Source organism: Acidicapsa dinghuensis, from assembly GCF_025685685.1.
In the GTDB taxonomy this organism is placed as follows: domain Bacteria; phylum Acidobacteriota; class Terriglobia; order Terriglobales; family Acidobacteriaceae; genus Acidicapsa; species Acidicapsa dinghuensis.
In genome coordinates, this window is the sequence record NZ_JAGSYH010000002.1 from 172,187 (window position 1) to 402,872 (window position 230,686).

At 55.8% G+C, this 230,686-nt stretch carries 175 protein-coding genes, 6 tRNA genes and 1 pseudogene (1 of these 182 only partly in view); 99 read left to right on the forward strand and 83 right to left on the reverse strand.

The annotated features are described in order from the left end of the window. A protein-coding gene (locus tag OHL22_RS04295; protein WP_263333612.1) for an AMP-binding protein crosses the window boundary here: on the forward strand, nt 1-2,359 show its 3' portion. Its footprint begins 404 nt before the window's first position; only the last 2,359 of its 2,763 coding nucleotides appear in the window; the start codon falls outside the window, past its left edge; the stop codon is at nt 2,357-2,359. A 114-nt stretch (nt 2,360-2,473) separates the two neighbouring features. Continuing rightward, nucleotides 2,474-3,523: a carboxypeptidase-like regulatory domain-containing protein gene (locus OHL22_RS04300; RefSeq protein ID WP_263333615.1), complete on the forward strand. Its 1,050-nt coding sequence runs from the start codon at nt 2,474-2,476 to the stop codon at nt 3,521-3,523. Between the two features lie 23 nt (nt 3,524-3,546). On the opposite strand, the gene OHL22_RS04305 is transcribed toward OHL22_RS04300, so the two are convergent. Further along, nucleotides 3,547-5,184 carry a DHA2 family efflux MFS transporter permease subunit gene (locus OHL22_RS04305; RefSeq protein ID WP_263333617.1) on the reverse strand — a complete coding sequence of 546 codons (1,638 nt, stop codon included), beginning with the start codon at nt 5,182-5,184 and terminating at the stop codon, nt 3,547-3,549. A gap of 98 nt (nt 5,185-5,282) precedes the next feature. On the opposite strand from OHL22_RS04305, the gene OHL22_RS04310 reads away from it, so the two are divergent. Continuing rightward, the gene (locus tag OHL22_RS04310; RefSeq protein WP_263333619.1) at nt 5,283-5,909 is read left to right on the forward strand and encodes a TetR/AcrR family transcriptional regulator; all 627 of its coding nucleotides are present in this window, start codon (nt 5,283-5,285) and stop codon (nt 5,907-5,909) included. Between the two features lie 15 nt (nt 5,910-5,924). Here OHL22_RS04310 and tsaD read toward each other — a convergent pair whose 3' ends face one another. Then, on the reverse strand, nt 5,925-7,145 hold the full coding sequence (gene tsaD / locus OHL22_RS04315) for a tRNA (adenosine(37)-N6)-threonylcarbamoyltransferase complex transferase subunit TsaD (protein ID WP_263333621.1): 1,221 nt from the start codon (nt 7,143-7,145) through the stop codon (nt 5,925-5,927). 292 nt (nt 7,146-7,437) lie between these two features. Here tsaD and OHL22_RS04320 point away from each other — a divergent pair, with 292 nt between their 5' ends. The 3 genes from OHL22_RS04320 (at nt 7,438) to OHL22_RS04330 (ending at nt 10,651) form a co-directional block, all read left to right on the forward strand. Then, nucleotides 7,438-9,075 (forward strand): outer membrane protein assembly factor BamB family protein, encoded by a 1,638-nt coding sequence (locus OHL22_RS04320; RefSeq protein WP_263333623.1) that lies wholly within the window; start codon nt 7,438-7,440, stop codon nt 9,073-9,075. Between the two features lie 199 nt (nt 9,076-9,274). Next, nucleotides 9,275-10,057 (forward strand): MBL fold metallo-hydrolase, encoded by a 783-nt coding sequence (locus tag OHL22_RS04325; RefSeq protein ID WP_263333625.1) that lies wholly within the window; start codon nt 9,275-9,277, stop codon nt 10,055-10,057. A 150-nt stretch (nt 10,058-10,207) separates the two neighbouring features. Beyond that, a complete protein-coding gene (locus OHL22_RS04330) occupies nt 10,208-10,651 on the forward strand; it encodes a hypothetical protein (RefSeq protein ID WP_263333627.1) in 444 nt (147 codons plus the stop codon). Between the two features lie 299 nt (nt 10,652-10,950). Here the strand turns inward: OHL22_RS04330 and OHL22_RS04335 are convergent, their stop codons facing one another. Beyond that, a complete protein-coding gene (locus OHL22_RS04335; RefSeq protein ID WP_263333629.1) occupies nt 10,951-11,106 on the reverse strand; it encodes a DUF3309 family protein in 156 nt (51 codons plus the stop codon). Between the two features lie 257 nt (nt 11,107-11,363). On the opposite strand from OHL22_RS04335, the gene OHL22_RS04340 reads away from it, so the two are divergent. Together OHL22_RS04340 and OHL22_RS04345 are read left to right on the forward strand one after the other, a co-directional pair. Then, nucleotides 11,364-12,833 (forward strand): CCA tRNA nucleotidyltransferase, encoded by a 1,470-nt coding sequence (locus OHL22_RS04340; protein WP_263335413.1) that lies wholly within the window; start codon nt 11,364-11,366, stop codon nt 12,831-12,833. Between the two features lie 33 nt (nt 12,834-12,866). Further along, on the forward strand, nt 12,867-14,069 hold the full coding sequence (locus OHL22_RS04345) for a BaiN/RdsA family NAD(P)/FAD-dependent oxidoreductase (RefSeq protein WP_263333631.1): 1,203 nt from the start codon (nt 12,867-12,869) through the stop codon (nt 14,067-14,069). Between the two features lie 44 nt (nt 14,070-14,113). Here the strand turns inward: OHL22_RS04345 and OHL22_RS04350 are convergent, their stop codons facing one another. From OHL22_RS04350 to OHL22_RS04360, 3 genes are all read right to left on the reverse strand, one after another. Continuing rightward, nucleotides 14,114-14,902 carry a hypothetical protein gene (locus OHL22_RS04350; RefSeq protein WP_263333633.1) on the reverse strand — a complete coding sequence of 263 codons (789 nt, stop codon included), beginning with the start codon at nt 14,900-14,902 and terminating at the stop codon, nt 14,114-14,116. 73 nt (nt 14,903-14,975) lie between these two features. Beyond that, nucleotides 14,976-15,530, reverse strand: a complete 555-nt coding sequence (locus OHL22_RS04355) for a GNAT family N-acetyltransferase (protein WP_263333635.1) — start codon at nt 15,528-15,530, stop codon at nt 14,976-14,978. A 93-nt stretch (nt 15,531-15,623) separates the two neighbouring features. Further along, complete coding sequence (locus OHL22_RS04360; RefSeq protein WP_263333637.1) at nt 15,624-16,247, reverse strand: superoxide dismutase; 624 nt, start codon at nt 16,245-16,247, stop codon at nt 15,624-15,626. A 387-nt stretch (nt 16,248-16,634) separates the two neighbouring features. Between OHL22_RS04360 and OHL22_RS04365 the strand changes: the two genes are divergently transcribed. The 8 genes from OHL22_RS04365 (at nt 16,635) to OHL22_RS25190 (ending at nt 27,497) form a co-directional block, all read left to right on the forward strand. Beyond that, the gene (locus OHL22_RS04365) at nt 16,635-19,133 is read left to right on the forward strand and encodes a glycoside hydrolase family 15 protein (RefSeq protein WP_263333639.1); all 2,499 of its coding nucleotides are present in this window, start codon (nt 16,635-16,637) and stop codon (nt 19,131-19,133) included. Between the two features lie 154 nt (nt 19,134-19,287). Then, nucleotides 19,288-21,321, forward strand: coding sequence for a transketolase (gene tkt / locus OHL22_RS04370; protein WP_263333642.1), 2,034 nt, complete (start codon nt 19,288-19,290; stop codon nt 21,319-21,321). 121 nt (nt 21,322-21,442) lie between these two features. Then, nucleotides 21,443-22,078: an HAD-IA family hydrolase gene (locus OHL22_RS04375; protein WP_263333643.1), complete on the forward strand. Its 636-nt coding sequence runs from the start codon at nt 21,443-21,445 to the stop codon at nt 22,076-22,078. Between the two features lie 65 nt (nt 22,079-22,143). After that, a complete protein-coding gene (gnd, locus tag OHL22_RS04380) occupies nt 22,144-23,049 on the forward strand; it encodes a phosphogluconate dehydrogenase (NAD(+)-dependent, decarboxylating) (protein WP_263333644.1) in 906 nt (301 codons plus the stop codon). A gap of 362 nt (nt 23,050-23,411) precedes the next feature. After that, complete coding sequence (gene zwf, locus OHL22_RS04385) at nt 23,412-24,956, forward strand: glucose-6-phosphate dehydrogenase (protein ID WP_263333647.1); 1,545 nt, start codon at nt 23,412-23,414, stop codon at nt 24,954-24,956. 164 nt (nt 24,957-25,120) lie between these two features. Then, on the forward strand, nt 25,121-25,918 hold the full coding sequence (gene pgl, locus OHL22_RS04390; protein ID WP_263333649.1) for a 6-phosphogluconolactonase: 798 nt from the start codon (nt 25,121-25,123) through the stop codon (nt 25,916-25,918). Beyond that, a complete protein-coding gene (glk, locus tag OHL22_RS04395) occupies nt 25,915-26,934 on the forward strand; it encodes a glucokinase (protein WP_263333651.1) in 1,020 nt (339 codons plus the stop codon). Before pgl ends, glk begins: the two co-directional genes overlap by 4 nt. 152 nt (nt 26,935-27,086) lie before the next feature. Beyond that, nucleotides 27,087-27,497, forward strand: coding sequence for a hypothetical protein (locus OHL22_RS25190; RefSeq protein WP_449489623.1), 411 nt, complete (start codon nt 27,087-27,089; stop codon nt 27,495-27,497). A 247-nt stretch (nt 27,498-27,744) separates the two neighbouring features. Here the strand turns inward: OHL22_RS25190 and OHL22_RS04405 are convergent, their stop codons facing one another. Then, entirely contained in the window at nt 27,745-28,329 is a 585-nt protein-coding gene (locus tag OHL22_RS04405; RefSeq protein ID WP_263333654.1) for a hypothetical protein, read from the reverse strand. 467 nt (nt 28,330-28,796) lie between these two features. On the opposite strand from OHL22_RS04405, the gene OHL22_RS04410 reads away from it, so the two are divergent. Continuing rightward, nucleotides 28,797-34,457, forward strand: coding sequence for a DUF7948 domain-containing protein (locus tag OHL22_RS04410; RefSeq protein ID WP_263333656.1), 5,661 nt, complete (start codon nt 28,797-28,799; stop codon nt 34,455-34,457). Between the two features lie 210 nt (nt 34,458-34,667). Here OHL22_RS04410 and OHL22_RS04415 read toward each other — a convergent pair whose 3' ends face one another. Continuing rightward, nucleotides 34,668-36,032: a class I SAM-dependent rRNA methyltransferase gene (locus tag OHL22_RS04415; RefSeq protein WP_263333658.1), complete on the reverse strand. Its 1,365-nt coding sequence runs from the start codon at nt 36,030-36,032 to the stop codon at nt 34,668-34,670. Between the two features lie 164 nt (nt 36,033-36,196). Here OHL22_RS04415 and OHL22_RS04420 point away from each other — a divergent pair, with 164 nt between their 5' ends. The 4 genes from OHL22_RS04420 (at nt 36,197) to OHL22_RS04435 (ending at nt 44,319) form a co-directional block, all read left to right on the forward strand. Beyond that, entirely contained in the window at nt 36,197-38,572 is a 2,376-nt protein-coding gene (locus OHL22_RS04420; protein ID WP_263333660.1) for a RelA/SpoT family protein, read from the forward strand. A gap of 54 nt (nt 38,573-38,626) precedes the next feature. Beyond that, nucleotides 38,627-39,814, forward strand: a complete 1,188-nt coding sequence (locus OHL22_RS04425; RefSeq protein ID WP_263333662.1) for a serine hydrolase domain-containing protein — start codon at nt 38,627-38,629, stop codon at nt 39,812-39,814. A gap of 41 nt (nt 39,815-39,855) precedes the next feature. Next, the gene (locus OHL22_RS04430) at nt 39,856-40,539 is read left to right on the forward strand and encodes a GNAT family N-acetyltransferase (protein ID WP_263333664.1); all 684 of its coding nucleotides are present in this window, start codon (nt 39,856-39,858) and stop codon (nt 40,537-40,539) included. A gap of 123 nt (nt 40,540-40,662) precedes the next feature. Beyond that, nucleotides 40,663-44,319: an Ig-like domain repeat protein gene (locus OHL22_RS04435; protein ID WP_263333666.1), complete on the forward strand. Its 3,657-nt coding sequence runs from the start codon at nt 40,663-40,665 to the stop codon at nt 44,317-44,319. A gap of 96 nt (nt 44,320-44,415) precedes the next feature. Here OHL22_RS04435 and OHL22_RS04440 read toward each other — a convergent pair whose 3' ends face one another. Then, complete coding sequence (locus OHL22_RS04440; protein ID WP_263333668.1) at nt 44,416-45,489, reverse strand: GGDEF domain-containing protein; 1,074 nt, start codon at nt 45,487-45,489, stop codon at nt 44,416-44,418. A 234-nt stretch (nt 45,490-45,723) separates the two neighbouring features. On the opposite strand from OHL22_RS04440, the gene OHL22_RS04445 reads away from it, so the two are divergent. After that, the gene (locus OHL22_RS04445) at nt 45,724-47,175 is read left to right on the forward strand and encodes an RNB domain-containing ribonuclease (protein WP_263333670.1); all 1,452 of its coding nucleotides are present in this window, start codon (nt 45,724-45,726) and stop codon (nt 47,173-47,175) included. Between the two features lie 20 nt (nt 47,176-47,195). Here the strand turns inward: OHL22_RS04445 and OHL22_RS04450 are convergent, their stop codons facing one another. Together OHL22_RS04450 and OHL22_RS04455 are read right to left on the reverse strand one after the other, a co-directional pair. Further along, nucleotides 47,196-47,486 (reverse strand): hypothetical protein, encoded by a 291-nt coding sequence (locus OHL22_RS04450; RefSeq protein WP_263333672.1) that lies wholly within the window; start codon nt 47,484-47,486, stop codon nt 47,196-47,198. Nucleotides 47,487-47,620: 134 nt separating this feature from the next. Beyond that, nucleotides 47,621-47,935, reverse strand: coding sequence for a type II toxin-antitoxin system Phd/YefM family antitoxin (locus OHL22_RS04455; protein ID WP_263333675.1), 315 nt, complete (start codon nt 47,933-47,935; stop codon nt 47,621-47,623). Between the two features lie 182 nt (nt 47,936-48,117). On the opposite strand from OHL22_RS04455, the gene OHL22_RS04460 reads away from it, so the two are divergent. The 5 genes from OHL22_RS04460 (at nt 48,118) to OHL22_RS04480 (ending at nt 52,525) form a co-directional block, all read left to right on the forward strand. Then, entirely contained in the window at nt 48,118-48,753 is a 636-nt protein-coding gene (locus tag OHL22_RS04460) for a helix-turn-helix domain-containing protein (RefSeq protein WP_263333677.1), read from the forward strand. A 4-nt stretch (nt 48,754-48,757) separates the two neighbouring features. Then, entirely contained in the window at nt 48,758-49,462 is a 705-nt protein-coding gene (locus tag OHL22_RS04465) for an NfeD family protein (protein ID WP_263333679.1), read from the forward strand. Nucleotides 49,463-49,645: 183 nt separating this feature from the next. After that, a complete protein-coding gene (locus OHL22_RS04470) occupies nt 49,646-51,085 on the forward strand; it encodes a flotillin family protein (protein ID WP_263333681.1) in 1,440 nt (479 codons plus the stop codon). Nucleotides 51,086-51,193: 108 nt separating this feature from the next. Continuing rightward, nucleotides 51,194-51,805, forward strand: a complete 612-nt coding sequence (locus OHL22_RS04475; protein WP_263333683.1) for a DUF2059 domain-containing protein — start codon at nt 51,194-51,196, stop codon at nt 51,803-51,805. Nucleotides 51,806-51,847: 42 nt separating this feature from the next. After that, a complete protein-coding gene (locus OHL22_RS04480; RefSeq protein WP_263333686.1) occupies nt 51,848-52,525 on the forward strand; it encodes a PspA/IM30 family protein in 678 nt (225 codons plus the stop codon). 34 nt (nt 52,526-52,559) lie between these two features. Here the strand turns inward: OHL22_RS04480 and OHL22_RS04485 are convergent, their stop codons facing one another. Continuing rightward, nucleotides 52,560-53,627 (reverse strand): superantigen-like protein SSL4, encoded by a 1,068-nt coding sequence (locus tag OHL22_RS04485; protein ID WP_263333688.1) that lies wholly within the window; start codon nt 53,625-53,627, stop codon nt 52,560-52,562. Between the two features lie 465 nt (nt 53,628-54,092). Between OHL22_RS04485 and OHL22_RS04490 the strand changes: the two genes are divergently transcribed. Next, nucleotides 54,093-55,067 (forward strand): hypothetical protein, encoded by a 975-nt coding sequence (locus OHL22_RS04490; protein ID WP_263333690.1) that lies wholly within the window; start codon nt 54,093-54,095, stop codon nt 55,065-55,067. A 19-nt stretch (nt 55,068-55,086) separates the two neighbouring features. On the opposite strand, the gene OHL22_RS04495 is transcribed toward OHL22_RS04490, so the two are convergent. Further along, nucleotides 55,087-56,289 carry a pyridoxal phosphate-dependent aminotransferase gene (locus OHL22_RS04495; protein WP_263333692.1) on the reverse strand — a complete coding sequence of 401 codons (1,203 nt, stop codon included), beginning with the start codon at nt 56,287-56,289 and terminating at the stop codon, nt 55,087-55,089. A gap of 183 nt (nt 56,290-56,472) precedes the next feature. On the opposite strand from OHL22_RS04495, the gene sixA reads away from it, so the two are divergent. Then, nucleotides 56,473-57,024, forward strand: coding sequence for a phosphohistidine phosphatase SixA (sixA, locus tag OHL22_RS04500; RefSeq protein WP_263333694.1), 552 nt, complete (start codon nt 56,473-56,475; stop codon nt 57,022-57,024). Here sixA and OHL22_RS04505 read toward each other — a convergent pair. From OHL22_RS04505 to OHL22_RS04515, 3 genes are all read right to left on the reverse strand, one after another. Beyond that, entirely contained in the window at nt 56,976-58,562 is a 1,587-nt protein-coding gene (locus OHL22_RS04505; RefSeq protein ID WP_263333697.1) for a Ppx/GppA phosphatase family protein, read from the reverse strand. The genes sixA and OHL22_RS04505 overlap by 49 nt on opposite strands. A gap of 161 nt (nt 58,563-58,723) precedes the next feature. Further along, entirely contained in the window at nt 58,724-59,677 is a 954-nt protein-coding gene (locus OHL22_RS04510) for a ferritin-like domain-containing protein (RefSeq protein ID WP_263333699.1), read from the reverse strand. Nucleotides 59,678-59,723: 46 nt separating this feature from the next. Further along, nucleotides 59,724-60,617 (reverse strand): ferritin-like domain-containing protein, encoded by an 894-nt coding sequence (locus OHL22_RS04515; RefSeq protein ID WP_263333701.1) that lies wholly within the window; start codon nt 60,615-60,617, stop codon nt 59,724-59,726. A 240-nt stretch (nt 60,618-60,857) separates the two neighbouring features. Here OHL22_RS04515 and OHL22_RS04520 point away from each other — a divergent pair, with 240 nt between their 5' ends. Continuing rightward, nucleotides 60,858-62,858, forward strand: coding sequence for an ArnT family glycosyltransferase (locus OHL22_RS04520; RefSeq protein WP_263333703.1), 2,001 nt, complete (start codon nt 60,858-60,860; stop codon nt 62,856-62,858). Between the two features lie 65 nt (nt 62,859-62,923). Here the strand turns inward: OHL22_RS04520 and OHL22_RS04525 are convergent, their stop codons facing one another. The 4 genes from OHL22_RS04525 to OHL22_RS04540 all read right to left on the reverse strand — a co-directional run bounded on the left by OHL22_RS04525 (nt 62,924) and on the right by OHL22_RS04540 (nt 67,363). Beyond that, nucleotides 62,924-64,087 (reverse strand): lactonase family protein, encoded by a 1,164-nt coding sequence (locus OHL22_RS04525; protein ID WP_263333705.1) that lies wholly within the window; start codon nt 64,085-64,087, stop codon nt 62,924-62,926. A gap of 193 nt (nt 64,088-64,280) precedes the next feature. Beyond that, nucleotides 64,281-65,444: a glycosyltransferase gene (locus tag OHL22_RS04530; protein WP_263333706.1), complete on the reverse strand. Its 1,164-nt coding sequence runs from the start codon at nt 65,442-65,444 to the stop codon at nt 64,281-64,283. Nucleotides 65,445-65,500: 56 nt separating this feature from the next. Further along, nucleotides 65,501-65,908 carry a MerR family transcriptional regulator gene (locus tag OHL22_RS04535; RefSeq protein WP_263333708.1) on the reverse strand — a complete coding sequence of 136 codons (408 nt, stop codon included), beginning with the start codon at nt 65,906-65,908 and terminating at the stop codon, nt 65,501-65,503. Nucleotides 65,909-66,175: 267 nt separating this feature from the next. Further along, nucleotides 66,176-67,363, reverse strand: coding sequence for a J domain-containing protein (locus OHL22_RS04540; RefSeq protein WP_263333710.1), 1,188 nt, complete (start codon nt 67,361-67,363; stop codon nt 66,176-66,178). A 313-nt stretch (nt 67,364-67,676) separates the two neighbouring features. On the opposite strand from OHL22_RS04540, the gene OHL22_RS04545 reads away from it, so the two are divergent. Further along, on the forward strand, nt 67,677-68,465 hold the full coding sequence (locus OHL22_RS04545; protein ID WP_263333711.1) for a hypothetical protein: 789 nt from the start codon (nt 67,677-67,679) through the stop codon (nt 68,463-68,465). A gap of 18 nt (nt 68,466-68,483) precedes the next feature. On the opposite strand, the gene OHL22_RS04550 is transcribed toward OHL22_RS04545, so the two are convergent. Then, nucleotides 68,484-68,699 carry a DUF2934 domain-containing protein gene (locus OHL22_RS04550; RefSeq protein WP_263333713.1) on the reverse strand — a complete coding sequence of 72 codons (216 nt, stop codon included), beginning with the start codon at nt 68,697-68,699 and terminating at the stop codon, nt 68,484-68,486. A gap of 284 nt (nt 68,700-68,983) precedes the next feature. After that, nucleotides 68,984-70,252, reverse strand: a complete 1,269-nt coding sequence (locus OHL22_RS04555) for a lactate racemase domain-containing protein (RefSeq protein ID WP_263333715.1) — start codon at nt 70,250-70,252, stop codon at nt 68,984-68,986. 349 nt (nt 70,253-70,601) lie between these two features. Here OHL22_RS04555 and OHL22_RS04560 point away from each other — a divergent pair, with 349 nt between their 5' ends. Then, entirely contained in the window at nt 70,602-71,843 is a 1,242-nt protein-coding gene (locus OHL22_RS04560) for an MFS transporter (protein WP_263333716.1), read from the forward strand. A gap of 35 nt (nt 71,844-71,878) precedes the next feature. On the opposite strand, the gene OHL22_RS04565 is transcribed toward OHL22_RS04560, so the two are convergent. The 7 genes from OHL22_RS04565 to OHL22_RS04595 form a co-directional block, all read right to left on the reverse strand. Continuing rightward, nucleotides 71,879-73,156, reverse strand: a complete 1,278-nt coding sequence (locus OHL22_RS04565) for an MFS transporter (protein ID WP_263333718.1) — start codon at nt 73,154-73,156, stop codon at nt 71,879-71,881. A gap of 386 nt (nt 73,157-73,542) precedes the next feature. Beyond that, on the reverse strand, nt 73,543-74,304 hold the full coding sequence (locus OHL22_RS04570) for a DUF169 domain-containing protein (RefSeq protein WP_263333720.1): 762 nt from the start codon (nt 74,302-74,304) through the stop codon (nt 73,543-73,545). A 41-nt stretch (nt 74,305-74,345) separates the two neighbouring features. Continuing rightward, nucleotides 74,346-74,651 (reverse strand): heavy-metal-associated domain-containing protein, encoded by a 306-nt coding sequence (locus OHL22_RS04575; protein ID WP_263333722.1) that lies wholly within the window; start codon nt 74,649-74,651, stop codon nt 74,346-74,348. A gap of 40 nt (nt 74,652-74,691) precedes the next feature. After that, on the reverse strand, nt 74,692-75,750 hold the full coding sequence (locus OHL22_RS04580; RefSeq protein ID WP_263333724.1) for an ABC transporter substrate-binding protein: 1,059 nt from the start codon (nt 75,748-75,750) through the stop codon (nt 74,692-74,694). Continuing rightward, nucleotides 75,740-76,495, reverse strand: coding sequence for an ABC transporter permease (locus tag OHL22_RS04585; RefSeq protein WP_263333726.1), 756 nt, complete (start codon nt 76,493-76,495; stop codon nt 75,740-75,742). The genes OHL22_RS04580 and OHL22_RS04585 overlap by 11 nt, the downstream gene beginning before the upstream one ends. Nucleotides 76,496-76,518: 23 nt before the next feature. After that, entirely contained in the window at nt 76,519-77,307 is a 789-nt protein-coding gene (locus tag OHL22_RS04590; RefSeq protein WP_263333728.1) for an ABC transporter ATP-binding protein, read from the reverse strand. After that, nucleotides 77,307-78,065 carry an ABC transporter permease gene (locus OHL22_RS04595; RefSeq protein ID WP_263333730.1) on the reverse strand — a complete coding sequence of 253 codons (759 nt, stop codon included), beginning with the start codon at nt 78,063-78,065 and terminating at the stop codon, nt 77,307-77,309. Before OHL22_RS04595 ends, OHL22_RS04590 begins: the two co-directional genes overlap by 1 nt. A gap of 596 nt (nt 78,066-78,661) precedes the next feature. Between OHL22_RS04595 and OHL22_RS04600 the strand changes: the two genes are divergently transcribed. The 4 genes from OHL22_RS04600 to OHL22_RS04615 all read left to right on the forward strand — a co-directional run bounded on the left by OHL22_RS04600 (nt 78,662) and on the right by OHL22_RS04615 (nt 86,505). Continuing rightward, nucleotides 78,662-81,991 (forward strand): FG-GAP-like repeat-containing protein, encoded by a 3,330-nt coding sequence (locus OHL22_RS04600; RefSeq protein WP_263333732.1) that lies wholly within the window; start codon nt 78,662-78,664, stop codon nt 81,989-81,991. After that, nucleotides 81,988-83,787: a CRTAC1 family protein gene (locus tag OHL22_RS04605; RefSeq protein WP_263333734.1), complete on the forward strand. Its 1,800-nt coding sequence runs from the start codon at nt 81,988-81,990 to the stop codon at nt 83,785-83,787. Before OHL22_RS04600 ends, OHL22_RS04605 begins: the two co-directional genes overlap by 4 nt. After that, nucleotides 83,784-84,662 (forward strand): RnfABCDGE type electron transport complex subunit D, encoded by an 879-nt coding sequence (locus OHL22_RS04610; RefSeq protein ID WP_263333736.1) that lies wholly within the window; start codon nt 83,784-83,786, stop codon nt 84,660-84,662. Before OHL22_RS04605 ends, OHL22_RS04610 begins: the two co-directional genes overlap by 4 nt. A 286-nt stretch (nt 84,663-84,948) precedes the next feature. Then, a complete protein-coding gene (locus OHL22_RS04615) occupies nt 84,949-86,505 on the forward strand; it encodes a CRTAC1 family protein (protein WP_263333738.1) in 1,557 nt (518 codons plus the stop codon). Nucleotides 86,506-86,526: 21 nt separating this feature from the next. Here the strand turns inward: OHL22_RS04615 and OHL22_RS04620 are convergent, their stop codons facing one another. The 3 genes from OHL22_RS04620 to OHL22_RS04630 are packed head-to-tail and all read right to left on the reverse strand — an operon-like array spanning nt 86,527 to nt 90,389. Then, nucleotides 86,527-88,092, reverse strand: coding sequence for an NAD(P)/FAD-dependent oxidoreductase (locus OHL22_RS04620; RefSeq protein ID WP_263333740.1), 1,566 nt, complete (start codon nt 88,090-88,092; stop codon nt 86,527-86,529). Then, a complete protein-coding gene (locus OHL22_RS04625) occupies nt 88,089-89,054 on the reverse strand; it encodes a radical SAM protein (RefSeq protein ID WP_263333742.1) in 966 nt (321 codons plus the stop codon). Before OHL22_RS04625 ends, OHL22_RS04620 begins: the two co-directional genes overlap by 4 nt. 9 nt (nt 89,055-89,063) lie before the next feature. Beyond that, nucleotides 89,064-90,389 carry an asparagine synthase-related protein gene (locus OHL22_RS04630; protein WP_263333744.1) on the reverse strand — a complete coding sequence of 442 codons (1,326 nt, stop codon included), beginning with the start codon at nt 90,387-90,389 and terminating at the stop codon, nt 89,064-89,066. 363 nt (nt 90,390-90,752) lie between these two features. Between OHL22_RS04630 and OHL22_RS04635 the strand changes: the two genes are divergently transcribed. Together OHL22_RS04635 and OHL22_RS04640 are read left to right on the forward strand one after the other, a co-directional pair. Continuing rightward, the gene (locus tag OHL22_RS04635; protein WP_263333747.1) at nt 90,753-92,138 is read left to right on the forward strand and encodes an NAD(P)/FAD-dependent oxidoreductase; all 1,386 of its coding nucleotides are present in this window, start codon (nt 90,753-90,755) and stop codon (nt 92,136-92,138) included. After that, nucleotides 92,128-92,937, forward strand: a complete 810-nt coding sequence (locus OHL22_RS04640; protein WP_263333749.1) for an alpha/beta fold hydrolase — start codon at nt 92,128-92,130, stop codon at nt 92,935-92,937. Before OHL22_RS04635 ends, OHL22_RS04640 begins: the two co-directional genes overlap by 11 nt. Before the next feature lie 220 nt (nt 92,938-93,157). Here OHL22_RS04640 and OHL22_RS04645 read toward each other — a convergent pair. Next, a tRNA-Sec gene (locus tag OHL22_RS04645) sits at nt 93,158-93,252 on the reverse strand. A gap of 92 nt (nt 93,253-93,344) precedes the next feature. Here OHL22_RS04645 and selD point away from each other — a divergent pair. From selD to OHL22_RS04680, 7 genes and pseudogenes are all read left to right on the forward strand, one after another. Then, nucleotides 93,345-94,376, forward strand: coding sequence for a selenide, water dikinase SelD (gene selD, locus OHL22_RS04650; RefSeq protein WP_263333751.1), 1,032 nt, complete (start codon nt 93,345-93,347; stop codon nt 94,374-94,376). A 42-nt stretch (nt 94,377-94,418) separates the two neighbouring features. Continuing rightward, nucleotides 94,419-95,897, forward strand: coding sequence for an L-seryl-tRNA(Sec) selenium transferase (gene selA / locus OHL22_RS04655; RefSeq protein WP_263333753.1), 1,479 nt, complete (start codon nt 94,419-94,421; stop codon nt 95,895-95,897). Continuing rightward, nucleotides 95,890-97,836: a selenocysteine-specific translation elongation factor gene (gene selB / locus OHL22_RS04660; RefSeq protein ID WP_263333755.1), complete on the forward strand. Its 1,947-nt coding sequence runs from the start codon at nt 95,890-95,892 to the stop codon at nt 97,834-97,836. The genes selA and selB overlap by 8 nt, the downstream gene beginning before the upstream one ends. A gap of 108 nt (nt 97,837-97,944) precedes the next feature. Next, nucleotides 97,945-98,208, forward strand: coding sequence for a carboxymuconolactone decarboxylase family protein (locus tag OHL22_RS04665; RefSeq protein WP_263333757.1), 264 nt, complete (start codon nt 97,945-97,947; stop codon nt 98,206-98,208). A gap of 51 nt (nt 98,209-98,259) precedes the next feature. Further along, nucleotides 98,260-98,526, forward strand: a complete 267-nt coding sequence (locus OHL22_RS04670) for a carboxymuconolactone decarboxylase family protein (RefSeq protein ID WP_263333760.1) — start codon at nt 98,260-98,262, stop codon at nt 98,524-98,526. A gap of 16 nt (nt 98,527-98,542) precedes the next feature. Then, entirely contained in the window at nt 98,543-98,878 is a 336-nt protein-coding gene (locus tag OHL22_RS04675) for a thioredoxin domain-containing protein (protein ID WP_263333761.1), read from the forward strand. A 12-nt stretch (nt 98,879-98,890) separates the two neighbouring features. Then, nucleotides 98,891-99,268 (forward strand): annotated as a pseudogene (locus OHL22_RS04680) (deiodinase-like protein); the annotation flags it as partial. 212 nt (nt 99,269-99,480) lie between these two features. Here the strand turns inward: OHL22_RS04680 and OHL22_RS04685 are convergent. Continuing rightward, nucleotides 99,481-102,798, reverse strand: coding sequence for a carboxypeptidase regulatory-like domain-containing protein (locus OHL22_RS04685; RefSeq protein ID WP_263333763.1), 3,318 nt, complete (start codon nt 102,796-102,798; stop codon nt 99,481-99,483). Nucleotides 102,799-103,477: 679 nt separating this feature from the next. Here OHL22_RS04685 and OHL22_RS04690 point away from each other — a divergent pair. Beyond that, the gene (locus OHL22_RS04690; RefSeq protein ID WP_263333765.1) at nt 103,478-104,950 is read left to right on the forward strand and encodes a hypothetical protein; all 1,473 of its coding nucleotides are present in this window, start codon (nt 103,478-103,480) and stop codon (nt 104,948-104,950) included. 212 nt (nt 104,951-105,162) lie between these two features. Here OHL22_RS04690 and OHL22_RS04695 read toward each other — a convergent pair. The 4 genes from OHL22_RS04695 to purL all read right to left on the reverse strand — a co-directional run bounded on the left by OHL22_RS04695 (nt 105,163) and on the right by purL (nt 109,516). Then, nucleotides 105,163-105,237: transfer RNA gene (locus OHL22_RS04695), tRNA-Cys, on the reverse strand. Nucleotides 105,238-105,317: 80 nt separating this feature from the next. Then, a tRNA-Gly gene (locus OHL22_RS04700) sits at nt 105,318-105,392 on the reverse strand. 87 nt (nt 105,393-105,479) lie between these two features. Beyond that, entirely contained in the window at nt 105,480-106,910 is a 1,431-nt protein-coding gene (purF, locus tag OHL22_RS04705) for an amidophosphoribosyltransferase (RefSeq protein WP_377819144.1), read from the reverse strand. Nucleotides 106,911-107,035: 125 nt separating this feature from the next. After that, nucleotides 107,036-109,516 carry a phosphoribosylformylglycinamidine synthase subunit PurL gene (purL, locus tag OHL22_RS04710; protein WP_263333769.1) on the reverse strand — a complete coding sequence of 827 codons (2,481 nt, stop codon included), beginning with the start codon at nt 109,514-109,516 and terminating at the stop codon, nt 107,036-107,038. A 169-nt stretch (nt 109,517-109,685) separates the two neighbouring features. Between purL and OHL22_RS04715 the strand changes: the two genes are divergently transcribed. Further along, nucleotides 109,686-109,773, forward strand: a tRNA-Leu gene (locus OHL22_RS04715). Between the two features lie 338 nt (nt 109,774-110,111). On the opposite strand, the gene OHL22_RS04720 is transcribed toward OHL22_RS04715, so the two are convergent. Continuing rightward, nucleotides 110,112-112,388, reverse strand: a complete 2,277-nt coding sequence (locus OHL22_RS04720; RefSeq protein ID WP_263333770.1) for an alpha-galactosidase — start codon at nt 112,386-112,388, stop codon at nt 110,112-110,114. 44 nt (nt 112,389-112,432) lie between these two features. Then, nucleotides 112,433-114,823 carry a glycoside hydrolase family 95 protein gene (locus tag OHL22_RS04725; RefSeq protein WP_263333771.1) on the reverse strand — a complete coding sequence of 797 codons (2,391 nt, stop codon included), beginning with the start codon at nt 114,821-114,823 and terminating at the stop codon, nt 112,433-112,435. 174 nt (nt 114,824-114,997) lie between these two features. Between OHL22_RS04725 and OHL22_RS04730 the strand changes: the two genes are divergently transcribed. Further along, on the forward strand, nt 114,998-116,086 hold the full coding sequence (locus OHL22_RS04730; protein ID WP_263333772.1) for a LacI family DNA-binding transcriptional regulator: 1,089 nt from the start codon (nt 114,998-115,000) through the stop codon (nt 116,084-116,086). Between the two features lie 114 nt (nt 116,087-116,200). Here OHL22_RS04730 and OHL22_RS04735 read toward each other — a convergent pair whose 3' ends face one another. Beyond that, nucleotides 116,201-119,806, reverse strand: a complete 3,606-nt coding sequence (locus OHL22_RS04735; protein ID WP_263333773.1) for a TonB-dependent receptor — start codon at nt 119,804-119,806, stop codon at nt 116,201-116,203. Between the two features lie 750 nt (nt 119,807-120,556). Here OHL22_RS04735 and OHL22_RS04740 point away from each other — a divergent pair. Beyond that, nucleotides 120,557-123,964 (forward strand): DUF5107 domain-containing protein, encoded by a 3,408-nt coding sequence (locus tag OHL22_RS04740; RefSeq protein ID WP_263333775.1) that lies wholly within the window; start codon nt 120,557-120,559, stop codon nt 123,962-123,964. A gap of 2 nt (nt 123,965-123,966) precedes the next feature. Next, nucleotides 123,967-125,400 (forward strand): sugar porter family MFS transporter, encoded by a 1,434-nt coding sequence (locus tag OHL22_RS04745; protein WP_263333778.1) that lies wholly within the window; start codon nt 123,967-123,969, stop codon nt 125,398-125,400. 7 nt (nt 125,401-125,407) lie between these two features. On the opposite strand, the gene OHL22_RS04750 is transcribed toward OHL22_RS04745, so the two are convergent. Both OHL22_RS04750 and OHL22_RS04755 read right to left on the reverse strand, forming a co-directional pair. Beyond that, nucleotides 125,408-126,793: a nicotinate phosphoribosyltransferase gene (locus OHL22_RS04750; protein WP_263333780.1), complete on the reverse strand. Its 1,386-nt coding sequence runs from the start codon at nt 126,791-126,793 to the stop codon at nt 125,408-125,410. 31 nt (nt 126,794-126,824) lie between these two features. Then, entirely contained in the window at nt 126,825-128,051 is a 1,227-nt protein-coding gene (locus OHL22_RS04755; RefSeq protein WP_263333783.1) for a glycoside hydrolase family 5 protein, read from the reverse strand. Between the two features lie 146 nt (nt 128,052-128,197). On the opposite strand from OHL22_RS04755, the gene OHL22_RS04760 reads away from it, so the two are divergent. The 5 genes from OHL22_RS04760 to OHL22_RS04780 all read left to right on the forward strand — a co-directional run bounded on the left by OHL22_RS04760 (nt 128,198) and on the right by OHL22_RS04780 (nt 134,623). Further along, complete coding sequence (locus OHL22_RS04760; protein ID WP_263333784.1) at nt 128,198-129,001, forward strand: ABC transporter ATP-binding protein; 804 nt, start codon at nt 128,198-128,200, stop codon at nt 128,999-129,001. Continuing rightward, the gene (locus tag OHL22_RS04765; protein WP_263333787.1) at nt 128,989-130,710 is read left to right on the forward strand and encodes a hypothetical protein; all 1,722 of its coding nucleotides are present in this window, start codon (nt 128,989-128,991) and stop codon (nt 130,708-130,710) included. The genes OHL22_RS04760 and OHL22_RS04765 overlap by 13 nt, the downstream gene beginning before the upstream one ends. 124 nt (nt 130,711-130,834) lie before the next feature. Continuing rightward, the gene (locus OHL22_RS04770) at nt 130,835-132,811 is read left to right on the forward strand and encodes a (Fe-S)-binding protein (RefSeq protein WP_263333788.1); all 1,977 of its coding nucleotides are present in this window, start codon (nt 130,835-130,837) and stop codon (nt 132,809-132,811) included. A gap of 46 nt (nt 132,812-132,857) precedes the next feature. Next, nucleotides 132,858-133,655 (forward strand): electron transfer flavoprotein subunit beta/FixA family protein, encoded by a 798-nt coding sequence (locus OHL22_RS04775; RefSeq protein WP_263333790.1) that lies wholly within the window; start codon nt 132,858-132,860, stop codon nt 133,653-133,655. Beyond that, entirely contained in the window at nt 133,652-134,623 is a 972-nt protein-coding gene (locus OHL22_RS04780; protein ID WP_263333792.1) for an electron transfer flavoprotein subunit alpha/FixB family protein, read from the forward strand. Before OHL22_RS04775 ends, OHL22_RS04780 begins: the two co-directional genes overlap by 4 nt. 132 nt (nt 134,624-134,755) lie before the next feature. On the opposite strand, the gene OHL22_RS04785 is transcribed toward OHL22_RS04780, so the two are convergent. Next, nucleotides 134,756-135,511: a CPBP family intramembrane glutamic endopeptidase gene (locus OHL22_RS04785; protein WP_263333794.1), complete on the reverse strand. Its 756-nt coding sequence runs from the start codon at nt 135,509-135,511 to the stop codon at nt 134,756-134,758. Between the two features lie 105 nt (nt 135,512-135,616). Here OHL22_RS04785 and OHL22_RS04790 point away from each other — a divergent pair, with 105 nt between their 5' ends. The 3 genes from OHL22_RS04790 (at nt 135,617) to OHL22_RS04800 (ending at nt 138,275) form a co-directional block, all read left to right on the forward strand. Continuing rightward, complete coding sequence (locus OHL22_RS04790) at nt 135,617-137,035, forward strand: ethanolamine ammonia-lyase subunit EutB (protein ID WP_263333797.1); 1,419 nt, start codon at nt 135,617-135,619, stop codon at nt 137,033-137,035. Beyond that, nucleotides 137,032-137,937 carry an ethanolamine ammonia-lyase subunit EutC gene (gene eutC, locus OHL22_RS04795; protein ID WP_263333799.1) on the forward strand — a complete coding sequence of 302 codons (906 nt, stop codon included), beginning with the start codon at nt 137,032-137,034 and terminating at the stop codon, nt 137,935-137,937. The genes OHL22_RS04790 and eutC overlap by 4 nt, the downstream gene beginning before the upstream one ends. A 107-nt stretch (nt 137,938-138,044) precedes the next feature. Then, a complete protein-coding gene (locus OHL22_RS04800; protein WP_263333801.1) occupies nt 138,045-138,275 on the forward strand; it encodes a hypothetical protein in 231 nt (76 codons plus the stop codon). A gap of 40 nt (nt 138,276-138,315) precedes the next feature. Here the strand turns inward: OHL22_RS04800 and OHL22_RS04805 are convergent, their stop codons facing one another. The 3 genes from OHL22_RS04805 to tsaA all read right to left on the reverse strand — a co-directional run bounded on the left by OHL22_RS04805 (nt 138,316) and on the right by tsaA (nt 144,662). Beyond that, the gene (locus OHL22_RS04805) at nt 138,316-139,566 is read right to left on the reverse strand and encodes a tetratricopeptide repeat protein (protein WP_263333803.1); all 1,251 of its coding nucleotides are present in this window, start codon (nt 139,564-139,566) and stop codon (nt 138,316-138,318) included. A 131-nt stretch (nt 139,567-139,697) separates the two neighbouring features. Then, complete coding sequence (locus OHL22_RS04810) at nt 139,698-143,318, reverse strand: TonB-dependent receptor (RefSeq protein ID WP_263333806.1); 3,621 nt, start codon at nt 143,316-143,318, stop codon at nt 139,698-139,700. Between the two features lie 879 nt (nt 143,319-144,197). Continuing rightward, nucleotides 144,198-144,662: a tRNA (N6-threonylcarbamoyladenosine(37)-N6)-methyltransferase TrmO gene (gene tsaA / locus OHL22_RS04815; protein ID WP_263333809.1), complete on the reverse strand. Its 465-nt coding sequence runs from the start codon at nt 144,660-144,662 to the stop codon at nt 144,198-144,200. A gap of 523 nt (nt 144,663-145,185) precedes the next feature. Between tsaA and OHL22_RS04820 the strand changes: the two genes are divergently transcribed. The 3 genes from OHL22_RS04820 to OHL22_RS04830 all read left to right on the forward strand — a co-directional run bounded on the left by OHL22_RS04820 (nt 145,186) and on the right by OHL22_RS04830 (nt 150,396). Continuing rightward, the gene (locus tag OHL22_RS04820; protein WP_263333811.1) at nt 145,186-145,920 is read left to right on the forward strand and encodes an RNA polymerase sigma factor; all 735 of its coding nucleotides are present in this window, start codon (nt 145,186-145,188) and stop codon (nt 145,918-145,920) included. A gap of 167 nt (nt 145,921-146,087) precedes the next feature. After that, the gene (locus OHL22_RS04825) at nt 146,088-149,624 is read left to right on the forward strand and encodes a CHAT domain-containing protein (protein WP_263333813.1); all 3,537 of its coding nucleotides are present in this window, start codon (nt 146,088-146,090) and stop codon (nt 149,622-149,624) included. After that, entirely contained in the window at nt 149,611-150,396 is a 786-nt protein-coding gene (locus tag OHL22_RS04830) for a hypothetical protein (protein ID WP_263333815.1), read from the forward strand. The genes OHL22_RS04825 and OHL22_RS04830 overlap by 14 nt, the downstream gene beginning before the upstream one ends. Nucleotides 150,397-150,474: 78 nt before the next feature. Here OHL22_RS04830 and OHL22_RS04835 read toward each other — a convergent pair whose 3' ends face one another. Next, a complete protein-coding gene (locus OHL22_RS04835; RefSeq protein ID WP_263333818.1) occupies nt 150,475-150,963 on the reverse strand; it encodes a thioredoxin family protein in 489 nt (162 codons plus the stop codon). A 106-nt stretch (nt 150,964-151,069) separates the two neighbouring features. On the opposite strand from OHL22_RS04835, the gene OHL22_RS04840 reads away from it, so the two are divergent. Beyond that, complete coding sequence (locus OHL22_RS04840) at nt 151,070-151,519, forward strand: hypothetical protein (protein ID WP_263333820.1); 450 nt, start codon at nt 151,070-151,072, stop codon at nt 151,517-151,519. Between the two features lie 184 nt (nt 151,520-151,703). Further along, the gene (gene tatA, locus OHL22_RS04845; protein ID WP_263333822.1) at nt 151,704-151,928 is read left to right on the forward strand and encodes a twin-arginine translocase TatA/TatE family subunit; all 225 of its coding nucleotides are present in this window, start codon (nt 151,704-151,706) and stop codon (nt 151,926-151,928) included. Nucleotides 151,929-152,063: 135 nt separating this feature from the next. Here tatA and OHL22_RS04850 read toward each other — a convergent pair whose 3' ends face one another. Then, entirely contained in the window at nt 152,064-153,413 is a 1,350-nt protein-coding gene (locus OHL22_RS04850) for a VWA domain-containing protein (RefSeq protein WP_263333824.1), read from the reverse strand. A gap of 199 nt (nt 153,414-153,612) precedes the next feature. Here OHL22_RS04850 and OHL22_RS04855 point away from each other — a divergent pair, with 199 nt between their 5' ends. Both OHL22_RS04855 and OHL22_RS04860 read left to right on the forward strand, forming a co-directional pair. Beyond that, nucleotides 153,613-154,680: a VWA domain-containing protein gene (locus OHL22_RS04855; protein WP_263333827.1), complete on the forward strand. Its 1,068-nt coding sequence runs from the start codon at nt 153,613-153,615 to the stop codon at nt 154,678-154,680. A gap of 237 nt (nt 154,681-154,917) precedes the next feature. Continuing rightward, nucleotides 154,918-155,166, forward strand: coding sequence for a hypothetical protein (locus OHL22_RS04860; RefSeq protein WP_263333829.1), 249 nt, complete (start codon nt 154,918-154,920; stop codon nt 155,164-155,166). Nucleotides 155,167-155,280: 114 nt separating this feature from the next. On the opposite strand, the gene OHL22_RS04865 is transcribed toward OHL22_RS04860, so the two are convergent. Then, nucleotides 155,281-156,015: an SDR family oxidoreductase gene (locus tag OHL22_RS04865; protein ID WP_263333831.1), complete on the reverse strand. Its 735-nt coding sequence runs from the start codon at nt 156,013-156,015 to the stop codon at nt 155,281-155,283. 108 nt (nt 156,016-156,123) lie between these two features. Continuing rightward, a tRNA-Cys gene (locus tag OHL22_RS04870) sits at nt 156,124-156,199 on the reverse strand. A gap of 318 nt (nt 156,200-156,517) precedes the next feature. On the opposite strand from OHL22_RS04870, the gene OHL22_RS04875 reads away from it, so the two are divergent. The 3 genes from OHL22_RS04875 to OHL22_RS04885 all read left to right on the forward strand — a co-directional run bounded on the left by OHL22_RS04875 (nt 156,518) and on the right by OHL22_RS04885 (nt 159,277). Next, nucleotides 156,518-157,456 carry a PhzF family phenazine biosynthesis protein gene (locus tag OHL22_RS04875; RefSeq protein WP_263333833.1) on the forward strand — a complete coding sequence of 313 codons (939 nt, stop codon included), beginning with the start codon at nt 156,518-156,520 and terminating at the stop codon, nt 157,454-157,456. Nucleotides 157,457-158,083: 627 nt separating this feature from the next. Then, complete coding sequence (locus tag OHL22_RS04880) at nt 158,084-158,518, forward strand: response regulator (RefSeq protein WP_263333836.1); 435 nt, start codon at nt 158,084-158,086, stop codon at nt 158,516-158,518. Nucleotides 158,519-158,596: 78 nt separating this feature from the next. Beyond that, nucleotides 158,597-159,277: a MarC family protein gene (locus tag OHL22_RS04885; protein ID WP_263333838.1), complete on the forward strand. Its 681-nt coding sequence runs from the start codon at nt 158,597-158,599 to the stop codon at nt 159,275-159,277. Nucleotides 159,278-159,308: 31 nt separating this feature from the next. Here OHL22_RS04885 and OHL22_RS04890 read toward each other — a convergent pair whose 3' ends face one another. Further along, complete coding sequence (locus OHL22_RS04890) at nt 159,309-160,709, reverse strand: glucuronyl esterase domain-containing protein (protein WP_263333841.1); 1,401 nt, start codon at nt 160,707-160,709, stop codon at nt 159,309-159,311. A 209-nt stretch (nt 160,710-160,918) separates the two neighbouring features. On the opposite strand from OHL22_RS04890, the gene OHL22_RS04895 reads away from it, so the two are divergent. Further along, a complete protein-coding gene (locus tag OHL22_RS04895; protein ID WP_263333843.1) occupies nt 160,919-162,163 on the forward strand; it encodes an SGNH/GDSL hydrolase family protein in 1,245 nt (414 codons plus the stop codon). 50 nt (nt 162,164-162,213) lie between these two features. Here the strand turns inward: OHL22_RS04895 and OHL22_RS04900 are convergent, their stop codons facing one another. Then, nucleotides 162,214-164,487, reverse strand: a complete 2,274-nt coding sequence (locus OHL22_RS04900; RefSeq protein WP_263333844.1) for a S9 family peptidase — start codon at nt 164,485-164,487, stop codon at nt 162,214-162,216. 506 nt (nt 164,488-164,993) lie between these two features. On the opposite strand from OHL22_RS04900, the gene OHL22_RS04905 reads away from it, so the two are divergent. The 6 genes from OHL22_RS04905 (at nt 164,994) to OHL22_RS04930 (ending at nt 169,732) form a co-directional block, all read left to right on the forward strand. Continuing rightward, the gene (locus OHL22_RS04905) at nt 164,994-165,965 is read left to right on the forward strand and encodes a hypothetical protein (protein WP_263333846.1); all 972 of its coding nucleotides are present in this window, start codon (nt 164,994-164,996) and stop codon (nt 165,963-165,965) included. A 43-nt stretch (nt 165,966-166,008) separates the two neighbouring features. After that, the gene (locus tag OHL22_RS04910) at nt 166,009-166,812 is read left to right on the forward strand and encodes an ATP-binding cassette domain-containing protein (protein ID WP_263333849.1); all 804 of its coding nucleotides are present in this window, start codon (nt 166,009-166,011) and stop codon (nt 166,810-166,812) included. Then, a complete protein-coding gene (locus OHL22_RS04915) occupies nt 166,809-167,441 on the forward strand; it encodes an ABC transporter permease (RefSeq protein WP_263333852.1) in 633 nt (210 codons plus the stop codon). The genes OHL22_RS04910 and OHL22_RS04915 overlap by 4 nt, the downstream gene beginning before the upstream one ends. Beyond that, nucleotides 167,438-168,316 (forward strand): glycine betaine ABC transporter substrate-binding protein, encoded by an 879-nt coding sequence (locus OHL22_RS04920; protein WP_263333854.1) that lies wholly within the window; start codon nt 167,438-167,440, stop codon nt 168,314-168,316. Before OHL22_RS04915 ends, OHL22_RS04920 begins: the two co-directional genes overlap by 4 nt. A gap of 69 nt (nt 168,317-168,385) precedes the next feature. Further along, nucleotides 168,386-169,195, forward strand: a complete 810-nt coding sequence (locus tag OHL22_RS04925; RefSeq protein WP_449489624.1) for a zinc ribbon domain-containing protein — start codon at nt 168,386-168,388, stop codon at nt 169,193-169,195. Nucleotides 169,196-169,201: 6 nt separating this feature from the next. Then, nucleotides 169,202-169,732, forward strand: coding sequence for a 5' nucleotidase, NT5C type (locus OHL22_RS04930; protein WP_263333859.1), 531 nt, complete (start codon nt 169,202-169,204; stop codon nt 169,730-169,732). A gap of 45 nt (nt 169,733-169,777) precedes the next feature. On the opposite strand, the gene OHL22_RS04935 is transcribed toward OHL22_RS04930, so the two are convergent. Further along, nucleotides 169,778-170,542: a helix-turn-helix domain-containing protein gene (locus tag OHL22_RS04935; protein ID WP_263333861.1), complete on the reverse strand. Its 765-nt coding sequence runs from the start codon at nt 170,540-170,542 to the stop codon at nt 169,778-169,780. Nucleotides 170,543-170,704: 162 nt separating this feature from the next. Between OHL22_RS04935 and OHL22_RS04940 the strand changes: the two genes are divergently transcribed. The 4 genes from OHL22_RS04940 (at nt 170,705) to OHL22_RS04955 (ending at nt 174,917) form a co-directional block, all read left to right on the forward strand. Further along, nucleotides 170,705-171,658 (forward strand): TIGR01777 family oxidoreductase, encoded by a 954-nt coding sequence (locus OHL22_RS04940; RefSeq protein ID WP_263333863.1) that lies wholly within the window; start codon nt 170,705-170,707, stop codon nt 171,656-171,658. 64 nt (nt 171,659-171,722) lie between these two features. After that, a complete protein-coding gene (locus OHL22_RS04945) occupies nt 171,723-172,856 on the forward strand; it encodes a fibronectin type III domain-containing protein (RefSeq protein WP_263333866.1) in 1,134 nt (377 codons plus the stop codon). A gap of 49 nt (nt 172,857-172,905) precedes the next feature. Beyond that, on the forward strand, nt 172,906-173,697 hold the full coding sequence (locus OHL22_RS04950) for a fumarylacetoacetate hydrolase family protein (RefSeq protein ID WP_263333868.1): 792 nt from the start codon (nt 172,906-172,908) through the stop codon (nt 173,695-173,697). 224 nt (nt 173,698-173,921) lie between these two features. Then, nucleotides 173,922-174,917: a transaldolase gene (locus tag OHL22_RS04955; protein WP_263333872.1), complete on the forward strand. Its 996-nt coding sequence runs from the start codon at nt 173,922-173,924 to the stop codon at nt 174,915-174,917. Between the two features lie 105 nt (nt 174,918-175,022). On the opposite strand, the gene OHL22_RS04960 is transcribed toward OHL22_RS04955, so the two are convergent. After that, nucleotides 175,023-176,009 carry a hypothetical protein gene (locus OHL22_RS04960; RefSeq protein ID WP_263333874.1) on the reverse strand — a complete coding sequence of 329 codons (987 nt, stop codon included), beginning with the start codon at nt 176,007-176,009 and terminating at the stop codon, nt 175,023-175,025. A gap of 97 nt (nt 176,010-176,106) precedes the next feature. Here OHL22_RS04960 and OHL22_RS04965 point away from each other — a divergent pair, with 97 nt between their 5' ends. After that, entirely contained in the window at nt 176,107-176,646 is a 540-nt protein-coding gene (locus OHL22_RS04965; RefSeq protein WP_263333876.1) for a hypothetical protein, read from the forward strand. A 53-nt stretch (nt 176,647-176,699) separates the two neighbouring features. Here the strand turns inward: OHL22_RS04965 and OHL22_RS04970 are convergent, their stop codons facing one another. Then, nucleotides 176,700-177,077, reverse strand: coding sequence for a VOC family protein (locus OHL22_RS04970; protein WP_263333879.1), 378 nt, complete (start codon nt 177,075-177,077; stop codon nt 176,700-176,702). A gap of 431 nt (nt 177,078-177,508) precedes the next feature. Between OHL22_RS04970 and OHL22_RS04975 the strand changes: the two genes are divergently transcribed. Further along, nucleotides 177,509-179,176 (forward strand): ankyrin repeat domain-containing protein, encoded by a 1,668-nt coding sequence (locus tag OHL22_RS04975; protein WP_263333881.1) that lies wholly within the window; start codon nt 177,509-177,511, stop codon nt 179,174-179,176. 5 nt (nt 179,177-179,181) lie between these two features. On the opposite strand, the gene OHL22_RS04980 is transcribed toward OHL22_RS04975, so the two are convergent. After that, the gene (locus tag OHL22_RS04980) at nt 179,182-181,044 is read right to left on the reverse strand and encodes a TonB-dependent receptor plug domain-containing protein (RefSeq protein ID WP_263333883.1); all 1,863 of its coding nucleotides are present in this window, start codon (nt 181,042-181,044) and stop codon (nt 179,182-179,184) included. A 142-nt stretch (nt 181,045-181,186) separates the two neighbouring features. Between OHL22_RS04980 and OHL22_RS04985 the strand changes: the two genes are divergently transcribed. Then, complete coding sequence (locus OHL22_RS04985) at nt 181,187-181,627, forward strand: MarR family winged helix-turn-helix transcriptional regulator (RefSeq protein WP_263333886.1); 441 nt, start codon at nt 181,187-181,189, stop codon at nt 181,625-181,627. 23 nt (nt 181,628-181,650) lie between these two features. On the opposite strand, the gene hslU is transcribed toward OHL22_RS04985, so the two are convergent. Genes hslU through hslV form a run of 3 tightly spaced genes read right to left on the reverse strand, consistent with a single transcriptional unit; the run spans nt 181,651 to nt 184,277 of the window. Continuing rightward, nucleotides 181,651-183,156, reverse strand: a complete 1,506-nt coding sequence (gene hslU, locus OHL22_RS04990; RefSeq protein ID WP_263333888.1) for an ATP-dependent protease ATPase subunit HslU — start codon at nt 183,154-183,156, stop codon at nt 181,651-181,653. Nucleotides 183,157-183,179: 23 nt separating this feature from the next. Next, nucleotides 183,180-183,593 carry a DUF3052 domain-containing protein gene (locus tag OHL22_RS04995; RefSeq protein WP_263333890.1) on the reverse strand — a complete coding sequence of 138 codons (414 nt, stop codon included), beginning with the start codon at nt 183,591-183,593 and terminating at the stop codon, nt 183,180-183,182. A 24-nt stretch (nt 183,594-183,617) separates the two neighbouring features. Next, nucleotides 183,618-184,277: an ATP-dependent protease subunit HslV gene (gene hslV / locus OHL22_RS05000; protein WP_449489625.1), complete on the reverse strand. Its 660-nt coding sequence runs from the start codon at nt 184,275-184,277 to the stop codon at nt 183,618-183,620. Between the two features lie 261 nt (nt 184,278-184,538). On the opposite strand from hslV, the gene OHL22_RS05005 reads away from it, so the two are divergent. Beyond that, a complete protein-coding gene (locus OHL22_RS05005; RefSeq protein WP_263333892.1) occupies nt 184,539-185,009 on the forward strand; it encodes a hypothetical protein in 471 nt (156 codons plus the stop codon). Between the two features lie 214 nt (nt 185,010-185,223). Then, nucleotides 185,224-186,210, forward strand: a complete 987-nt coding sequence (locus OHL22_RS05010; RefSeq protein ID WP_263333894.1) for a cation diffusion facilitator family transporter — start codon at nt 185,224-185,226, stop codon at nt 186,208-186,210. Between the two features lie 39 nt (nt 186,211-186,249). On the opposite strand, the gene OHL22_RS05015 is transcribed toward OHL22_RS05010, so the two are convergent. After that, nucleotides 186,250-186,738, reverse strand: coding sequence for a hypothetical protein (locus OHL22_RS05015; RefSeq protein ID WP_263333896.1), 489 nt, complete (start codon nt 186,736-186,738; stop codon nt 186,250-186,252). Between OHL22_RS05015 and OHL22_RS05020 the strand changes: the two genes are divergently transcribed. The 3 genes from OHL22_RS05020 to prmC all read left to right on the forward strand — a co-directional run bounded on the left by OHL22_RS05020 (nt 186,737) and on the right by prmC (nt 190,954). Continuing rightward, nucleotides 186,737-188,797, forward strand: a complete 2,061-nt coding sequence (locus OHL22_RS05020; RefSeq protein ID WP_263333898.1) for a CocE/NonD family hydrolase — start codon at nt 186,737-186,739, stop codon at nt 188,795-188,797. The genes OHL22_RS05015 and OHL22_RS05020 overlap by 2 nt on opposite strands. Before the next feature lie 209 nt (nt 188,798-189,006). Then, nucleotides 189,007-190,083, forward strand: coding sequence for a peptide chain release factor 1 (gene prfA, locus OHL22_RS05025; RefSeq protein WP_263333902.1), 1,077 nt, complete (start codon nt 189,007-189,009; stop codon nt 190,081-190,083). Between the two features lies 1 nt (nt 190,084). Beyond that, nucleotides 190,085-190,954, forward strand: coding sequence for a peptide chain release factor N(5)-glutamine methyltransferase (prmC, locus tag OHL22_RS05030; RefSeq protein WP_263333903.1), 870 nt, complete (start codon nt 190,085-190,087; stop codon nt 190,952-190,954). A gap of 36 nt (nt 190,955-190,990) precedes the next feature. Here the strand turns inward: prmC and OHL22_RS05035 are convergent, their stop codons facing one another. The 6 genes from OHL22_RS05035 to OHL22_RS05060 form a co-directional block, all read right to left on the reverse strand. Then, nucleotides 190,991-192,400: a sensor histidine kinase gene (locus OHL22_RS05035; protein ID WP_263333906.1), complete on the reverse strand. Its 1,410-nt coding sequence runs from the start codon at nt 192,398-192,400 to the stop codon at nt 190,991-190,993. A gap of 155 nt (nt 192,401-192,555) precedes the next feature. Beyond that, complete coding sequence (gene clpB, locus OHL22_RS05040; protein ID WP_263333908.1) at nt 192,556-195,174, reverse strand: ATP-dependent chaperone ClpB; 2,619 nt, start codon at nt 195,172-195,174, stop codon at nt 192,556-192,558. 666 nt (nt 195,175-195,840) lie between these two features. Then, a complete protein-coding gene (locus tag OHL22_RS05045) occupies nt 195,841-196,200 on the reverse strand; it encodes an STAS domain-containing protein (protein ID WP_263333909.1) in 360 nt (119 codons plus the stop codon). 88 nt (nt 196,201-196,288) lie between these two features. Further along, complete coding sequence (locus OHL22_RS05050; protein WP_263333911.1) at nt 196,289-196,735, reverse strand: ATP-binding protein; 447 nt, start codon at nt 196,733-196,735, stop codon at nt 196,289-196,291. Further along, nucleotides 196,732-198,057, reverse strand: a complete 1,326-nt coding sequence (locus tag OHL22_RS05055) for a PP2C family protein-serine/threonine phosphatase (protein WP_263333913.1) — start codon at nt 198,055-198,057, stop codon at nt 196,732-196,734. Before OHL22_RS05055 ends, OHL22_RS05050 begins: the two co-directional genes overlap by 4 nt. A 42-nt stretch (nt 198,058-198,099) precedes the next feature. Beyond that, nucleotides 198,100-199,371: a sugar MFS transporter gene (locus tag OHL22_RS05060; RefSeq protein WP_263333915.1), complete on the reverse strand. Its 1,272-nt coding sequence runs from the start codon at nt 199,369-199,371 to the stop codon at nt 198,100-198,102. A 226-nt stretch (nt 199,372-199,597) separates the two neighbouring features. Between OHL22_RS05060 and OHL22_RS05065 the strand changes: the two genes are divergently transcribed. Next, nucleotides 199,598-200,839 (forward strand): VIT1/CCC1 transporter family protein, encoded by a 1,242-nt coding sequence (locus tag OHL22_RS05065; RefSeq protein ID WP_263333918.1) that lies wholly within the window; start codon nt 199,598-199,600, stop codon nt 200,837-200,839. Here OHL22_RS05065 and hemG read toward each other — a convergent pair. The 3 genes from hemG to OHL22_RS05080 are packed head-to-tail and all read right to left on the reverse strand — an operon-like array spanning nt 200,805 to nt 205,988. Next, on the reverse strand, nt 200,805-202,259 hold the full coding sequence (gene hemG, locus OHL22_RS05070) for a protoporphyrinogen oxidase (protein ID WP_263333920.1): 1,455 nt from the start codon (nt 202,257-202,259) through the stop codon (nt 200,805-200,807). The genes OHL22_RS05065 and hemG overlap by 35 nt on opposite strands. A gap of 58 nt (nt 202,260-202,317) precedes the next feature. Continuing rightward, nucleotides 202,318-204,177, reverse strand: coding sequence for a CRTAC1 family protein (locus OHL22_RS05075; protein ID WP_263335416.1), 1,860 nt, complete (start codon nt 204,175-204,177; stop codon nt 202,318-202,320). 50 nt (nt 204,178-204,227) lie between these two features. Next, the gene (locus OHL22_RS05080) at nt 204,228-205,988 is read right to left on the reverse strand and encodes a CRTAC1 family protein (RefSeq protein WP_263335417.1); all 1,761 of its coding nucleotides are present in this window, start codon (nt 205,986-205,988) and stop codon (nt 204,228-204,230) included. 302 nt (nt 205,989-206,290) lie between these two features. Between OHL22_RS05080 and OHL22_RS05085 the strand changes: the two genes are divergently transcribed. Continuing rightward, a complete protein-coding gene (locus OHL22_RS05085) occupies nt 206,291-207,505 on the forward strand; it encodes an acyltransferase family protein (RefSeq protein ID WP_263333923.1) in 1,215 nt (404 codons plus the stop codon). Between the two features lie 65 nt (nt 207,506-207,570). Here the strand turns inward: OHL22_RS05085 and bglX are convergent, their stop codons facing one another. Then, nucleotides 207,571-210,027: a beta-glucosidase BglX gene (gene bglX / locus OHL22_RS05090; RefSeq protein WP_263333926.1), complete on the reverse strand. Its 2,457-nt coding sequence runs from the start codon at nt 210,025-210,027 to the stop codon at nt 207,571-207,573. A gap of 171 nt (nt 210,028-210,198) precedes the next feature. Here bglX and OHL22_RS05095 point away from each other — a divergent pair, with 171 nt between their 5' ends. The 9 genes from OHL22_RS05095 (at nt 210,199) to msrA (ending at nt 221,206) form a co-directional block, all read left to right on the forward strand. Continuing rightward, entirely contained in the window at nt 210,199-210,789 is a 591-nt protein-coding gene (locus tag OHL22_RS05095; RefSeq protein ID WP_263333928.1) for a GNAT family N-acetyltransferase, read from the forward strand. A gap of 79 nt (nt 210,790-210,868) precedes the next feature. Further along, on the forward strand, nt 210,869-211,624 hold the full coding sequence (locus OHL22_RS05100; RefSeq protein WP_263333931.1) for an acyltransferase: 756 nt from the start codon (nt 210,869-210,871) through the stop codon (nt 211,622-211,624). Nucleotides 211,625-211,735: 111 nt separating this feature from the next. After that, the gene (locus OHL22_RS05105) at nt 211,736-212,458 is read left to right on the forward strand and encodes a site-2 protease family protein (RefSeq protein WP_263333933.1); all 723 of its coding nucleotides are present in this window, start codon (nt 211,736-211,738) and stop codon (nt 212,456-212,458) included. Between the two features lie 140 nt (nt 212,459-212,598). After that, a complete protein-coding gene (locus OHL22_RS05110) occupies nt 212,599-213,492 on the forward strand; it encodes a YihY/virulence factor BrkB family protein (protein ID WP_263333936.1) in 894 nt (297 codons plus the stop codon). A gap of 344 nt (nt 213,493-213,836) precedes the next feature. Beyond that, nucleotides 213,837-215,351, forward strand: a complete 1,515-nt coding sequence (gene pyk / locus OHL22_RS05115) for a pyruvate kinase (RefSeq protein WP_263333938.1) — start codon at nt 213,837-213,839, stop codon at nt 215,349-215,351. 300 nt (nt 215,352-215,651) lie between these two features. Next, a complete protein-coding gene (locus OHL22_RS05120) occupies nt 215,652-217,259 on the forward strand; it encodes an inorganic phosphate transporter (protein ID WP_263333940.1) in 1,608 nt (535 codons plus the stop codon). A 105-nt stretch (nt 217,260-217,364) separates the two neighbouring features. After that, nucleotides 217,365-218,492 (forward strand): SMC-Scp complex subunit ScpB, encoded by a 1,128-nt coding sequence (scpB, locus tag OHL22_RS05125; RefSeq protein ID WP_263333942.1) that lies wholly within the window; start codon nt 217,365-217,367, stop codon nt 218,490-218,492. Continuing rightward, nucleotides 218,489-220,579, forward strand: coding sequence for a pseudouridine synthase (locus OHL22_RS05130; RefSeq protein WP_263333944.1), 2,091 nt, complete (start codon nt 218,489-218,491; stop codon nt 220,577-220,579). Before scpB ends, OHL22_RS05130 begins: the two co-directional genes overlap by 4 nt. A gap of 153 nt (nt 220,580-220,732) precedes the next feature. Next, on the forward strand, nt 220,733-221,206 hold the full coding sequence (gene msrA / locus OHL22_RS05135) for a peptide-methionine (S)-S-oxide reductase MsrA (protein ID WP_263333947.1): 474 nt from the start codon (nt 220,733-220,735) through the stop codon (nt 221,204-221,206). A gap of 364 nt (nt 221,207-221,570) precedes the next feature. Here msrA and OHL22_RS05140 read toward each other — a convergent pair whose 3' ends face one another. From OHL22_RS05140 to OHL22_RS05165, 6 genes are all read right to left on the reverse strand, one after another. Continuing rightward, on the reverse strand, nt 221,571-221,897 hold the full coding sequence (locus tag OHL22_RS05140; RefSeq protein WP_263333949.1) for a winged helix-turn-helix domain-containing protein: 327 nt from the start codon (nt 221,895-221,897) through the stop codon (nt 221,571-221,573). Beyond that, a complete protein-coding gene (locus OHL22_RS05145) occupies nt 221,890-222,501 on the reverse strand; it encodes a hypothetical protein (protein ID WP_263333952.1) in 612 nt (203 codons plus the stop codon). Before OHL22_RS05145 ends, OHL22_RS05140 begins: the two co-directional genes overlap by 8 nt. A gap of 120 nt (nt 222,502-222,621) precedes the next feature. Then, nucleotides 222,622-222,774 (reverse strand): hypothetical protein, encoded by a 153-nt coding sequence (locus OHL22_RS05150; RefSeq protein WP_263333954.1) that lies wholly within the window; start codon nt 222,772-222,774, stop codon nt 222,622-222,624. A 217-nt stretch (nt 222,775-222,991) separates the two neighbouring features. Next, a complete protein-coding gene (locus OHL22_RS05155; protein ID WP_263333956.1) occupies nt 222,992-223,222 on the reverse strand; it encodes a hypothetical protein in 231 nt (76 codons plus the stop codon). 81 nt (nt 223,223-223,303) lie between these two features. Further along, nucleotides 223,304-224,155 carry a hypothetical protein gene (locus tag OHL22_RS05160; protein WP_263333958.1) on the reverse strand — a complete coding sequence of 284 codons (852 nt, stop codon included), beginning with the start codon at nt 224,153-224,155 and terminating at the stop codon, nt 223,304-223,306. Between the two features lie 117 nt (nt 224,156-224,272). After that, nucleotides 224,273-224,349, reverse strand: a tRNA-Arg gene (locus tag OHL22_RS05165). Between the two features lie 155 nt (nt 224,350-224,504). Here OHL22_RS05165 and OHL22_RS05170 point away from each other — a divergent pair. Then, nucleotides 224,505-225,071 carry a DUF2911 domain-containing protein gene (locus OHL22_RS05170; protein WP_263333961.1) on the forward strand — a complete coding sequence of 189 codons (567 nt, stop codon included), beginning with the start codon at nt 224,505-224,507 and terminating at the stop codon, nt 225,069-225,071. Nucleotides 225,072-225,084: 13 nt separating this feature from the next. Here the strand turns inward: OHL22_RS05170 and OHL22_RS05175 are convergent, their stop codons facing one another. The 6 genes from OHL22_RS05175 to OHL22_RS05200 form a co-directional block, all read right to left on the reverse strand. Further along, nucleotides 225,085-225,357, reverse strand: a complete 273-nt coding sequence (locus tag OHL22_RS05175) for a hypothetical protein (protein WP_263333963.1) — start codon at nt 225,355-225,357, stop codon at nt 225,085-225,087. A gap of 15 nt (nt 225,358-225,372) precedes the next feature. Then, nucleotides 225,373-226,872, reverse strand: coding sequence for an aminomethyl-transferring glycine dehydrogenase subunit GcvPB (gene gcvPB, locus OHL22_RS05180; RefSeq protein ID WP_377819142.1), 1,500 nt, complete (start codon nt 226,870-226,872; stop codon nt 225,373-225,375). 357 nt (nt 226,873-227,229) lie between these two features. Further along, on the reverse strand, nt 227,230-228,582 hold the full coding sequence (gene gcvPA, locus OHL22_RS05185; RefSeq protein ID WP_263333967.1) for an aminomethyl-transferring glycine dehydrogenase subunit GcvPA: 1,353 nt from the start codon (nt 228,580-228,582) through the stop codon (nt 227,230-227,232). 38 nt (nt 228,583-228,620) lie between these two features. Next, nucleotides 228,621-229,010, reverse strand: coding sequence for a glycine cleavage system protein GcvH (gene gcvH, locus OHL22_RS05190; protein ID WP_263333970.1), 390 nt, complete (start codon nt 229,008-229,010; stop codon nt 228,621-228,623). A 191-nt stretch (nt 229,011-229,201) separates the two neighbouring features. Then, on the reverse strand, nt 229,202-229,492 hold the full coding sequence (locus OHL22_RS05195) for a muconolactone Delta-isomerase family protein (RefSeq protein ID WP_263333972.1): 291 nt from the start codon (nt 229,490-229,492) through the stop codon (nt 229,202-229,204). A gap of 76 nt (nt 229,493-229,568) precedes the next feature. After that, the gene (locus OHL22_RS05200) at nt 229,569-230,423 is read right to left on the reverse strand and encodes a TIGR03435 family protein (protein WP_263333975.1); all 855 of its coding nucleotides are present in this window, start codon (nt 230,421-230,423) and stop codon (nt 229,569-229,571) included. Nucleotides 230,424-230,686 lie beyond the last annotated feature (263 nt).

A 230,686-nucleotide genomic window follows, 5' to 3' on the forward strand; every position in this document is an offset into this window, starting at 1 on the left:
CGCCCAGCTTCCTGCCGAGCCCAATTTTGCCGTCTCACCCTCCGTCACCAAAGACGCGGCCTTCCAGATCGTCTTCACCTCCGGCACCACCTCCGACCCCAAAGGCATCGTCCACACCCATGCCAATGTGCTCTCCAGCGTTCGCCCGATCGAGCACGAAATGCACAAGTACCAGAAGTACGAGCGCTGGGTGCATCCGCTCCGTTTTCTGCACACACTGCCCCTGAGCCACGTCTTCGGCCAGTTCATGGGCCTCTGGCTGCCTCCATTGCTCGCCGCTGAGGTCCACTTCGCCGATCAGTTCGAGGCCCGCCGTCTCACCGACCTCATCCGCCACGAACGCATCTCCGTCCTCGTCGCCGTACCCCGTATCCTCCAGCTTCTGCGCACCCACCTCCTCAGCCGCTTCCCCGATCTCGCATCCCTGATCGAACACGCCGCCGGCTCCTCGCAGCCATCGCTCAAAAGGGTTCCCGGCGTCTGGTGGCGATTCCGCAAAATCCATAGCGCCCTGGGCTGGAAATTCTGGGCCGTCATCTCCGGCGGCGCAGCCCTTCCCGCCGAGATTGAGCACTTCTGGAACCGCATTGGCATCGCTCTCATTCAGGGCTACGGCATGACCGAAACAACGGCGCTGGTCACCGTTAATCACCCCTTCCAGATTGCCGAAGGCACCATCGGCCGCACCCTCCCCGGCCGCGAAGTCAAGCTCTCAGAAGATGGCGAAATCCTCGTCCGCGGCGACATGCTCGCCAACGCTACCTGGCAAAACGGAGCCATGCGCAAGCGTGAAGGCGAGTGGCTCTCTACCGGCGACATCGGCGAGAAAAACGCAAGCGGTGAGCTCGTCTTCCTCGGCCGCAAAGGCGACGTCATCGTCACCGGCAGCGGTATGAATATCCACCCCGCCGACCTCGAAGAGGCAATGAAGCACCAGTCCGGCATCCGCGACTGCGTCGTAGTCCCCTGCGGTTTCCCCAGCGGCATCGAACCCGTAGCTGTAGTCCTCTCCGCTGGCACAGATGCCGAGCTCCAGTCCGCTGTCCGCGCCGCCAACCGCGAACTCGCCGACTTTCAGCAGATCCGCCGCGCCCTCAAATGGCCTGATCCAGCCTTCCCCTTTACCTCCACCGGCAAGCTCCTGCGACGCAAGGTCAATGAATGGGTGTGTCAGAACTTTCAGGCCCAGCACATGTCCGGCCAGCCCACCACCGGTCAGCTTCCACGCCGAGACATTGTCCTCGAGCTCATCGCCTCCGTCACCGGCGAATCCATCGCCAACCCCAGCGACACGATGCGCCTCACCGAGGACCTGCACCTCGACAGCCTGGGCCGCGTCGAGCTCCAGTCCGCTCTCGAACAGCGCCTCGACCTAGAACTAGCCGACGACGCCATCGCCAGTACCGAAACTCTCGGTGAACTGCGCACCATCGTTGCCCGTCAGGCCGCCCACATCGGCCGCGACAGCGAACAAGACATCGCCGCCGATTCCCGCCAGCCAGCGTCCACATCGGAATCCCTTCCGCTGCCATCCGCGGAGACCGCTTCAGCGCAACCGTCAGAGCCCACCGCAGCTCCTGTCATCGCATCCACGCAGTCCGAAGAAGCCGCCTCGTCTGTCCCGCATCGCCACCTCACCAAAGCTGAAAAAGACCAGCGTGCCCTCACCTCTGACCGCTTCTACCCTCACTGGCCCTGGAGCTGGCCAATCCGCCTCGCCCGCCTCGTCTTCCGCGAAGCCATCATACGCCCGCTTGTCTGGTTCCTCGGCGCGCCGCGCGTCATTCTGCCCAAAAGCCCCATTCCCGGCGGTCCCATGATCATCGTCTCCAACCATGTCGCCTCCATCGACGGCTCCATCGTCCTCTATTCGCTTCCCTTCAAAATTCGCCGCCAGATCGCCATCGCCATGGCTGGCGAATTGCTCCTCGACTTCAAACGCGCCCGCAACCAGGGCAACTGGCTCTTCAATCTCTCCGGCCCCATCCAGTACTATCTGGTCACCGCGCTCTTCAACGTGTTTCCGCTGCCCCGCATGCACGGCTATCGCCGCAGTTTCCAGCACGCTGGCGAAGCCATGGACCGCGGCTTCAACGTACTCGTCTTTCCCGAAGGCGCAGTCTCCGAAACCGCCGAAACTCGTCCATTCCGCCAGGGCATCGGCCTACTCGTCCGCGAATCCCGCGTCCCAGTCCTCCCGGTAGGCCTGCGCGGTTTCTCCGAGATGCGCAAATCCGGCTGGTTCCGCTCCGGGCTCCTCGAAATCCGCATCGGCGAGCCAATCCCATTCGACGACGCCATCGAACCCGCCGCCCTCACCGCCAGACTCGAAGCTGCCGTCCACGATCTGCTCTCATAAAACACCAGAAATCCCCGAACACTCTTCCCGCTCCGCCGCATCCTTCGTCTAATAGCCTGAGTCCAATATGGAAGCGATACAGTAAAGCATGTATTCCCCCGAGCGACACAATTGATGATCGAGCGTAGGTACGCCCTCCGCGGCTCGATGCTGCTCCTCCTTTTCTATTGCGCCACTGTTCTGTGTACCGCAGCCTTGGCCCAGCAATCAGCTAAAGCTCCCGAAGCCCCAGCTCTTCCATCCGATCCTGCTACCGGTAGCATTCACGGTACTGTCCAGAACCCCGATGGCGCAGTATATGAGGGTGTCCACGTCACGCTCGCGCGTCCCAACGTGCCCGACCAAACGACCACCACAGGAGCCGATGGCAGCTTTTTCTTCGCCTCCGTTCCACCGGGCCCATTCACGCTCACCCTCAACGCTAAAGGTTTCACCACCCAAACCATTTCCGGAACCATCCAGCCCGGCCAGACCGATGAGTTGCCGGCCATTACATTAGCCTTCGCCAAGGCCGTCAGCGAAGTAGACGTCACCGCCTCTACCGCTGAAATCTCCGAAGCCCAGCTCCAAATCGAAGAGAAGCAGCGCGTCTTAGGCATCGTCCCCAACTTCTACGTCGCCTACAACAAAGACGCACCACCGCTAAGCCCAAAACAGAAGTTCCGCCTCGCCTGGCGCACCTCCATCGACCCGGTCACCTTCGGACTTAGCGCCTTTGTCGCCGGTGCCGAGCAGGCCACAGGCGCGTACCCTGGCTTCGGCGGAGGAGCGCAGGGCTACTTCAAGCGTTTCGGAGCCTCATACACCGACGGATTCACAGGCACCATGCTCGGCAACGCAATCTTCCCTGTACTTCTTCATCAGGACCCGCGTTACTTCTACAAAGGCACCGGTTCCATCCGCTCCCGCGCACTCTATGCCATCGCCAACGCTGTCATCTGCAAAGGAGACAACGGCCATTGGCAGCCCAACTACTCGGGCATTCTCGGCAGCCTCGCCTCCGGCGGACTCTCCAATCTCTACTACCCCGCCAGCGACCGCAACGGCATCGGCCTAACCTTTCAGCAGACCGCCATCGACACCGGCGCATCCGCCATCCAGTATCTTTTTCAGGAGTTCGTAGTCCGCCGCCTTACGCCAAAACTCCCAAGCTATAACCCGTAATTTATTTGCAATTATTGATAACTTTAGTGCGCATCGAGTTCGATACGCTTCTGCACGCCCGGCCTCTTCAGCATCAGAAGCAACGGCATCACCAACAAAATCACCAGGCCCAACGCGCGAAACTGATCCATATACGAAAGCAGATTTGCCTGCTGCAGCATCGCGTCATACAGCCTCGCAAGCGCCGCATAGTGATTATCCAGCGCATTGCCCGGATGAGCCGCCATCGCACTCACTGCCTGGTGCACCCATGGCGAAGACCCATCCGTGTGCTGGCTCAACACCTCCTGATACATCTGCGCCTTGCGCTGCAACAGCGTGCTGCTGATCGCAATCCCGATACTCCCGCCCTCATTGCGCACCAGTGCATATATACCCGCGGCCTGTGAACTCTGCTCCCTCGGCAAAAACCGGAACATAATCGTGCTGATCGGCACCGTCGTCAACCCAACGCCCAGCACCTGCAAAATACGCGGCATGATCATGTCGATCTCCGCCGCCTGCAGATTCATCGAACCCATCCACCATAGCGAAATCCCAATCAGCGTCAGCCCCGCAAAAATCAGCTTGCGCGGATCAAACCCCTTCGTCAGCACGTAGCCGACAAACGGCACCTCCGCCATCGTGAACAACCCAGCCGGTGAAAGCGCAAATCCTGCAGTTGTCGCGTCATACCCCATCATCTGCTGCATAAATAACGGCAGCAGATACGTCGTCGCATACAGCACCGAATACAGGCACAGAATCAGAATGCAGCACGAGCGGAAATTCCTCTCCTTCAGCAGGTGCAGATTCACAATAGGCTTCGGATGAAACCACTCCCACAGAACTGCGCCGCCGAGCGAAAGCACCGCCACCGTGGCAAACCCGACAATAAAACTTGATCCGAACCAATCCAGCTCCTGCCCTTTATCCAACACAATCTCCAGCGTCGCCAGTCCTAGACTCAATAGACTGAGTCCCATCCAGTCAATCCGCAGATTGCCCTTGTTCGCCGCTCTCGCCGCTTTTATATGCGTCGGATCTTCCAGCACAATACGCGTCAGCATGAAGCACGCAATGCCCACCGGAATGTTGATATAGAAAATCCACCGCCACGAGTAGTTGTCCGTGATCCACCCGCCCAGCGTAGGCCCCAGCACCGGCGCAACCAGAATCGCGATAGTGTAGAGCGCCATCGCCATCCCGCGTTTCTCTGGCGGAAACTCATCTGCCAAAATCGCCTGCACCGAAGGCTGCAATCCACCACCCGCCAGCCCCTGCAGCACACGAAAAACAATCAGCAAACCCAGCGAAGGAGCCAGCCCGCAAAACGCTGAAAACACCGTGAAGAAGAGAACCGAGATGAGATAAAACCGCTTGCGTCCCATCACGCTCGAAATCCATCCACTGATCGGCAAAATGATGGCGTTCGCCACCAGATAGCTCGTCAGTACCCACGCGCCTTCATCCTGTGAGGCCGAAAGGCTCCCCGCAATATGCGGCAGCGCGACGTTCGCGATGCTGGTATCCAGCACCTCCATGAACGTCCCTATCGTCACCACCATCGCAATGATCCACGGACTGAAAGCCCGCGCAGGCGTCAGATGTTGCGAGTCAAACTCCGGAATATCCCTCGCCAGGGACTCTTCTGCGCCCGCAACTTCTTCTTCAACAATCATGTCTCTCGGAGCAAATCATACTCATAAGTATGATTTATTAAACTATATGGTCAATCTATCAGACGCAGTACACTGAGATAGGGATTCAGCGATTCGCCATGCCTAAAACCGCCGAGGACCGCAAGCGTCAGATCGTCACCGAATTTCGCCGCTCCGAGATCCTCGATGCAGCCTCGAAGGTCTTCGGCACCAAAGGCTTCGATGAATCGCGGGTAGACGACATCGCCGCACAGGCCGGCCTCGCCAAAGCCACCGTCTACGTCTACTTCCGCTCCAAAGATGAGATCTACGAGGCGGTCATGGAGCGTGCCCTCGCCGAGATCTATGCCCGCACCGGCGAAGCCGTCGCATCAGCAGCCAGCTTTGCGGAAAAGCTCGGTGCTTTCATCGCCATCCGCCTCACCTACTGGCGCGAGAAACAAGATCTCTATCGGGTCATCTCCAGCATCAACCGCGAAATGAAGAACCGCAAACGCAGCCTCAAATGGCAGCGCCTCGCCGTCGATTACCTCATCGCCATGTTCACCACAGCAGCCGAACGCGCCGAAATACCGAAGCAGGACTTCGAAGCAGCCGCCTGGGCCATCATGGACATGATCCGTGGCATTCACGAGCGCCGCATCATCCAGCACGGCCCTCACCCCGAAGAAGAGGCGCGCCAACTGACCGCCTTCTGCCTCAAGGCTCTCGGCTACAACGCCACTTCAAAAACAAAAACGAAATAATCGGTCAGGAATTTTCTAAGCCAGCACCATCCGCGGATTCGCCTCTAAGTCCCAATCCGCAAACTCACCCGCCACAAATCGAGGCCATGCAGCCGCCGCAATCATTGCCGCGTTATCTGTCGAAAGCGCCAGCGTCGGAAACGCAATCGGCAACCCTCGCTCTGCGGCCTCTGCAGTAAACCGCACCCGCAGCTCACGATTCGCCGCCACGCCACCGGTCACCAGCACACTGGCAGCACCCACGGCCTCCGCTGCGGCAAAGGTCTTCTTCATCAGATCCCCCACTACAGCATGCTGAAAGCTCGCAATCAGATCCAGCGTCTGCTTATCGCACCACGGCAGCGCATCCTGCCATGCCGCATGAGGCATCGCCGACAGTGTCTTCATGCGCTCCTCGCACGCCGCCCGCATCCCATGCACTTCCACATACCGCAGCACCGCCGTTTTGATCCCCGAAAACGAAAATAGAAAATGCCGATTCAGACCGCCAATCGGCGCAATCGTTGCACCTTTCGTCCGTGGAGCTTTTCCTTCCAGATGCGCCTTCGGCTTGATCTGCGCAAACGTAAACGGCACCGCCTTCGCATTGCCATACTGCGCAAGATTGTCGATCCAAGGCCCACCCGGATACCCCAGCCCCAGCAGCTTCGCTACCTTGTCGTAAGCCTCACCAGCAGCATCATCCAGCGTCCGCCCAATCAGCTCATACCGCCATCCCGCCTGCCCTGCTGCTATCCCCTCCGGCGGTCGCGCCAGAAACAAATGCGTATGCCCACCTGAAACCACCAGCGCCAGCGCAGGCATCGGCAACCCAGACGCTATTCCCTGTTCCCTGGTCCCCGATCCCTGATCCCTGTTTTCAGCAAGCAGGACAGCATGAATATGCCCCTCCAGATGATTCACTGAGATCAGCGGCACGCCCAGCGAAAACGCCAGCGTCTTAGCATACGTCAGCCCAACAAGCAGTGCTCCGGCTAGCCCTGGACCACTCGTCACCGCCACCGCTTCAATGTCTTTGAGTTCACACCCAGCCTGCTCCAAAGCGGCACGCGTGATCGGAACAATATTTCTCAAATGCTCGCGGCTCGCCAATTCAGGCACCACGCCGCCATACGGCGCATGCGTTCCAATCTGCGAAGCCACAATCGACGATCGCGTCAGCGACCCACGCTCCACCACTGCCGCCGCCGTCTCATCGCACGACGACTCAATCCCTAGAATCAGTCCGCTTGCCATCCCTCTTCAGTCTACGCGCGCAACTTCTGCCCACCTGGTAAGCGAGCCTTCTGGAACGGTCTGTCGGGTTACCTATGCGGAATATCTATTGCAAATCTTTTATTTGCTTTGCATAGCCTCCCCTGCTACTATTCGCAGGTTCCCCCAAAATGTCGCGAAGTTCAACCTTCTAGTCTCCGCGCCCCCACGCGACCCGAAGCCTCTTTCCGCTTTCTGTTCAAGGCTTGATCTCTAACTTGCCGGGCTCGATTCCGGCGAATAACCACAACATCAAACAGCGGAGAAAATCACAATGAGTCTGCACCCAGTGTTGCTGCGAATTGCCAAACGGGCCTGCTCTCTTTCGTTCCGCCAGATAGGCCTCTGCACGGCCATGGTGGCCATGCTTGCCTGCCTATCCACCACGTCCCGCGCAAACGCCCAGGATTGGCCCCAGTTCGGGCAAAACAACACCAATAGCGCAAGCAATTTCGGCGGACTGTTGCTGAATTCGCTCACCGTCCCATATCTCAAGCCCAAATGGACCTTCACCACCGCAGGCGATGTGTCTGCCCGCGCCGCGGTCGTCAACGGCGTCGCTTATGTTCCCGACTGGGGTGGCAATCTTTGGGCCATCCGCGCCATCGACGGCAAACAGCTTTGGGGCGGACCACTCGCTAACTACAATCTGCTCAACAACACCACCGGCCAGCCCTATGCCACCGTTTACGCACGCGCCACGCCGCTGGTGGTCAACGGCATCGTCTACCTTGGAGTGCAGCAGGGAGCCTGGTTCCTGGCCCTCGACGCCTCCAGCGGCAAGCTGCTCTGGAAGACCCAGCTCAACACCTTCGATCCCTACGCGGTCGTGACCACCTCCGCCTCCTACGCCAACGGCGTCATCTACACCGGTGTAGCATCCTCCCAGGAAGCCAATGCAGCCGGCGCGCCCGGCACCGCGAAGGGCAGCGTCGCCGCCATCAATGCCGCAAACGGCAAGATTCTCTGGCAGACCTACACCACGGTCGCCGGCTATAGTGGCGTGGGCGTCTGGGGCAGCAACCCCGTCGTGGACACCACTCGTGGGACCGTCTTCATCGGCACCGGCGACAACTACACCGCGCCCACCGATCCCAAATATTTGAAGTGCGTCGCTGCCGGTGGAACTCCCGCCGTCTGTCAGTCGTCTGACAACCACGTCGATTCCATCCTGGCTCTTAACATGAGCAACGGCAAAATCAAATGGTCCCAGAGCATGGTCACCTGGCCTCAGTTCTCCTCGCAGAGCGGCAGCGACTTCTTCAATCTTTCCTGCTCATTCGGCCTCCCGGGATGCCCCTCTCCACAAGGCCCAGACTTCGACTTCGGCTCGGCTCCCAACGAGATCACCTACTTGACTCCACAGGGCCCCAAAACCATCCTCGGTGCAGGCCAGAAGAGCGGCATCTACTTCGCCTTCGATCCCGACACGGGTAAGCTGCTCTGGCAGACTCAGGTCGGCCCCGGCTCCTCGCTCGGCGGCATGGAGTGGGGATCAGCTACCGACGGCTTCCGCATTTACGTTGCTGTCGCGAACTTCTACGGCATCCCGTATGGCAGCAACAGCAATCTCGGCACCGCCGGAACCTGGGCCGCCCTCGATCCTGCGACCGGCAAGATTCTGTGGCAGGTTGCAGACCCGAATGGAGCCGCGGATCTGGGCCCGCTAGCTGTCGCCAACGGCGTCGTCTTCGCTGCATCTATGGCCGGTGGGTCGAGTGCTCCCACCATGCTCGCCCTGGATGCTTCCTCCGGAAAAACCCTCTGGAGCTATCCATCGGGGGCTTCGACCATCTCGGGAGCGACCGTAGTGAATAACACCGTCTTCTGGGGCTCTGGCTACACTCACCTTGGCATTCCCGGGATGACTGGAAATAACAAGTTCTACGCCTTCACCCTGGGCGGCTACTAGGAATACTTAGTGCTTGCATTCACGAGCAGAAACAAATCACGCAGCTGATATTGCATCTCAGCTTGCCCGATCGAAACCGGAGAGGAACCGCGCAATATCCCCAGGTCCCTCTCCGGTTTCATGTGGCTCGCGTGAGCCACGCTCTACGCATGTGTTCCAGCTAATACATCGTCAAACAGCATCTCTTCCGGAGTAGATTGTGCGCATAGCTTATTCCTTCATCGCGCGGGCTTTCGCAACCTTGCTCATCCTTGCTTCCACGACATCGATTCTCCACGCTCAGTACGGCAACAAAGGTGACGACGCCCCCGGATACAAGACTAGACCGCGAACTCTCACCACAACCTTCGTAAAGACGGGCCTCTACGTTATCAGCGGCGGCGGCGGCAACTCCGTCCTTCGCCTCAGCGGAGGCGGCCTCATCGTCGTCGACGGTAAACTGCCAGGCAACTACCCCGAACTCGCCCACATCATCCGCAAAATCGTCGACCAGCCAATACGCGTTCTCATCGACACCAACTATTACGTCAATCACACCGGCCTGAACGCCGATTTTCTTTCGGATGGCTCGCAGGTCATCGCTCAGCAAAGTGTCAAGCAGGCTCTGCAGAGCTATCACCCGGATAAAGCCTCCATCTCTCCTCCTTCGTTCACCTACGATAAGGAGCAAGATCTTCACTTCGGCCTCGTCGAGGTGCGCCTGCTCCACTTCGGCCCAGCTCGCACCAGCGGAGATACCATCGTCTACTTCCCCGAGCTCAAAGCTGTCGCTCTCGGTGATCTCTATACAGCCGATCCTAAGCCCGATGAATCCGCCGGTGGCAGTCTCGCCGGATGGAGCACTACTCTCGGAGAGGTGCTTAAACTCGATTTCAACGTAGCTATTCCCGGTAACGGGCCGACTGTCACTAAATCAGATGTAGAGCAACTCAAATCGAGGATCGACGCCGCTCTCGCCCATCAATCAGCATCCAGCAGATAAGACCTGACAAGATAAGACCTGGCAATTGACGGTGTTTACCCATCTTTTAATGTCTTGATCAACCGGATCGCGCGTCCCGTACATGACAGCCGCGCTCGTGACAACAGTCACCGGCTCGCGTACTCTGATCGAGGACACTGTTTTCGGCCGATGAAGCGCTGGCTCCAATTCGTTCCGCTCTTTCTCGCTGCCCTGCTCGCCGCGAACCCCGCTCTAGCCGAGCTTGCATGCGCTCTCCAGGCCACCAGCGGATGCTCGCGACATGCAGCCTGTTGCTCCATGACAATGCAGGAGCATGCCAACAACACGCCGGGCGATTCAGCCGCCGTGGAAGCACCTGGCTTTGATAACGCAGCACCCGCTGCTCCAATGGATGAGCAATGCGCCAAGGCTTGCGCCAGCGCCCTTTGCTCTCCTCGTCCATTCCAGTCATCCGCTTCATCCATCACAACGGCTAAACTGGCGCCGATAACGGACTCCGCATATCAGCACGAGAATCTATTGGCCGTCTTCGGACCGGATGACATCTGGCCTGGCGCACCACCTACGCCGACAATCTCACGCCACGTTCTCCTGCGAGTCTTCCGGATCTAGAGCGCTCTCCTCTGCCTCGTTTCGGAGCGGGCCTTGCCCATCTCTCGATACAGCTTCGTTTTAACGCAAAGGAGAATTTCCTATGTTTCGCAAAGCAATCGTTCTGTCCGCCACACTCATTTTCTCTCTCAGCCTGCTCGCACAACCTGCAACAGTGCTTCACTCCACAACGTCCTGCTGCACTTCCTCCTGCTGCACCGGCGGATCGTGCTGCTCATAGATAGTCTGTTGCGCTGTTAGTTAGTTCATCCTGCGGCGGCCCTCATCGGCCGCCGCATTTGAGCCCTGTCGCACGATCGTCAGAGCACATTCAGCAGATACGCAATCAGCAGGATCAGCAGAATCGTTCCCAGCCCGATGCCTGCTCCGCCGCCATAACCCCAGCGGCCATAGCCGTAATATCCACCGCCGCCGCCCAAAATCAATATCAGCAAAATGATAATCACAAGCGTCATATTCGTTTCCTTTCTTCTTTTGCCTGTTTGTCTTCCAGCCGGAACCGCTTCAATGCATACCTGGCGCAAGAAACGCGATACAAAAACTAAGGCATTGGAAGAGAGCAAGCCCGCTGAGGTTGGCTTCATCTCAAAGACAAACAGCAAACCTGTTGCAAACCGCACACGATCCACTAACAGGACATAAGGCTGCCCGCCTGCCATACTTTCAAGAGAAAGAAATAGTGCCTACCGACCCACAATTCGCCCCCGGTTTCATGGCTGCCCGCGCCATCGTCGCGCGCCTCCGTGCGGAGGGTCATCAGGCATACCTCGCTGGCGGTTGTGTCCGCGATCTGCTTCTCGGCCCCAACCCCAAGGACTATGACGTAGCCACCAGCGCCACACCTGACATCGTCCTCAACCTCTTCCCGCGCACCTTCGCCGTCGGCGCCCACTTCGGCGTCGTCATCGTTGCCGATGAAGTCGATGCTCATTACGTCCAGACAGAAGTCGCAACCTTCCGCTCCGACGGAGCCTATTCCGATGGCCGCCACCCCGACGCTGTCCGCTATACCCTGAGCGCCGAAGAAGACATCCAGCGCCGTGACTTCACCATCAACGGCCTCCTGCTAGACCCTGAAGCCTTGAGCCTCAATCCCCACGAATCACCCAATACCATTTCGGCCTCAGACGAGGCCCCTCACACTTCACACTCACACTCGCCTCTCTCGGGTGTCCCAGGTCTCGAACTTGAGACCTGGGATCAACTGAAGCTCCGTCCTCACGTGCTTGATTTCGTAGGCGGTCTCGCCGACCTCAACTCCGGCATCCTTCGCGCTATCGGCTTGCCCCTTCGCCGCTTCGAAGAAGACCGCCTGCGGATGCTCCGCGCCATCCGATTCGCCGCGCGCTTCGGCTATGCAATCGAACCGGCCACCTTTGCCGCCATCCAGTCCCTCGCACCGCGTATCGCCAGCGTCAGCCGCGAACGCATCCGCGAAGAGCTCACCCGCATGCTCACCGAGGGCCACGCCCGCCGCGCCTTCGAGCTGCTCGACACCTCCGGCCTGCTCATTCACGTCCTGCCCGAAGCCGCAAAGCTCAAAGGCGTCGAACAGCCCCCGCAATTCCACCCCGAGGGTGATGTCTGGACCCACACCCTCATGCTCCTCGAACAACTAGAAGCCGGCAGCCCAATGACCCTCGCATGGGGAGCACTCCTGCACGACATCGGCAAGCCCGCCACCTTCCAGCCGCCAACCACTCCAAACGACCGCATCCGCTTCAACGGACACGTTGAAGTCGGAGTCGCCATTGGCGCGGACATCTGCCGCCGCATGCGCTTCTCCAATGAAGAAACCACTCAGATCCTCGCCCTCATCGAAAACCACATGCGCTTCGGCGATGTACACCGCATGAAAGCCGCCACACTCAAGCGGTTCTTCCGCCTCGATCGATTCCCCGAACACCTCGCCCTGCACCGCATGGATTGCAACGCCAGTCACGGCAGCCTGGACAACTATCACTTCGCCCGCGAGCAATACAAAGCAATCCCCGAAGAAGAAGTCCGCCCGACACCTTTACTCACCGGTCGCGACCTCATCGCCCTCGGCTACCATCCCGGCCCAACCTTCAAAACCATCCTTCATACCATCGAAGAGGCCCAACTCGAAGGCGCCATTCAAACAACCGAAGAAGCCCTGGCTTTAGCGAAACAACAATTCCCACTGACCCCTGATCTCTGACCCCTGATCTCTGTTTACTGACCACCGCTCACTGTGAAATACGACACCATCATCCTCGGCGCCGGAGCAGCCGGCCTCTTCTGCGCCGCCACAGCCGCTCAGCGCAATCGTCGCGTCGCTGTCCTCGAACACGGTCCATTACCCGGCCGCAAAATCCTCATCTCCGGCGGAGGCCGCTGCAACTTCACCAACCTCAACACCTCACCCGACCGCTTTCTCTCGCAAAATCCCCACTTCGCCAAATCCGCGCTCGCCCTCTACACCCCGCACCACTTCCTTGAGCTCGTCCATCGCTACAACATCCCCTGGCACGAGAAAACCCTCGGCCAGCTCTTCTGCGACCACTCCGCCCACGCCATCCTCGACATGCTCCTCGCCGAGTGCAGCCGCTCAGCACCCCCAGTCGACCTCATCTACGACGCCCACAGCATCCGCGTCGAACACGACTCCTCCGGTTTCCGCATCGAGTGCGCCAAAGGCCACTTCACCAGCGAAACCCTCGTCATCGCCACCGGCGGCCTCAGCATCCCCACGCTCGGAGCCACCAGCTTCGGCTACGACCTCGCCCGCCAGTTTGGCCTCAACATCATCCCTCCCCGCCCGGTCTTAGTTCCGCTCACACTCGGCGGCAACGAAACATCATGGACAGGGCTATCCGGCGTCTCCACCACCGTCCGTGCCTCCACACCCGGCTGCAAGACCACCTTCATCGAGAAAGCGCTCTTCACCCACCGCGGCCTGAGTGGCCCCGCCATTCTGCAGATCTCCTCCTACTGGAAACCCGGCGAGTCCATCCTCCTCGACTTCGCCCCAGACCTGCCCAAAAACAAACGCCTCCTCGATCAGCTCTTCACCGGCCGCCGCGACCAGCCAGCCCTGCAAAAGGCCCTGCGCGACTACCTGCCAACGCGCCTCGCCGACCACATCGCAAATCAGTTTTCAGATGCAATCTCAATCAAAGGCCAGATCAAGGGCTGGACCAATCCTGCCCTCGAAGCCCGCGAACGATCCCTGCGCAAATGGGCCTTTCACCCCAGCGGCACCGAAGGCTTCCAGAAAGCCGAAGTCACCGCCGGCGGCATCGACACCGCAGCCCTCAACTCCCGCACCATGGAAGCCAAATCAGTCCACGGCCTCTTCTTCATCGGCGAAGTCGTCGACGTCACCGGCCATCTGGGCGGTTATAACTTCCAGTGGGCCTGGGCCTCAGCCGTCGCAGCTGCTCGATCTGTCTAGCAAAGCGCGCGGAGGCGCGTCACACTTCACACTCACACTTGCTTTTACTGAGGTTGTTGCGGTTGCGTAGGCTGCTGCCCTTGCGGCTGCGCAGGCCGCGGCGGCGGCGCGCCAGCCCGCTTCGGCGGCGTCAGCACAAATCCCTTCCGCGCCAGCGCAAATCCCTCATTTGGCCACTCCGTCTGCAACAGCTCATTCTGCGGCCCTGAGAAGACTTCCGCCTTCGTCGCGTCATACGTCACCGTGTAATGATTCACCGCAATCTGGCGGCCATCCAGCGTTCCCTGCATCGGCGCATCCGTCATGATGCGCATCGCAGACTCCGACCCAGTCTGCTTCGGTATCAACGCCCACAGCCCCGCGTTGTTATGCGCCGCTCCCAGATACAGCATCATCTGCAAACCTGCCGGATCAAAATCCGGCATAAACACCCCCAGCGCATGATGCGCGAGCGGCGTGTGGATCACCTGCCCGTTCGCATTGATGTTCATCAAAAACTGCTGTCCCTGCGCGTCCGTCTCCACCTTTGCTCCGGTGCCGTTCACCTTGCCGTCCAGCGAAACATGCAGCAGATGATGGGCCGCATCCAAAGTGCCCTTCTGGTCAAAACTGTAGTCCAGTTGCGGCATCTTGACATTTGCCTTCGAATCGAAGGCGAAGCCTCCGCCCTGCTGCGCAATCTTCAACTCCGCCGAACCCACCGTCGTGCCATTCTGGCTCAGCACATAACTCTGGGCCTCAAGCCGCGCGGCCAATAACCCGGCAACCATCACTCCGGCAGTCCCGAGCCAGAGGATCTTTCCCACTTTCGTCAGTTTTCCATGCGCGCACATTCGCACTACTCCTATCCACACTCTCTATCTTTGTTTGACACCAAAAGAAACAAAGAGTTGCCCATCTGACACGTCACGATTGCCCGCGCCAATCCTCTACCCTCAACCGGTACAGCACATGCCGCCGCATCACGTGCCCCTCTGCAATCATCGGATTATCAAAATCGTCCGCCTCATCCCGCATCATCCCCAGCTTCTCCATCACCCGCCGCGAACGCACATTCGCAGGCACGGTAAACGAAACAATCTCGCTCAATCCAAGTTCCTTAAATCCAAACCGCAGCGATGCGCGCGCCCCTTCCGTCGCCAACCCACGCCCCCAGAACTCCACCGCCAGCCGCCAGCCTATCTCCACGCAAGGCGTAAACGCCGCCTCAAACGGTGCGACCGCCAGCCCCACGAAACCCGCAAACTGTCCGGTCTCCTTCAGCTCCGCAGCCCAGAAACCATATTCATGCCGTGCGAAATGGGCCATGACGCGATCCATGCTGGCATTGCTCTCCTGCTCCGTCTGCAGTGAAGGAAAAAACTCCCTCACCCGCGGATCGCGATTCATCGCCGCAAACGACGCGCGATCGCCATCACGCCATCGCCGAAGCACAAGCCGCTCTGTCTCAAGTTCACTCATCTCGTCTTTCAAAAACAGTAATGGCCGTAAGATACACCCCTCACGGAGCACTCATCTCACGGCCACGTTTCGTCCTTATTTTTCGCTTACTGCTTATCCCTTGGCCGTTGCGAACCGCTTGTTCACTTCCGCCCAGTTCACCACATTCCACCATGCTTCCAGATACTTCGGACGCAGGTTCTGATACTTCAGGTAATACGCGTGCTCCCAAACATCGTTGCCCAGAATCGGATACAGTCCCTGCGACAGCGGAGAATCCTGATTCGCCGTGCTGGTCACCTTCAGCTTCCCGTCGGCATACACCACCCACGCCCAGCCCGAACCAAACCGCTTCGCCCCGGCATCGTTAAACGCCTTCTTCAGGCTCTCGAAATCGCCAAAATCCGCCTTGATCTGGCCTGCAATCGCGCCCGTAGGCTCGCCGCCAACACCTGCCGACCCAGCCGGCCCCATGATCGTCCAGAACATCGAGTGATTCGAGTGGCCGCCGCCGTTGTTCTGCACCGCGCCGCGAATATCCTCGGGCACCGCCTTCAGATCGCTGATCAGATCGTCCACCGATTTCGCAGCCAGCTCCGGGTGATTCGCCAGCGCCGTATTTACATTCGTGATATATGCCTGATGGTGCTTGTCATGATGAAAGTGCATCGTATCCGCGTCGATAAAGGGTTCTAGCGCGGCATAGTCATAAGGAAGCGGTGGAAGTTCGTAAGCCATCTCGTTTCTCCTTCATTTGGGATTGTACTGGGCTGAATCGCCCGATTCCGTTACATCCTGATCACAGAAAACCGTTGCCCTGCTGGCGCCCGGTTCCTTTTCAGCCAGGCACGGCGCATAATGTCCATCCGGAACGGGAAACCGTGACATTCTCCCGTCCCTGCACCCATAGATTCTGCGGTCGTGTTTTGCGCTTCAACTTGCGCTGTCAAAAGTGCTATTCCATAGATGCAGCTTTCCAATCATCTGTTCGCCAACTTCGATGGAACCGCGTTACCCTCCTCAACATCAGAATCTTGGGGAGAGAAAAAACGCCCTTTTTACCATTCATTGAACATTGCAGGCTTACAAATAAGACCTGCCCGTAAGTCCCGGAAAGGATTTCCTTTGATTCAGGACACGCTGTCCAACCCTCCCGACTCTCAATATCGCTGGCTCGAACAGCAAGGCGAAGCCTTCGGTGCTCCAGGTATGGAGCCCCGTTGGACCTCCAGCGTCAAGGACGCCGTCGGCACCGCCTACTCTGCTTCCAGCCGCATCTGGTATACCGTTTCCCACGGCATCGTCAATGAGCTCTACCACCCCACCATTGACCACCCGCAGACCCGCGACGTGGAACTACTCATCACCGACGGCTCCAGCTTCGTCCATGAAGAAAAGCGCGATCTGATACACGACTTCGAATACATCCATCCTGACGCCCTCGGCGTCCGCTACTTCAACCGAGACCGTGAAGGCCGCTACCAGCTCGTCAAGGAAATCATCTGCGACCCCCATCACAGCGTCCTGCTCATGCATGTCCGCATAGAAGCTGGTCCGAACGGCAGTGAAGAATTCCTCAACAGCCTCAAAATTTACGTCCTCTGCGCCCCACACATGGATGGCGGCGGCAGCGGCAACTCCGCCCGCGCTGTCGATGTGGCAGGTCTTAAAGTTCTCCTCGCCTGGAAGAACCGCTGGACCCTCGCGCTCTCCTCGGACTGCGGTTTCTCCCGCGTCTCCTGCGGTTTCGTCGGTTACTCCGACGGCTGGCGCGACCTGACCGACAATTTCTACATGGATTGGCAATTCGGCTCAGCTACCGGCGGCAATCTCGCCCTCACCGGCGAGCTTAACCTCCATGGCAGCCGCGAATTCACTCTGGGCATAGGCATAGGAGACAGCTTCCATTCCGCTCTCTCCAAGACCATGAGCTCCCTCTCACAGCCCTTCCCGCAGCATGCCGCCCGCTTCCTCGAGCAGTGGCAACGCGCCGCCAGTCCTCAGGTGCTCGCCGCAAAATCCGGCGACGACGGCAAGCTTATGCAGACCAGCCACAACATCCTGCTCGCGCATGAAGACAAGACCTACTCCGGCGCATTCGTCGCCTCCGCCTCCATCCCCTGGGGACAGGCCAAAGGCGACGACGACCTCGGCGGCTATCACCTTGTCTGGACTCGCGACATGGTTCAGACCGCCAGCGCTTTGCTCGCCTGCGGTCGCGTCGACACAGCCCGCCGCGCCCTGGTTTATTTAGCCTGCACCCAGCGCCCCGACGGCTCCTTCGCGCAGAACTTCTGGATCGATGGCCGTCCCTACTGGACCGGCGTTCAGCTCGACGAAGTCGCCTTCCCGCTCATTCTCACCTGGCGTATCTGGAAGCTCGGTGGTCTCGGCAACTGGGACGTTTTCCCCTTCGTCGAGCGCGCCGCCGGATTCCTCGTCAGCCACGCTCCGATCACCCATCAGGAGCGCTGGGAAGAAAATTCAGGCTACTCACCCTCGACCCTCGCCGCTGTCATCGGCGGCCTCATCTGCGCCGCCGAAATCGCCCGCGACCATCAGGCCGTCGAGCTGGCCGAGTTCCTCGAGCAATACGCCGACTGGATCGAGCTGCACCTCGAAGACTGGACCGTAACCAACGACGGCGTCCTCCACCCCGACATCAAACGCCATTACATGCGCATCCGGCCCCCGGAATCTGGCAACGCCATCATGCGCGAAGGTCCCGGCACCGAGAAGATCCGTCTCAACAACCGCCCGCCGGGCACCCGCAGCGAATTCGAAGCACGCGAAATCATCGATGGCGGCTTCCTCGAGCTGGTCCGCTATGGCATCCGGCGCGCCGATGATCCGCTCATGATCGACACCCTCAAGGTCGTCGATTCCGTCATCAAGCGCGATCTCCCCCAGGGCCCTGGCTGGCTCCGCTATAACTGGGACGGATATGGCGAAGGCGAGGGCGGCGAGCCTTTTCGCGGCTATGGCCAGGGCCGCGTCTGGCCACTACTCACCGGCGAACGCGCTCACTATGAGCTGGCCGCTGGCCAGGACGTCAGCAATCTCATCAAGACCTACGAGGGCTTCGCCACCGCCGGCAACATGCTCCCTGAGCAAGTGTGGGATCAGGCTGACCTTCCCGGCGACCGCCTCAAATTTGGTGGCCCGGGTGGCTCCGCCTGCCCGCTCGTCTGGGCTCACGCTGAATACCTCAAACTCCTCCGCTCCGCCGTCGATGGCCGGGTCTTCGATCGCATCGAGCCCGTCTATCGCCGCTACGGCCGCTCTCACTCTGCGCACGAGCACGCTAGGTCCCTGCACCACAGCCGCGCTCATGAGCACCTCATCGAGATGTTCAGCCTGCGCCGTCCCATCCAGACCATCACCCCCAACACCACGCTGCGCGTCCTCGATAGCAAGCGCTTTGTCCTCGTCTGGTCTGACAACGGCTGGCATACCACCAACTCCACCCAGAGCAGAAGCCTCGGCAGCTCCGGTTTTTCGGCTGACGTTCTTCCCTGCCAGCGCGAACTGCCCGCCACACTCTCTCTCACGCTCTACTGGCCGGAGGAAAACCGCTGGCTAGGCCATAACCACGACCTGCGCATCGAGGAAATGGCCGAATGACCCCGCGGGCCTACAATAAACAAGGCGGCTTATGCATTCGCCTTCATTTTTTACCTCTGTTTCCACGCCGCAGATTCGGCGCCCGGCCCCGTAAAACTGCTATCGCGACCTCGAAAACGCCGCATCAGATAAACGAAAGGATGATCCAAACCCCATGGCTGACGTAGCGACTGACTCCAAAGTCGATTCCAAGCTCGATCCCAAGGTTGATATTGACCAGCTCTCCATCGACACCCTGCGTATTCTCGCCGTCGATACCGTACAAAAGGCCAATAGCGGCCACCCCGGTGCGCCCCTCGGCTGCGCTCCCATCGGCTATCTGCTCTTCCACAAGCTCATGAAGCACAACCCGGCCAACTCTCACTGGGCCGACCGCGACCGCTTCGTGCTCTCCAACGGCCACGCCTCCGCGCTCATTTACGGCCTGCTCTATCTCACCGGCTACAAGCTCTCGCTCGACGACCTCAAGGCCTTCCGCCAGTGGGAATCGAAGACCCCCGGCCATCCGGAATCAGGCCACACCGACGGAGTCGAAGTCACCACCGGCCCCCTCGGTCAGGGATTCGCCATGTCCGTCGGCCTTGCCGCTGCTGAAAAGCACTTGGCCGCCGTCTACAACAAGCCTGGCTACGAGATCGTCAATCACCACACCTTCGGCATCTGCGGTGACGGCGACCTCATGGAAGGCATCTCTCACGAAGCCGCTTCGCTCGCCGGCACCCTCGGCCTCGGCAAGCTCATCTTCCTCTACGACGACAACCTCATCTCCCTCGACGGTCCCACCGAACTCAGCTTCACCGAGAACGTTTACGCCCGCTTCGAAGCCTACGGCTGGCAGGTTCTCCGCGTAGCCGATGGCAACGACCTCGCCGGGATCGAAGCCGCCATCGAAAAGGGTAAGGCCGAAACTTCAAAGCCCACCCTCATCGGCGTTCGCACTATCATCGGCTACGGCAGCCCCAAGGCCGGCACCAATAAGGTCCACGGCGAAGCGCTTGGTGCGGAAGCCGTCAAGGCCACCAAGAAGTTCTTCGGCTTCCCCGAAGACCAGAGCTTCTACGTTCCTGATGAGGCCCTCGCCAACTGGCGTCAGGCTGTCACCAAAGGCACCGCCGAAGAAGCAGAGTGGAACAAGCTCTTCGCCGCCTACAAGGCCGAATACCCCGAGCTCGCCGCCGAATTCGAGCGCACCTACCACGGTAAACGCAAAGACGGTTGGGAAAAGTCCATCCCCAGCTTCGCCACCACCAAGGCCGTTGCCACCCGCAACGCCGGCCAGATCGTTATGAACGCCATCGAAAAGGACGTTCCTGAGCTCTTCGGCGGCGCGGCCGATCTCACCGCCTCCACCAAGACCATCTTCAAAGACAGCGGCAATTTCCACATCGATCCAACCGGCCGCAACGTCTACTTCGGCGTCCGCGAATTCGCCATGTGCGCCGCCGTCAACGGCATCGCCGCACACGGTGGCCTCTTGCCCTTCGGTTCCACCTTCTTCACCTTCACCGACTACTGCAAATCCGCTCTGCGCATGGCTGCCATCATGCAGACCCACGCGCTCTTCATCTTCACCCATGACTCTGTCGCTCTCGGCGAAGATGGTCCGACGCACCAGCCCATCGAACACCTGATGGCGCTCCGTGCGGTTCCTTTCCTCACCGACTTCCGTCCAGCCGACGCCAACGAAACCGCCGCTGCCTGGCGTCTCGCTGTTGAGCGCAACCACCCCTCGTTCATGGCTCTTTCCCGTCAGGATCTGCCCATTCTCGACCCCGCCACCATCGACACCTACGCCGGCGTCGGCAAGGGCGGCTACATCGTAAAGGAAGCCGAGAACCCCGACATCGTCCTGATTGCCACTGGCTCTGAAGTCTGGCTGGCCATCGACAGCGCCAAACTCCTCGCCGAATCCGGCATCAAGGCCCGCGTAGTCTCGCTCCCAAGCTGGAAGATCTTCGACGAACAGACACAGGCCTATCGCGACTCCATCCTCCTGCCCGGTGTGCCCAAGCTGGCCATCGAAGCAGGCGCAACCCTCGGTTGGTGGAAGTTCCTCGCCGGCGGCAAAGGCGATGTCATCGGCCTCGACCGCTTCGGCGCATCCGCCCCTGGCCCCATTGCAATGAAAGAACTCGGCTTCAACCCAGAAAACGTGGCCACCAAAGCAAAGGCTCTGCTCGGCAAGTAAGAAACGGAAACGAGTGTGAGTGTGAAGTGTGAGCGTGAAAAGCAGCATACCTGCACTCACACTTCACACTCGCACTGCAACTCAAACTGATCCCCGATCTCCAGCGCAAAGGTTAGTCGCCATGTCCTCTTCCCCAGGCAGCAACGGCCGCTCTTTCGACGCCATCCTCTTCGACGTAGGCGGCGTCATGCTCACCAACGGCTGGGATCACAATGAGCGCAAGCTCCTGCTAGACCAGTTCAATCTCGATCGCGAAGCCTTTGAATCACGTCACGAAAAGCCTAACGACGCATGGGAGCGGGACCTCCTCACCATCGGCGGCTACCTCAAAGAAACCCTCTTCTATGAGCCACGCTCCTTCACCGAAACCGATTTCATTGAGGCAATGAAGGCAGTCTCGGTTCCTATTCCCACGACCGCTATACCTGTCGTCCGCGATCTTGCCGAATCCGGCAAGTACCTCGTCGGCACTCTCAACAATGAGTCCCGCTACCTGCACGAATACCGCATGCGCAAGTACGGCATCGACCAGTATCTCGATGTACAGTTTTGCTCTGCTTTCCTCGGCATGCGTAAGCCCGACGCAGACATCTACCGCCGCGCTCTTGATATCCTCAGTCTCCCCGGCGACCGCGTCGTCTTCATCGACGACCGAGCCAACAATGCAGCGGCAGCAGCAGCAGCAGGCATGCACGCGATCCGGTTTCAAGGCGAAGACAACCTTCGCGAAGATCTGCATCTGCTCGACATACTCTGAAAATCGAGCACCGTCGTTAACTGATCTCTGACCCCTGAACTCTGAAACCTGAAAAGGAGCTTCACATGCAACTCGGACTTATCGGCCTCGGCAAAATGGGCGGCTTTATGGCGGAGCGTATCCGTCTCGGCGGCCATCAGGTAGTCGGCTTCGATTTTAACGCTGAGGCCGTCTCGAAACTCGCCGCCAGCGGCAACGTCGGCGCATCCAGCCTCGAAGACATGGTCTCCAAGCTCCAGGCGCCCCGCGCCGTCTGGATGATGGTTCCCTCCGGCAACCCCGTCGACGAAACCATCGCCAAGCTCGAAAAGCTTCTCTCACCCGGCGACATCATCATCGACGGCGGCAACTCCAACTACAAAGACACCCAGCGCCGTCACAAAGAAGTCTCCGCCAAGGGCTTCGCCTACGTCGATTGCGGCACCTCAGGCGGCGTCTGGGGCCTCAAAGAGGGCTACAGCATGATGATCGGCGGCGACAAAGAACCCGTCGAGCACCTGCGTCCCATCTGGGAAGCACTCGCTCCTGCGCCCGACAAAGGCTGGGGACACGTCGGCCCCTCCGGCGCAGGCCACTTCGTCAAGATGGTTCACAACGGCATCGAGTACGGCATGATGCAGGCCTACGCTGAAGGATTCTCCATCTTCCAGGCCAAGGAAGAGCTCAATCTCAACCTTCCCCAGATCTCGCGCATCTGGCAATATGGCTCCGTCGTTCGCTCCTGGCTCCTCGACCTCACCGCCGACGCTCTCGAGAAGAATCCCACGCTCGAAGGCCTCGAAGCCTACGTTGTCGACTCCGGCGAAGGCCGCTGGACCGTCTTCGAGGCCATCGACCTCAACGTCTCCGCGCCGGTCATCACCGAGTCACTCATCCGGCGCATCCGCTCCCGTGAGCAGAACAACTTCACCGACCGCATGCTCGCCATCCAGCGCAACGCCTTCGGCGGCCACGCAGTCAAAAAGGACTAGTATTTCAATTGCCTTTCCGGAGGAAGCAGGGGGCTTCAGCCCCCTGAAATCCCGCCCGAAAAATCCTGGCCTTTAGGCCCGGCTTAACACACACTCGAAATTGCTGAAAATCCACGTATGCTGAAAAATCCGCTGTTTTGAAAGGGCACGAGTTTACTCGTGCCGTAAAGCAGCAAATGAAACGCGGCTTTAGCCGCTGAGGGATGCTTCTTCAGGCAGAAGCTGTAATTGGAACGTTCTCAGTTACCGAGTACCCCGCATCTTGATTTTGAGATGTGGGACTTCGCCGCAACCACCTCACGCCTCCCAGCATCTTGCTAGGAGCTAGAAGCTAGCAGCTACAGGCTGCACACGAGGCAATCATGGCCACCGCCGAACTGACCATCAATCCTGAAGATCTCTCCCAGGTTCCCCCCAGCAATCTCCGCATCCCCGAGCCAACCGTCGTCGTCATCTTCGGTGCCTCCGGCGACCTCACCAAGCGCAAGCTCCTGCCCGCGCTCTTTCATCTGGAGCAGGCTGGCCTTCTGCCAAAGGAATTCGCCATCGTCGGCGTTGCCCGCCGTCCTCTCGGCAACGAGTTCGCCGAAGACATGCGCAACGGTATCGTCGAGTTCGGTAGCGTTCCGGCCACCGATGCAAAGCTCGAAGAGTTCGCCAAAAAGATCCACTACTTCGCCATGAATTTTGATGACGCCGCGGCCTACAGCCGCCTCAAGACCGAGCTCGACAGCGTCGCCAAACAGCACGGCATCGGCGGTAACCGCCTCTTCTATCTCTCCGTCGCCCCTGAATATTTCACCGAGATCATCTCCAACCTCGGCGCGCAGAACATGGCGAAACCCACGGATGGCTCCGTCCGCGCTGTCATCGAAAAGCCCTTCGGCCACGACCTCGAATCCGCCAAAGAGCTCAATCGCCACGTCAACTCAGTCTTCGCCGAGCGCCAGATCTTCCGCATTGATCACTACCTCGGCAAAGAGACCGTCCAGAACATCCTCGTCTTCCGCTTCGCCAACGGCATCTTCGAGCCGGTCTGGAACCGCAACTTCATCGACAACGTCCAGATCACCGCCGCCGAAACCCTCGGCGTCGAAGGCCGCGGTCCCTTCTACGAAAAAGCCGGCGCACTCCGCGACGTAGTCCAGAACCACGTCATGGAGCTGCTCTCCTTCGTAGCGATGGAACCGCCCATGTCCTTCGAGTCGCAATCAGTCCGCCTCGAAAAGCTCAAGGTCTGGCAATCCATTCCGCCCATCGCCATGGAAAACATAGTCCGTGGCCAATACGGCCCAGGCTCTATCAAGGGTGAAGCTGTCCCCGGCTACCGCCAGGAAGACCGCGTTGATCCCAATTCCCAGACCGAGACCTACGCCGCGCTCAAGCTCGGCATCGACAACTGGCGCTGGGCCGGAGTTCCCTTCTACATCCGCGCCGGCAAGCGCCTCGCCAAGCGCGTCACCGAAATCACCGTCCAGTTCAAACAACCGCCGATGCTCATCTTCAACCGCGGCGGTGTAGGCGACTGCGGGCCCATCCAGCCCAACGTCATCACCATCCGCATCCAGCCAGACGAAGGCATCAGTCTCCGCTTCGGCGCAAAGGTGCCCAGCACGCAATCCATGGCCGTCTGCCCAGTCACCATGGATTTCGACTACGCCAAGGCATTCGGCAAATCTACCGCCAACGGCTATGAGCGCCTGCTACTCGACGCCATGCTCGGCGACCAGACCCTCTTCGCCCACCGCGACGGCGTAGAAACCACCTGGGCTCTCTACACTCCAGTCCTCGACGCCTGGGCCAACAAAAAACCCCAGACTTTCCCCAACTACGTCGCCGGCAGCTGGGGCCCAGACTGCGCCGACGAGCTGCTAGCCAAAGACGGCTACACCTGGCGCAAACTCTAACCGAGTGTGAGTGTGTAAGTGTGGGTGTGATTTCGAACCTTTCGCCTCAACAACAAGATTTACCCTGATTGGGATCTATCGTTAGGACAACATCTTCGGACCTTAACAGCGGGCTCCACACTCACACTTCACACTCACACTCGGAATTGTTAGGAGCGCCACTCATGTCATCGAATCTCCGCATCAACTACACCATCGACCCCGACCCCGCCGCCTTGGCCCTGCGCGCGGCGCATCACATGCTCGAGCTCGCCGAAGAAGCCGTAGAAGCCCGCGGTCGATGTCGCATCGCCATCTCCGGCGGATCGACCCCAAAGGCTACCTTCCGCATCCTTGCTGACCCCGCGCAGCCCTTCGTCTCCCGTATGCCCTGGTCGCAGATCGAGCTCTTCTTCGTCGACGAGCGCACCGTCCCGCCCGACCACCCTGACTCCAACTACCGCATGACCAAAGAGGCTCTGCTCGATCACGTTCCCATCCGCCCCGAGCAGGTACATCGCATGCAGGGTGAACTCGAGCCAGAAGTCGCTGCCGCCGAATACGAATTCGACCTCCGCCGCACCTTCCGTCTCGAAGGCGCCGAGTCCCCGCGCTTCGATATCCTCACCCTCGGCATGGGCCCAGACGGCCATTGCGCCTCGCTCTTCCCCCATACTGAAGCCCTCCATGAAATCGGCCGCCTCGTCGCCGCCAACCATGTGCCGCAAATGAATACCTGGCGTATCACCCTCACTTGGCCCGTCATCAACCACGCCCGCGAAGTCTTCTTCTTGATCGCCGGAGCCGACAAAGCCGACCGCGCCAAGCAGGTCTTCACCGGCCCCAAAGACGTCGAAACCCTGCCTTCTCAACTCATCTGGCCCGCAAGCGGTATACTCACTTTGCTAATGGATAAGGCCGCCGCCGCCGAATTACCCCCAACTGGCGCAGACGGAAAGGGCCATTTGGAGAGAGCTCGATGATTCTTGCAGGCGACGTAGGCGGCACCAAGGTTCACCTTGCGCTGTACGATTTCGATGGCGGCAGCCTCACCCACAAACGCGATGAGCGCTATCCCGCCAAGGACTACTCCGGCCTCGAAGACATCGTCCGCGAATTTCTCGCAGCTGACCAGGTCTCTTCAGCCTGCTTCGGCGTTCCCGGACCCGTGCGCGATGGCCGCCTGCGCCTCACCAATCTGCCCTGGACCCTCGACAGCCGCGAGATTGCACGCAACCTCTCCATCGACCACGTCTTCCTCATCAACGATCTCGAAGCGAACGGCTACGGCATCGCCGAGCTCAAGTCCAACCAGATCTACACCCTCTCCGAGGGCGATCCATCCCAGATCGGCAACCGTGCCCTCATCTCCGCAGGCACCGGTCTCGGCGAAGGCATCCTCATCTGGAACGGGCGCACCCACGTCCCCTATCCCTCCGAGGGCGGCCACGCCGACTTCGCCCCGCGCAACGAAGACGAAATCGATCTCCTCCGCTTCCTCAAGCAGAAGTACAACGGCCGCATAAGCTTCGAGCGCGTCGTCGCCGGCATGGGCATCACCAACATCTATGAGTTCTTGCGTGATGTCCGTGGTATGGAAGAGCCCAGCTGGCTCGCCGACCGCATCGCCAGCGAAGACCCCAACGCCGTCATCACCGAACTCGCGCTCTCCGCCAAATCCGAACTCTGCGAGCGCACAGTGGACATGCACGTCTCTGCCTATGGAGCCGAAGCCGGCAACCTCGCCCTCAAGATCCTCTCCATCGGCGGTATCTACCTCGGCGGCGGCATCGCTCCCAGAATCATCGAGAAACTAAAAGATGGCACCTTCATGCGTTCCTTCACCGACAAAGGCCGTCTAAGCCAGCTCCTCATCAACATGCCGGTGCGAGTCATCCTTGAATCCCGCGCAGCATTGCTAGGCGCGGCCGCCTACGCCGAAGCCCGCGCCGCCGAACTAAGCGGAGTCTCCCCCCGCGCCGCTTCCGTCGGGATCTGATCGCATGAAGCTCCGGGAAAACTAGTCTCTCTCCCTTCAGCTAACAAGGCGTCGTAACTCTGAAACTGTTCCGACGCCTCACAACCTATATAAGTTAGAACGAAATCTTCCAGATAACTTTAGCCCTTGGCTTTTCCCCATCCCGCTCATCATTGATCCTCCTAAACTGGATCACTCGGCATGAGACAAACTCTCATATCTCTATCGCATACAAGTTTAAAGCCAAACATATTTCCGGCAGCGCTCAGCAACGGCTCGGCGAGTGGTTCAACACCGCGTGCTTCACTCAGCCAGCATCTTTCACTTTCGGAAATGAGCCGCGCAACGACCAAACGTTGCGTGCAAACGGCGTAGCCAACTGGGACGCCTCCGCATACAAGACCTTCTCCTTCACCCACAATGAAAACGTCAACCTTCAGTTCCGCGCCGAGTCCCTCAACCTCTTCAACCGCGTGCAGTTCGGCTATCCCGGTCTGCAGCAGGGATCATCAAACTTCGGCATCGTCAGCAGCCAGCTCAACAATCCGCGCCAACTGCAGTTTTCCCTGCGCCTGAATTACTAATCCCCAAATTGGTCGAGGATGGCACGCCCACAAGGCGTCCCATCCTTAGTACCACCGCAAATAAATCTGAATGCATCTTCCATCGCGTTTTTTACAGAGGACGGAGACAAGCCCCTCATCGAAACATCCAGCGCACTCCGGCGATGTGCGGCAATAACATTTACTGTTCCGCACAGGTTACGCAGCGCGCGACATATCGCGCAAAATCCTCTTCGGAGAACCAGTTATCTCGTCAATACTGGGCGAATTAAAACCGAAGCACGATTCCGGTCGAAATCCTGCCATTAGACGACACCAGATCGTGCAACTGATTGGTCTCTCCATCACCAGGCGTAAAGTTCGTGTGTAGAAAATCGCCGCTCACTCGCCACGCAATCCGAGGCACAATGGATGTGTCGATTCCACCACCGATAGCCTCAGCCAGTGTGAAATCCGACTGAAGTGGAAACGTCTCACTGTAGCCGCCATTCATATGAGCGCCTCCAATCAGTCCATGGACAAACAGTCGATGACGCCCGAAGCGTTGCGCAATCTCAGGGCCAGCCATGAAGAAATACGTGTGCGGATGAATGACGCCTGGATCCGAGCGATAAAAACCCGAGCCATCAACCGCAACACTGATCCATGGCAGCACCCGGTGGCTGTACGCAATCTCCCAACCATTCATAACGCCAGTAAAGTCGTTGTCCTGATTGTGCGCGTAATCCCGGAACGCCAGGGAGTACCCTCCAAACAATCGGCTCGAAGAGTTGCCCTCACTGCGGTGAGGCACTTGCGCATAACACACAGATCCGAGAGCGAGCAGAATAGTGCAAACCGTCTTGCCAATCATGTCTTACCTCGATCATTGGCGCTTACCAGGCAAGCAATATCAAATAGATCGATGACGATGCGATTCTGTGCCGCCCAGCATGGAAACCGTCGGACAGCAGTCAGATAAGTTGTCACCTTAGACGGCTCGGCTTACAAGTCGAGAGCCAGATATCTCTAAATCATCCGAGCTTTCAGCACGTCCTCGTCTTCATACTTCATGCAAAAAGTAGTAGGCAAGTGCCCGCATCGCGACCTCCGGCCTGTCCACCACTCCCATCATGCTTCGCACACGTTCAATTCACCCGACAGATTCAGGCACTTCAGATAGTTCATCCAGGTATAGATTGCAACTGACTTATCATCGCCTCGAATTTCACTTGTAACTTCCAAAATTCCGGCGTAAGCTGCCATATCGCAGGTAATACAGCCTGCGTAAATTCGAACATTGATCTAGATCATTGCAAATCGCGCCTCTCGGGAGGTCGTATGCCCCGCTTCTCTCCCCTTCTCCCGGCCGCCTGCATTTTGTTTTCCTCGTCCTTGGTGAACGCCGTCGCGCAAACGTCAAAGTCCACCCAGACTGCCGCGTTAGCCAACTACGGCAAGCTGCCTCTCAGCTTCGAACCCAACCAGGGCCAGGCCGATTCATCTGTCCAATTCCTATCTCGCGGCCAGGGATATTCCCTCCTCTTGCGCCCTGATCGTGCCGTTATTGCATTCACTGGCGCTGACTCTAAGTCACGGGAAAAAACCGCCATCCGCATAGCTCTCGACGACGCTAACCCGCATGCGGCTGTCTCCAGCGAAGACCAGCAAATCACCAGAACAAATTACTTTCTTGGCAGCGATCCTTCTCGCTGGCACACAAACATTCCCAATTTCGGCCGCATCCACTATCACTCTGTCTATAACGGTATCGACCTCCTTTACTACGGCAACCAGCATCGCCTCGAACACGACTTCGTCATTGCTCCTCATGCTGATCCCACCCAGATCGTTCTCACCATCACAGGCGTGGATCATCTCACCGTCGATTCCGCAACAGGTGACCTCCTTCTCGCAGCGGCTCCCGGTCAGCCCGCATTACGCCTCCTCAAACCATTCACCTACCAGCCGCCGCTTCATTCCAGCGGCCCCCGCATCCCAATTCCATCCAGTTACCACCTTCTGGCAGAAAACAAAGTAGCCTTCACGATCGGCCATTACAAACCTGCACTCCCGCTCATCATTGATCCCGTTCTCGTCTATTCCACGTATCTAGGTGGCTCTGGCGTAGCAGGTCACGGAGGCGATCAAGGCAACGGCATTGCCGTCGATTCTGCCGGAGATGCCTACATCGTAGGCACCACCTACTCCACCGACTTCCCCGTAACCAGCAACGCTTTCCAGCAGCAGAATAACTCCGCCACCGGCGACAGCACCGTCTTCATCAGCGAGCTCAACCCTACCGGCACCGCGCTCATCTATTCCACCTACCTGGGCGGGTCAGGCGGCGATTTCGGCTACGGAATCGCCCTCGACTCCACGGGCAACGCCTACATCACCGGCGCCACCTACTCCGCAGACTTTCCCGCCACCTGCGGTGCCTATCAGACGACCAACCCCTCAACCACCGCCGGTGCACCCACGGCCTTCGTCGCAGCGATCCAGCCGGGCGGCGGTAACCTGATCTACTCCACGTACCTCGGTGGCTCTGGCAATCAGAACGCCACGCCGCTTGGAGACGTCGCCCAGGCCATTGCAGTTAATGCCACCGGCAATGCCTACATCACCGGATATACTTGGTCCTCCAACTTCCCGGTATCGAGCCATGCCTTCCAGGCCGCCTTCGCCGGAACCTCTGCCACCTCCAATGCCTTCGTAACCGAACTCAACCCTACCGGCAACGCGCTCGTTTATTCAACCTACCTTGGCGGCAACGGAGCCAATCAGGCCGGCGATTACGGCAATGCAATCGCGCTCGACACCTCAGGCGATGTCTTCATCGCTGGCAGCTCCGGTTCCACCAACTTCCCCGTCACCAGTGGAGCGCTGCAGACCACGCTCAAAGGTCCATCCAACGCCTTCGTAACCGAACTCAATCCTGCCGGCTCCGCTGAGGTCTATTCCACCTATCTTGGCGGCTCCGGCGTGCCCACCACTTTCTATGACAACGGCGTGCCCAATGACCCCGCCGGCACCGGCGGTCTCGGCGATTCCGCCCAAGCCATTGCCATCGATTCGCAAGGCAACGCCTACGTTGCAGGAATCACCAATTCCGGCAATTTCCCCCTTACCATCGGAGTGGTTGAGGGTGCCAGCAGCGGTCTCGGTGCCTACATAGGTCTTGTCCCCTATGGCGGCCCCTACACCATCGAGGTTGCCGCTTTCCCCCCCGGCGCCTTCCTCTCAAAGCTCAAGCCCGATGGTTCAGCCCTCATCTACTCCACCTACCTCGAAGGCCAGTCCACATCGATCAAGGGTTTGGCCGTCGATAGCGCCGGTGCTGCTTACATCACCGGCAGCACGCCCACTTTTATGGCGGGCATCTTCGGAGGCTTTCAATCCACTTCCGACGCGCTGCCCCTGCCCGCCTCGACCGGAAACTCGGCATTCCTCGTCAAGCTCGATCCCGCTGCGACGGTGTTCAACTACGCCACTCTGCTTGGTGGTAGTTCGAACGACGCAGCCTATGCCCTCGCGCTCGATACCGCCGGTAACGTCTACCTTACCGGGTCCGCCAACTCGGCAGACTTTCCCACCACCAGCGGCGCCTTCCAGACGGAAAACAATGCTGTCGCGCCAGCCAGCGGCAATGCCTTCGTCAGCAAGTTCTCGCTTCAGTCAGAAGCCAGCCAGACGGCCTACCCCACACAGACGTTTTCCAATATTCCGGTCAATCTCAGCGTCGTTGCCGACAATTCCTACTGGTACAACGACGGCACGTGCGACGAGCTTGTCATCGACATCGTGGTGGGTGTGGAAACGGGCATCGACGGACCGCCTCCTACCGGCGACGTCCTCTTCTACGGACCCTGGTTAGACGAATACGATTACCCGATGACCGGCTCTTGGGGACCCGCAAGCCAGGTAACCCTGCAAGGTGTAGACGAGCCCCCAGGGGGAGGCTACCCAGCCGTCTCCGTCGAGTATGTAGGCGACTCGGTTTACCAGGCGGCGTCCCTTTCCTATACCGCCAACCAGCCGGCTTGCACCTCGAATATGCCAGATGCGAAGTCAAACGCGAGAATGGCAGCTCCGCAAATCCACTTCCAGCGGCAAACGGTGCAAGGCAAAACACCTGTGCTTCAGGATGGGATTTGGGATGCGAGTCGGCTCAACCCATCTTCAGCAAAACCGGCCGCACCCGGACCGAAGTTCACCCCGGCTCCAGCCAGCCGGCCTGAAAGCGGACAAAACCGGCTCAATCCGCAGCCACACAATATCCAGCCGGCGGACACATGCCTTGTCCCCCGTCAAACCGCCACTCCGGCCTTCTCGGTCGCTGCGGGAGCCTACACCTCGGTCCAGGCCGTCACCATCACCGACAGCGTAGCCAACGCGACCATCTACTACACCGCCGACGGCACCACGCCAACGGCATCGTCCACTTTGTATGCCGGGGCGATCACTGTTTCTACTACCGAAACCATCAACGCCATCGCTATCGCCGCGGGCTATGAAAACAGCGCCGTCGCGTCAGCCACCTACACCATCATCACCCCGCAGCCACCCCTCGGCAACGTCAACATCGGCGCCAGCAACACAACTGCGATTACGCTGACCATCCTCAACGCGGGAACACTGGGTAGCATTTCCGTTGTGACTCAGGGAGCCACGAACCTGGACTTCACCAACGCTGGTGCAGGAACCTGCACCGTAGGAACCGCCTACGTGGCCAACGCTACTTGCACGGTCAATGTAGCGTTTTCTCCCAAGTTCTCCGGTATCCGTTACGGCGCCGTGGTGCTCAGCGGCAATTCCGGAAACGTGCTCGCCACAAGCTACCTTCAGGGCACGGGATCGGGACCGCAAGCAAACTTCCTGCCAGGCACCGAAATCGCGATTGGCAGCACCTGGACGGGTGTCGGCGGATTGTTCGTCGATGAAAGCGGCAATGTTTACATCACCTCCAACGGCCAGAATTATAAGGAGACTCCGGCCGCAAACGGCTATGTACAGAGCACGTTCGTCATCAACGGCCGATCCGGCGGCCTCGTGATGGATGGAGCAGGCAACTTTTACATCAGCGAAAATACCAACGTCATTTACAAGGAAACACCGTCGGGAAGCGGCTATATCGAGACCACTATAGGGAGCGGCCTCAGCAAGCAGAATGCCCCCGTAGTGGATGGCAGTGGCAACGTCTTTATCTCCGATGCTCTCAACGGACAGGTATTGAAGGAGACGCTATTGGCAGGCGGTTATACGCAATCCGTCGTCCTCACATGCGGAACTATTGGCATCCAGAGTTGTCCTTCTTCGGTCGCGGTGGATGGAAATGGAAACCTCTTCATCTCGGCTTACGACAATAGCCAGATTATCGAATTGACGCCGTCTGCAAGTGGTTACGTCCAGAGCAACCTGATTGGCAGCGGCCTCGTTTGGCCTTCGACTGTGGCGGTAGATGGAAACGGCAACCTCTATATCGCCGACACCCTCAACAACAGGATTGTTAAGGAGACCCTTTCGGCGGGCAACTACACCCAGAGCGTCGTGTCGAGCAGCAGCCTGAATGGGCCTTGGGTAGCCACCGTCGATAGCAGCGGAAACGTTTATATCTACGACACTGGCAACAACCGGATATTGAAAGAGGATCTCTCGGATCCGCCGGCGCTAACCTTCGCAACCACCAACTACGGCGTGACCAGCAGCGACAGTCCTCAGACGGTAACGGTTTCCAATAACGGCAATCAGTTGCTGAACTTTTCGGCGCTAACGTTTCCTACGGATTTTCCCGAGGCTAACGGTGCCACCGGAGCCTGCACTGCGAACTCGTCAGTCGCGGCAGAGGGAACCTGCACATTGCCGATCGACTTCACCCCGTCGGCGATGCTGAGCAGCGGCAACACGTCGGTGGTCCTTGACGAGAACGTAACACTGACTACTAACACGCTGAACAAAACCGCAACCCAGCAGGCGATTGCGGTTACCGGAACTGAGACCTTTTCGCAAACCGCAACACCTGCCTTTTCCATTCCTCCAGGAATCTACACTTCAGCTCAAAGCGTAGTCATCACCGACGCGACAGCCGGCGCAACCATCTACTACACCATCAATGGCGCTACGCCCACCGCTTCCTCCATGGTGTACATGGGTCCGATCACAATCTCGGCCACAGAAACCCTCCAAGCCATCGCGGTCACCCCCGACTACTCCAACAGCACCGTCGCTTCAGCCACCTACACCATCAACCTGCCGCAAGCAGCCACGCCATCGTTTTCACCCCCCGCCGGCACATACACGTCAACCCAAACCGTCACCATCACCGACGCCATTCCAGGCGCAGCCATCTACTACACCACCGATGGCTCTATGCCGACGACTGCATCCACCCTCTACTCCAGCGCCCTCACCGTATCCGCAACGGAAACCATCAACGCTATCGCCACAGCCTCCGGATACGTCAACAGCTCCGTCGCCTCCGCCACCTACACCATCACTCCGCCACCGACCTTCTCAGTCAGCACCTCGACCAACTCGCTCACCATCGCTCCCGGTCAGTCCGGCACCGTGACCATCTCCATCACTCCTCAGAATGGCTTCTCTGGCGTTACCAGCTTCAGTTGTTCAGGCTTGCCTGTCGGCGTTACGTGCTCTTTCATGCCTGCCACCGTCACTCCATCGGGAAGCGCAGCAATCACCACAACGTTGACCATATCGGCGTCATCGACCGCCAGCCTTCCTCAGTCCGGCGAACGCCCCGGCTCACGCATACCAGAATCGACAGGACCGATCCTGGCCATCGCATTTCTTCTCTTCGGCAGGCGACGAAGGCGCTTCTTCGGCAAATTCCTGCTCATAACCGCCATCGCCTCAACCTTCGCGCTCATCTCCGCCTGTGGCGGATCATCATCGACCCCGCCACCCGTAACCGCAAATATCTCAGTAGTCGCCACATCAGGCACAGTCCAGCAGACAATGCCCTTAACCATCACGATCCAATAGCGGTCGGCATCATTTGACCTGACTAGCAGAGAACCCTAAAGCTGGGCATCAAAAAGATCTCACTGCAGACGCACCGGGCACCACAGTCACAATCGCGCACATCGATTGCGCTCTGCTCTACGCCGATTGCGCAACGTCGCACAGACATTGCGCAACGTCGGACGCGCATTGCACGTCGTCCGGCAAACATTGCGCAGTGCAAATGACCGGTCAATCCACCCGGCAGATCAGGCACTTCAAATATTCGGTCTCGGGCAGCGTCAGCACCACCGGATGATCCAGCGCAGCTCCGCGCCGCTCCAGCACTGTCACCCTCCGCCCGGCATCTACTGCCGCCGAAGCCACTACGCCAGTCAGCTCCTGCCAGCCCACATGGTACGAGCACGAGCAGGTCACCAGCATCCCACCCGGCGTAATCATTCGCAAAGCCCGCAGATTCAGCTCTTTATAGCCCCGTAACGCCCCCTCTACCGCGCGCTTCGACTTCGCAAACGCTGGCGGGTCCAGCACAATCGCATCCCATCTCTCACCCTCTGCGGCAGCCGACCAGTCCCGCAGTAGATCAAAGGCATCTCCCTCAATCCACTCGACTTCTGCATCCGCCCCAATCTGCCCGCTCTCACGGTTTCGCAGCAGATTCCCCTCCGCCACCTCCAGCGAAGCCCGCGAAGCATCCACGCCAATCACCCGCTCACAAACCCGTGCCAGATGTAGCGCAAACCCGCCCTGATAAGTACAAACATCGAGCGCCCGCTTCACTCCAAGCTCCCGCGCCCAGCGCTCCGCTGCCGCATAATTCTGCCGCTGATCCAGAAACGCCCCGGTCTTCTGCCCCGCATTGACATCGAAAGAAAACTCCAGCCCATTCAATCGAAACGGCATGGCAGCCACGGCGTGCTTCGCATCTGTCGTAAATAGCGGAGCCGTCACTGGTGCCGACAGCTCCTCCAATTCCCGAATCCGCGGATCGGCCCGCTCCCACACCGTCAGTCCCGCAACCGAACCGCTCAGTTCCTCACGCAGGACCGCCGTACACCGCTCCCGCACTGTTGCCGAATCGAGCGCTTTGCTCAGCAGTTGCAGCACTACTACATCCGCATATTTATCGATGACAATCCCTGGCAGCTCATCCGCCTCAGAGAACACCAGCCGGCACGAATCAGTCTCCGCATCCAGCATCGGCTTGCGGCGTGCAATCGCGCGGCGCAGCCTGGCATCCAGCAGATTCAGCCACTCCGCCTCGTCAATCGCCTCGCGCGAAATCATGCGCAGCGCAATCTGCGAGGCCGGACTATACAGACCTGTCCCCAGCAGGATGCCCCGATTATCCGCAACAGGCGCAAGGCCAGCTGCGTCCTTATAATTCGCGCTCACCGATTCAACATCGGAGGCATAAACCCACACATGACCATCGCGCAGCCGGTCTGACGCGCGACGGCTGATGCGCACCCCGGCTTCCTCGTTGACAACAGGCTGCTTGTCGCGCAGCGGAGCCGCCTGCGTCTTCCGGTCAATCGTGGTTTGCGCTGTCTTCTTGGGTCCTCTGCTGGAGCCGTAGCTTCGTGATCGTGACATCTCTTTATTAGATCAGTAGAGCGTCACCGGCCCCAACCTATCACTGTCCTTCTGCACCTCTCTACAAGCAACAGAACGAAAAGAACGCTATCCAGCGAAATTGATTTCTCACAGCAATCGCAGACAGTTGAAGCCAATGTCACCACATCTGCCTATAATGAAGTATGGCGACCCATTCCAGCAGTGCTCCGTCAGCCACCGCTGAGTCTCCCATTCCCCTCGGGAGCGCTGAAGTCAGTTCCGGGCCGCACTCCGATAGCCAGCCGCAGCCCCCTGCTCAAGAAACAAAACTCGCCCAGCCTGTCATTCCCGCCGAATTGGCCAGCGGACCGATCGCAAACCGCTTTGAAGAGCTGCTTAAAATCGTCCAGACGAGCCGTCCTAGCGAGGACGTAGCTCCAATCAAAAAAGCCTGGGAGTTCTGCGTTCACTATCATGCGGGGCAATTGCGCGCCTCCGGCGAACCATACATCATCCATCCGCTCGAAGTGGCCGAAGTGCTCGCCGAGATGAAGCTCGACGCGACAGCCATCGCCGCGGGCCTGCTGCATGATGCTGTTGAAGACACACCCGTCACGAGTGCCGAAATTGCTACCGCCTTTGGCGAGCAGGTCGCGCACATCGTCGATGGCGTGACCAAGATCGACAAGATTCAGTTCGCCAATCGTGAAGACCGTCAGGCAGAAAACGTCCGCAAGATGCTGCTGGCCATGGTCAGCGATGTGCGTGTTGTGCTCATCAAGCTCGCCGACCGGCTGCACAACATGCGCACACTCGAGCATCTGAAGCCGGAGCGCCAGGAAGCAATTGCCCGCGAAACACTCGATATCTACGCGCCGCTTGCCCATCGCCTCGGAATGGGCAAGGTGCGCGGTGAACTCGAGGATCTCGCTTTCCGCTACACCGATCCGGTGAGCTATCAGCGCTTATCCGAAGCCGTCGAGTCGCGTCGCGCTGAGGGAGAACAGTTCCTCACGCAGGTAGAAGACGCCATCGTTGATCAGCTTCGCGAAAACAACATCGAAGCCCGCGTTGAGTGGCGCATCAAACGCCTCTATTCCATCTTTCAGAAACTGCAGAAATCACAGATCTCCGTCGATCAGGTATTCGATCTTCTAGCCATCCGCATCATCACCAAAGACAAGTCAGACTGTTACGGCGTCCTTGGTCTGATCCACGCGCTGTGGCGTCCCGTGCCCGGCCGTGTGAAAGACTTCATCGCTATACCGCGTGCCAACCTCTATCAATCGCTGCACACAACTGTGATGGGTGATGGCGGTCATCAATTCGAAGTACAAATACGCACTGAAGAAATGCACCGAATCGCGGAAGAAGGCATTGCCGCACACTGGAAATACAAAGCAGGCGAATCCGTCATCTCCGCACGAGATGAGCAGCGTCTCGCCTGGGTGCGCCAGCTCGTTGAGTGGCAGCGCGAGATGACCGACCCCAACGAGTTCCTCTCAAGCCTCAAGATGGATCTTTATCCGGAGGAGGTCTACACCTTCACTCCGAAGGGCAAGGTTGTCGTTATTCCCGCCGATGGCACGCCGATCGATTTCGCCTATACGGTGCACACCGAGGTCGGCCATACCTGCGTCGGTGCCAAGATCAACGGACGCATGGTACCGCTGCGCACCAAGCTTCGTAATGGCGACATTGTTGAGATCATCACGCAGAACGGCCACAATCCAAGCCGTGACTGGCTCACATTTGTCAAAAGCCCGCGCGCACGCAACAAGATCAAGCACTGGCTCAACGAGAACCAGCGCCAGCGCGCTATTGAAGTAGGGCGCAAGTTGCTGGAGCGCGAAGCACGCAAATACAAAGTGCCCATGGCGCGCCTTGATGATGCGGACCTGACGCGCATCGCCGGAGAATACGGCCTCGCCACCGCAGTCGATTTGATGGCAACGATTGGCTTCGGCAAACACTCGGCTCGACAGGTGCTCAACAAGCTTGTGCCGGGGCTCACGCTCAATGCCACGGCGACGGATGCAGAAGCAGAAAGCGGTGCAGCTTCCGGAAAAGCAGCCATGTCGGACGCCGTCAAGAAGCTGCATCTCACCGGCTCCGATGCACTCAAAGTGGAGGGACAGGACGACTTGTTGGTCTACCGGGCTCGCTGTTGTAACCCCATTCGCGGTGAAGAGATCATCGGCTACGTCACGCGCGGTAAAGGCGTCGCCGTACACGCCCGCAGTTGTCCTAACGTGCAGAACCTCCTATACGAGAGCGACCGCCGCATTGATGTGGAGTGGGCAAAAACCGCAGGCGAAACGAGCGGCCACGCCGCACGTTATCCCGTCAAAATCACGGTCTACTGCGATGACCGCTCCGGCATGCTCAAAGAGATGACAGCGATCATCTCCGATAACGATACGAACATCCGTTCCGTGGAAACGAAAGACGGAGATAATGGCGAAGCTATCGTCGAGTTCGTCGTTGACGCAGAAGACCTGAGGCATCTGAACCGCATGGTGCTAGGCCTGCGCCGTCTGCCCGGAGTGCGTGAAGTACAACGCGCGCAGAAGCTCTAGTTTTTTGACATATTCCGCAAAACGGCACCTTACTATGACTGCATGAGATCAGTCGTGGTGCAGCTATACGTTTGTCTTGTCCTTTGTAGCACTGCAATTGCAGTACAGGCACAACCGCACACGCAGGATCAGTGGTTAAGCTATGCGCAACGCGCAGCCATCGATAGAGTCTTTGCCGATTACACGCATAACGATACTCCGGGCTATGCGCTGGCGATCATTCACGATGATAGGTTTGCCTATGCCAGGGGCTACGGCATGGCAAATCTGGACGACGAAATTCCAATCACACCCGAAACATCTTTCCATCTCGCTTCGGTCTCCAAACAATTCACAGCGGCTGCCATCGCATTGCTCGTTCTGGATGGAAAAATCTCACTTTCCGATCCCGTCGCTAAATACATTCCGGAAGCAGCGAAGTACGGCGATGGATTGCGCATTGAGCATCTGGTCTACATGACCAGCGGGCTGCATGAATACACAGACCTCAAACGCAAGAGCGGTATGCCATGGGTGAGCTTTTATTACTTCACGCGCGACGAAGCGATTGCCACTTCGCTGGCGCAGGACAAACTGGAGTTTGCCCCCGGCACCGACTGGGCCTATCGCAACATCAACTACATGCTACTGACCAAAATCGTCGAGGTCGTCAGCCACGAGCCCTTTGCGCAATTCATGCGCGAGCGTATATTCCTTCCCCTCGGCATGACACAGACACTGATCGACGACGACACGACAGAGGTCATTCCACATCGCGCCACGGGCTACGCGGAGCGCAGCAATCCAAGGGTTGCGAAAGAGCTCGCGGACGTGGGAGTCCTCATCCATCCCGACAGAGGACGGCCCACTGATCGGTGGGTGAGGCTGGTGCGAGTCTCTCCGCATTTTGGCGGCAGCGGTGTTTTCAGTACGCTCGACGATTTATTGCTCTGGGATCGCAACTGGTACACCGGCACTATTGGCGGAGCAAAGTTCACAGCCCTGATGAATACGCGCAAGAAATTTCAGCACGACAAGGACGACGATGCCCTTGGGCTGGTTTGGCGTTCTTTTTACGCAACCAGCCCCGATCAATACAACGCACTCGATTATTCCGGCGGCGACACAGATACTTCAACCTACATGGTGCGTTTCCCCGAGCGCCACATAACCGTCATCTGCCTGGCAAACATGCCGCTGGGCGATGCGGAAGGGCATGCGCATCAAGTCATGGATCTGCTGCACGCCTGGGGCAAGCTCTAACCTCTCGAATGAGTACCGGAGCCGGCTGATAATCTGGGTCAATGCCTGAAGATCTATCGCAATGGCGAGGCGCACAGCCACCGGCTTCTGTAACGCTCGAAGGCCGTTTCGTGCGGCTCGAACCGCTCTCGGCAGAGAAACACACCGCAGCGATCTGGCGAAACGTCTACGCTCATGACGAAGTATGGGATTATCTCGGCGATGGTCCTTACGCGGGCGAAGAGGACCTGTACGCGGCGATTCACGCCAAGGAGACCGGAGCAGCGGCCCGATTCTTCGCAATCCTTCCGCTCATCGGCCCAGATGCCGGGGAAGCAGTCGGATACGCCAGCCTCATGCGTATCGACACGCTCAATGGCGTCATCGAGGTAGGCAACCTGTTGTTTTCGCCGCGCCTGCAGCGCACTCCAGCCGCTACCGAAGCCATGTACCGGATGACCCGCTATGTCTTCGACGACCTGGGCTACCGGCGCTATGAATGGAAATGCAACGCTTTGAATCTCCCATCGCGCCGCGCCGCCGACAGGCTCGGATTCAGCTTTGAAGGCATCTTCCGCCAGCACATGGTCGTCAAAGGCCAAAATCGCGACACAGCATGGTTTGCCATGCTCGATCACGAATGGCCCTCGCGCCGCGCGGCCTTTGAAGCGTGGCTTGCACCGGAGAACTTCGATCACGAAGGCCGTCAGGTTCGTTCCCTGAAGGAGTTTCGAGGCGAAAGCTAGCCAGACAGGATAGCCGCCGGTATTGATACCCACGGAAACCCAATCGAACACACAGTACTTTTCCTTTTGAGACACACGCAGCAGCGGCTTTACAATCGGTGTCGAACATCTCTTAAGGTAAGAATGCGACTTAGAAAACGCACCGGCCAATGGCGTATCCCCCTTCTGCTTGCCGGTCTGATCGCGGCGAGTTCATCGATTCTGACTGCGCAAAGCAGCGCCGCGACTCAGGGAAATCTTCAGACGCACGCTTCCCCCACGCTAGATCGCATTCTGCTGCTGCTCAAACCTTCCGGCACGCAGGTAAAGAACCTCGACACATTGCTCCAGGCACAGCAGACACCGGGCAATCCGCAGTTTCATGCGTGGTTGAGCGCATCGCAGTTCGCTGATCGCTATTCAGTCTCCGCAGCTTCCGCCTCGGCGGTACAAACATGGCTGACGCAGCAAGGCTTTTCCGTAGCGCCGATGCCCGCAGGAAGGCAGTGGATTGAATTCTCTGGCACCGTACAGCAGGTCCAACAGGCCTTCGGCGCCAACATCACCTCCGTAAAGGACACGAATGGCAGCCTGCGTTACAGGCTTGGCGGTTCTATCCATCTGCCGGCAAGCATCTCAGCCTCAGTTGAGGGTCTGGTATCGCTGGACGGCGCACTCGCGACCGCGGCCGCCACACCAGTTCATGAAGCGGGCACAACGATGGCTGCTCTGCAGAGCAAGGCCGCAACAGACACAACCCTCCTGACTCCCGCGCGAGCACAAAGCCTGCTCCAGCTATCCGGTCTTCAAAAAAACCAGGTCAGCGGCCAGGGGCAGACCATCGCCATTGTGTCGCGAAGCAGTGTTGACCAGAGCGACTACGCAGCCTTCCGCAGCGGCTTCGGACTGCCGGATCTCCCATTGCAGATCAACACTTCTGCCGCAGGCAAAGCAGCGACCATCTCCCGCAACGGCGATGAAGCCGCGACAATGCTGGCTGTTTCCTGGGCAAGCATAGCGGCACCAAATGCGCAGATGATCGTCGTTCCTGCAGAATCCACCAATGCCACCGACGGCATCGATCTGGCTCTTACCGCTGCCATCGACGGTGACATTGCGCCGACCATCTCTGTCGGCTACTCAAACTGCGAAGCGGCTCTCAGCGCGGCGCATCAGGCTTTCTACGCGGCGCTGTACAAACAAGCCGCTGCCGAAGGCATCTCGGTCGTCGCAGCCTCCGGAGATTCGGGTGCAGCAGCCTGCCATTCCCCGCTCGACGCAAGCCCTATTTCGACCGGTATGAGCGTGAACGCGCTCGCCTCTACTCCGTGGAATACAGCCGTTAGCGCAATCGTTCCCGGAGCAGATACAGATACGGCAGCAGCGTGGCAATCGAGCAATGCACCGGGAGATTGGTTCGCATCTGCCGGCGGCATCAGTTCCGTCTACGCGTCCCCCAACTGGCAAACAGCATCCGGAGTACCGAATACAGATCCGGTTACAATTGCTCAACCTCTTGCGTCCAACGCAACCACAAGTACAAAACACCGTTATCTGCCTGATGTAAGCCTGCCATCAGCCGCCAACGCCACATCAGGCCTCACCTTTTGCCTTGGCGGAGCCACCACAGACGGTGCCTGCCATCTCGTTTCGGCGGGCGGCAGTGGCGCTTCCGCTGCAATCTTCGCGGGCATCTCCGCCCTGCTTAATCAGAAATATGGTCCGCAGGGCAATCTTGCTCCCAATCTCTACGCATTAAGCCGTCACTTCCAGAACTCGTCGACGGACGACACCGCTGTGCCCCTGATTGATGTGACCCAAGGCAGCGCCAAGCTCGCTTGCACCACAGCCAGCGCTGACTGTGTCAACTCGCAGATTGGCTTCGACGCAGCAAAGGGCTATGACTTCGCCTCAGGTCTCGGATCAGTCAACGCATCGGCTCTCGTCAACGACTGGACAGTAACGGAAGCAACGGGCACCTCACCCGCCACGGTCGAAATGACCAACACCGGTGGCATCACGTATAACCCCTCCGCCATCATTACGCTCACCGCAAAAGTCCTCTCCGGCTCAGGGGGCACGGTCCCGACAGGCACGGTTCAGTTCTACGATCAGACCGTCGGCGCTGACACAGGTTCTCCGGTGACGCTCGATGCCTCCGGCAATGCCAGCTATCAGGAAGATGGCCAGTTCACGGTGGGCGGCCATAACATTGCAGCCATTTACAGTGGCGACTCCACCTATGCCTCTGGAGAGTCGCAGCCAGTCACAATCAACATCCAACCCAGCCCGACATCGCTAACCGTCGCTCCCTCGACCACCACGCCTAACGGCGGCAGCACCATCACTGTCACCGGAACCGTCACCTCAACCAACCTCGGCAACTCGCCGCCGACGGGAACACTAACCGTCAATCTCGACGGCGTATCGCAGGGAACCGCAAAGCTCACGACCACTTCAAGCGTAACCAGCGGCAGCGTCAATGTAACCGTCCCCACCGCCGGCGCGCACACGGTTCAGGGTACTTACTCAGGCGATTCCAACTACAACAACTCAACATCGCCTTCCGTGACCATTACCGTCGCCAAGGGAGCCACCGTCACAAGCATCTCCGCCACACCCAGCACACTCACAGCCGGAGTTCCTGAAACCTTCACTGCAACCGTAGCGCCTACCTCAGCGTCGATCACAACCTACACAATCACCGGTACTATTTCTTTCTACGACGGCGGCACAACCCTGCTGGGAACCGCGACCATCAGCAGCAACACAGCAATCCTCACCGGCATTCTGCTTTCCACGACAACGGCGCACACCATCACTGCCGTCTATTCCGGCGATACTTCGTGGACCGCCAGTGTCTCCAGTCCGCTGCTGCTCGAGCCCATCCTGCTCCCCGTCACCGTCACGCTCACCTCCAGCAACACCGTGATCGCGCCAGGCCAGTCGGCCAGCCTCACAGCTACCGTCACGCCTGTCACTCCGCCCATCAGTACCGCTGAGCAAAATCCAACCGGCAATGTGCTCTTCTACGCGGGAACGGCGCTGCTTGGCGAAGTCGCTCTTTCCAATGGGATTGCAGACACCAGCGTAGCCACCATCTATGTGCCGAGTCTTCCTGCCGGTTCTTATGTTGTCACCGCGCAATACGCCGGAGACGCGACTTATGGTCCTGCGACCTCAAATTCTCTTGGCTTTTCGGTTGAGAACTTCACGGTGTCCTGCGCAACCAACAACGTCACGGTCGTTCAAGGACAAACGGCTTCCGTCACCTGCAATGTCGCCTCGCTCGGCGGCCTCACCGGACCGATCCAGGTCGCATGCGCCGAGCAGAATCCTGCTCAGCAAGGCGCGATCGCATGCTCCTTCAATCCAACCATCATTCAAGGCACCGGACAAACCACGTTGACCATCGTCACCACTGCCGGGGATACCTCAACGACCAGCCGCAATGAGCGTCCGCGCCTTCCCGGAGCACGTGGTCCATCGCATTCTCCAACTCCACCGCTTCTGCCATGGGCCAGTGGAACAGCGCTCGCCTTTGCAGGCTTGTTCTTCACTCCTATCGGTCGCCGTTCGCGTCTTTTCCGCAACGGCCGCAGCAAACTGCTCGGACTTGTGCTCCTGTTCGCCGGTGTGTGCGGAGCGGGTCTCGGCTGCAACAACACTTCATCGCTATCTACGCAACTCGGCACATCTCTTGGCGTGCACACACTGAAGATCTCTGCCGCCGCTTACGTCAACACCGTGACCGTGACACAGAACACCTATGTGACCGTAGACGTAACACCCGGAAACTAGCACCGGCACCATCTCTTCCAACACGGCCGGTGCCTTCCCCGAGATTGCTTCAATAAAAGGAACGATCGGGAAGAGGCATCTTCGCAATCAGCAGTATTAGAGCTCCCGCTGCGTGCCTTCGTCATCGGCAACAACAAAGCGATCCTTACCCAATCTCTTTGCGCGATACATCGCGTGATCCGCCCGCATCACCAACTTTTCCCAATCCGCTGTTTTCTCCGATAGCGTGGCAACGCCCATACTTACCGTGATCGCCCCCGGCTCAAACCTCAGATTGCGAATCGAGCTCAGCATGCGCTCTGCATAAACCTGTGCTCCCTCGCGATTTGTTTCTGTGAGCACAATCGCAAATTCCTCGCCACCGATACGCGCCGGCAGATCAGCCTTGCGCGCAGAACCCGCCAGAAGCTGCCCAAGCCCATGCAGCACTTCATCTCCCGCGGCATGACCGTACGTGTCGTTACGTTTCTTGAAGTCATCCACATCGAGCAGCATCAAGGAAAGTTCTCTCCCATGACGCCTGGCATTCGAGAACTCAATCGCAATACGTTGTTCAAAATATCTGCGGTTCGCAACTCCCGTCAGCACATCGGTCGTCGCGAGCATCTCAAGCCTGGCGTTGCTTTCTGAAAGTTCCTGATTGAGCTTCGTGTTCTCTTCGAGCGCGCGTTCCAGAGCTCGGCGCTGCATGCGCAGTTCCATGCGGGCCTTCACCTGCCGGGCAAGAATTGCGAGTGCTGTTTTCTGGTCTTCCGTCAGAGAACGCGGCTGGCGATCGATCACACACAGCGCTCCCACCGCAAATCCTCCAGGCGTTTCCAACGGCACGCCCGCATAGAAGCGTATATACGGAGATCCAGTTACCAGCTGATTATCTCTAAAACGCTCATCTGCCTGGGCGTTCTCCACAATAAACATTCCGGTTTGATGGATTGCGTGCGCGCAAAAGGAAAGATCGCGAGCAGTTTCGCGGCCATCCACTCCAATCGACGCCTTGAACCACTGGCGGTCGCGATCGACAAACGTTACAGTGCTGATTGGTGTATTGCAGATAGCCGCCGCGAGCGATACCAGCTCATCGAACTCAGCCTCATTCGGCGTATCCAGAATTTCCAAATCTCGCAGCGCTTGCAACCGCAGTATCTCGCCCGAATTATTCTGAACCGTCATCCGGCCTCCCTTTTCACCAATCTAATGTCCGGCGCCTGCGTTGCCTAGCCTGACAGCATATCCGATCTGCAAATAGTGACCACCTGTTTTGCATTCAACAGCAGCCAAACGACGGAAACCGGTATGCCTTAGTGTGCAACTCTGATCCATGTGCGCATCCCAAGAGCGCTGCCGCGTGTTAGCCTTTCCGGTTACTTGTTCCCATCAGCTTGTATCACCACAAAAGGAGCTTGCGTGTCGCATTCGCATTTCGACCTAGACGCAGCCACATTACGCTGCATGCAGGAGCATGGCTTTCACCCGGAATTCTCCAACGATGTGCAAAAACAGTTGAGCGACATCTCTGCAAATCATAAAAATCATGACGGGCTGAAAGATCTGCGCGTGCTGCTCTGGTCCTCCATCGACAACGATGACTCAAAGGATCTCGATCAGATCGAATGGGCAGAGTCTCTGCCCGGCGGCCAAATACGCGTCCTTATTGGCGTAGCCGATGTCGATGGCACTGTTCATCGCAGCACGCCAATCGATCAGCACGCCGCCTCGGAAACTACCTCCGTTTACACCGGCGTCCGCACCTTTCCCATGCTGCCCACGGAGCTATCGGAAAACCTCACATCGCTGAACGAACACCAGGACCGCGCCGCCGTCGTCACCGAGTTTTGCGTTGATAGCAAAGGCGCCGTCAGCGATGGCAAGATCTATCGCGCCATGGTGCAGAACAAAGCCCAGCTCGCCTACAACGCCGTCGGAGCGTGGCTCGAAGGCAAAGGCGCACCGCCAGAGAAAATCGCAAAATCAAAAGAGCTTGAGCATCAGCTCCGTCTGCAGGACGAAGCCGCACAGCGCATGGTCGGCGCACGCTTCCAGCACGGAGCGCTCGATCTCGAAACCATCGAGACGCGTCCGCTCATGCAGCACGAAGAAGCCGTCGATCTGGTTCGCCAGGCGAAGAATCGAGCCACCTCGCTCATCGAAGAATTCATGGTCGCAGCCAACGGTGTGATGGCACGTTTTCTCGACGCCGTAAAGGTGCCGTCCATCCGCCGCATAGTTCGCGTACCAAAACGCTGGGAACGCATTGTCGATGTGGCCAAAGGCCTCGGCACATCTCTTCCGGCAGAGCCTGACTCGAAAGCGCTCAACGATTTTCTGTTAGGGCAACGCGCAAAAGACCCCGCGCATTTTCCCGACCTCTCTCTCGCTGTAATCAAGCTGCTGGGGCCAGGCGAATACGTAATGGTGCGACCCGGCGAGGAATCGCCCGGTCACTTTGGCTTGGCGGTGCAGGACTATACGCACTCCACAGCACCCAACCGCCGCTTTCCCGATGTCGTAACGCAACGGCTGCTCAAGGCCGTAAAAGCTGGCGCCAACTCACCATACTCAGCCGACGATCTACAGGCCATTGCCACGCGCTGCACGCAAATGGAAGACGCCGCGCGCCACGTCGAGCGCGAGATGCAGAAGCGTATCGCCGCCGTTGTGCTCCACTCACGCATCGGCCAAAGCTTCGCCGGCATCGTAACCGGCGTCAATCAGCATGGAACATTCGTCCGCGCGCTCGAACCGCATGTGGAAGGAATGGTAGTCCACGGGGGCAAAGGACTCGACGTGGGTGATCGAGTAACCGTAAAGCTAGTGGGAACAAATCCAGAGCGTGGGTTCATCGATTTCGCTATTTAAGGCAGGAACAAGCCGACTCGCTAGACGGATAGAGTTTTGAAGCCTAGCTGTTGTGCGGCGAAGAGAAGCTGAGCGTCGAAGCAAATAAACGCTTTCCCTCTGGGGTTACCACGAGACCAGATCATCGCTGCCGCCAGCTGAAGTGCGTCGGCAGCCCTCAACGAATATCGCGTCAACAAAAATTCAGCTTCTGCTCGCAAAGCCTCGGAAGGCTCAATCTGTCGCCAGCCGCGTCGTAGACCGGTCAACCGCTGCAGCCCTCCTGCATAGTTGCCGGATGAGAGTAGTCCGCTGCGAAGTACGCGCTCCATTGCACTCCGTATTTCAACGGTCGTCGACCACCACGCGACGATTTCATATCGTTGCGCTAATTTTCTGGCTGCTGGGCTTGATGACTGATGAATGCAAAGTGGGACTAGCGCACTCGAATCCCAGAAGGCCTGCACTAGCGATCACCTCGCCCCTCAATGAGTGCCTGTACGGCGGCATCGCCAGGTACCGTTTCGGTGGGGATGGAAAAGAAAGCATCCCAGTCGATCTGTTCCTGCGGCAACGTCATAGCCCCTGAGGCAACAAGTTCGGCATCGTCGTCGGCAATCGTATCGTGATCAATAGGCAGAATGCGCGCGATAGCTTTCTTGCGGTCGCGAACAACCACTTCTTCCCCATTACGGACATACTGAAGATAAGCGCTTAGCTGGTTCTTCAATTCGCCGATGTTTACGCTACGCATAAATTCAACATACAGTAAATTAGCCAAGTTAGCCACATTTCTCCCACTACCGGGTTACCGAAGATTTTCTGAATCCTTTTCGATTTCGCTTGCACGATATCGCAAATCGCGATAAATTTATTTGCGGATTGCAATATTGCAAATTGCAATCATGAAACGAGCAAGCTCGAAAGGCGTCAGGACAAGCATCCAGCGCCGGTTCCGGGGAGATGAGAGCAGTGAAGCTGGGAGAGAAAATCCGGTATCTGCGAGAAGTTGAGGGCAGCCTGCGCGGCATCGGCAGGGCAATGAACCAGCAGGAGCTGGTGAAAGCCATCGAAGCCGAGACTGGCGGCAAGCTGAGCCAGAGTTACCTTTCGCAGATCGAGAGCGGGGCGAGGCCACACCTGACCAACACCACGCGGCAGACCCTGGCTAGCTTCTTCAAGGTGCATCCGGGCTATCTGGTCGATGACCCGGAGGGCTACCACCCGGAGCTGCAAAGCGATGTGCGCGACCTGGCGGAGTCGGAGGCCAAACTGGACCTCTGGCTGGTCAGCGGAGCGGAGCGGTTCCGGCGGGACGCGGCGCTGAAACACGCGCTGCTGACCCTGGCCCGGCACGAGCAGACGCGGGATTGCCTGCTGCTGCTTGAGTCGATCCTGGACACGCCGGGACTGATGCCGAGGCTACTGGAGGTGTTGCGGCCCGAAGCTGCCGCAGCGAGTGACGAGGCGGAAGATGAGCCGCCGATGGAGATGAAACGGACGAACGGCAGGTCCGCGCGAGCCGCGGGAAAGAAACCTGTCAAAAGTCCAGTAAAACGTCCGGCGAATGGAAGCGGGCGTGGCAGGAAAGGTGGGTAGGGCAATGATTGCGTTATTTCCGGTTTTCGGGATGACGACAATTTCGATGGTGGGGGATGGAATGGGTTTCTGGGAAGGCTTTTACTTTGCATGTTTTATAGCCGGGCTGCTGCTCAGCATGATCTCGCTCATCGGCGGCATGGGACACATCAGCTGGCACTTTCACATGCCACGTGCGCCTGTGGTTGGGCATGTGCCTCATGTAACGCATATTCCCGTTGCCGGCCGCATGGCTCCGGGAGCACACACGCCCGCAATTGGAGGAGCGGCGCGTGCGTCGGCAACAGTTCCCTGGTGGAACGCGTTCTCGATCATGGTCTTCCTCTGCTGGTTCGGCGCGGCAGGCTATTTGCTCACACGCTACGGAACCTTCGTGACCGGCGTAGTCTTCGTGCTCGCTGCGTTGTGCGGGCTTATTGGTGGAGCAGTGGTCTTTTGGTTCCTGACCCGCGTGCTGTTACCGCACGAGCGCGAACTGACCGCGGAAGACACATCCGTGATGGGTGTCGTCGGCAAGGTCAGCTCGACGATCCGCGCGGGCGGCACAGGCGAAGTTCTCTATGAGCAGATGGGCGCAACGCGTTCTGTGCCGGCGCGGGCCGATTTAGGCGAGCCGATCGAGAGGGGCGAAGAGGTATTTGTGGTGCGCTACGAGCAGGGCATTGCGTATGTGCGCCGATGGGAGGAGCTGGTAGAGATGCATCAGTAGCGCTCCGCCACTACTCGCGAAAAGTTTCATAACTGGCTTCGTACAAGAAGCATTGAATCGATGATTTGTTGAGCTGTAAGACGCAACTGCGGCGAGACACCACGGCATGTAGTTCATGAGCGGGCGAATCGCCGTACAACCAAAGATGTGACGCTCCCGGTTGAAAGGACCGGGAACCAAATGATGACCAACATTGTATTTATTGTCGGCGTTTGTGTTCTGGTGCTGATTTTCTTCCTCGGCATGCTGGCCAGGATGTTTCGCAAGGCCGGCCCGAATGAAGCACTCATCGTGTACGGCTTCCGTGGACCTCGTGTTGTCACCGGGCATGGCACGGTGCTCTTCCCGATGATTGAGAACTGCAAGGAGATATCACTCGAACTGATGAGCTTCGACGTAGCTCCGCAACAGGACCTCTACACCAATCAGGGCGTAGCCGTATCCGTGGAAGCAGTAGCGCAGATTAAGGTGCGCAGCGATCAGGCCTCGATCCTCACGGCTGCCGAGCAGTTTCTTTCCAAAGCTCCGCAGCAGCGCGAAGGCTTGATCCGCCTGGTCATGGAAGGTCACCTGCGCGGCATCATCGGTCAGCTCACCGTCGAGCAGATCGTGAAAGAGCCAGAGATGGTTGGCGACCGCATGCGTAACACCTGCGCCGGCGACATGAGCAAGATGGGCCTGGATGTGGTTTCGTTCACCATCAAGGAGGTACGCGATCAGAACGAATACATCACTAACATGGGCCGGCCCGATATTGCCCGCATTAAGCGCGATGCCGACATCGCCGCCGCAACAGCCGAGCGCGATACAGCTATTCAACGCGCGATTGCTCTGCGCGAAGCCGCCGTTGCCAAGGCACAGGCAGACCAGGAACGAGTAATCGCAGAGACAGCCTCGCAGGCACGCCAGGCTGAAGCGCAGCGCGATATGGACATTAAGAAGGCGCAATACGCCGAACAGAGCCGTAAGCAGCAGGCCTCGGCAGACAAGGCCTATGAAATCCAGACCAACATCATGATGCAGCAGGTTATCGCCGAGCAGGTGAAGGTGCAGCAGACGGAGAAAGAAGCGCAGATCAAGGTACAGGACGCGGAAATTCTGCGCCGCGAAAAGGAGCTGATTGCCACTGTATTGAAACAGGCCGAGATCGAGCGTCAGAGGATCGAGACTCTCGCCGCTGCCGAAAAAGCGCGGCTGACTACCGAAGCCGAAGGCCGTGGCGCTGCCATTCGCGCGCAAGGTGAAGCGGAAGCTTCGATCATCTTCCAGAAGGGCGAAGCCGAAGCCAAAGCCATGAACATCAAGGCCGAGGCATATCAGGAGTGGAACCAGGCCGCGGTTGTCGACAAGCTGCTGACCAACATGGCCGACGTTGTTCGCGCCATGGCCGAACCGCTCTCGAAGGTGGATCGGATCACGGTGGTTTCAACCGGCAACGATGGATCAGCCGGAGTCAACAAGATCACCGGCGACATGACAAAAATTGCTGCGCAGGTACCTGCGATCTTTGAAGCACTGAGCGGCATGGATATGAAAACGCTGATGTCGAATATCAAAACGATGCGCACGCCGAATGGCGGTTCGACCATCAACGGCTCAGGCAAGGATGAAGCGGCTCAGTAACCCTGAAAGCCGAAACACAGCTCGTCTGGTGAACTGGCAACACTTCACCAGATGGGCTGCACAGTCCAGCATGAGCCAGAGAGGAAAGAGACCGGTATGAACAGGAAATTGACACTGGCAGCAATGATATTGGCAGCAATCACTGCTTCAACCGTCTATGCGCAGACAGGCTCCGCAGAGCCGTCCGAACATGCCACCGTCATTCAACTGCAAAAATCCGAAATTGCCCCGGAAGATCAGCCCACCGACAAGCAGCTCGACAAGCTCTTTACCGCCATGCGATTGCGCTCGCAATTCGACACGATGGTCAAATCCATGAGCGCCTTGATGCAGCAGCAGGTGGCGCAACAGATCAAAGAAATGGATGCCGGAGCATCGGGTAGCAACGTATCCGCCGAGAAACAGAAAGCTATTGAAGCTTTCACCAAAAAGTACATGGATCGCGCGATGGCACTCTACCCTGTCACCGAGATGATTCAAGACATGGGCAACCTGTACAAGCGGCATATCAACCGCGAAGACGTCGATGCCATTACCGCGTTCTATCAATCGCCGGCTGCGCAGCATCTCTTGGATGTGCAGCCCGAGATCATGCAGGAGTACATGCCGATCGTCCAGACGCGTGTGCAGGAGCGCACCAAAATCCTGATGGACGAAATGAAACGTGACGCGGAGAAGATGAAGCAGTCTTCTCAAAGTCACACGAATAAACAATCGTAGCCAGTCTCTTTATGAACTGATGTAAATGTGCAGGAGGATGTCATGCCATTGTTGGAGCGAGTAAGCACACTTCTTAGAGCCAATATCAACGACCTGATCGAGAAAGCCGAAAATCCTGAAAAACTGCTCAAGCAGCTCGTTCTGGACATGGAGAACCAACTCTTGCAGGTCAAGACTCAGGTAGCCATCGCCATAGCCGATCAGCATCTCCTGGAGCGCAAGCGTCAGGAGCATGAGCAGGAGATCGCAGAATGGAAGCGCAAGGCTGAGCTCGCCGTCGCCAGGAGACATGACGATCTCGCGCGCGCTGCTCTGGAACGCGTCATCAGCTTCGAACGCCTCACCAAAGGCTTCGCCGAACAGGCAGAAGACCAGAAACTCGAAGCCGACACCCTTCGCCAGACCCTGCACAAGCTCGAACAGAAGCTGAGCGAAACCAAAGCGCAGTGCGAGATCCTGATAGCCGAGCATCGCCGGGCACGTGTTCTGAAGCGTGCCACCGATGCACACCAGCACGTAGGGGCCACGCAAGACTCCGCCATTGGCAGGATGAAAAGCAAAGTCCGCCGCGAATCGGCTGAGAATCTTGCAGCCGGCGAAGTGCTTCTGCCCGCAACTCTGGAAGACCGCTTCAGAAGCCTCGAAGAACAGGAGCAAGTGGAGCTTCTGCTCACCCAGCTCAAGGAGCGTGCGGCTCTCCCGGCTTCAACTCCGGAATAGCACTACTGCCGGATGGCAGGCAGCAGGCGGCGTGCTATTGCTGATCGGGCTGGTCTTGTTTCGGCTGTCCCGGCGCCGCCTGTTGTATCTGCGGATGCGGATGATTACTGAATGGATTACCGCCTCCAGTCGGGTCCGGTTGAGACCGGTTGATCGCGTCCTGCCCGTGCGTCGGATCTTTATGCAGGAAGTGGCGCGAAATATCAGGCCAGAACTCCTGAAAGAGTGATCCTGCGCCACCTTCGGCGGTGATCACCAAGGCTCCCGTAACGGTGCTGCTGATGCCGCGCTCATCCTGAGGTAGATATAGGTTGGAGATAGCGCCCGAAATAAAATTTCCCCCCACATTGGAGTAGTTCGGCTCCCATTTGCCTGTATTGTCGTGGCGGCATATCACGTTAGTGCCTAGCGCATACAGAATCCGGCGCTTGATGCTCCCGCGTCCCAGCCGGAAATATCGCGGATCCTGGTGCAGGAGCGATGGAAGTATCCAATTACCCCACATTTCTCCGTCGAAATTATCGGCGTATGTTTGGCCGTATCGCTTCGCATACCCTCCAATGCCGCCGCCATAACCGTAATCGGACCCCTCCGCCTGGCCCAGAAGCGCAACAAAGCCAGCAACGCCAAAAGAAACCGGATCAATCTCCGTCTTAATTGCCAGATCGAATTTCTGCGCCGACGTGAGCGATGCCGCTCCATATACATAGCTGGTATTGAAATTGGGTACGATCCCTAGAACGCGTTGTTTCTCCTGCTCTTTGAGCTGTTCCTGAGCCAGATCATGCTGCGACTTCTGAGTCGTGGATTCTGTCGACGGTTTCGTTGCATCCGGGCTCGTGGCCTGGCTGCCGGAACTCGCGGACGATCCGGACGACGAGGCCGGTTGTTGCCCCGACGCAGGCGACTGGGAAGATTGTGGTTGAGTTGACGCTGGATTTTGCGTCTGCTGAGGCAGCGGCGCGTCAGGAAGTTCTGTATTGGCGATCAGAACAGCTGTTGGATGTTCCTCCAGTGTTTGCGCCCTTAATGAAGTATTGCCACAAAAAAATCCAGCTCCCGCCACAAGGCAGACACAGAGCAGAATAAAACGCGAAGTCATTCGGATATAAATCTCCAGCCAGCTCGGCACGTCGTGATCGAAACATCTTCACACGCAGTAAAGTCAGATACCAACGCCTTCAAGGCGACCAGTTATACCGGGCCCGGCTGGAGACAGGCTTACTGCCAAGCTCTTGCATACTCTCCAGTCAAAGTCTGCGATTACGCCCGTTTTCTCTCTGAATTAGACGTAACTCCTGACAATCTAGCCCTGGAGAATGGCCGCAAGTAGAGAATTCACGCAACTTTGAGCCTGGACGAGCCATAGGCATGCGATTTTCAATTCGGTGGCAGGATTCCCGACGCCAAGCTTCCTTTGCGCCAGCAACCTCGTCAACGCCTGAGATTGTCCGCATGTCGGCCAAGTGCATCGAACGAATCATCATTTACCCTATAAGAGGCTTCGTGCTTGTTGCAGCGGGCGTGGAGACGACCATACTGAAACGAAACGAAGCAGGATCACTGAATGACTTTTCGTCGCGCCCACATGTGTGCTTGCCTGATGGCAAGCTCACTGGTTTTGTGTCTGGCTTCAAAGCGCTTGAATGCGCAGGAGATCCTTTCCGGCCAGCAAGTTGCTTTGTCCGGTAAACCTGCACTGACATTCGAGGAATTACCAGACGCTCCTGCGCCCCAGATTGCTGTTCTTCAGCAGACAACACCTGCATCTTCCTCTTCGTCTCAAACCTCGCCGTCGGAGCCGCAAAGTTCCGCTGGGCAGTCTGGTTCGCCCAGTTCAGCAACACCTCCTCAGCAGCCACAGGAGTCGCAACACCAGATCGCGGAAGATCAGCTCAAGCAACAAAAGAAACAACGTGTCTTTGGATTTCTTCCAAGCTTCAACACCAGCTATCTCGATAACGCGGTCTCGCTCACAGCCGGACAGAAATTTCGATTGGCTTTCTCACAAACCACCGATCCGGTGCAATTCGGTATCGCCGCATTCGCCGCTGGGCTGGACGAAGCAGAGGGCGGCGATTACGGTTACGGCGGTGGTCCTCTGGGCTACGGAAAACGATGGGGAGCCGATTATCTGACCAGCTTCGACGGCAACATGATCGGTAACGCTCTCCTGCCTGCCCTCCTGCATCAGGACCCGCGTTTTTTCCGCCGTGGTTACGGATCGGCTAAGCGACGCGTCCTCTATGCACTTGCTACAAGCTTCGTTTGTAAACACGACGTAACAGGCAAGTGGGAGCCGAATTACTCCAATATCGGCGGCAACATTATCGGCGGCGCCATTTCAAACTTCTACGTGCCCAAAGACGATCGAGGAGTTGATAACGTATTTCAAGGCTTTGCACTGGTCACCGTCGAGGGGGGAGCTGGCGCAATCCTTCAGGAGTTCTGGCCGGATATCTCACGGAAGTTCTTCCACAAAGACCCCACCAACGGCCACGACGCCATCATCCGCGCACAACACGGACAACAGACGAAATAATTCATCCGCCTAAATACGGCTATTCTGATTTGAGCGATCGCAGCCGCGTGCAGGCGTCGTCCAGATCGCGGTCCTTCTTCGCAAAGCAAAAGCGCAACAGATCCTCGCCATGCCCGGCGCGGAAAAAAGCTGATCCCGCAACGGACGCCACGCCTGTCTTCGCCAGCAGCCACCGCGCTTTCAGTGCCGCGTTTTCACCCGGAAGCGCGCTCGCATCCGCAAGAATGTAGTACGCGCCGCGCGGAATGAAAGGCTTCATGCCTGCATCGTCCAGCGCGCTCACTAGCTTGGCCCGCTTACCCTCATGATCCGCCGCCAACTGCGTGTAGAACTCTGGCCCAAGCTGTTCAAGCCCCGCAGCCGCCCCATGTTGCAATGGCGCTGGAGCACAGACATACGTCAGATCGTGGAAATAGTTCATAGCCGGCAGCCATTTGCTGTGCGCAAGAACAGTCCCCAGCCGCCATCCGGTTACAGAAAATGTCTTCGAAAATCCGGAGATGACCACTGTGCGCTCACGCATACCCGGCAAGGTCGCGGGCGAAATATGCTCCACATCGCCATACACAAAGTGTTCGTAGATCTCATCAGTGAAGACAAAGAGACCGTGTTCCTCGGCAACCTGCGCCAGAGCTTCTATCTCCGCGCGGGTAAAGATCTTTCCCGCTGGATTCGACGGCGTATTGATCAGCAGCGCGCGCGTGCGCGGCGTCAGTGCAGCCTTCACTGCATCAAGATCCAGCGTCCAATCCGCACTTGCATTCACCGGACGAGCCAATGGAACCAGCACCGGCTGCATGCGCATCGATTTCAGCGTGCTTGCGTGATAGCCGTAAAACGGCTCGAAGAGAATGACCTCATCGCCAGGATTGAGCAGCGCCATCGCCGCCGCGTGAAAACCGCCCGTCGCCCCGCTCGCCACCAGAATCTCAGTATCCGGATTCACTTCAATGCCGTTGAACCAGCGCACCTTCTCGGCGATCGCCTTGCGCAGACGGGCGATACCGTCCAGCCGCGTATAGATGTTGTGACCGGCATGCATAGCCTCGATGGCGCCCTGCATCACTGGAGCTGGAACCTCGGTGTCGCACACTCCCTGCGCCAGGTTCACGCCACCAATGCGGTCGCACTCCATCGTCATGGCCCGAATCTCTGATTGCAGCGCACGCGGCGCAAGTTCACTGAGCCTCAAATCCTGGGTTATAGCGGTTGTTCCGGCCATCGGAAATCCCTCTCCAAAGAACCTCTTACGAATATCACAATCCCGGCTTTGCATGACCCCAGTGCGTCGCGGTCAACGCCAAAACTGCCCGTCTCACCGCAATTCACCAGGAATCATAATGTTACAGATATGTTAAAATAACCGTTAAGAACGCTTGAACAGGCGTTGATTTTTCTGCCATTTATGAATCTCTATCTCATGCGCCATGCTGACGCTGGCGTATCCCGCGACAATCCGGTGCTTGATGCAAAGCGTGGCCTGGTGAAAGAAGGCAAGCAGCAGTGCATGCTGATGGGCGCAGTCCTGGTTGGGCTCAGGGCACAGATTGATGTGGTGATATCGAGTCCGTTGAAGCGAGCCCGGCAGACAGCTCAGTTCGTCGCCACGGAAATCGGCGTCGAAACACCAATCCTGAACTCTCCAGCTCTTGCCGCCGATGCAGACTACGCGGCCTTTCAGCAGTTGTTGTCGGAACACAATAACCGGGAGGGCGTTCTGGTTGTAGGGCACAACCCCAACCTGCATCAGTTCCTCGCGCGGCTGCTTTCCGGCAACGGAAACGGACATCACGCTCTGCAGGGTGGCGGCTGTATCCGTCTGCGCAAAGGCGCTATAGCGAGAATTGACTTGGCCCGTCGCCCGGCTCAACTGCAATGGCTTATTGATCCTCGCCTTGCGGGCACCGTTTATACCAGCCTGACAAAGAGTTCCCGCCCAAAGACCTCGCGGAAATAATCCGCCTCTTTGCGCAGCGACCACAACTCCAGTTCAGCGCCCGTGCGTCCTTCCTGCAGCTCCAGCAAGACGCGCTTAGGGTAAACCCGCGCAAAGACCTTCAGCACATCCGAAGCACGATCCTGATTCAGCGCCGTCGCCAGCCGCAGCAGCACGACGCTCTTCAGCACATTCGTATGCTCTTGCGCTGGAATGTTTCTCATCGCCCGGTCCCCAGGCTGCGGACGCGACTTGCCAAGATAGCGCGCAATCGCCGAAATAATCGTCCGCTGCTGCATCGTATAGCCGTAGATCTCGGTGCTCGATATGACATATTGCGTATGCCGGTGATGCCCCTGGTGATTGATAAATTTCCCGGTGTCACTCAGCGTTGCCGCAACGGCCAGCCAGTTCTCGTATTCCCCGGGAAGCTGATGCAGCGCCGAAAGATCGCTGTAGAGCTGCATAGTATGATTGCGCACCGGCTCTGCCTGGCGCAGATTCACGCCGAACCGCTTCGCCGTAGTCAACACGCTCTCCCATCGTTCTTTTTCAAACTGCTGGTGCGCTGTCGCCCGGTCATCTTTCTCAGCGAGCATCTGCGCCAGAATGCCGTCACGCAACCCAAGATCGGAATACCGGAACCCCGGCAGATTGAAGCTTTCCAGCAGCTCCGCGTACACAACCGCCCCGGCGACAATGATCTCTGCTCTCTTCGGACCCACGCCAGGCACCGCGGCGCGCTCCGTATTGTTCATCTTGCACAGCTTGGCGGCAAGACGGCGCACCTCTTTCGGCGTCGTAATGGACGCAGCAGCAACTCCGGCCGCCGCCCCGGATGCCGATCGCGTCGCGCGGCCTGCCTTGGCGACCGGTTTCGCCAGGGCAGCATGCGCTTCGGCCAGCGCCGCGGCCGTGCCTGAAGTCGCAATCACCAGCGGCACGATCCCCGGATTGATGCGCTTATGCGCCCGTCGCAGTTCGCGCGCGATGAACTGCTTCATGCGCGCCAGGCCCTCTTCCGACGGAGGATCCATCGGGATGAACTCCTGTGTCAGCCGCACCGCGCCCAAAGAAAGGCTGATCGTCTCCTTAAGCCGTTTCTGCTCGCTGAGCGTAATCTCGCAGCTACCCCCGCCTACATCCACCAGGATCACCTTGCCTGCTGTGCCCAGCTCGTAGGTCATGATGCCGCGATGAATCAGCCGTCCTTCTTCCAGTCCGGAGATGACTTCAATCGTCCAGCCCGTCTCTGCCTTGGCCCACGTCAGAAAAGCCTGTGCGTTGCGCGCATCGCGCATGGCCGCAGTCGCCACCACGCGAATCTGCTCCACGCCATGCTCCTGCACCGCCTTCTGGAAGCGTTTGAGCGCCTTAAGCGTCATCGCCATCGCGTCGGGTGAGATCAACCCTGTCTCAAAGACACTCGTTCCGAGCCGCGTGACCTCACGATCTTCATGCAGCACTTTCAGCCGATGCGCCACAATCCGCGCAATCTTCAGCCGGCAGGAGTTGGAACCGATATCGACAGCAGCAAAGGTAGCAGCGGTGACTGGCATTCTCTGTCTCTCGCAGGCTCATAGCAATCCTCGCCTGCTATCGCCACAATACAACACCAGTCTCACCCGGCAGTGCCGCGCTAAAAACAGGAACGGCGGCAAGTGCTTACCCGCCAGTAAGCTCCTGCCGCCGTTCCCACATCCAGGGAAATGAAATGCCGCTAACTTACATTTCCGTTCAGGCCATTGGGATAAAATCCCCCTTTGGTCCCACTCGGACTCGCATAAACAATATTCAGCACCTGTTGCGCCGTACGGCTGAATCCAATGCTGTTCGAATCGGCGTTGACAATCGTGGACGCGGTGTACTGAGCACTTGATCCGTTCAGGCTGTCTGACACTGTGCCCAGCCCCACATCATCATTGTTGCTGCCGTCGAGCGTCTCACGCAGATTGCTGATCTTCGTTGCCGTAGCTGCAATGCCAGCCGATGGTGTCGCCTGATCCAATCCCCACAGCGTCGTGCGAATCAAACCTGCGTGATACGCCTCAACCGCATGGATACCGACAGCTGCCACGAGGTTGGCCGAAGAAGTCAACGACGCAGCAGCTCCGTGATATGCAGTCACGCCAACGTCTTCAAAAATGTAAGCACCGAGCAGAAAAGCTATATCACTTGAAAACGGATCGAAGCTCGGACCGATGCCTGCCGCAGCAGCCGCCGCATTGAAGCTGTTGTAAAGATCGATATTCGGCTGCGCTACTGCCGCCGATCCAAGTGCCGAACGCAGAAACTGCACATGCTTCTGCTCTTCCCCGGCAATCTCCTGCGCGTAAGACGCTACCGCAGGAATAGTAAACGCGACTTTGCAGCTTGCCGCGCCCGCTGGCTTCACCGTAACCGTTCCGCCGCCGGTTGCCGAACTTCCAGCGCCTATCCCAATCCCGATCTGATCTATCGTTTGCCCCGCATAGGCAAGTGTGTAGAACTCTGCCTCAAGATATTCGAGGTTCAGAGCGAAATTGAGATAGTCCGCGTCTGTCAGTGTGGATTGCGCCTTCGCCGCAATGCCGCCGAACATCAACCCTGCGAGAGCAGTGCTTCCCGCTCTCACCATCCTTCGCCGGCTCATCGCGATCACATCATCCAGAATCTGTGTCTCTGCCGTTGCCATCGTCTCTCCGCCCTCAATCTGCTTGTGAAAACATCGTATGAACGTGCTACATGCTGCCGGTCGACTTGATATTGCCGTTCAGCCCGCTCGGGAAAAAGCCGCCCGAGGAAGCACTCGCGCTCGACGTCGCATACACGATATTCAGCACCTGCTGCGGCGTGCGCGCGTAAGCGATAGCAGTATTGGGATTCGCCGCCACGATGGTCGTCGCGCTCAGCGTTGTCTCATTCCCTCCACCAAGCTGTCCGCGCAACGCCGAGATCTGGTTCGCATATCCCACGTACGTGCTGCCAGCCTGCAACACCAGCGTGCGAACCTCGCCCGCATGGTATGCCTCAACCGCCTGAATTCCCGCGGCCGCACCCAGATACGTCTTGTTCTGCAGCAAAGGAGCAGCGCCGGAATACGCTGTGACACCAACATCCTCAAAAACAAATGCACCTACCAGAAACGTCTCAAAACTCTGGAACGGATTAAATGACGGTCCAATCCCAGCAGCCATCGCCGCGGCATTGAAGCTGTTCACCAGATCGATCGGCGGCATTGGCACCGCCGCACTACCGAGTGCCTGCCTCAGAAACCGCACATGATTCAACTCGTTCTGCGCAATCTCATTCGCATATTCCATCTGTATCTGACTGCTGAACGGAACCATCGATCCGCCCGTCACCGTGCCAGCGCCCGAACCCATATCCGTTGCGGAGAGCCCGCTTCCCGTTGCCGCAATCAGATAGTACGAAGCCTCGAGATACTCGAGATTCAGGGCAAAGTTAAGGTAATCCGCATCCGTCAATTGCGTTTGCCCACCCGTCGGTGGAGTCGTCGTAGTCTTCGAAGAAGACCCGCATCCAATCGCACTTAGCACTGCTGCCGTACCAGCGCCCGCTAGAAATCTACGGCGCGTAAGCAACTTGCCAAGAAAATCATCCACGTCGCGCACCAGCACACCTCATTTCAGAACGAAGATTGAAGTCCACCAATTTCGAACACCATTTCCTCTTGTGTCCGTTTTGGGAACGCGCCATCTCTTCCTGTGGATTGGCCTGCAGAAGCTATTTTTGGAAACGAGCCTCACCGTGTCGCATTTTGAACAGTTGTAGAACCTCCTCAACAACCGGCGAAAGCATTGCAAACACAAGCAAAATCGGTCCGGCTGCTATCCTTAACTACAGAAAGAGCTATGACTGATTCCTCGCTTTCCGCTTCCCGCCCGGTCAATACAATCTCGGTGCGGGCTGTCTGGGCCTTGCTTCTCGCCATCTTTGCCGTCATTTATCTAGCCGCTCTTCATACCCCTCCATTGCTTGACGATGCCGATGCTTCACACGCCCAGGCCGCCGCGCACATGGCCGAAACCGGCGACCTCGTCACGCTCAAGGTCGACGGCATCCGCTATCTTGAAAAGCCGCCGCTTCCCTACTGGATTGTCGCCGGCCTCTATAAAGTAATCGGCGAAAATGCCTTTGCAACCCGGCTCCCCAACGCCCTGGCCGTCCTCGGTTGCGCCTGGATCGCATGGCTCTGGTGCCGCCGCGCCTGGGGAGATCGCGCCGCGCTCTATGCCGCACTCGGTACGCTCACCACCTGCGGACCTTTCCTCTACACACGCTTCTTTATTCCCGAGGCTCTGCTCAGTTTCCTGCTGCTGCTGGCTCTCTTTTGTCTCCTTACCGGCCTCGAAAGCGGCCGTCCCGTCCGCTTCTACGTCGCGTGGGCAGCGCTGGCCCTTGCCATGCTCGCCAAGGGGCTCATCGCCCCGGTCTTCTTCTTCGCCGCTGCCATTCCGCTGCTGCTCTTAAGCGGCCAGTGGCGTCGCTGGCGCACGCTCAAGCCTTTCTCCGGCCTGTTGCTGTTTCTGCTCATCGCCGCGCCATGGCACATCCTCGCCGGTCTGCAGAATCCCGACCAGGGCCATCCCATCGGCAATCATCCAACACTCGGCAACGTCCACGGCTTCTGGTACTTCTACTTCCTCAACGAACATGTCTTCCGCTTCCTCGGCACGCGCTATCCGCACGACTACAGCAAGCTACCGTTTGCCGCCTATTGGCTGCTGCCGATCGTGTGGACATTCCCCTGGAGCCTCTTCTTCCCTGCTGCGCTCGTCATAGCGTGGCGCACGCGGCATAGCTGGCTGCAGCATCTCCGCAAAGACGCTGGCCAGACCGTCGATTTTTATCTCGATCACGCCGTACGCGAAGACGTCGCCACTTACGTCTCCCGCCTCAAATTCCGCACGCGCTCTGCATGGCTGCTCGGCATCTTCGCGGGCTTTACGCTGCTCTTCTTCTCCATCTCCACCAATCAGGAGTACTACACCTGGCCCGCGTGGATTCCACTCATCATGCTCACCTCAGGCATGCTCGCTGGCATTGAGGAGACAAGCGAAGAACGCCGCGAAGCTGGTATCGCAAGCGGAACATTCGGACGCAGATGGATTGTCGGCGCGCACGTTGTTTACACGATCATAGGACTCACTATCGTCGTCTTTCTCGGCATTGGATTGTGGCAATCCCGCCAGCTTCCCTATGTCTCCGACATCGGCACTCTGCTCGCACATCGAGCCGTAGGCGACTATGAACTCTCGATGTCGCACCTCTTTGATTTAACCGGCCCCTCATTCGCCGCGCTTCGTCTGCCGGCAGGCATCGCGGCAGTCGTCCTGCTCATCGGTCCAGTCACCGGTCTCGCTCTCCGCATGGCGCGCAAGAACATCGCAGCAACCACCAGCATCGCGCTCACCTCCGCCATCTTCCTTATTGCGGCGCACATTGCCTTTGCGCGCTTCGCGCCCATGCTCAGCTCACGCCAGCTCGCCGAGACGCTGCTGCATAAGGCCAGCCCATCCGACGACTTCATCGTCTTCGGCGATCAGTCCGATGCCTCCTCCGTCATCTTCTACACGCACCGCTTCTTCGGCCATCCAGCGCAGCTCGTCATGGAGCGCTGCTCGCAGCACGGCAACGGATCGTCGCTCCTCTGGGGCTCCTGCTATCCCGATGCGCCCAACATCTTCCTCAGCCAGGATCAGCTCGCAACGGAGTGGGGCCAGGGTCCACGCCACTGGATCTTCGCACAAGACACCAATCGCTCCAAGGTCGAGCAACTCCTGAGCGGTCGCCTCATCCCCGTCCAGACCATCGCCGATAAGACTCTCTGGACCGACCGGCCTCTCCAATAAACGTCGCCAAAATAAAGGCAGCGCGACCATTTCGGCCGCGCTGCTTTTTCTTGCTCGTACTTCTATTACTTCAGAAACACAATGCACGAAGGAGTCCCCACTCCAAAATACCGGCCAGTGAAGTTCAACCTGCCCGTCTCTGCATCCACCTTGAACACTGCGATGGCATCGCTTCTCTGATTGCAGGCATACGCAAAGCGCCCGCTCGGATCAAAAGCAATATGGCGCGGATAGTCGCCCATCGTTGAGCTCTCTCCGATCCATGCAAGCCTTCCTTCACTGCCAATCGAGAAAATCGAAATCGTATCGTGCAGCCGATTTGCCGTGTATAGAAACTTCCCATTCGGTGAAACCAGAATCTCAGACCCAAAGCTCGTCCCCGCAAAATGCGGCGGCAAAGCAGACAATGTCTGCTCCGCATGCAGCGCCCCCGTTGATGCGTCGAAGTGGAAGAACGTCACATTCGAAGCCTCCTCCGTCAGCAGATACATCCACCGCTTATTGGGATGAAATGCAAAGTGCCTCGGCCCATCGCCTGCATTCACCGAAACAAACGGCGTCTCTGCTGGCGAGAGCTTTCCCGCACTCGCATCGAAGCGGTACACATAGATGCGATCCTGCCCAAGATCTGTCTGCAACACAAACCTGTTGTCCGGCGCGGCCTCAATCATGTGCGCGTGCGGAGCATCATGGCCGCTGATCGCAAAACTTCCTTTCGGCGCATCCTGCGCAATCTTAGGTCCGACCGAGCCGGTGTCGTGATGCACATCGGAAGCAGTGCCCAGGCCGCCATTACCCTGAATAGGCAGAACGGCAATACTGCCACCCGCGTAGTCCGCAACGAAGACATACTTCCCTGTAGCATCCATGCTCAGATGCGCGGGAGCCGCACCCTCCGAACTCACTACATTCAACAATTCCAGATCGCCATTCTCCCGGTTAATGCGATACGCGCTCACAGACCCGCTCTTGCCGTGAAAATCCGTGACCTCATTTGCTGCGTAAAGATAGCGGCCGGAAGGATCGACAGCCAGCCATGACGGATTATGCGTCTCTGCGGCCAGCTTCACCTGCGTCAGCTCTCCCGTCGCGTGATCCATCGCCACCAGATAGATACCTTTGCCGTTCGCCCCACCATCCACCGCACTCGTATACGTCCCCACATACGCAAACGTCTTTCCGTTCGTAGCTTCCATGCCGCGCAACATGCGGGAAGAAGAGGCAACCATGCAGGCAGCCGCTCCTGCGAGAAAATGCCTGCGAGAAAATTGCCCTGTGTTGTTGCAACGCAACTCTTCCAAGGAACTCATAAATATCTGCTGCCTCCGGACTCAGTATGTCGCACCAGTCCACATACCGTGCCGTTATACGAATAACTCCACACAGCGCATCTGATCTACGGCAATCGACCTATCCAGGTGCTTATCGAATCAGCCGCATCCTGCCGCGCGGCAACAGCTCATACACCTTGCCGCGCCAGAGAATCTCACTCGATAGATAGCTCGCGACCCAGAAGCCAAAACCCATCAGGTCGCGTATCGGAAATAGAACGTAAAGCAGCACAGGATTCGTCTCACCCACCACCATGTATCCAGCCGCCCACGCAATCATCCAGCGCGTCAGCACGCTCCATGCCAGCATCGCCGCTCCGAGTAAAGGCCTGCCCATCGCCAGCCCGGCAACAAGCCCCAGCAGGCCAAACGGCAAGCTGAATGTAAGCGCCGTACCGAAATGCCCCTTGGGCCGCGAAAATCGCGTCGATTTCATCCATCGCGCCTGGTGCTTCAGTGAATCCGTCAGGCTTGAATTGATAATCATGTGATCGATGATGTGATGACTCAGCACCATTGTCTTGCCCTGCCGATGCACTTCATTTCCCAACAGATAATCATCCGAGCAGTAGTCGCCGATCGTACCCATGCCGCCCATCGCGTCGATGCATTCTTTGCGAAACGCCATCGTCGGCCCAAGCGCAAACTGCGTTCCTTCCAGCATGTTCGCCACCAGCACACCCGCCGTCATCTCTACCGACATGCCCACAGCCTCAAGATGCGCCCACAGGCCACCCTCAGCCGCCACGCCTCGATAAAGACACGTCATGCCGCCAACCTTCGGATCAACAAATGGCGCGGATACCGCACGAAGATAATCGTGCCGCACACGTACATCCGAGTCGCTGATCACCAGGATCGGGTACTTCGCCGCTGCCGTCATCAATTCAAGTGAATGCACCTTCGCGTTGATGTACTTCGGCGTTCCGGTCGTCAGGAATTGCACTGGAATCTGCGGATACCGTCCAGCCACGGCACGCGCCACTGCCAGCCCGGCATCGGCAGCATCAGCCGCGCAGAAAAGAATCTCGTACTCGGGATAATCCTGCTCAAAAAATGTCGCGAGATGCGCCGCCAACCCCGGCTCATCGCCATGAAGCGGCTTCAGTAGGCTGAGTGGGGGAGCGAAGTGGTCCGCTGTTTCGTTTCCGGGACAACTGCGTAGATAATGGCGCATTCCCGCCAGAACCATCCCCGCAAATACGGTGGAGGTTAGCAGGCCAAACGCGGCCAAACCTAGTAGTACGAGGAGCATGCCGTCTAAGAATAACCGGGCAGGCAATGAACTTGCTGCCCTGGCTCATTACAGATTCAGGATTTTCGACCAGATGCCGGCGGCTTGGGCACAATAATGGGCTTACGCAGCGGCACCATCGCCGCCTTCGACGCCCCCGCGGCCTGTGACATATGCGACAGCATCTCACTGCGCACATACTCGACAAAGCTCTGCATCTGCCGGTTCATCTCCTCCATCCGCTCGCGCATCTGCAAAATGATGGCGATACCTGCAATGTTCACGCCAAGATCCCGCGCCAGATTCAGAATGAACTCCAGCCGCTCCAGATCCTCGTCGGTATAGAGACGCGTGTTGCCGTCCGTCCGTGACGGTTTCAGCAACCCCTCCCGCTCATAGAGCCGGAGCGTCTGCGGATGAATCTCGTACATCTCGGCGACCGCCGAAATCATGTACGCGCCTTTCGATTTGCGTTTGGTGGTCATCTTCGATTCGCTGTTTAGGTTAGTCCGAGATTACCAACTCCGAAACGATCCTGAATCAAATTCTGCAAAAACGGGCAACCAACTCACCACTCTAGCCACGCCGTCACCCATGGCGGCTTGCATGACGTTTATTGCGCATCGTCCCACGCGGATTGTGCAATGTCCTGCACGGATTGCGCAACGTCGAGCGCCGATTGCGCATTGCGTGACACCGATTGCACATCGCACGACGCCGATTGCGCAGCGTTCGCGATGGTTTAGCCGGGATCAGATGTTATCGAACAGCTTCACCCTCGGGTCCTGGTTATTCAGTTTAGCGAACTCGCGCATAATTTCGCGGCTCCGCTCATCGTTCAATTGAGGCACCACTACATCCACCGTAACGATCTGGTCGCCGCGCTTCCCTGACGTAGATGACTCCACGCCTCGCTCGCGCATGCGCAGCTTCTGTCCACCTTGCGTACCGGGCGGAATCCGCAACTGCGCCCGGCCATCGATAGTCGGCACATCCACCTTCGCGCCCAGAGCGGCCTCAGCAATCGTAATCGGCACATTCAAGTGAATATCGTCGTTAACCCGCCGAAATACTGGGTTATCTCCCGTCTTTACAATTACATACAGATCGCCGTTCGGGCCGCCGTTGATGCCGGCATTCCCCTTGCCAGGCAGCCGGATTCGTTGCCCATCGCGCGTTCCCGCCTTGATGCGGAACTCGATCGACTCGGTCCGGTACACCAGACCATCACCATGGCAGGTAGGACAGGCATCGGAGATGCGCCCCGAACCACCGCAGCGCGGGCACTGGATATTGAATTTCATCCTGCCACCCATCTGTGTTACCTGGCCGGTTCCATTGCATTCCGGGCATTGCATAGGTGCACCAGAAGAGGCTTTGCCATGGCATGTGGGACAAACTTCCTGGCGCTGAATATCAAGCCGCGCATTGCCGCCGCGAATAGCCGTCCAGAAATCGACAGCTATCTGATATTCGAGATCGGTTCCGGGCTCCGGACCACGCGGACGGCGCTGTTGTTCATTGCCGGTAAAGATGCCGGAGAAAATGTCGCGGAAGTTGCCCCACGAAGCCGTTCCGCCGCCTTGCTGCGCTCCGGTTGGGTTGCCGCTAAAGCCTGAAAAATCAAAGCCGCCGAAGTCCACCGGAGGCGCCTGACGGCCGGTTGCCTGCTGGCGCGCATAGGCCTCGGCTGCCGCCGGATCGATCTGGTCGGAGTAGAAACCGACCTGGTCATAAATCTTCCGCTTCCGCTCGTCGGAAAGAATATCGTTGGCCTCGGAGATTTCCTTGAACTTCTCTTCAGCTTTTTTATCGTTCGGATTTACATCGGGGTGATATTTACGCGCGAGTTTGCGGAACGCCTTCCGAATCTCTTCGGCGGTCGCTGTCTTTTTTACCCCGAGAATGCCGTAATAGTCCTTGTTTTGCGTCGTTGACATGATTGCTTTCTCTTATCCGGAACTCATCTCATCTATGCAGTTGCGGTTCCGAACTACTTCTCAAGCCTGCTCTGATTCCAGGTTTCAGACGAAGTCTTTCCGCGTCGTGGCCTTTATGAGATGAGTTCTACCGTCTTCAAAACATTAGATTCATCGGCGAAAGCAGAGCTTCAAACCAGCCTGATATCTAGAATAGGGCAAAGCAGCCTATCTGAGCTACTGGCACGCAACCCCGATGAGCCAACCCTGCTAACCGCTCCCCAGTCAAAGCATCTAAGTGTACGTAGGACGAAACGGGCGTAAGATCTGTGCTATGGCTAGTAGGCCGACAGCGACGGTTCTTAAAGTAGCGGCAGCAGCGCTGTTTATCTGCCTGATGCAGACAGGATTTGCCCAGCGCGGCGGCGGACATGCCAGCTTTGCTGCCCACGGCTCGCCGCATGTGACATCCCATTTCTCCGGCGGCTTCCGAGCTTCGACCTCCCGGCCATCATTCGCTCCATCTCGTGCTGGATTCGCGCCACGCAGCTTCGCCGCTCGGCGGCAGTTTATGCCAACGGGCATGCCGGGGGGCAACAGAACCTCGTACCGTCCGGGATTTTCCGCACGGCAGCCTCAATATCGCTCCGACCGGTACCGGCGTCCCTACCGCGGACCGCGCCGCTCTCCGTATGTAAATACGGCGTGGAACATCTGGCCCGGCTGGACGGTCCCCTATTACATCGGCTATCCGGATGATTACGGATACGATTACGAGGACAACGGAGACGATCCAACTAACCAAGCCCAGCCATATCAGGAAGATGCGTATAACGAAGCGCCGTACGCAGAGGAACCTGAGCCGTGGCCGGCCTATCCGCCAACGCAACCCGTTTCTTCGCAGACCAGTGCACCTCCTGCACAGCAGGAGACTGTCACTTTGATCTTTAAGGATGGCCGCCAGCCGGAACAGATACGCAACTACATGATTACGGGTAGCACTTTGTACGTTCTGGATCAGAAGCGGCAGGAGATCCCAATTAAAGATTTGGACTTAACCGCGACAGTCACTACAAACCGAGGTGCGGGGGTTGATTTTCAGCTTCCACAGGGTACGCGATAACTTCAGTTTTAGTTGAGCTTACGAGGCAAGCTTGAGCTGCTGCTCGGCTTCGAGCCAGTCCTGCTCCGCAAAACCATCGCGGTAGCCGCGTTCAGCCCAGATCTGCTTTGCGCGCTGTGCGATCTCGTCGTGGCTCACTTCGCGAGGCTGCAACTCGATCGGGGCGGTTTTTGCCTTGGCGGCACTCTTTCTGGGTTTCGCCGGGGCTTTCGCTTTCTTTACCGTCTCTGCCATTTTGCAACTCCTTGTTGTGGTCCGGACACCTAGAGGGCGACCGTCTATTTCAAAATACTGGATTGTCAAACCATCTGCCGGGCTTGTCCCATCCCCGAACCTTAGATGTAACACGCGCCTGCGATCGAGTTCTGTACGGAACAGAACCTTAGAAGATGGCGCAATACTTCGAAATTGAAGATGCAATGCTTGGGCAACTTCTGACGTCAATCGAGAGATGCCGACACAGAAGCAACGCATATTGAACAAAAAACGAGCACGAAAAGCTTTTGCCTGCCCACCGGTTAAAGCCGCGACTTATGTGCCCAGAGGCCGAGGGCGGGATTGGAGATGAAGAATATCTCCTCGCCTTCGACTGTACTCCAGCCGTCTTTGAGATGTGCCGGATTGTAGCGGTTGAGCATGGAATCGAGACTCGCGTAGTTGTAGCCCACGCTCTCGACTTCTTCGCGAGTGAGACCGCCGGGGCAATACGTGATGCGGAAGCGGCCTTCGGAGCTGCCGTGAATCAAGTGAGCTGCTGCGCTGAGATCGTTGGCCAGCTCAGGATTTGCTTTAACGGCTGCGAGTGTTTCCGGCGTGCTGCGGTAGCCGTATTTGCGGATGAGCGCATCAATTGCCGGGTCTTCGCCGAACTCTTTCACGCCGGGGGCGAGGATGATGAGATCGCCATCATCTGCAAGCGCCATGCGGGTGCGATAGACGGCTTTATTACCGAGCCAGGTGGAGTGAAACTCTTGCGGGTCGAGATAGACGACCGCCTTTTTTATCGGCTGATCGAGAGTCTCAAAATTGACTTTGACGCTTAGTTCAGCGGCACGCAGGAAGCACTCAACATCGTCGCCGATGTAAAGGCCACGAACGACGAGAGAGCCGTCGGGTTTGCGGCCTACTACGGTTTGGACGTAGATGATCGGAATATCGGAGAGGAAGTGGTCACTGGCATAGTTGAGCACGGCACGCACGGGATTTTGTGCGCGGCCCATGATACGCTCCATGCCGTAGACGGCGCCTAGATAATGGCTGCGGTTGATGCCTTCGCGACCGCCTGTGCCGACAAGGATGTTTTTGTTGTAGTTGGCCATGCCGATGACTTCGTGAGGGACAACCTGGCCGATAGAGAGGATGAGGTCGAAGCCGCCACTGGCGATATGCGTATTGACCTGCGCTGGCCACGGAAAATCGAGCTTGCCCTCGGATTGCTCGTGAATAAAGCTTACGGGGACTTCGCCCAGAGTGACGATATCGGTGCGCCAGCGGTGGATGAGAAATCGCTCGGTGGGAACGGAGCCGAACATGCGTGAGAGCTGATCTGGACGCATGGGAGCGTGAGTTCCGAGAGCGGGCAGAACACCTTTGAGGCGATCGCCATAGTAGCGATAGGCAGACTCGGTGAGAGGGCCTGCGTGTGAGTGGAAGCGTGTGAAGTCAGGAGGAACGGCGAGAACGCGTTGGCGTGGGCCTAGTGTGTCGAGTGCCTGATGCAGGAGGGATTCAAGTTCCGGGGCCGATAGCTCCGCATCTACGCCACCCGTTGCACATAACAGAGCCATTGCTGTGCCTCCTGAAATCTTTTTCACTGCGCGTTTCCACGGCTGAACAAAAATATCTTTGCCGTAACCTTCCATTTTAGTTGGACTGGGAGAAATACGTTGCGCAGATGAAGCGCCAGCCATCCAGGCCATCAGCGCAATAGTTACTCTCTCGCAGATGCTTTACAGGCACCCTCTGGCAGGTAAACTGGCCCTGTTGTGAAAATGCGACGAGCAATGCCGATTTTCATCCAAACATCTGCGGCCGTTATTCTGCGGTAAAGAGTACCCTTCGCCTTCAAATACTTGGCGGTCTGTAACCTTAAATGCGAAACGATACGGATTTTCGTCCCAAAGGACTTTTCTTTTTGTGCTAGAAGCCTCGTTTTTCCGCCGGACCTTCCGAGCCTTCCGTCATCGCGACTTTCGCATCATGTGGATGGGAGCATGCGCTTCTACAATCGGGACCTTCGTCCAGCAGTTTGCGCAAAGCTGGCTGGTTTATGACCTTACCAAGGACCCTTTCTACCTGGGGCTTGATCTTTTCCTCGGCCAACTACCGATCATTTTGTTCTCTCTGATCGGCGGCGTCTTTGCAGATCGGCTGGATCGCAGAAAGATGTTGCTGGGGTCTCAATACATACAGATGTTCTGCGCATTCTTGCTTGCGGCGCTGTTCTACACACATACAGTCAGGATCTGGGAAATTCTGGCGTTGTCATTCGTCGTCGGATTGGGGCAGTCCTTCGGTGGTCCTGCGTATTCGGCGCTGCTGCCGACACTGGTAACACCAGAGGATTTATCGAACGCCATTGCGATGAACTCGATCCAGTTCAATCTTGCAAGAGTGCTGGGACCTGCGCTGGGTGGGTTGACGTATGCCACGGTGGGAGCGACCTGGTGCTTCACATTGAATGGCGTCTCTTATCTTGCAGTTATCGCATCGCTGATGATGGTGCAGGTAAAATTTATCCCTCAGAAATCGAGGGAGTCCATCCTGAAAAGCATGAAGGAAGGGCTGCAGTTCATACGTGAACGCGAAGGGCTTTCCACACTGGTGTTTCTAGCGTTCTTTACAACGCTTCTCGGTTTCTCGCTTACGGGATTCCTGCCGGTTATTGTGCAGGGTGTTTTTCATGGGGGGACGCAGATTTACCAGGTGCTGCTTATCTGCTCGGGAGCCGGTTCCATCGTAGGCGCGCTGCTGGTTGCAGCTTCCGAAAAGCCCGATCAGGGTTACATCGTGCTGCTGACATTGATTGGACTCGGAGCCGCAATAACCGGATTTGCCCTCAGTACACAGCTTCTACTGTCCTGTTTGCTGATTTTCCTCTGCGGTGTAGCGGTAATGGCATCGGCTTCGCTGATGCTTTCACTTGTCCAGTTGATTGTGGCCGACCACATGCGCGGAAGGGTTATGAGCGTCTACAATCTCGCCTTTCGGCTTGGTATTCCGGTTGGCAGTCTGGCACTTGGGAAAATCATCCCGATTACAGGGATTTCTCCTGCTCTGATGGGTACAGGGGTTCTACTCATTGCAATTGCGCTGTATTTCGTAATTGCCATGCGCAATGTGACGCTGTTTCGGCGTGCGGCGCGCGAAACGAGTTAGCTACGCTTGCCTCGTGCGAAGATGAAATGCCCGAATTAGCTTTCGATGGGCGAAGCGGTGGTGGAGAGTTCGTCGAATTCAGCGGAGTGTGGCATCTTCTTGCGGCGTAATAGAAGGCTCAAGCTTGTAGCTGCGAGAGCTACGCCTGCCATGTACACGACGAACTGCGGCTTGTACGAACCCGCGCTGTCATAGAGATGGCCCATCGTGAGCGGGCCGGTCGCGCCACCAATGGCGTACGCGGTCCACGTCAGACCGTAGAGCATTGAGAAGTGACGGTGGCCGAAATACTGCGCGAGCAAGTAGGGCGCTACGTCCGCTTCGCTCCCGAGCCCGGTGCCGAGCATTGCTGCACCAATGAGTGCGGTTGCAGATGAATTAGCGTAGGCGAGCACCACCATGCCGGCAGCGGATAGCAGAAGAATGAATGTCTGGATGCGTTGTGGAGAAAACCGGTCGATTAGCAGGCCGGTGCCGAGGCGACCCAGGATTCCTGCTCCTCCACGTACGGAAAGAGCCAGTGCGGCGATGTACGGCGTGATGCCGTGACCGGTGAGGATTGCGGCGAGATTGGTGACAAGTCCGTTTTCGCTGAAGGCGCCGAGAAGAATGATCGCGGCCAGGATCCAGAACGCCGGGCTGCGAAGCGCTTCGGCGACGGTGGCGCCTGAAATGGTTGAATGATCGCGACCAACAGAGACACTGTCGGGACGATTACGCACGATAAGAGCGGTGAGCGGTATGCCAAGCAGAGCGATCGCGCCAAGCATCAGGTAAGCGCTGCGCCAGCCGTGGCTCTCAATCATCCATTCCGTAAGCGGTGGAATGAAGATGGAACCTACACCGCTGCCGGTGAGAATCAAAGCCAATGCGAAACCGCGATGGCGCTCGAACCACGTGAGGACCGTGCGAGTATATGCAAACTGTGCGGTGCCGTTGGCTACCAGGCCAAGGACGAAAAAGGTGAGATAGTAACGGATGATGCCATGTCCGAGGCCGCTCAGCGACGCCAGAGCTGCGGCAAAAATGAGGATTGAAGGAAGCAGGATGCGTCGCGGCGGAAAACGGTCGAGCAACAGGCCGATCAGCGGCGAAATCATTGCTACCGTCATCGCTGCGAGTGCGAAGGCACCACCGAGTGCTTGACGCTTCCAGCCGAAGGCAGCATGCAACGGGTCGAGAAACAAACTGAAAGTGTAGGGAACTATGGGAGCAAAGCTCACCATTACTCCTACGGAAGCCGCGCTTGTTACGGCCCAGCCTTCGTATCGGATTGAGTCTTCGTTCATTGCGCGTGGTGAGGCTTCAGTCATCTTTTCTCCACTTAACCTGAGATCTGCTGACGCGCCTGCATGAATTTTGTGGGCTCGGCTGGCAAGCGAGATCCCGAGCAGGCAGCACTCTGCAGTTGCATCCCTAAACGTTCATCCTCAGAGCTCGAGATTCAATGGAGTTTGCGCTAATGATGGGAAACGAGCCGTAGGCCAATCTTCAGAGATTGAAGTGAAGGATGGGAACCACCTGACGTCGGAGAAGAAGCTCCATCTTTGGATGTAATCAGTAAACAGCGAACACCAACTACACCAGATATGGAAATGCTGTCTGCAAGGAACACGCCGGTATCGTCTCGATAGATGAAGATGCGGTGCGATGCGGGCTTACTCCGTCGAACTCGGAAGTCGCTTCTATACAGGTGCACCTACTGCTGAGATGCGGCGAAATGTTCCAGAGAGGTTTGTATACTTGGGCGGCTTCCTGCGTAAACGTCTGCTCTGCGCAATTGATGAAAGCGGCTCAACACTGTATTGGCTGAGGCAAGGATGCGCAGCCGCTCCACGTAGGCTGCCAGTGTTGCGCCAGGCAAAGCAAAGATAGCGACGTCGTCGGTGAAGTTATCAAGATATGCGCGAGCGCCACAGCATCCCATGCTGACCGCTGCGCGGCCTGAATTTACAACCTGCGGAACGACTGCGCATGCTGGACGGCCGAGAGCCGGTGCATTATGACCCTCGACCTGCTGGACGGCCTCTGAAAGAAGCAGCATTTGATTGGGGCTGACGAAGAGCAAGACCACATCCGGCTGCAATGAGGGAGTGGCAAGAGGCGCATACACAACATGGCGTGCGCGGGATTGCAGGACTGGGATCTGTGGGATATCTTCCTGACGCACGTAGCCGAGATCAGCAAAGACCTTGAGAGCATCCATCAGGTCTGTTTGCTGTTCGGGGGAGGGCTCCAGATTGTGCGTGTGAACACCTATAGCGCAGAGCGAATGATCGGCAGAGGAAGTGGCAAACGAAGACTGAGCCGCCTCTTGCCAAAAACGGCAGCCCGCCGGTGCACTTCCCGTATAGATCGAGACACCCGCCGGAATGCTGTCACTGAAAGAAATCGCGATGGCTGGCTGGCGAAGTTGCAGCAGATTGTTCAGCTCTTCGGCGAGAGCGGCGTATTCGCGCATGATTTTGTGCTTCTCCAAGTACAAGTATTAGATTTGTGCTGCTATGCCTGATGTGAACTTTCTACGGTGAATCCGAGCTCCGCGATGAACTTACGGATAGCTTCTTCGGAAGAGGCCTCAGCGTTGTATTCAACGGTGACATCACCCGCCGGATAGGTGGAGTGGCTCGATAGGATGCCCTTCTCCTTACCCAGCAAGGTATCGAGGCCTGTGGCGCATGTGATGCACGTGAAGCCTTTGACCTTGAGCACGATGGTTTTGCGAGCTGTGGAACTGATCGCCTCCGGTGAGGTCAAGGCGCCAGCGCTTGAAATAGCAACGAGCTGAAGGAATCTTCGCCGAATCATTATGCGTCTCCTTTGGAGTCACAAGGTTATCTTGCGCCTGTTATTTTGCCGAGCCTGAGGCCGGTTCATAGCGCCAGGGAGTTTCGATACTTGCCTTATCCGAGAAGCGCGTATCCACGTAATCGCTAAACTCGATTTTCTTGTTCAGAACACCGGTTTCTATCATCAGATCGCGGACCATATCGAAGTCTGCCTTGCGTGGCGCGAGTGGACTGTAGGTGACTCGATCCAGTGGTTTGGTCAATGCCCATCGCAGAAGCGCCGGCTTCTGGTTGTAGTAGAAACGGCCAACAAAATCTGCTGCATCTTCCCGGTGAGGCTTGCTCTTATCGAGCCAAAGTCCCGAGCGAGCGATGCCATCGACAAGCACCTGGACAACATCGGGCCGCTGATCGATGAGATCCTGGCGAACCACAAGGATGCAGGACATGTAATCTGGCCAATAATCACGCGCCTGAAAGAGCACTCTTCCATAGCCCGCCATCTCAGCCTGCGAAGGAAAGGGCTCACCCATCACAAACGCATCGATGGCTTTGGCTGCCAATGCGCCAGAAACATCCGGCGGCGCCATCTCAAGCATCTTGATTTCTCCGGGTTTGATGCCCCACACCTTCATCGCCCGGAACAAAATCAGGCGTTCATCAGAAAATCTGCTTGGAATAGCAATCGTCTTGCCGCGCATATCGGCGAAGGTCTTGATGGGGCCATCTTTTCGAACAACGACCGCGCTGCCGTAGCGATGGCCGAGATACACAACCTTGATAGGAACTCCCTGTGCCTTAAGAGCGATCGCCATAGGCGCCACGATGAATGCGGCCTGGACGCGATTAGAGATAAGAGCTTCTTTCATCTCAGGGAAGCCTTGAAACATGCGCGGCAGAAACTCTTCGCCCGATTCAGAGTACTTCGAGATGTAATCAGTGACAGGACATGTCAACTGGCAGGTCACTGGAAGATAGGCAACTATAATCTTGCGTTTTGCAACAGGACGGTAGTCGTTGAGAACAGAGGTCCAATCTACGTTGAGCCATGCATGCAACCCTGTAATTAGTACAAGCCAGCAGGAGATGAGGACAACAATTTTCGTTTTAAGCTGCATGACGGAACCCCCAGCGGACTGATCGAATCCGCTCTACTAACCGAAACACTGAGTCGAGCACAAGTCCAATGATGCCGATGATGAGCATTGCCGCAACGACGAGATCGTAGCGCTTACCTGAATTGCGTGAATCGATTACGAGGTAGCCAAGGCCGGAATCGACAGCGATCATCTCGGCAGCGACTACGACGAGCCACGCAATGCCGAGAGATATGCGCAGGCCAATCAGGATTTGCGGGAGCGCCGCGGGAAAGATCACCCTGCGGAGGAGTTGCGCGTTGGTGAGCCCGAAGTTGCGTCCGGCGCGCCGGAACAACGGAGGAACGCTGGAAACGCCACTCGCAGCGGCAACAACGATTGGGAAAACCGAGCCCAAAAAGATGAGAAAAATAGCAGCAGGATCGCCAATACCGAAAAAGATGATTGAAACTGGAATCCACGCGATGGGACTGATGGGCCGAAGAAGCTCAAGCACGGGATTCACCACTTGATGCAGCGACGGGAACCAGCCGAGGCAGAGTCCGAGTGGGACGCCAACCACTGTTGCCGCTGCGAAACCAATTACAACCCGCCGCAACGAATCGCTGATGTCGGCCCAGAGAACGTGCTTGTGTAAGAGTTCGAGAATGCCACGCCATACGCTTAAAGGCGAAGGAAAAACCCTGGTGCCTGTCATGAGCACGGAATAGTGCCAGACAGCAAGCAGCACTGCGACAGCGACCAGAGGCAGAAGCCATTTTTCCAAGAGGTTTTCCTGACGGCTTCTTTTCATATCTCGTACGCCAATCCGATCATTTTGAGCAGTTCGTCGCGTAATGTCAGGTATCGGGGTGAGCTGATGTTTCGAGGGTGAGGAATATCGATGGTCAGGACGTTCTGGATTCGCGCGGGACGTGAGCTGAGCACGACCACCCTGTCGGCAAGCTGCACTGCTTCGTCGATGTCGTGGGTGACACAGAGAATCGTGCGACGCTCTGCCTGCCAGATGCGGAGCAACTCGCCTCGCATCATGACGCGGGTGATGGAATCAAGCGCGCCGAAAGGCTCATCGAGAAAGAGAACATCGGGATTAACGGCGAGGGCGCGTGCCACCTGCAGGCGCTGTTTCATGCCGCCTGACAGATCAGATGGGTAGGAACGTTCGAAGCCCTGCAGTTGAACCAGCTCAACATAATGCGCGATTCGTTGTGCCCGCTCGCTGCGAGAGAGTTTTGCTAATCCGAAGCCAATGTTTCCTTCAACGGTGAGCCAGGGAAAGACACCGTGTTCCTGGAAGACGAGAATGCGACGGCTATCTGGGCCTGAAACGAGTTCTCCATCAATGGAAACGGAACCGCTTGTGGGTGATAGAAACCCACCCATGGCGTTTAGAAGCGTTGATTTGCCGCATCCGGAGGGTCCAACCAGGCAAACGAACTCACCGTCTGAAATTTCCAGATTGATGTTGTCGAGAGCTGCGATGGTCTTGTCATTACCCTGAAAGACCACGCCCAGATTCGTCACCTGTAGCTTGGGTGCAGCAGCTTGATCTGGAATTGCAATGCCTGGTAGAGCCATCAGTTCTCCTGGTTAGTCCACTGAAAAGATTTGACGCGTTCCAACGCGCGCATGCCAAGGTCAAGGAGCAGACCGATCACTCCAATGACGATCATGCCGGCTACGACAAGGTCGTATCGATTTCCTGCGTTTCTTGCGTCGACGATGAGAAAGCCAAGGCCGGAGTTGACGGCGATCATCTCTGCGGCAACGACCACAAGCCAGGCGATGCCGAGAGTGATCCGCATACCCACCAGAAGCTGCGGCACAACTGCGGGATAGATGACCCTGACAAAAAAGTCAACGGAGCTCAATCCGAAGTTGCGACCGGCATTAATGTAGACCTCGGGTATGTTGTGAACCGCGCTGATTGCTGTAACCAGTAATGGGAAGAATGACCCGACAAAGATAAGGAAGATGGAGGACAGGTCTCCGATACCGAACCAGAGGATGGCAATTGGGATCCACGCGAGTGGCGAGATCGGACGAAATAATTGTACGAGAGGATTGAAGGCTCTTTCGCCCCGCCTGTACCACCCCAGGACGAGTCCCAGAGGGATGGCCGTGACGCATGCCAGCAGAAAGCCCCAAGTCACGCGAAACAGTGACGCCACGACATGTTTGAGAAGCAACCCGTGCTGAAGCAGTTCCCCGATAGCCGCGAAAGCCGCAACAGGACCTGGCATCAACTGACCGGGATGCAGATCAATTGCAATCTCCCATAATGCCAGCAAAGCCAGGATGAACAGCACTGGACGCAGCCAGACAGGGAAACGCATCCTCGGAAACTCCTTTGCGTGAGGGAAGAATATGGGGAAGTGCTCAACTTCGCATCTTAGACATTCAGTAAGACTATTCGCCTCAGTCTAAAGATGGAGAAGCATATCAACAGAAAGATGGTGGCCGGTCGCATCGCGCCTCGTCGATGATTACCCAATACGCCTGAATCAGAAGATTCATGACGGGCGACCTTTCAGCGAATCCAACGGTAATCTTCGAAGATGGGAGTATTGCCCGTTGAAGCGACTGAAGGTTCTTAAGCCTGCGGCAACTAGTCCTGGGATTGCGTACGACTGCATCCCCAGATTTGGCGGCTACTGTTTGCGAGTTTCGGAACCTCAATTTGCGGCCAATGAGACGTTTGTTGCGCGAATCCAGTTCCAGCCTCCAGAATTGGAGTGCAATGCACTTTTTCTTAAAACGATCCGAACCCAGGTGTGATTCTCCTGGTTCAATTGCACCATGGAGATGGCTTTCTGCGAGCATCCTGGCTTCCTCTGTTCTGCTTGGCTGCCACTCGAATACCCGGCTCCCTGACGAATCGAGCAAAGAATACACGGATTTTGTCTCGGCATTTTATGTAGGGCTCGCAGCGTTGCAGGTTGGGGACGACGTACGCGCCGAGAGTACGCTTGCCCAAGCAACAAAGCTCGTTCCTGGCGAGCCCGCGGCGTGGGCTAATTGGGGCATTCTTGCCTTGAGACAGCGCAACTTCGATGCCGCTGCACAGCGTTTCGACAAGGCCAAATCCTTAGACCGTGCAGATGACAGGGTGTATTACCTGCAAGGCTTGCTGGAGAGCGACCGCGGGAATTCTTCGCAGGCTATCAATGACTTTCGTGATGCGGTGAAGCGCAATCCAAAGAACCTTCGCGCAATCTACCTGCTTGCCTCTGAAGTGGAGCGCCAAGGCGGGGACCAAAGCGATGCTCAATATGAGCGGCTGATGCAGCAACTGCTCTCCGTCGATCCAACTAATGTGGCCGCGTTACTTGACCTGGCGCGAGTGGCGGCAAAGCGTGGCGACGCCGCAACGCTTCGCACGGCGGTTGCCGCTGTTGATAAGCAATCTGGAGCATGGCCGCCGGAAGTGAAACAACAGCTCGATGCGCTGAAGGCTTCGATGAGTGGAAGCGATGTGAAGCCGGCGGCGACGCGGTCGATTTTTCTCCGCAATGTGTTGATGCGCGTACCGGAGTTTCGCGCCAATCTCTTGCAGCTTAAGCCGCAACCTGGAGATGAAGCTCAGCCGTTTACTCATTTTGTGAAACTGGAAAATCCGAAATTTTCACCTGCACCGCCGGATACTGCGATGCGTTTTGTTTCGCAGCCAGTGAAGGGGCTCGCAAAGGGAGGTTGGGAGTGGATCGGTGCGATTTCGCTTGATGGCACAGGCGCACCGGTTACGATGGTTGCCGATGCACACCAAGTTCAGCTTTCGACGGGCGCCAAGCTTAATTTTCCGGGAGGATCGGGCTCGTCTAAACCTCTGCCAGCGGGTATCGTACCTATCGACTTCAATTACGACTTCAAGACGGACCTGGTGCTCGCAGGAGCCGGTGGCATACACTTCTACAGGCAGGACAAGCCTGACGCGTTTGTGGATGTGACCGCCGCGACAAAGCTTCCTCCCGCTGTACTGCGAACTGCTTACAACGGCGCGTGGCCGGTCGATATCGAAGCAGATGGTGATCTCGATATCGTTGCGGCTCCCGCGGTTGGCCCGCTGGTTGTGCTCCGGAATAACGGGGACGGAACCTTTGCGGTAACGCATCCGTTTGCGAATGTCATAGGTGTTCGTCAGTTTGTCTGGGCTGATTTGAATGGCGACGGGAACCCCGATGCAGCCTTGATTGATGGCGCCGGCCATCTCCATGTCTTCCTGAATCAGCGATCCGGAAATTTCCGTGAAGAGGCAGTTCCATCGGAGGTCGTGCAGGTGAAGGCTATCGCCGCTGCCGATCTGGACCATGCAGGTCCCATGTCGCTCGCTGTGGTCCGATCGGACGGTCAACTCGAAAGCATGAATCTGCCGGCGGAAAATGGTGCTTGGGCAACGGCCAAGGTCAACGATGTGACCGTTCCAGCAGATTTCCTCTCAGGCGATTTGACGCTCAGCGTTGGTGACTTTGACAATAATGGTGCGATCGACCTGCTCATCGCTTCTACCTCTGCGCGACAGGAGCCACAGCTTTGGCTGCAGAGCAAAGCGGGACACTTTCAGAGAATCGATACGAAAGTCGATGGCTCGACAACGATTGCTGCCGCAGATGTTGAAGGCAATGGCCGGCTGGATCTGTTGACTGTTTCCACGAATGGCGAGCCGCTACTGTGGGCCAATCAAGGAACCAAGGGATATCACTGGCAGACAATTCGACCTCGAGCGCGGCAGACTACGGGCGATCAACGAGTGAATTCGTTCGGGGTGGGTGGTGAAATTGAAATCCGTTCTGGCCTGCTACCGCAGAAGCAAACCATCATGGGCCCAGAGCTGCATTTCGGATTAGGAACGCAGACTGGAGCGGATGTAGCGAGAATCATCTGGCCCAATGGCTCCGTTCGTGCCGAGTTTGCGCTGAAGGCTGATCAAGCGGTGCTGACGGAGCAGAGGCTGAAAGGTTCCTGCCCATTCCTGTTCGCGTACAACGGCAAGGAGATGGCGTTTGTTAAGGACACTGTGCCGTGGGGCGCGGCGATTGGCTTGCGCATCAATGCGATCGGTCCGGCGAAAGTAGGAGCAACAGAGGAGTGGTACAAGATACGCGGCGATCAGTTAGTTCCACACGATGGGTATTATGATCTTCGCATTACGGGCGAGCTATGGGAGACCTATTACTACGACTCGCTGTGGCTGATGGCCGTTGACCATCCCGCAGGCACTGAGATTTACACGGACGAGCGTTATCAGATTCCGGCGGTAAAATTGGCTATTACTACAACCGAAGAACCTCATCCAATCGCGAAAGCCGTTGACGATAGCGGAAAGGATGTCACGGGAATTCTGAGCAAACTGGATGGCACATATCTCGATAATTTCGGGCGCGGGCAATATCAGGGAGTGACGCGCGATCACTATGTGGAGATTGATCTCGGCCAAGATTTTCCTGAGCGTGGGCCTGTGTGGCTGATCGCAAAGGGATGGCTGCATCCGTCTGATTCGTCGCTGAACATCGCAATGGGACAGGGACATCATGAAGTTCCACGTCCGCTGAGCATGGAGATTCCAGATCGGAATGGCGACTGGAAAACCGTGAAGAATAATCTCGGATTTCCAGCGGGCCGTAATAAGACATGTCTATTCGATCTCACCGGTTTGTTCCCCCCGGGCACGCCTCACAAGCTACGATTGCGAACCAATCTGGAGATTTATTGGGACTCTATTGAATGGGCCAAAGGTGTGCCGTCAACAACAGAGAAAGTTACACGTCTCGAGACCACTAGAGCCGATCTCCATTACCGTGGATATTCCGAGATTCATCAGGCCAATGCTTCATCGCCGGAGATTCCGGATTATGAACATCTAGCTTCCACGACGCAGATATGGAGAGATCTTTCCGGGTACTACACGCGATACGGCGATGTTCGAGAATTGCTGTCCTCGATCGATGACCGCTACGTGATCATGAACGCGGGTGATGAGTTGTCGCTGCGGTTCGCGGCACTTGCTCCTCCGGCAGAGGGTTGGGTGCGCGACTATGTGATTGCAGGTGACGGTTGGATCAAGGACGGCGATTACAATTCAACATTCTCCTCAACAGTGCTGCCTTACCCCTATCACGCACGTAAGGAGTACGATCAACCGCCGCGCAAACTTGAAGATGAGTGGGTGTATCGTCATCATCCGCAGGACTGGCAGACCTATCAGACGCGCTATGTAACGCCTGAAATCTTTGAAGACGCGCTGAGGAGCAAAGGCAACGAATGAACTCAATGGCAATGAAGAGGGTCCTCGTCAGTGTCTTTTTTGCAGGCTTGCTGGCTACACCCGCAGTCATGCGATGGAAAGCAGCGGCGCGCAGAGTGGCGATTGGCCCGAGTCTTGACAAGCAGGCGGATCTGTCGCGTTATGGCTTCTATTTCGAAGAGGTCTCGCACGCCGCGGGCATCAACTTCGTCCACAAAGGACCTACACTCGACCCCAAATTGAATGACATCATGCCGGAAGTGGCATCGATGGGTGCTTCGGTGAGCATTGTCGATTTCGATCGCGATGGATGGCCTGATATCTACGTTACTAACAGTGCTGAAGGAAGTAAGAACCATCTGTATCGGAATATGCATGATGGAACGTTTCAGGACGTAGCCGAGCAGATGGGCATTGCCGATGTGAATCAGTCCGGGACCGGTGTTTCGATGGGAGCGGTCTGGGGTGACTACGATAACGATGGCTATGAAGACCTGTTCCTGATCAAGTGGGGACGTCCAGAGTTATTTCACAATGATCATGGACATGGTTTTACTCGCGTATCGGAGCAAGCGGGATTGCCTCCATGGATCAATGCCAATACAGCCGTCTGGTTTGATTACGATGGCGATGGTTTACTTGATCTCTTCGTCGGTGGTTACTATCCCGAAGATGTGGACTTATGGCATCTGAAGTCTACGCGCATGATGCCCGACAGCTTCGAATATGCAAAGAACGGCGGACGTAAATATCTGTTCCACAACCTGGGTGGGGGACGATTTGAAGAAGTCAGCGCAAAGGTTGGCATAAACAGCCGGCGATGGGCCTTGGCGGCTTCAGCTGTTGATCTGCGCGGAACTGGGCATCCCGATCTTTTTGTCGCCAACGATTATGGCGTGTCAGAACTCTATCTCAATGATGGCAAGCGATTTCATGAGGCAGGAGAACAGACGGGCGTTGGATTTGCGCCTAAGAGCGGGATGAACGTTGCCTTCGGAGACATATTCAATCAAGGCCGCTATTCGGTCTATGTCTCAAACATCTCGGAAGACGGAACGTTGATTCAGGGCAATAATCTGTGGGTGCCAAAGGAAGGAACCGCTGGGAACAATCTCGTTTTTGAGAACCTTGCACGTGAGATGGGTGTGGAACTTGGAGGATGGAGCTTTGGCGCGCAGTTCGGTGACTTGAACAATGATGGGACGCTGGATCTGTATCTCACCAACGGATATGTCTCGCTCGATAAAAGCAAGAGCTACTGGTATGACTTCACAAAAATCGCTGGCGGTAATTCAGCGATCATTGGGGATGCGAAAGACTGGCCTGCGATGGACGGCCGCAGCCTCTCTGGCTATCAACAGAAACACGTCTGGCTGAACGATGGAGCCGGCAAGTTCGAGGATGTTGCGCAGGCAGTCGGAGTCACGGACACATACGACGGGCGCGCCGTTGCCCTGGCGGATTTATGGAATCGTGGCGTTCTCGATGCGGTAGTTGCGAATCAGCGCGGCCCTTTGCTTTTGTACAAGAATACGGTTGCACCGGGAAATCATTGGATCGAATTTGCTTTGCAGGGAACGGTGAGCAATCGAAGCGCAATCGGCGCTCAGGTTGAGCTTTCGTGGAACGGGCAGAAGCAGATTCAGGAGGTTTCAGGTGGTAGCGGGTTTTCGGCTCAAAATGACCGCCGACTGCACTTTGGACTGGGAAAAGATGTACAACTGAAGGATGCTGTAATCCGATGGCCGTCAGGCAAAGTGCAGACAATCAGCAACCTTGTGCCCGACAAGCTGTATACCATCGAGGAGCCAAAATGAGCCCGGAAAGCCTAGTAGAAGTGTCAAAGCAGAAAAAGGCCAGTTCGATCAAGCAATGGCTTACCCTGGACAATCGCTTCGTACCACCGGTCTTCATTACGCTGATCCTTCTTGCTGGACAGCTATCTTATGGAATTCTCGAGAGCTATTCGAAGACACTACTTGCGATCGGGGCTGCGATTGCGGCCGAATTAGCACTCGGGCGATTCATGACAAATAAGTGGCCCCATCTGGCAAGCGCATACATTTCTGGTATCAGCGTTGGTATTTTGCTGCGCGCGCCGGGTTACTGGCCGTATATCGTGTGCAGTCTTCTCGCGATTACGTCGAAATATGTACTGCGATGGAATGGCCGCCATCTCTGGAATCCATCTAATTTTGGCATCTGCGCGATGTTGTTTCTCGCGTCAGATGCCGTAGCGACGTTGAGCATTCAATGGGGCAATAATCTGGCGGCAATGGTTGTTATCTGGCTTCTTGGCTCCGCTATTATCTTGCGGTTGCGCCGTTTTCACATTTGCGCCGTCTACGTTGTTTCTTTTCTTCTACTGTCTCTGCTGCGAGCACGGATCACCGGAGATCCCTGGCTCTCGGAAGTTTCACCGATCACTGGACCCGAATATCAGCTCTTTATCTTCTTCATGATCACCGACCCGAAGACAACGGTGCGATCGAAGTGGGGGCAGAGCTTCGTCGCGTTCATGGTTGCTGTTGTTGAAATGTTTCTGCGGCTTGACCAGAGCATCTACGCACCGCTTTACGCGCTTTTTATAGTGGGTCCCATTGCCATGCTGATTGAGATGTGGCTTAACTCCCGCCGGGTTCCGATGCTCGATGGTGCCACGTTGCAAAGTACTGTTGCGGGATCACGATAAAACAACCAAAGGATACGTGTTGGAACACTTTTTTTTCAGGGCTTCTTGCTGCATAGCGACATTGGCATGTGCGTGTTGGATGTCAGGATGCCATCAATCCAATAATCCGGAGCAGCAACAGGAACAACAAGCAGTTTCTCCTCATCCCACAATAACCGAGGGGCAGCCCGCGACTGGAACAGCGCAGAGAGAGAGTCGTCCATCCGGACCCGTTCACTTTGTAGATGTAACGGCTCAAGCGGGAATTCATTTTCGCCACAATAATGGCGCTTTTGGCCAGAAATATTTGCCCGAAACGATGGGAAGCGGTGTTTGCGTGCTCGACTACGACAATGACGGATGGCAGGACATTCTCTTTGTCAATTCGATGGACTGGCAGGGACATGGGACGAAGAAATCTTACCCTGCGTTGTACCACAACGAGCATGACGGAACCTTTAAGGATGTAACGCAAGAGGCGGGCCTGGCAGTGCAAATGTATGGCATGGGGTGTGCCGCCGGCGACTACGACAACGATGGCCGCGAAGACATATATATTACCGCGTTAGATGGCAATCATCTCTTCCGTAATATTGGAAACGGCAAGTTTGCCGATGTAACACGAAAAGCCGGTGCTGCTGACGGCGGCTTTGCAACCGGCGCAGTCTGGTTTGACTATGACAACGACGGCAAGCTGGATCTTTACGTAGCCCACTACATTGACTGGTCTGTTGCGACGGATCAAACCTGCAAGCTGGATGGAACTCACAAATCCTATTGCACTCCGGAGCTTTATAAAGGCCAGAGCGCGAGACTCTTTCGTAACAAGGGCGACGGGACCTTCGAAGATGTAACAAAGAAGGCAGGCCTCTACGATCCATCGAGCAAATCGCTTGGGGTCGCTTTGCTCGATTATGACAATGATGGCTGGATCGACCTATTCGTAGCCAATGACACGCAGCCCAACAAGCTCTATCACAACAATCACGACGGAACATTTACTGAGAGCGCTGTAATTGCCGGTGTGGCCTATAGTGACGCAGGAAAATCGCGTGCTGGAATGGGCGCAGATGCGGCTGATTACGATTCATCGGGGCGACAAGGCTTGCTGATTGGCAATTTTGCAAACGAGAGCCTATCTCTTTATCACAATGACGCATCAGGCCTGTTTACCGATGAGGCTGTTCCATCGGGCATTGCGTCTCCGTCTGCGCGTTCACTGACGTTTGGTACATTCTTCTTTGACTATGACTTAGATGGCCGGCCAGACATCTTTGCTGCGAACGGGCACGTGGCCGATGACATCAGCGTGATTCAGCCGACGATTCACTATGCCGAGCCGATGCTTCTTTTTCGCAATCTTGGCAACGGACGCTTTGAGGATATGTCTGCAAAAGCGGGGCAAGCGTTGGAGCAGCCTGTTGTAGGTAGAGGAGCAGCTTATCTGGACTACGATAACGACGGCGATCTCGATGTCGTTGTCTCAATCAATAACGGTCCTGCAAAACTGCTACGTAACGAAAATGGAAACCAGAACGACTTGATCCGCCTTCGGTTGATCGGCACCAAGTCGAATCGTGACGCCATTGGCGCAAAGGTTACGTTGACGACTGCGGCGGGATTGCATCAGCTTCAGATGGTCAAGGATGGATCGAGTTATCTCTCCCAGAGCGAGCTGCCACTTACCTTTGGACTGGGCAAGCCAGATGGAGACAAGACCGTTAGTGCGCAAATTGTGTGGCCGAGTGGGCTTAAGGAATCGTTGAAAAACATCAAACCGAATCAGTATCTGACGGTGCAAGAAGGCAAAGGGATTATTTCAGCCACGGCGATCAATTTTGCGGGTCCGGCCCCGACGCATTGAAGAGATGAGAGTGTTTGCTCACTATGAGTGCGCCGCATAGAATCCGCAACGCTGCAGCAGCGCTTGAATCTCTTCCGGTGTAGATTCAACTTTAGCCGCGGCTTCGAGCAGATCCTCGGCATCGACGGGATACCAAGCCGAACGATCGCTCCTAGTTAGGCCAGCAACATCGAATGGCTCTATCGCACAGTGAATATCGAGAATCAGCTGAGAGGCTTCGCTATCGGATGCAATCGCTATCGCACGACGCAATAACGCATCGGTGGCCGGTCCAAAAGCCGGATGATCGCACAGCAAGAACGATGTAGCCAGATGTGATTTGTCGAGACGGTGAGCTGTTTCTGAATAGGACGCGGCCGCGAAGTACAAAAGGCATATCGTCTTAAAAACCTCGAAGCGGTTCATGTTGGCGTATAAGGCTGCAATCAATCGAGAGGTGGCATGCAACTCTCGGACAGTTATGTCGCCGTAGGAATGAAGATCCGTTGCAAGCGACGCTGAATCCAGACCGCGTTCCAGAATGCGTGCGAGACGTGCAATTCCCAGCAGTGTCAATGGAAAGCCAGTAGAGAGCAGTGGATCGACGAACCCCACAGCCGACGGCAGCATTGCCCAGGTTCCGCCCTGAACTTGCCCTGCGAAGTATGACAGACGCGGTATATGACGAAAGGGTTGAATCGGTTCTGCATGAACGAACTGCTCTCTGAGTGCAGGAATCAAGTTGATCAGCCGGCTCCATGCAACTGCGCCTTCCTGCAGTCGCAGTTGCTCAGCTAACTGCTGCGAGGCTGCAACTCCGGCGCTCGTCACGCCATTGTTGAAACGCAGTACCCAGATCCATCCACCTTCGAATACATGGTGCACAGCCGCATCTTCTGCGGGGTAGGGCGGCGCAGTGCCGCCGAATGCAGTTGGAGCGGGCTCTGGTCGCGTAACGCCGGTAAAGTGGCTATAGAGCGCCTGAGTTTGCGGATAGTCATGAAAGCTTTTTTGAGGAATTGACAATGCCTGATGGATGAATCCGCGAGGCCCGGTTGCGTCGAGCAATATTCGTGCGCTGCATTGATACTGCCGATTGTTCGCGAGCAACTCCAATTCGACACTGTTGGGCTGAACATTGAATTGTTGTATCGAAACATGATCAAGGTACTCGACGCCAAACAGTTGAGCCTGTTGAACAAGCAGGTGATCGAAATCTGCACGGTACCAGTGGGTGTCGGCGATTTCATCGTGTGGGCTTGCGGCCACCAGCAGTTCGTTTGCGGGATTGCGACACGGGTTGTCCGGGCTCTCCAATGCGTGGTGATAGAAGGTGAATCCACGCTTGAGTCCGCAGGCGATCTTTGGATATGCATGCTGCCAACTGCCCCACTTCGATAGTGGACGGAGCGCAGCGAGATCATAGCGACGACAAAGTTCTTCCAAAAGCAGGTTCGCGAGTGGTGTCGACGATTCTCCGATGTTGATGCGTGGATGCGTGCCCTTTTCAACCAGAAGCACTGAGTAGCCAAGTCGCTTTGCGATCATGGCAATCAGCGAACCGGCAAATCCAGAGCCGACGACAATCACATCGTAGCGAGAAGTCAACTGAGTTCCTCACACGCCTGACAAGAAACAGGAGGCGAAATTTGCTGCGATAGATTCATGCTATGAAGTCTTTGCCAGCGCGCCTTGTGACAGACTCCGCACTTTGCATATACGCGATCACGGTCCCATTCATCTATGAAAACGCGGCCCCTCTGCAAGGTCAGACCATACTGCATCGCCATTTCGAGTGTCTCAAGGTTTGGCGGGTGGAATTCTCCGGCCGCCATGAGAGCTTCCATCGCTCCGTTTCCGGTTCGCGTCGGTATCAGAGATGCGGCAGTAGCTCCACAGTCGAAGGCGAAATCAAGAGAGCGCTGGGCCCAATACAGCGACTCCTCGGGTTGCATGAATGGTGGTTGCACGAGGATGAAGACACGGAGGTCGATTTTGCGCGAACGAAGGAGTTCAGCTGCTTTTGCAAACTGATCCAACGTCATGCGCTTGTTCAAGCGATCGAGTACCTGTGGTTGCACCGTCTCAAGACCCATTGCGACCTCGAGCTGGTGCCCAAGCAGATCCTGAAAGTTAGCGCACTCCTCAGAGACCAATGCGGGATGGCACTCAACGATCGTTCGCTCGAAAGTTCCGGCCAGTCGTGCGATCGCCGTGTAATCCCCTTTCGGAATGGCCTGCTGATCGAAGAAACTACCGCTGTTGTATAGCTTGATTTGACGTGCAGTAGGTAGCCGATCGAGCGCATATGCGATCTGCCGCGGAATGCTTCCAGGGCCGACGCTATCGGTCAAAGTGTTCTTCCAGAGATCACACATGAGGCAGCGCCACGGGCACTCACGGTTAGTCAGGAACACCGTTGCAACAGGCACAACTTCGCCGCTTGCAGCGCATTCTTCTTCTACCAAGTAGAGATATGGCTTATCCGGATCGAGCGTGGTACGCTCTGGCCGCTGCGTGACGATCCAGCTGTTTCGCTGTGTCGCACTGTCTGGGTAGGGCGCTATCAATCTGCTGCCTCACTGATACAGTGCGAGAAATTGGCTTCGATAATCACCTTCGCGGTAGGGCAGAGCGCGATGCAACGCATCTTCAGCAAGCGCTCCGTGCTGGAACCGACGCTTAGGGAACACGGGCATTTCGAGCCCGGTGAGTGCGGCAATTCCTCGTCTTACGATCTCTCCTTTGAGATCGTAGAGTTTCTCGTTACTGTATTCGGTCAGGCGGATGAACGGGATCGCTTCTGCGACAGAGATCAGGCTCGGCCGGGTATACGGGCTGAATCCCTGAAACCCAAAATGATGCGTCGGAGCATAGGTGCGTGCGTACGACCGGCTGAGTCCGCCGCTATAGGTTAGTGAATGCTTGATTTTACCGACGCCCCAGCCTTCCTGGTAAAGCATCGGGTTGTGAATGACGCTGCGTATGGTGAGTTCGGGGTTTTGTTCTATGGGATAATCTTTGAGATTCTCGTCGCCACCATCTCCATCCAGCAAGAACCGCCAATCCGGATAACGAGTGCGAATGCCTCGGCAAAGCGCAACTGCCATCGTTGCTGATTGGATGTCCAAGGGCTTGTAGTCTTCGACGATTCGAATCGTCTCCTGAATGTTCAGTGCACTCTGGTCAGCTTCGATTGTTTCGAGGTACATGTCCAGACCGAGAAAGTGTAGAAAGGTGCGAGCCTGTTCGGCATCAGGACCGTTGCCGAGATCGAGCACGAATGCTTTGAGCCGTGCCAGATGCATACCGCGCTTTCGCATCACGTGGAGTGTGGTGAGAAACACGCTGCCACTATCGATACCGCCTGAGAAGCAAACACCTATCGGCTCGCTAGATGGAAGATGATCAAGCCATTGTGCGATCTCTTCGGCGAGCGCTGCGATGTAGGCCGTTCCGATGTGATCGAGATCGGGCGGAAGAGTCGCCATTTCAGGAGAGAGGAATCGCGTGTAAACAGGATCAGGATCGGGGCAACCAATGAGTTGAAGCTCAACGACATGATGCGCCGGCACCATGCGCGTGTAGCTAGGATGGAATTGTGCAGCGAGGCCTTCATCGCGTAGCCATTCGCGAATCGTATCGATTCTGGAAGAGATGATGAGCATTGGACCAGCCTGCTGCTTGGCGAGGAAATAACGCATCGGACGATCGAGCGAGCGCGCCATGCGCACCGTCTTGCCCTGATTAGCGACCAGAGCAAATGAACCAGCCAACCTCGCGATTTCACCCGCAGGGCTCTCAAAGAGCATCCGTTCCGCTTCTTGAACTGTTGTTCCGTAGAGATCGTTTACAGACGGCTCGATGAGATTTACGATGCGTTCGATATAGTGGTGACTTGTCACATAGACCTCGCAAAACTCAACTTTATCACTTGGCAAGCGATGTCTGAACGAAGCGTATTGGCAGCGACAACGATCCTCTTCACCATCTGAAAAGTATTTGGCTTGCATTCGCGACAAAACCGTATTTCCAGCTCAAGATACACAAAATAAAGCAACTCCTCTTCAATCAGTTCCAGACAGAACCGTGCAAGAACCCTAGTGATCTCAATCAGATGATGGAGCTGGAATTTGCAATGGTTCTCCACCGTTGGATGGATGCTTGACAGGATTTCTTTCGATACAGTTGCCGTACATTCCTCCTGGCCTATTGGCTCGGTACAAATTGTTACCCTGCTTCAGACTTTTGCCATCTGACGACCTAACATGGTGGAGACACAACTAAACAATCCTCTTGTTATCGAGACTGACGCGGTGGTTCTTGGAGCTGGGCTCGCCGGTATCTCAGCGGCCATTCATCTGGCTCGAAAAGGCTTCCGTGTTCTTTGCATTGAGCAGCGGACGGACATTCGCAACAGTGTTGGCGAATCGCTCGACTGGTCTGCACCCGAATTGTTTGCGAAGCTAGGTCTCTCCATGGAAGCGCTTATCGCTGCCGGAGCGGCGACATGGAAGCGTCACATCACCGTGATCGGCCAAGAGTGCGGCGAGAATCAGTACCTGCCAGGAGCGTGGCTTGCTGAGTCGCCATGGAATGTAGAGATCAGGACTCTTCATCTCGATCGAGAGAGGGTCGATGCATGCTTGCGCGACACTGCACAGAGGATTGGCGTCTCAACTCTGCATGAGCGCGTGGCTGACTTCTGCATACTCGACGAACCAAGCACTCGCCATCGCCGTGTCATTGGACTGCGAACGCAACAAGGCACATTTGTCCGTGCCTCGTGGTTTATTGATGCCTCTGGATCGGATGCGAGTCTACTCGCTCGACGTTTCCGTCTGAAGCCGGTCACGTACGGTCCGCGCAAGGTTGCGATATGGGCGCATCTGCCGACTCAGGATTGGGCCGACGGCACTGCGCTTTATATGCTCAGTTCGCCTGGTAAATACATGGAGTGGATCTGGGAAATTCCGATCCAGCCGGGTATCAGCAGCATCGGCTATATAGCTTCTGGGGCAAGTATCAAAAGGCAGCGCTCAAAAGGGCTCAGACCGCAAAGGATACTGGCGGACAAGTGCGCAAACTTCCCGCGTCTGCAAAGCCTTGTAGAGCAAACAGGAGCGTTTCACACGAGGTCAACGACTTTTACTTGCCGTACGTATCGGGGGATTTGCGGAGCAAACTGGATCATTGTTGGCGAAGCCGCTTCACAATCCGATCCCATCACTGGTAACGGCGTCACTGCTGCACTTCGGCACGCCGAGGAAGCAACGGCACTGATCTGCCGCTATCGTGACCGGGGGACAATTCCACCCTTCGCCCGTGCGGTCTACGATCATCGAGTCTCTACCGTCGGCCGATACTTCAACAGTCTCATCGAAAATCTGTTCTATCAGCCTGCACTCCGGGATCGCGTTGGTCTTTTTCCAACTGCGCGTATCTACACCGTACCGGCATGGCTTCTCAATCTTGTTTACACACGCCTGCGTCCGGACGGGGTTTTTAGAACGTTGCTGATCAGCTTTCTCATGAGCAGCATTCGTTTATCCGTGTGGACTGCGTTTCAAGGCGGCTCGCTCGTGAATCGCCTGCTTCCGAATTCGTCGCCTGACAGAATGAGTACCGCAGAGGAGCAATCGTATGCGTTTTAGCTCCCATGGCTGTGGCGAGGCGGTGCTCTTGATTCACGGGATGCCGACAAATGGTCATCTCTGGGATGATGTGGTCCGGTTGCTTTCGCGCTCCTACCAGTGTTTCGCAGTGGACTTGCCGGGAAAGCACGGCACGCCATTCGTGCCATATGGGCCCAGCTATTTCAAGGAAGTGGCTGATCAGATCGAGCAAGTACGCATTCGCAGCCGCGTTGAGTGCTGGCATGTTGTAGGGCATGACGGTGGCGCTGCCATAGCTGTGCAGTACGCGCACTATTACCCGCAGCGTGTTCGCTGCCTCTCTTTACTATCTCCAGCCGTGTTCAGCGACTTGCGCCCGCCCTTTCCGCTCAGTCTGCTGCGAATCCCTATCCTGGGAGAAATCCTGGCACCGCTCGTGCACATTCTGTTCTGGCAAATCATTATGCGTCGTGCCATGCCAAATGCGTGCACCGCAGCTCAAAGAGAGAGTTTTCAGAGCGAATTCGTGGGGCTGTCGGCCCCATGGCAGTTCATGCAGCTTGTGCGTTGGGGGAAGCCCGAGATGGTCTTCAAAGATTTTCCGCAGATTCTGCGGAACCTCACTTGCCCTACGCTCCTGATTCATGGATCTCGTGATGTTTTACCGGCATCTTTCGCGCGCCGCGCGTCTGAGATGATTCCACATTCAAAGCTTGCGATGTTCGATTCGGGTCACTTCATACCGCTCGAACAATCAGACAAGGTTGCAGCTACGCTTGACGAACTATTTCGTCTGCGTGCAGCAAGGAATGACGTGGCTACTTTGGTGCATGTATAGCTCTAACGAATCCGGAACCGCTTCATTGCCGCACTGAAGCCAGGAATATTCGATCAGCTTTACTGCTCCATCGAAAGATGGATGAGAAAAAGCCGCATGGTCAGATATATTCACAATTCAGTCGATCCTGCACATTAGTCCATGAGCTTTTGCCGGATCGTTTGTTGGAGTCGTACCTGAATCAATGTGATCGCTCCGCGGCGGATGCGATCACAAGCAATGGCGGAAGTGCGTGTGAGTCGAACACACCGTCGCCCGTGGAGGACGACCGCCGGTTTTGAAGACCGGGAGGATCACCGGAGCCCAGGCACTTCCTGCATTAAGGAACCTCCCAACTATAATACGGACTCATTTGCGATGGCGCTGCAAGAACGGCGATTCGAGAGGAAACGGCTTCTTCATCTCCTATGAAACTGACACAACAAGTTAAGGCCGGCGGATGCGCCAGCAAGCTCGCTCCCGGCTCGCTCAGAGCGGTGTTGGATGGACTCCCCACTCAATCCGATCCGAATCTGCTGGTGGGATTTGATCACTCGGATGACGCCGGGATCTACAAGATTGGCGACGATTTGGCTTTGGTTCAAACCGTCGACTTCTTCACGCCGATGGTCGATGATCCGTTTACTTTTGGGCAGATTGCGGCGGCAAATGCATTGAGCGATGTATATGCGATGGGCGGCAAACCTGTAACGGCACTGGCGATTGTTTGTTATCCCCAGGATGGGGATCTTGCGATTCTAGGCCAAATGATGCGCGGTGGCCTGAGCAAGATGGCCGAAGCTATCTGCACTGTTGTGGGCGGTCACAGCGTTCGCGACGCAGAGATGAAATTTGGCTATTCTGTTACTGGCATGATTAGCTCAACACGCGTGCGCACCAATGCCGGCGCTCGGGCTGGAGATACGCTGATTCTTACGAAGCCCCTTGGAACTGGCGTCATTACAACGGCACTGAAACAGGGTAAGGCAAAGGATGAATGGGTAGAAGCTGCGATCCAATCCATGACCACGCTAAATCAGCATGCGGCCGCGATCGTGTCGATGCATGATGGGATACATGCGATGACGGATGTGACAGGCTTCGGGCTCATGGGGCATGGACGCGAGGTCGCGATGGCGAGCAAAGTGGTGTTGGAGATTGATACAGAGAACGTGCCACGGCTTACGGGCGCTTTGGATGCCATCAAACTTGGTTCGGTTCCTGCGGGATTGCTGGCCAATCGCGAGTACGCAGAATGTATTGTTACAGAGGATTCGCCTGGCACCGTTCCGGGCGATCTTCGGACGCTGATGTTTGATCCACAGACATCCGGCGGTTTACTGATCAGCGTAAGCGAGGAGCAATCTGAAACTCTGCTTAGATCGATGCATCATGCTGCAATTCCCGCAGCAATCATCGGGAGAGTGAAAGAGGGAGATCCCGCAATCCTTCTGCGGTAGTTTTAGCGCCTGAACAGAATGAACATAGAGGAAACTGGCGAGATGACGCTGGAGATAGACTCAACCGGCTCTTTCAAAGAGATGCTCTATCGTGAGCTACCTTCAGTGAGTGACGTTCTGCTTGATCCGCGGGTACAACGGCTCAAGCAGACGTACTCGCACGGTGCTGTTGTGAATGCTGTCCGCGCCGCGATTGAAGAAATTCGGTGCGAGATTACCCGCATAGAACATTCACAGTCGACGCTAATCAGTCGCATTGCCCAATTGCCTGAAACGATTGAGTCCCAATTGCTAAGTGCACCCAGATACTCTTTGCGACGTGTCGTCAATGCCACAGGAGTAGTCCTGCATACGAATCTGGGCCGCTCACCATTGAGCCGGGCAGCATTGGATCATATCGCCGAGATTGCAGGTGGCTACTCCAATCTTGAGTTTGATCTCGAACGTGGTGAACGCGGAAAGAGAGACCAGCATATTGAGTCGTTGTTGCTTACTCTCCTCAGCGATCGAGAGGAAAGAGAGACTCTTGCTGAAACCTATGGCGCCACCATAGTGAATAATTGCGCGGCTGCGACATATCTCGCCTTGCACGCGCTGGCCAAGGGAAAAGAAGTCATTGTCTCGCGCGGAGAGCTCGTTGAGATTGGCGGCGGATTCCGCATTCCTGAAATTCTGAAGGAGTCAGGAGCATTACTGAGAGAAATCGGCACAACGAACAGAACTAAAGTTGCCGACTACGAGAATGCCCTTTCAGCGAATACGGGCTTGATCCTGCGCGTGCATCAGTCCAATTTCAGCATGGATGGGTTTGTAGAGCGGCCATCGCTTGAGGACCTCACCGCTCTTGGGAAGCGCGCGAATATCCCGGTTTTTGAAGATCATGGAACCGGGTTGCTGCATGCATTGGAACCTTATGGGATTCAAGGCGAACACACCTGGGCCGAGAGCTTAAGTGCAGGATGCGACCTCGTGGCTGTAAGCGGCGACAAGCTTCTGGGCGGGCCGCAATGCGGCATCCTTACAGGAAACAGGCAGCTTGTCGATCAGATAAGACGTGATTCTCTCTTTCGTACTTTTCGTGTCGACAAGCTTGGATACGCCGCATTGGAAGCAACTTTGATGCAGTACGTTGACGGCTCGTTCGATGGCATACCGATTCTCAAAACGATCGCGACACACGGAGAAGAGATCGAGAAACGCTGCCGATCCATTGCGGATGTTCTCGACAGTTCCAGGCTCTCTGTGAAGATCAAAGAGGTCGAAAGCCTGGTGGGCGGCGGCACAACTCCCAAAGCGAGACTGAAGAGTGTCGCTATCTCGCTTCGGCATGCAGATCTCACAGCACAGGAGTTGCTCGGCGCACTACGAAGACTTGATCCCCCGGTCATCGCTCGGATCGAAGAGGATCACGTGCTTCTGGATCTTCGCACGGTCGAGCCTTCCTATGACAAGTTTTTGGCGGAGACGATTAACGTATTATCGTCCTCGCAAGTAACAGCCGGGAGGAATGTGCTTGGCTGACATATCCACGCGTCCTGACAGCCAACAGCCAGTGGCACATATGTTGCCCAGAACCGTCGTGATTGGGACGGCTGGCCACATTGATCATGGAAAAACAGCTCTCATTCGAGCGTTAACGGGAGTGGACACAGACCGGTTGCCTGATGAAAAACGGCGTGGCATCACCATTGATTTAGGCTTTGCTTCTTTCGATACCAGCGCTCACGACGGCTCGCCACTTCAGTTGAGTTTCATTGACGTCCCTGGGCATGCTCGCTTTGTTCGCAATATGTTGGCAGGCGCCGGAGGAATTGACGCCGTCCTGTTAGTGATTTCAGCGGAAGAAGGCGTAAAGCCTCAGACTGAGGAACATCTGGCGATTTGCTCCATCCTGGGTATCGAGTGTGGACTCACCGTGCTTACCAAAAAAGATGCCGTCGATTCGAACCGTCTGAAAGAGGTCCGATCGTCAGTGAAGCAGTTCCTGAGCACTACGTTTCTTTCCTCCGAACCTCTGATTGAGGTGAGCGCATATACCGGCTTCGGGCTGGACACGCTGAAAGATGAATTGCGTAAGTTGGAGACGAGAATCTCCTGCCGGGATAGCGATCGCCTTGTGAGGTTGCCACTTGACCGGGCGTTCGCAATGAAAGGCTTTGGGACTGTGGTGACCGGAACGCTGATCTCTGGATCTGTTGCTGCGGGTCAAGAAATTGCTATCGAACCCGGAGCAAGAATGGCGAAGGTCCGTGGGATACAGTCGCACGGCCGAACGTCCAGCGAGGTTAAGGCCGCAACGCGCGTGGCGCTCAATCTGACCCGGCTGGAGACATCAGAACTGTCGCGAGGAGACACGCTGGTCGAGCCCGGAACTCTTGCAGCAGTAGACCTGGTGGATGTTGAGATCAGACTGCTCGCAACGTCACCCGTACTGAAGCATCGCGCGCGGGTTCATTTTCACGCGTTCGCCTCGGAATGCACGGCATTGGTGTTGATATATGGCTATACCTCGATTGATTCGGGTGGCAAATGTCTTGCGCGCCTTCGGCTGACGAAGCCAACTGTTTTGTTACCTGGAGACAGGTTTGTTCTACGATACGGAGCGTCTATTCAGACCATTGGGGGAGGCCGCATATTGGATGCGCACCCGGTTCAGCCATGGGTCAAATCGAGAGCGCAGACATGGCTGGAACAAATTCGTTGGGAGATTCCAGATCAGCAACTCGTGTTTCGCATAGCCCGGCGAGGAATGACAGGTATTCGGGAGTCACAACTCTCCGCCGAGGCCGGTTTGAGAGTTGAAGCGATTCACGCTCATCTCGCACAATCGATAAAGGAAGAAAATATTTATTTTCTCGATGACGAATTGCTAATCGTGCAAAAGGCTCTGTTGGACGCCACCACTCTCGTGGGCAAGGAACTCGAAAGACTTTTTCATTCATCTGGAATAGTGGGTGTCAAGAGATCGGCCGTGGGCAGCCAGATGCGCCTGCAGCCCGCTGTCTTCACATGGGCCCTGAGACGGCTTGCCAGAGCGGGAAAATTGCGGATTGTGAACGAGCTTCTGCTCCCGGGTGAAATCAATCACGATCAAACCGAGCATAACCAGGCAAAGATTGCCTCGATTTGCAGTGCTTACGAAAAGGCGGGGTTGGCCTCGCCGGCACCTGATGATCTGGCTTTAGAGCTTGGCGTGGAAAAGATGGAAATGCGGCGGTTGATCACGACTTTGTTGCGTGAACAGAAGCTGATCCGCCTTGGGAGCGATTCGCTCTGCATGCACCAGAAAGTACTGGCTCAGCTAAAAGAACAGATGCGCACGCTAAGAGGCCAATCGCTTAGTATCGCGGATTTCAAAGACATCACGGGAGTCTCTCGCAAATATGCAATTCCGTTGCTGGAATATCTCGATCGGGAGCATGTCACCCGCAGGCAAGGGAAAGATCGCGTTGTGTTGTGATTCTCTTGCAAGGCGGGTGAGCTAATCGGCGAAAATCTTCAACCGAAGGATGGATTCTTTCACACGATGGCGTCATGATATATTCCTCTTCAAATCGGAGAGATCTCCTTGGCTGATATCCCAACCAAGATTCAGTTAATTGAAGACGCAGACGCGGCGGGCGAAGCAGCCACAGTCTACGATGAGTGGCGTCAGAAATCCGGCAGGCAAAAGATGCCAGGCATTCTGAAGTGTTTCGGCCATCGTCCGGATTTCCTGCGTGATGTAATGAAGTTCGGCGACACCGTCCATTTCTCCGAAGGACATCTGAACCGCCGCCAAAAAGAGGCGATCGCCAGTTGGGTGTCGTATCTGAATCGTTGTCCATATTGACTGGACTCGCATGCCTACTTCCTGCGGGTTCAGGGAGCCAATGAAAAGACGGTGCTGGCGCTGGTCGAGGGCAAACTCGACGAAGCCGATCTCACAGGTGCCGAACGCGCTTTGCTGGACTACGTGGCGAAGGTGACGGAAGCCGCCTATCGGACGACGCCAGAAGATGTCCAGAACTTGCGCGATCATGGATGGACAGAGCCGCAAATCGCTGAGGCTGTTTACATAACGGCGATGTTTGCGTTCTTCAACCGCGTCGCAGATGCCTTTGGAATTTCACCGCAAGGCTACCTTGAGATGAATGGCCTGACGAAGTAGCCGAAGGGAGTTACAGATGAAGACACCCATAAAACGCTGGTTCCGCAACCGTTGGTTGCTCCGAACATGCGGCGTGCTGGTTGTTCTCTGGATTGTCTTCGTGGGATATATCGATTGGGCCATGCATCAGTCGCCCGAGGTCTTCGGACATGTGATGATGCATATGCCGATGCCGGCCTATTTCCTGTTTCCGTTTGAAACCATGTGGACCCAGGCCCGCTTTGGTCACGTAAATCCGGGCGATTCCGCTCCCGACTTTACTGTAAAAACCCTTGAGATCAAGACTCCCATGCAGCTGGGCTCGCTTTGGACAGAGAAGCCAGTTGTGCTCGTCTTCGGGAGCTATACCTGACCGCCTTTTCGGCGGGAGGTTCCCGCCCTGAACAAACTGGCTGGGCAGTACAAGGACAAGATTGCGTTCTACGCAGTCTACATCCTTGAAGCGCATCCCACAGATGTGTGGGAGATGCAGTCGAATGTGCGCGACCATGTGCTCTTTGCCAGTCCCAAAGATGAGAGCGAGCGGTTTTCTGTAGCTGGCGCCTGCGTACGCAAGCTTGGAATCAAATTCCCCGCGCTCGTTGATGGGTTCGACAATCGCGTCGAAGCTGCCTACACCGGATGGCCAGATAGGTTATATCTGATCGCTCCTGGCGGACGCGTGCTGTACAAGAGCAAGCCCGGACCTTTCGGCTTCGATCCCGATGATCTAGCTACAGCGATCCGGCAAAACATCAAATGATTACTGAAGCGCTGCGGCTGATCAACCATGGACATTCAGTCCTAACACTCGGCCTTTAAAAACTATCGCCGTGCTACAACTGAATGCCCGCGGTTCGCTCCTGTGCTGACACGACGTACTCAATGCGTCCTTGATGTCATCTCAAACATGGATCACCTGTTCCATGAAGGCGCCGTTTTTGCTGACATTCTACTTCTGCTCGTTCCAATCTGCTAATACATGAACTTCAATGCAAACTGCACCTGACGCGGAGACTCCGCCTCAAGGATGTGATTGAATGTCGGCGAACTGATGTCGCAATCAGGCAGTCTGAAGTTCGTGCGATTGAGGATATCGAACAGTTCCGCGCGGAACTGGAGCTGCTTTGACTCTGTCACCCTAATATTCTTGTGCGCAGCGAAGTCCCAGTCGCTATAAGCCGGGCCAATATTCACATTGCGGCCTTCCGTACCAAACTGCCCCGCGTTGGCGGTGGGATCGAGCCGTTGGTAAGCGCTGGTATTGATCCACGCGTTCACCGCGCGCGGCCCGTTATTGGGATTGCCGATGAGATTTGGGCGCTGCGCGGAAAATCCGGTGATCTCCGGTGCGCTGCCTTGCGCCGCAACGTCGTTGGAGTCGAAGACGGTGAACGGTGTGCCACTCATCAGTGTGGCAATGCCATCTAATTGCCAACCACCGAATGCCCACTGGTACCAGTTCTGGGGATGGTTCCAGAACGGAAGCGCCCATTCATAGCTGCCGACGAATCGGTTGCGCGCGTCGAACAGCGAGAGTCCACGTTCTGCTGCGAGATTGAATGGATCCTGGGCGAGATCGTTTTCGCCTGCGACTGGCTTCGCCGCCGATCCTGTTATGTTGAGCGACGAGACATCGTCGATGGTCTTCGACCACGTGTATGACGCGAGGAATGACAGCCCGTGACTGAAACGCTTGCGCATCGACGCTTCCAACGCGTTGTATGCCGAGTTGGCAATGCCTGCGATCTCGCCAGTCGATGAGAACACGCAACTGCTTGGCGAATCGGCGAGCGTGCAGCGGGAATAGAGTCGCCGCTGATCGGCATTGCTGGAATTCGATATCGGCTGGCCGTCGACATATCCGGGAACGAAAACCGCGGGGTTCGCTTCGATAAAGCGCGGCAGACGTGTGCCCTTGGTGCCGATGTATCCGACCTCGAACAACCAGTCTGACCCGAACGAGTGCTGCAGGTTCAAATCCCAATCCTGCGTATAAGGAAGCGTCAGCGACGGCGAAAGAGTCAGGTTCGTGAGTGATGGGGAGAATGTTCCTGGGACCGGAGGATTGCCGTTGAACGGATTTGCAAAGTCTGGCAAACTCACCTGCGGCGTTCCCAGGAATGGAGGTGCGCTTATCGGCGCCTGCAAAGGTCCTCCCTGCCCGGTGTAATAAGGCTCATAGAAGATACCGTACGAGGAAGTTATCAGTGAACGGCCATGACCATCCGGGTCCCACGCAAGGCCAAGGCGCGGTGCAAACGCCTTGTAATCGGTCTGAATCAGGCCTGCGGGTACTCCGGGATCTCCCGGATATAGGAGCCCCGTCGGTGCGTTTGGCATGACTTGGGACTTCTTCGCGGGCTCAAATAACGAGAGACGGTTGTGAATTTCGGTGTATGGGTAGGGCAACTCGTAACGCAGGCCGGCATTGATTGTGAATCGCGACGTGACCTTGTAAGTGTCCTGCACATACAAGTTCGCATTCTTGCCGGGAATCTCGCGTGAGAAATCGCCGATCCCCTGTAGGAAGACGACCGCCTGCCCGGTGAGGAAGCTGGCGAACGCGTCCGTTACAGGAAATGGCTCGAATACAAAGAAGCCGTTGGTCGCGATCCCTTGGAGCACATTGATCTTCTGATGCTGGTATCCGCCGCCGAATTTCAGCTCATGCTTGCCGCGCACCCAGCTCAGCGAGCCAGAGTAATCGAAGACGTTTTCGTAGGTGTTGCGCGGGCCGGTAATGGGATCGCCGACGTCAGCGTAACCATTCACCTGGATGAATGGCGGTCCAGCGGCAATATCGAGGCTCGGCTGGTATTGGAATCCAAGGCTTGAGGGCGACTCATGGTTCTCATGCTCGCCGAAGAGGAACTTATTGCGGAGAAACGAGAATCGCGCCACGCCGATGAGTGTTGGCGAGAAGGTGTGCGTTTCTTGTGCGACGAAGTTTTGCGCACGTTGGTCTTCGCCTACCGGAAAGCCTGGCACGCTGGCGCCGCCCGGCGATAGCGGATCAACCTGAGAGAGTTGGTAAAACATGTAGCGGAAGCTCAGCGTGTCGCGGGAGTCGAGGTAATGGTCAACTTTAATGCCGAACTGATCGCTATTATTGCTCAAGACTTGCGTCGTGGAGAACAGATTCGTGCCGGCATTCGGAAGCGGGAAGAAGCTCAGCAGGTTTTGTGAAACTGAGTTGATCTGTTCCTGCGGTACCTGATTATTCGGGTATGGTGCATTGGCCAGAACGTTGAAAAGCTGGTTCGACGGATTGTTGCAGAATCCCTCCGTGAAGCCCTCCGGGCAAAGTGCGGAGAAGTCGCCACCACGCTCCGCAACCGATGGCACTGTGGTTTCCGCGGTCTCACCCTGGCGATTGCGAAAGCCTTCATAGAAGCCGAAGACGAAGGTTTTATCCTTTTTGATCGGCCCACCAGCCGTAGCGCCAAACTGGTTCTGCTTCAACGGCTCCTTCGACTGCTCGGTATAGAAGTAATTGTTGGCGTCGAATACGTCGTTGCGCAGAAACTCCCATAAGGTGCCGTGGATCTGGTTCGTGCCCGACCGCGTGATGATGTTCGTAGTCGATCCGAGCGCGTTTCCAAACTCGGCGTTCGCGCTGTGCGTGATGATGCGGAACTCAGCGATAGCATCCACTGGCGGCTTGAGCACAAACCCACCGTCGACGCCATTGAAGTTGTTCGCGCCATCGATGAGAAAGTTGTTCGATTCAGGCCGCTGTCCGTTGACCGCGTAAGCTTGCCCATTGCGCAGCGATCCGCCCGCTTCAGCAATTCCAGGCGTCAAGGGAACAACTCCGGGCTGCAACAGACCAAGTTGCGCGAAGTTGCGTCCATTCAGAGGTAGATCCTCCAACTCACGCTGTTCCACAACCTCGCCCAGACTGGTAACGGTTGGCTCAATCAACTCGGCATCAGCGCTCACCTGCACCTGCTGCTTCTCCGATCCGACCGCGAGATGAGGAGAGACGGAAGCCGTTTCATTCACGTCGAGCGTGATGCCATCCTGCACGTATTCCTCGAAACCTGTCTCTGCGATCTGCAAGCGGTAGTGTCCGACGGGAAGTTCCAGAAGAACGTAATTGCCACTGCGATCAGTAGTCGTGCTGCGCGACAGGCCAGTTTCTACCTGCTGGGCTGTAACGGCAGCGCCCTGAATGACAGCGCCACTCGGGTCCGTAACTGTTCCGCGAATGTTTCCCGTGATTTGTTGAGCAGACAAACTGAGGCATGGAAGTATTGCAAATGCCAGCACATTGCGAACGACGTTCATATTCTTTTCGAATCTCCCAAAAGACTTTGCATGATGGCAGAGTGAAGCCAGTGGTTTGCGGGACATACCATTGACATGGATCGCCATGGCATACGCCAGCGAACGGACCGCATTGTCAACGGCTCCGTGAATTAGAGAATCCTGGCGAGGAACGCCAGTGGCAGGGGTCCCACCAAGCTCGGGGGAAATGATCACTTGAAGGGCTGCACGATGAACAGTACTAGCTAAATCGATGCACTGTCCTGCACCAGTGGATGGATAACTTACTCAACCCTTCGGTAGAGCCTCTCCGCAATCGGCCAACACATAATTTCAGCTTGGACTAAGACTTCTACGTATCAGCGGTCTTGATGCCGCTGCGTCGCAGTTCTTAACGCGATGAGGGTCGTTAGCGAGTTCGAGCGTCTTACGTTGACCTTCACCAAGCCAACTATGGGCAAACGGTGCTGGCGCAGAATCTCGCTGGCAGCGGATCGATCAAGGTCGGCATGCGCGGAATTCAAGGGCGCGTCGCTACACTTGAAGAGAAGCCTGCTGCGCGAAGTTAGACTGCGCGATCGGACGCCGGGCCGTTTATCTTTGCCGATCGTCGTGATTGCGAGGTGTAGAAGATGAGTATGAAGTTTATCGGAGCAGATTACACCGCAAGCATCGAAAGAGGCGGCATCGAGATGCAATCATGACCAGGTTGTTCCGGAGATATTGGGTGGCAAGTGCGCTGGCGTTTGTTTTCAGCACACTCCTGGCAGCGCAGGACATTCGGACTGTGTCCAGCCTTGAATTTCATTCGTCGAACACGGCGCTGAACGCGAGCTTTGCGTGGGCAAAGCAGCAGGCGCTGGCTTATGTGAGGCCGGGCACGGATTCGATTGGGCCCTGGTATGAGGCCGCGTTGCCGGGGCGCGATGCCTTTTGCATGCGCGACGTGTCGCATCAGACTGCAGGAGCAGCTGCGCTGGGCTTGTTTGACGCCAATCGCAATATGCTCGACCGCTTTGCTTTTTCGGCTGCGGCTTCGCAAAACTGGGCAGGCTATTGGGAGATCGACGGCAAAGGACAGCCATCTACAGCCGACTACCGTTCGGATGACGATTTCTGGTTCAATCTTCCGGCAAACCTTGATGTGCTTGATGCCATTGTGCGCATGTGGCGATGGACCGGTGACGATCGTTATCGCGATGATCCGCGCATGCAAACGTTCTTCCGCGAAACACTCACCGATTACCTGACGGAATGGCAACTGCAACCGGATAGCATTCTGAAACGGCCGCGCATTGCTAACCGGCGCTTGGAGAAGGGCGAATTTGTCGATGCCCGTGGCATTCCAAGCTACAGCGAAGGAACCAGAAATTTTATCTTCGGGGCCGATCTACTCGCTGCCGAATACCGCGCGATGCGTTCGTATCAGGAGATTGCTACAACTACAGAAGACAAGAAGCTTGCGTCAGAGTTGCGGAAGAAGGCTGATGCGATTCAGCACATTGTGGAGACGGTCGCGTGGTCGCAGGAGCAGGGTCATTTCCATGGGCCAATCCAGCAAGACCTGCAGGGATACGGCTCCGCTGACACGATGCTTCTTTACTTTGGCGCAGTGAAGAATGAAGAGCATCTGCGTCGGGCATTGGACTATGTCGCCAATCCTGCGTACTGGAAAAACATCAATATCGAGGAAGAGAGTTACGCTCCCGTTGTCCTGTTCCGCTATGGGCGCAGTGACGCTGCGTATCGCGTGCTCCTAGATATCTCCGATCCTGCCAAGCCGAGGCGTGAGTATCCGGAAGTATCTTATGGAGTTGTAGCAGGGCTAGTCTCTGGGGCCATGGGCATCGAACCTGCGGATGCAGGCGTTGCGTATGACGTACAGTCGCTACCGCAGCCGATGAAGGAAGACGATGATCTGTCCGTTTCCTCCTTGAGCATCCGCCACAACTTGCTTTCTCTTGCACAACACGGTGATACAGTGCAGCGGCTCACCAATCAAAAGGGGCCGGCGGTTCGCTGGAGAGCTGAGTTTCCGGGCACGGAGCAACGGCTGATTGTCGAAGGCAAACCAGTACGCGCCGAGCATGAAACGCTACCGGGAGGCAAGCCAATCAGTTGGACAATCGTTGTTGTTCCCGCAACCGCCTCCGTCAGCGTAAGTCGTCGATGAGCGTAAGGCTGCTGAGGCAAGTTTGAAGCGGGCAACAGGCGATCTACGTGCGAATCGGAATAGACGACCCGATGTGGCATGTAACAAGCGAGTGTTTTCTAGAGTTCTTCGAAAATCGGCCGGTTCTGAAGATTAGCAATGCTCACGACCGAGTATTTGCGACATCCGCAATTCATGGTCGAGAAAGAAATGTCGCGAGACTTTGAAAGAATTGGAGGCGCGGGTCGGGATCGAACCGACGCATAAAGGTTTTGCAGACCTCTCCCTTACCGCTTGGGTACCGCGCCTTGGCAGGGCCGTCTCTGTGTTCGTGAGGGATTGTAAACCAATCTGCCGTAGCCAGCCCGGCAGGCGCCGGAGGGCGGATTGGAGCGGGAGACGAGATTTGAACTCGCGACCCTCGCCTTGGCAAGGCGATGCTCTACCACTGAGCTACTCCCGCTTGCAACATTTCTGAGTATATAGGGGAGGGCCAACAGGGTCAAACCGGAAGGGCGGAAATCGCTGCCCGGCTTGCTTTTAGCCTAACCTATTGAGTTTCAGCCAGGCTTAGCTGCATCTGGTCAGGACGGAGTTCGCGGGCTGGCAGAATTTCATCCACATCGATCCATTGTGTTGGATATTTGCCGGTGTAGCAGGCGACGCAGAATCCACCGTTCTCTCCAGGTGCAAGCGGAGCGCCACAGGCATGGAGCATGCCGTCGAGCGATAGATAGGCAAGCGAATCTGCTTCGATAAACTGGCGAATCTCTTCGATGGATTTATTTGCTGCGATCAGGTCACGTTTGGATGGTGTATCGACACCGTAGAAGCAAGGAGAGACTGTTGGAGGACAACTGATGCGGAGATGGACTTCTTTCGCTCCCGCGCCACGCACCATACGGACGATTTTACGGCTGGTGGTGCCGCGGATGATGGAGTCGTCGATCAGGATAACGCGCTTGCCCTGAAGCAGATTGCGAACGGGGTTGAGCTTCAACTTAACGCCGAAATCGCGTACACGCTGCTCGGGCTCGATGAATGTGCGGCCTACGTAGTGATTGCGGATCAGTCCGAAGCGGAAAGGCAGGCCGGATTCGGCTGCATAGCCAAGGGCTGCGGTAACTCCGGAGTCGGGCACAGGGCAAACCAGATCGGCAAGAACGCCGGACTCGCGAGCAAGCTGACGGCCCATTTCTTCGCGACTCTCCTGCACCCAACGGCCATAGATGCGGCTATCCGGACGAGCGAAGTAAACCTGCTCGAAGATGCAGCTTGATTGTGGGACACCGGTGGCGTACTGGCGGCTGGTGACGCCATCCTGGGTAACCATGACGAGCTCGCCCGGCATAACATCGCGCTCGTATTCGGCTCGGAGAAGATCAAAGGCACAAGTTTCCGAGGCAAAGACAACCGTATCTGGGCCATCGGCATTGCGGATGCGTCCCATGGAGAGCGGCCGGAAGCCGCGCGGATCGCGCGCGGCGAAGATGCGGTCGCGGGTCATCATCACGATCGAGAAGGCGCCTTCGACCTGCGAGAGCGAATCTGCGATGGCATCGACCAGTGATCCAGCCTTCGAGTGGGCAATGAGCTGGACGATAATTTCTGAATCTGACGTGGTCTGGAAGTATGCTCCAGCGCGCTCGAGTCTAAGGCGAATGTTGCCGAGATTGATCAAGTTGCCGTTGTGCGCGATAGCGATAAGGCCTTTGGTGGACTCGACACGGATAGGCTGCGCATTGAGCAACGCTGAGTCGCCCGTTGTGGAATAGCGCGTGTGGCCGATGGCCATATCACCGGGCAACTTGCGCAGAACGTCTTCGGTGAAGATCTCCGAGACAAGGCCCATGCCTTTGATGTTGGAGAGATTCTGGCCGTTGGCTGTGGCGATGCCTGCGGACTCCTGTCCGCGATGCTGAAGAGCGTAAAGACCCAGATAGACCTGGCGCGCCGCATCGGGGTGGCCATGGACGGCCATGACTCCGCACTCTTCATGCAGTTCGTCACCGCCAGAATTAAATGCGCAGGGTCGAGGGATCGGAGATCCTTCCGGGGGCAGAACTGTGTCAGGAACACCAGGCACGTCCTGGTACATGAATTGGTTCATGCCGTCACCTCATCATGCAGAGCAGATTCGAGCGCAGAGGCCCAGACTTCCTTTAGTTCGGCTACAGATGCGGAGATAACCGGATCACCGTATATGGAAAGTTCCAGTCTGTCCCCACCGGTTGCGCCGATACGAGCCGAAAAGTAATTGCTTTCAGAGGCGAGCTTTTGAATCTCTGAGATATTAGCCTGTTTCGCTGAAACGATCACTGTGGACGCAGGTTCAGCAAAGACGCCGAAGAGTGGGTTTGCCATCAACGCAGGTTCCTGCTCAACCGTTGCGCCGATACCGTGACTAAAAGCCGACTCAGCGAGCGCCACGGCGATTCCACCATCCGACAGGTCACGGGCGGAGGAGATGAGTTTTTTATGAGCAAGAATGCCTAGCAGATTATGTAGCTCAGCTTCAGCTGCCAGATCTAGCGCTGGCGGGCGACCCCAGATGCTGCCAAGCACAACTTTTGCAAACTCCGAGGAGCCGAATGCAATAAGATCCGCGCTGGTTTCAGCTTCTGTGCCTTCCGGCTCTGCTTCATCGCGTGGCTTCACTTCGAGAGCAGGAAGCGGGTATTGGCTGATCGGAAGCGGTTCGAACGGCACTTTCAAGTCGGGATTCGGCTCTTCAGCGCGAGGGATGGGCCACAGCAGCAGAATGGCTTCTCCGGAGCGCTGGAAATCGGCTGGCACGGCCTTAGTTACGTCGTCAAGAATGCCCACGACTCCAAGAACTGGTGTGGGATAGATGCCTTCGCCACGTGTCTCGTTATACAGCGAAACATTGCCGCCGGTGATAGGGGTTTTAAGAGCCGTACAAGCCTCCGCGATTCCGTCAATGGCCGCAGAAAGCTGAGCCATAATCTCCGGTTTTTCTGGATTGCCGAAGTTGAGACAATTGGTTGCAGCGACAGGTGTGGCACCGGTCAATGCGACCTTGCGGGCCGCTTCCGCAACCGCGTGCATCGCGCCGAGTTTGGGATCTAAATAGCACCAGAGGCTATTGCCGTCGAGCGCCATGGCGAGGCCACGCTCGTGACGTGGCATGCCAGTCCCCTTGATGCGCATTACGCCGCCTTCTCCGCCGGGTCCTTGCACCGTGTTGGTCTGCACCATGGTGTCGTACTGTTCATGAACCCATCGCTTGGAGCTGACGTTGGCGCTGGCGAGAAGCTTTCTGAGATCAGCCGTGTAATTGCGAGGTTCGCTCAGAGCGACCTGGGCATCATCAGAGGGCTCGACAAGAACAGGAGCGCTCCACTCACCAACGGGACGGTGATAGATAGGTGCGTCATCGGTTAGGGATTCGTTGGGGATATCGGCGACGAGAACGCCGTGATGGCGGATGCGCAGACGTGATTCAGGCTTAACCGTACCAACGATCACCGCGTCAAGTCCCCACTTAGCGAAAACGTCGAGAACTTCCTTCTCGCGGCCCTTTTCGGCCACGAGGAGCATGCGCTCCTGGCTCTCCGAAAGCATGATTTCGTAGGAGTTCATGCCGGTTTCACGTTGTGGCACGTTATCAAGCTCTACATCGAGACCCACGCCGCCGCGCGCTCCCATCTCGCAGGTAGAGCACGTGAGCCCGGCTGCGCCCATGTCTTGAATGCCGACGATCGCGCCCGTCTTCATCGCTTCAAGACATGCTTCGAGAAGGAGCTTTTCCATGAACGGGTCGCCTACCTGCACGTTAGGACGCTTCTGCTCTGAGCCCTCTTTGAACTCTTCCGAAGCCATCGTCGCGCCGTGAATGCCGTCGCGACCAGTCTTGGCACCGACATAAATGACCGGGTTACCGACCCCAGCAGCCTTGCCATAGAAAATCTCGTCAATCTTGACCAGACCGAGTGCAAACGCATTGACCAGTGGGTTGCCTGAATAGCATGGCTCAAATTTCGTTTCGCCACCCAGATTGGGCACACCGAAACAATTGCCATAACCGGCAATTCCGCTGACTACTCCCTCGACAATCGAATGGTTTTTGCTGACCAGATCGTCGGCCTGGGAACCACGCTGAATTGGGCCGAAGCGGAGCGAATCCATCACGGCCAAAGGCCGCGCGCCCATCGTGAAAATGTCACGAAGAATACCGCCTACGCCGGTAGCCGCGCCCTGGTGAGGCTCAATATAGCTGGGATGATTGTGGCTCTCGATTTTGAACGCACAGGCCCAGCCGTCGCCAACATCGATGATCCCAGCATTTTCCCCGGGGCCCTGAACGACACGACCACTCTTGGTAGGAAGGCGCTTCAGGTGCACTTTCGAGGACTTGTAGGAGCAATGCTCGCTCCACATGACACTGTAGATGCCAAGTTCGGTGAGCGAAGGAACGCGTCCCAGTGCGGTCAGGATGCGTTCGTATTCGTCAGGAGTGATACTATGCTGCGCAAGAAGCTCAGGAGTTACCGTAGCCGGTGTTGGAGCCACGTAATTCTCTTCATTTGCGCCGGTGGATTGACCAGAGGAAGGTGCGGTTGTCATCGCGGTCTCTATTTCATTGTCGCATGGCTGTAACGTGACGGACGGCAGTCAACGATTGCTACGGCCACTGTGCTGAAGTTGAGATGAGGAAGGATTACGTCGATATTCGGCGTCACAGTGACTGGCATCTTCGGTTATGCGATACTGAAAATCGCAGATCCCACCTAAAGCCGGGATGGCGGAACTGGCAGACGCAGCGGACTCAAAATCCGCCGACCCTTGCGGTCGTGGGGGTTCGACCCCCCCTCCCGGCACCAACAAAAATGTGAGCGCGAATTTTCCACGAAAAGCCTGCCTTGGCGACGGCTTCAATTGTGTCAGCGATGGAATTCGAACCGTGCCATCTTTGGTGACGGATAATCCACACCCTACCCGTTCAGCTACCTCGTAACTGCATTTATTTGTGCAGCTTGTGCAGGTTCGAGTAGTTGGTTTTGGTGCGCGAATGAGATGATGTCACTCTGCCATTTAGAGCAAAATGAAGATGACCTTGCCTTACAACCGAGTGGGAAACGCTGATTTCTTGAGGAAATCAGCAATTCATCGGCTCGCCCCGGTATACCTACCCCGATTTTGCTTTTAAGCGGGCCGTTATTCACTGGGCTGCATCCTGCTTCAGCGTGAAAAATGCTGCTTGGAAATCGCCACGTAGAGAGACGTTGACTCCATGGTGCATCCAGTAATCTCCACTGGCTCTCGGCACAGTATCTTCAGCGAGTTTGCCTTCCTGCAGATGAAGACTGTACACCGCCTCCGGATCAAGTCCGCGCGGATAGAGCTGTGGATATGGCTTCCCTTTCTGACTGGAATGCAAAAAAGCAAAGATTGCAGCTTCACGGGCGTCACGCGACACCGATTCAGTCGCAGAATATTCGCTGCCTAGAGCAGGTGAGATTATCCGATAAAGCTCGCCATTCTGAACGGTGGCACGCACCGCCTTGTATTCAGCAATCAGTCTTTTCGCCGTCGCGAAATCTTCAGGCTTCCATTTGTTCAGGTTTGCGCCAATACCTAAGCTCCCCTGCATCGAAGAAAGAAACCGATATTCAAGAGAGGTCGACCGATCATTCATCCAGTTTGGAGAGTCGGTCACCCAAGCCATCATCACGCCCGGGGCGTAAGCATAGGTGAAACCATCCTGAATGCTGAGGCGGTCGAAAGGATCGGTGTTGTCGGATGGCCAAACCTCATCGGTCAAACGCAGGATGCCGAGATCGACACGCGCCCCGCCCCCCGAACAGGATTCGATTTCCACGTGCGGATGCTTTTCGCGCAGCTCGGTGAGAATGCTATAGAGGTTCTGCACATATTTCACATAGACCTCTTTCTGCTCGTCAAGCGGCGCAGCGGCCCATCCCGGCTCCGACCAATTGCGGTTGTAGTCCCACTTCAAAAACGCAATATCGTTCTCGCTGAGCAGCCGATCGAGGAACCCGTACACGTAAGCCCTAACATCATCGCGAGCGAGGTTCAGGACGAGCTGATTGCGGCCCTCAGTCCGTGGACGACCTGTGAAGTTCAAAACCCAGTCCGGGTGCTTCCGATACAACTCGCTGTTTGGGTTCACCATCTCCGGCTCGACCCACAACCCGAAATCCATACCCAACGCATGCACTTTGTCGATCAGGGGCTTCAAACCGTGCGGAAACTTTTCTGGATTCACATACCAGTCGCCCAGCCCCGCATGGTCGTCCTTCCTCTGACCGAACCATCCATCGTCCATCACAAAACGCTCGCCCCCGATGCTTGCAGCCTTTTCCGCCAGGGCCTCCTGCCCGGCTTCATTGACGTCAAAGCCTGTTGCTTCCCAAGAGTTGTAGAGAACAGGTCGCAGACGGCGATGTGGTGCTTGGGGCACGATGGAATCGAGTTCGAACCGGTGCAGCAGGCGCGAAGCGCCGCCGATTCCTGCATTCGAATATCCGCCGTAAAATGTGGGTGCTTCCAGAGATTCTCCCGGCGCAAGAACGTATGCGAAATCAAATGGCGTGTATCCACCCGTGACGCGCACCCGATCTTGCCAGTCAGTTTCGACATTGATCTGCCATGATCCGCTCCATCCGAGAGCGCCAAACCAAACTTCTCCAACGTCCTGATCAGGTTGACTGGAGCGTTCGATCGCGAACCATGGGTTTACCTCGTCCCCGGTAGAGCCACGGCGGCTCTCGAGAACTACCTTTCCTGGATGCAGCGGCATCTGCTGCAGATTCCATTCTCCCGCCCAACGGCCAGTGAGATAGCGCAACTGATAGTCATTGCTCGCGCCCAGGTTCCAAGTCGCAGCAAATGCTTGTTCGATCGTAAAGGGTAGCTTGGTTCGATTCTCGATCCGAGCCGAACGCGCAAGCACGCCGGTTTCGTCATCCATCCGGTAGATCAAATCAACGGCCACGTCACGGCTGATGTCCTTCAGCGAGACGGTCAAAGTGTTGTCTCGAATGGTGTGCGATACGTAATGCAGCACCAAGTCGCGATTCCCATCTGGAAAGGAAATCTTCAAATCCGGCACCACAACCAGGCCTCCGCCCCATCCCGTGAACTCCTGTGGAGTGGCGTTTACCGGCAGATCGAATGCTGAAGTTCCTCCATTGGTATGGGCCGGCAGGATGGGATCGGCAGATTGCAAGCGCTGTCCCCAATAGAGGTTCTGCAACTCTCCATTCTGATTCACGCCGAAGACGTACGAAACACCGCCTCCATCCATGCGAAAAGTATGCGACGTTTCGTTATAGAGAATCCGTCCCTGCGCAGCGCCCGTGGATTGGCCTATCGCTGGAGATACGAAACCACTCAGAGAAACGCAGAAGACGATGACCACGGAAATGCCGAGCCGGCGACACAATGAAAGTCCAATGATTCGTTCAGATCGCATGAAACCTCCTTGGTGCCAGCTTCCTTCCGGATTGGCTTGAGTGATCACCCAGCTTCCGGCTCTCGAAACATCGCAATGGATATGGACTGTTCCGTTCCCCCGCGCAGGTGTACCTTCGCGGTCCGGGATCGATATCGGACTGTCACATCTGTTTCGTGGTCCGCCTTGACAATCGCGGACGATAAGCGGCCACCTCGCCAGAAGATCGAGACAGTAATGCAACCGCGAGCGCGCAAACCCCGCACCGAGCCGGTGGGCCACGCAGATGGCAATGCGGGAAGGAGATGAAGCAGACCTCCTTGCGACTGCAATAGCATCTCGGCGACGCCTGCAGCCCCTGCCGTATTGCCATCAATTGCAAAGATATTGCTTTCTGCCCCGGCTACTCCGCCCCGCGAATACGTTAGCAATGAATCATCCGCAGCATGAGCGATAAGGCCGCATAGCTGGCGATGTGCCGCATCGGCATCCAAGAGCCTTGCGTAGTAATTCACCAGGTTTGCGCGGCTCCACTCCGTGTCCTCCCAGTTGGGTTGGTGAATCCGCCTCTCAATGGTCACGCGCGCGGCCGCCGCCAGCGCGGGAGTCTTGTCGGGAGAGATCTGGTCTTCGGGATAAAGAGCGATAAGGTGGGAGGTATGCCTGTGGTTTGGTTCGGCTTCTTCGAAGTCTTCGAGCCACTCCTGCAGCTGGCCATATTTGCCAATCTGCAACGGTGGCAAACTATCTTGCGCAGTGACGATTCGGGCACGCAACGTTTCATCAAGGCCAAGCGCTTCGGATGCCTGGATGCACGCCGAGAATAGTGAATAAACAAGGACACGGTCGCAGGTTGGCCCCATGGAATCCGAACATGGTTTCCCGGTATCGGGCGCAATAAACCAGTTTTCCGGAGAGTTGGAAGGGCCCGTGACAAGCCATTTCTTCGTTGGGTGCTCGATCATATACGAGAGGAAGAACCTTGCTGCATCGCGCAGCACTGGATAAGCTTTCTCGCGAAGGAAGGCCTGATCGCCGGTGAAGCGGTAATGTTCCCAGAGTTGCAGAGCGATCCAAACGCCACCCGTCATAAACATTCCCCAGCCGAGACCCCATCCCGGTGCGGAGTATCCCCAGGCATTAGTCACGACGTGCGCCACCCAGCCTTCCGCGCCATACATCTCCCGTGCCGTCTGGGAGCCACCAACGGTTAGTCTCTCTACTAACGCTGCCAGCGGAGCGTGACATTCACCAAGATTGCCAACCTCGCAAAGCCAGTAATTCTGTTGCGTGTTGATGTCGAGGTGAAAATCATCGGTCCACCCCATAGCGGCTGCAAGACCGTCGTTCCAGATGCCCTGCAACGCGAGCGGCAAAGGCGAATCTTCACGCGATCCTGCGATTGTCAGATAGCGTCCATATTGAAAAAACAACGCACATAGTCCGGGATCATCAGCGCCAGCCTCAAGACGCTTTCTTCGTTGATCGGTGGGCAGTTTCGAGAGATTTTCATCCTGCCCGAGATCGATGGAAACCCGGCGATACAGAGCGCTATGGTCTGCAATATGAGCTTCGCGCAAGGACTCGTAGGATCGCGACCGGGCAGCGCTCAGAGAAGTAGAGCAGGCTTCCTCAGGCTCACCTCCACGGAAGTCGCTCGCGATCGCGATCAACAGGGTGACTGCATCAGCAGCCTGAATCGCGATTCCCTCTTTGGAGCTATGCATCTGCCCAGATTCAGGAATGACTTGAATCTGACATTCGAAGCGTGTTCCGTGTTTTCCATCGCTATGCAGGCTCTCCCAGGCATGTCCGTAGAGAGCCAGAATTCCAGCTTCCGCAGTAATCTCTCCCGGTAACCGCGACTCCCCAAATGCAATGTTGCACGAAAGCTTGCCACGCTTGCTCGACTCGATTCGGACAACGATTAATTTGTCCGGATGTGAGGCAAATACCTCGCGATGAAACGTTGCGTCGCCAGCAGCAAATTCGACCCGCGCAATTGCTTCCTCCAGATCGAGGGAGCGCCGGTATCTGGAAGTCTCTGTCGGCAGTATCGTTTCAATCTCCAGGAATGCCATCGGCAAAGCTGTACCGAATTCGCTCCCATTGCCCAACAGGTTTTTCCGGCATAGTTCTTCGGCTTCCGTGTAGCGTCCTGCAAAGAAAAGGTTGCGAATTTCAGGTAAGGACTTCAGCGCGGCAGAATTAACGCCGTCGACAGCAACTGCGCCTGACCACAAGGTGCTCTCTGTCAGATGTAACCGCTCTCGAGACGCGCCGCCGAACACCATAGCCCCAAGCCTGCCATTTCCCACCGGCAGGGCCTGAAGCCACCGATCTGCCGGGTGCTCAAACCATATCGGCGTCTTCTTGATGTCCGGCATGGCAAGCGAGCTGTTGAGCGCGGCTGTAGCCATAGCGCCTAGCATAAAGTCGCGCCGATTCGATTTCATGCAAATAGCCTTTCAATACGCAGACGGATAGATGCTCTCATAGGAGCGCGTCCTCCATAAAAATGCGTGTACGTTCACGCCATCAAAATTACACATCCCTTCCCGAGTCTGTCAAAATCCATTGGACACGCTGCCGGGACAAGACGATGTGCGAAACTGAGTACAATTCTCGACATGCGATCGACAGACAAGAAAGGTAAAGCGGCCGGCATTCGCGACATCGCGGAAGCCCTGGGAACCTCGATCGGCACAGTGGATCGCGCTCTGCATGACCGCAGCGGAGTAAGCGCCCGTACCAAGGCGCGCGTATTACGCATGGCCGAACAACTCGGATACAAACCCAACATCGCCGCCAGATCCCTCAAACTCAACCGCAATCTCCGGGTAGCGGCCGTTTTCCCCCGCGAAATAGCTGCCTTCTTCGATCCCTTATGTGCCGGGATTCAGGCTGCAGCGGACGAAACCGTGGGCATGCAACTCACGCTTGATTTCCTCCGTTATCCTCGGCTTGGTTCCGGCGATATCGCAGCGCTCGAGGGCGCAGCTGCAAAGAAATACGATGGCATACTGTTCACGCCCCGCAGGCCTCGGGAGTTAGCTGGAATCATCCGGCACATCGTGGGGCAAGGGATTCCCATGCTGTGCGTCGCCAGCGATGCGCCGGACAGCGGACGCATCTCATCGGTCACCGTGGACGCATACATCAGTGGAGCGCTCGCAGCAGAATTACTGTCGCATAAGCTGCAAACTCCGTCTCGTGTTGCAACCATTACGGGTGACTTGGCTACCTTCGACCATGCGGAGAAACTTCGCGGTTTTGCTGCGACTCTCGCTGTGCTTGCTCCCCACTTGACCCTTCTGCCCGCCGTAGAATCCCACGAAAGCGCGGAGGATGCCTACCGCCAATCCATCGCACTGTTGAGGGGCAAAACGCGTCCCGATGCCATTTACATCAGTACAGCGAATAGCCTTCCTGTCTTTCGCGCTCTGGAAGAACTGAAGCTTTTCGGTCGCGTGCAGGTGATTGCGACCGATCTTTTTCGGGAACTGGTGCCGCTGCTCGAGTCAGGCAAAGTGCTGGCCACGCTCTATCAGCGTCCGGAAGCGCAGGGCAAAACCGCGCTGGAAACGCTCATTGGTCATCTGACAGATAAGGGTAAGCCCGTCAAGATTCACCGGTTCGCTCCACATATTATTCTGCGCAGCAATCTCCCGCTTTTTGCCAACAGACTCGTCAACACGCAGGGAATTTCGGCCGATTAGGACCGGATCTCCCATGACGCAGTCACTTCCAGCAACCGCTCCATGAGGCTCATTCGCGGAGGAAAAGCCACATGGAACAGCCGCTAGAAACGGATATATCGCTTCTAAACCATGCTAGAAGATGTACTTCAAGGCAAGTTGAAAGAACCGTGCATCCGGGGTGTTGTTCTGGAAAAACTTCGGTCCAGAGATCAGGCCACCGTTCGACCCCATGGAACCATTTGGAGTGCCTAGGGTTGGGTGATTCAAGACATTAAAGGCATCCGCTCTGAACTGCAGGTTCTGTTCGCGCAATACCGGAAAGGTTTTGAATAGTGACATGTTGACCTGGTAGTAGCCGGGGCCATAGATGTTGTTCTGCACGCCACCTAGCAGCGCAATTGCCGTTGCCTTATCGATGACTGGTGCCTGAAATTCGACCGGAACGCCATCTGGATTTACCGATCCAACCGGATGCGTAGCATCGGAGATCATCTCGCCGGGCAGCGGGTTGCGGAATGCGCATGGATTGAAGTAATTCAGCTTGGTCTTGACCTTCGCCGGGCATGAGGTCAGGCTCGGGTTGGTCGGATCAGGCGCTCCTCCACCCGCGAATGGGCTGCGAACAAGATAGGCCCGCGCTCCACCTCCAGAGGCCGTGCTGATATTGGGACTCACGGAAAATGGAATTCCTGTCTGCGCGGCGTATGTCAGGCTCGTGGACCATCCGCCAGCAATCTCATCGAGCCAACGAGAAGAACTGCTGAGAAAAGCCCGTCCATGTCCAAATGGCAGTTCGTAATTTCCGTTGATCGTGAAGCGATTGCGAACGTCGAAGACGGAGTTCGTCAACTCGTCGATGTAAGGAATCAAAGCTGGCTGGCGATCGCCGATGGCGCTGAAGAGACCGCCTGCGTCGCTGGCATCGTCGAGCGCGTGGGACCAGGTGTAGGTGGCCAGGAAGCTCAACCCGTGCGAATAGCGCTTCTCCAGCTTTGCCTGCAGCGAGTTATAGGTGCTGACGCCGCCGAAATGCTCTTGACCAATACCGCCAAGATCCGGGAATGGGTTGAACGGATTGGTGTTGGTTCCCGGACGCCATAGGCCCGGCGCGGTATTGGGAGCCGCGTAGAGTTCCATATGCCGAGTGAGATTGCCGACATAGGTGATGGTAGCGGAGAGGTTGGGCTGAATCTGCTGCTGCACGCCGAGACTGAATGTCATCGTATACGGCGGCTTGACGTTCGGATCTTCGGAGTGGAAGCCAGGCTGCGAGATGAAGGTCTGTAATTGGCCGTTGTCTGTAGCCGGAAGCAAACCAGCCTGCAGAGTGACGCCCTGTGCGGCAATCGAAGGGCAGTTGCCTGTTGTGCAAGTTGGCGCAAAGAAATTTGCCTGGTTGGACCATGGAAAATTTGCGCCAAGGTTGCCGTTACCGTTCGACTGCAGGCCTCCGTAGAAGATTCCGAAGCCTGCGCGGACGACGGTATTATCGTGCGGGGAGTAGGCAAAGCCAATACGCGGAGCGAAGTTCGTTTTCTGCGCCGTTACAAGATGGTCGTTGTCGACAAACTGTACGGTGACGTTGTCCTTGGCCAGTGCGTTGAGGAAAGGCGCACCTAGAACAATGTTCTGCTGACTCTTCGGAAACTGAACAACACCGGAACCCGTGCCTATGCCTAATGGGCCGGTGGCGATAAAGTTCGCCTGTTGTCCGCCATTTTCCTTGTACGGCTGGAAGTAGTCATATCGCACACCGAGATTCAAGGTAAGCTTCCGCGTGATTCTCCAGTCATCCTGCACGTAGCCTGCGTCGTACCATTGCGCGTCGTTCACGTTAGGCGAGACAGAAAGAGCTCCGTAGTTTTCCTGGTCCACGATCATGTCCGCCACGGCGTTTCCGGTATTGGCTACGCCGACTAATCCGGTGAATTGACCGTCCCAGTGATATTGCCCCAGATCCGCGGGTGCATAGATGTAATAGAAGCGGATTGCCTGAAAGGACGCGCCAAACTTTACAGAGTGGTTCCCCCAGATCTTTGTCACGTTGTCGAGAATCTGGTAGACGTTCTGCGATTCGCGGCTGATGCCCACCGAGCCCCACTGCTGGATGGCTCCATTGACATAGCCAGACGGAAGGCCGTACTGTCCGGGCTTGAGGTTCGAGGGTTCAGGCCCAAGTCCCAGAGAAGTGTTAAGCGTTGGATTATAAGCATTCGGCTGCTGGAAGTTGAAGACTCCCCAGTTGTAACCGAAGCGAAACTCGTTGGTCAGAGTTGGCGTGAAGATGTGAGTTTCGCTACCCATGAAGTTCATGGCCAAATTGGTGTCATACTCTCCACCATAGCCACTACCATCAAGCAGGGGGCCTAGAGGCAAGCCGTTCGTCTTGATCTCGTGCAGGTAGCTGTAGCGCACGTAGGTCTGGTCCTTGGCATTGATATTCCAATCCAGACGCTGGTCCCACTGGATTGTGTCGTCGCTGTTGCCCACATTCACAAGGTAGTTGTTGTAGAGCTTTCCGTTGTTGGCGTTGGGAGCGGGGTAAAGATTGAGAATGCCCTGAGCAACGGTATTGATCTGATTCGCGCAAAAGACATTTTGTTGGCCGTTGCAAACAAGAGGCTGATTCGGGTCCGCAGTGTTCGGCTGATACAACGTAGTTGGCGCTCCCACACCGGTCAGATCGCCGTTCAGCAACTCCGAGAAGTTTCCCTGGCGTTCCAGAGCCGAGGGCACATTAATCGGAGTCGGATTACTGATCGAAATACGGTTAAGTTCCATGTCGCCGAAGTAGAAGAGTTTGTTTTTCCAGATGGGAAAACCGAGCGTCGCTCCGAACTGATTCTGGTGATAGGGTGGGACCACCGCATCGGGGCCTGCATTCCAGTTGATCGCATCGAGATTGGTATTGCGCAGGTACTCCCAGACATCACCGTGGACCTGATTCGTGCCGGATTTGATGTTTGCCTGCAGCACAGCGCCGGCGGAATGTCCGAACTCTGCGCTGAAGTTGCTTGTCTGCAGGCTGAACTCGGAAAGTGCATCCGGAGGAGGTCGCATAATGTAGCTGGACCCGTTCAGAAAGTCGACCAGATTCGTATTGTTATCAACACCATCGAGGATGAAGTTGTTCTGTTCGGCACGTTGGCCGTTCGCGACAAAGTCTCCGCTGCCGGATCCACGAGTGTTCCCGAACGGGGGTGCAACGCCATCTGTCAGTTGCGCGATGTAGACCCAGTTTCGCCCGTTGAGGGGGGTGTCATTAATCTCTTTGGTGCTGATCACCTGGCCGACTGCAGCGTCTTGTGTCTGGAGAAGCGGAGCTTCGGTGTCAACCTTCACGGTCGCGGTAACGCTGCCGGTCGGCAGCGCGAAGTTGAGATTAAGTCGCTGCTGGATATCAAGATGCAGATGTTCGTGGCTTACGGTCTGGAATCCTTTCGCGGATGCGGACACCGTGTAGTTTCCAATCTTCAGCGGAGAAAACACAAAGACACCGCTATTGTTGGATTTGGTCTGCAGAACCAAACCGGTATCGACACTCGTCACAGTGACTTCCGCATTTGGAATCACCGCTCCAGTGGAGTCTTGTACGACGCCTGTGATTGCTCCCTGATCCGTCTGAGCAGACGAGTAGGAAGGCATCAGCAACTGAAGCAGCGTTACCGCCACTGCCAATGCTCGTGCGATTGCGGTTAACTGCTTCGAAAAATTTTGCCTCAAAAATGGGTTCGCCATCGGTCTGTCTCTCCCGTTTCGGCTTGCATCGCGCTTTGCCGATCTCGCAATGTCGGAATATCAATACGTTTACGTTAACGCTATGTTCGTCAAAAGAACTGTGTACGTTACCGGAAGAGACGGTACTCCCAAGATGAAAGATTTGTCAAGAAACTATTTCAGGCGCATGCATCGCCTCTGAAGTGGTACTAGGTTTTGCGGCAAACTCTTTTCCAAACTCCTCGCTGTTTGATCCTACGGAAACGCTTTATTGCCGTCCGATCTCGTAATCGTGACCTGAAAATATGCTTTATTGGCTGTTTTTTCTCGAAGTGTTTTCTTCAGAGACCTGTTTGACTTGGCATCAATTGCATCGGCAGGGTGCATATTCATTCAGTGCAAGATTCTTGATGCACCCCTCGTTGACTGAGACGAAGACTGGGACATCTGTTTTTCGCAAATGACCGTTATCGTTCACTAAATATGAACTATGGACGCAATGACTCGGATCTGAGTTTTCGCCTCGAAAGCGCCATGTAAGTATCGTGATATGTTTACGTTAACGCAGAAGGATCGCTCAAACCCGATCCTGACTATTAGACACTTCTACATCGAAGAGCAAAGTGCCTCCGATAGACGACGTGACAATTTGTTTGACAATCCCGGAAGTGCCCCATACATTGGCATACGCGGTAACGTACACGACAAGCGCAGAGCCGCGCCTCCGGCCTAGATCGTGTCCACACTCTACCAACCACGAAAGGGAGCCCCATGCGGGAGGATATAGTCGACGCAAATAGTCCAACCCGTCCGCCGGCGGCCGAGGTCCCAAAACTTGAATTACCTCCACCGCCTGATGCGGAGCGGGGACCGGTCCGGGCTTGGCGTGCCCAGGTCTCGATGCTCACCTACATGCCGGCCATCCCCGATCCCAATCCCCTGTTCCTTGAGAAGCGGGTCTATCAGGGCAGCAGTGGCCGCGTTTATCCCCTGCCTGTCATCGATTACGTCGAACGGACTCCTCAACCTCACTTCTGGGATGCCGTCCACATCGAGAATGAATTCCTGCGTCTCATGATCCTGCCCGCTATCGGCGGTCGAATCCATGTTGGCGTCGACAAGCGCACCGGCTATGACTTCTTCTATCGCCAGAACGTTATCAAGCCGGCTCTGGTTGGTCTCGCCGGCCCCTGGATTTCCGGAGGCGTCGAATTCAACTGGCCTCAGCATCATCGCCCTGCCACATTCATGCCCGTCGAAACCGCGATCGAGCGCGCTGCTGACGGCTCGGTCACGATCTGGTGCAGCGATCACGACCCCATGGTCCGCATGAAGGGCATGCACGGCATCTGTCTGCACCCAGGCAAGGCTTACGTCGAGCTTAAAGTCCGCCTCTACAACCGCACTCTCCAAACCCAGACCTTCCTGTGGTGGGCCAACGTCGCCACGCACGTTCATGAGCAATATCAGTCTTTCTTCCCAAAGGACGTGCGTTATGCAGCTGATCACGCAAAGCGCGCCGTCACCGAATACCCTCTCAGCCATGGGCTCTATTACGGCATCGACTATGACGAGCGCGCGCGGTTCGGCGTCCCGCCCGAAGAAATGCCCGGCCAGTTCGTTCCCGACGGCTCTTACCCTCCAAACGATCTCGGCTGGTATGCCAACATCCCCGTCCCCACCAGTTATATGATCGTTGGCTCGCGTGGAGACTTTTTCGGTGGCTACGACCACCACCGCCGCGCTGGCACCGTCGCTTACGCTGACCACCACATTGCTCCGGGCAAGAAGCAATGGACCTGGGGCAACCATGAATTCGGTTACGCGTGGGACCGAAGCCTCACCGACAACGATGGTCCCTACGTCGAGCTTATGTCCGGCGTCTACACCGATAATCAACCCGACTTCTCCATCCTCGCTCCCGGCGAAACGAAGACCTTTAGCCAATACTGGTATCCCATCGGCGACATCGGAATCCCCGATCTCGCCAATCTGCACGCTGCCCTTCGCGTAGACAAATCCGACGAACTCGTTACCGTGCATCTTCAAGTCACTAAAAATCTTCCCAATGCGTGTCTCATGGTGCGCATCGGTGACTCCGAGATAGCGCTGTGGACCGGCAGCCTGAGCACCGTCGATCCACTCCACCTGCAGTTCCCCACTAACGGCATCTCTGGTCCTCTCGCGGTCACCCTCATTGATGGCGACCGCCACGTTCTCCGCTACGCTCCAGATGAAATCGAACCCGTGCCGTCTCCCTTGGTCGCCACTGAGCCGCCTCTACCCGAAGAAGTGACGAGCAACGACGAGCTCTTTCTGAATGGTCTCCATCTTGAGCAATATCGCCATCCAACTCGTGCGCCAGAAATCTACTGGCGCGAGGCCATCAAGCGCGACCCTGGCGACAGCCGATGCAATCTCGCCCTGGGCCGCTGGCATCTGAACCGCGGCGAATTTCCCGAAGCCGAAAGATATCTCCGTACCGCCATCGCCCGCCTCACTGTACGCAATCCCAATCCACCGGATGGTGAACCGCACTACACACTCGGCTTGACACTCTCGTATCAGCAGCGCTTGGAGGAAGCCTACGACGCTTTCTATAAGAGCACTTGGAACGCGGCGTGGCGCGCTCCTGCTTATCACCGCCTCGCCGAGATCGACTGCACTCGCGCTGACTGGACAACCGCCCTGGACCATCTTGATCGGTCCCTCCGCGCCGAAACCGACAACCTCAACGCCCGCAATCTTCGCACGCTAGTGCTGCGTCGTCTCGGTCGCCCTGCAGAAGCCGCGGCTTTCCTTGAGGAAACCCGCACCCTCGATCCTCTCGACATCTACGGTCGCTGGCTGGCAACAGACGTGCCTCCACAAGACGGCCAGCTTCTGCTCGATCTGGCACTCGACCTTGTGCGTGCAGGCTTCCTGGGTGAGGCACTCTCGATACTCACCACCACAAACCCAAGCACAACCGCTGGCGCCGAGCCAATCGCCCTTTATCTGCGGGCCGACCTTTTCGATCGCCTCGGCCATTGCACTGAAACTGCGGTGACCCGTGAAAGCGCTCGCCGTGCTGATCCCGCCTTTGTTTTCCCCAATCGTATCGAAGAGCTCGTTCTACTCAGCAAAGCGATTGCGGCGAACTCAAGCGATCCACATGCGCCCTACTATCTCGGCAATCTTCTCTATGACCGCCGCCGCTATACCGAAGCGATCCTGATGTGGGAGCGCTCCGTTGCACTGGAACCATCCTTCGCCACTCCCTGGCGCAATCTCGGCATCGCATACTTCAATGTGCTCCACGATCCTCTTCGCGCTTTGCAAGCCTTTGCCAAAGCACGCACCGCCGCGCCTTGCGACGCACGCATTCTCTACGAACACGACCAGCTTCTGAAACGAACCGGCCATGCCCTTTCGGAGCGGCTGGCCGCACTTGAAGCCAATGCCGCGCTAGTCGAGCAGCGTGATGACCTTTCCGTCGAGCTCATTTCACTCTTGAACAGCCTCGACCAGCCTCAACGTGCTCTCGATTTGCTTCTTGGCCGCCAATTCCAGCCGTGGGAAGGCGGCGAGGGCCTTGTGCTTTCCCAATACGTTCGCGCCAACGTCCTGCTTGCCCACCGTTTTCTACAACACGGAGAGCCCGTGCGTGCCATTGCCCGCCTTGTTTCCGCCTCCAACCCTCCTGAGAATCTCAGTGAAGCTAAACACCTGCTCATGAATCTCAGCATGATTGACTACTGGCTCGGCGAGGCGCACTACCAAGCCGGCAATCGCCGCGAAGCCGAACATCACTGGACACTCGCTGCCCGCCAGAAGGGAGATTTCCAGCAGATGCAGGCTAAGACCGTTTCTGAAAACACCTACTGGAGCGCCTGCGCCTTGCGTCGCCTGGGCCGCGAACAGGATGCCATCCATGTCTTCCGCACGATCCTCGATCACGCCGCCGAGCTTCAAAGCCAGGCCCCGAAAATTGACTACTTCGCCACGTCGCTACCTGCCATGCTGCTCTTCGACGAAGATCTTACCCGCCGCCAGAGCATCACGGCTCGCTTCCTGGAAGCACAAGCGCGGCTTGGCCTGGGTGAAGATGCCGAGGGACTCTGTCTCCTCGAAGAAGTCCTCGCTATGGATAACGCTCATACTGGCGCTATCGATCTTTTTTGGTTCCATAAAGGATAAAGATGCACGGCCCTTCACTCTCCAGCGCTTCTCAGTCCTCCTTAGTCGAGCCGCAGCACAGTCTGTACTTATGGGGCATCGCTGTGGTTGCCGCCTTGGGCGGCCTTCTCTTCGGCTACGACTGGGTTGTTATTGGGGGTGCGCGGCAGTTCTATGAAGTCTACTTTCACCTCACGTCGCCCGCTCTTGTCGGTTGGGCCAACAGTTGCGCACTCGTCGGATGCCTATTCGGCTCTCTCGCCGCTGGAACTTTAGCCGACCGCTACGGCCGCCGTCCGATTCTGCTTGCTTCCGCGCTGATGTTTGCCATCTCTTCGGTGCTGACCGGTTGGGCCTGGTCGTTTTCTGCTTTCATCTTCTGGCGTATCCTCGGTGGCACCGCAATCGGCCTCAGCTCCAACGTATCGCCGCTTTATATCGCGGAGATCAGCCCTGCGGCCCATCGCGGACGCCTCGTCAGCCTCAACCAATTTGCTATCGTCGTAGGCATACTCCTCGCTCAGATCGTCAACTGGCGCGTTGCCCGCCCCGTACCCTCAGACTTGCCGCACGACTTGCTTCTCTACACATGGAATGTGCAGTACGGATGGCGCTGGATGTTCACTGCCGTCGCTGCTCCTGCTCTCATCTTCACGCTAGCCTCACTATTCATCCCCGAGAGTCCCCGTTGGCTGTGCGGCGTTGGCCGTACCCACGAATCGCGCACGATCCTCGAACGGATTGGTGGCTCCGCCTATGCCCACGCAGAGATAGCCAGCATCGAGTCTGCGCAACGCTCAGACAACGCTCTCACTCAGTTCTCCTGGCGCGAGCTTTTCCAACCCCCATTCCGCAAAATCCTTCTTGTGGGCATCGCCCTTGCTGCACTTCAGCAATGGACCGGTATCAACATCCTCTTCAACTACGCCGCCGAGGTGTATCGCAGCGCCGGATACGGTGCCAACGACATCTTTCTCGATATCGTCATCACTGGCGCCATCAACCTTGTCTTCACCGTGCTCGCTATGCTCCTCGTCGATCGGCTCGGCCGCCGGCTCATGATGCTCGCCGGCTGCATCGGTATCGGCGTCTCCCATCTACTCTGCGCCTGGGCATATCACGCACAATGGCGAGGTGCTCCGATCCTTGTGCTCACCCTCAGTGCAATCGCTTGCTACGCACTCACTCTGGCGCCCGTTACGTGGGTCCTGATCGCCGAAATATTTCCTCTCCGCATTCGTTCTCAGGGCATATCGATAGCAGTGAGCGCGCTGTGGATCGCCTCTTTCCTTCTCACCTACACCTTTCCTCTCCTCAGCCAGCTTGAAGGCACAGGCGGCGCCTTCCTCACCTATGGCGTCATCTGCCTGCTTGGCTTTGTTCTCGTCGCGACGTCGGTTCCAGAGACCAAGGGGCGCACACTTGAGCAGATTAGCGCGAGCACCATCGAAGACTGAAGCCCGCTCAAACAACCGCAGGAACATTGATCTGTCCCGCTGTGCCAAACACACGCCGATAACGTGCCACTTCCTCCGGTTCCCCCATGGACTTTGAATAGTTGTCAGACAGCTTGACCGCGGACCTCCCGTTAGCCTCGGTCAGTTTGCATACAAGACTGATGGGGTCAAGGCCGACTCGATCATTCGGATCGCATCCGCGAAAGTCATTGGTCAGAAGCGTTCCCCATCCGGCGCTGAATCGGATGCGTTTTTTTGGCAGCCACTTGTTCGGATCGAGAAAATCAGACGCGTTCTGGAAGTCACCAGGCTGCAAACCTCTCTGTATCTCCCCTGAAAAATACGCATGCAGACCAAGGATTGTCTCCACATCCAAGCCATCGGATGCAATGACAAGTTTCTTCTCTGGATTGCGGCCGCGTGACTTCAGCCATGCAATGTATTCGTCACCGGCAACGAAGGGATCTTTGCTGTCCACGCGCTGGCCAGTCCAGTCCGTGACCCAATCTGGAGCATTTTCCAGAAACTGCGTCGTTCCAAAGGTATCCGGAAGCATGACTAAGAGCTCGCCCTGATAGGTCTGCCGCCACAGATCAAGCACGCGATATTGTGCTGTCTTCAACTCCGCATCGTTCTCTGCTAACGCAGCCATCGCCATCGGCAACTCGTGTGCATTGGTGCCAATCGCCTCAAGATCATGCTTGTAGGCAAGAAACGTATTCGATGTACCGGCAAAACTCATGCCGAGTGTGTCCCGCATTGCTTTGACAACATACTCCTGCCACAGGAAGCTATGCCTGCGGCGGGTGCCAAAGTCAGCCAGCTTCAGCCCTGGCACACCGCGCAGCCGCTCGATCTTTTCCCAGAGCTTGGCTTTCGCTCGTGCATACAAGATGTCCAGAGAGAATTCACTCATCTCCCGGAGCGCTGTCCGTGTTTTCAGTTCACTTAGAATCGAGAGCGCATAAATCTCCCATAGGGTGGTCTGTGTCCACAAGCCACGAAAAGAAAGGCAAAGGTCATCGTTATCGATTGTCAGCGTGTAATCTGGCAACAAAAAATCGTTTTCAAGCCACTCGAGAAATTCAGGTTCAAAGATGCCGCGTTTTCCATAAAACGTATTACCTGCAAGCCAGATCAACTCTGATTTATGAAACCGTAAGCCGCGCACATGATCGAGTTGCATGCGCAGTTCTTCCGCGCCGATCCGCTCCGCCAGCGAAAAGTTTTTTGTTCGGTTTGCGAGTGTAAACGTGACCTCGACATCGCGAAAGTGCTTCCAGATAAATTGCAGCATCAGGAGCTTGTAGAAATCCGTGTCAAGAAGAGAACGGATAATCGGATCGAGCCGCCAGTTGTGATTATGCGCTCGCTCCGCAAAGTTCACGATCATCAGAATTATCCTCGCCGCTCCGGGAGCGCTTTCATTTAGGATTCGCGCCCAGGGCTTTGAGATACCCCGAATTTACTCTTTCGTGATCAAAGCGGATTTGGACAAGCAGATCGGAGAAGGCTTCACGGCAATCCTCAAGAGACGGACGCACTTCTATTGAATGCACCGTATCTCCCATCCATCCGTGGCGTGCCGCGTAGGTAACGATCTCGTCCCAGTGTACGGGCCTGGAAAATGTCACCGGCGATGAAGTCGCATCCATCTTCTTGTAAGGCCAGAAGGTCCAGCTGATCTCATTCTTATCGAGCAGTTCCCTGAAGGTCATGATCCACTCATCGGCATTCTCTCCCGACTCGCCTATCCAGATTGGAACGTTGTATTTCTCACGAAAATCGACGTACTCCTGAATTTCCCCCTGAACGGGCTTCATCCAGTATTTGTGAAATTCATACATCACATTGCGATCGAATGGGGGCCCAAACACGTCGAAGTTCGTGTCCCATTGAGCGCCCTCCAGGATCACAACATGGTTGTGATCGACAGAGCGCACCGCTGCAACCAGCTTGCGATAGATAGGCTCCAGCTTCGAGTTATATTGCCGCAGCTTTGGATAATGCGGAATAGGCTCGTTGAGCAGGTCGTATCCAAGCACAGTTTTGTTGTTCCTATAATGCTCCGCAATCCGCTTCCAAATCTCTGCCGCTTTTTCCTGGCTTGCCGGGTCTTCATATAGCCATGGATAACCCCAGCTATCGTCGATATTCGATCCAGTCTGGCCGCCGGGTGCACAATGCATGTCGAGGACGACATACAAGCCATCTGCTTTCGCCCACGAGATGACCCGATCCATTAGCGTGAAGCTCTCATCATCACCCTGCTCAAAAAAGCGGTAGTGAAAAGGTATCCGAATCGCGTTGAATCCCTGCTTGGAAATGAAGTCAATGTCCTGCTTTGAAATGTAAGTATCGCGGTACTGCTTCCAGAAGCGCGCTGCTTCCGTAGGCCCGATCAGTTCATTCGCTAACACCTCAATCTCGCGCGTCGATGCTGGGCCATGCTCCAGTTGGAACATGTATCCTTCCTGCACAAACCAATTCCCGAGATTCGTTCCCCGCAGTAGCAGCTTATGCCCATTGCCGTCAGCCAGAAACTTCCCGTCGGCATGTACAAAGCCGCTCTCCGCAGCATTGACGCAGGACGACGCAACTGAAACCGTGGCAACAGCAATCACAATCGTTCTCAGGAAGCTTTTGCCCATGACGGTACTCCTTGGTTAATACTGAATTCCACTCATCACTCTATCAAGTTGGAATAGTCATCATACGGGAACTATTTGACGAGGTTGATGCGTAGTTACCGCCGGGACCTCTGGGAAACCAGTATTCCGGTATTCTCATTGCAACGATGAATTCAGCGATCGCTACCTCTGGACTGACGCGCACATTCGGCGACTTTGTCGCCGTCGATCATGTAAATCTCAATGTCGCACCAGGACAGTTCTTTGGCTTTCTCGGCCCGAATGGAGCCGGAAAATCCACTACAATCAAGATGCTTACGGGCCTTCTGGCTCCTACTTCGGGCAGCATCGAAGTTTTGGGTGTGAACTTCACCAAGTATCCATTGGAGGTGAAGCGTCAGATCGGCGTCGTTCCCGAAGGCATGGCTCTGCTTGGGCGGCTGACGGCTCCGGAGTATTTACGGTTCGTCGGCGAGATGTATGGACTGGATCGCGCTACGACCCTCCAGCGCAGTGAAGAACTGTTGGAGTTTATGAATCTGGCGAGTGAAACGAAGAAGCTGATTACAGACTTCTCCCACGGCATGCAGAAAAAGCTAGCCCTAGCCGCAGCTGTTATTCATGCGCCGCGCATTCTGTTTCTTGATGAACCCTTTGAAGGGGTCGATGCTGTTGCGGCGGGCACTTTGAAACAGATGCTGCAGGGTATGATCGCACGTGGCGCCACGATCTTCCTTACCTCGCATGTTCTTGAGATCGTCGAACGCCTCTGCTCGCATGTTGCGATCATTCATAGGGGTAAGCTGATAGCCAACGGGCCACTGGAAGAACTCCGCTCTGGCGTTTATGCCCAGTCAGAACAAGATGGGCAAACCGGCCGCCTTACACTTGAAGAAATCTTCATCCGGATCATCGGTAAGCAAGAAGGAGCCACCCCCGCGACGGAACAGGAGCTTTCATGGCTGGGATAGGCTCTACATCCGACACCCTTTCACTTCTCAATCTCTCATCGCGTCGTCATTTTGTAGCCATCGTGTGGCTTCGCTGGCGCATCTTCGTGAATGCATTTCGACGCAAGGGTGCTACAGGCGAGCTCGTTGCCAAGATTCTTTCTTACCCACTTTTAGCAATCATGGTCCTCGGGCCCGCCGTCGGCACTGGATTTGCCTCATATTATCTGGTCAATAGCGGCCAAATAGAGCTCCTTGCCATCCCGCTCTGGATCGTCTTCCTGCTTTGGCAATTTATTGGCGTGAGCACATCGGCCTCCGGCTCATCCTTTGACTTGACATCTCTCATTCGCTTCCCGATCCGCTACCGCGATTACCTTTTGATGCGCCTGCTCTTCGGCCTTCTGGACCCGCCAACGCTCGCCGGAGTCGCATGCCTCATAGCAATGAGTATCGGAATCGGAATTGCAACGTCGAGCCTCTTCATGTTTTCCGCCGCCGTGCTCTTCCTCTATTGCCTATGCAATCTCTTTTTCTCGCGCATGGCGTACGCTTGGCTTGAGCGATGGCTTGCGCAGCGGCGCACCCGTGAATTGGTCACAGGGCTCATCCTGCTTGGTTCGTTGCTCATTCAATTCGTGAGCCAATACTTTCAACGGCTCGATACGCGCGGTCATCACAACATAAGCCCATGGATGGCAACGACTGGCAAATGGCTGGTAAATCTGAACTGGTATCTTCCACCAGGGCTCGCCACTGCTGCCATTGATCACAAACATGCCGGCGACTGGACCGTTGCTCTCGCTGCCTCTTCAGGGCTGGTTCTGTTTATAGCAGGCTTTTTCTTCCTACTGCACACACGACTTCTTGCCCAGTTCAAAGGAGAAGACCTGAGCGAAGCTCCCGCGGCAGTGCAAAAAACAAAGCGTGTGCGCAAAGCACAATCAAACGCCGTCACTGAGAAATCCTCTAATGCTGCATCTCTTCTGCCTCCCGGAATTGCCGCATGCCTTAAAAAGGAGTTCCTGTATCTGCTGCGCAGCGGACCAAAGCTCTACGTTCTGGTCATGCCAGTATTTGTGGTACTGCTCTTCTCCATGCGAACTTCGGGAGTGAGTTATTTCACTGGTACCCGCAACAATGTTGGCGACATGTATTTCAGTTATGGTTGCGCGTACACGATGCTGATTTTCGTTTCGCTGCTTTACAACTCATTTGGCAGCGACGGCGCAGGCGTGCAGTTTTACTTCGTCGCTCCTCTGCGGATTCGTGACGCAGTCCTGGCGAAGAATCTATTGGCCGTGGGAATTTTTGCTGTAGAAGCCGTCGCACTCTACGTCGCAGCCATCGCGGTGTCACATCCTGCGCCGTTAGATCTGACCGTTGCGACACTGGCCTGGAGCGCCTTTACGCTATTCCTGAACATGGCTGTCGGCAATATCCGCTCCATCGTCTCTCCAAAGGTGATTGATACGGCAAGAGTGCGCGGCCAAAATGTTTCAGGGCTCAATAGCCTCATCAGTCTGCTCGTGGTCTTCGCCACAGTGCTGGTTGGCGCAACAGTGCTTGCAATATGCCAGACACTTCATCTGAGCCGCTGGATCGCAGCGGCTGTCTTTTTGATTCTTTCCGTCTTTGCGGCAATGATCTATTGGTTGGCGCTGGAGAGTACCGACGCGCTCGCCGCACGCAATGTGGAGTCGTTGACGTCGACTCTGGGCAAGATCTGATCGCTCCACCATCGCAGACGTTCTACGCAGTTGTGCGGGCTCAAACACGCAAATTAACTGGACCAGGTGCCAAACGAGCGTCCAATCCGTTAAAAAGATAGGCGCAAGGTTTCTGCATTAGCCTATGTACGTGTCCACATTTCTCTCACTTCCGTCATATGGAGCATTCCTGGTCAGCCCCATCGTGCCTGCTGATCCTGGCACTTTCTCCATCATCGAAAAAGTACTCTTGGCGGTGCTTATCATGCTGTCGGTGGTACTGTTCTGGCTGCGCTTCGGCGTAGTTCTGGACAAAATCCTCAAGTCCCGCCGCGATCCCTCATTCCGCCTGACTCATCTCGGCAAACGGGCATGGGATTTCTTCTCCGAGGTGATATGCCAGTCCAAGGTCATCCGCCAGCGCCCGCTGCCCGGCCTTGCGCACGCATTTGTCTTCTGGGCATTTCTCGCCTTTGCCCTTGTTACCACAAATCACGTTGCCACAGGATTCGGACTTGATCTGCTTGGCTCCAGGAATAGGAGCGGCTGGGTCTCCATTGCTTTTTCCGACGTCTACTTTGGACTCGCAGGACTATTTGCGGTAGCCTGTGCCATCTCGATTGCCGGCCTGTTCGTCCGGCGCTTTTTCGCGCGGCCCACATGGCTGGCGCGCCCAGACCATGAACTCTCCTACGAGTCCGGCGTCATTGCCGGACTAATCTTTGCGCTAATGGCAACCTATCTTGCTTCACTGTATGTCGGCAGTGGACCCTGGGCGCATGGCCTCTGGTGGGCACACACTCTTTGTCTCCTGGTCTTTCTGCCGCTGGTACCGCACACAAAACACCTGCACCTCGTCCTCAGCCCGTTCACGATTTTCTTTTCGCGCGGCAGCTTCAGTGCGATTCCGCCTCTCGAAGGCGATGAAGACTTCGGCCTCGTTGCCGGGAAGGACCTCACACAGCTCGTCACGCTGCAGGCCTACTCCTGCGTTGAGTGTGGCCGCTGCACTGAGCACTGCCCGGCGAACAATACTGGCAAGATTCTCAACCCCAAAGAAGTCGTCCTCGGATTGCGCAGCTACCTAAATGACCTTGGTCCAGCGTCAGAAGAACCGCTGCTCGGGAAATACAATTCTCAGGAAGCCGTGTTCGAATGCACCACCTGCGGAGCGTGCGAATTCCAGTGCCCTGTCGGTATTGAACATCTGCCCATCATCGTAGGCCTTCGCCGCGGAGCGACAAATACAGGCGCGTGGGAAGACGATTACGGCGGCAAGCTCTTCAACGCTCTGGAGAGAAACTCCAACGCACTCGGCATGAGCGCGCTCGAACGCGATAAATTCGTTCAGAAGCAGGAACTGCCCATCTTCGACGGCTCACAGGAGTATTGCCTGTGGCTCGGCTGCATGGGCGGTTACGATCCGCGCGGGCGCGAAATTATCAGCAGCTTCGTTGAAGTCATGCGGCATCTTGGCGCTACCTTTGGCGTCCTGCGCAAAGAGAAATGCACGGGCGATCCGGCGCGCCGGCTGGGTAACGATCTAGTATTCCAGCAGCTCGCCGAAGCCAACCTTGAAGCCCTTCAACAGCAGAAGGTGAAGAAGATCGTCTCCATCTGCCCCCACTGCGTCCGCACCATTCAAGAAGATTGGAAAGAGTTCGGCCTGCCTCCGGAAGTAGAGCATCACAGCGAATTTCTTGCCCGGCATCGCGCCGAGCTGCCCCAATCCAACTCGAACGAAAAAGTGGTCTTCCACGATCCCTGCTATCTAGGCCGCTATCGCAACGTCTACGACGAGCCGCGCAGTATTGCCTCGCTCGCAGGTTCGCTAGTCGAAGCCGAGCGCTCGCGAGAGCGCAGCTTCTGCTGCGGCGCGGGCGGCGGCCTGGCTTTTCTGGGAGAGGAACAGGGCGAACGTGTCAGCCACAACCGCGCTCAGCAACTCGTAGCTACCGGAGCAACTACAATTGGGGCTGCGTGTCCGTTCTGCAACACCATGTTTCGGGACGCGCTTGCGGCTAGTGGAGATAACTCGCCGCGGCTTTTAGACATCGCACAGATTGCGGCAAACCAGATCAAAGCGGCTCAACCCGCCCAGGTTGCTGCGTCTGAAAATTGATCTCGTCCGATGGAAACCCGAGATCCGGAAAGATATCAGAGAAGCTATGAAAATCATTGTTGCGATCAAGCAGGTTCCGGAGCGTGATGCCCGCATTCGCATCGACTCTGGAAACAAATGGATCGATCTCGAAGATGTCGAGTTCTCCATGAATGAGTCCGACGCCTACGCGTTGGAAGAAGCACTCCAGCTCAAAGAAGCCCACGGTGGCGAAGTGATCGTCGTGAGTGCAGGACCGGAACGCGCTGGTAAAACCATTCGTGAAGCGCTTGCCAAAGGCGCCGACCGCGCAATTCACCTTCAGAGCAGCGATGAAACCGAGCTCGCTGCCTACGATGCGTTAGGCGTTGCCCGGCTGCTTGCCGCTTCAATTCAAGACGAAAAAGCCGATCTGGTCCTGACGGGGCTTCAATCTGACGATCTTGGGTTGGGCCAGACTGGCGTCATCCTCGCCGAACTGCTCGGCCTTCCGCATGCCAGCCTCATTCTCAAGATTGAGGTTGCCGGCAACGGTCTCAAGGTTCTGCGTGAGCTTGAAGATGGTTGGTTCCAGCACATTGAACTCGCAACACCGGCAGTTTTGACCATTCAATCCGGAAACACCAAGCTCCGTTATGCAACACTCATGGGTATCAAGAAGGCCAAAACCAAGGAAGTGCGAGTCATTGCCGTTGCCGATCTTGTAGCTTCAGACCCATCGCTCAAGCCAACTGCCCCTTCTGTCGTTCTGGATCAGGTAAAGCTGCCGCATAAACAGCGCAGCACCCAGCTGCTGGGCGGCTCGCCCGCAGAGGCCGCAGCCGCACTCGTAGAAAAGCTTCAATTTGAGGTGCGCGTGATATGAGCAGCGTATTGGTATTTCTGGAAATCAAGAATCGTGAAATCAGCCGCATTTCCTGGGAAGCCATGGCTGCAGGCCACCAGCTCGCCGCCAGCCTCGGAGTTCCCGTCGACCTGGCTGTCGTTGCAAACCGCGACAATCCCCTCTTGCAGACGATCCATGGCAAGGTACCACGAACCGTATATGCGATCGATGATCCTTTGCTGCACGACTACACCGCAGATGGTTATACGACCGCTTGTGCTCAGCTCATCGAGCACGCAAAGCCCACTTACGTCGTGTTTCCGCACACCTACCAGGTGCGCGACTTCGCGCCCCGGCTTGCAACGCGCTTTCAGCAGACGCTGATCAGCGACGTTACCGGCATCGAGGCTGGCCCAGCCTTTACGCGGCAATTGCTGCAGGGCAAACTGAATGCCTCGTACCATCACTCCGGCAGTGAAGTATGCTTTCTCTCGATTCAGGCTGGGGCATTTCGCGCGGACGCCGCGGAGGCAGGCTCGACAGCAGTAGAGCCCTTTCTACCAAAACTCGACGCAACGCAAATCCGCACCAAGCCCGGCGAACCATTCCGTGCTTCCGCGCAAACAGTTGATCTCACCTCTGCTCCAATTCTGGTCTCAGTAGGCCGCGGGATCAAGGAAGAAGCCAATCTTCCGCTGGTACAGGAGCTGGCCACAGCACTCAGCGCGGAACTTGCCGCCTCACGCCCCATCTGCGATGCAGGCTGGCTCCCCATGGAGCGGCAGGTTGGCAGTTCGGGACAGACCGTAGCTCCCAAGCTCTATCTGGCGATAGGAATCTCCGGAGCAATCCAGCATCTCGTCGGCATGAAAGGTTCGCAGTGCGTCGTAGCTATCAATAAGGACGAAAATGCACCGATCTTCGAAGTAGCCGACTACGGTATCGTCGGCGACCTGTTTGAAGTCGTCCCGGCACTGACCACGGCCGTGCGCAAGGTAAAAAGCTGACGAGAACATTTCACTTCATTGTCAGGCAAAGATCTGCCACGGTCCGCGCATGCAACCGCAGTTGCCAGCTACTTAGTAGCTGACGCGCGCGTCCACATGCACAAAACCCCGCAATTCTACGCAAACGGGAGTTCAGCAAAACAAGAGGCTTCGAACAGAACCATGAGGGAATCGTAGCCCAGTCGTCGAGCCTGATCGCTCTGACCGTTTCCGATGATCCGTTAGGATTGATGCTCGCTTCGGTCGCGGCCAGACGCCGTGGTAGAAATACTCGCCCAGCCCGACCGTAAACAACCAGCATCCATACAAAGCGTGTTCCACGCTCGACGTCAGCAACGAACCGGTTTCCACATATCGCCAGGCAAAGAGAATTCCGCCAAAGAAAGTAAGCACCACGGCGATCCAATTGCGGAAGATGATGTGCAGGAATGAGAATGCGGTTGCGCTTGCAAGAATCATTGCCCATCTACCGGCGATCCCGTTCGGCGCCAAGTCCACGTATCGTTGCAGAAAGAAAGCACGATACAAAATACTCTGCGGATAAACATCCAGAACCGGATAGAGAATCATTACGATTCCCCAGAACAATGGATGCTGGCGCACAAACCTCCACTCAAGCTGAGAAAACCATATATGAACAAGGAGCCACATGCCCGCTGCTGTCAGCACAAAGAGTAGGCAGATGGCAGGCAGATTGGATGCAAGCGTCGAAGCATTCCAGAGGCGAGCTCGGTTAAATCCTGGGTCACGCGAAAGTTGCCAAATGGCGTACGCGGTCACAGCCCAGAGCACCGGCAGCGCCGGAATTCGCCAGGGCGAAAATCGGTAGGCGAGCGGCAGGGCAAAATAGATGACGACGCATTCGGCGATAAGCCAGGATCGCGGCATATTCAAAGATGTCCTGATATGACCTGGAAGAAGCCCGCAAACGAATTTTATCGAGGCCGCCGCAAAATCCGCATCAATGTCTCGCGAATGTCCTAAGCTATCTCCATGGAATACAGCCATATACTGGGCGGCATTCGATACGGGTTCTCTAACCTCCGCGATGTAATGGCAAAGGCAACTCCTTTCCGGAGCGGCGACGCTTTGGCAGAAATTGCCGCGCGATCGGCAGAAGAACGCGTTGCGGCGCAGTATGTGCTTGCCAACATACCATTGCAGCATTTTTTAGAAACCCCGCTGATCTCCTATGAGACCGATGAAGTATCTAGGCTCATTTTCGACACTCATGATGCGGCCGCGTTTGCGCCAGTCTCTTCGCTCACAGTTGGAGAGTTTCGCGACTGGCTGTTATCAGACGAGGCAACTGGCGAATTACTCTCCGCAATTGCTCCGGGTGTCACCCCGGAAATAGCGGCAGCCGTAAGCAAGCTGATGCGAGTGCAGGATCTGATTCTGGCCGCTGCGAAGATTCGCGTAGTAACACAATTCAGGACGAGCATCGGCCTTCGTGGCCGCTTATCAACCCGCCTACAACCGAACCACCCCACAGACGATGCAGCGGGAATCGCAGCCGCTATCTTTGACGGCCTCCTACTCGGCTCAGGGGATGCGGTCATTGGAATTAATCCGGTCAGCGATTCGCCAACGGCTGTAAAGCGGTTGCTGGCAATGATCGAATCCTTTCGCAATCGTTTTGAAGTTCCGACGCAAAGCTGTGTCCTGGCACATATCACAACTCAGATCGCAGCCATTGAACAGGGCGCGCCGCTGGACCTTCTCTTTCAATCCGTCGCCGGAACTGAGGCTGCAAATCGAAGCTTTGGCATAAGTCTTTCTCTCTTGAAAGAAGGCCAGGAAGCGGCGCAATCATTGAAGCGCGGTGGCGTCTGCTTCGATGGTTCAGTCGGAACCAACGTTATGTATTTCGAGACCGGCCAGGGCTCGGCACTATCTGCCAACGCGCACCTCGGTGTCGATGGGCTACCAGTAGATCAGCAAACGCTGGAGGCTCGCGCTTACGCCGTTGCTCGTCACTTCTCTCCACTGCTTGTAAATACGGTGGTAGGCTTCATCGGACCTGAATACCTGTACGACGGCAAGCAGATTTCGCGTGCAGGCCTGGAAGATCACTTCTGCGGCAAGCTGCTCGGTCTGCCGATGGGATGCGACATCTGCTACACCAACCATGCGGAAGCTGATCAGGATGATATGGACTCGCTGCTGACACTGCTCGGCACTGCAGGGGTCAACTACATCATGGGTGTTCCTGGCGCAGACGATGTAATGCTCAACTATCAGAGCACCAGCTTTCACGACGCGAATTATCTTCGTCGGATTCTCGGTCTACGGCCGGCTCCTGAGTTTGAAGTTTGGCTTGCCAGTAATCATTTCTCTCGATTGAGTTTGGACGCATCGTCACCCGCACTGCTCACCGGAGAATTACTCGATAGGCTCTTGCCCGCATGACAAAATTCGTGGACAACTCTTCAAAAACCGAATTTGCTTCGTTGGAAAAACAGAAAGCAGCGGAAGACGCTCCGGCTCTTTCGAGCGCGTTTCGCTCCTTCACACCTGCGCGTATAGGTCTGCACAAAACTGGAGTTAGTATCGCGACACAGGAGTGCCTAGCATTTCAATTTGCACATGCGCGAGCGCGTGACGCCGTTCACGCGGAGTTGCAAGTCCCAGGCCTGATGCAGGCATTGCAATCGATTCTAACAGTGCAGTCTTTGCCAGAGCCTGCGATTCTGCTGCTCCATTCAACGGCGCCAGATCGGCAAACGTACCTGCAACGCCCGGATATGGGCAGAAAACTTGATATAAGCAGCCTGCAACGGCTTGTAGAAATACATCGAGCGGATAAACCATTTGGTCTCTCGATCGTTATCGCCGATGGCCTCTCAGCGCTTGCTGTAGAACGTAACAGCGCTGCGTTATTGACGGAGCTCTTCCCACTTCTGTATCGCACACTACCCTCGCTGCGTGTGGCCCCTCTATGCGTTGTGCAACAAGGGCGCGTGGCCATTGGCGATGAAGTTGCCCGCGCTCTATCAGCAGAACTGGTGATTGTGCTGATCGGTGAACGTCCGGGGCTAAGCTCGCCAGATTCGCTCGGCGTTTACATCACCTGGCTGCATCCTGGAAAAGAAGAAGAGATCCCTGCCTCGTCTGAGCACACGCCAGCGCAGATCGCTGATGCGGATCGCAATTGCATTTCGAATATCCGCTCAGAAGGTCTCTGCCATGCCGAAGCTGCGTCACGTATTCTGTATTACATTCAAGAAGCGCGTCTTCGTAAGCAAACCGGTACTGCTCTAAAAGATCCAGAACCGGGCCATCGTTATCTTGGAACCGCCGAGAGCACTTAAACCTCCTACACTTTCTCCAATGGCTAAGAGCAATGAGTGAAAAGCTTTCTCCAGCAAGATTGATCATGATTTGGGCTGGAAGAGTCCTGCTAGGAGTGTTTGCCCTGATGGCTCTAGTCTACGTCGTCGATTATGCGCAGTTCCTCTTGCGGGGCCATCCACAAGGCCAGGTCAATGTCACCCGGTATATGACCGCACATCTAAAAGGTACATACAAAACTGAATACTTTTACGAAGGCTCAGGCCCCGTTCCCTGTTCCGCATCTCTGTTTCCGCAGGATGGGCTGTCTCCATGCTGGTACTTGCGGCGTCATCCTCTTTATGCAGAAAAAGCCTAGCCAGGAACGACCCATCGAATCCATCTCAAGGATGGTTTGGCTAATTCTCAGGCGTTGGCCGCGGAGGGGCTGGCGTCTTGCTATCCAGATCAGGTCTGGCATTTGCATCCTGGATGCGTTTGTAAAGGCTGTCGTCGGTCTTTTTATTCAAAGCGCTCGCTTTGGCAAACTCTACTTTCGCCTCATCACGCTTGCCTAACTTGCGATAAAGCGTCGCCAGCCTGAAGTGCGCTGTCACGTTATCAGGTTCCAGCCCAATGGCCTTCTTGAGCTCGCGGATAGCTGCATCATTCTCTCCAATCTCCATGTCCGCGATGCCCAGATCCAAATGCACTAGGGGAAATTTGGATTGATATTTCTCAGCCGCTTCGAGTATTGTCCTGGCATCCGCAAAATTGCCTTGCCGGGTATAGGTATCGCCCAGATAAATCATGGCCTGAGAATTCTGTGGATCGTTCTCGAGCTCCTTCTTGAACTCTAGAATCGCCTCGTCATACTGTCGTTGTGTCCATAGCAGGTAGGCCAAGCCAAAGTGCACGTTCGGCTCTTTCGGGTTTGCTTGCACAGCCGCGCGAAACTGCTGTACTGCCGCTGGCTTATCGCCTTTCTCATCCAGCGCTTCCCCGGCAATCATGTCTGCCTCAGCCGAGTCAGGATTGACTGCAAGAATCTGCTGATAGGTTTTCAACGCTTCGTCCCACTGCTTAGTCCACAGATAGCAATGTCCCAAAGTCAGCAGAATTGGCAGATTGCGCTGGTTCGCCATTGATGCCTCTTTCAGAAAAGGAATGGCCGCTCCATATTCATGCGCACCGTAATAGGACATTGCGGTGAGAGTCGAAAGCCTAAGTGCATCGCCCGAGTCTGGATGCTGTTTCAACTCTGCCTCGAACAGCTTGCCCGCGGCCTGAAAATCCCCAGACTTGAAGAGAGCCAAGCCCAGATCGAGATTCAATCCTGGAATTGCCGTGTTTTGCTCGCGCGCCAACCTCTGCGCTTTCTCATAATGAGAAATAGCCTCGGGATAATGCTCCCGTCGGGCTTCCAGCAGGCCAAGATGGGCGTATGCATCTGCATCGCGTGGCTGAAGCTTGACGACGTTCTCCCACGCAGATTCCGCTTCTGTGTACTTGGCTTGCCGTTCCAGCACCATGGCCTTTTGCGCTGCTTCGGCGGCCTCGGAGCTGATTCCTATCGACTCTGTCTCGCTGGGCCTTGCAGTCTGTTGCGCCTGGCAATAACTGGCGCCCAGCAGCAAGGCCGCCATATAGATCATTGCAATAGGCTTCACAACCGCCTCCGGCAGACTCCATCCCCAGAATACTTGAATCCCGAAACAGCTCACAAATCGCGTAGTCATGCTGTATTCAAAAACAAAGGCGCTGCAGGAGTCTCCTGCAGCGCCCAAGAGTTGCGGTTAGGTTAGAACACGAATTTGCCGCCGAGCTGGAGCACGCGGGGCGCCCAGTCGCCAGTGGCTTGACCGTAGTTGCCGCCGCCGGTCGTAGCGCCGATAGCGTTAAATTCGGTGTGGTTGAAGGTGTTGTACGACTCCGCGCGGAACTCGAAGTGAGCACGTTCGGTCACAGCGAAGTTCTTGTAGAGCGAGGTCGTGAAGTTGACGCGGCCGGGCCCGATAAAGCTATCTCGCTTACCGTCGCCGAAGCCCAGGTTCGGGCCGCCCAAATACCCCGCCAGCGGAGCAGCCTGTGGATCGGCGCCGCCATCCGTGCCGGGAGTACTGAACCAGTTGTTTACCTTGTGGTGATATTGAATCTTACCCACAATATTGGCTCTGTTGGTGTATCCGCCACCCAAACCAATAGGATCTGGCACGCCGCCAAATCCGGACGCAACTGGCTCACCCGTCTCGTCGACGAATGTACCTGCAATCTGCCATCCGCCAAGAGTCGAGTGGAGCAATCCGGTGCTCTTGTTGAAGACGGGAAGCGCGTAGACGTAGTTGGCGTTGAGAATATGACGACGGTCATAACCGCTGCCCGCTTTGTCATATTTCAGGTACCAGGGGTTGCTGATGGTGGCCAGATCTCCGTCGGTCAGATCGATCGTGTGCGAGTACGTATAGTCGAGCTCGCCGCTGAGACCCCACTTATTTTGAAGACGAAGGCTTGTCTGGAAACCGTTGTAGGTTCCGTTGGTTGTGTTTTCTTCCTGGGTAATCCCGCCATAGCCCTGGTAGGTACGAAGCGCATTGGCAAGACCGTTATTGGACAGGCTCAGTGCGCCGGTACCGGGGTTATAGCCTGCATATTCTTCCCGGAGGAGGTTGGAAGTGGTGAGAGGGAAGGTGTTGATCGGACGATCGATGTTCTGATGCCAGGCAATGTTGCCTACATATTGAATCACCCAGATCAGCGAAGGCTTCAACTCATGCTGTACGCCAAGGCTATACTGAGCAACGCCCGGAGCCTTATATGTCGTAGCCAGCGTGGTGAGGCTGGCGGGAAGAATGGGCAGGTTGGTGTTGCTCAGGCAGTTCCCCGCAACCGATGTGTCATTTAGCGAAGACCAGGAGCAGTATGGGTTGCTGTAGTAGACGTTGTTGACACTGGGCGTATATTCGAACGGCAGGTTGCTGTTTGAAACACCGTAAATGTCATTGCCCTGAATGCGCTCATAGAAGGTGCCAAAGCCGCCGCGAAGTACGGTTTTGCCCGCTCCGGTCAGATCGTAGGAGAACCCTACGCGCGGCTGCAAGGTGTTATAGTCGTTGGTCACCAAGCCATGAGGCACGCCATTCTGCCCTGGAATTACCATGCCGTTCATGTAGTACTGGTTGGTAAATCCTGTCGGCGTGATGACTCCGGGACTGCTTGGGTCGATGGCGTTCGTCGAGGTCCAAGTGGGAGGAACGTTGATGTACGTGCTGGGATCAAAGTTGGCGAGTTCGTTGTTGCGCTCCCACGCGTGCGGCAGTGCGTCGTAGCGGAGTCCCAACTGCAGGTTGAGACGAGGAGACACCTTCCAGTTGTCATTTACGTATGCTGACGTCGTCTGGTTAACGTAGTGGCGAGTCGACATGGACTGCGGCTGGGAGAAGCCCGTCGAAAGACCCATCAGCATACTCATAAATGGATCGCCTGTGGTCTTGGTGCCATTGCCAGTCTGGCCTTGGTTGAAGCCGTAATCTCCGGCTGCATCCGCCTGCAGTTGCTGGTTCTTGGTATAGCGGTTGTAGCCGAAGCCAAACTTCATGGCGTGCCGGCCCCTGGTATAGGAAATGTCCACGCGGGGATCGTAATCCTGTGCCGCATTGTGCCAGGCACCATAGCCAGTTTCTTCGCCAACTCCAATGCCATTTCCGTTCAATCCGCTGATGCCCGGATACTGATTGGAGCCAGAATTGGTAAAGAAGTTTGCCGTGGTCCAGCCAGGGGAATTGGAAGACAGCGCGTTGTTGTTATTGGTGATGTTAATGACGTTGCCGTCGTAGTTCATCGATGCTTCCAGCAGCAGGGTGGGCGATATCTCGCCGCTGAGCTTGATAGCCGCACTGTTGGAGGGATTGCTCTCGACGCTGCTGATGGAGTTGTACGATTCGTAGTTCCACTGCAAGTCAGCGTAAGGACTACCCGTTGCCTGCGCGTCATGCAGGTAGTGGCCCAGGATCTGCCACTTGTCGTTGATCTTGTGATCGACACGGACAATTTCCTCGGTCACCGTGGTCGGCGTGGTCAGCGAGGTCACTGCGTTGTCGGCGGAAGTGCTGGTGCATGGAATCAGCCCCGGAAACGCACCCGAAGAAGTACACGGATTCGTCCCTTTGGGACTCAAGAAAAGCAGTCCGTTGTTGTCAAAGAGAGAGGCAGGGATGACCTGCTGATTATTTGACGTAGCGGTAGCTGGGAACGGCTGTCCGCGATATCCCGAAAGGCCTGCTGCTGCAAGCTTTGCTGCGAATGCCGGATCAGGCACCTGGGTTACGCTCGGCACATAAAGCACCTGATTGGGAGCGTATGCTGGCGGGGTATAGACAAGATCTTGTCCCGCGACCGGGCGATCATTGTCTGGAATTGTAGGTTGTGTGTTAGGAGAGCTTCCCTGGATAAGCCTGCGCCACTCCTGGTTGTAGAAGAAGAATGTCTTCTGCTTTGATGTGTTGTATACGTGCGGGATGAATACCGGACCGCCCGCATTGAAGCCGAAGATATTCTGCCGGAGTTCTGGTACCCGGGAATAAGCAGAGGGACCAGACCGGTTGTACTTATTGAAGTAGTCGTTTGCGTCCAGATCGTCGTTGCGGAGGAACTCCCAGGCTTCGCCGTGGAACTTTTGCGTGCCGCTCTTGAGAGCAAGACTCATCGTCGCGCCTGAGGCGATACCATAGTCCGGTGGATAGTTGCTGGCCAGCACCTGGAACTGCGCGATGGCGTCCATGGATGGCATGACACTCATGCCGCCTGCACCGCCTCGATCATCGGCTTCTGCGCCGTCAAGCAGCCAGATATTGTGACTCTGACGCAGGCCGTCCACGCTGATGCTTGCGCTTGATGCTGAGGCCGAAGGTGGATTGTTATCCGGTAGATTGGAACTGACGCCCAGACCGAGCGCCGCTAATGCCGTAAAATTTCGATTCTCTGTTGCGATTTCCGTGACCTGCTGACCACTGATCAGAGTGCTGACTTCGTTGGTCTCTGCCTGCACTTGCAGCGCGTCTGCTGTAACCGCAACTTCGACAGTTTCCGCACCGACCGTCAACTTCACATTGGCGCTCAGGGTTTGCGATACGTTGAGCGTCAGTCCGGTGGCGGTGTACGCCTCAAAACCCTTCGCATTCACCTTGAGGTTGTAGGTGCCGACGTTCAGGCCGGCGAATGTGTATCCGCCGGTATCGTTGCTCACCGCTTTGTACACGAATCCGGTTTCGGTTTGTGTCAGTTGCAAACTTGCACCTGGTACAACCGCGCCGGTCTGATCCGTTACTGTGCCAATAATCTCCGAGTTTTGCTGTGCTTTTGCTCCGATGCACACGAACACGAAGAGTAGAGGCACTATGAGGAATCTATATTTCGCGAGTCTCATGTGACCTTCCTTTTCAAGTTGGTTCTACGCTGTTGCCTTACTTCTTGTTTTTTGCTTCGACCGTATTTGGGAATGAAGCCGTATGAAAATTTCTGAATTCTGTGTACCGGTCTTGAGCTGATCCTTTTCCAGGACCTGGTCGATAAGGCTTTGTAGCGTTTAACCCCTAGATCTCCTTTCTGCCGCATATCGAAGATCGATCCGATTGGCGACAGCCATTTGCTGGGACATCGAGAACTCTTCAGTGAAGCGATTTACTTCGGCGCGCAAAAAAGGGTTCTCCGCCTCGCGCAAGCATTGAAGGCGAACCGCGTCTCCCTTGTCAAGCGTTAATTTATGTGTCCAATCCAGTCGTTTAACCACGGGAACAAGTCTTCTCCGACATCCGCACACCTGGGGCATTTCTTGACCCCAGGAATTTGCCTTACCAGCCCTTCCGGTTATTTACATACAAATCCGCCGCACGTTCCCATTGCTCGGTCAAACGTTTAAGCAGAGGTGCCTGTGAAGTGCCTGAAGTGTGCCGCTAGGCATTAAAAGCGGTTCTGAGATCATTTGTCAAGATGCCTGTAGTGGGAGCGTAGGCGAGAATCGAGAGTCATCAGAATGTAAGCGTTTCCTCGCATCACGAAGGGTGTCGTCGCACGTAAGAAAAGAACTTACTCTACCTGTTTTTAAGGGTTTGCCGAATCAATTACGCTATCACGCAACTGTTTACACCAAAGATTCTCATGAGCGCTGAGAATGTGCACCCTGCAACCGCTAGACCCAAACGAGTATATGACGGGAGGTCGTAGCGCCTACCATAGAGAAGCCTGATCGAATATCCCAAGCAAGCGAATCTCCTGTTCAGGAGATGTCGTTTTCCACGCGAATTGCTCAGGGAGTTGATACTGTACCATCCCTGCGCAACTCAGCCTCCGTCAGCCACCCGCGCCGAAGCGATTCCATGGGAATAGATGACATATACGGCTTCAGATCGAGAATTGGAGTGCCATCGAGCATATCAACGCCACGAACATGAAGCGCTCCTCCATCGTGACGAAACAACTCGACGACCGTAAGACCGATGGGGTTGGGACGGCGAGGTGACCGTGTTGCGAAGACCCCATGTTGCTTCGTTTCAATCGGAGGCCTACCGATAAGATCAAACCCTGCGGAACGATGAAAACACCACAACACAAAAAGATGAGAGAAGCCTTCGATGTCCAAAAGGCCGGGCGCAAATTCGGGGTGGATGTCGAGAATGCCCTCCGCGTCATGCCGTGCCCCGAGTCCTTTTGGAATCTGAGAGCTTTCCTTATACGGCGTTCTTGCATATCCAATCGCAATCGGCGTGAACATATCGTTGCCTCGCATTCGATATAGACCAAGCGCCTGGCGATTGGCCCTTCATAGTTCCCCTTAATGAACAGACCGGGTGAGAGATCCTCCCAGAATATGGTTAAATCATGAATCATGCAGCATCGTGCTTTAGGCGAAACCTCTAGAAGTTGCCCGGATCACCAGCTCTCCTATGCCTCCGAGCAGGTGCAGACAAGCCTGAGCCTGCAGGCGCCTATGAAACATGCCAAATGTATAGAGGAACCGGCAAAGAGTCTCAAAATTGCCCTTCTCGATCGATGTCCGTTGCCTTAGACTTTTCCCTTCGCCGCCGGTTTGCTTAATTTTTTGAACACAGCACTTCCTCCGATATGGCGAAGTAATCCATGCACATAAGCTATAGACATTAGGGCCTCTCCTTACCTTTGTCAGGGCTTTTAGCGATTACCGAAAATGTTGTCGCATGAGTTTCACTGAAAATGGGTAGTGGAACCGTTTAGCACGTAAAGCATAGGCTTGATTTCACGATGATTGCGTTACACTTATGGAAACTGCAGTGAATTCGTCAGAGGCAACCCGGCTCGCCCGAATTTGTGCCTACTCGATAGATGAATCAGAGTGGGTAAGATTCGTACGGTCGGTTTCTCCTATTGTCTCTTTGGCGGCACGAAGAATCGGTGCCCACTGGGGTGATTCTTCCCCCAGCACGACCAGTGAGATCGTACAAGAAGTCTTTTTAAAGCTATGTGAAGACAATCGACGAATTCTCCGGGAATTTGAAGATCGTGGCAACGATTCTTTTTTGAAACTGCTGAGAATGATCACAGCCTCGGTTGGCACAGATTACTTTCGCAGACTGCGTGCGGAAAAGCGTGGAGGCCGTAGCCTTACGGCCTCTTTGGACGAGAATAATCGAGGTCAGGAACTTACCGATGGCAATGCGGTATCGGCTGTCGAATGGCCAGCCTTAATGGGACAATTGGACAAGTTGTTGAAACAATTTCCCGATGAAATCACAGAACGCGACCGCACTTTATTCTGGCTGTATTACCGCCAGGGTTTCACCGCAGAAGCGATTTCCCGAATTCCCGATATTGGGCTAGGCGCCAAGGGAGTCGAAAGTGCGCTGTTGCGTATGACTCGATTTCTGCGCAGATTGACATCGGCGGACGGTGACATGGTCCCGTCTAAAGCATCCGTGGAAACCAATTTGCAAACAATTCGGAGACAGGAAGGATTTCCTCCAGTTGTTGCGATAGATAGTATTAAGCGCCCATGATGGATGAGCCAGAAAACAACGGATTACAGGCAAACAGAGAAGCTTCCTCTAAGCTATCTCGGCCTGCGGAAGATTTTCCGGGCTACCTCCCACTAGGTGGGGAATCTTCGGGTGCGCCAAAGATCTCGAGAACATCTTGCGGCGATTGTCCAACTGCTGAAACGTATATGAAGCTTGTCATGGGTTCTATACCAGGCAAAGCTGCCAACTTGTTACTTGCCCATGCAGCCATATGCGACAACTGCAGTCAAGTTCTTCAGTTGTATCTCGACTCCATGGACGGTACCCCCAACACGGAAGAGACGGTAGCCCTGGCTGAAATGCCTGCAATGCAGGAGCGCTGGCAGGACGAACTGGCGCACAAGCTAGCCGGCACGAAGCGCAAGAGAACATTCCCTTTTTTGGAAGTCTCCATGGGCTGGTTTACGAGCCTGGGAGCGATTGCAGCTCTTATCGTGTGCGCAGTCTTGCTTATCTTATGGCGGAATTCACTCCACGCACCCGATCGCCAGTTAGCCGCTGCGTATTCGGAAGATCGAATACTTGAACTGCGTATACCGGAAGCAAAGTGGGCTCGATACACTCCTTCAGAACATACGCGTGGCGTTGATATGGATCGAGAGTCACCCGCGCTTTTGGATGCTCGGGCGCATTTGGCCAGAGATCTGGAAAAAGCGCCACAAGATTTTCATCTGCTTGAGCTACAAGCCAGGGCAGATGTTCTCCATCAGAAATACGATGCTGCGGTCGATATGCTGAACCGTCTGATCGCCTCAGGACCGGTTACTCCTGAATTGTTGACAGATGCGGCCTCGGCCTATTTCGAACGCGGGCTAGCGACAGGAAGCGAACTAGACCGTTCGGCTGCTCTCGATTACATTCGTCGCGCTGACGAGATGGCTCCCACCGATCCTGTCGTGCTTTTCAATGAAGGCATTGTGATGGAGGATCGTGGTCAGGTTATCAATGCAGTAGAGGTCTGGAACCGCTACTTGACCGTGGAACATGATATGCAATGGGCTGCCGAGGGCAGGCGGCGACTTGAGGCGTTAGAACAAACTCTGAATCGCCTGAAGACTCATCAAAGCCGGATCGATCAGATGCTTGGAACACCGGCATCAATGGATGCACTAACGGCGGATACATCTAAATTAGCTTCTCTCGATGAAGAACTGGCAACATACGATTTGGACAAGCTACTTTTGGACGCCTATCCAATAGAGGCTGGCTCGACTGTGACAGTAAAGACGGGCGCGCAGGCAGCGCGGGCGTCGCCATGCGATGACCGTTGTAAAGCTGCACGTAGATTATTGAAAGCACTAGGTCATTCTTTAGAAACTCGGCATCAGGACCCCTGGCTCACCGATCTCATCGCACCTGATCCCAATCAACTCCCCGCCCAGGTACAAACCACCTATTCAAAAGCGTTGCGACTTTTTGCGATTGCGCTGCGACAGAATCTACTCAAAACAAGCCCGGCCAAGAATTCCTCCGCCCAGGCTGCACTTCTATTTCATAACCTTATGACAAAGGACCGTGGCGACACTGCTTTTCGCCAATCGCTCAGTGTAGGAGAACTGCGGGCCTCTCTCGAAGAGATGGCGGCGTTTCAAGATACCGTGAGCTTCAGTCAGTGCCGGGATTTTGGGAACAGCAAAGAGTCTCTCTGGAAGCAGGATAGTCGCTATCCCTGGATTCATGTGGTCAGAATCTCAACAGAGATCGTTTGCAATGACACTCCTAAAATGCGCTTTATTAATCAGCGTCTCACTGCCTCGGCACTTCAACTCGCCGAGTCCAGTCATTATCTCTATCTGGCCTTACGAATCGAATTGCGAAATGTGGATGCTGCTATCGACGCTGGGGATGATGAGTCCGCTATAAAAATTATGGTGAGACAGGCCCGGCTATTGGAATCAAGGGATTCTCCGATCTTTCGGCTAACAAATGCGCTTGGCAATACTCTTTACCTCGACGAAGATGCTGCGGGAGTTCACGCAAAGACACTCTATGCGTTGGAGTATTTCCACTGGACAGAAATAGACGGACCGAGACGCGATATCCCCTGGTTGCGCTTACAACTGGCTCGGCTTTATATACGTACCGGTCAAATAGTTGAAGCAAAGCACCAATCGAGGCTTGCCTACGCAGAAGTGGCGTCATCGAATGCCCAACTCGCCGCCCCATGGTCTTTGGTCGAAGGAGAAATTGGACTCGCCGAACCATTGCTCGAACGTCGGGATCTTGCCGATGCCCAAGCTTATCTGCAGCACGCAGCTTTTAGCATGACAAATGCCAAGATCGACGAGCGATGGGTATTACACGGGCTGGCAACAACAGGTGGACAATTGAAGCTCGAACAAGGAGACTTCAAAGAGGCCGCTCGCTATCTTGAAACAGAAATTTTACGTAGCGAAGGCAGAAGTGTAAACGGCGAAAGCCTTGCCTTTCGGTCGGAGTTTGCCGAAGAGGATCACGATCTTTACGCGGAGCTGGCAGCTACCTGGCTTGCAGAGGGAAGACCTGCCGACGAAGTGCTCGCATTATGGGAGCGATTTCGAATGCGCTCGCGCAATCTCCCGATTGCCTCCTGCGGACCACGTTCTTTAACGTGCGATCTTCCAAAGCTGAAAGCTGCGTTGCGAGAACTTGGGAGCAACGTGCTCGTCGGACAAATCGTCCTCATGGATCGAGTTCTGATCTATCGGGCAGACAAGAATGGCGTTACCTGGCAGGAAACACAGGCGCAGCGTGAAGATGTTCTGGCATCGGCACAATCTTTTGAGCACGTTGTGACTTCCCCCAACTCCTCAACACAAACTGTCTCCGTTCTTGGGTTGGGACTGCGCCGTAACTTACTTCCTGATTCCCTACCCTTAAATAATCCAAATTCAGGCATGCTAATAGAATCTGATCCACTGCTTCATAATCTTCCGTGGCCTGCGATTCCCGTTTCATCCGGACCGCTCGGCATCGTTGTACCCATTGAGGAAGTACGATCCATTCTCGCTATGAAAGAGCCTGATCAAAGAGAATACCCCATTCAAAGGCCTACATCTTTTCTAAGCGAGGGCCATCAGGCGCTTGTGATAGGTGCATCTGTGCCCGCCGGCGACGAAGCTCCACTGCCTGAGGTCGTACAAGAGGCTGAATCCGTCGATCGATTCCTGCAAGCGCCTACTCCGCTAATCGGCGCAAAAGCAACGAGAGCGAGGGTAACTGCTCGCATAGGTTCTGCGTCGATCATTCATTTTGCAGGACATGCCGTGCAAAGGCCCGACGGAACTGAATTATTGCTGGCGTCCCCCGCGAGCGACGATCAGACATCCTTCATCGATGGCGAATTTTTCCGGGAACATCCTCCCCGATTATGCCGTCTCGCTGTTCTTTCTGCGTGCGCCACGGGAACTCAAGATACTGGCTGGGTTCACCCATTCCAGGACATCGTCGAAAGTCTGTCATCAGCAGGCGTCAATGACGTTGTGGCAACCCGCTGGCAGATTGACTCAGACGCAGCCGTCCCATTTATGGATGTTTTCTACGCAAGCCTTGCCCAAGGCAACAGTGTTCCAGTTGCATTACAATACGCAAGAAGAGTAGTATCCAGCCATTCCCCCTATAACAATCCTTATTTCTGGGCCGCCTACTTTGTTACGAGCGGGCAGTTTCCGAGTCTGAATGAAAAGACCGATGCCTACCACTAGGAAAGCCAAGAACTCGCCGAAAACTCCATCCGATACTTCATCAACTCTTTTCAACATCGATGTTGTCTTTTGCGGCCCTCTCCTTTTCGTACCTGAGGTCCAGGACGGCAAGATCGCAAGCCTGGAAGTTTACTCACCGTGCAATGGACATCCCGTCGGTGCAATTTTTCTGCCGGGAATTTTTTTCTCGGACACCGATTTAGATGGCATCGAGAGTGATAACTGGCCGGAATCTCAGCGTTTTTCACTACTTGATCCCCACAGTTATCTGCTTCACCTGACACAGGCTGGTTTGCAAATGCCCTTCCCTGTCACGTCCATTCCGGATACCAATCATAAGGTCAAGGCAGGACGAAAGCTGAGTGGGGATTGGCATGCCGCATTCAAATTGACAGGACAAATCTCGCTGTGGTCTACGCACCTTCTGCGCCAGGTCTCAGAAGGAATGTATTACGGATCGGATCGTCCAACCGGACAAACGGTTGCCAGCCTGCAAAGGCTATCGTATAAAAACGTTGCCGGTTTCGAAGGTCACGGATTGGGGCCGCAACAAACGGAATATCTAAGTATCAACTCAAAAACAGGAGGCACATTTATTGTAGAGGGCGAGATCCCTTACCAACCTTCGCTACACCATGAGCGCCAGGCTATCGAGGCACTCGCGAAGCTCGCAGGACTAAATCTTCATTTGATGATTTCAGCTCCTACACCAGGCCGGTCTATGCTTCAGGGGCGCTACTCTAACTGCAGCAACTCTGTGATCGTCATTTAGCCAAGAGTGACGTTTTTGAGAGGCGTCTCCACATTCTGATCTGAAGATGACAAGGGCCACCTCGGAATCTTGAAACAATCAACGCTTTTCCGGCTTCCATTGCAGCAGAAAGCTCGTCACAGAGCCCGGATCCAAACGACGCATAGATTCAAACTCGCCTGTACGCTGGCTATAGAGTAGTCTCCCCCGGTTGTCGAGAACCGCAAGCGCGGGCACGCCCTTCTCCAATGGAATCTGGTAGCGTTGAGCCAATGCGGCATTCCGATCGAAATTTCCTACGTTAATGTGAACCAAAATAAAATTCTGATCGAGAAGCGCCAGGTTCGCCGGATCATGGAAGTAAATATCCAGCACCTTGCAGTCTCCGCACCAATTGCCACCAAAGTCCAGAATGACCCGCTTGTGTGTCATTGAAGCCTGTCGGATGGCATGGGCAACATCGGCGTTGGCCGTGGAGGGATCCGGATAGATCGGCTGGTCCCCTGCTCTTGATGGGAGACTGCAAAACAACATAACAGCAAGCGCAGCGGCTTGGGCCAACAGCCGCAGGGGAAAGGTCTTATGCATGGGGATCCTCCAGAACCTCTCACTTAGTTTCAATCCGAACAACACTCTAATGCAATCTGAGATGGAAAGATTGAGAAACTTTGGCCTAAAGGGCTAAGCTTGTTTCGTGTTAAACGATTCCAATAAGGCTCGTAAGCGGCTGGAAGAAGCCAACTTCTCCGATTTGAATGCAATGATGGAGGCCTATGCCGCTGCCGCCGCGAACATTGCTCGCGATCAGTTTCGGCAACATCTCGACTTTACGTCGGAATCGATGGTGGCTTTTGAAGCCGTGTTGTCAGAGTTGGCGGAAAAAGATGATCTCGATTACGAGTACGAGGTTAAGCTCTGGGGCGGTTACCTCGGAGAAGTGCTGCGCAGGCGCTATAACGGCGCGTGGGAGATGACTCAATACCCAGGCGGGGCCGCGGCCGTACCCGCAGTTGAGATTCGCGGATCACGGCTGTTCCCTCTCATAAAGGTCTATCGTCGGCTAACCATGGGGGATTCGGAGAGCATAGGCGCTTTTTTTCATATGGTCACCGAGCGATTGGGCCAGCCTGCGCGGGTTAACTGACCATACTGATTTCGAGAGGATTGCGCAATCTCACGTCCTGCCAGGGCCATATCGAGCAAAGCCGGATCGGAAAGAGAGCTCGATACAAACACTATGCAATGGACTGTGCGACAATACCTTGTGTAAAGCTGATCTGGCCCCACGCCGGATGAGCAGCGGAGCGAAGTCCGCGGAGGAAGTTGTTATGGGTGATCTATTTCAGCCGACCCACCTGCTGGTGCTTGGGGTCGTCGTATTTCTGCTTTTCGGCGCGAAGCGTCTGCCCGAGTTGGGGAAAGGCCTCGGCGAAGGCTTAAAAGGGTTTAAAGATGGCATCAAAGGTGGATCTGATCCTGCTCCGGCGCCTCCCGTTCAGCAGCAAAATGCCGCTCCACAGCAGCCTTCGGCTACTCCGGTGGAGCAGAAATAAGTCCTGCTTAACCGCACATCGGTATAACAGCCCCAAAGCTGCGACCGCAATCCTCAGGACATCTCTGATTCCGCAAGCCAAGAAAAGGCCCATCCACCGGATGGGCCTTTTCGCTTTCCGTACTGCCGCACTATGTCAATGCACATCCTGGGCTGAAGGATAGTATCCAGGTTTTGCCGTAACTTCGATTTCCTTACTAGGCCGATCGACCCGCACCTCGATCTTGCGGTACTTGTCGTCGATGGCAGGTTCATCTGAGTAGTAGACCAATGTGTACTGGGCTCTCGCTTGTTCCGCCAGATGCTGATAGCTCTTCTCGATTCCATTGGCATTCTTCTCGAGATCGAGACTGCCACCCGTGGCGGTCGTGTACTTGGGCAATACGTCGTCTACCATCTGGAGGGGGATGTGGAAGCGGCTCAAGTAGCCTTCACCCCAGCGCGCCGAATCGCCAACCACTGTTGCATACAGAGCAATCTTGTTGGTCTGCAGGTAGCGGATCACTTCCTTCGTCGAAGCCTTTGAGCCGTATTCCTTTCCGTCGGAGATTACGTAGAGAACCCGGCGACGCCCTACCGGACGGCTAGCAAGCGCCTTGGCTGCTTCGAGAATCGCATCGTTCAAAGGATGAACTTCCTTAGGAAGGTTCATTTCAAAGCTGCCCCCGGTAGCGCCACCCGGCTGTAGAACAGGGGTGACGCAGGAGCCATTCGATGTAATCGAACAACCTGCAAGCGGACCGCCGGCAATAGGAACCAGTTCATCACGTCCCGTTGCCTTCGTCAGTGCCAGAACTGCTTCCAGACGGTGGCTTTGACCCCCCGTAAACCCGGTGGCTTGATTCGTGATCTTGTTGTAGGTAAATACCGCGGCTTCATCATACGGAGTCAGAGCCGCCTGGATCGCTCCAAGAGACTGATTCACCTTGGCCATTACATCCGAAGTCAAGCTCTGGTCGATGACAAAAGCGATGGAAAGCGGGAAAGGATCTACTGTAAAGAACGAGATATGTTGCGGCTTGTTGTTTTCGTAGATGCGAAAGTCGCGATAGCTAAGGCCAGCTACCCAGATTCCTTTAGGATCGGTGACGGTGACGGGAACTTCAACCGCATTTGTGTAGCTTCGGATGATCGTCGTTGCTTCTTCCACTCCTTTTCCGCTTTGCGGTAGCTGTGGTGGCGGCCCCTGGACATTTGGTGTGGCAGGTGGTGGCGCAGGAGTGAAATCCGGATTGGCGCCTGAAGATGCGGGGGTTGAGGAACCAGACGGTGTTGTCGTAGAAGATTGAGAGCCTATGCCCGGCGTTATTTGATTTTTCTGATCGGCCAAAGGAGCAGGATTCTGCGGAACGGGAGCATCCGGCACGGCGGACTGCGACTGGCTGGGTGCCTGAGTCGCAGATTGGGCACACATAGGCAATGAAATCTGGCTAAACCCGGCCAACGCAACCAACGCGCCGAAAATACGAATGGGGCAACGGTTCACGAAACTTCCTTCTTCCCAAAGACGCTAACTTCTTAGATTCCAACGCAGACAGAAGTGTTTCCCGCAAAAGCGGCGTGTGGGACCAATTCCATCCTGCATGGCTCAGAGTATCAGACGTAAGACAGCCCCTGTGGTCTCAATCTCAAATGCGAATGCTCCCTTGCGGCCGCTTTTATCGTCTACCATACAAGCGGGGAAAATGCTGAAGACCGTCCAATTCGCCCTCGTTGCGGCTGCACTTGCATGCGCGGTTCCGGCACTACACGCCCAGCTCGCGCCGTCGCCCGACGCCTCGCCCATCAGCAACGCGCCGCCCCCAAAACCAGACGAAGATGCGCCGATAACCACGCTGAAGGTCAACGTAAACCTGGTTAACCTCTATTTCAGCGTCAAGGACAAGAGCGGGATGCTCATTCCTCATCTGGGAATGAACAACTGTGCAGTGCAGGAAGATAAAAACCCGCAAACGCTGAAGTCCTTCCAGGCGGTCAAAGATCAACCTTTGACGCTTGGCATTCTGCTAGACACTTCGGGCAGCCAACAGCGCGTGCTTCCTCTGGAGCAACAGTTCGGCGGCCAATTCCTGCATCGAGTCCTGAAAAGTAAAGATGAGGCGTTCCTGGTCAGTTTCGATGTGGATGTTGATCTTTTGCAAGACTTTACCAACAGCGCTCATGAGTTGGAAAAGGCTATGGACTCAGCAACGATCAACACCGGCGCAGGCAATGGTGCAGCCGGTGTGCCGGGCATCGGTCAGGGCCCGGTTCCAGTCCATGGCACCCCAAAAGGAACGCTGCTGTACGACGCTGTCTTCCAGGTTTCCAATCAGAAACTCAGCAGCGAAACCGGACGGAAAGCCATCATCATCCTGACCGATGGGGAGGATCAAGGCAGCGAGCACAAGCTGGCAGATGCGGTTGAAGCAGCCCAGAAGGCCAACGTTATTATTTACGGCATCTTGCTCGCTGACCGTTTTCAGTACGGAAACTTTGGATTGGGCTACTCCGGTAATTTTGCTCTAAAGAAAATGGCGGATGAAACGGGTGGCCGCATGATCGATGTCGGCAACAATGGCAACAAGCTGGAAGCGGCCTTTCAACAGATTGAGGATGAATTACGCACCCAGTATGTAGCGTCGTACACCCCGACAAATTCCGTACTGGACGGCAAATTTCGCCACATTGGCGTGAATTGTAAAAACGATCAGGGAGACAACCTGAAGGTTCAGGTACGCCAGGGCTATTACGCGCTGGCATCAGACGAATAGTCATCGCCTCCTAATTAACTGGAACTTCCCGCAACAATCCTGCTTCATCCGGAACGACTGTTTCTACCTGAGACAGTAACTCTCAATCAATGACCTGCAGCCAGAAAGCCGTAATCTGGCGCGTCCAATCTACACATCTTAATATCGGCTCATTGAAGATAGAACTTTAGCGGTTCCAGAACAATTCCATGATTAGTTTTAGTCTTGGAATTGTTCTGAGTATCAGCAAGAGGCAAAATGAGCCCTGAACTTTTTCCCTATATCTATGAAATAAGTCCGCGCTTTCGGCGCTCTTTGGAAGAGCGGATCGCCAGACTGGAACGAGATGCTGTAGCAGACGAGGAAGCTCTTCATTTCCTCAAAGACCCAGATCACATTCGCCGTCATCGCCGCATGATAGCTGTGCAGCGACACGAGGCCAAACGCATGCGGACATTTCTCGATCGCTCTCTTGACCGGCTGCCGCGGCCGCTCATTGCGCTTTAACGTTTGCTGCGCTTTCGGAAGGATTAACCTTCGCGAAAAACGCGGAGATTCGGTAAAAATCTCCGCGTTCTCATGTCTTTTGATTCAGTTCCGCGAATCAACAGCTCCAACAGATTACCAGGGAAGTTCCTGCCCTAGGTGAATGAAGCGGCCACTAGGCCCATCGGTCCCCAACAGCGCTAAAGCCACGCTGGTCTTTGCCCCGTCGGGGATTTCCATAGGCGCGGCATCTGTACCCATATCTGTCTTGACCCAACCAGGATGAGCCGAGTTCACCTTGATCGGCGTGTCTCTTAGCTCCCATGCCAGGTGCACCGTATACGCGTTCAAAGCAGACTTTGATGCGTCATAAGCGAATGACTTGAAGTGGTATATGGGACTGGATGGATCCGCATGCAGCGCAAGCGATCCGAGGATGCTGGAAAGATTTACGATGCGGCCGGCAGGGCTCTTCTTCAACAGAGGCAAAAGCTCGCGCGTCAAAGCAACCACTGCAAACAGGTTCGTGGAAAAGATCCGTTCGAGCTCATAGTCCTCGACCTGGCTTACCATCGGAACAAGCCCCTCTTTGCCATTCACACCGGCATTATTGATCAGAATGTCGAGACGTCCAAACTTCTCTTCAAGATACTTCACCGTAGCGACGCGATCTGAAGCACTCGTAACTTCAAGCTGTAGCGGGTAAGCCTCCACACCAAGCGCCTTGAGCTTCGCCGCAGTCTCTTCGGCAGCCTTCAGCGTTCGGGCCGCCGCCACGACAATCACTCCCTGCTCACCTAATTGCTTTGCCGTTTCCAATCCGATGCCGCGGTTGGCGCCGGTAATCAACGCGACTTTCTTCTCTGCCATGCTGGCCTCCTGGAGGGAATAGATGAACTGGGGTAGCGAACACGATGCAATGAATCTTGGTAGTCGCGGCCTTTGGATAGAATTTAAACAAACCGAAACAAGAAGGATTGGAGCACCGGGCGGGAATTGAACCCGCGAATACTGGTTTTGCAGACCAGCGCGTTAGCCGCTTCGCCACCGGTGCTCATTTGGAATACCTGTTTGAATTCACTCTTCACTCAATTGCTCATTGCCCTGAAACGCCAAAACCCACCTCGCTTGGGAGCGGGTGGGTTACATGAGGCTTGACCTATGCCTCTAGAACCTGCCCGCCATGCGCACTCGCTGGCAACCGCAACAGAGACAGAGCGAATTGGCAAGACGAAGGTTCATTGGATGCCGAATCAAGGCTGAGTGAAGATCAACCCTCTTCATCAGGATTATACGTAGACTAGAGAGGTCACCGTGGGGGTGTCAAGTAGTGACCGCTGCATTGCATAGACCAAAGGGGCTTGAGTACTTCGTGCTCGACGTATTCACAACGGAAAAACTGCAGGGAAATCCTCTGGCAGTTGTTCTTGACTCGCACGGTATAGCGACCGGCATGATGCAGGCAATCGCCCGCGAAATGAACCTGTCGGAAACAACCTTCATTCAGCGCCGCGATCCGACGACCGAAAAACGCAACGGCGTGCGCGTGCGCATTTTTACCACCGAAGAAGAACTGCCATTTGCAGGACACCCCACTCTTGGCACAGCGAGCCTGCTGAGAGCAATTGCACCCGAGTGCATCGATAACGAAATGGAGAACGAAACTGTACGTCTCGCGCTCAATGTCGGCACCATACCCGTACGCTTCACCAATTCGAAACAACAGGAACCATGGCCCGCTCGTGGCGAAATGACGCAACGCGATCCAGAATTTGGTGAAGTGCTCGACCCTGATGTTGTGGCATCGCTCACAGGGCTTTCTGTGTCAGACTTCGATCCGCATCATCCTGTTCAGATCGTCTCAACAGGAACCGCGTTTGCGATTGTTCCGCTTCGGTCTGCTGCATCTCTGGCAAAGCTCAAGGTGCGGCAGGATGAAGCCACCGCCTACTTGCGCGCGAGAGGAGCACGCTGCTTTTACGTACTCGCCCCCGAACCTGTGAACCCATCCGACGAGGCCGATGCCATGCCATTGTGGCGAGCTCGCATGCAGTTCAACGGCGGTGAAGATCCAGCTACCGGATCAGCAGCCGGATGCGCAATCAGCTATCTCGTTGGAAAAGGAATTGTCGATTCACGACAAACAATTCACGTGCGGCAAGGCGTTGAAATTAGCCGTCCAAGCGACTTGTATCTAAGCGCGAAACGCAACCTCGACACATCCAACGAAACAAAAAATTCCTCGGTGACAGATGTACGAGTTGGAGGCAGCACTATTCCGGTTGCATCCGGGCATCTTTTCCTGCCGTGATGCACATGCTTTCAACAGGCTTTCACATTGGCAACGCATTGCGAATAGAGGACCTAGAGAATTCGAACGGAGTTTTCAACGTTACACACATGTTCATTTCACCTCTTCTTCGCTGTTGCGCGAATACGCCGACGCCCTTAGTCTCGGAAAGCGTTGCAGACATCCAGCAGTTATTGAAAGAGAAGAACCAGCATCGCAAGAAACCCGCATAGACCACCCGCAATCAGGGCGCACGTGCGATAAGGTCTCGCTCGATGATTCTTCTAAGGAAATTGCGAACGGTGTGCTGCCTTTGGTTTTTACTCACAACTGAATTCTGACGGGAAAGCGAGATCACTTCCAGCAGAGTTGCTCACTGATAATTTTCAGCGCAATTCTGCGTTCGGGAAGTTTTGTCTCAAATTCCAGTCGCCGCAGCATCGAACTGGTTCGCACTCCAGACATAGGCAAGGCGGTAAGCGCGTTCTGACGCAGAGAGGATATCCCTGTCCCACGAACAGCGCACCTATCTGCCAATCTGCTCGCACGAGTCGCAGCTGTGGTCGCCATTGACTCAATGCCCACCAACTCTACACATGAGTCGGCGCCGCATCCAGCGAATCATCCAAAGGAGTACCGTCAATCCCCATGCGCCCCAAGAAAACCATCCTTTGCGTAGACGACAACGAGCAGACTCTCTCCGTACGAAAATTCATGTTGGAAACGCGTGGCTATCGCGTTCTGACAGCCATCAACGGACAGGAAGCAATTACTCTTTTCTCATCCCGGCAAGTCGATCTCGTACTCACCGATCTAGGTCTTCCCCAGATGGACGGCAATGCCCTCATAGGACACCTGAAAGAGATTTCCCCAGAGGTGCCAATGATTCTCACCAGCGATACTGTCCGCGCCGGTGAGCGCCCGCATCGCGCTGATGCTTTTCTCTCAAAAGGTTGCTGCTCGCCCGCCGAACTGGTGGAGCGCATTCGCGTGATGAGCGCCCGCAAGCGTGGTCCGCGCAAGGCTACAGTGCCTGCGCTACGCTCGCTGGCAGCAGATACTCTTGTGACACGAGCCTCTTAAGCAGGCGCAACCTGTTGCGTTTAGACTTGATGAGCCGGAAGCGCATATTCCGGCTCAAATAGGTCGAGGGTAGGCAAGGTGCATTTCGACACTATCTACAACCAGGTGCTTCTCGTCCTGCAGGCATCCATCCTGGTGCTTGCGGCGCTTTTCCCCATCGTTAACCCGATCGGCAGCGCTGCCGTTTATCTGGCGATGGTGCAAAATGTCGATGCGAGCACGCAACTCAAGCTAGCCAAACGCATCACCATGTACAGCTTCGTGCTGTTGATCGCATCGATGCTCTTCGGCGGCAAGATTCTTTCGTTTTTTGGCATCTCGCTATACTCGGTTCAAATTGGTGGCGGCCTGATCGTTGCTGCCAACGGCTGGCTGCTACTGAACAAAGACGCATCGAAAGATCGCGCAGCTATGCCAAATCCAGAAGCCGTGCTCGCTCAGGCGTTTTATCCCTATACGCTGCCTATCACGGTCGGGCCCGGCTCCATCTCTGTCGCAGTCGCATTGGGCGCGCATCTTCCATCCGAGTTCCATGTGCGCTCGTTTATATCTCCCGGCATTCTGATCTCATCCTTGCTGGGCACGATCGTGACCTGCGCCATCGTCTACATCTGCTATCGCTGGGCAAAGCCTGCGGCGGACCTGCTCGGCAAGTCCGGAACCACCGTGCTGATGCGCCTCTCTTCCTTCATTTCCTTCTGCATCGGCATTCAGATCCTCACCAGCGGTATCCGTGCATACATCGACGTACTGCGTTGACAATTCCTCTCGCGTAGCCATAACTGAGCTACTACGGATTGTGTCCGATAAATTTGTCAGCCCACTCGATGAAGTACTTCATGTTGGGCGCGTCGGTGTGTCCTCCATCATGCTGACGCCACGCCAGCTCATGATCGAGCAGCCCATCATTGACCGGCGGCATCTTCGCCGATTTGTAGTCTCCTTCCACATCGATTCCTTTGACGCCGAGAAAATCGAAAACCCGCCCAGCATCGACCGTTGCCATAAAGCTGCCTTCGTGATCAAGCCAGCGAGCGTCGCCTTTCTCTGGAATGCCATAGCTGATGAACGTTAGCCTCGGCGCACATAGCGCAATCAACTCGTTGGAATCGACAGGGATGTCTCCTGGATTCATGCTTCCAAATTTGGCTTTCGAGGCTCCGTACTTCATGAAGTTTCCGGCCATCCAGTAATACTCCCCCTCCGTCAGGTTTTCGACTGCCTCACCCCAGTTGCGGCGCAACAGCGTAGCCCCGCCTTTGCCTGACGATCCCACCAGCACCATCGCAAATCGCTGATCGAATGCCATCGTGACCAATGCAGCTTTGCCATAACGCGAAACGCCTTCAATACCCACATGCTTCGCGTCCACTGCCGGATCGGTTTCCAGATAATCCAGTGCTTGTCCCGCTCCCCATCCCCACGCACGCAGCGCACCCCAGTCTTCGGGCTTGCGTGGCTGGCCGTGGTTCACCAGACCAATGATGCCACGCGTGATGCCTGCGCCATCGTCCGCCTGCACACTCGTCGGATCAAGGAGCACAAATCCCCAGCCAGCCGCGATCAACTGCCATGCATTAGGCAGGCCGCCATCCTCGTTCAACTGCGGAAACTGAAATGGGGTTGCCTTCATCGGCTCCCACGCAGGATGTTTCTCGAAGACTTGCTGCAGCGAAGGATCCTGCTGGATCATTAACGTCTTTAGCGCCGTATTTAAGCGTTCGAACTCCTCCTGTGATGGCTCGTTCGGAGCGGGAAATCCAGCCCTTCCAAACATGACCAACACTGGGACTGGCCCCTTCACATTCGCAGGCGTAACGAGCGTCATGTGTATCTTGACGCTGATCCGCGGGTAGGCAGAATTGTCGACCGTTCCGATCAGGTCCTTAGCAACAACCGGACTGAAGCCCAGCCGTTCATGATCGACTGCAGTAACAGACCAGGTCACCTTCGGCACATCTTTGGGAACGCGGCCATAGACATACTTCTCAAACATCTCGACCAGCTCGGGCCGACGCTGATCCCACCACATCTTGGCCGACCTAACCTTTTGGCCATTGTTCATCGTGAGAGGATCGGGCACGTTCGGATATGGATTGGCCTTCGATTCGTCATAGTTCGCGTGGTTAGGCGCTTTCTCATCGCCACTCGGTCCAGGACGCAAAGCCTCAATACCCAGTTGATCCATCATGTTCTGGTGGTCTTGCTCCGACGTAAAAGTAACTGGCGGAGGCGCAGATTGCCCTTGAACAGAAGCAATCTGACTCATCCCAAACAGGCAAGCGATGCAGCAAACACTAAGGTAAGTACGAAACCGAATGCGCACGTATGGCCTCCAAAATGGTATGCTTGGTCTGTTTTCCAGCCGATTTATTTCGGGGTACATACTAAACCGTGCGTATGAGAACTGGACAGCTTTTTCTCGCTTCATTGCTGCTTGCTGCCGCAATGGCTCCAACGGTACTTGTGGCTAAACCACATTCGTCGGCATGGGTCGCAACCTGGGGTACTTCGGAGCAAATCCCTGAATCGCAGAATGCTCTTCCGAAAGCGGATTTGCGCGATGCAACCATACGTCAGATAGTGCATATCTCCGTCGGTGGCTCGGAGCTTCGCGTACATATGTCAAATGAATTCGGTACAGAAGCGCTTGAATTCACTGCGGTACACATCGCCAAGGCAACCTCTCCAAGCTCCTCTGCAATTGATCCGGCAACAGACGAGGCTCTCACATTTGCAGGAAAATCGAGCGTGATGATTCCCCCCGGAGCGGAATTTATTTCGGACCCAGTAAAAATGCAAGTTACCCCGCTCTCCGACCTCGCCATCACTTTTCATCTTGACGAGCCCCCTGCGCAAGAAACGGGTCATCCCGGGTCGCGCGCAACCACATATTATGTGCACGGAGATTCGGTTTCGGCGCCCGAACTGAAGGAAGCCAGACATATCGACCACTGGTACCAAATCTCCGAAATCGACGTGCAAACTAATTCGGAACCGGCTTCGATCGTAATCTTGGGTGACTCCATCACCGATGGGCATGGAGCAACCACTAACGGCAACGACCGCTGGACGGACGTGCTTGCGGCACAGCTGCAATCCTCAGAAAAGACTCACAATATCGGAGTGGTAAACAAAGGCATAGGCGGCAATCATCTGCTCACCGATGGCCTCGGCCCAAATGTTCTAGCCCGCTTCGATCTCGATGTGCTCGCGCCTGCAGGTGTTCGCTGGCTCATCGTCTTTGAAGGCGTCAACGACCTGGGCGGCGTGGCCCGCATCAACGAAGTCCCAAAATCGCAGCACGACGCCATGGTGCAGCGCGTGCTGTCGGCCTATCAGCAGATCATCGATCGCGCACATGCCCATGGAATCCGCGTAATCGGCGCATCCATCACTCCGTACGTTGGCTCAACCTACTATCACCCCGGCCTGTTGAGCGAAGCCGACAGGCAAGCCGTGAATACATGGATAAGAACTCCAGGCCACTTCGATGCCGTCATTGATTTCGACCAGGTGGTTCGCGATCCGCAGTCACCAGATCACCTGTTGCCACCCTTCGATTGCGGTGATCATCTGCACCCATCGCCTGCCGGATACAAAGCAATGGGCGAGGCAATCCCTCTCAGCTTGTTTAAGTATTAGCAATTGGCTCATGCGCTCTGGCACTAACTGCGCACTTTATCGATTCAGAATCATTTCCCCGTCTCGTCCGTAACCGGCATGAGATAGGTCTCAAACTGCTGCAAGATCCGGTTGAAGAGAAATGGCCGCACCTCTGTACCTGCAATGCTGTGCGTCTTGCGCGGAAATATCTGCAGATCGTATGGCTTGTTATTCAAAATGAGCTGCTGCACATACTGCACCATGTTCTGCATGTGCACATTGTCATCTCCTGTACCATGCACAAGAAGCAGATGACCATGCAGGTTCGTTGCTGAATTCACAACGGAGAAATCCTTGTAGCCATCGGGAAAATCTCCGGGCTCGCTCATGTAGCGTTCCGTATAAATTGAATCGTAGTTCTTCCAATCGGTCACAGGAGCAACCGAGACACCAGCACGGAAACGATCCGAATGTGACATGGCATACAGAGTGAAAGTCCCACCCCAGCTCCAACCCCACCATCCCTGTCGCTTAGGATCTAGTTGCGGATATTTCGCGAGCGCAGCATCGGCTACGGTCAATTGATCCTGTAGCTGAATTGGACCGAAGTTGTGATAAGCAAACTGCGCAAAGTCACGGCCGCGTCGTCCCGTTCCACGATTGTCTGTATGTAGAACCGCAAAACCATGCTGAGCCAATAACTCGTCGAAAAGAAACCCGTCACCGCCAAAATGATTCGACACCGTCATCGGGCCCGGACCACCGTACGGATTCAATATGAGCGGCACACTATGCTGCTCCGACTTCCCTTCCGGCAGCAATATCGTGGCATACAGACTTATGCCATCCGATGTCTTTACTTCGAACTGCTCGGGCGCTCTTAGGCGATAGAGCTCATAGGCCCGCGTAGACCAGAAAAGATTGCATGCCCCCCCGACGCGGCATAGGCTCACTGATTCCGGCGTCATGCGATTACTGAACCGATCTACAAAGAAATTGCCGCGCGGCGGAAAACTCCCTTGATGTGTTCCTGAAGCAGTAGTGACCTCTGTCTTCTCGCCGTCAAAAGTCACCATCCATATCTGCTGATCCAGTGGGGCGCCTTCATTGGACGTATACACAACTGTCTTGCTGGTATGATCAACTCTCAGCACCTCATCTACATCAAAATCTCCCTTGGTGAGCTGACGCACCATCGTTGCCTGTCCATCGAGAGGATTATTTGCTTTGTAGCCATATAGATAGAGATGCTCATGCCCATCCTGCCAGCTCGACAAAACAATCGCACCATCCGCAATCGATATATCGTATTTCTCATCGAAGAACTTGTCATCTTGCTGCGCCAGCATCAATTTCGCATTTCCATTTGAAACGTCAGCGAAGTAAATATTGCGATGTTTGTGATTCCGGGTCAGCGTCTCGATCCATACATATTTACGATCGATCCAGCCAAAGCGTGGAATATAGTCGTCGCCGGGCTTGAATTGATCGGCCGGCAACTTTATCCAAACCACCTTACCTCCCATCGGTCCTACGACTCCAACTCGCACCGCTGGGTTTGGATCTCCCGGCTGTGGATACCGCTGCATATCGACCGTTGTATGTTGTGGAATCCAATCGGTTAGCGGGTATTGGGGAACATTGCTTTCGTCCATCTGCAGAAATGCGAGATGCGCAGAGTCAGGCGCCCAGAAATAATTACTCCGCACATCAAGCTCTTCTTCATAGACCCAATCCACTTTCCCGTTTAAAACTGCCGCATTTGCGGTCGTCGCAACAGCATTCGTAGGCGAGCCAGGCTCACGCAGACGAATCACCGACAGTCCATGCTCTGTGCCGTTGTCATTGATAAAAGAAACAAATCGCCCGTCTGGAGAGAACTTCGGATCATCTCCAGAACCCGCACCACTTGATCCGACATTTAGTCCCGTTCCCGTCTTCAGGTCGTAAAGCCAGTAGCTCCCGTTCGCATCGAACAGTAGACGCGCAGAGTCAGGCGACCAAAGATAGCTCGCCATCCCATAACGCTGACGGTGATCCCTGTCTTTTTCACTCGCCGCTGTTGTAGAAAGCGAAGTGAGCTTGCTTCGGCTCACCATGACATGAGACTTGGCTGTTCCTGGATCGAGATCGATCAGTTCTCCGCCATCGAGATACGTCAGATGTTCTCCGTTGGGCGACCACGTCAATCCCTGCGGAGGCCGGCCTCCGATCGTACCGTGCGCATAGATATCCTCGACTGTAAGCGTCTTTGCAGGGGATACCTGTTGCGCATAGCTAGGCTGAATACAGGCAATTCCAAAAGAAAAAGCGCCAGTCAGCACGGCGCAGGAAATTCCAAGACGAATGGTGGTGGAGATCAATGCGTTGCCCCCTCGCGAAAGATAAAACAGCGCACACTGGTCCGAAATTAAAGCTACGTCTGTGCAGTGTGTACGAGGGAAGTGTAACGCAGCAGACCGGCCCATCCGCCAAAGCTAGAAGTTAGTGGCCACCCGCACCCCGGCCGCCCTTGGCCTTGGTCATGAAGAAGATGATCGGAACCGTCAGGCTCATGACGAAGGGGTACCAGCATCTCCATCAATGTCGCCAGCATTACCGTCAGGCAATTGCTGCTGGTTGGCCCCCTGGTTTCCAGACAGCGCCAGGCATGACGTGCTTGACATCTGCGTGGGCGATCGGTCGGTTTGCGTGATCGCCTGAGAGGCAGCACTCATGTGAGAAAGGATTTAGAAGCTGGTTCAAAGGTCGGAAGATGCCACGAATCTCTCCCGGCATTAACTAACTGAAACAATACGTCGATACGTATCAAAGTTGGGTTGTGGTGCTATAGTGGCCCAATCGAGATCAATCTTTCCGGCGGTTGATTATGATCGTGTCTTCTCGGACTCAACCTACCAAGCCAGCCACTTCGGCATTCTGGACAGCTCTGTCCATCCTAGCGATGATCGCCGTGCCCGCCGGACTGACATTGCATTGCGTCCGAATTGCACCTTCGGTAGAAACCTCAATCGCAAACCCGTCCCCCTACGGATATACCGTCAGCCTTCTTTTGTTCATCGTCCCGATCACCGCCATTGCGCTGTGGTTTCTGCCACGTGAAGGAGTGAAAATATCGCAGAAGGCCTTCAACTGGACGATCGGACTTTTGTTTCCGATCGGCGCAGCTCTTGATTTTTTCTTTGCCCGGCGTTTTTTCACCTATTCGAATCCCGCCGCCACACTGGGATGGACGGCTCCTGCACTTGGCGGTGGCGTCCCGGCAGAAGAGTACGTTTTTTACTTCACCGGATTCGTCGCTGTCTTACTGATTTATATCTGGCTCGATGAATATTGGCTCAAGGCCTACTCCGTCTCCGTCGATTCCAGCACCCGCACAGACTTCAAAAAGCTTCTGCGCTTTCATCCCTTGTCCTTAATCCTCGCTATCGTCCTTGCTGCTGCTGCCGTCATCTTTCGCCTCGCTTTTGTAAAATCGCCCGGATTTCCTGAATACTTCCTGTTCCTAATCGCCGGAGCGCTAGGCCCGTCGGCTGCGCTATTACCCTCTGCGATGCCCGTGATTAACTGGCGAGCCTTCAGCATTACCTCACTCGTCATTCTGCTGATCAGCTTGTTGTGGGAAGCAACTCTTGGCGTGCCATATCACTGGTGGGGATTTCAGGATGCTCAGATGGTCGGCATCTACATCGCTGCCTGGAGCAATCTTCCCATCGAAGAAATCTTTGTTTGGATATCCGTTACTTTTGCCACAGTTATCGTGTATGAAATCGTCCGGCGATGGAAATCATCAGGAAAACGTGCAAGCCATGCTTTCTTTGGATCTCCGTCTGCGCAATAAGTGAGTAAGCCCCCAGCACAGGTGGCTTTACACTGAGGACGGCATGAGTGCGGCAATCGAATTCCGCGATATAAGCTACATCACCAAGCAGAATCGCGCCCTGCTGAGCAACATCTCGCTATCCATTGAAGAAGGCTCGGTCACGGCCATTCTTGGCCGAAGCGGATCGGGCAAAACAACACTCCTCCGCACTGTCAATCGCATGATCGAGCCGACATCCGGAGAGGTGCGAGTAAGCAACCAAAGTGTTCAGTCGGTCGATATCATCGCACTGCGCCGCAGCATAGGCTACGTCATACAGGAAACGGGACTCTTTCCGCATTTCACTGTTGAGCGTAATGCAGGCACAGTGCTCGAATCTTCTGGGATTCCAAAAACAGAGCGAATTCGACGCAGTCACGAACTGCTCAATGCCGTCGGACTCGATTCGAATCAATTTGCGGCGCGATATCCGCACCAATTATCCGGCGGCCAAAGGCAACGTGTTGGCATTGCCCGTGCTCTCGCCGCCAAACCCTCGACATTGCTGATGGATGAGCCATTCGGAGCACTGGACCCCTTAACTCGCATTGAGATGCAGGATATGCTTTTGCAACTCCTCAAGTCTCGTGCAGCCCAGACACGCACGACTGTCCTGATGGTTACGCATGATCTTGACGAGGCCCTCTATCTAGCCGACCGAATCGTTTTAATGGATACCGGCAATCTGGTAGCTGATCTGACTCCGGCAGAGTTCCTGCAGTCGCAACAACAAAACGTTGCTGACTATGTGCGTGCATTTCATCGCGGTGAGCGCAACCGTGCTGCAAGCCGAGGTCAAATTCGCACCAGGGAGGACCGAGCATGAATCAATTCCTCTCTCAATACGGAGGACAGATCGCCGAGCTGACCTTCGAACATCTCTGGCTCACTGCAGCAGCCATGCTGCTCGCATCTGTGATCGCGATCCCCACAGGCATCTGGCTGACGCGCGCCACGCGATGGGCCAATCCGATAATCACCATCGCGAATATTCTTCAGACCATCCCCTCGCTCGCCATGTTCGGGTTTCTACTCCCCCTCCCCTGGCTTGGCGAACGTGCCGCCCGCATCGCCATCGCAGCACTTACCGCATACGCACTGCTTCCGATACTCCGCAATACATACACCGGTATCCGAAGCATCGATCCCGCGATTCTTGAAGTTGCCCGCGCTCTCGGGCTAACAGGGACGCAGAGACTTTTCAAAGTTGAGCTGCCACTGGCAGCGTCTTTCATCCTCGCAGGGCTTCGCACGGCAACAGTAACCTGTGTCGGCATTGCAACCATCGCCGCAGCTGTGGGTGCCGGCGGGCTCGGCGAGTTGATCTTTCGCGGCGTGGCTTCGGTCGATAACCGCCTCGTGCTGGCAGGTGCAATTCCAGCAGCGCTCCTGGCGCTGGCAGCCGACGCTGTCCTTGGTTTGTTTGAGCGAAAATTGCGGACGCCTGCACAATGAGACTCTTAGCATCCATCTCAGCATCGCTTTGTCTTTTGTTGACCTCCTGCGCGCCGCCACGGCCTTCGCATCCCGTTATTGGCGCGAAGAACTTCACAGAGCAGGTAGTCCTTGGAGAGTTGCTTGCACAGGAAATCGAGGCAAAGTCTGGCCTCAAGGTGGAGCGTCGTTTCTATCTGGCCGGCAGCTATATCTGCCAGCAGGCGCTCGTCTCCGGACGTATTGACGCGTATGTAGAGTATGCCGGCACAGCGCTGACTGCGATCCTCAAGCAGCCCTTGAATCATGACCCGGACCAAGTCTACAACACGATAAAACAGCTCTATAACTCTCGATACCAAATCAATGCCGGACCACCGCTGGGATTTGAGAATACCTTCGCGATGGTCATTCGTGGCGACGACGCACGCCGCCTTCACTTGCAAACGCTGAGCCAAGCTGCCACATATACACCACAATGGCGGCTTGGCGTTGGGTATGAATTCGAGCAACGCCCTGACGGCTTAGCAGGGCTAACCAAAGTCTACGGACTGAAGTTCGCAGCTCCACCACGCACCATGGATCTTGGGCTTCTCTATCGCGCGCTGCAGCAACATCAGGTTGATATGATAGCCGCCAACTCCACCGATGGCCCTATACAGGCTCTCGGGCTTGTCGCTCTTCAAGACGACCGGCATTACTTTCCGCCGTATCAAGCCTTTCCACTTGTTCGCGAAGATGCGTTGCAGCGATGGCCTCAGATTGGCGTGGCGCTTCAAGCGCTGGCTGGCAAAATCACTGCATCCGATATGCAGAGCATGAACGAAGCGGTCGATGGACAGCACCGCGATCCGGCAGATGTCGTTCGCCAGTTCAGAATGAGTCACGATCTCTAACGCTCAACTCAGCCTCAGCTCATACGTTGGATGCGATGCACGGGCACTTTTGTTACACTTTGTCCACTCATGGAGAAGCTCTCGGAAGAAACTCAATTTCTCGTCCGGTTACAGGCAATCGAACTGGAACGTATTCGATTGACAGCCGCCCTCAAGAAACTTCCTTCAGACATTGCGCATGCAGAGAAGCTGCTGAGTGATGGGCGCAAGCGCCTTACCGAACTGGATGCACTGCTCAAACGTGAAGAGTTATCTCGTGCCAACTACGAGCTTGAGATTGCCGGCCATAGGATCAAGGCCGCGCGTTTTCGTGGGCAGCTCGATACAGCCACAAACACCACCCAGGCGACGGCCCTGGAGCACGAGATTGGCTTTGCCGAAAAAGAGATTGGCAGACTTGAAGATGAAGAGCTTGTCAGCATGGAAGCCTCTGAGCGCATGGATCAGGAGCGTGCCGATGCCGTCACGCTGGAAGGCAAGCTGACCGAAACGCTTGGCCTGATTCGTGCACGTGTCGGCGAACAGGAGCTCGAATTCCGTGAAGAGATTGCGTCGCTTACCGCCGAGCGCGAAGTTTTGCGTCCAAAGATTACCTCTGACCTACTCGCCCAATTTGATCGGACAGCTTCCACTAAGGGCACAGGCATCGCTCGCGCCGAAGGCCAGCAATGCTCCGGCTGCCGCATGGGCATCCGCCCGCAGGTCTGGAATCAGCTCCGGGACGGCACCATATTGCCCTGCGAAACTTGCAGGCGAATCCTCTACTATGATCCAGCTATGGAACCGTCCGCTCCCGCCAAATCTCCTCAAAGCGTAAAGCCCGGCGCAACCGCCGGCGAATTGGGTGGCAGCAGCATTCAGCGCCGTACAGGAGTCTAAGTAACCTTGAAACGAATCTGCGTCGACATGGACGAAGTCATGGCGGATACGCTCAGTGAGCATCTTCGCCGCTACAACGCTTTCTACGACGAGGAAATCGCAGCCACCGATCTGAGTGGAAAAGCACTCTGGGATGTCGTCTCCGTTGATCGGCAGGAAACACTCCGGCAAATTCTCCACGCTGAGGATTTCTTCGAAGACCTTCCCGTCATGCCCGGCTCGCAATCGGTTCTTCGTGAGCTATCGCAACGATTTGAAATATTCGTCGCCACCCAGGCAATGTCCGTGCCAACCTCCTTCGGAGCGAAATATCGCTGGCTTCTCCGTCACTTCCCTTTTCTGCCACCCACTCATTTCGTCTTCTGCGGAGACAAAAGCATCCTCAAGGCAGATTTTCTGATCGACGACATGCCGCGCAATCTCATGCGTTTCTCGGGCACGGGGGTGCTTTATTCCGCTCCACACAACATGCACGCGCAGGGATTTGACCGTGTCATCAGCTGGGTCGAGGTACTGACCTACTTCGCCCATCACTAATCGAAGCTAAAAGGCAACCGATACAACATCTCGCAAAGACGCCGTTCAGCGGTTCATGCTGGCTCCAGGCTTTGACGGCAAAGACTGAGTCGTACCGTTTTGTATCGCGCTATTCTGCCCGCCCGCCGCCCGAACAGGGGTACCGGGCAGATTTCGCCCCGGAATTGCTGTTCCAAGAGGGCGGAGCTGCATCGCGGGTTGCGGCGCAGGCGGCTGATGCATCGTAACAATGAGCGCCCCTGCTGGAGACTTGCCAAAACAAAAATAAGAGTGCGGCGTGCTCGCGTCAAAATATACCGAATCCGATGGCTCCAGCGTAGTCACCTGATCTCCATGACGAATCTCCAGTTCGCCGTAGAGAATGTAAAGAAATTCGTAGCCAGGGTGCACATGCGGCCGCACCTCTTGATTCTTCGTATGCGGCACAAACTCGGCAAAATAGGGGTCCATGAGACGGTCAGGAACCATATAGCCGAGGCTTTCAAAAAAATATGTTGGATCGTCCACACCCGTCTGTGGCAGACGCACGCGATCTTTTCTGCGATGTACTCGAAACAACGACTGTGGTTCCGACTCAAAAAAATAAGAGAGATCCTTCGAAAACACCATCGCTACCCGCGCCAGATTTCGCAATGTCGGAACGACTCGGCCCGTTTCAAGCTGGGACAGGAAACTCGCAGAAAGGCCCGTATGACGTCCTAATTCCACCAGTCCCATCGATTTCTTGAGGCGCAGCCGTTTAATTCGCTCTCCAATGTGCTTTTCGGCAATAAATTGCTCGGCAGTCTCGGAATCAACTTGAGAAGTCATTACGGATTCTGTTCGGATTGCAGATTCATTCATAGCCGTACATTCCTATGCAGCAGTGGATGCAATAAATCCTGAAAATGTTGTTCAGATCAAAACTTTTTCCTACAGGACGGAACAGTAAATGTCAAATCCCGCATCTACAATCGAGAAGACAAAATACCCATGAATGAATTCGATGCACGTAAGATCGAGCCTTCACCATATTCACTCGAGACGCATAGCCCGATTTTGCTCAGTGGCGGATCTGGCATGCTGGGTTCTTCCATAGCCCGCGCCATCGAATCACAGGGAATCGGCCTTCTGAGATTGACGCGAAAACGAAAAACTGACGCCAACTCCATCCAATGGTCCCCCGACAAATCTGAAATCGAAGCCCCTGAGCGCCTGAATGGCATCGGCGCGGCAATTCACTTATCCGGAGCAAACATCTCAGACCACAGGTGGACCAGCGCCTATAAACGCGAAATCTGGGAAAGCCGGGTGCGCAGCACCCACGTCCTCTCTGAAACACTGGCGCGCCTCAAGCATCCTCCCGAAGTTTTGATCGCCGCATCGGCCATCGGCTTTTACGGCAACCGCGGAGACGAAATCCTCGATGAAAACTCCCCGTCTGGACAAGGCTTTTTCCCCGACTTGTGCGCAGCATGGGAATCCGCTACGCAGCCGGCCATTGATGCTGAAATCCGCGTCGTGCACCTGCGAACCGGAATCGTCCTGGCGCGAGAAGCCGGTGCCCTGCAAAAAATGCTTCGCGTCTTTCGGCTTGGTCTTGGCGGCCCACTCGGTAATGGCCGTCAGTGGATGAGCTGGATAACCGAATCAGACCTCGTATCGGCGGTACTCTTTCTCCTGAAAAGATCTGCTCTCTCAGGCCCAGTCAATATCGTTGCTCCCAATCCCGTCACCAATGCGGAATTCACTAAGCAATTGGCGCTTACCCTGCATCGGCCTGCGTTTATGTCAGCTCCAGCCTTGGGGTTGCGCATAGCCTTCGGACAAATGGCGGATGAGGCGCTGCTGGCAAGCGCGAGGGTGTCTCCCACAAAACTCCTTAATGCTGATTTCCATTTCCAGTTGCCGACTCTCGATCGAGCCTTAGCTACGCTGCTCCAGTAGCAAAAACGTCCCTCCGACAAAAGTCGGTCAGACAAAGTCCGTTAGACTGAAACGGATGTCCACTGTGCTGAGACGAAAACGGGGTGACCGCTGTTGCGTCGCTCCGATCATCCTGACAGCTTGCATAGTCTGTGCAGGCTTCCTGCTCAGTGGCTGTGGAACTCCCGCCGCTCCGCAACCTCCTTCCCTGAAGCTGCCCGAGCCAGTCAGCAACCTGACTGCGGTGCGAGCCGGCAATGATGTCACTCTGCACTGGACCATGCCACGCAAAACGACAGACCACCTTTTTATTCAGGGTCCTGTCACGATATCCATTTGCCGCCGGGAATCTGCCGCGCAGGCATGCACTCCGGTAGGCCATGCGTCAGATTCCCCGCGTGCCGAGACAGAATTTCACGATCCTTTGCCAGCCGCTCTTTCCCAAGGATCTCCGCGGGAACTGGTCTACTTCGTCGAACTTCTCAGTCCGAAAGGTAAGTCTGCAGGCCCATCCAATGCAGCGATCGTTCTTGCTGGTCAGGCACCCGGGCCGATATCAGGTCTTTCCGCTCAAGTAAGAGCCAACGGTGTGGCATTCCATTGGGAAAACGGAGACGAAGCCGATCATCTTACAGATGTACGCCTTCATCGCAAACTATTGACAGTTAGCAAGGTCAAAGAGAGGCCCCAAAGCGGCATCACTCAAACGGAACAGGAGCCCGTGCTACGTGACCTGCTCTCTCCACCTTCCGATCCAGGCCAGCAAACAGGCGCTCTCGATACATCCGCACATTTCGGCGAAAGCTATGAATACACGGCTCAACGCGTTGTTCAGGTTACACTCGATGAGCCGCATGGCAAACAGACCTTTGAGTTGGACGGTCCAATTTCTGCACCGATCAAGGTAGACGTAATCGACACTTTTCCGCCTGCGGTTCCTCAGGAACTTGTCGCAGTCTACGCGCCAGAGCAACATGCCATCGATCTTTCATGGCAGCCGGATACTGAACCAGACCTTGCGGGCTACATCGTATACCGGTCCACCGGCGATAGTGATTGGGTGCGCGTCTCCGGCCCTGCTCCGGTCATCGGGCCAGCATACCGTGATTTGACTGCAGAGAAAGGCCATATATATCGCTACGCTGTCAGCGCCATCGACCTAATCGGCCATGAAAGCAAGCGTTCTGCGGAAGCCAAAGAATCTACGCCCGCAGAATAACCAGGATCTCAATCTGCAAACTTAACAAACAGAAGAAGTTGGAGTAGAGATGAAATACTGCCGGTTTCTCACCCAGGATGGCCCCAAATGGGGATTAGTAACGCAAGAGAATGGTGAAGATTCGATCGTTGAATTCGCCGAATCTCCTTGGCAATCAGCCAATCCCGAAACACTTGCGCTGCCGCCTGTTCGCCTCGGCGAAGTCACACTGCTCGCTCCCGTATCCCCTTCCAAGATCGTATGCGTCGGTCGCAACTATCGTGACCACGCAAAGGAGCTGGGCAACGAAGTTCCGACCGAACCGCTACTCTTCTTCAAGCCTCCCTCATCCCTGCTCGCGCCCAGCGCTCCGATCGTGCTCCCATCCATTTCTCGGCGAGTTGATTTCGAGGGTGAGCTGGCGCTCATCATCGGCAAACGCGTCCGCAAGTTCTGTCGCAGCCAAGATGTCCGCCCTTACATTCATGGGCTTACGCTCGCGAACGACGTAACCGCCCGCGACCTGCAAAAGAAGGAGAGCCAATGGACACGCGGCAAGGGATTCGACACATTTTGTCCGGTCGGCCCATTCGTAGAAACAGGACTGGATCCACTCGCCCCACTTACCATCAATACGCACGTAAATGGAGAGCTACGCCAGCAGGGCAGAACGAGAGACTTCATCTTCACGCTGCCCGAACTTCTCGAATACATCACCGCCGCCATGACGCTGGAGCCCGGTGACCTGCTCCTGACCGGAACACCCGCCGGAGTTGGCCCACTCGCGGCTGGAGACGTAGTAGAGGTGAGCATTCCTGAAATCGGAACGCTCTCCAATCCGGTACAGCCAGACATCGGTTAAGCCGGATTGGCTAAGCCGATCAGCATATCCGGCTCACATCCGATTTCGGGACGCGATAACTCCATCGCCCAAATCACGAGAGTTTATGCCACCAGATTCTGTGCCGGGGCATCCAAACAGGGGTAAACTTTGAGGCGAGGACTTCCCGTTCCGGCGCTCAAACGCACTGATTTGCTTTCACCGCCAAGCGCGAAACAAGCCGATTCCACCCGCTGGAGGATTTTGTGTCGAAGAATTTACTAGAGCAACTACGTGAAATGACAGTGGTCGTAGCCGACACTGGCGATATGGAGGCGATGGAAGAATTTCGCCCTCAGGATGCAACGACCAACCCTTCCCTCATCACCGCCGCAGCCCAGATGCCTCAGTACCAAGCCATCGTAGATGGCGTATTGCAGGATGCACGCAAAGAGCTCGGAGACAATTCAGACGAGAAAGCTATTGCTAATCTCGCCTTCAAGCGTCTCGCCGTCGCCTTTGGCAGAAAGATTCTGGACATCGTGCCAGGTCGCGTTTCTACCGAAGTCGATGCGCGTCTCTCCTATGACACCGAGAAGACCATCGCCATGGCCCGCGAGATTATAGGCCAGTACGAACAAGCAGGCGTCAGCCGCAAGCGCATCCTGATCAAGATCGCCTCGACCTGGGAAGGTATCCGAGCCGCGGAAGTGCTTGAGAAGGAAGGCATTCACTGCAATCTGACGCTGCTCTTCGGCTTGCATCAGGCCATCGCAGCCGCAGATGCTGGCGTTACCCTTATCTCACCGTTCGTTGGCCGTATTCTCGACTGGTACAAGAAAGACACCGGCAAGGACTATGTCGGCGCAGACGACCCCGGCGTCAAGTCCGTCACCACCATCTTCAACTACTATAAGAAATTCGGCTATAAGACGGTCGTCATGGGTGCCAGCTTTCGCAACATTGGTGAAATCAAGGAACTCGCGGGCTCTGACCTGCTGACCATCTCGCCACACCTGCTCGGCGAGCTCGCAGCCGCCCAAGGAGACCTGCCTCGCAAGCTCGATCCAGAAAAAGCCAAGGCAATGGATATTCAGAGAATCGTTGTCGATCACGAAACCTTCATCAAGATGCACGCCGATGACCGCATGGCGACCGACAAGCTCAAAGAAGGCATCGAAGGCTTCTCGCAGGCTCTCGAAAAACTTGAAGACCTGCTGGCAAAGCGCCTCGTCGAGCTGGAAGGTGTAGCTGCCAGCTAATTCTATGTGACCAGGCATGAATAGAAAGGCGGCCTTTCGAGGTCGCCTTTTATTTTGTCCGATGATTCGATGCTGTCAGCAGCAGAGCATGCATGCCCCGCATATTCATGAAGCGGAGCCGATTTGATCGAGAATCATCGCCTCTATCTGCTTCCACACTGCCGGATCGTTCTCAATCTCTATATGGCGGCGCATAAAGACCTTTGCGTACCACGGGAATCCTTTACACGAAACCGAGCGGTTCTTGTAGCTCGACCGGAAATTGCCAAATATCGATGTTTTCTCAGGATCTGCGGGAACGATACGGCTCCTGCCGCGAAGCAATCCATCACTCTGGTAGAAGTTCACGGCGCTGCGAACATTCGATGGAATGACGCTATCGTTCTGGCCGGGTTTGCGAACACTATCAACCTGAATTGTAAGCAACACAGGAATACCAAGCTGATTCAGCCGCCGCGCGAACGTGATCGCTTGGGAAGCTCCCCAGCTATGCCCATAAAGCACAATACGCGCCCGCATCTTCTCCTCATCACTGAGAGCGCCATCATGATCGCGGTCCAACCTCTCCAGAACTCCTCGAAGCGCACGCTCACCATCTCGATTGGAAAAGATAAAGGAATCCAAAGAGGCTCCATAGCTCTCTTGCAAAGCCTGACTGAACTGAACCTCGCCATGAACTCCGTTGTCTGCTCTCACACGCCCACCAACAAAACCAACAACGATTAACTTGGAGCGGAGTTCGACACGTGAGGTGACTGCACTCGAACTTCCAGCAGACTCCGCATCGTCAAGTTTGACTTTTTCAGTTGCCGAAGAACGAACGTTACTGCCATTGACGATTTGGGCCGCAAGCCAAGTTGTTGGAATCGCAAGCATGACAAATGCTATCGCAGACAACAGTATTTCCTCCGTACGCCTTCGCACGTTTCGTAATGCAACGGTGGAATCTGCCAAAGCCATCACGCCTGAAGAATCTGTTCGCACGCATGAACCTTTAGTGTCAATAATTTTGCGCTTCGTGTGATTGCAATTGCGAATCTCTCCGATAAATTCAGTGTTAACACAAGGTAAATCTGCTGCGGCGGGTTTCAACAAATTCCTTGGAACGCGGCGCGGCACTCATTTTGTGTGTGAAACGGGTGGCTCTCGCGCTTGCGATCCGGCCGGCGCCAGGCCAAAGGAGGCGTGTATGCAGGCTCAAACTCATCCGCTTGAACCGTTCTTCCAGCAGATGGTTCGTAACAGCTACACCGGCAGACTCGGTATCCATGACAACGTCATCACTGAATACGTAGCCCGCTTGCTCTGCGAGTTCAGCGAATCAGACAAGCTCTATAAAGTCCGCGATGAACAAGGCCATCCGATTCTTTCTCTCGACGACATGGTGCAAGCCTCCGATCCTGTCAACGGCACCGCAAACTCCTTTGATCAGGAACGAGCAGTGCGCAAATATATAGGCGACTACGCGCTGTTTGTTTCGGGCATGTATCCAGAGTCCACGGACCCATGGCGCCGTCGGCATGGCCGGCAGAACTTTGAGGATCTGGTGCGAGTCGGCAAAGAGAGTTACTACATCGTGAGCCAGTTCGATCTGGAAGAATACGCCGACGAAGCACCATTATTCCGTCGTCTCTCCGGATGGTTCGACCGCTGCGTCTACGGGCTGCGATTGGTGCGCGACGAACTCACACAGAACAAGCCCGCATGCCTGCCCTCACGAGTCAATTGAACAAAAAGCGAGGCGCAGTCGCTGCGCAAACTGCGCCTCGCTATCCATCTCAGTTACTCCGACCACACAGCAAGCTGATTCCCAGCACCATCATTGAAGTGGAAACGCCGACCGCCGGGAAACGAAAATATCGGCACCGCAATTGTTCCTCCCGCAGCCCGAACCGCATCTTCAACAGCGCTCAGATCGCTCGCATACAACACCACAAGCGGACCATCCGTACGCCCAGCACCCTGAATCGAACCAGTCCGGAACCCACCGTCAATCCCTGCCTCCGGCGCGCTGAAACTCGCATAGTCCGGCCCATAGTCTTGAAAACTCCACCCAAAGACCTTTGAATAAAACTCTTTGCTGCGAGCCACATTCGTCGTCGTGAACTCGATGTAATTAATCTTTCGGTCCTTCTCTGCGTTGTTTGAAGACGTGCTCATACCCTGCTCTCCTTTTTCATTTGCAATTGTCATCGTCAGGGAAAGGCGAGCCGTGCGAAACGGTGACGAAGCGCAGGCACACCTTTCCGGTGTGCTCCTGATGCGCCTCCGTCCACACGCTCTCAAGAGCAGGAGAGTGCAGGTAGAGCCCGCTGATTAGGTCCAACCGCAGGGCTGCCGAGGAACACTTCAACTCTAGCCTCGAATTGCCCCGAATTGCAAGCCTCCTTACTCGCGTGAACTCTCGCACGCTTTAGGACTTATGAGAACTCTTGACTTCGGCCATCATCGCAATTAGCGTTTGTGCAGCGCACAGGGCGCATCCAGTCCGCGGAAAGGGCTAAGCCCGCCTGTCATGTCTCCGGTTTTTCCATCCAAGATCTTCTTTCAGCCTGTAGGCGGATACGGGCGCATCTTGAAAGGAGATTTCCATGAAAAAGCAACTACCTGTCCGCCCCAATCTTGAACAACTGAAAAAGCAAGCAAAAGCCTACCTCGCTGAGGTCAAAGTAGGCGCAGCCGATGCAATCAACCGCCTGCTGGAGCACCACCCGCAGGGTCAAGGCTTCGCAAAAACACCAACGCCTTACCAGTTCACTCTCGCCGATGCTCAACTTGTCGTAGCATGCGAATATGGATTTGCATCATGGCCGAAGCTTCGCGCCCATGTTCTTCAACCAGAGAGTGGTGCCTCAGTACAAGCCGCTGCGGAGATCCGTGAAGCCGCAGGCCAAGGTGATTTACCTCGCCTTGAAACACTGCTCCAGGCACACCCTGAGCTCATCAACGAAGTCGGAGGCTCTGGAGTCCGCACCGCCCTTCATCAGGCGGTCTTCGGCAATAAGCCCGAAGCAGTAGAGTTACTGCTCAACCACGGAGCCAACCCTAACATTCGCTGTGAAGGCGACAACGCCTACCCATTGCATTTCGCGGTGGAAAAGAATCACTTTCCAATCGTCAAGCTGCTCATCGAGCATGGCGCCGATCCAATCGGAGAGGGTGACTACCATGAGCTCGGTGTGATCGGCTGGGCAACGGCGTGGGATTATCTTGACTCAGACAAAGAGACCGTCGACTACCTGCTTGCACACGGCGCACAACACAATATTTTTTCCGCAGTAGCAACGGGCGCAACAGAGGCCATTCAGCGCATCGTCTCTCTTTTCCCCGAACAGTTAGAGCGCCGGATGAACGGCACCAAGATGCGGCGATTCCCCCTGCATCTTGCCGTGATCAAGAAGCAGTCCTCCTCGCTGCAAGCACTCCTCGATCTCGGAGCGAATCTCGAGTCTCTCGATGAAGCTGGATTCACACCACTGGATCAGGCAGCCTTCAGCGGCGAGATAGGGGTGGCTCAAACACTCCTCAACCATGGCGCGAAGGTTCGTCTACCCGCCGCAATTGCGCTCAATCGCACCCAGGACATTCAGCGGCTCCTCATGCGCGATCCAGACACTCTGAAGCCAAATGGGCGATGGGCCACTCTTATTGTCCGTGCCGCAGAGTCCGCGAATGGAAGTGTCATAGAGCAGCTAATTCGTTATGGTGCCGATGTCAATGTCAGCGATAACCCAACTACTTCCATCGATTCCACTTGGGGTTATACCCCGTTGCATGCAGCGGCATTTCGCGGCAACATGAGCGCCGTCGAAACTCTCATCCAACACGGAGCCGATGTTCAGCGCCGCGAGACAAAGTGGCACGGTACACCCGCCGGATGGGCAAACTACGCCGGTCATACAGCAGTTCGCGATCGCATTCTGCTAGAGCCGGTAAGCATCATTGATGCCATCGAATACTCGCTCCTGCTCCGCATGGAATCGATCTCTCAAGAAGACCCTGAAGCGATTAATCGGCATTTCGAGAAATATTCCTTGTTTCCTCTCTATGCCGAAGGCTGGTTCACTCCCTTAGCCTTCGCCATCGCTCTGAACAAACTCGAAGCAGTGCGATGGCTCATGGAACACGGAGCAGACGCTTCCCTTCGTTCTCGGGAGGGAAAGTCGCTTTCCGACATCGCGAAGAGCAAAAATCTTTCCGCCATAGTTGAGCTGCTCGAAAACAAACCAGCTGGAAACGCGAAACAATTTTCTATCTGACACGCCTATGACCCGAGACGAATCGTCACCCCACCAGTAATCGAGCGTCCCGGCATGTTGACTCCATCGATCTCCTGATATCCCGTGTTGCTCAGATTTTCAAGCCGCACATACGGACTCAGCCATTTCCAATGACCGCTCTCCGGCGTTCTAGTAAACGCCACGTTCCATACCGGATACGCGTCCTGCAGGTATCGCTGCGCTATCTGCACCGATGTGTGCATCTCTAGTTGTCGTCCAAGCGCAGCATCCCATTCAAATCGTCCATTCTGCACCGGATAGTTGAAGACATACTCCGATTCAAGCCCGTGTAACGCACCCTGCGTTCCATGTAGCCCAGTCCAGGCAAAACGAACCGTCTCATTTCTCGCAACTTTCCACGTAGCCTTGGCCTCGACACCAGTAAAGCTCAACCCACTCAGATTCACCGCCTGCCACGGATCCTGCTCGGCAACGCGCACATAATCAATCGAGTCATGTTGGCGCGAATAAAAACCTGTGGTCGCAACTGACAACCTCGTTCCAGGATTCCAATCCACTCCAGCATCCCCACTCCACGCAGACTCAGGCTTGAGATTCGGATTGCCAATAGTCGTAGGGTCCGAGTAGTAAAGATCGGTGTACGTCGGAATGCGATACCCATATCCCGCACTGGCGCGCAGCTTAATGGTCGCGGCAACAAGATAGCTGCCTGCAAGATGCGGAGCAAAAACAGCCGTCGGGCCGCCCGAGAATCCCTCTTCACGCGCACCCGCCGTCAAATTCCATTTTTCCTTCGCCGGATGCAGATCCAGATCGATGTACCCCGCGGCACGGTTGCGTGCATGATCGCCTAGATTGTTACTGTGAATGCTGTCACCATCCACTTCAGCACCAATCAACAAAGTCGACGAAGAGCGGATTGTCTCGTTGTGCCTCAACGTAGCCTGCCATGAGGTGTCGATATGGTTGTTTTCATAAAGCGCTGGATCGTAGCGAACCAGGACAAATTCGTCACTATGCCGCCGATAGCCAAACGCTGCATGCGTATGTTCGCCAATCTCCTGCCGTGCAGAAGCAAACCAACCCTTCGTTCGCTCCCATGAGGGATACGTCCCATAAAAATTGTCCGCGCCAAACGAACGATCACTCACTGCAAACAACAAATCCGTAAGCCCAAGCCGTGAGCTCAACCAATCTTCATTCGAAGCGTCTTCATTGCGGTAATCCCGATCCGGCATAAAGCCGGTCGATAAATTGTGGCTCCCAGTAACGCGGCCGCTCCACCAGTGGCGTACAGCCTCAGCCAGGAGTGATTCTTCGTTCAGTCCAAAACTTCCCGCCCCGGTACTGATTTCAACCCGACCAGAACTCGGCGCAGCAGTCAGAAAATCAACAACTCCGGCCAGCGCATCCGCTCCATGCAGCGTCGAGCCAGCGCCATGCAGCACCTCGATCGACTGCATCGCTTCAAGCGGCACCGGTAAATCGAGATTATGATGCGATGTCTGGCTATCATTGATGCGAAAGCCATTCAGTAACACCAGCGTTTGCTCAAAACTTCCGCCGCGCAGCGTTACATCTGCCTGCGCGCCGCCCGCGCCACGCTGCTCCAGAAAGATAGAGGTATCACTACGCAGCACATCGACCGGCGTAGGCTCTAAACCGGTAAGATTTTCTAGTGGCAATACTGTAACAGCACGCGGCGACTCCGCCAGAGGGATCGCCGTTGCCGACCCCAGCACCACCATTGTCTGCTCTGCATGCAGACTGCTTTGCGCAGGCTGCGCATCTTCTTGCGTCTGTTGTTGTGCATACGCACAACTTCCAACCAGACAAGGTACAAGAAAGAAAGCGAAAGAAATAAATTGCTTGCGATAATCCGTCATTCTTCTGCCATCCTGAAAGCAACGTAAGAAAATCGCAAGCTTGATTTGATGCTGTTCTGTATAGTTGAGTAGTTCAACTATTTTAAACAAAACCACATTACGTCGAACCACTAATCTCTATCGAACTCGCGAGCTGAACTCCATGCGCATTGACACTTTTCTCGAACAAAGCCCCATCTTCGCGGTCAATAGAGCCGCTCGTCGCTTCGATTCGCTGACCGCATCGCTGCTCGCACACGATGGTCTTAGCTTTCTTGAGGGGATGATCCTGGCAGCGTTGTTCTTTGAAGCGCCGCAACAGGTCAAGCCGTCGCTACTAGCAGAGACATTGGGCACCACGCGCGGCAACATCAGCCACTGCGTATCATCACTCGAAAGCAAAGGCCTGATTCAACGATCCATCGATCAGTTAGACGCGAGAGCATACCAGCTCAGCCTCAAGCCAACAGGCAAGCGAACAGCGATGCGCGTCATCGGCACATTTGATAGGCTGCAGGCGCAATGCGAACAACTCGGCGGTAAATCCAGCCTGAATGAAATGCTCAAGACACTGCACAAGCTCGAAGCGCTTTACGAGCGATAAAGCCGCTCACGTCCCTGCCGAAGCTAGAGAATATAGCGGCTCAGATCCTGATCCTTCACGATGCCCGAGACCATGTGACGCACATACTCCGGATTGATAAGAAATACCTTCTCCGGTCCCGATTGCGTTTCCCGTTCAAGAAACGGCAGCGGAGCAGTCGATTCCTCTCGAACTGCCTTCGCAATTAACTCCGCCTCATCTGTATCTTTGGCGACTCTCGCCAGATCCGGCGCGAGGAAGCTGATCTCTTCGAGTACCCGCTCCATTATGGTGTGCAGACGCCGCGCGCCAATGTTTTCCGTAGTCTCATTCACGCGAAACGCAAACTCCGCCATCTCGCGTAGTGACTCCTGTGTAAACTCAAGCCTCACACCTTCCGTCTCAAGCAGCGCAGTGCATTGCTTGGTCAGCGAAGCCTTCGGTTCCGTAAGAATGCGAAGGAAATCCTCAACCGTAAGCGATTGCAACTCCACGCGAATCGGGAACCGGCCCTGCAGCTCCGGAATTAGATCGCTCGGCTTCGACACATGAAACGCGCCCGCAGCGATAAAGAGGATATAGTCAGTGCGGACCATCCCATAACGCGTGTTAACCGTGGTGCCTTCGACGATCGGCAGAATATCCCGTTGCACTCCTTCGCGTGAAACATCCGGCCCATGCCCGCCTTCGCGCCCTGCAATCTTGTCAATCTCATCCAGGAATACAATGCCGCTCGTCTCAACACGTTCTACTGCCGCGCGCGTCACCTGATCCATATCGATCAGCCGGCTCTCTTCTTCCTGCACCAGGTACTCGAACGCCTCATTGACCTTCATCTTCCGCTTCTTTGCGGCGCCGCCAAAAATATTCGGCAGCAGATCCTTGAGGCTCATATCCATGTCTTCGATATTCTGGCTTGATATGATGCCCAACTGCGGCATGTTGCGCTCACGTACATCCAGTTCCACCGTGCGGTCATCCAGCTTGCCCTCGCGGAACTGCGTGCGCAGCTTCTCGCGCGTACGCTGGTAGCTGTCTGTGCCCGGCAACGTCAGTTGCCCTTCCTGCGCGGGCTGATGGGCTTCCGGCGGAGGCGGCAGAAGCAGATCCAGCAGCCGCTCCTCGGCATTCATCTCAGCCTTGTCTTCCACCTCTTCCAGGCGCTCCTCGCGCACCATGTCGATGGCGATCTCAACCAGATCGCGGATCATCGATTCCACGTCGCGGCCGACATAACCAACCTCGGTAAACTTCGACGCCTCGACTTTGAGAAACGGCGAATCCGTCAGCTTCGCAAGCCGCCGCGCAATCTCAGTCTTGCCCACACCCGTGGGGCCAATCATGATGATGTTCTTGGGCATGATGTCGTCGGCCAGCTCTGGCGGCAGCTTCTGCCGGCGCATGCGATTACGCAGTGCAACCGCTACAGCGCGCTTTGCGGCCTTCTGGCCTACGACGTGTTTATCGAGCTCAGCAACGATCTCGCGCGGAGTCAATTCCTCCAGCGCGATATCTCGATCTTCGGCAGTTGCGGGCAGGTAAATAGCCATGTTGGTTCCGGTAAAAAGCCTTCCTATCGTGTTGCCTGGCTCCAACCCTTGCGGTGTTCTTTCCTAACTACCAGCTTCAGGCCAGACCACGTATCGTCAATCGCGCAAACTTTCACATCGACCAGCGGTGTTTTCAGCGCGTGATCGCGAATCACGTTCTCCGATAAATCCGTCTTGCGGCCCGAAGCTTTCTTGGGCCATGCGACCCAGATCATCCCGTCCGCTTTCATCCTCCGCATCCATGTGGCAAATGCAGATTCAAATTCCGTGCGCGACTCCGCAAACAGCAAAACCACATCGAGCGCTTCGGCTTGCTCTGCCACGGCCACATCTCTCAGCTCCACCGGCAATGGCGCGGGACGTCTCACCAGACCCACCCGATGCTCCGGCCGGATGCCCAGCTTTTCTAGCAGTGGTTTGCCAGAGTAACCTGCCATCGTTTCCCCGTCCACCCCGCGCGATCAGCTCTTCAGCTCCTCAATCGTAATCCGGTCATTCGTATAGATACAGATATCACCGGCTATCTTCATAGCCTTCTCTGCAATATCGCGCGCTCCAAGCTCCGTATTCTCGATCAACGCCCGTGCAGCGGCCGTGGCATAGCTGCCGCCCGAGCCGATCGCCGCAATCGCTTCATCAGGATCGATTACATCACCGGAACCGGAAATCAGAAACGTCTGAGATGTGTCGGCAACAATCAGCAGCGCTTCTAGATTACGCAGCATCTTGTCGGTGCGCCAATCGCGGGCAAGCTCCACGGCAGCACGATTCAGATTGCCTGCGTACTGCTCCAGTTTGGTTTCAAAGCGCGTGAAGAGCGTGAATGCGTCGGCAGTGGAACCGGCAAAGCCTGCAAGAATCTTGTCCTGATATAGCCTGCGGATCTTTCGTGCCGAGTGCTTCAGCACATGATCGCCTAGTGTGACCTGGCCGTCGGCTGCCATCACGACGTTACCGTTGCGGCGAACGCAGATAACAGTCGTAGACCTTATTCGCCCGCGGCGCTCGTTCTGCGCTACGGAATCACTTTGCTCCGCCAGCATAGCGGATTTATCCCTGTTCTCTGAGTTTGTCACGGAATCAATAGAGGGTGCGCTTTCGCGCTCAATGAATGAAGCCAAGAACTTTCCTTCTACTGTCGCACCCGCAGCATCTAACCTTCAAGGACGACAAGCACGTAACTCTCAGTATAGCGTACTCAGATTTGTCCCAAAGCCGCCACCGACGGCGGCAAACGAGCGTCCGGTAATGTAAAAATCACAACTTCTCTCTCTAGGCATCTTTTTATGAACTGCCTTTTCATTCCAAGCTGCGATATGCTCGGGTTGGGTGATCTCCCGGGGGAGGATCGCTTTTCGTCCGCCGGCTGCGCCAGCCATCTTATGTTGCACGTTTCTATCCGCGAATGGCAGATTGCCGGAACCGTGACCGGATCGCTCCTGGTCGCCGGAGCAGCCTTCTGGTGGTTTCACCGCAAACGCCCAACTGCCGATGAGCTGGAGATGGAACGCCGTCAGAAGTTGGTCAGCTTTGGCCGCATCGTCGATGGCATGTTGCTCGACGATTTTCAGATCTCCGCCGAAGACGGCGCCACTCGAGAGATGCTGCTCTTCCAGTACGAGATTTCCGGCGTCACCTACGAGTGCTCGCAAGACATTACAACTCTCATCGCGCCGCTCAATCTGCATGGGATCAAGATCGGCATGCCTTGCTCCGTGCGCTACCAACCGGGCAGCCCGGAAAACAGCATGGTAATCGCCGAGCGATGGAGTGGCCTGCGCGAAGACGCATACGTACCCTGGCCGACTCCGGTGATCCCCATTCAGAAAGCACGTCACCGCATCGCCGGTTGAAAGTCACCTCACACAAACGCTTTCCGCTATCGAATGCACTTCACATCGTACTCTTCAAAGAGCCGGAGAGTTGGGCGTCGCGCAAGCCGCGCCAATCATCCGCAACCACGCCCAAGCACTTTGGGCGCAGAATAGCGTCAGAAAGACTCGGCTACAACGTCTATTCCCGCTAGGGACTTTTGCTCCACATGGCAGCCCGAAATACACTATCTATATGCACATGCATGCTGCGCCGGCGGCCAACGGACCGAGCGCGCGAAATACAAGCCGGGTACTCTGGTTCTCCATGCTGGCGACACTAGCCTATGTGGCCGTGACGCTAATCGCTGGCCTGCGTGCGCATTCGTTAGCTCTCATCTCAGAAGCCGGACACAACATGTCTGACTTTCTGGCGCTGGCACTGTCTTTTGTCGCCGTCTATTTCCAGTCCCGACCGCCGACAGAGCGAAAGACCTTTGGCTATCAACGCGCCGGAGTCCTGGCCGCATTTCTCAACGCCGCGACCCTCATCGTTATTTCACTATGGATCGGTGTAGAGGCCATTCACCGGCTCAACACACCCGTTCCAGTGCAGCCTCAGCTCATGATGTGGGTAGCAGCCGCGGGTGTTGTGATGAACGGGGTAGTCGCTGGACTACTCTGGGGCGTAGCGCGGGACGTCAATCTGCGTAGCGCCTTTCTGCACATGGCGGGCGATACTCTCTCAACCGCAGCGGTCATCGCAGGTGGCGCAGGCATTCTTTGGACGCACCAGTACTGGATCGATCCGGTTCTTTCGCTCGTCATTGCTGCGCTCATTCTTTGGAGCTCGTTCGATATTGTCCGCGAGACACTGAATATTCTGCTGGAGGGGCTACCTCGCGGCATGGAACTGGACAGCATCCGTACCGGCCTCGAAGGTGTCGACGGCGTGATCAATGTTCACGACCTGCATGTATGGAGCCTGGGATCGCAGTCGCATGCACTGGCCTGTCATGTGACCATCAATGACATTCCCCCGTCTGAATCGAACTGCATTCTGCTGAAGCTCAACTCCATCGCGCGGGACGAGTTCCACATTCACCACACAACCATCCAGTTTGAGCATGCAAACTGCGCCGAGACGCACGGGTGTGTTGTTCCTATCGATGAAATGGCCGCCGAACCGATGCATGCGCATCATCACGGACACGACCACAACCACGCCGACCACTCGCATTAGGGTCGATTCGCAGCAGTTGCCCCTATTCAGCGCGGAGCGTCATGCGCTTGCAAATTGCTCCACGTGGAATGCTTTGCCGCGGACAGGGCACCGATCGTACGATTGCTCTTCGCGGAACATTTTGCGAAGCAGTTCATGGCAAAGCCATTTGTCGGCATTTGCTGTAAGTTCTTGCTTATGTGAGGCTTCCATTTGCGTGGAATTATGGGTATTGTGCATGCGCACGAAGGCGTTATCTACTCCGGTAAATAACAGACTCTCCAAGCGCTGCTCGATGGAAAGTGCCAACAACTTTAGTGTGTGACAGGTGCCTTCTGACGCGTCGAGCCGTGGATTTGCCGGCCTTGAGGGAACGCATATTCGCATACCGATGCGACACCAGGGCATGCTACTCTGACCACCAGTTCCAGGAGGATCGATTCTCTTGTCGCCAAACCTAAGCTTTATGCCAGCCTTGATGCTGACAGCATGTTCTGTGATCCCTGCCTCAATTCTGATTGCCGAGCCTTCTCCATCAGCCGCCATCATGGCTCAGGGCACTCCGGATGCGACGCTGGATCAGGTCTCCGGCGAATACACAAATACCAGCGAGCCCGACACACCGCTGAGCTTCTATGCGAAGAGCGGCAAATTGTATGTCGAAAGCGAACGCCACGTTCCAGGTCCGTTGGCAGAGGATTCGACGACCGAATTTCATCTGCCCGATACGAAGATTACCTATCGCTTCACATCCGATGCGGAGGGGAAAAAGCTCGTCGTTAGCTACGGAGACGGTTCCAGCATCACCCTGCGCCGCACCGGTAATGCGGTTCGCCACGTCTTTCACCACTACGAGCGCAGAGAAGCCATGATCCCCATGCGGGACGGGATCAAGCTGCATGTCGTCATCCTCACCCCCATCGACATTCCCGGACCATTGCCCATTCTTATGCAGCGCACACCCTACGGTGTCGATGGCGCGTCGGAAGCCGGTTTTTTCGCGGGCCGCCCGGAACTGGCACGGGATGGCTACATCTATGTAGAAGCCGATATTCGCGGGCGCTATAAATCCGAAGGTCAGTTTGTGATGTGCCGTCCTCTCGCCGATCATCGAGATCCAAAAGCGATTGATGAAAGCACCGACACCTACGACACGATTGCATGGCTGCTCAAGAACATTCCCAATAACAACGGACGCGTCGGTGTGCTCGGAACAAGCTACCCGGGTTTTCTCGCGATGATGGCAGGCATCGATCCTCACCCGGCGGTCAAAGCCATTTCGCCACAGGCGCCGATGATCGACACCTGGATGGGCGACGATTTCTTTCACAACGGAGCGTTTCGCCAGACATACGGCTACGACTATGCGATGGGGCTTGAGTCCAGCAAAGAAAACACAGACGTTAGCTATGGCAAAGATGCCGATGGCAAGCCGCGCGATGGCTTTGAATATTTTCTTGATCGTGGCTCTTTCGCAGAGGACGTAAAGCGTTCTGGAGTGAAGAAAGAGTTACCGACCTGGGAAGCTTTTTTACATCATCCAGCGTATGACAACTTCTGGTATTCACGCGGCGTGGAGCATCACCTGAATACGGTCACCGTTCCAACGCTTAGTGTGGGCGGTTATTACGACCAGGAAGACATGTGGGGGCCACAGGAGGAATATGCGAGCCTTGAGCCACACGATACCAAGCACGAGAACTTTCTGGTTCTTGGACCATGGCGGCATGGTTCTTGGTCGTCATCATCACGCCATCTTGGCGCCTTGCAATATGGAGAGCCGATCGGCAAGGAATACCGCGCACAGATTGAAGCAAAGTTCTTCGGACACTATCTGAAGGACGAACCTGGATTCGATCTCGAAGATACGGCCAGCTTCCAGACCGGTTCCAATACCTGGCATCGGTATGCACACTTTCCTCCATCTGAGTCGAAGCCGACAGCCTTCGATCTATGCGGTGATGGCTCCATCAGCGTGGGATCACCATGCGCTGCAACGGGCAAAATCAGCTATGTTTCCGACCCAGCGAATCCCGTTCCTTACCGGCACCGGCCCATCCAGCCAACATATAGCGAGGACTCACAGTGGTTTAACTGGATGCTGGAAGATCAGCGTTTTGTAACGGGGCGAAAGGACGTGGCGCTCTGGAAGATGCCGATTCCGGATCACGACGTTACGATTACCGGCGAGGTGATTGCCGATATCTATGCGGCGACTACGGGGAGCGATGGCGATTTCGTGGCCAAGTTGATCGATCAATATCCTGATGACGACCCTGACCCGACGATGCGCGGCTATCAACTGATGACGAACATGGAGATCTTCCGTGGCCGGTATCGAACCAGCTTTGAACACCCGGAGGCGTTGAAACCGGGCGCGATGAACGAGTTCAAATGGAGCCTGCACGATGTGGATCATGTCTTCAAGAAGGGGCACACTATCCTGGTCGAAATTCAGAGCACATGGTTCCCGCTCTACGATCGCAATCCGCAGACCTTCGTGCCAAACATCATGACGGCCAGGCCGGAGGACTATAAAGCAGAGACGATCTCGATCATCGCCGGCCCAGCACATGCCTCAAAGATCCTTCTTCCCGTTATGCCTTAGTTGCAACACAAAGGGGCCGTTTTGCATCCGATTCGCGCTAAAATGAATCAGGAAGATATGCGGCTCCATCAGCCCATCCCGGCGCTTCTTTAGCGGTCCCGCCGCACATACCTTTTTTGCGCCGATTCCCAGCACCCAAATTTTGATTGACCGCCCGCGAATTCCGTTCCTCAGTGGATCTGCACGGAAACCGGAACTGAGAGTGACCCATGTTTGACCGTTTGCAACAGATTGAAGACCGCTACAACGAACTCAGCGAGCAACTTGCACAGCCTGAGATACAGAACGACCGCGAAGCCTATCAGAAGGCCGCTAAGGCACATCGTGATCTGGACGCAATCGTCGAAAAGTACCGCGAGTACAAGCAGGTGCAGCGAGGCATTGAAGATGCGAAGCTGATGCTTGGCGAAAGCGACGCCGACATCGTCGCGATGGCGCAGGAAGAACTCAGTTCGCTTGAGCCGCGCCTGGTGGAGATCGATAACGAACTCAAGATCATGCTGTTGCCAAAAGATCCGAACGACGAGAAGAACGTCATTCTTGAAATCCGCGCAGGCACCGGAGGAGACGAGGCGTCTCTTTTCGCAGCCGAAGTCTTCAAGATGTATCTGCGTTTTGCCGAGCAGCACCGCTGGAAAGTCGAGATCATGTCGGAATCCGAATCGTCCGTCGGCGGCATGAAGGAAGTGATCGCACTTATCGAAGGCGAACGCGTCTATTCGCAAATGAAATACGAGAGCGGCGTCCATCGTGTGCAGCGCGTTCCAGCGACCGAAACTCAAGGGCGTGTCCACACCTCGGCGATTACTGTGGCCGTGCTGCCTGAAGCAGAAGATGTCGATATAAAGATTGAAGCGAAAGACCTACGCATCGACACCTTCTGTTCCTCGGGGCCTGGCGGCCAGTCGGTCAATACTACCTACTCGGCTGTTCGCATCACACACATCCCTACCAACACGGTTGTGAGCTGCCAAGACGAAAAATCGCAGATCAAGAACCGCGAAAAAGGAATGCGCGTACTACGATCACGCCTCTATGAAGTGGAAATGCAGAAGCAGCACGAGGCTCTCGCAAAAGAACGCAAACAACAGGTAGGCAGCGGCGATCGCAGCGAGAAGATCCGCACCTACAATTTTCCGCAGAACCGGCTCACCGATCATCGCATCGGTCTCACACTGCATCAGCTGGATCTCATCATGCAGGGTCGTTTGCAATCGATTGTCGATGCGCTCATTGCTCACGACCAAGCTGAAAAGCTCAAGTCGGAAGGCGAAAAAGCAGCCTGAGATGAAGGTGCGCGAACTACTCGCCAGGGCAGAAGAGCGGCTTCGCTCCGGACCTCATCCGGATCGTGCGCGGCTGGATGCTGAGACTCTCCTGCTGCATGCTTTCCGAGCGAAAAAGACAGATCGCAATCGCGCGTGGCTATTGACACACGCTGACGATGAAGCAGATGTTGAGACACAGGTAGCCTTTGAAGCTTTTATGTCGCGCCGCATTGCGGGGGAGCCCATTCAATATATCCTCGGCGAGTGCGAGTTCTTTGGGCTTCCTTTCACGGTGACCCGAGATGTTCTGATTCCGCGGCCCGAGACGGAACATCTAGTTGAAAAAGTAATCCGTATTGCGCAGAGCCTGCCTCAACAAGATCCTCTGCACATCGCCGATATCGGCACTGGCTCGGGAGCCATCGCGGTCGCTGCTGCACATACTCTGCCACAGGCGCGCATCCTCGCTACTGATTTATCGCCTAATGCACTTTCGGCTGCGAGACAGAATGCCGAGCGTAATAATGTTGCGGATCGCATTGAGCTCGTGGAGGGTGACCTGTTGAGCCCACTCGCAGGACACAGGTTTTCCATCATTGCTTCGAATCCACCGTATGTGCCGATGGCGGATTGCGACACGCTCTCCAAAGAAGTTCGCGATTACGAACCACACTTGGCGCTGTTTGCAGGAGGCGATGGTCTGGATGTCTATCGACGACTTATTCCTAATGCAAGAGAGCATCTCGTGCCCGGTGGATGGCTGCTGATGGAGATTGGGTACGGGCAGCAAGAAGCCATAGCAAAGCTATTTCAATCCAATGGCTATCTCAAAATTCAATTCATTCCGGACTATCAGCTGATTCCCCGCGTCGCAGTTGCACAAAAATAAATACATTCGATGCTGGTTTTTTTTGAAACGCACCAACTAAGCAGGCCGCGATCCAGCGACTGGCAGGTTCACGCGAAATTCTGTCTGACCGGGATGCATAATGAGATCAACTCCGCCATCGTTGTGACGTAGCAAGCGACGCACAATATCAAGTCCGAGCCCAGTTCCCTGACCCATTGGTTTTGTTGTGAAAAATGGGTCGAAGATGCGGTCACGGATATCGACAGGAACGCCTGGTCCATCGTCGAACACGCTCACCACAACGCGCCGGTTCTCACGTTGCGCGACAACGACAACGTTCACTTTGCCTCCGGGCCTCGCTGCATCAAGAGCGTTGTCGATCAGATTTCCCCAGACCTGATTGAGTTCAGCCGCGAAGCCGTATACCGGGGACAAATCAGGCTCGATCTCCAACGTAACCTCGACAGATTTCTGGGCTGCTTTCGCATGCAAAACCGCAATCGTGTTGTTGAGATGCATGCCTAGATCGACAGTCTCTGCCGTATTTGCCTGATCCATGTGCGTGAAACCCTTCACCGCCGTCACCATGTTTGAGATGCGCGCAGACGCTTCCTGAATCATGGATGTCAATTTGCGAATGGAGCAACCTACTGCAGCACAACGTACGGCAGCGCCGAGTGCCTCGCCACTCACTTGAGATGCCAGTTCATGGAGGGCCTGCGCGGGAACGTCTGTGTCGGCCAGCATGTCGGCATATTGAGTATCGAGACCGTTGGCCATTAACCAATCCCCCATCTCCTCCTCGCGCGTCATCTGCTCGATCGGACCGCGTTCCAAAGCTTCTTTGCTGGAGACGCATGCAATACGAAGCCGATCTATCGCCGCAACCTGATTCTCACTCAAGGCCACGCGGGCAAGCACTCGGGCAGCATCTTCTGCATCGGAAATACGGAATTGCAGCAGCGCGGCGCAACGCTCGATTGCGGCAGCGGGGTTATTCAATTCATGTGCAAGACCAGCCGATAGTTTGCCCAGAGAGAGCAGCTTTTCGTCATGGAGCTCGCTCGATGTGAAGAGTCGGGTACGATCCAGCATGGTGTGGACCAGAATCGAAGTGACCTCATAGCATTCCTGTGTCATCTCTCGCAGCTTGTCGCGCTCGATTGCCAGTAATTCCGTCGGCTCCATTGCGATCGAATTGCCCGGCGCCACTGTCAACCGCGAATACGGCAGCATGCCGGATACTTCTCCGGCGCGCCATTCAATTACCTTTACCGGCCCCGAGCCCCGATCAATAAACAAACCTACATGCCCCGAAAGAATAATGTTGAGGCTGCGCACTTCCATGCCCTTCACGCTGATCTGCTCACCAGCATCAAGCCAGCGGAGAGTGCCGTGGGTAGCCAGCCACATCAATTCGGACGGCGAAACCGACCCCAGTAACTTATGTGCAATTAAGCGTTCGACAATCTCTGCCGTCGTCATCAGACGTTTCCTTTCGGATGTGCGAATCGCTAACACCATAGCAGATGCTGGGATAGACGGCGATTTGCCGTTGATGCAGTTCTTTTCAGTTGAGAAGAAAAAAGAAAAGGGCAGGGGAGCTAATTCCCCTGCCCCGCATACAACAGCAAACCCGCTTACGCCATCGCTTCCCGGCCCATCGCGTGAAAACTGAGCTGATTCGAGTTGCGGTCCACATCGATCCTCACGTGCGAGCCATGTTCGATCTCGCCGTTGAGAATCTTGATTGCTAACGGGTCCTGCACCATGCGCTGCAGTGCACGCTTAAGTGGACGCGCACCGTAGGCTGCATCGGAACCGGAAGTCAGGATCAGCTGCGATGCCGGTTCGGTCAGCTCCAGCGATATAGCGCGGCCCTCAAGCAGTTTTCGCAGATCGTTCAGGCGCATATCGAGAATCAGGTGCATCTGCGCATTACCCAGCGGATGGAAGACCACGATGTCGTCGACACGATTCAGGAACTCAGGACGGAAGTGCTCACGCACAACGCGCAGCACCTGTTCCGATGCCTTCTCGAAGTCGCGCTCATTCCGGATCAGGTCGGCATGGAGCAGGTTCGCTCCAAGATTCGACGTCATGATCAGCACTGTGTTCTTGAAGTCCACCGTTCGGCCTTTCGAGTCCGTCAGCCGGCCATCGTCCATCACCTGCAGCAGCACGTTGAAGACATCAGGGTGTGCCTTTTCGATCTCATCAAAGAGGATCACCGAATATGGCCGCCTGCGCACAGCTTCAGTCAACTGGCCACCCTCGTCATAGCCGACATACCCTGGAGGCGCTCCGATCAAGCGAGCCACCGCATGTTTCTCCATGTACTCGCTCATGTCGATGCGCACCATAGCGGCGTCATCGTCGAAGAGGAATTCGGCGAGTGCCCTTGCCGTCTCCGTTTTGCCGACGCCTGTTGGACCGAGGAAGATAAAGCTGCCGATGGGCCGCTTGGGATCGCTTAACCCCGCACGGCTGCGGCGGATGGCGTTTGCAACGACCGTAAGTGCCGCATCCTGGCCTATGACACGTTCGCGCAGACGATCTTCCATTTGCACCAGCTTCTTTACTTCGCCCTCAAGCATCTTGGAAACCGGAATGCCTGTCCATTTGCTGACGATCTTGGCAATGTCTTCCTCGTCTACCTCTTCCTTCAACAAGCGCGTATGGGATACAGCATCCTGCTGGCTGAGCTTCTTCAGCTCGGCCTCAAGCCTCGGTAGTTCGCCGTACTGGATCTGTGCCGCGCGCTCGAGCTGCCCTTTACGGGTCTGCTCTTCGGCTTCAAAGCGAAGCGCCTCCATCTGCTTCTTTAGTTCGCTGATGCGCGTGATGGCGCCGCGTTCCTGCTGCCAGCGTGCGCGCAGGCTGTTGATCTGCTCTTTGAGAGTCGATAATTCACGCTCAATCTCGGCAAGTCGCGTCTTGCTGTTCGGATCGGTCTCGCGTTTCAGCGCGGCACGCTCAATTTCGAGCGATGTCGCTTCACGCTCCAGTTGGTCCACCTCTGTAGGAACAGAGCCAATCTGAATCGCCAGCGACGCTGCAGCTTCATCGACAAGATCAATTGCCTTGTCAGGCAGAAAGCGATCGGAGATGTAGCGATGCGATAGCGTGGCCGCGGCCACAATGGCTGAGTCCTTGATACGGACGTTGTGATGCGCCTCGTACCGCTCGCGAAGCCCGCGCAGAATCGCAACTGTATCCTCGACATTCGGTTCGCCGACAAAGACGATCTGGAAGCGCCGTTCAAGTGCAGCATCTTTCTCGATGTACTTGCGGTATTCGTTCAGCGTGGTTGCGCCGATTGCCCGCAGTTCGCCGCGCGCCAGAGCCGGCTTGAGCATGTTGCTTGCGTCGATTGCGCCTTCGGCAGCTCCCGCTCCTACAAGCGTATGCAGCTCATCGATAAACAGAACGATCTGGCCGTTGGACTCTTCGATTTCGCGCAGCACCGCTTTCAAGCGGTCCTCAAACTCACCGCGAAACTTCGCACCAGCGAGCATCGATCCGAGATCGAGGGAGATAACGCGCTTGTCGCGTAGCAGATCGGGCACGTCGCCCGATGCGATCCGCCGCGCCAGCCCTTCGACGATGGCTGTTTTTCCCACGCCGGGTTCGCCGATAAGCACAGGATTGTTCTTGGTCCGGCGGCTCAGTACCTGAATGACGCGGCGAATCTCTTCATCACGGCCAATGACCGGATCTAGCTTGCCGCGCTTCGCTAGTTCGGTTAAGTCCTTGGCGTATTTTTCGAGAGCCTGGAATTTGCCTTCCGGGTTTTGATCCGTTACCCGCTGCGAGCCACGCACCGCTGTCAGCGCCTTCAGAATCGCATCGTGGGTCGCACCATCGGCGAGCAGCGTATCGGTCGCCGGGTCGCCCTTCTGTTGCGCGATTCCCAGCAGCAGATGCTCAGTGGAAACATACTCATCTTTGAAATTCGCAGCCTCACGGAAGGCCTGCTCCACTGCTTTGGTCAGCTTCGCGGACAGTCCCGGTTGTCCCTGCGATCCCGAAACTTTGGGAAGCCGATCTTCTATCTGGTGCAACTCCGTTTCGAGCCGCTCCGTGGCTACACCTATCTTTTCCAGGACCGGCAGAATCACGCCCTCACGGTCGGCGATAAGCGACAGCAACAGATGCACTGGCTGCACCTCGGGGTTGCCGAGCTCGGTCGCCTGACCAACGGCCTGTTGCATTGCTTCCTGTGACTTGACGGTCAGTTTGTCCCAACGAATTGCCATTCTGAATTATCCGCCTTTTCTCGATATCTATTATTGTTTGGATTCACCTTGCGCCGCGCGAGCGCGGAATAAAGCTCTGGGCCAGCCGTTCCATTCCAATAGCCGGTCCCACTCCAGTGCCTTAGGCCTCAACCATTTCTCAGTTACGACTGAAAAATCAGGCTGCGCTCAACGTTTTGCTCTGCGCATCGTTGCCCGGGCCAGCGCAGACCTTGATCTGCCGAGGCTAGGCTGTCCCCGCAAAGTCCTGAAAGAGCGAGTCCACACACTCCTGCAACGCGGCCATCTCACGAATTCGGCTGGGATACCAATGGCTGATCGCCATAAAAAGTGTCCTCCTTGAATTTTGGATGAAGCAGTTCCGGCTGAATTTCGCAAGCCTATTGCGCGTACACCAACCACTTAACCGTCTGATGAATATATAGCATGTTCGATTCATAAAATATTAGCGCTTTACACTCATAAATTGGATTAGATTTTACATACATGAAAATAAACAGCTTAAAGGAGACCTTTTGCTGCTTCTGGAAACGTACATATAAGGACAAAGCGGGCCATGTGCCGAGAAAATCGTTTGAGCCAGAAGGAATGAGACTCAAAGGAAAAGGCTCCCGGCAGTCTTGCCGGAAGCCTTTTCGCACTTCGGGGTGAAATTTTACGAAGCTCTTAGATCGTCGCCAACGCAGCCGCCTGATCCGGGAAAAGACCGGCGTATTTGGTGATTCCGACCATGGTGAAGACCTTCTGAAAGTGAGCCGAGAGCCCGAAGGCGAGCACTTTCTGACCAGCGTTCGAGGCTTCCATCAGCAACTGGATCACCAGGGCAATCCCGCTCGAATTGATATATTCGACTTTGGTGAAGTCCAGAAGAATAAACTTAACCGTTACCTTGTTCAAAGACTGATAAGAACCAAGCACGGCTTCCTTCGAAGACGAAGAGATATCCCCTTCAAACCGAAGGACTGTGACTGCCTGGCCGGCAGAAGATGTGGTCTGGTCGATTCTGGACTTGGTGTCGGTCTGCACTGGAATTCTGTCTCCATCATCAGGTTAACGTATTGCTGGGGCAGCCGATATCCGCTGCATATTTCACTGGTGCCAAAGAAAAAGCCGGCTAAGAATCTTCTTTATCTAACCGGATTACTAGCCTTACGTAGCTGCCGCGGCCATTGGTTCCTATAACCCATTCGGCTTCGTCCACGAGTGCCTGAATCAAAAACATTCCCATGCCACGCGGATCTTCTTCGCCGTGCATTTTGCGGTCGATATCCGGCTTGTGCGGCTGCGCTTTGATCCCCTTGCCGTCGTCCATTACCTTGATTTCGAGGGCGTCTTCAGCCGCCGAAAGCACGACCCCGACCGACAGTTTTTCATTCAGCCGGTTTCCGTGTTCGATGGCGTTGATACAGGCCTCGGCCACAGCCGTCTTGAGATCTTCGATTCGTTCCTCGCGGAAGCCCATCAGCTTTGCCACCGAAGCAGCTGTGCTCATGGCAACTTTCTCAAAACCTAGACGGGACGGAAGACGAACCTCAACAGTGGTTGTACGTGCGGTGCTCATGTGGTCACCTGCGCGAAAGAATGAAGGGCCTGCGAGGACGACGCCAGCCGCTCTGAGTCTTCAGGTAGATGGCACAACACCAGGGCTGTCATGTCATCCTCCTGTGGACCGCCACCAGAAAATCCATGGATGGCTGCCCACAATGCATCGAGAATACCATCGGCTTTAAGAGTTGAAGTATTAGAAAACTCTAGCAGAAGCCGGTCCTGACCAAACTCCTCTTCATCACGAAAAACTTCAGTCAGTCCATCGGTATAAAACAGTAATCGGCTTCCGGGAACCATCGGCAGACGCACGCTGCGATAATTCATTCCGGGCAGCAGACCAAGTGGCGTGCCAGCCGCCTGAACCTGATGCTGCGCGCCATCCGGGGCGATAACGAAGCCAGGGTTGTGACCGGCATTTACGATCTCTACTTCGCCTCGCTCCTGGTCCAACCGGAGAAAGATCGCCGTCACATAGCGCCTGCGAGCCTCTTCGCCCTCCTGCCAGTGATGCTGATTCATGCGCTTGGCCAGCAGATCGAGGGAAACGCCAGTGATTGCCATCGCCCGGAAGGCAGCGCGAAAACTGGTCGCCATGATGGCGGATGCGAGCCCCTTACCAGCGACGTCGGCCACCGCCAAAATCAGGTCGCCTTCTGGCAGCTCGATGATGTCGACATAATCGCCGCCGACCTCGTAGCAGGTCTGCGAGCGAACTGCAATCGAAAAACCAGGGATAGAAGGCATTTTCTGCGGCAATAACGAACGCTGAATTTGCCTGGCTGCATCGAGATCCTGCTGTACTCGCGCCCACTGCAGATTGCGCTCATGATTGCGGGCGTTTTCGAGTGCAACAGCCGCCTGAAGCGCTAAACCTTCCAGAAAATCCTGCTCATATAAAGTGATGGCGCGGCCATCGGGCGGCGCGACGAGCAACTCAGTCATCCGCTTGCCTTCGCGGTCGTCGAGCGGATAGCAGTACACACCGTTCCGGCTTCCTACGTCAGTCACTTCGGGTGCGTCGCCATACGACAGTCCGGAACCGGTAAACGCTGCTCCTGCCATCTCAAGTTCGCGGACTACAATCTGAAGGACCGTTTCGAACACTTCGTCTTCCCGGGTCGTCGAATGGACCTGGCGGGACACCTCCAACAGCGCTTGCAGACGCGCAACCTGCTGCTGCAGGTCCATTGTCTGATCCTGAGCGGCCGAGCCATCGCCAGGAATTGCGCTCATCGTCGGGTTGGCTCCGCTGGCCATTCCGAGGAAACCTCCGTGGAAGACAACTGTAGCATGGCCCACTTCTTCTGCAAATGCACCAAGAGTGATGCATGCCATGCAGGGAGGGTTTTCTAAAAACCCTCCCTGCATGATAGAAACTCACCCCACCACAGTTTGTTTCGGTTTCGACCCGACCAATCCGTAATACGCGATGAAGAGGTAGCAGAAAGCGGGAATGACGAACGAGTGCTGGATGCCCATCTGGTCGGCCACCCAGCCAATCAACGCAGGAATAACTGCTCCGCCGACGACCGCAGTCATAATCAGACCCGAGCCTTTGCTGGTCATCGGCCCAAGACCGGCAATACCAAGCGCAAAGATATTCGGGAACATGATGGAGTTAAAGAACCCGCAGAGCACCAGACTCCAGATCGCAACCTGGCCGCTTGAGAACATCGATACAAGCACCATGACCGCTGCCGCGATACCAAAGACTGTGAGCAACTTCGCCGATTTCACCTTAGTCAACATCCAGGAACCAAGCAGACGGCCAATGAGCGCGCCGAACCAGTACAGAGACAGCAGGAAGGACGCGGTCTTTTCGCTGTCGATTCCCTGAGATTTGAAATAGTTGACCGCAATGGACGCCAACCCGACTTCAACTCCAACATAGAGAAAGATGCCGATGGCTCCGAGAACTGTGTGCCTGTAGCTCCAGATGCTGCGGCTAAGCACGGGATCCCCCTCTTTGCCCGGCCGGAACGCCTGTGTCTGACTAACCGCGGGCAAGTGAAGGAACGCGACCGCCAGGCCCAGAATCAGAAGCCCGGCGGCAATTGCGATATAAGGAACGCGAACCGTATTGGCGATAGCCGCTTTGCTCGCCATTTTTGACGGATCGGTGAGGATGTAAGCGCCGGCTACCAGAGGCGCAATGCTGCCGCCCAGTGAATTTAACGCCTGCGCGAGCGTAAGGCGAACTGGAGCGCTATGCTCAGGCCCCAAAATAGCCACGTAAGGATTCGCCGAAGTTTGAAGCGCGGTAACGCCAGCTCCGACGACAAATACCGCCGTCAGGAATAAGGGAAAGCTGATCAGTTTTGCAGCGGGTACGAACAGCAGGCAGCCCACAACCTGAATAAACAGGGAGACCACCATCGTGCGCTTGTATCCGATCATTTCAATCAGCTTCGATGTGGGTGACGAGAAAACAAAATATGCGAGAAAGAAAGCCGATTCGGCCAGCATCGCCAACGCGTACGGCAACGGAGCCTGAGGAGAGGAGAAGATCGACCGCAGGTGCGGCACCAGCGCCATATTCAGATTCGTAATAAATCCGAAGATGAAAAACAGTGCGGTTACGGTGATAAAAGGCCCCAGGTAGCTGGGGACATTGTCGGTTGCGGTCGGTGCGGGCGATTTTGTGGCCATGATCTTCCGTTTCTCCACGTTTCACTGCAATGGCGCGCGATTGCGGCCCTGTTCGAACGCTCTATCCACAGAGTCAGCCTACCGACGCCAGGACGAGTCATCTAATTCCACACCACACTACACGGTTCCCCATGTCATGCGAAAGTGCTCAAACGTTTTAGACTCATCTTCCCGGTACAGTGTTTCGGCGAATCAGCTATCCTTTGGGCATCAACCGGAGGAGTAAGTGCCCATCGATAGCCTGTCGCCCTTTAAAAATGCCCGCAATAAGAAAGTACTCGCCGCGTTGGAAGGCAATTGGCAGGCCGAAATGGAAGGCTACTCCACCTATCTTGCGCTCGCAGACCGGGAGACAGACGCCCTGAGGGCGCAGGTGTTGCGCCATCTGGCCTCGGCCGAACTGGAGCACGCCCAGCTTTGGGAAAATCGAATACTTGAGCTCGGGGGCGCCAAGCCCATGTACAACGGGCATCCGCACGGAGAAGCCGACTCGCTCGCCAGCCGCGCCGGCGGTCCCATGATGGCCCTGCGCCGTCTCGAAATCGAAGAAAGCCGTCACATCGCAAACTACGGCACGCAACTGAAAGAGTTAGGCGATGAAGGCTCAGTTGCAATCCTCGAACATGTGATCGAAGACGAAAAAGAACATTACCGAGAGTTAGGTTCTCTTTTACGTGGCCGGTCACACTTCGCAGCGCCCGGCGGAAAGCAGATCCTGGATGCAAAGGGCCTTCTGGAAGAGATGCTCGCCAAACGCGACAAAGCCCGCGGCGGCTCATGGGCGGGTAGCTGGATCGGCGATGCTATCTACGGCATCAACGACGGGCTTGGCGCAATCTTCGGCATTGTCTCCGGCGTCTCCGGTGCAACAGCAACCCAAAACAGCGCGGCCCAGGCACATTACGTTTTGCTCGCCGGGCTTGCCGGCATGATCGCATCCGCGCTCTCGATGGGTTCGGGAGCTTATCTGGCGGCAAAGAGTGAGCGGGAAATCTACGAGGCAGAGTTTCAGCGCGAGCGCGAAGCCCTTGAAATGAATCCAACCGAGGCTCGGCAGCTTCTTTCGCTATATTTCCAGGTCAAGGGCCTGCCCGAAGAAGACGCCGAGCACATAGTCGAGCATCTTGCCGCTGACTCCGATCTCATGCTGAAAGCCCTGGCCGCCGAGCGCATGAGCACAACCGAAGACGGGCTGAGGGTGCCAATCATCTCCGCCGTATCCGGTGCGCTTTCGACCGCCGTGGGAGCTATGATTCCGGTAATCCCGTTCTTTTTCATGACAGGCGCAACTGCCGTGATCACAGCGGCCATTATTTCGCTGGTGGCTCATTTTGCCGTTGGAGCGGCGAAGTCACTCATAACTGTTCGTTCATGGTGGTCCAGCGGATTTGAGATGACAGCTGTCGGCGCTGTCGAAGGAGCCGTCACTTACGTTATCGGGCTGTGGCTCGGTCATCTTGGTGCATAATCGCGACAGACGCGCCAATCAGATCTTTTGCCGCCTGCCGTCCGAGCCGGATGCAGTCGGAAATGCCGATTCCGTCGTAAGCGTTCCCTGCGAGTTTCAGTCCGGGTAGCCGGGCCACCCGATCACGAATCCGAGCCTGGCGATCCAGATGGCCGACGGAGTATTGCGCCATGGCTCGCGGCCAGCGTTGTATCTCGATATACTCGGGAATCGCCGAGACCTGCAGAATATCCATCAGATCTTCTCGCACACGATGCGTCAGTTGCTCGTCTGACTCGCTCAGAAGATTCGGATTGCGTGCGCCTCCCAGAAATGCGCGCAGGATAGACTTCCCTGGCGCTGTGCGCCCAGGAAATTTACGATGAAGAAACGTGCAGGCCATCATCGACCGTCTCTCGACCTCTGGAACGAGAAAGCCAAAACCTTCTGGCAGTGGATCGAGATCCGCGCCGTCGTACACGAGATTCATCGTGACCGACGAGCTATATGGGATATCTCTCAGATCGCCTGAAAGCACCTCATCAACATCGGTCAGCAACCCGGCAGCTATCCACGCAGGAGCAGCAATCACCACGCCATCGAATCGGGCAGCTATGCCGTCGGCGTACAAAAACCACCCATCCTTCGACTTCTCCAGCGCGGTAATGCTCGTACTTAAATGTATCCGGCTCGGGTCCAGTTTAGCGGTTACCGCGTCTACCAGCTGCTGCATTCCATGGCGAAGCGTGGTAAAGAGCGGCCTCGGAGCGGTCTTCGCTTGAGAACCGGATCCGTTGCTTTGCTCTGATTTGCGCGCATGCATACCGGCCAGCATGCCGCGCGTGAGCGAGCCGTATTGTGCTTCCATTTCAACTAATCGCGGCAAGACCGCCTTTGCACTGAGCTGCGTCGCATCTCCGCCGTAGATGCCCGACAACAGCGGATCGGCCAGACGGTTTACTGCTTCCTGACCGTAGTGTCTTCGCACAAGATCGGCTACCGACTCATCTCCTTCCTGCGGTCGTGGAGGATGCAGAAGCTCAAAGCCCATGCGTACTTTGGAGGGGATGCTGAATAAGCGCGTCAAAGCGGTCGGCACCAGCTTGGTCGGCACAAGGAACATTAACCCATCCGGCAGGGGAACAAGACGCTTACGGATCACGATGAACGTCTTGCGCTGCGCATCGTTTGAAGGCGCCAGATCACGTTCGAGCCCAAGCTCGCGGCAGAGTTGCAACGCGGCTGGTTTTTCGGTCAGAAAGGAGTCAGGCCCACGCTCGATAACGGTACCTTCAAACTCAGTGGAAGAAAGCACCCCGCCAAGTCTGGAGCTGGCCTCGAACAGCTCGTATTCCACATCTGAACCGGCTTTGCGAGCCAGCTCCAACTCATAAGCTGTGGCAAGTCCCGCGATTCCTCCGCCAATAATGGCAACGCGCATGTGTACTCGATCCAGACTTCAGTCTAAGCAATCAGGCTCGGGAAATGTGTGCGCAAACTCACTTTGCACACGGCTTACCGGCACACATGGCCGCCGTAATTCCCCTGCCCTCGGTGATGGTGTAGATGCGGTCAACCGCCGGAAGTTTGATATTTTCGATCGCTCCGGAGGGCCAATGAATTTCTGCGGTTCCTGGATCAGTTGCGTAAGCCAGACCGAAGTGCACTCGCGGATCGTTCGTCGAGATAAAGCTGCCTCCACTCATCACATCCTCTCGCTGACGCATGCCATTGGTTGTTAGATACGCCGTTGCTCCTACAGCGTCTCTCGGACTCTTCGGCCCCCCAACCAATTTGATTTCAACCCAATGGTGGTGGTCTGTATTCACATTCCTCAAAAGCACTGGCGAACCATCAATTGGGCTGATCACCACATCGATCTTGCCGTCGTTAAATAGATCTCCGAAGGCGGCTCCGCGCCCTGGAATAACCGCGGCCAGCCCACTTCCGCGTACCGGTGGCACATTGACAAACTTCAATCCTTGTTCGCTATGAAACAACAGCGGCCGCTGTGCGTAGGTTGTGCCCCAGTCGTGCTGATCGACCTCAGGATATACATGGCCATTGACCATAAAAATATCCTTCCAGCCATCGTTGTCATAATCAATCAGACCAACTCCCCAACCCAGAAACGGCACCGTAAGCTCAGCAATGCCTGCCTGATCGCTTACATCACTAAAGCTGGCGTTGCCGTCGTTGCGATAGAGAATCTTGTAGTCGTCAGAGAAGTCGGTCACAAGCAGATCCAGCAGCCCATTGTGCCGGTAATCGCCCGCAGCTAATCCCATCGAGGCAATCTCTCTCCCCTCTTTGTTCAGAGCAAAACCGGACACGTAACTGTTGTCCTCAAATGTTCCATCGCCCTTATTGATGTAGAGATAGTTCGGCCCCGAATCATTCGCCACCAGCAAATCTGGCTTGCCGTCATTATTCACGTCCACAAAGATCGTCGTAAATCCGTAATACCCTTCCGGATCGGAGACGCCGGCCTTCACGCTCGTATCGGTAAAAGTGCCGTCACCATTGTTGTGAAACAGATGATCCGACTCGCCTTTTAAGCCACGCGGACCGCACATTACCGGCGTGCCCCGCAACTGACAAAAAGCGCGCGAGACCATGCCGTTATTGGCAGTGGGCTGGTGATTCACGTCATAGTGCAGATATCCGGAGACGAAAAGATCCAGCCTGCCGTCGCCATCGTAATCGCCCCAGGTTGCGCCATCGGACCAGTTGCCCAGCGTCACTCCGGCTTTGTCTGCCACATCGGTAAAGGTGCCGTCGTGATTGTTGTGATAGAGACGATTCTTGCCGAAGTTAGCAACGAAGATATCTGGCCAGCCATCGTTGTCATAGTCGGCGATGGCAACGCCGAAACCCCAGCGGTCGTTCGTCACCCCGGCCTTTGCAGCCACATCAGTGAATGTGCCGTTGTGATTATTGTGAAAGAGCGCTGCATGTGGCGCAGGCGCTTTTCCGGCAAGGGCATCGTAGGTCGAACCATTCACCAGATAGATATCGAGCCAGCCGTCATTGTCGTAGTCGATCAGCCCAACACCCGAGCCGTCGGTCTCCAGAATGTATTTCTTCTGCGGAGTGCCCATCACATGCTGCCATCCACCTAACCCCGCCTCTTTCGTGACATCTTTAAAAACGATCGGCCCAGATGCGACGAACCCGCCGGCGGTGATCGGACGCTTCTCTGCGTCATATTGCGGCGGATGGATAGGGCCAGTCGCATGTCCACCCGCCCCATTTGCCTGCCCGCTGCACGGCGCTGAAGCTACCGCAAGGGAGATCAAGAGAATTGCAGAGTGCCTCAGAAAGTGTGATCCAATTCGAGGGCTGGCGTGGTTCTGCATCGAAATTTGCAACTCACCCATAATGCTGTCTAGCCTGTTTGGCCGAACATTCAATGACTGCTGAGAGCACACGGCTTCCCATTGCATAATGCGCCGGTAATTCCCTTGCCCTCGGTGATGGTGTAGATACGGTCCACTGCGGGCAGCTTCACTGTCTCTTTCGCACCAGACGGCCAATGAATCTCGGCTGTTCCTGGTTTAGTGGCATCACCCAGGCCAAAATGCAATCGTTGATCGTTGGATGAGATATAGCTTCCACTGCTCATGACGTCCTCACGCTGCCGCATACCGTTGGCCGTTAGATACACCCTTGCGCACATCGCATCGCGCGGGCTCTTAGGACCACCCACCAGCTTTAGTTCGACCCAATGATGATGGTCTGGATTTGCGTTCCGCAACAAAACCGCTGGGCCATCAATCGGGTTGATGACCACATCGATCTTGCCGTCATTGAACAGGTCGCCGAACGCTGCTCCGCGTGCAGGAATTACGTCCGCCAAGCCTGTACCTTCCACGGCAGGAACCGGCTCGAATTTGCCGTTGCGCATATTGTGAAACAACAGCGGGCGCTCGGCATAACTCGTGCCCCAGTCATGATCTCCGGCGTCAGGATACACATGACCGTTGACCTCCATCAGGTCTTTCCACCCATCGTTATCGTAGTCGATAAATCCATCGCCCCAGCCAAGAAATGGGATGGTCGTGGCAGCGATTCCCGCAGAGTAACTCACATCTGTGTAGCTGGCGTCTCCGTCATTATGAAACAGCACTTTGTAGTCGTCTGAAAAGTCCGTATCGAAGATGTCCAGCAGGCCATTATTCATGTAGTCGCCTACCGCGAGCCCCATCGATGCGACTTCGCGTCCATCTTTGTTCACGGCAAAGCCGGAGACATAGCTATCGTCTTCAAAGGTTCCGTTGCCTTTGTTCATATATAGATAGCTCGCTACAGAATCGTTAGCCACCAGCAGGTCGGGCTTGCCGTCGTCATTCAGGTCGACAAATATCGCGGTAAACCCGTAGTAACTATTCGGGTCGCTCACACCGGTCTTCGCGCTCACATCCGTGAAGGTGCCGTCTCCATTGTTATGGAAGAGATGATCCGGCTCTCCCTGCAGACCGCGCGGGCCACACATGCTGATCACACCGCGAAATTTGCACTGCGCGTATCCAACGACTTTGCTGCCACTAATCGGCAATTTGTCTCGATCAAAGTGAATATAGCCGGAGATGAAAAGATCCAGCTTTCCGTCTCCGTCATAATCGCCCCAGGTAACACCTGCCGACCAGTTGCCGAGCTCGATGCCTGCCTTCTCTGCAACATCTGTAAATGTACCGTCATGATTATTGCGGTAAAGCCGGTTCTTGCCCCAGTTCGTTACCGCGATGTCAGGCCAGCCATCGTTATCGAAGTCTCCGATCGCCACCCCATAGCCCCAGCGGTCGTTCGTCACGCCAGCCTTCGCGGCCACATCGGTGAACGTTCCGTCATGGTTATTGTGAAAAAGGGCAGCATGGGGTGGAGTGGTCTTGCCGTCAAGCGCTTCAAATGTTGAACCGTTTACCAGATAAATGTCGAGCCAACCATCATTGTCATAATCGATCAGCCCCACGCCTGACCCGTCGGCATCGATAATGAACTGTTTATCTGTGCGGCCCATCGTATGCGTCCAGGAGGCCAGCCCGGACTCCTTCGAAATGTCCTGAAAGATTATTGGTCCGGTTTTGACGAACCCACCGGCGGTTATTGGGCGATGCTGTTCATCGTAGACAGCCTTTGCGGCTACGCCGGTAGAGTTGCCGCTGCTCATTCCTGGCTGAACTGAGCCACTCTGTTGCGACCAGGCCACACCGCCGGTAGTGACAGCAAGAGTTGCAAATACTAAAAACACCGAACCGACGCGAATGCCCAGCAACCGGATTCCCCCGAGGCAAAGTGTACCGTATGCAATGTAGGATACGTCTCTCCACAATAAGTGTGCCAACAGTTCTATGCTTGCGTATCGATACCATGAAGCGTTAGCGTAGTGTCACATTAGGCCAATTCCGGTCTTGGATGGTCGCCCATACAACCACATCCGAAGACAAAAATTAGAAGCGGAGCTCTCTCCAAATGACCACTGCTGCTACCTCGGTACGATCTACGAATCCGGATTCCGTTACCGTCTCCGCTCCCGGCGCATCTTCGGTGCGCCGTCTGCTTTCTCTCGATGCGCTCCGCGGCCTCACCATCGCCTTCATGATCATGGTGAACAACAACGGCAGTGACAAAGCCTGGTGGTTCATGAAGCATATTGACTGGAACGGCATGACGCCGACCGATCTGGTCTTTCCTACCTTCCTCTTTGTCGTTGGCGTTTCCATCGTTCTGGCCTATGAAGCCCGCCTCGCCAAAGGCTCGACCAGAGCGCATCTCGCCGCTCAGACCGTAAAACGAGCGATCGTTCTTTTCCTCTTTGGAGAGGTCGTCAACGGATTCCCCTACTTCCATCTCGGCACACTGCGTATTTACGGTGTACTGCAGCGCATCGCTGTCTGTTACCTCATCGCAGGCCTGTTTTATCTATGGGATAGCGGCTGGAAGAGCAAAGCGGCGGTCCTTATCGGCGCGCTTGTCTCCTACTGGATCATCATGCGCTGGGCGCCCGTGCCGGGCCTTGGTATTCCGACTCCGGGGCTGGATCACGTTGAAGCAGGCAAAGTACCTTTCCTTGATCGCGATGCAAACATGGTCGCTTGGCTTGACCGTCACATCTTCCCCGGCCGACTTTACGAGGGCACACGCGATCCCGAAGGCCTGTTGAGTGATCTGCCCGCGCTCGGAACCGCTCTCCTTGGCGTATTGGCAGGCATCTGGCTACGCAGCAAACACACGCTGGAAAGCAAAGCCAATGGAATTGCGGGGGGAGCAGCCACATGCCTCGCCATCGGCTACATCTGGTCGTTCTGGTTCCCACTCAATAAAAAGCTCTGGACCAGTTCGTATGTCCTTATTGCCGGCGGTATCTCGCTGGCCATTCTGGCTCTCTTCTACTGGATGATCGAAGTCCGCGGCTGGAAGGGTAAATGGACATGGCCGTGGCTCGTCTTCGGCTCCAACGCCATCGCAGCCTATATGATCTCCGAACTGCTTGGCTCAACCCTCGATCTTATCGGCTCATGGATCGCCGGTCATCGCTTCGGCACGACACGCTGGATCTTCATCCATTGGTTTGCCTGGATACCGAATGATGGCCTTGCGTCTTTTGCATACTCGTTCGCCTACATGGCTGTATGCTTCATTCCCGTGTGGATTCTCTACAAGAAAAAGATCTTCCTCAAGGTTTAATTGCCAATTTAAACCACAGAAAAGCCCGGGGATCCCCGGGCTTTTCTGTGCATACCGCACCTTACTCACCTCACATCGAAGCTGGTCTCCTGCGTTGCCAGCGAACTTCCGCCCACGAAAACCTTATATGTCGTCGGTTCGACCACCTGCTGGCTCTTCACGTTGTAGAAGCTCAGCTCATTGAATCCGAGCGGAAAGGTTACATGCTTTTCCTCGCCCGGAGCAAGAGTTACGCGCTCAAAACCCTTCAGCTCACGAAGAGGCTGCTCTACCGATCCATACATCTGCCGAATGTAAAGCTGGACCACTTCACTCCCGGCAACGCTGCCTGTGTTCTTTACATCAACCCCAACGGTAATCGCAGGCTCACGCCTCGGAGCCAGATCGTCGAGGGCCACTTCACTCTTGTTGACCGTTGGTTTTGAATAGCTGAACCGCGTATAGCTCAATCCCCATCCGAACGGGAATTGAGCAGAATTTTCCTCATCGATATACCGGGACACGAATTTTTCAGCGGGATCAGTCGGCATATGGCTTAGATCTACACGAGCAGCAGGTCGTCCGGTCGGCATTTGTGCGTAGTAAAGTGGCTCCTGCCCCTCTGCGCGTGGAAATCCGGCAGGCAGCTTTCCGGATGGATTCACGTCGCCAAATAAGACATCAGCCACGGCATGTCCACCTTCAATGCCTGGGAACCATGCTTCCACAATCGCCGGAACATGCGCTGCCGCCCACGGAATCACACTTGGTCTACCTGTGAACAGCACCAGAATCACTGGCTTTCCAGTAGCCGCAACGGCCTCCAGCAACTGTTCTTGATGCCCTGGCAGTCCAAGATGCGCACGGCTTGAGGCCTCCCCCGTCATCCAATCGGCGCTCTCACCCAGAGCGAGAATTGCAACATCAGCCTTCTTTGCCGTCTCTACCGCCTCAGCTATTGTTTTGCTGTCATCTGGAATCGCTTCGTTGGCCGCTGTTTCCTGAGTACCCCCCGTAAAGCTCGCATGCTCAAGCACGAGCTCATCCTTGCCCGAAAGCACTCCGCAGCCCTTCGCATACAGCAGTTTGTCTCCCAGCCGTTCCTGCAACGCCTGCCGCAACGAAACTGCAAACTTGGGATCACCCAACGCTGACCACGAGCCGAGCATGTCCTTCGGCGAGTCTGCGAGCGGCCCGATCAACGCTACGGTCTTCGCGCTCTTCGCCAGCGGCAGCAGCGCCCCGTGCCCCTCGATTGCATCGTTCTTGAGCAAAACTATCGTCTCGTCCGCGACACTGCGGGCCTGCTCGCGATTCGCAGCGCTTGGCTGATAAGGCGAAGTCACCGGAGTATATGGATGGTCGAAGAGGCCAAGCGCAAACTTAACTCGCAGAATCCTGCGTACGGCTTCATCGAGCACCGACTCGGGAATCTCACCGGAACGAATCTGCGCCGCCAGCGTGGTGGCATACAGATTCCCTTCCATATCCATATCGGTACCGGCCTCAATCGCTTTGCGTGCCACTGTTGTGCCATCTGGACCGATCGCGTGATTCAAGAGCTCCGCCACTGCACCCCAATCTGAAACCACAAACCCATCGAAGTCCCACTCCTTGCGCAGAATGTCGGTCAATGTGTAGTGATCGGCAGTTGCCGGCATTCCATTGATGGAGTTGAAGCTGGTCATCACCGTCGCCACGCCGGCCTCCACCGCTGCATGATATGGCGGCAAATACACCTGTCGCAACGTAATGTCGCTCATATCCACCGCGTTGTAATCGCGACCGGCGATTGCGGCGCCATAGGCCGCAAAATGCTTCACGCTCGCCGCGACGGAATCTGGCTTGCTCAAATCACCTTGCTGATAGCCCTTCACCCATCCCCGGGCAATTGTTGAACCAAGATATGGGTCTTCGCCTGCCGACTCGACAATGCGTCCCCACCTCGCATCCCGTGATATATCCACCATCGGTGAAAATACCCAGGCTAGCCCGTCTGCACGCGCTTCGATAGCGGAAGTATGCGCAACACCTTCAATCAGCCTTGGATCCCAACTCGCCGCCAGTCCTAAGGGCACTGGAAAAATTGTATGTTCGCCATGAATAACGTCATGTCCAAAGAGGAGGGGAATATGCAGGCGCGACTTCTCCATCGCGATGTGCTGATAGCGATTGGTCTCCTCGGCTCCAATCACGTTGAGCATCGAGCCGATGGCGCCCCTCTCGGTGAGTTCAGCGTAGCTGAGCTTTGAAGCAGCCGGACCAGTAGCAAATCCCGCTGAATACTGCACCGTCTGGCCGATCTTCTCTTCTAGCGTCATCTGCTTCAGCAGCGCTTCTACTTTGGCATTGAGGGCCTTATCCGCGAGTTGCGCATTCGAGGACTCGGCCGGTCCAGCTGGTGCAACAACCTCACGCTCCCCCGTGGGCGCAATCTGAGCCACAGAAGAAAGCGTGCATGACATTGTCATTGCAATAGAAATAACAGAAATAAGCGGAATGAACCGATACATAAGCAAGTGCTGCTCAAACGTTTTTCTCATGGCGTTGCCATCCTATACCCTCCGCACCGGTTCACTCCAGCCGAAGGCAAGAGAGAAAGTTGCGTCTCTACAAAAATTTTAAGGGTGTGCGCAATCGATTGCTGTACGGCATTTCCTCGTGTTGTCTTCAACGCATACAGCCTCTGAGTGCATAGCATCTTCTATTCACCCATGGTCCTTCGCTACTCTGTTCATACGATGCCTGGCGAAAAGAACAGGTGGCAAATTCGAGTTGCCCGGCAGGAAGATATTCCTGCCCTGCATCGCCTGATCGAGCACTCCGTACGCGGACTGCAGGCCGGCGACTACTCTCCCAATCAGATCGAGGGTGCGCTCGGTACTGTCCTTGGCCTGGATACACAACTCATTCGCGACGAAACCTACTTTGTTGCTGAAGCGATCTCTCCCGGCGCCTCGTCTCCGCGTCTGGCTGCCTGTGGCGGGTGGTCCAAACGAAAAACTCTCTTCGGCAGCGACAACGCATCGGTTCGGGAGCCTGAGCTTCTGGACCCCGCGACAGATGCAGCCAAGATTCGCGCCATCTTCGTTCACCCTGACTTCGCCCGTCAGGGGTTTGGCACGGCCATCCTCGCCCACGTAGAAGCAGTTGCTTTTGCAGCGGGCTTCCGTCATTTCGAAATGGGCTCAACACTCACAGGCGTGCCCCTGTATCGACTCCGCGGTTACTCCGAGATTGAGCGAATCGAGGTACGTCTGGGCAACGGAGAGGTCCTGCCGGTGATTCGGATGACGAAAGGATGACGCACAGCTCTGATCGGGTTCCGCTCCGGGCGTTGCTTCTTTTCTGCGGCCACACGTCGCGGTGTATCGTCGTACATGTATGGTCGAGTCAACCGCTGGACTTGCAAAACCCCAGAATCGTGTCGCGCAACCACAACCGGAAGCGGAAGAAGTCTACCGCCGGTGGATCAGCTTCCTTGATGACGAGTTCACGCGCCATCAATCCGCTGAGCGGCGGGCCGAAATCGTCCGCGATCAGCTTTTCGAGCTCTATCTAGGACGCCCCCACGGCGGCAAACTGAACTTTACGCTTACCAGCGAACTCCCGCTCAACGTGCTGCAACTCTCGCTCGACCCCGGCAATATCACGCTGGAGGCCGAGCACTATGCGGATGTAGATCAGGACCGCTTTGCCCGCTCCAAGCCACTGCTCTGGTTCTGGATCATGTTCGATCGCTCGCCCGTGGGCCTCAACCATTGGCTGGGCATCCGTTTCCGCTGTATGCTGGGCCGCCATCTCTTCGCCCAAATGGGCAAAGGCGTCCGCATCGATCATGGTGTCGAGCTGACCTACGGCTACAATCTTTCGATCGGCGATGGAGTCCTTGTCCGGCAGCGCGCATTACTGGACGACCGCGCGGAAATCCGTATCGGCAAAGGCGCTGTAATCGGGAATTACGCTCGCATCTACTCTCATACCCACGACAAAGACGACTACGACAAAGTCGTTTTTGCGCCAACCTCTATAGGAGATCGCGCTCGCGTCGGCGCGCACACCGTGGTTCTGGCAGGTACAAAGATGGCAGAGGGTGCCATCGTCGGCCCGCAGGGCACGGCGGATGAGCAGAGAAACTGATCTCGCCGGAACTGACCAACCGTCGCAAACGTAAAGCATACGTAAACCGACCCCTGGTGTCCCGGCACCGCGTGGTAACCTGAGCCTTCGCAACACCTACGGAGAACGTTTTTGCAATTCAATAGCATCGAGCTGCTGCAGGCGCTCTACCAGTTCGTCATCTTGATTTTTTCTATTTCCTGCCACGAGTGCGCTCACGCCTGGATGGCCTCGCGGCTCGGCGACTATACGGCGCAGCTCGAGGGCCGCGTCACCATCAATCCCATGCGCCATATCGATCTCGCCGGGACCCTGCTTTTTCCGGCGCTGATGCTTTTCGGCCCGCTCATCGGTTTCGGCGGACCCGGAATTGTCTTTGGCTGGGGCAAGCCGGTGCCGGTGATTACCCGCAATCTCAAGCGCATCACCCGCGACGATAATCTGATCGCTATCGCGGGCCCCATTGCCAACCTGATCCTGGTGGCTCTGGCTTTTTTCACATTGGTGGTCCTGGCTCTGGCTGTTCCCGGCGGCCGGATAGCCGTTATCGGTTCTTTCCGGGGACAAATCTTTCTCGGAGCGGCATCTGCTCAGCAGGCGATAGCGATGCTAGGCCGGCTCATGCTTGAGATCAACCTTGCCCTGTTCCTCTTCAATTTTCTGCCAATCGCTCCGCTGGACGCCGCGCGCATCGTCAGGAATCTTCTCCCTTACAACGCACTCAATACCTTCGACACCATCGGCCGCTTTGGATTCGTCATCATCTTTATCCTTGGCGACATCCTCATTCAGTTCTGCCTGGGGCCCGCCATGGGCATCGTCGTCGGGGCTCTCTCCCTCTTCATTCACGCCTGAGTTTGCGAACAAGCTAACTTTCGAGGAAATGACGCCATCGACTGAATGACGTAAAGATCCCATAAGGTGCGTTTCATTCCCGGTACCTAGAATCCAACCTGGTCTCGTCAAACCGCAAAGGCTGCGATACCCTGCCAACGATGGCAAAGCTCCCGGTCATTGCCCACTACACTCGCGCTTTGCGCGCCGCCATCCTGCATTCCATGGCAGATAACATACTGGATGCGGCCAAAGCATCCGCTTATTCCGGGATGCTGATGCTCTGCCCCGCATTTCTGGTTGCGACCACTCTGCTCGCCCTTGTGCCGTCAGGCTACACGTTGCTCGATACCATCCGCACCGCAAGCGAGCAATTCCTGCCTCCTGACACGATGTCGCTCCTGCAGTCCTATTTCTACGGGCGTCGCGCCTTTTCACTGCAGGTGCTTCTTTCCGCATCCTCACTCACGTTTTTCGCCGCACTGGGCCTGATGCTCACGCTCATGGAAGGCTTTCGGCACGCCTATGAGCTACCGCGTCATGGCTGGTCCTGGTGGCAGGTTCGCCTGCGAGCCATTCTTCTCGTTCCAATTGCCCTTGTCCCTCTATCCATTGCCACTTCGGTTCTGGTCTTTGGCCAGCCAATCGAGCAATGGATGATAGATAACTCGCAACATGAACTGAAATTTATCGTCATTTTTTTCTGGCGTCTCGCACGATGGTCTCTCGCTCTCATCACCAGCACATCGGTCGTAGGGACTCTCTATCACTTTGGCACTCGAAGCCAGGAGCACTGGCGCTGCGTCGCTCCAGGCGCCATCATGACCACGTTGATCTGGTTTCCCATTACCTTGGCGTTTGGTCTCTACGTCACTCGTGTCGCCGATTACACAGTCGTCTATGGCTCACTTGGAACCGCAATCGCCACCATGGTGTGGCTCTACATCACCTCATTCAGCCTTCTCCTTGGAGCACAACTGAATGGCGTTCTTCATCGAGAGCGCAAAGGAATCGTTGGGCGCGCTTCGGCACTCCTGTCCCGTACGGAGTCGTAATATCATTAGCGTCAGAAGCTCGATATCTTCAAAATTTAGCGAATGGCCTATCCGCCAGCTCGATCAAATAGTTCGGTCAGGGCCAGACCGACTCATCCACCGCAATTTGCTTTCTTTTACCTGCGTCCAACAACCATCACCCACATCCGCTTGCCTCGTCTGCTCTTGTACAATTGAGCGGGCTGAACCAGTTACAGAAGGGCCCGGTGAAGCGATTTCTACGCGGTTGCCGGCCATTCACGCGGCCCTCACATATACAAGTCGCGTTCAGGTGGATCTGATTCCGCGGAACGCGCCTACGTCCCTCACCTCGTTGAGGTTCGAGACTTTTCTGGAGCGTTTTAATGTCTACCGCCGATATTTTGTTTACACAGGCCACTTCACCCCGCCGCGCGAAAATTGTTGCCACCCTCGGTCCGGCTTCCAATACTGAACCCGTCTTTCGCGAGCTTGTGCGTGCGGGTTTGGATGTTGTGCGTCTCAATTTTTCACACGGTACTCATGACGAGAAGCGTGCCCTGATTCAGATGATCCGCAAAGTGAGCCGCGAAGAACGCAAGCCACTCTGCATTCTCGGCGACCTGCAAGGGCCCAAGATTCGCACATCCAAGCTCGTGGATCACAAACCGGTGCAACTGATCGCCGGTGAGCGCATCACCATCACTCCGCGCGAACTCGAGGGTACCGCGTCGCTGGTTGGCACCACTTTTAAGACACTGGCCGAGAACGTTGAACAGGGATCGCGCATCCTGCTCTCCGATGGCCTCATCGAGCTTCGCGTAGTCGAGGTCGACGGCGACGATGTCGTCTGCGAAATCGTCAACGGTGGCAAGCTAGGTGAAAACAAAGGCATCAACCTGCCGGGTATCGCTGTTCGCGTTCCCTCTCTTACCGAAAAAGACGCTATCGATCTGGAATTCGCGCTGCGCAACGGCGTCGACGCAATCGCTGTCTCCTTCGTTCGCACTGCTGAAGACATCAACCTCGTTCGCAACCGGGTCTCGGCTCTCGGCGGCGCAACCTGGATCATTGCCAAGCTCGAAAAACCCCAGGCCATCGAGCATCTTGACGCCATCCTCCAGGTTACGGACGGCATCATGGTCGCTCGCGGCGATCTCGGCGTGGAAGTTCCTCCCGAGAAAGTTCCCGCGATTCAGAAGCAGATCATCCGCCTCGCTGCTGACTATCGCAAGCCGGTCATCACCGCGACGCAGATGCTCGAGTCAATGATTGACAACCCCCGGCCAACGCGCGCGGAAGTCTCCGACGTAGCAAATGCCATTTATGACGGCTCCGACGCTGTCATGCTTTCCGGTGAATCGGCAATGGGAGCGTACCCGGTCGAAGCCGTCAGGATGATGGCCCGAATCGTTGCCGAGACGGAAAAGAATATCAACTCAGCTCGCGCTGCAGGTGTGGCTCCAACACGTCCGCGCCACCGTACGCTGTCAGTTGCCGAAACAATCTGCGAAGCCACGGCGCACGCCGCGGAAGATCTCGACCTGCGCGGCATCGCCATCTTCACTGAAACCGGCGCTACCGCCATCAAGCTTTCGAAATACCAGCCAGTTGCGCCGATCTACGCTTTCAGCTCCATCGAAGTCACGATCAACCGGCTCAATCTGCTCTGGGGAGTCGTACCAGTGTCCTGCGCCAAGGTTTCAGCCACGGAAATCATGGTCGAGCTGGCTGAAACCCTGCTGGAGCAGAACAACTACGCTCGAAAAGGCGAAATCGTCGCGATCATCGCCGGCACCGGCACAAAATCCGGCTCGACAAACTTCCTGCGGCTGCATAAGCTCGGTGACCGCATCCATAGAATGGTGGCTGCGCCAGTTGCCGCCACAGTCGGCGTATAGATATGCTCTGAAACAATAACGGCGAGTTCTTCGGAACTCGCCGTTATTGTTTTCTAGGGGTAGTTTGACCGTGGGACGGCCAATCTCCCCGCATTCACGCAATATTCACACTCTGAACTGCTTCTTGTTCACATTCTGGCAAACATCTCCCTGTAGCGTCCGAGTATCGCTTTTTATCGTGTTTTTCGGCGTGCTCCATTTTGGAGCCGGTTTTGCAGGCCACCCTCCTCCTGGCCAACTGGCTTCTAAACTCGCCGGAATCTGCATATTTCACAATCAATCTTCGGGGAGAGTCTTTACATGGCAACAGCAGCACCGGCAACAGCAAACGCATCGTTGCTCGACCAGAAAATGAAAAAGGGCCCAGGCGTCGTCGGCGCTGCAATCTTCGTGGCCATCCTGCTAGGCGGTCTTGCTTACTGCGGATTCAACATCGCCAATGACATGGGGCATGTTGTGTCGACCAGCATCTGGCCCTACGTCCTGCTCGCTGTAGCTCTACTCATTGCCCTCGGCTTCGAGTTTGTCAACGGCTTTCACGACACGGCAAACGCCGTTGCAACCGTCATCTATACGCACTCTCTTGAACCACACGTCGCCGTTGTCTGGTCCGGCATGTGGAACCTGATCGGCGTGCTTACTTCGAGCGGCGCTGTCGCATTCGCTGTCATCACACTGCTACCCGTTGAACTCATTCTTCAGGTCAGCTCGGGCGCAGGCTTCGCCATGGTCTTCGCTTTGTTGATTGCCGCTATCATCTGGAACCTCAGCACGTGGTGGTTGGGTCTGCCGGCTTCTAGCTCCCACACCATGGTGGGTTCCATCATAGGTGTAGGCATCGCCAATCAACTGATGGCCGGGCATAACGGCACCGCCGGAGTGGACTGGGATCAGGTTTCCAAGGTCTTCAAGGTGCTGCTCGTTTCGCCGCTCGTCGGTTTTGCCTGCGCTTGGCTCCTCATGCTGCTCACCAAGGCGCTGGTCAAATTCCCGGCTCTCTTCACCGCTCCCAAGGGCGACGAGCCTCCACCGTTTTTGATCCGTCTCCTGCTCATCCTCACCTGCACAGGCGTCAGCTTCGGTCACGGTTCCAACGACGGTCAGAAGGGCATGGGCCTCATCATGCTCATCCTGATCGGTACCGTCCCCACTGCCTATGCGCTGAATCACGCAGTCACAGCGCACGACGTAGTCGATTTCGTAGCAGTTTCCACTCAGGTCTCCGGCATTCTGACGAGTCATGTCGACCAGAATGCTGTGATGTCCGATCCGCGGCAGGATGTCACTGAATACATCAAGACCAAGCAATTTACTCCGACCACGATGGTTGCTCTCCGTGAGCTCGTAGAAGACATCAGCCACGAAGTGGGTCTTTACAAGGAACTGAAGGCCGTTCCCGCACGTGATCAGCAGAACGTCCGTAATGACATGTACGTCGCGGCGTCGGCCTTAAGCCAGATGCACAAGAGCCACAATCCGCAGTTCACCGCGGATGAAGATAAGGTCCTCACCAACTATCAAAAGAAGCTGGACACTGCGACCAAGTTCATTCCCTTGTGGGTCAAAGTCGCGGTGGCCCTGGCGCTCGGAATGGGCACAATGGTTGGCTGGAAGCGCATCGTCGTCACGGTAGGCGAAAAGATCGGCAAGGATCACCTCACATATGCACAAGGCGCCTCAGCCGAACTCGTCGCTATGGCAACCATCATCGCCGCCGACAATTTCGGCCTGCCCGTGAGCACAACCCATGTGCTTAGCTCAGGCATTGCCGGCACTATGGTTGCCAATGGCAGCGGACTGCAGTGGTCCACGCTGCGTTCTATCGCCATGGCCTGGGTTTGCACACTGCCTGCAGCAGCGATCCTCTCCGGTGGCCTGTTCTGGGTCTTCCGCGCTTTCATGAAATAACCACCTGTAATGCTTCCGATTTGGCGGACGCCAGCGTTGCTGGCGTCCGCTTCGTCTTTTTGCCTTCCGGCACGTCTTCGCTGGTTCCGGTACCATACCTAAGGAATGAGTTTGAAAGCCAGATTGGAAGCCGTGATTTACGCTGCCGATGAGCCGGTAACGCTCCAGCAGCTCACAACGTTGTTTACCGAAGAAGCCTTTACCTGGAAAGCCGAGCGCGAGGCCGCTCTGGCAACCGAAGTAGAACCTTCCTCCACCGATGATGCCCCCGCAGCCGTGGAACTTGCCGACTCCAGCCGTGAGCTGGGCGCCGAGCTCTCGGACTTGCTTTTGACCCCAGCAGTAGAAAGTACTTCCAAACCCACCGAAGCGCTTCCGGAAGCTGCCTCTGAGGCAGAAATCCCGCCTGCGACTGGTGAAAATAAAGAAGATCCGGCTCTCGAAGCGAAGCGTGCCGAACGCAAGCGCGAGCGCGAGGTACGAGATATTCTTCGCGAAGTTCTTGACGAGCTGATTGCCGATTACGCGAATGACAACCGTGGTGTCGAGATCCGCGAGATCGCGGGCGGATTCCGGATGGGTACCAAGCCGGAGATGCACGACTCCGTACGCGCTTTCGTCAAAAGCCTCAAACCACCGCTGAAGCTTTCCCTGCCTGCGTTGGAGACACTGGCAGTAATCGCCTACAAGCAGCCAATCACCGCGCCGGAAGTCGGCGAGATCCGCGGCGTCGATTCCGCCGGAGTCCTCGGTTCGCTCATGAGCCGCAAGCTAATCGCCACCGCAGGCCGCAAACAGGTAATTGGCCGCCCCATGCTCTATAAGACCACCAAGGAATTCCTCGTCCGCTTTGGCCTGAAGGACGTAAGCGAGCTGCCATCAATGGAAGAATTCGAGAAGATGGCGGCTATCGAGATGAGCGAAGACGGTTCCGACGAGGAAGTAGCTCCAGCGCCTCCAGTCGAGCAGAGCGGCGATCTTTTCCTTGAACCCGGCGCGGAAATCGCCGCGCCGTCTGATCCTACGGCAGAGGAATCTGCCCAGGCTGAGGCGCAGGCAAAAATAGTAGAGTTGGCGGCCACTGCGGAAGCTTCTGTGGATTCCGTACCAGAAACATTTGAAAACGAAACAGTAGCCGCTATTGTCCCTGAAAGCTCCGATGCAACGGAAGCGGCCCATCAACCGGAATCCGAATCGCTCCCGGAGCCCGCGCAAGTTGAGGTGGAGTCATGAGCCCGGAACCGAAGAAAACTCTCAAGATTGAACCGATTGACCCTAAGGAAGATGCTGCCGAGTCTGCTGCAAAGCGACGGTCGAATGCACGGAAGAACATCTCTTTACCGGCAAAGCCAAAGTCAGGCATTGCTGCGGACAGCATCAGATCTTCTTCAAAAAAGGTTGTGCGAAAGCCGTCTCGCCAGAGTTCCGCACCCGTAGAAGATGCCGAATCAGTCTCGCAATCACAGGAAATCGATTCCGACTCTGCGTCTGAGACACTCATCCTCACCGCGACGTCACGGGCTGATTCCAAGTCCGCCGAAAGCCTGGAGCAGGACGCCGTAGCTGCTGAGCTGGCGCGTCAGGTTGAAGCCGAAGCGGAAGACGAACCCGGCTTTATTCCACCTGACACCGAAGACTCGCAAACACAGGAACCGAGCAAGCGCATCGTTGAGCGCCATGAGGAACGGCTGCAGAAGATTCTCTCACATGCAGGAATCTCTTCACGGCGAACGGCGGAGGAAATGATCCTCGGCGGACGAGTGCAGGTCAATGGACAGGTTGTATCCACGCTCGGCGCAAAAGCCGACCCACAGCGCGACCACATTCGCGTAAATGGCAAGCTACTCCAAGGTCCGGAGCGTCATCGCTATTTCATGCTCAACAAGCCAAAGGGCTATGTCACCACGGTCAGCGATCCGGAAGGCCGCCCGACAGTGATGAAGTTTTTCGCGGGCGAGCGCGAGCGGCTTTACCCGATTGGACGGCTCGACTATCTGAGCGAAGGACTGTTGCTCGTCACCAATGACGGCGAGCTAGCCAACAAGCTGACCCGCGCATCGTCGGGTGTAGAAAAGACATATCTCGTTAAGGTTTCCGGCAATCCCGACGAAGAGATGATCGAGTCGCTTCGCGAAGGCGTGATGATTGAGCGCGGTCGCCCCGGCACTGGATCGGGTCGTGTTCGGACTGCTCCGGCCAGCATCCGTCAGGTTCGGGAAGGCGACAATCCATGGTACGAAGTCACCGTGATTGAGGGCCGCAACCGCGAACTGCGCAAGATGTTCGAAGAGATTGGCCATCATGTGGAAAAGATTCGTCGCGTTGGCTACGGCCCGCTGATTCTGGATCTGGAGCCGGGCAAGGTTCGCGAGCTGGACGAGGAAGAGATTCGGCTGCTGAACTTGGCCGCTGATGGCAAACTGAAGACGCGCCGCCGGCGCGGTCCGGCTCCGGCACAGCTTTCGCGACATGCGGGTGCTGCGGTCGAGTACCAGAAGGCTGGCGAACGGCCGAGATTCAAGCGCCGCACCGATGCGCCTTCAGGCACCTTTCGAAGCCGTACAGAGGCCGGAAATAAACCATTTGCCAAACGTGAGGATCGTCCAGGTGAGCGCAGCGAGTCACGTTTCTCAGGCAAACCAAGTGGATCACGCTTTGCAGGCAAGCCGGGTGAATCACGTTTCCGCCGTGCCGAGGATTCCAGACGTCCGTCTCAGGATCGCGATCGGCCGCAACGCGAAGGATCCTCGTTCGATCGGCCTGGACCGAAACGTGAAGGACAGGGCTTTCAGTCGCGCTCTTTCGGCAATCGCCTGCCAAGACCGGCTAGACCTACCGAACGTCCCTTTACGGAGCGTCCGTCCAGGGAAGATAAGGGTTTCGAACCGCGCCGACGCGAATCATCGCGTCCGCCTGAGCGGCGGTTTGAGTCCCGTCCAGCAACGTCGCGTCCACGCCGGAGCGAGGGCGTAAATGCACCCGAGCGGCGGTTTGAGCCACGTCCTGGAACTTCACGGCCCGGAACATCCCGTCCAGCATCATCCCGTCCAGGACCATCGAGACCGGGGCGGGGCGAAGACGCGAACGAATTTGACCGACGCCCACCTAAGAAGTTCGCCGGTGACCGGCCTGCGAATCGCGCTCCGCAGAAGCGGGCGTTTGACCGTCCGAAAAGTTCGGAGGGTGCTTTCCAAGGAAAGCGACGCTCCGGTCCGCCAGCTGGCGACGGCGAGGCTCCGCGAAAGAAGGAACGCTGGCGCGATTCATACACCGGTAAGAACAAAGGAAGACCGAAACCGAAGCCACGCAAGCCGGAATAGCTGCCTCCGCCTTGCATCCGAAGTACGCTCGTACCATCTAACGAAACGGTGAGCTGAATCGGAATCAAATCGGTCGAAGCGTGATCGAAACCACAGCAAGAATGGATTACAGCGCTGTGGCAGCTCCGAAGTGTTGCAAGGAGAACTAATTCGATGGAAAAAGCTACATTTGGCGCCGGATGTTTTTGGGGAGTCGAGGTCGCCTTTGCCAATATTCCCGGCGTTACGGAAACCGCTGTTGGCTATGAGGGCGGACATTTGCAGGCTCCGTCCTATAAAGATGTCTGCACCGACGGTACCGGACACGCGGAGGTGGTTGAGCTGGACTTTGACCCCGAGAAAGTCAGCTACGAACAGCTGCTCGACGCCTTTTTCTCACTGCATGATCCGACGCAGTTGAACCGGCAGGGACCGGACTGGGGAACCCAGTATCGCTCCGCCGTCTTCTATCACTCGGAAGCGCAGAAAGCCACGGCTGCAGCCAAGATTGCTGAACTGACGCAAGCCGGTAAATTTGCGCCGAAGAAGATCGTGACCAAAGTTGAGCCCGCGCAGACCTTCTGGCGCGCCGAAGAGTATCATCAGCGCTACTTGGAAAAGCGCGGTCTGGCAAGCTGCCACATCTAAACGGGTCGAAAACTGTTATCCATCGATCAACTCTGGATGATCAAAGCATTCTGGATTGTCGTTCGGAAAGTAGAGCGGCAATCCAGATCTTTTTGAATGGCCGAATCTTATCACTCAGTGGGCGAAGAAATGGTAGAGACGGAGGGGGAGGGGGTAATTATTTATTCCGACAACACATCCCCGCACAATGTTACCCTTTTGCTAACAGATGCAACTATCAACCACGTCACCAGACCTGCAATGGTACCGCTGTACTTATTCTGCGCTTCTCAGGGGTAATTTTCGGCAAATCATTGAATGATTGTCTTTGAGCGGTGAAATGGCTCTCTCCTGCTCTCCCCTTCCAGCCTGCAATGCCGCAAAATTACACGTCGATAGCCGAACCGAGCAATTGCTTCAGCGCCTGTACGTACTCCGTAAGTGCTTCGCGCCCTGCCGGCGTCATGCGATAGATCGTCTGCGGTTTGCGCAGAACAAATTTCTTTTCTACCGCAACGTATCCGGCATCTTCGAGCTTCAACAACTGAGCTCCGAGGTTTCCGTCTGTGGCGTTTGTCTTCGCCCGCAGCCAGGTAAACTCAGCCTCTTCGACTGTGGATAAGAGACTAAGCAACGCCAGCCGAAGCTTGCCATGAATGACGGGATTCAGCTCCGGCAAGTCGCCAGCGGTCGCAGCGACGGTCTCAGGCATGGGCAGCGCCTGACTTTCCTGCAATCTGCCTGCGCTCGCGCATCTCCAGCAGCATCATGTAGATGCCGAAGACGATCTGACAGAGGAAGATAGCGGCCAGAAAGAGCATGCTGCTCTGACTTTCGCTGAGAAATGGCGATGCTACAGCCGCAGCCCACCAGGCCAGCGCACAGGCGAATTGCGCTCCCCACTTCAACACGATGCTTGAAATTGCATTCGCAGCGCCGAGCAACACCGCAATGGCAGCGATGAAGGATTGTATTCCCAGCTTGCCGCTCAACCCCTCAGACATGCCGAAGAGGAAAAGCGAAATGCCAATCCCGATCCAGACAGCAGCCAAAGCTCGACCTACCGTGGTTTCGGCTTGATGGCGAGTCTTTTTCGAAGCAACCACCACCGTAATCAAAGCAGCAACAATCATGGTGGTTGGCCACGCGTATGCACTACCTCCCCACGTGCTCCACGCGATTGCTACGTAGTAGGCCGCTCCCCAGAGCACAAAACTCCAACCCCAGCTCTCGGTACATCTGCGCCCTTCTGCAATCATCGCTTCGATCAGGTTGAGACGGTCATTAAGCTCATGGCTTTCTGGTCGAATTTCCATGGAATCTGCTCCTGAAGACCGCTCCAAACAGCCAGAGAAGTCCTTAATAAAGAGTACTCTATTAAATAGAGTATGGATTGTCAAGATCTTTTCTCCACGGTTCGATTGCGGTGCATTGCGTTAAAAAGTGGTGATACCGGAGATTTTCTTTGCGATGCCGTCATAGCGTTGCGAGAAAAACTGCCAATTACCTCTGTCGTCCATCTTTCCCGCGACCGACACGTACTCGGTATCAATGGAATAAGTCATGCCGCCGTAGACGATGGGCGCCAATCCCGCAGTTCCTGCACTGGTCCACAGGTCTGCTGACGCGCCTCGCGGCGGTTCAGTCCGGCCTTATCCATATGCGACTTCTGATCGGCTGAATGTGCGCGACACAGCTGCCTTGTGTGCTTGAGCCTATACCGAATAAGCATCCGGTGATTTGCGATATGAGCAGAAGACGCAGCGGTGTATCTTCCGGCTTCGGTAGCCAGTTTACGGTGAATCCCTACAGCTGCTGCATGGGGAAATACCACGCCTGAAACTGATCCACGCCGAGCGGAGCAGTGTCTTGTAGCACACAGATGGCCTTACAGCCGCCTTCGGGATTGACTTCCATCTTGAAATTGGCCGGGACGTCAAACGAGGTCTTTCCGCCACCGAGAATCTTTAACCGGCTGGCTCGAAGAAAGCTCTCCGGATCGGCTTTCAAATCAAAAATAGCTTGTGCAATCGACATAGGGGGTGAAGTGTAGCAAGCAGACTCTGCCGGAAATGCTTCCCTCGTGAAAGCTGTGGTCTAAAGTAACTGGCGGGTGGGTTAATCGTGTGTGACAGGCTCGTCAGGCTCTTGCAGGCGAACATCCAGGGATGGCGGTCCCACGAGAACCGGCACATCGGCCATCTCTGCAGCAGGAGGCGCATCGGGGTCGTCGCGCCATAGCCAGACAATCCACCAAATCAAGGCCAGCAGCCACACGGCAAAGCGAGCGTTATCGAGATTTTCAAAAATGCGGACGATATGCTCGTACTGGTCGCGGCTGGTCAGATGCACATGGTGCTTGATGATGTCCGTCGTGGCCTGCACGGCCAGCAACGCTATAGACATGGTGGACAGGCCCAGGACGATCTGCCGGTCATGGCTGCGCCACTTCGCGCCGAAGCGCCTTCCGAAAAACTGCAGGAACACGCCTACTTCCACGGTCAGCGCCGCGATGAACAACTGACTCTTCAATGCAACATAGAGATCGATATACAGGGGCAGATGCTCCGGATCGGATTTCATCGCCGTCCAGGTAATGCCCATATTCCAGAGAGCCGCTACAGCGAGCGCAATTGGCACCGTGACAAGAATGCCGCCGATCCATCCTTTGCCCTTCAGTATCTTTCCGGTCCTGCCGCTGGAAAAGACATGCCGGCAAAGCTCAATAAGAACTAGAACGCCGAGGATCGCCTCCAGAATGCTGCCGGTATAGCTCTGCCAGTAGAAAGCTACCGTGGTGAGCTTGCCATGGAGCAGATGATCGGCAATTAAACGCACCGCGGAGAGCACAATGTAAGCGGTGAACCACGGGAAGCGGCGGATGCGCTCTCGCCCGAGCAACACAATCATCAGAACCAGGTGCGACGCCAGCACCAAGGCCCACAAAATCTGTTGAATATTCCAGTGCATTCCGTTCCTTTAAGGACGCAAGGCCAGCGCAGAGCGCGCAGCATGCTTTCTCCAGTGTAGCGGGTGACTGGAAGTATGCTTTAGCCTCACAACTTTTACTGGGATGTCTTGAAGGGATGGTGCGCCCGGCACGATTCGAACGTGCGACCTAACGCTTCGGAGGCGTTCACTCTATCCAGCTGAGCTACGGGCGCGCCTTCATAGAATACCCCATTTCGTCAGAAATCGTGTGCCGCCAGGCGCTGTGGCCGCAAATACGGTCAGAAAAGAACAGCGGCTGTCTTCATGTCGTTTCAGATAAAAACGAGGTTGATGCCGCTTTGCTACACTTGCGCCCGGAGGAGTTTCCATGCGTCATCGATTCTTGAGCACATTGCTTTGTACCGTCGCCGCTACCGCGGTATCCATTTCTCTTGCGCAACCAGCTCTTGCCCAGGGTGGCGGAGCGCAGAAAGCGCCGCTTAGCCCGCTGGCGAAAGCTGAGGTCTCCCTCACGGACGCCCAGATCTCGATCGATTACAGCGCCCCCTCGATGCGCGGCCGGCAGATTTTTGGAGATGGAACGTTGGTTCCCTATGGCAAGGTGTGGCGCACAGGAGCCAACTCCGCTACGACACTCAAAACCAGCGGCAATCTCATGATCGGCAGCCTAAGCGTGCCTGCGGGCACCTATACAATTTATTCCCTGCCCACTGCTGAAGGCTGGAAGCTGATTGTGAACAAGCAGACTGGCCAGTGGGGCACCGTTTATAAAGAGGACATGGATCTTGGCCGCGTGCCGATGGAGAAGGCTTCCAATGCTTCTTCGGTTGAGAAGATGGTCATCGACTTCGAAAACACAAGCGGCGATTCGACGGAGCTGCACGTCAAGTGGGCTGATGTAGATGCATCAGTCAAGGTGACGGCTTCGAAGTAGCGTGCATTAGGAGCTAGAGCCGCGATGCCTCTTCGCGCTCGCGGCGCAGCTCTTCCATTACCGATTGAATCAGCGCCTTGGCGCCTTCGATGCCGCCAAGAACACCCTCGAGATCAAGCCGCGGCTTGGATGGATTACGGTTAGAAACGCAGTAGACTCCGTGCTGGCCGGTTAGCACTAACGCATCGGTCAGCAGATCGAGCGCAACAGCAAGGCGTCCACGCGCTGCGCCCATCATGAACTCATAGTGCTCAAGCTCGGCGCGCTTTTCGTCAAAGATGGTCATCCGTAAAACTCCCGCCTATTGAGGCTTCCAACGCAGCACAGGCTTGCGGGCGGCAGTGACTTCATCGAGCCGCGAGACGCGCGTGGAATGTGGCGCGTGCTTTACGAGATCCGGATTTTCTTCGACCTCTTTGGCAATGGCGCGCATGGCGTCGATGAAGAGATCCAATTCTTCGCGTGATTCGCTCTCGGTCGGCTCGATCATCAACGCACCCGAGACGATGAGCGGGAAGCTCACTGTGTATGGATGGAATCCGTAATCGATGAGGCGCTTGGCGATGTCGCCGGTGCGGATGCCTTTCGCCGCCTGCCGCTTATCACTGAAGACCACCTCATGCATCGATGCCGTCGTATACGGCAGCTCGTAGAGATCTTCGAGATTTTTGCGGATGTAGTTGGCATTGAGTACGGCATCTTCGGTTGTCTGCCGCAAGCCATCGGGCCCGTTGGCAAGGATGTACGCGAGTGCACGAATGAACATGCCGTAGTTGCCGTAGTAGGCACGGACGCGGCCCACAGTTTGCGGGCGGTCAAAGTTCCAGCCAAGTGCATCGCCTTTGCGCACGAGCACGGGAGTAGGTAGGAACGGCTCAAGGATTGCCTTGCACGCTACCGGACCTGAGCCGGGTCCACCGCCGCCGTGAGGCGTCGAGAAGGTCTTGTGCAGGTTGAGGTGCATCACGTCCACACCGAAATCGCCCGGCCGCGCCCTGCCACAGAGTGCGTTCATATTCGCGCCATCCATGTAGAGCAGCGCGCCCTTCGCGTGAAGAATGTCGGCGATCTTGTGAATCTCGCTCTCAAAGACACCGATGGTCGATGGATTCGTGAGCATAAGCGCTGCGGTGTCTTCATCGACAACCTTGGCAAGCTCATCCACATCCACCATGCCGAGCGCGTTGGACTTGATGTTCTGCACCTGGTAGCCGCATACCGCTGCCGTGGCTGGGTTGGTGCCATGCGCAGAGTCGGGCACCAGCACCTTGCGGCGTGGGTTACCCTTCGATTCGTGATAGGCGCGGACGAGCAGAATGCCGGTAAATTCGCCATGCGCGCCGGCTGCGGGCTGCAGCGTAATGGCATCCATACCGGTGATCTCGATCAGGCACTTCTGCAGCAGCTCGACAATAGCGAGAGAGCCCTGCGATAGCGATTCAGGTTGATAGGGATGCGCTTCAGCGAGACCTTCAATGCGTGAGACGAACTCATTGACACGGGGGTTGTACTTCATGGTGCACGAGCCGAGCGGATACATGCCGAGATCGATAGCGTAGTTCCACGTAGAGAGGCGCGTGAAGTGGCGAATGATCTCAATCTCGCTCAGCTCCGGTAGTGCGCCGGTGTCTTCACGGTGTGACTCTCCCAAGAGCGCTCCAGGATTGACCTCCGGCACATCGAGCGGAGGCAGCTTATAGGCACGCTTGCCGGGTGAGGACTTCTCGAAGAGCAGGCCCTCGTTCTGCGTTTGGTGCGCACGAACTTTGCCGAGGGTCGTGCGGGGTGTTGCTTCAGTCATTGCCATTCTGTACCTCAAACTCTTTCGCGCTATTTGCCTGTCTGGCCATCATGGATAGCTAGAGTTTTGCGATAGCGCTTTTCGGTAGAATCCCACTCAAGCCAACTCATCGGAATTGAACAAACTAGCGCGAAGAATCCATCCAACAACCAGCTGCTCGATCCACTGCTCCCCCAAAATATCAAGGTTAAGCACGCAACTGCGGTTCCAATAACGAGCCCTCGGCCCGAGAGGAAAATAACAAGACCACGGTGGCGGTGGCGTTCCCAAGACCTTAACTGCTTGTCTCTCATCGGAGTAAAAAAATAATCGTGCATTGATCGCCTCCGTATTCGACAAATATTGCTTACCGATGTTCTATGCCTCCACCGGCGCATTGGCCAGAACGTTTGCTACTGATTCAATCTGTGCGCGTGTATTTAACTCTGTCGCGCACCACACGGATGCGTTACCGAGCTCGGGATACCACTTGCTCAACTCAAGGCCACCGATGATCTTCTGCTCCAGCAGACGCTCATTCAATACGGCTGGAGACTCGGCGGTCTGCAGCACAAACTCGTGGAATTTCGGGCTGCCCGCAAACAGCACTTTCGCACCTGGCTGGCTACCCAGTGTCCTTGCTGCGAAATCAGCCTTGGCGAGATTCTGCACAGCCAGGTCGCGAATACCCTGCTTGCCATACACCGATAGGAAAATCGTCGCCATCAATGCAACCAGCGCCTGATTGGTGCAGATGTTGCTTGTCGCCTTTTCGCGCCGGATATGCTGCTCGCGCGTTGACAGCGTGAGCACAAAACCACGATAGCCATCGGCATCGGTCGTCTGCCCGGCGAGCCGGCCCGGCATCTGCCGCAGATACTTTTCCTTTGCTGCGATGACACCGCAGAACGGGCCACCGTAGCTGATGGCTACACCAAAGGACTGCGCTTCCATCGTCACGATGTCGGCATCAACCGGCGGCTTGACCACGCCCAGCGACAAAGCCTCGGCGATCGATACGACAAGCAGCGCGCCCTTGGCATGCGCCAGCTCAGCAATTGCGGGAATGTCTTCAATCACGCCGAAGAAGTTCGGAGACTGCACCAGCACGCATGCGGTCTGATCGGTAATTGCTGCTTCGAGCGCCTTGAGATCGATGCGGCCAGTCTCAGCATCGTAGCCAACCGTCTGCGAAGGCAACCCCTGATGTTGCGCGTAGGTCGCCATTACTTCGCGATATTCCGGATGAACGGTCGATGCCACCACCACGTTGGATCGTCCGGTGACGCGCGCCGCCATCATCGCGGCTTCGGCAGCGCCGGTTGAGCCGTCATACATGCTGGCATTGGCGATATCCATGCCGGTGAGCTCGCAGATCATGGTCTGGAACTCGAAGATCGCCTGGAGTGTTCCCTGCGTAATCTCTGCCTGATACGGCGTGTAGCTGGTCAGGAACTCGCCACGCTGCACCAGCGAATCGATCACCACCGGCCGATAATGCCGGTAGCAGCCTGCGCCGAGAAAGCTAGCATAACCCGCGGAGTTGTTCTGCGAAGCAGCCCCGCGAAAATGCTCAATGATCTCGCTCTCGCCCATCTGGCGGGGAATCGCCAGATCACGGTTCAGCCTGTATTCCTCGGGGATAACGGCAAACAGATCGTCAATGGATTGCGCACCAATCTGGGCGAGCATCTCTGCCCGTTCAGATGGCGATTTTGGGAGATAACGCATTGTTTCTGCAGCTCCTGCTCTCAGTCTTGCGCTGAAAGCTACTTTCCTGTCTCTTCGGCGATAAATGCCTGGTATTGTTCAGCGCTCAACAGCGAGTCAAACTGCGATGGGTCGGAGAGCTCCACCTTGATCATCCATGCCGTGTGCGCGTTTTCATTGACCTTGTCGGGAGCGGTAGCAAGCTCTTCATTGATCGCCGTTACCGTTCCGCTGACCGGAGAATACAGATCGCTGACGGCCTTTACGCTCTCGACCGATCCAAAGGTCGATCCGCCTGTCACGTCGTCGCCAACCTTTGGCAGCTCAACAAAGACGATGTCGCCCAGCGTGCTTTGGGCATAATCCGTAATGCCCACGGTGCCGATGTTGCCGCTGACGCTGATCCACTCATGCTCTTTGGTGTATTTGTACTCGGTGGGATAGGGCATAGGAATTCCTTTCTTCGCAATGCGTGCTGGTGGGTTGGTCAAACTCTGATTCCGGCTTGCACACATTCGTTGCCGGAGATCCTCCGGCGGGAACATGCGTCAGCCCCAAAGGTCGAAACTCTAGTGTAAGTCCTCTGGACCTGCCCCGAAAAATCCAGCCCCAGTCGGACAAAAGCGCCCAGACCCGCTTTTCAGGCTTGACCAAAACCGGGATACGGTTCCAGCGGAACCAACGTAGCGACCTCCAGCATCCCAGCAGCGAAGATCGGCAGCGACGCAATCGCATCCCGTACCTCCTGCTCCGAGGCTGCCTCCCACAGAATGCAGGCTCCGGGAACATCACCGCGCTTCCATACCTGGCGCAAAATTCCCGCAGCATAGAGCTCGCGAACGCGCGCCGTCTCGCGCTGGCCGAGCTCAGAGGTAAAGGCTTCAGGCGGAAAGGCGTCAACGCGACGGCGGCTGATGGAAACAAATTGCATATGCCGATTTTACAAGGCTGAGGTTGCGCTCTGAAGACCATATTGCATTCGTTATGCGTTGACACTTCGACTGGTGTTATTTCCCGATTGGCATCTCAGCCTGGTCAACCACAAGCACTTCCACGGGTCCGGTTGCGGACTCCAGCTTCAGCCCCAACTGTTGCTGCAAGGCCGTCTGAAGCGCGGGCAAAGTGCTCTCCGGTGGAGGCAAAGCGCCATTGGACGCCGAAGCAACGGCACCGGGCAACCATCGCAGAGTGAAGTCATATCTGCCAGCCAGCCCTGTTTTGTCGATAACGTGCTGCCCGACCTGATCGGTCAGAATCCGGGTCAGGTTTTCGATCGGCACGGCCTGACAGGTCAATTCTCCGACAGCCATGCTGATCATACCTGCGCCGGAGCTGCCGCCGGGCCCATGGATTCCCTTGGGGTAGGTGTCCCCGGGCGTTGCTTCATGCAGCTTCGAGCCGCCCTCCGCTATGACCAACGCATATACCGGCAGGTCTCGCTTTTCGTGGTGCACAGTGAGATGAAACTGTCCAGCCAGCATCGTCTGCATCATGTGCTGGCGCGCCTCGCCAGCCTGTTGGGGTGTCATGCCACCGATGGCCTGGGCAGTGGCGTCGTCGATCTTGGCATCCACCTCAAACTGTGCCGAACCCAACCATGCGGGGCCGCCAACGATTTGGTTGTCCTCTACCCCGTAGGCCCGCTGCAGTAGCATGCGAAGAGTTACGCCGCTTGCGGAGAAGCCATCCGACAAGTCGTGAATCATGATGCGCGGCGGATTGCCCTTCGGATCGTAGGGCTTCACAGTCACAGACGAGAAGACAGGCAGTTGCCCCGAAGCAGCTTGTGCGGCCAACGCCGGAACTGCCTGCGAGCAAAGCATCGTAAGCACGGCACTGAGAATCAGAATCGCCGCGGTCATACTCGGTCGCATACATCGAGCGGTCCTGTACTTGAAACTCATGCTGCAGTGACATGTTCGTACAGCTTGCTTTCTCATCAATGTCCCCAAGACGATCTCACTGTCCCCGGTTTTTCTATGGATGGCCTCCGCATGGCTACGGCGCTCCACTTCAGGACGCGGCAACAGGCTCTTCCGCTCATTTCATGATAGAGGGACTTTGCGGCACTCCTGTGAGGATTCACCGTGGATTCTTTCTGTCGTGCCATGGGCAGGATCTGACG

Coding starts and splice junctions, on each gene's coding strand:
- OHL22_RS04300 (WP_263333615.1), top strand. CDS start 2,474: ATGATCGAGCGTAGGTACGCCCTCCGCGGCTCGATGCTGCTCCTCCTT.
- OHL22_RS04305 (WP_263333617.1), bottom strand. CDS start 5,184: ATGATTGTTGAAGAAGAAGTTGCGGGCGCAGAAGAGTCCCTGGCGAGG.
- OHL22_RS04310 (WP_263333619.1), top strand. CDS start 5,283: ATGCCTAAAACCGCCGAGGACCGCAAGCGTCAGATCGTCACCGAATTT.
- tsaD (WP_263333621.1), bottom strand. CDS start 7,145: ATGGCAAGCGGACTGATTCTAGGGATTGAGTCGTCGTGCGATGAGACG.
- OHL22_RS04320 (WP_263333623.1), top strand. CDS start 7,438: ATGAGTCTGCACCCAGTGTTGCTGCGAATTGCCAAACGGGCCTGCTCT.
- OHL22_RS04330 (WP_263333627.1), top strand. CDS start 10,208: ATGAAGCGCTGGCTCCAATTCGTTCCGCTCTTTCTCGCTGCCCTGCTC.
- OHL22_RS04335 (WP_263333629.1), bottom strand. CDS start 11,106: ATGACGCTTGTGATTATCATTTTGCTGATATTGATTTTGGGCGGCGGC.
- OHL22_RS04340 (WP_263335413.1), top strand. CDS start 11,364: ATGGCTGCCCGCGCCATCGTCGCGCGCCTCCGTGCGGAGGGTCATCAG.
- OHL22_RS04350 (WP_263333633.1), bottom strand. CDS start 14,902: ATGTGCGCGCATGGAAAACTGACGAAAGTGGGAAAGATCCTCTGGCTC.
- OHL22_RS04355 (WP_263333635.1), bottom strand. CDS start 15,530: ATGAGTGAACTTGAGACAGAGCGGCTTGTGCTTCGGCGATGGCGTGAT.
- OHL22_RS04360 (WP_263333637.1), bottom strand. CDS start 16,247: ATGGCTTACGAACTTCCACCGCTTCCTTATGACTATGCCGCGCTAGAA.
- tkt (WP_263333642.1), top strand. CDS start 19,288: ATGGCTGACGTAGCGACTGACTCCAAAGTCGATTCCAAGCTCGATCCC.
- OHL22_RS04375 (WP_263333643.1), top strand. CDS start 21,443: ATGTCCTCTTCCCCAGGCAGCAACGGCCGCTCTTTCGACGCCATCCTC.
- gnd (WP_263333644.1), top strand. CDS start 22,144: ATGCAACTCGGACTTATCGGCCTCGGCAAAATGGGCGGCTTTATGGCG.
- zwf (WP_263333647.1), top strand. CDS start 23,412: ATGGCCACCGCCGAACTGACCATCAATCCTGAAGATCTCTCCCAGGTT.
- pgl (WP_263333649.1), top strand. CDS start 25,121: ATGTCATCGAATCTCCGCATCAACTACACCATCGACCCCGACCCCGCC.
- glk (WP_263333651.1), top strand. CDS start 25,915: ATGATTCTTGCAGGCGACGTAGGCGGCACCAAGGTTCACCTTGCGCTG.
- OHL22_RS04405 (WP_263333654.1), bottom strand. CDS start 28,329: ATGATTGGCAAGACGGTTTGCACTATTCTGCTCGCTCTCGGATCTGTG.
- OHL22_RS04410 (WP_263333656.1), top strand. CDS start 28,797: ATGCCCCGCTTCTCTCCCCTTCTCCCGGCCGCCTGCATTTTGTTTTCC.
- OHL22_RS04415 (WP_263333658.1), bottom strand. CDS start 36,032: ATGTCACGATCACGAAGCTACGGCTCCAGCAGAGGACCCAAGAAGACA.
- OHL22_RS04420 (WP_263333660.1), top strand. CDS start 36,197: ATGGCGACCCATTCCAGCAGTGCTCCGTCAGCCACCGCTGAGTCTCCC.
- OHL22_RS04430 (WP_263333664.1), top strand. CDS start 39,856: ATGCCTGAAGATCTATCGCAATGGCGAGGCGCACAGCCACCGGCTTCT.
- OHL22_RS04435 (WP_263333666.1), top strand. CDS start 40,663: ATGCGACTTAGAAAACGCACCGGCCAATGGCGTATCCCCCTTCTGCTT.
- OHL22_RS04440 (WP_263333668.1), bottom strand. CDS start 45,489: ATGACGGTTCAGAATAATTCGGGCGAGATACTGCGGTTGCAAGCGCTG.
- OHL22_RS04450 (WP_263333672.1), bottom strand. CDS start 47,486: ATGGAGCGCGTACTTCGCAGCGGACTACTCTCATCCGGCAACTATGCA.
- OHL22_RS04460 (WP_263333677.1), top strand. CDS start 48,118: ATGAGAGCAGTGAAGCTGGGAGAGAAAATCCGGTATCTGCGAGAAGTT.
- OHL22_RS04465 (WP_263333679.1), top strand. CDS start 48,758: ATGATTGCGTTATTTCCGGTTTTCGGGATGACGACAATTTCGATGGTG.
- OHL22_RS04470 (WP_263333681.1), top strand. CDS start 49,646: ATGACCAACATTGTATTTATTGTCGGCGTTTGTGTTCTGGTGCTGATT.
- OHL22_RS04480 (WP_263333686.1), top strand. CDS start 51,848: ATGCCATTGTTGGAGCGAGTAAGCACACTTCTTAGAGCCAATATCAAC.
- OHL22_RS04485 (WP_263333688.1), bottom strand. CDS start 53,627: ATGACTTCGCGTTTTATTCTGCTCTGTGTCTGCCTTGTGGCGGGAGCT.
- OHL22_RS04490 (WP_263333690.1), top strand. CDS start 54,093: ATGACTTTTCGTCGCGCCCACATGTGTGCTTGCCTGATGGCAAGCTCA.
- OHL22_RS04495 (WP_263333692.1), bottom strand. CDS start 56,289: ATGGCCGGAACAACCGCTATAACCCAGGATTTGAGGCTCAGTGAACTT.
- sixA (WP_263333694.1), top strand. CDS start 56,473: ATGAATCTCTATCTCATGCGCCATGCTGACGCTGGCGTATCCCGCGAC.
- OHL22_RS04505 (WP_263333697.1), bottom strand. CDS start 58,562: ATGCCAGTCACCGCTGCTACCTTTGCTGCTGTCGATATCGGTTCCAAC.
- OHL22_RS04510 (WP_263333699.1), bottom strand. CDS start 59,677: ATGGCAACGGCAGAGACACAGATTCTGGATGATGTGATCGCGATGAGC.
- OHL22_RS04520 (WP_263333703.1), top strand. CDS start 60,858: ATGACTGATTCCTCGCTTTCCGCTTCCCGCCCGGTCAATACAATCTCG.
- OHL22_RS04525 (WP_263333705.1), bottom strand. CDS start 64,087: ATGGTTGCCTCTTCTTCCCGCATGTTGCGCGGCATGGAAGCTACGAAC.
- OHL22_RS04530 (WP_263333706.1), bottom strand. CDS start 65,444: ATGCTCCTCGTACTACTAGGTTTGGCCGCGTTTGGCCTGCTAACCTCC.
- OHL22_RS04535 (WP_263333708.1), bottom strand. CDS start 65,908: ATGACCACCAAACGCAAATCGAAAGGCGCGTACATGATTTCGGCGGTC.
- OHL22_RS04540 (WP_263333710.1), bottom strand. CDS start 67,363: ATGTCAACGACGCAAAACAAGGACTATTACGGCATTCTCGGGGTAAAA.
- OHL22_RS04545 (WP_263333711.1), top strand. CDS start 67,677: ATGGCTAGTAGGCCGACAGCGACGGTTCTTAAAGTAGCGGCAGCAGCG.
- OHL22_RS04550 (WP_263333713.1), bottom strand. CDS start 68,699: ATGGCAGAGACGGTAAAGAAAGCGAAAGCCCCGGCGAAACCCAGAAAG.
- OHL22_RS04555 (WP_263333715.1), bottom strand. CDS start 70,252: ATGGCTCTGTTATGTGCAACGGGTGGCGTAGATGCGGAGCTATCGGCC.
- OHL22_RS04565 (WP_263333718.1), bottom strand. CDS start 73,156: ATGACTGAAGCCTCACCACGCGCAATGAACGAAGACTCAATCCGATAC.
- OHL22_RS04570 (WP_263333720.1), bottom strand. CDS start 74,304: ATGCGCGAATACGCCGCTCTCGCCGAAGAGCTGAACAATCTGCTGCAA.
- OHL22_RS04575 (WP_263333722.1), bottom strand. CDS start 74,651: ATGATTCGGCGAAGATTCCTTCAGCTCGTTGCTATTTCAAGCGCTGGC.
- OHL22_RS04580 (WP_263333724.1), bottom strand. CDS start 75,750: ATGCAGCTTAAAACGAAAATTGTTGTCCTCATCTCCTGCTGGCTTGTA.
- OHL22_RS04590 (WP_263333728.1), bottom strand. CDS start 77,307: ATGGCTCTACCAGGCATTGCAATTCCAGATCAAGCTGCTGCACCCAAG.
- OHL22_RS04595 (WP_263333730.1), bottom strand. CDS start 78,065: ATGCGTTTCCCTGTCTGGCTGCGTCCAGTGCTGTTCATCCTGGCTTTG.
- OHL22_RS04605 (WP_263333734.1), top strand. CDS start 81,988: ATGAACTCAATGGCAATGAAGAGGGTCCTCGTCAGTGTCTTTTTTGCA.
- OHL22_RS04610 (WP_263333736.1), top strand. CDS start 83,784: ATGAGCCCGGAAAGCCTAGTAGAAGTGTCAAAGCAGAAAAAGGCCAGT.
- OHL22_RS04635 (WP_263333747.1), top strand. CDS start 90,753: ATGGTGGAGACACAACTAAACAATCCTCTTGTTATCGAGACTGACGCG.
- OHL22_RS04640 (WP_263333749.1), top strand. CDS start 92,128: ATGCGTTTTAGCTCCCATGGCTGTGGCGAGGCGGTGCTCTTGATTCAC.
- selD (WP_263333751.1), top strand. CDS start 93,345: ATGAAACTGACACAACAAGTTAAGGCCGGCGGATGCGCCAGCAAGCTC.
- selA (WP_263333753.1), top strand. CDS start 94,419: ATGACGCTGGAGATAGACTCAACCGGCTCTTTCAAAGAGATGCTCTAT.
- OHL22_RS04675 (WP_263333761.1), top strand. CDS start 98,543: ATGAAGACACCCATAAAACGCTGGTTCCGCAACCGTTGGTTGCTCCGA.
- OHL22_RS04685 (WP_263333763.1), bottom strand. CDS start 102,798: ATGAACGTCGTTCGCAATGTGCTGGCATTTGCAATACTTCCATGCCTC.
- OHL22_RS04690 (WP_263333765.1), top strand. CDS start 103,478: ATGACCAGGTTGTTCCGGAGATATTGGGTGGCAAGTGCGCTGGCGTTT.
- purF (WP_377819144.1), bottom strand. CDS start 106,910: ATGGCCGTCCATGGCCACCCCGATGCGGCGCGCCAGGTCTATCTGGGT.
- purL (WP_263333769.1), bottom strand. CDS start 109,516: ATGACAACCGCACCTTCCTCTGGTCAATCCACCGGCGCAAATGAAGAG.
- OHL22_RS04720 (WP_263333770.1), bottom strand. CDS start 112,388: ATGCGATCTGAACGAATCATTGGACTTTCATTGTGTCGCCGGCTCGGC.
- OHL22_RS04725 (WP_263333771.1), bottom strand. CDS start 114,823: ATGAAATCGAATCGGCGCGACTTTATGCTAGGCGCTATGGCTACAGCC.
- OHL22_RS04730 (WP_263333772.1), top strand. CDS start 114,998: ATGCGATCGACAGACAAGAAAGGTAAAGCGGCCGGCATTCGCGACATC.
- OHL22_RS04735 (WP_263333773.1), bottom strand. CDS start 119,806: ATGGCGAACCCATTTTTGAGGCAAAATTTTTCGAAGCAGTTAACCGCA.
- OHL22_RS04740 (WP_263333775.1), top strand. CDS start 120,557: ATGCGGGAGGATATAGTCGACGCAAATAGTCCAACCCGTCCGCCGGCG.
- OHL22_RS04745 (WP_263333778.1), top strand. CDS start 123,967: ATGCACGGCCCTTCACTCTCCAGCGCTTCTCAGTCCTCCTTAGTCGAG.
- OHL22_RS04750 (WP_263333780.1), bottom strand. CDS start 126,793: ATGATCGTGAACTTTGCGGAGCGAGCGCATAATCACAACTGGCGGCTC.
- OHL22_RS04755 (WP_263333783.1), bottom strand. CDS start 128,051: ATGGGCAAAAGCTTCCTGAGAACGATTGTGATTGCTGTTGCCACGGTT.
- OHL22_RS04760 (WP_263333784.1), top strand. CDS start 128,198: ATGAATTCAGCGATCGCTACCTCTGGACTGACGCGCACATTCGGCGAC.
- OHL22_RS04765 (WP_263333787.1), top strand. CDS start 128,989: ATGGCTGGGATAGGCTCTACATCCGACACCCTTTCACTTCTCAATCTC.
- OHL22_RS04770 (WP_263333788.1), top strand. CDS start 130,835: ATGTACGTGTCCACATTTCTCTCACTTCCGTCATATGGAGCATTCCTG.
- OHL22_RS04775 (WP_263333790.1), top strand. CDS start 132,858: ATGAAAATCATTGTTGCGATCAAGCAGGTTCCGGAGCGTGATGCCCGC.
- OHL22_RS04780 (WP_263333792.1), top strand. CDS start 133,652: ATGAGCAGCGTATTGGTATTTCTGGAAATCAAGAATCGTGAAATCAGC.
- OHL22_RS04785 (WP_263333794.1), bottom strand. CDS start 135,511: ATGCCGCGATCCTGGCTTATCGCCGAATGCGTCGTCATCTATTTTGCC.
- OHL22_RS04790 (WP_263333797.1), top strand. CDS start 135,617: ATGGAATACAGCCATATACTGGGCGGCATTCGATACGGGTTCTCTAAC.
- eutC (WP_263333799.1), top strand. CDS start 137,032: ATGACAAAATTCGTGGACAACTCTTCAAAAACCGAATTTGCTTCGTTG.
- OHL22_RS04800 (WP_263333801.1), top strand. CDS start 138,045: ATGGCTCTAGTCTACGTCGTCGATTATGCGCAGTTCCTCTTGCGGGGC.
- OHL22_RS04810 (WP_263333806.1), bottom strand. CDS start 143,318: ATGAGACTCGCGAAATATAGATTCCTCATAGTGCCTCTACTCTTCGTG.
- tsaA (WP_263333809.1), bottom strand. CDS start 144,662: ATGTTCACGCCGATTGCGATTGGATATGCAAGAACGCCGTATAAGGAA.
- OHL22_RS04820 (WP_263333811.1), top strand. CDS start 145,186: ATGGAAACTGCAGTGAATTCGTCAGAGGCAACCCGGCTCGCCCGAATT.
- OHL22_RS04825 (WP_263333813.1), top strand. CDS start 146,088: ATGAAGCTTGTCATGGGTTCTATACCAGGCAAAGCTGCCAACTTGTTA.
- OHL22_RS04830 (WP_263333815.1), top strand. CDS start 149,611: ATGCCTACCACTAGGAAAGCCAAGAACTCGCCGAAAACTCCATCCGAT.
- OHL22_RS04835 (WP_263333818.1), bottom strand. CDS start 150,963: ATGCATAAGACCTTTCCCCTGCGGCTGTTGGCCCAAGCCGCTGCGCTT.
- tatA (WP_263333822.1), top strand. CDS start 151,704: ATGGGTGATCTATTTCAGCCGACCCACCTGCTGGTGCTTGGGGTCGTC.
- OHL22_RS04855 (WP_263333827.1), top strand. CDS start 153,613: ATGCTGAAGACCGTCCAATTCGCCCTCGTTGCGGCTGCACTTGCATGC.
- OHL22_RS04860 (WP_263333829.1), top strand. CDS start 154,918: ATGAGCCCTGAACTTTTTCCCTATATCTATGAAATAAGTCCGCGCTTT.
- OHL22_RS04865 (WP_263333831.1), bottom strand. CDS start 156,015: ATGGCAGAGAAGAAAGTCGCGTTGATTACCGGCGCCAACCGCGGCATC.
- OHL22_RS04880 (WP_263333836.1), top strand. CDS start 158,084: ATGCGCCCCAAGAAAACCATCCTTTGCGTAGACGACAACGAGCAGACT.
- OHL22_RS04890 (WP_263333841.1), bottom strand. CDS start 160,709: ATGATGGATCAACTGGGTATTGAGGCTTTGCGTCCTGGACCGAGTGGC.
- OHL22_RS04895 (WP_263333843.1), top strand. CDS start 160,919: ATGAGAACTGGACAGCTTTTTCTCGCTTCATTGCTGCTTGCTGCCGCA.
- OHL22_RS04905 (WP_263333846.1), top strand. CDS start 164,994: ATGATCGTGTCTTCTCGGACTCAACCTACCAAGCCAGCCACTTCGGCA.
- OHL22_RS04910 (WP_263333849.1), top strand. CDS start 166,009: ATGAGTGCGGCAATCGAATTCCGCGATATAAGCTACATCACCAAGCAG.
- OHL22_RS04915 (WP_263333852.1), top strand. CDS start 166,809: ATGAATCAATTCCTCTCTCAATACGGAGGACAGATCGCCGAGCTGACC.
- OHL22_RS04920 (WP_263333854.1), top strand. CDS start 167,438: ATGAGACTCTTAGCATCCATCTCAGCATCGCTTTGTCTTTTGTTGACC.
- OHL22_RS04925 (WP_449489624.1), top strand. CDS start 168,386: ATGGAGAAGCTCTCGGAAGAAACTCAATTTCTCGTCCGGTTACAGGCA.
- OHL22_RS04935 (WP_263333861.1), bottom strand. CDS start 170,542: ATGACTTCTCAAGTTGATTCCGAGACTGCCGAGCAATTTATTGCCGAA.
- OHL22_RS04940 (WP_263333863.1), top strand. CDS start 170,705: ATGAATGAATTCGATGCACGTAAGATCGAGCCTTCACCATATTCACTC.
- OHL22_RS04950 (WP_263333868.1), top strand. CDS start 172,906: ATGAAATACTGCCGGTTTCTCACCCAGGATGGCCCCAAATGGGGATTA.
- OHL22_RS04965 (WP_263333876.1), top strand. CDS start 176,107: ATGCAGGCTCAAACTCATCCGCTTGAACCGTTCTTCCAGCAGATGGTT.
- OHL22_RS04970 (WP_263333879.1), bottom strand. CDS start 177,077: ATGAGCACGTCTTCAAACAACGCAGAGAAGGACCGAAAGATTAATTAC.
- OHL22_RS04975 (WP_263333881.1), top strand. CDS start 177,509: ATGAAAAAGCAACTACCTGTCCGCCCCAATCTTGAACAACTGAAAAAG.
- OHL22_RS04980 (WP_263333883.1), bottom strand. CDS start 181,044: ATGACGGATTATCGCAAGCAATTTATTTCTTTCGCTTTCTTTCTTGTA.
- OHL22_RS04985 (WP_263333886.1), top strand. CDS start 181,187: ATGCGCATTGACACTTTTCTCGAACAAAGCCCCATCTTCGCGGTCAAT.
- hslU (WP_263333888.1), bottom strand. CDS start 183,156: ATGGCTATTTACCTGCCCGCAACTGCCGAAGATCGAGATATCGCGCTG.
- OHL22_RS04995 (WP_263333890.1), bottom strand. CDS start 183,593: ATGGCAGGTTACTCTGGCAAACCACTGCTAGAAAAGCTGGGCATCCGG.
- OHL22_RS05005 (WP_263333892.1), top strand. CDS start 184,539: ATGTTGCACGTTTCTATCCGCGAATGGCAGATTGCCGGAACCGTGACC.
- OHL22_RS05010 (WP_263333894.1), top strand. CDS start 185,224: ATGCACATGCATGCTGCGCCGGCGGCCAACGGACCGAGCGCGCGAAAT.
- OHL22_RS05020 (WP_263333898.1), top strand. CDS start 186,737: ATGGCTCAGGGCACTCCGGATGCGACGCTGGATCAGGTCTCCGGCGAA.
- OHL22_RS05015 (WP_263333896.1), bottom strand. CDS start 186,738: ATGATGGCGGCTGATGGAGAAGGCTCGGCAATCAGAATTGAGGCAGGG.
- prfA (WP_263333902.1), top strand. CDS start 189,007: ATGTTTGACCGTTTGCAACAGATTGAAGACCGCTACAACGAACTCAGC.
- prmC (WP_263333903.1), top strand. CDS start 190,085: ATGAAGGTGCGCGAACTACTCGCCAGGGCAGAAGAGCGGCTTCGCTCC.
- OHL22_RS05035 (WP_263333906.1), bottom strand. CDS start 192,400: ATGACGACGGCAGAGATTGTCGAACGCTTAATTGCACATAAGTTACTG.
- clpB (WP_263333908.1), bottom strand. CDS start 195,174: ATGGCAATTCGTTGGGACAAACTGACCGTCAAGTCACAGGAAGCAATG.
- OHL22_RS05050 (WP_263333911.1), bottom strand. CDS start 196,735: ATGAGCACCGCACGTACAACCACTGTTGAGGTTCGTCTTCCGTCCCGT.
- OHL22_RS05055 (WP_263333913.1), bottom strand. CDS start 198,057: ATGGCATGCATCACTCTTGGTGCATTTGCAGAAGAAGTGGGCCATGCT.
- OHL22_RS05060 (WP_263333915.1), bottom strand. CDS start 199,371: ATGGCCACAAAATCGCCCGCACCGACCGCAACCGACAATGTCCCCAGC.
- hemG (WP_263333920.1), bottom strand. CDS start 202,259: ATGCGCGTTGCCATTATTGGCGGAGGAATCGCGGGACTTGCCACAGCT.
- OHL22_RS05075 (WP_263335416.1), bottom strand. CDS start 204,177: ATGCAGAACCACGCCAGCCCTCGAATTGGATCACACTTTCTGAGGCAC.
- OHL22_RS05080 (WP_263335417.1), bottom strand. CDS start 205,988: ATGAGCAGCGGCAACTCTACCGGCGTAGCCGCAAAGGCTGTCTACGAT.
- OHL22_RS05085 (WP_263333923.1), top strand. CDS start 206,291: ATGACCACTGCTGCTACCTCGGTACGATCTACGAATCCGGATTCCGTT.
- bglX (WP_263333926.1), bottom strand. CDS start 210,027: ATGAGAAAAACGTTTGAGCAGCACTTGCTTATGTATCGGTTCATTCCG.
- OHL22_RS05095 (WP_263333928.1), top strand. CDS start 210,199: ATGGTCCTTCGCTACTCTGTTCATACGATGCCTGGCGAAAAGAACAGG.
- OHL22_RS05100 (WP_263333931.1), top strand. CDS start 210,869: ATGGTCGAGTCAACCGCTGGACTTGCAAAACCCCAGAATCGTGTCGCG.
- OHL22_RS05110 (WP_263333936.1), top strand. CDS start 212,599: ATGGCAAAGCTCCCGGTCATTGCCCACTACACTCGCGCTTTGCGCGCC.
- pyk (WP_263333938.1), top strand. CDS start 213,837: ATGTCTACCGCCGATATTTTGTTTACACAGGCCACTTCACCCCGCCGC.
- OHL22_RS05120 (WP_263333940.1), top strand. CDS start 215,652: ATGGCAACAGCAGCACCGGCAACAGCAAACGCATCGTTGCTCGACCAG.
- scpB (WP_263333942.1), top strand. CDS start 217,365: ATGAGTTTGAAAGCCAGATTGGAAGCCGTGATTTACGCTGCCGATGAG.
- OHL22_RS05130 (WP_263333944.1), top strand. CDS start 218,489: ATGAGCCCGGAACCGAAGAAAACTCTCAAGATTGAACCGATTGACCCT.
- msrA (WP_263333947.1), top strand. CDS start 220,733: ATGGAAAAAGCTACATTTGGCGCCGGATGTTTTTGGGGAGTCGAGGTC.
- OHL22_RS05140 (WP_263333949.1), bottom strand. CDS start 221,897: ATGCCTGAGACCGTCGCTGCGACCGCTGGCGACTTGCCGGAGCTGAAT.
- OHL22_RS05145 (WP_263333952.1), bottom strand. CDS start 222,501: ATGGAAATTCGACCAGAAAGCCATGAGCTTAATGACCGTCTCAACCTG.
- OHL22_RS05155 (WP_263333956.1), bottom strand. CDS start 223,222: ATGTCGATTGCACAAGCTATTTTTGATTTGAAAGCCGATCCGGAGAGC.
- OHL22_RS05160 (WP_263333958.1), bottom strand. CDS start 224,155: ATGCACTGGAATATTCAACAGATTTTGTGGGCCTTGGTGCTGGCGTCG.
- OHL22_RS05170 (WP_263333961.1), top strand. CDS start 224,505: ATGCGTCATCGATTCTTGAGCACATTGCTTTGTACCGTCGCCGCTACC.
- OHL22_RS05175 (WP_263333963.1), bottom strand. CDS start 225,357: ATGACCATCTTTGACGAAAAGCGCGCCGAGCTTGAGCACTATGAGTTC.
- gcvPB (WP_377819142.1), bottom strand. CDS start 226,872: ATGACTGAAGCAACACCCCGCACGACCCTCGGCAAAGTTCGTGCGCAC.
- gcvPA (WP_263333967.1), bottom strand. CDS start 228,582: ATGCGTTATCTCCCAAAATCGCCATCTGAACGGGCAGAGATGCTCGCC.
- gcvH (WP_263333970.1), bottom strand. CDS start 229,010: ATGCCCTATCCCACCGAGTACAAATACACCAAAGAGCATGAGTGGATC.
- OHL22_RS05195 (WP_263333972.1), bottom strand. CDS start 229,492: ATGCAATTTGTTTCCATCAGCCGCCGTCGCGTTGACGCCTTTCCGCCT.
- OHL22_RS05200 (WP_263333975.1), bottom strand. CDS start 230,423: ATGACCGCGGCGATTCTGATTCTCAGTGCCGTGCTTACGATGCTTTGC.